Source organism: Fannyhessea vaginae DSM 15829 (assembly GCF_000159235.2).
Lineage (GTDB): Bacteria > Actinomycetota > Coriobacteriia > Coriobacteriales > Atopobiaceae > Fannyhessea > Fannyhessea vaginae.
Genome location: NZ_ACGK02000001.1, coordinates 749,731 through 974,441, shown reverse-complemented (window position 1 = coordinate 974,441; position 224,711 = coordinate 749,731). Strand labels below are relative to the sequence as shown.

The window sequence follows — 224,711 nt, the reverse complement described above, 5'->3', positions numbered from 1 at the left end:
CTATTGAAAGTGTAAAAGCTTCCATTTACACAGATGAGCGTATTGTGCCTTATCTTACTAAGCAGGAACTCGCTGATGCTGATAAAGACTTTGAGAACCTAACATTAGAAGAAAAGAAGCAAGTGCTATCCAAGCTTGTAGATAAAAACAAGCTATACGTTAATGCTTCTGATATGGATGATGAAACATATCAAATAAGTGATGCTGATAAAGCATTTACGAAGTCTTTCTATGAGGAGGCATAATCATGGCTGAATCATTCTTATATGAAAAACTTGATACGCTTAAAGAAATTAATGAGCTTGCGCCTATGCCCGATATTATTGAGCATAGTTTATCTCAAAATATTGTTTTGCGTGAGTACCAAAAAGAAGCTTTCCAATATTTCGTTACTTACTTTGAAAAAGACGCTTTGCATAAGAATAAGCAGATTCATACGCTTTTTCACATGGCAACAGGCTCTGGTAAAACGGTGATGATGGCAGGGCTTATCCTCTATCTTTATACAAAAGGTTATCGTAAGTTTCTTTTCTTTGTGAACCAAACGAATATTTTGAAAAAGACGGAAGAAAACTTTTTGAATGCGCTTTCCTCTAAGTATCTTTTTGCTGATAATCTTTCCCATCTTGGCATGAAGATTAAAGTGAAAAAAGTAGACAGATTTAGTGATACAGCGCTAGATGATGATATTGAGCTGCTATTTACTACCACTCAAAAGTTACATACAGATATGTTGTTTTCTAAAGAAAACGCACCGACATATGCTGATTTTGAGAATGATAAAATCATTTTTATTTCGGACGAAAGCCATCATATTAATTCTTATACGAAGAAAAAGACAAGTACTGAAGAAGATGCTGAAAAAACCTGGGAATACACGGTAAATCGTGCCTTTAGTTCCAATAAAGATAGTGTTCTACTGGAATTTACCGCGACAGCTGATCTCAAAGATAAAAACGTACTTGCAAAATATACTGATAAAATCATTTATAACTATCCACTGGAACGTTTCCGTGCGAGTGGCTACACGAAGGATTTTCAAAACTTTGCAACCGATACGAACCTCTGGGATCGTACGCTTATTGCTCTTATCTTAAGCGAATATCGTCGTTATCTTTTTGCGGACTTAAAACTGAACATTAAACCAGTTATTATGCTTAAGTCACAAAAGATTAAAGAGTCTGAAGCTTTCCATGACGAATTTTTCAAAAAATTAGAGGAACTCACGAGCTATGAGATTAAAGCTTTGCAAAGTGCTAATATTCCGCTTCTTTCTAAAGCTATAGCTTATTTCGAGGAAAAAGATGACACCCTCGAAAACCTGGAGCATAGTCTTAAGAACTCTTTTTCTGAAGATAACACCATCATCATGAATGGATCTTCAGACGACAATGACGCTAACCAAATTAAAGTGAACTCGCTCGAAGATACAGATAATCACATTCGTCTTATCTTTGCTGTTGATATGCTCAATGAAGGCTGGGATGTATTAAATCTTTTTGATATTGTACGCCTTTATGATAGTCGTCAAGGTAGCGGTAAAGCTGGAAAAATCGGTTCGTATACGATTAAAGAAGCTCAACTGATTGGTCGTGGAGCGCGCTATTGTCCGTTTGTATATGAAGGCGACAAAGACCTTAAATATAAGCGTAAGTTTGATGGTGACCTTACGAACGATTATCGTATTCTGGAAACCATGCTCTTCCATAGTCTGAATGATTCGCGCTACATTGCTGAGTTGAAACAAGCTCTTATTGCAACTGGGCTTCAACCTAAAAATCCAATTACTCGTGAATATCGATTAAAAGAGGAATTTAAGTCTTCTGAATTTTACCAAAAATCATATGTCTATTCTAACGAACGCTTACCTCGAGGACGTCAAGAAATTACGACTGTTGAAGATAGCTTAAAAACAAAAATCTATCGCTATACACAAAAGTCAGTGTCTGGTAGCATTGTCAATCTTTTTGATACGGATGAACAGGAAAAGGAAATTGAAAACAAACAAGCAACTAGTAACAAAGCAAAGATAACAGCCCTGCTCTTTAAGGATGTTGACTATAACATTCTTTCGGGTGCTGCTGATTGCTATACAGAACTTCGCTTTGATGTGATTAAAGATAAATATCCAAATGTTTCCTCACTCAAAGAGTTCCTCACGTCCGAAGATTATTTAGGTAATTCAATGTTAGAAATTACTCAAACTGGTGATATGTTAACTGGTAAAGACATCTTTGCAGCATCTAAAAAAGCGATGGGACAAATTGCCTCTTACATTGCAAATATTAAACAAGAGTTCGTTGGCAGTACAGTCTTTAAGCCAAGAATGCTGAAAAGTATTCTGCACGATAAAAAGATCTCCCTCACCACAATCCAAGAAAATGGCGGTCATGGCGATTCACAAAATGACTGTACTAATGATGCTTATCAGTTTAATGTGGCTGGTCAAACGTGGTATGTCTTTACAGATAACTACGGGACGAGTGAAGAAAAGCTGTTCGTTAAGTACTTTAACGAACAGATAGAGCCAAAGCTGAAAGCAAAAAACCTTGAATATTATCTCGTTAGGAATGAAAGGATTCCTGAGCTTGCTATATATTCATTTGATGCAGGCGAACGCTTTGAGCCTGACTATATGTTGTTTATCAAAAAGAAAGACGCTGCAGAAGTAAAAACATTTCAAACATATATCGAGCCTAAAGGATCACAACTACTGTTGCAAGATAAGTGGAAAGAGGATTTCTTAGGTGAGATCCAGAAAAAATTCGAGATATCTGAACTACTTGGTAATGGTTACACACTCCTCGGCTTGCCATTTTTTAATCAGGAAAATCGTTTGGCTGAGTTCAGTAAAGCCATCGATGAGCTAGTAAATCATTTATAAGACTCGAGGTAAAATGCCAAACGAATTATTTATTTCTGTAGCCTCACTAGTGATTTCGGGAATTGCTGTTTTCTTTTCATACCAATTAGCACGAAAAGCTGACGAAGCAAATAAAATCGCACGGAAAGCACTGGAGTTACAAAAACAACTAGCTCCATCACCTTGGAGTAAACTCGTCCGAGTTGAAGGAGCTTGCTACGAAATTACCAACACTTCTGGACGTAACTCACTAGTTACAGTAATTAAAGCGATTCCTGAAGAAGCTGCTGGTTTACTTATAAACAATAATCAGATGCCTAAATATGTAGGCAACGGAGATAGTTTTAAAATTTTAATTGCACAAGTTGATGGTGGTGATCTTGACGCTGTTAAAATAGAATACTACTACGAAGACGATCCTGAAACTACATATAACGTTACTAGAAATGTAAATTAGATGGTTTCCTGTCTTTTTGTGTCTCTGTTCACTTGGATCAAAAAGGCTTAGTGCTATTTCTTAGTTAAACAGAGTTTAGCTTTTTGTTGTTCTAATGCTCAAAGGAGACCATCTTACATTTGATCAGTAAAAATGCGCGTAATGCAGGTTATCAAACGTTCTTTATTATTTTCAAAATCACTATCATTAGCGGGCACAAAAATCTCATAGTAAGAAGGGGATTGAATATACAGTGATGGAAGATTAGCTTCTCTAATTCTTATAACAATGAACCCTGCATCCAATAACTCTGAAGATTTTCGCTTATCCACATCTCTTCTTCCTTTATGCCAGTATTCGCCATCATATTCTATGGCAAATTTTTGACCGTGAATGCAAAACGAGATATCAATGGACCAATTATAGGAAAAATTATTAAAGTTGTATCTAGCTCCAGAACGAGCTGTTCTTATCTTTTTCTGAACAGCATCAAAGTATTTCAGTTCAATTCTTGATTTATGAGAATCTGTGCATTCAGGGCATCCAGCGCCATGGATTCTAGAAACTACGGTTGCTCTATATATATGAGTATGATTGTTTTCACATACCCATAAAGGTGGAACATTTAGTTTTGTACTAGGGCGAACACACCAAGGGCTATCGGAATTCGAGGGGTCCCATTGTTCAGCTAATTTAGGATAAATCCAAGCTATTGATCCCTGAATTTTCCCACAGTTAGGACACATTTGCCCATCTTTTCTTTGTCTATCCCTAGGAGTAGCCTGCCATTCATAGCTACAAACCATACACTTCCACCATACTGATCTCTTGCTGTTATCTCTTATATTGTAAGGTGTATAAACACCGTTTTTCTCTCTTAACCACTCAGAGGCTATTTCTGGATTCGTATCTGTCAAAAACAGACCAGTACCACGAGTTGCTTGGCTTCTACATGCTGGACAACCCAATTCTAAATAAGTATATGGATAAGCATATGGATGATGGCCGTGCTTACACTTAAATCGATATTGTCCATCCCCCGGACACATACCACTCCAATTGGTGGGGCATACTGTCGTTTCGTATGGACTCCTCTCATCGTCCCATGCCTCCAATAGTTCAGGCACATCAGCACATAACGTATTTTTAGCCTCTTTAATTGATAAAAAAGTTTTCTGAATATATGTTATTTCTGGCTCCAGAACTTCTCTCGTTATTTTTGGAGCGTAATGAGCGGCAGTGTTAAGATGTGTTTGGCAGGAACATTTGAACGATATATCTGAACTACGCTTGACGGTTTGTTTTCCACAGTTACTGCATACAACAAGGAGAATAGTGTCAGTATTATCTATAGAGCCATCTTTAAGAACATTCACCAATTTATATCCATATGCCTTCGCAATAGCGCTATATTCATTAAAACTATTTCCCGAAGTTATATGAACAATTGGATGACTCGACCTCATCCACGCATTCCAATAGCATGCTCTACAGACAGATTCACCTAAATCAGTTTTTTCTATAATGTATGCGATACGATAATGTGCTTCAGTGTTACAAATCTTGCACTTAGTAAGTAGATATAAATTTTTAGGATAACTTTTAGAAGAATCATAGCTTTCAGCTAACTCTAACCCACCAGAAGTTAAAATACTTTCTAGTTCTTCTTTAGTTCGTAAAACTTTTCTGCTCACGCTAGACTCTATCTTTTCTATAAATTACCTTTTAAACCATTATAAACAACAGGTCAATGACAACCAAAGCCTTTTTTACAGTAGTCTAACAAAATCCTTGTCTAAATATTTGTTGGGTCAATTTTCATTCATTAATCATTCGACAAGCTTTAATTCGCACTCTTTGTTTATTTTAATTAATTTGAAATGCATATTTGGCTGTCTCCTCATCTTCTTTCGCAGATAGAATAGTACTCTTCCCTAAATTTAAATTTAGGGTAATTTAGACCAGCACTTAAAGAATCTCTTCCCAATCTTGCGGAAATCCCATAAAAGCGAATTCAAATGAACCTTTGTACTTGACAAACGTATTTTTCAGATCTTTCAAAAGGGAAGACCACTGTTCATTTGCCTTTAGCATTCTTTTAATGATTAAGAGGACAGGAAATATTTTATTCTGTTCCTTTCTATATCGGAGATTCTCTTTATAAAGGCGAGGATTTTCTTTTAAGGGCATATTGTAAAGTCTGGTATAGTGCGCGCAAATATTTCTTACTTCTACTAAACATAAAATCCAGTTTTTTAGAAATCTAGGTTCAGTATTGTAATAGCGAGATATATTTTTTTGATCTTCAGCTTTTAGAATGCTAAACAATGAAGATAAACTCCCAAAAGACATTAATTCCACAGAAACCCATATAGGAAATTGACGATCATATTTTTCTATGTGATGTTTAACAAACGGTTTATTTTTTTGTCGTTCAATTTCCTTATTTAAGTTGTTTATGATAATAGAGTATATAGATTGTCCTTGTTTATTAGTCTTGTAAACAAAATTAGTCTCACTCATCAATACATCAGGACCATATTTGATAGATAAGCAATAGGCAATCTGAGTTCTAAGTTCTATTTCAATTTGCTCGATAGTTCGCATTAGATCATTTTTAAATTGGCTATCAAAGCAATAAAGATTAAATAGCTGTTCTATGCTAACAGTATCTTGATAATACTCCTTGTTATTAGTATTTTTAAGCCCGATGCCGTAACCAGAAAGTCTGTAATAGTTGACCCTCATTAAAATTTTTTCTGCAAATTTGGTGTCAGATATTTTTAGATGATGATCGTTTACCAGTTTTGCAATTTGTTGATTATACGTTAAGGCTGGTTTCAATTTCATATGTGTACTCTTTCATACAAAAAAGCCCTCTCCGTGGTCCGCATGCAGAAGAACTGCATTAAGCGTGGAGAGGTTCTGTTGACATAATTGTATCATGATACAATTAAAAATCAACCCATACAGCCCTTGATGTAAGACAATACTCTCAACGCTGTTGGAAAGAGTACAGGTCTTAATTTCGCTTAATTTGTTTAATTTCAGACTCACGCCGAACACTAAATAAAACACAGGTATTCTTCCAAAACTAAGTTGAACGCATATATCAGATAGTGGCGCTATTGAAAGAACGGTTGAACGTAAGGGCAGTAGAAACGGGTTTCGTGAACGACCCTACACACCTTTTAGGACTTGACCTAACTAACTTTTAGGTTCTGCTTGAATATTGCGCTTAAAACGCATGGCGCATAGCAAAACTACGTTAAAGTTCTCGTGAGTTATGTCCAAGAGAGCTGTCAGTGTTTACAAAAATTTTTTCGAATATTAAGCAGAATGTTTTATAAAACCTTGCTCGAAAGCGCCGTCGCAGCCCCTAGACGGCATGGAATCAAGCCACCCGCGACACCAAGCTACACTCAGCAACGGCGCGCCAACTTCACCGCCCACGTTCCCACCAAACCCCTAAAAGCCAGATCCATTGCGCCCAACAACGCTTGCGCCCAACCACGCTTGCGCCCAACCACGCAGAATATATGGTATTTCTTAGGTAAAAGCCTATAACCCCACTATTTAAAAATAGTTCCTTAAGATTATTGAATGAATGCGTTACAATTGCTATATGTAAACATGCTTAAGACGAGAGGAGACTTTCGTATGTCACAAGTCGTTTGTGGAACGCTTAAAGTTTCAAACGATTGCATTGCCGATTTGGTAGGTCATGCAGCTCTTGAATGCTACGGTGTAGTGGGAATGGCTGCTCTCGACCAGCAAGACGGCATAATGCATCTCTTACCCATGTATCGCTTACGTAAAGGTGTAGACGTAGAAACTAAAGACGACCATCCAGTTGTATCGCTGCACGTCATTGTTGAGCAAGGAGTCAACCTGGTTTCGGTTTCTAAAAATTTAATCAGTGCTACTCAATTTATCTTAAAAAAGATTGCCGAGCTTAGCGATGTAGAAGTTCGTGTATTTATTGAAGGCATGCGCGCCTGACCGCGTGTTGCAGGTGTGCGCTTGCAGCAATAACGCGTCTGCTGCACGCCTTACGCACGGGTTCGTCGCGTGCCTGTGCTTACGCGCCACGAGTTGCACCACCGCGTCGCTCGCGGTGACCTTGCACTTCTTGCTTGGAGCGTATTGCTGCAAACAGCGCGAAAATCGTGCAAAGCGCCACAAGCATCGCAAAGCGCACAAGCGCCGTACCAGCGCACCAACCGCGCGCAATACGTGCACGCGTACCGCGCCCGCACCTGCTCAAGTATTGGATAACCGTCTATGAATTAAAGGAATTCCACTGATATGATTTCTCATGTGATTCGTACTTGCTTTCCCGTTGCAGCTCAAGCGGTTGCAAACAAAGCCGATGAAATTAACAAGCTTAACGTATTCCCCGTTCCCGACGGAGATACGGGAACAAACATGTCGCTTACTCTTCAAACCGTGGTAAAAGAGGTGGAAGACCTGCCTCAAGATGCGTCGATGGAAGATATAGCTCATGCAATTACGCACGGATCACTTATGGGCGCGCGCGGTAATTCTGGCGTTATTACCAGCCAAATTTTGCGTGGTATTAGTGAAGGCCTTGTTGGCGCAACGGACGAAGCTCTAAGCGTCGAAGACATTGCAAAAGCCTTGCGAAATGGCGTAAAAGTTGCATTTAAGGCTGTAAGAAAGCCCGTTGAAGGCACCATTCTTACCGTTTTAAAAGACGTGTCGCTTTGTGCCGATAAGCTTGAGCAAAAACACGCAACCAAGCAAGAGCTCCTTGATGCAATTGTGGTTGAAGCATATGAATCCGTTGCGCGCACGCCCGATTTATTGCCTGTTCTAAAAGAGAATGGGGTAGTGGATTCGGGTGCTTTTGGTTTTGCAACTTTTATCGAAGCCTTTGTGAATGCTTATAACGGTAAAGATCAGCAGCTTACCAATTTTAAGACTACGGTAGATACCCAAGATACCCAAGATACCAAAGACGCTAAAGCCCACGTATCAAATGCGGTTGATATTGCCGTTAACGAAGATTGGGAAGGCTCTCAGTATCGTTATTGCACCGAGTTTTTGTTCCATGCCGATTTAGAAGACTTTAACCCCGAAACTCATCTTAAATTCCTTGCGTCCCAAGGTGACTGCGAACTTTTGGTAGGAAGTTATCCCGATTATAAGATTCATGTTCACACTAATCGTCCCGATTATGTTTTGCGCCACATGCTGCATCGCGGCCAAATATATAACGTGTTTGTACACAATATGGATCTAGAGGCTCACGAACGAACAGACGCCATCCGCGATGACAAAGTTCTTGTTCACGGTGATGATTTTGTCGCTGGAGCTACAACGTCAGCGGCAGCTGCTTCTAATGCACCGTTAAAGGACGTAGGCTTTGTTGCGGTTGCAGCTGGTAGTGGCCAAGCAGAAATTCTTACATCATTAGGTGTTGACCAAATTATCTCTGGCGGCCAAACCATGAATCCCTCTACGGCCGATATCCTTAAAGCTATCGAGGCTACCCATGCTCGTCAGGTAGTTGTATTGCCTAACAATTCTAATATTCGTATGGCTGCCGAAGCAGCTGTTCAGGCAGTTACTTCTTGCGTTGCAAAAGTTGTTCCCACTAAAAGCGTTCTGCAGGCATTTTCTTGTATGTTCTGCGTTGATTTGAGTAAAGATTTTGATGAACTTGTGTCACAAATGACCGATCAACTTTCCCTCATTAGAGATGGCGAGATAACCTGTGCTGTTCGCGATTCTTCTGCGTCTGATGGTACGCCTATCCACGTAGGCGATGTTATGGGTATTGCCTGTGGTTCCATCGATGTGGTTGGGCACGACGTATGCAGCGTAACGCTTGAAGTTATTGCTCGTATGATGGACGAAGAAGAAAGCGATACCTTAACTATCTTAGCTGGTAAAGATATGGATCAAGCAAGCTTTGACGATCTGGTAGAAAAAATAGAAGATAAGTTCCCCTCGCTTGACGTAGATCCACAACGCGGAGAGCAACCGCTTTATCCTGTGATTTTCTCGCTCGAATAAGGCGTCTGTGGATACTCAACTGCATATATCTGAGGCATCACCGCGTCTTGCAGCGTCTTGTGCGCTTGACGCGCCGCTTGACATGTTGCCGTATGTAACGCCTGCGCGCGCGAAGCTGTTTTCTAATCTTGGTATCCATACCCTGCGCGATCTAATATTGCGTATCCCTCGTAGATACCTTGATTTTTCGCGGCATGTTTCTATTCTTGAAGCAGCTGTAAATGACACAGTTACTATATCGTGTGTTATTGATCGAATTAATCTTAAGCGTCCACGTCCGCATCTCTCAATTGTTGAGATGTACGTAACCGATACCATAGGTATCATGCGCATTTCGTTTTTTAGGCAGCCTTGGCTTGCAAAAGCCTACCATGTAGGCGACGTTGTTGCGCTTTTGGGTAAAGTAGAATATTCGTATGGTTTTAAGTGCATGAATTCGCCGTTTATTGAGCTTATTCACGCAGCAGATGCTCGTCCTACAGACGGCCACGCTGCGGATACTCATGCAGCGGACGCCCATGCACAAGATAAGAGTGCACTTGAGCTTTTACCCAATGCCCGCCTTGATATGCATATTCTGCCTGTTTATGCACTGTGCGACGGCTTATCCGCTGCGTGGTATCGACGCATTATTAAAATATGTTTGCATAAAATTTTGCCGCTTGTAGACTGTATACCGTCTGTATATCTTGCGCGTAATCGTTTGATGGGATATTCAACTGCTATCCAGCAGATACACATGCCAACATCTATGTCTGCACAAGACGCAGCGCGCCGCCGTTTTGCATATAATGAACTGTTTTTTCTTCAGCTTGCCCTTCGCGCGCGCACATCTGTTGAGGATATTCAAGACCCCATACAGCACTGCATTAACGGAAGCCACCTCAAAAACTTTTATAAAGCATTGCCCTTTGAATTGAGCGCAGAGCAGCAAAGTGCAGCTCATGACCTTTTACATGATATGCAGGCAAAAACGTGCATGAATAGGTTGTTGCTTGGTGATGTTGGAACGGGAAAAACCGTTGTTTGCGCCCTTGGTTTTGCTGTTTGCGCCGACACATTCACGCAAGCTGCCATGCTTGCGCCAACCTCTGTTTTAGCTCAGCAATATGCCGAAAAAATAGGCACGCTCCTTACCAAATTGTCTATATCGTGGGCACTTTTAACGTCCGCAACAACAAAGTCCGAGCGCGCCGATATTCTGAGCCAATTACAAACAGGATCGGTTCAGGTCATTTTTGGTACTACATCGCTTTTGTCTGATGATGTGCAATTTCACAAGCTTTCCTACATCGTCATTGACGAGCAGCACCGCTTTGGCGTACATCAGCGTCTTGCGCTTAGACAAAAATCTCCGTTTGCCGATTTACTTGCCATGAGCGCAACTCCTATTCCACGTACGTTGGCACTCTCGTTTTACGGCGACTTAACCTGCTCTTTCATTAAACATAAGCCGTTTTCTACGGCAAAAGTAACAACAAAAGTATTAGCAAACGAAAATGTATCTGTGGCCTATGACGCTGTTGCTGCATGCATTGAGCAAGGTCAGCAAGCTTATATTATTTGTCCACTTATCGACAACCAAGACGCGCGTACCACGGTTGATGACATTGCTCCCAACGCGCAGTCTTCCGCGCAGACGCTGCACAGTGCACAGCAAACGTTTGAATCTCTCAAACGTAGTAGCTTTAGCGCTTATCGCATTGGCCTTTTAACAGGTCGCATGGACAGCGATGAAAAAGATAGGGTTATGAGTCAATTTAGGGCGCATAAGCTTGACGTGTTGGTGGCAACAACCATTGTTGAGGTAGGCGTGGATGTTCCGCGCGCCTGTGCTATGATTATCCTTGACGCCGATCGCTTTGGGCTTGCAACGCTTCACCAGCTGCGTGGTCGTGTTGGCCGAGGTAGTCTTGCTGCGCAGGTTTATTTGGTGACCGCTTCAAAAAAGCATAGTTTAGCTCGACGAAGGCTCGATATTTTGGAGAACACTTTTGATGGCTTTGAACTTTCTCAAAAAGATTTGGAACTAAGACGCGAGGGCGACATTTTAGGCTATCGTCAAAGCGGTACGCTTACGCTGCGTGTTTGTGATATGGTGCGCGATATGGATCTTATTGAGGCAGCTCACCGCGATGTGGGCGAGCTGTTGGACGGCGATCCTGATCTATCGCAAGTCCAACATCGAGCACTGGTGCATGAAATGCATGCGCGCTTTCCAGCTTATTTTGAAGAACTTAAAGGTATCGGGTTTTAACGCTTTGAACTGTGAACCTTTGTACCTACGCCGTCTGTGTCATCTGTACAGCGTAATAACTCATGAAGCTCTCTTGAAAGGAACCATATGCGTATTGTAAGTGGGGTTTGGGCTGGTAAAGAGCTCATTACTTTGCAGGGACGAAACGTCACGCGTCCAACTACTTCGCGCTTGCGTGAGTCTATAGCGTCTATGGTTAAACATGAGTTTGATTTGGACTTGGCGCGCGCGTACGTTTTGGACGCATTTGCAGGATCGGGAGCTTTGGGTTTTGAGCTTATGTCGCAAGGTGCAGCATATTTGGCTTCTATCGAAAAAGATCGCAATGCCTTTAAGATTTTGCAAACCAACGCTCAAAACCTTGGATGTCAGCCAAACACGTTTACGGCGTTGTACGGTGATTGCATGAATCACACCCTCATTGAGCGTATTGTGCATCCAATTAATTGTGTACTGCTTGATCCACCGTATGCCTATAAGCCAGATGAGGTATGTAAGGTTTTTGATGCATTAAGTTTGGCTCATATGCTTGATTTGCATGCGCTTGTAGTGTACGAGCACGAAAAACATACCTCACTTGAAAAAAGTATCCACACTCACTTTGCCACGCTTGAACTTGTACGTGAGAAAACTCACGGTATTACGCAGGTAAGTCTTTTTCGTGTATCTGCACATAATTTGTAGGAAACGTTTGTTGATATTCAGGTAAATATTGATTCACATGAAAAAAAAGGAGTGCTATGAATACAGAAATTTCTCATGTGGTAGTTCCTGGTACTTTTGACCCCATAACGCTTGGCCATCTTGATGTTATTCGCCGCGCACGAAAAATGTTTCCGCAGGTAAGTGTAGCCGTTGCGCTGTCAGCGCGTAAAAACGAAACGGGTACTACCTTCTCGCTTGAAAACCGTGTTGAGATGGTGCGCGCCTCACTTGACGAAGCGCACCTAAGCGATGTAAACGTGTATCCGTTTGAAGGTCTGCTTGTTCAGTTTGTCAAATCAATTGGTGCACAAGCTGTGGTGAAAGGCTTGCGTGCTATGACCGATTTTGAATACGAGCTGCAACAATCCGACCTCAATACACGTATGAATCCCGACATCGAATCCATTTACGTGATGAGTAACCCCAAATACGGTTTTATTTCGTCCTCGGTTGTGCGCGAAATTGCAAGTATGGGGGCTGATGTAAGCATGATGGTCCCTTCGTGCGTCTTACAGCACTTGTATAATAAGTAGGCGAAAGGGTAGACGAGAGCTCGTACAAGAGGGTAGTGCGAGAGATGGTGCGAGAGCTTGTGCGACAAGTAACGCAAGAGCTCGTGTAAGAGGGTAGCGCGAGGGTTAGCGCGAAAAGATAGCACGCAACCACGCGCGAAAACGCCTCGATTTGTGTTTGGGGTTGTAAAGCTTATGGAACTGTATGCAATATGGTAAAATCTCCCTTCGTTTTATGCTTTTATCTGTTAAGATAAAAACGTATGGTCAAAAATGAAGTTAAAGTGAACCTATTGATCATTCATAGGATTGAAAGGAGCCCAGTATGCAGCCGGGTGAAGAAATCGAGAGTCTTGTTAATGAACTTGAGTCAATGGTAAGCGAAGCCAAAACACCGTTTGCTGCTGGTCAAGGTAAAAAAATCGTTGATGAAAACGATGTTTATGAAATTCTCGATGAGATTCGTCGTGTTTTTCCCCAAGAATTTACTGACGCACGTCGTATTGTTAAAGAAGAAAACGAAACGCTTGAACGTGCTCAGCAACAGGCTGACTCTATTGTTGCCGATGCTCAGCAACAGGCTATTATTTTAGCAAGTGACCAAGAGATTGTTCGTATTGCCCAACAAAAAGCCGAAGAAGTTAAAGCTCAGGCAGACCAATACGAACGTGACACGCGCTACAATGCAGAAGAATATGCTGATACCGTTTTAGCGCATCTAGAAGAAAATCTTAAATCCCTTACCAACTCCGTAACACGCGTGCGCCAAACGCTCAATGAAAACTCTGGTGACCGCAATCAATCTAATAACGTTACGTGGTAATTGTATTCAAGCAGGTGTTTTAGGTACCTTATGAAAAAAACCGTTGCAATTTTAGATGAGCGACTTTCGCAGCGCGGAAGCTCGGTGCATCTTACAGGTCATGTTGATGAAGACTCATATACGTTGGGTGCGCACCATTTTGTGTTGCCTCAAGGTGTTGAGTATTCGCTTGATTTAACGAATGCTGGTCAAGGTATTTTTGTAACGGGTATCCTTTCGTGCACGGTTGAAGGCACCTGTGATCGCTGTCTTGACAAGGCAGCCTTTACGCTTGAAGGCGAAGTTGACCAGTATTATTTATTTGAAGAGCCTGAGCAAACGCCCTTATCTTCTGATGAAGACGAACTCGATTTTGAGCTTGTGTCTGCTGATAACACACTTGATTTGACGCATGCGCTTGAATCGGTATTACTCATGGAAACGCCTTATGTTATTTTATGTTCTGATGAATGCAAAGGTTTGTGTTCTGAGTGCGGTTGCAACCTTAATTACACTCAATGTCGTTGTGCAGAGCGCTTGGCACATAACGCGTCAGAAGAGCCTCAATCTCATAATGCGCAAGAGCTTGCTAAATTAAAGAAGCTACTTTCTTCTTCTGATCTCAAGTAACCAAGCGAGCTAACGATTGCTACGCGCGCGAACGCGTACAAATGCGCTAGCTAAATACGCACCTCACGCACGCGTCAACACAGCGCACTCTTATCAGCACTTGGTGCGTCTAGGTACGTGATAATTTTGTTATGTTTGCGCATAAGACTTGTTTATATGGTGAGTACATGTAAAATTTCTGATGGTATAAGGAAATGTTAGGCGTATACCATATAAAACATGGTATAGTACATTCTTGCGTATTTTTAATAGATGCCGCTCAGGAGTTCATTCGCCTGACGCTATGATGTTTTAAGAGAGGTTAATGATGGCAGTTCCTAAGCAAAAAAAGGGTCGTGGCGCAACTCATACACGTCGTTCAGCAAACAGCAAGCTCGAAGCAGCAGCTCGTTCAGTATGTCCTCAGTGCAATGCTGTTAAGCTTCCACATCACGTTTGCTCTAACTGTGGCTACTACAAAGATCGCGAAGTAGTTGTTACCGAGTAATTTTGCACTAAAGCCTATGAGCAGGTCGGTCCTTACTCGGATCGGCCTTTCTTTTTTATGTGTTCAGTGCTCATTTGCGTGTTTGAAAAGTACCGTAACTCAAAGTTTGGAGTAGACCATGGTTACAGTTTGCGTTGATGCAATGGGTGGGGACGAGTCTAGTGACGTTGTTCTCGAAGGTATTCACCAGGCGCTTGTCAGTGACCCCGAGCTTCAGGTTCTTGTTGCAGGATTACCTGAAGTTGTAGAGCCTTTTTGTGCTACGCATGCGCGTACGCAGCCTTTGGTTTGCACGCAAACTATTAGTATGGAAGAGCACCCTGCTACTGCTGTTCGAACCAAGCGCGATTCCAGTATTGTGTGTAGTTGCCGTGCGGTAAAAGACGGCCGTGCACAGGGATTTTTTTCTGCTGGTTCAACGGGTGCAATTTTTACCGCTGCAACTTTGGAAATCGGTCGTATTCGTACTATTAAACGGCCAGCTATTGCCTATGCAGTTCCTGGATTAAGCGGCAAAAAAACAGTTTTTCTTGATCTTGGTGCCAATGCCGATGCACGTCCAGCTACGCTTGTACAGTTTGCTTATATGGGTCGTGCATATGCTCGTAATATTTTGCATGTCAAGGATCCGTCTGTGGCGCTTTTGTCCAATGGTACCGAGCCAACAAAAGGCTCCGAAGCTGTTATTGCAGCTCACAAAGCGCTTGTTGAGGCAGGCCCTTGGTTTAGTGGCAATTGCGAATCTTCTGATATCTTGGCAGGCAAGGTAGATGTTGTGGTAACCGATGGTTTTACGGGTAATGTTGTTCTTAAAATGATTGAAGGCACCGTTAAGTATTTGTATACGCAGCTTAAAGGCCAAGCTGCTCAAAATATTGGATATGCGGTGGGACTTTCTTTGGCAAAAGGTGCACTTAAACGTATTGCCGTTGATTTATCTGGAGAAGAACAAGGTGGCGCTATGCTTTTAGGACTTAAAGCACCGGTGCTCATAGGTCATGGTTCAACTTCGGTTGCAGCCATTAAACATGGAACACTTGCATGTGCTCATGCAATAAGAAGTAATCTTGCCAGCAAAATTGCTTCTGATCTTGTCCGTGAATCTTAAATGTATATCGTGCTTTTAAGCATGTTTTTCTCGTTATTATCTATAAAATATAACGTATATAGTTTTAGGCTTTGCTAAACTAACTTTTTTAGCGTACGTATTTTACAGGTAATAAGGAGATTTATATGGACTCATCTCAAGTTTTTGAGACGGTTACAAACATTATCAGTACCGAACTTGATGTTGATAAACAATCTTTAACTCCTCAAACAGAATTTAAGGATTTAGGTGCAGATTCATTTGATCTTCTGTCGCTTATTACAGCTTTTGAAGACGAATTTGGCTCTACACTTAATGATGATATTTTACAAAATATAAAAACTATAAACGATGCGGTAGACGCTATTGTTAATGCACAATAGGTACTAAAGAGGCTTTATATGTCTGTTGAAGCGCGAATTAAACATGCAGAACAAATTATTGAGTACACCTTTGAAAACAAAAGGCTCATCCAAGCTGCTATTACACATCCTTCTGCAGTAGAGGGGCTTCCCGTTTCTGCTTCGTATGAGCGCCTTGAGTTTTTAGGTGATTCAATTTTGGGAGCTATTGTTGCTACCGATATGTTCGAAAAATTTCCTGGTATGGATGAAGGTGCACTTACACGCATGAAAATTTCGCTCGTAAGCGGAAAAACACTTTCAATGGTTGCCGAGGAATTGGGCATAGGCGAATGTATCATCTTTGGTGATTCCGAAAAAGGTACGGGCGTGCGTGGATTTACTTCCGCCTTGGAAAATGTGTATGAATCGCTGGTTGGTGCTCTTTATTTAGAAGCTGGTTATGAGCCTACGGTCAAGTTTATTCGCCGTACCCTTACGCCGTACATGGTGCCCGAACTAGCAAAGCATCCTATTTCGCCTAAGAGCCGTCTTCAAGAAGTTTGCCAAAAGCGTTTTCATATTGCACCAGTGTATGAGCTTGAGGACGAAACAGGACCAGCCCATGCTCCACAGTTTACCTCTGCTGTCTTTGTAGATGGTGAATTGATGGGTAGGGGCACTGGCTCGTCCAAGAAAGAATCTCAAAGTATAGCGGCTCTGTCGGCTTTAGATAAGCTCGACGTTGATGATGAGGCATAACGTCTTTTGTGAGCTTGTCAAGTTCACAAACATATGCCTTTTTTAATGCGCTTTACCATTGTACGCGCACGAGCTTTAAGCGTTATGCTACATTTGAGATACTGATCGTTGTGAGAGGTGTAGCTTGTGTATCTTAAGTCTTTAACGCTTAAAGGATTTAAGTCCTTTGCCGATAAAACCGAGATGATTTTTGACCCTGGCTTAACCGTTGTGGTGGGTCCAAATGGATCGGGTAAATCGAACGTATCCGATGCCATGCTGTGGGTTTTAGGTGAACAAGGCCCGCGCAATCTTCGCGCCCAAGCTATGGAAGATGTTATCTTTGCAGGTTCGTCCAAGCGTGATGCCGTAAGTTTTGCCGAGGTAACGCTCGTACTTAATAATTCTGATCACACACTTCCTATTGATTTTGCCGATGTTGCTATCACGCGCCGTATGTATCGTTCGGGCGAAAGCGAATATCTCATCAATGGTGCTGCTGCGCGGCTGCGCGATATTAATGACATTCTGCACGATTCTGGACTTGGTAAAGAAACACATTCTATTATTTCGCAAGGAAAGCTTGATGCTATTTTAGTTTCAAAGCCTCAGGATCGCCGTGATTTAATTGAAGAAGCCGCAGGTATTGCAAAGCATCGGCGGCGTAAAAAACTTGCCGAAAAAAAACTTGAGCTTATGGCAACTCACCTTAATCGGATAAAAGACGTTAAACGTGAGATCCATAAACAGCTGCTTCCCCTCGAAAAACAAATGGGCGTTGCAAACCGTGCGCGTGAGTTAACTTCTGTGTTACAGCGTAGTAAAACGATGTGCGCAGTAGACGATTTGTCGGCGCTTAAAGCTCGTTATGAGCAGCTTTCATCCGAGTTAAAAGAGGCAAATGCATCGGTCGAACTCCTTGAATTTAGAAAACAAGAGGCACAAAAGTCGCTGGAATCGTATAGAGTTTTGCTTGAACAGAAAGGCTTGTTTGTAGGCGATTTAAGTGAACAACGTCGTCGTCTTCATGATATTGCTGGTCGTATGGATTCGGATATGCGCCTGCTTGAAGAGAAGGGCAAAAATATGGTGAAGCATTTAAGCGAGCTTCGCCGTAACATGAGCGCGCAAGAACACACCAAGCAGGATTTGTTAAAAGAAAAACAGGAGTTGATGGATTCTCAAGCCGAGTCTCATGGTGAGATTGAGTTTTATCTTGGCTCACTTGCCGAAAAAGAGCCTCAGCTTGCGTCAGCAAAATCTAAGCGCATGGAGTATTCTCGTACGTGTAACAGCTTAAATGACCAGGTAAAGCACTCTACGCGCCAGCGTGATGCCTTACAAATTTCTGTTGCTACTTTAGAAGAACGCTTAAAACGAACTCAAACCGAGCGCGCACTTTTTTCTGAACGCCTTGGTGAATTAGAAGATACTATCAAGCAAAACGAGCAAGCACAAGCTGCTCTCGATGAAAAAATGACGTCAACAAGCACACAGCTTAAGGAAAAAACCGAAGAACTTTCTCAAAAACAGCATTTATTGGATGAGGCTTCTGCACAAAAAGCAGCAGCATCTACGCAAAAGGCAGAGCTTGATCGCAAACTCTTTAAGATTCGCGGCGAGCTTGTTGCTAAGACCTCACAAGTAGAGGCTGCTCAACATGCTTCGCAGCGCCTAAGCTATGTAAAAAAGACATTTTCGCCAGATATTCTAGCTACGTTTTTAGATGTGTGTCGTGTTCCAACCGAGTACGAAACGCTTGTAGAAGCCTATTTGTCTGACGTATTGTCTATGCTCATCGTCAAAGATACCAATACGGCATTACATATGATGACCTCGTGTTCTTCTCAAAAAGGACGCCTTGTTTTGTATCCAATGCCCACACTCACCGATACAGATGTACAAACAGCGCATGACAAGATTCGCACTATGTATGCTGCGTGTGGTTCGTCGCTTTTTGACGCTTTGGATGTTAATGCTTCGTATAAAAGCATACTTTTTGCGCTTACGGGTACCGTGTTTTTTGCCGATACCTTGCAACATGCCTATGAGCTGCACAAAAAATATCCTGCTCTTACCTTTATTTCAAAAGATGGCTCGTGTTTATACGCCGATGGACGTTGTGTTTCGCTCATTCATACCGTTTCTGTCTCAATGCTGGCTCTTAAGCGAACCATCCGTTCGTTAAACGAGCAAGAAAAAGATATCCAAACTAAGCAAGATGCATGTGCTGCCACAATTTCCTCTCTTGATGAGCGAATATCTGCACTTTCAACAGAAGTGGCAACGCTTAGGCAAACTACCGCCCAGCTCAGCGGCGAATCGTCATCGCTTGCGCGTGAGCGCGAACGTATTCAAAAGAATCAGCAACTTACTCAAGAGCAGCTGAGTCGCCTTAAAACAAAACAGCAATCGTTTGAATCAGACGATAAACTCACGCGCGAAAAGCTTGAAAAGCAAACGAGCGAGCTTAAAGAAGTTACCGCCCAAGTTGAGAGTTTCCATGATAGATATGAGGAAAGTGTCTCTTTGCGTAACGAAACATCTCGCTTAGAAAATCGTCTTGAAAAAGAGGTGAGCGAGCTTAAACTTAAGCTTGCGCGCGCGCAGGAGCGAAAAAACCATCGAGATGCACGCAGCGCGCGTATTGATAAAGACCTTGCGCTTATTAGTCAAACCATAAGCGAGTATGAGCAAAGTGCGTTTACCCTTGATCGTATGAGGTATCGCGTTGAGCCGCTGTATAATCTCTATCAACAGTTACTCGAGCTTGTGCAGGCGTGGTCGCAAAAGCTTAAAAGTTCAGCTACGCTTGCCGAGGCGGATTCTGCTTCTCTTAAGAAAACCGTTGCTGAAGCACGCGCTCGCCTTGATAAGAGTTCTTCAGAGCTTGAACACGCAAAATCGCAGGAGTCCAATCTTCGTGTTGAACAAACGCGCCTTGAGGTTGAAGTTAAACATGCGCTTACACAGATTACCGAATTTGGTTATTCGTTAGACGATGCGCTTGATTTACCTCATATTCAAGATAGAAGTTTGTGTGAGCGTCAGATTGCTCATATTGAAGCCGAGCTTAATACTTTAGGGCCCATTAATTCGGCTGCGCCCGAGAATTACGAAGCCACCAAAAAACGCTATGAGTATATCAGCTCACAAATTGAAGATCTTGAGTCTGCGCGCCAGTCGCTCAAAAAAATTACTCGTGCTATTGAACACAAAATGAAAGAACAATTTTTACAAACGTTTAAGCAGGTCAACCAAAACTTTGTACAAATTTTTTCCATTTTGTTCCCGGGTGGATCAGCGCATTTGGAGCTGTGTGATCAAGATTCTATCCAAGACGCTGGTTTAGAAATAATTGCACAACCACAAGGTAAAAAAATTCGCAATATGATGCTTATGAGCGGTGGCGAAAAATCCTTGTGTGCGCTTGCGCTGTTGTTTGCAGTGTATAAAACCCGTACCGTTCCATTTTATGTATTTGACGAAATTGAAGCAGCGCTTGATGACGCAAATCTTTCTAAGCTGTTACATGCCATTGACGAGCTTAAGAAAACAACGCAGCTTATTGTGATTTCTCATCAACGCAGAACAATGGAGGAAGCGGATGTGCTCTACGGTGTTTCGATGCATGCCGATGGAGTAAGCCACGTGGTAAGCCAGCGTTTACGTGAGGCTTTGCAGACCGAGGGTATTTCGCATACTAACAAGTAAGAGGGGAATCACATGTTTAATTTTACTGAGCGATTAAAAGCAGGACTTGCTCGTTCGCGTGAAGCGTTGAGTGAAATTTTCTATATGGGCGCCTGCGTTGATGATGACTTTTGGGACGATTTGGAAGATCGTTTAGTTATGGCGGATGTGGGCGCAGAGCTTACTGCGCGTATCTGCGATGATCTTCGTGATTTAGCTGCTCAAAAGGGGTATACACAAGCTGCTCAAATTCAACAAGCGCTGATTGATCGTCTTGCACAAGAGTTTTATACCATCGATTACGATATGTTTTCAACCTATCCTGGCTGCATTGTATTTGTAGGCATTAACGGTGCAGGTAAAACTACCACAGTTGGAAAACTTGCCTTTGTATGCAAAGAATCGGGTCATTCGTGTTTGATTGGTGGAGCTGATACCTTTAGAGCAGCTGCAATTGAGCAACTTGATGTGTGGGGTAAGCGCGCAGGCGTGCGCGTGGTAACGCGCGAACGAGGGAGCGATCCTGCTAGTATTTGTTATGATGTGCTTGAAGAAGCAGCTGCGCAATCAACCGATTTGGTTCTTATTGATACAGCAGGGAGGCTCCATACCTCAATTGACTTAATGAAAGAACTCCAAAAAGTTGTTGCAATCTCGCGCAAACGTGCCTCTATGCCCGTAAAAATTGTACTCGTGTTGGATGCAACCTGTGGCCAAAATGGACTTGTTCAGGCACAACAGTTTCATGAATCGTTGAGTTTAGATGGTATTATAGTTACTAAGTTAGATGGCACTGCAAAAGGTGGCATTGCACTGCGCATTTCTCACGATCTTAAGCTGCCTATTGTTCGTTGTGGTGTTGGCGAGCAGATTGAGGATTTGCAGAGGTTTGATCCATACGAATTTTGCGCTGCTTTAGTCGGTACAAGCGAAGGGGAAAAATAGTGTTTAGTAACCTTTCAGATAGATTACAAGAAACGTTTGCGCATTTGCGCGGTAAAGGCAAGTTGAGCGAGCGTGATATCAATGATGCTATGAGAGAAATACGCATGGCATTGCTTGAGGCCGATGTTAACTATCGTGTTGTAAAAGATTTTGTTGCAACATGCAAAGAAAAATGCTTAACGGCCGATATATTGCAATCGTTGAGTGCAGCTCAAAATGTTGTTGCGGTTGTTTTGGAAGAGCTTACCGCGCTTTTAGGTACTACCGAATCAAAACTCACCTTTTCACCTCATCGTACGCCTCATATTATTATGCTTTGTGGTCTTCAGGGTTCAGGTAAAACTACGGCTGCAGCAAAGCTTGCTTATTTGCTTAAAAGCCAAGGTCATGCTCCCTTACTTGCAGCATGTGATACACATCGTCCGGCCGCAGCCGACCAATTGCAAACACTTGGTGAAGAAATTGGCGTTCGTGTGTACAGAGGCGACGGAGCTAATGCAATACGTGTAGCTCAAGAGGCAGTTCAAGATGCCATAGACAATCTTAAAGACGTTGTCATTGTTGACACGGCTGGTCGTTTGCAAATTGACGAAGAAATGATGCAAGAAGCCATAGATATTAAACATGCTGTTAAGCCCGAACAAATTTTGATGGTCGTAGACGCTATGGCAGGTCAAGACATTGTGAACGTTGTTCAAGAGTTTTCTAAGCGTCTTGATTTTGACGGCGTTATCATGTCTAAACTCGATGGTGATGCACGTGGCGGTGGCGCCTTATCGGTTAGAGAAGTAACTGGTAAACCCATTAAATTTGTTTCTATGGGAGAAAAACCATCATCACTTGAGGTGTTTCATCCCGATCGCATGGCAAAACGTATCTTGGGCATGGGCGATGTTGTTGGTATTATCGAACAAGCTCAAAAGGTTGCTCAAAAGTCTGATTACGAGCAAGCTGAACGCATGCTGCGTGAGGGTTTTACCATGAATGACATGCTTGATCAAATGCATCAGATTTCAAAAATGGGCGGCATTAAAAAGATTATTTCGTCGCTTCCTGGTGGCGATAAAGCACTGCGCCAAGCCGGAGATACCATGGGCGAAACTCAGATCAAACAGATCGAAGCAATCATTTATTCGATGACAAAACAAGAGAGACTGCGTCCAAAAATTATCAACGGTCAGCGTAGACGTCGTATTGCAGAAGGTAGCGGAAGAACTGTTCAAGAGGTTAACCAGCTGCTTCGTCAATGGGGCGAAATGAATAAGATGATGAGCAAAATGCGTCAACTTACCCAAGGTGGCGCAGGTGCTAAGCGTGGATTGCGTCAGATGAAAGATATGATGCGTCAGATGGGCGTCTCATCTGGTGGAGCTAATCCTTTTGGTGCACCAGGCATGGGTGGGTCTTTGCCCAATTTAGGAAATTTTGGTGGTATGGGCTCTGCCAAGAATCCTTTTGGTAATGGCAAGTTTCCCTTTTAGAATTACGTTTATGCACCATGAATATTCAACACGTTACCAACCTTAACGCCAAAGAGCTTGCTCCTTATGTAAGCCTTTCAAATCGCGAGCTTAAAAACATTGCTCATCCAGGGGATTCTTTTGTTATTTGTGAATCACTTTTAGTGCTACAAACTGTTTTTGAGTTGCATGTAGACGTCATATCTGTGCTTGTGTGGGATAAGCATCTGAGCAATCTTGAGCGCAGCATCTCGCCTGAGGCTTTTGGCGATGTGCCTATATATGTTGCATCTCATGAGCTTTTGTCTAAGCTTGTAGGTTTTAATGTATGTCGTGGATATTATGCATGCGTACGCAGGCCTTCGCTTTTGTCAAGTGCTTCCGTTGATTGGCACTCTTATACGCGTATTGCTGTGGTGGAAGACTTATGCGATGTGTCAAATCTTGGTGCGCTTATACGTAACGCTTGCGCGCTTGGTATTGATGCTGTGGTGTGTTCGCCCACCTGCGCCGATCCATTTAACAGGCGTTGTGTGCGCACCTCTATGGGAACGGTGTTTAGATTGCCAATCATACAGGCTAATTCTAACTGGCCTTATGACGTGTTTTCTTGCCTTTCATCTGCAGATTATACGGTTTTTGGTGCCGCATTACGCAAGGACGCTTTAAATGTGCACGATGTCGACTTTTCGCATTATAAGCGTTGTGCACTTTGTTTTGGCAACGAATCAAAAGGGCTTTCAACACCTGTTATCGATGCATGTGATCAGCTGGTTATGATACCTATGAAACATGGCGTTGATTCGCTTAACGTTGCTGCGTCATCGGCTGTTTTATTTTGGGATATGTGCTCTTAAACGTACGATTTTAGCTAGGCATTACTGCTAAGTTTTGTTGCAAGTGCACAAATTGCCTGCTTATAGCCGTCTATACCTTCACCAATAATGCTTTTGAAACACGCAGCGCGTATATAAGAAATTTTGCGAAACTCGTCACGCTCGTCTATGTTTGTGATGTGCACCTCAACTGTTGGAATATTTACGGCTTTAAGCGCGTCAAGAAGAGCGATAGACGTGTGCGTATAGGCACCAGGGTTAAATACAATACCTTGATAATTTCCATACGCCTGCTGAATCATATCTACAAGATCGCCTTCGTGATTAGATTGATAGCATTTACACGACGCAAAGCCAAGCTCTTTTGCCGTGTGTTTGCACAACTGAATAAGCTGCTCATACGAGTTACGCCCATAGAGCGCAGGCTCTCGTATGCCAAGCATATTAATGTTGGGGCCGTTTAAAATTAAAATATGATAGGGAAGTAGTGCTTCTGCGGCACAAGCATTATGATCTTTAGGCTCACGCTTACTCGCATTTTCACTAGACGCTGTATGCGTTTTCTTGTGTTGCTTTCCGTTTGCATCGCTAACATTGCGGGTATGCAAAGCTTTTCTATGTGCAATTTTATTAAGCGAAATTTTTTTATCGTTTTCAAGCAACAGTTTAGTAAGCTCTTCGGCTTCACTTGTCATACGGTTTACATGGTGTGGATCAAAGGTGGTTTGATGAAGCATAGGTTTAAGTTGCTGTGCCTGTGTTCTTTGAACAGATGCTTTAGGATTGCTTATCTGAACTTTGAGAGCCTCAGAATTATCAAGGGTTGCACCACCGCGTGCGCGTGTACGGATCTCAAAATTATTAGAAAGCCCTGTCAAGCGAGAGAAAGACTCAAAAATTGCTTGTACAAGCGTTGGCCGACATACAATTTCTATGCCGTGATCGCCAAGTTTGAGGCTTCCTAAAACGCCTGATATATCGTTAAGACCTGCTTCATCAACCAATGAAGGTTTGATGATTTGTATACGAAGACGAGTCATACACAATGCATTACTTTGAATGTTTCCAGTGCCACCTAAACACGCAATAATTGAGGCAGCTATTTCTTCATTGGTCACGATATACCCCGTTTGTTTGAACACGAAAAGCTTGGTGCTTACTTCATGTTTAATCTTCTCATGTTTGCCTGACTTAGCAAGATGTTTATACGTCAGCGCGCAAAATAAAAGGCTTAACGTAGGTTAAGTCTTTTAGAAGCGCAAAAGTTCATGCTACGCGCACACGTCTTCACAGAGGATGCGCGAAGCTTGATGTAGAAAACCCCATATAGCTTTTACGCAATATCCAGTCGACTGATCAGTGCTTGTGCATCTTTTTGTGCAGAGCCTAAACAATTATGCACAACATCGGCCCAACGTTCGTATGCTTCTTTACGTTCTTCATAAAGTTGCTGTAATCCCTTTGCTTGTGATAATGGACGATCTTTTACTGAAAGCGAGGTCAAGGGGCGCGTGAGATACACAATCACAGAATTTTGGTGAAGGTATTGGTAATTACTATCTCTACATACAATTCCGCCACCACACGAAATAATCAAACCGCTTTGTTTGCCATAGGTTTCAAGAAGCTTAGATTCTTTCTCTCTAAACGCTTGCTCGCCAAAGGATTTGAGAAAATCGGCAGGACGCATATGGTAGTGACGCTCAAACTCTTCGTCTAAGTCTACAAACTCACGTCCTGTAGAAGCACCCATACGACGCGCACAAGAAGTTTTCCCAACGCCTGGCATACCAATAAAGGCAATATTTTTTTGTTGATGCATAAGCTTGGTACTTATACGCGTAATGACCTTTGTATCTATGCTCGTATTTTGGAAGTATTCCGAAGACTTTGCAGCTTGTGCTACCAGCATAGGAAGCCCTGTTTGGTAGGGGATATGAAGGCGCTCTGCATTAAGGCAAATTCCCGTAATGCTGGGATTATAGACTACATCGATAACACCTTTGAGCTGAGAGAATTTTGCAAGTCCACCCGTGTCTATCAACGAAGCAGGGCAGTTTGGATACATACCAACAGGTGTTGCGCCCACAATAAGCGCTGCGTTGGGCACGCGTTCATACATGGTTTGATACGTGAGTTCACCCTCGCGATCTACTACATGAATACAAGCATTATAGGCGCGCAAGGCCTCCTGAACGGCTTGAGATGCGCCTCCTGCTCCTAATACCAAGACGTCACGTTGAGCAATGACGTCTTCTACGCTGCTTTTGAGCTGCGTTGTACAAAAATGTTCAAGTAACCACGAAAAACCATACACATCGGTGTTATAGGCATAAACGCATCCATCTCTTTTTACAAGCGTATTAGCAACGCCTAAACGACAGGCAAGCTCGTCGGCTTTATCTGCATACTCATACGCAGCACGTTTATATGGAATGGTAACGTTTATACCATCCCAGTTTCCATGAGTTATAAAGTCTTCAACTTCATGTGGTTCTTTTTCAAAATAGGTATACGGATACGAGCCAAGCTCTTTATGAATTACATCCGACCAGCTATGTTTAAGTGTTCGCCCCAACAGACCATAAATTTTTGTTGTATTTTGAGCCATTATATAACCTCCGTATAGCTACCCAAGTAGCGAACCTCAACACATTCCTGCGTAAGTGTTTCCATAAGACGAGCAAACTCTGGAGCTAAAGGTGAGCACGAAATATCAAAATAGAACATAAATTCAAAGTCGTGGTTGGGAATTGGTCTACTTTCCAGTTTTATAATATTGATACCCAAGGTATAAAACGTTGCAAGAATTTTGTACAAACTTCCCGGTTTATGCGACGCTATCAGCATAAGCGATGTGCGATCTGCTCCTGGAAAGATTTCGAGATTTCGTGCAATACACGCAAAGCGTGTGTAGTTGTTGCTGCTATCTTGAACATCTTCTTTAAGCACGTCTAAACCATAAATCTCCGCACAGTTTTTACTTGCAAGCGCTGCGCAATTTGAATCTGGTGACGATGCCACCATTTGCGCAGCAACAGCGGTATTTTTTACCGTGTGAATTTCAACATGCTTGAGCGTATCAATAAAATGAGAAGACTGAGCAAGTGCTTGTTCGTGGCTATAGATGTGCGTAATATGTTCAAGTGTACTTCCAGGTTTTGCCAAAAGATTGTGCTCAATTTTAAGCCTGCATGTTCTTACAATTGAAAATTGATAGCGGTGCATAAGTTCAAACACCTGGTTAACTGATCCTGCATAGCTGTTTTCTATAGGTATTACTCCATAGGTACATACGCCGTCTTCTATTGATTGAAACACATCTTCAAAATGTGGATAGTAGTTAAGTGTTGCATGCTTAAACAGCTTATCTGCTGCAAGTTGCTGATAAGCTCCTTCAATTCCTTGGCAACTTACATGGGCAAACGACGGAAACAATTGGTTGGAGTTTTTTTGAATTGCCTTGGTTATATGCGCAAGCTCTGATGTTTCAGAGTTCATATGCGAGTACTCACGTATTTTTGCAATGTGCATAATTATTTGAAACAGCGTTTGCATGGGCTCGATAAGCTCTTGCGGACTCATGGTGGCAATGCGCTCCAGTACACGGCGCTCGCGATTGTTATCAAGTACAGCTAAGCCGTGTTCTTTTTTGTATGCGGCAATAGCTTGTACACAGTCTAAACGTTGTGTTATGAGCTGCACAAGCTTAGTATCTATTGCGTCAATTTGATCTCTTTGTGCAGTGAGTGTATCGTCATTTACCTTCATGTGATCCTTCTATGCGTTGTTGTTGGGTGTGCACGTACCTGCAGGATAGCTGATAAGAGCGTCAAGTGTTACCAGTGCGCACACTGCTTCTACTACCACGCACGCACGCGGTACAATACAGGGATCGTGCCGCCCGTGGATTTCTAAATCTATGTCTTTGCCACTTTGCGTATCTACCGAATGTTGCAGACGCGCAATACTAGGTGTTGGCTTAATGCCTACGTGTACCAATATAGGATTTCCCGTGCTTATGCCACCTAACATACCTCCAGCAAAATTAGTATGTGTTACCACGTGCTCATGTGTTTCATCCCAAAAATATGCATCGTTATGCATAGAGCCGCGCATGGTACAAGCTTCAAATCCTTTTCCAAATTCAACGCCTTTAACTGCAGGTATGCCAAATAATGCCCGTGCATACATGTTCTCAAGACCGTCGAACATAGGCGAGCCCACACCTTTGGGTAGCCCACATACAACGCATTCAATACTTCCACCAATGGAGTCTTTCTCGCGATGTGCGGCTTCAATGAGCTCTTGCATTTGTTGGGCAGCGTCTGCATTGAGCGTGCTGAGGTGTTGCTTGTGCGTTTGGTAGCTTTGCGTGTGAAGCTCCTCTAAATGGCGTAGCTGGTTTGCAAGCGTCTGTTGCCCGTTTTCTGTGGTATCAAAGGCACAAAAGCTCGTATCGTATACATCACCTATTGATGATATATGAGCATATACGCGTATGCCTTTTGAGCTTAAGTATTGCTTTGCTAGTGCGCCTGCAATACATAAAGGAGCAGTAAGTCTTCCCGAAAAATGTCCGCCACCGTAGATATCTTGTACGCCCTTCCATTTTTGATCAGCCGAATAATCGGCGTGTCCTGGGCGATAGATATGCTCAAGTGGTTTATAAGCGCTTGCGTGCGTATTGGTATTAGCTATAAAAGCACATATTGGCGCGCCGCATGTTTGATCTGATTTATTAAGTCCGCTTACAAAATGTATCTCATCAGCTTCTTGACGAGGCGTTGACCAAGGTGCGGCTCCTGGTTTTCTGCGTGCGGAAAACTTGGCAAGAAGTTCTCTATCAAGCTTCATACCAGCAGGAAAGCCGTTAATAACGCATCCGATAGCTTCGCTGTGTGATTGTCCAAATACCGAAACAGTAAGTGTTGTTCCAAATTGAGAGGGCATTAGTCATCCTTTGTTTCTAGATATCCGCCTAAATGTACAAAATCCTCAAAAAAGGTTGGATATGATTTTCGCACGCATTCGGCGCCACGTATCGTGGTGGGGTGCTGAGCATACGCAGCTGCTATAGTTGCCATCATTGCAATTCTATGATCGCGAAAACACTCAACTTCGCCTCCTGTAAGCATACCGTGGCCATGAATGTAGATGGTATCAGCGTCAGAGCTTATATCTGCACCCATGTTTTGCAGGGTTGTTGTTATGCTTAAAATTCTATCGGACTCTTTAAGGCGCAAGCGTGATGCATGCGTAAGTTTGGTAGTGCCGTTTGCAAAACATGCAAGCGCTGCTAAAGGTGGTGCTAAATCAACTATATCGTCCAGCGGAAGTGTTGCGGGTCTAAGCGCCTTTGATCCAACTTCGATATACGATGCAGTTTTTTGTGTACGCGCACCAAAAGCCGCCAAACACGCCAGAATTGCTTTATCACCTTGTGAAGATGTAAGCGAAAGTCCACTCATGCGCAAAGGATTACCCAAAGCTGCTGCACATAACCAAAAGCCCGCGCCCGACCAATCGCCTTCAACGGTTAAAGACTGGCGTGGCAAGGACAGTGTTTGTTCATCTACGCTAAAACGTATAAACTCCTGACCTTGGTCATCATATTCTTGCGTTTGTGCTACGTTGATTCCAAACTGTTGAAGCGCATCGATTGTCATCTTTACATATGATTTTGACTCAAACGGCTTTGAAACGATAATTTCTAGATGAAGGTGTGCAATTCCTGCTGCCAGTAAGAGTCCGCTTATATATTGTGACGAAACGTTACCTGGTATATGAAACACACCGCCTGAGAGCTTTCCTTTTATTTCTAAGGGAAACGCTCCTTGCTCGGATAAGAAGCACCCATGAGCACAAAGTTCAGAATACAAAGGCTCAAGGGGGCGCGTAGCTAGTCTTCCTTGACCAACAAGATATGCATGTTTTCCAAGTGCAGCAACTACGGGAAGCATAAACCTAAGTGTTGAACCTGATTCGCCACAATTGAGGATGACTGGGGTATCACCTGTTGCGCTTGAGTTATCTGTGAATGCAGCTTTGGTATCTGCGAGAGAGCTTTGACTTGCAAAAAACATGCCGCGCACACGATATCCTAAGGTGGTGCGAGTAATACATGCACCAAGCGCTTCTAAGCACTCAATGGTTGCTTGTATATCATCCGAGGTACTTGAGCAATTAATATCTACAATCGCAGACGTTGAGGCAGCTAAAATAAGAAGTCTGTGTGCCATCGACTTAGACGCTATTGCACTTACGGTACCTTGTAAACCATGCGGTTGAATAACTACATTCATGTAAACCTCAAACTTTTATCAATTTTCATTCATTACATCATACTCGATTTGTAGCCATTTTTGACCGCGTAATTGTTGTTGATAAGAGTATCTAAGACGCGGACATTTTGCGCCGCTTTATAAGCTTAGACGCATAAGTTAGGCGAGCGCTTATGCTATGCGCGCGCATACGAAAGAAATGCCTTAAATTCGTCGAGTGACATACGCTGAATATATACCTGTCCAATTTCTTGGGGGATAACAACATTTATCGAATTACCATGACGTTTTTTATCGTGTGTTGCATAGTGGTAGAGAACATTTGCTTCTATATTGGTAGTAGTTGGGAGTTGATAGCTACTTACCAGGTTAATAATTTCGTTCATTGTTTGCGCGCTACACAGATTTTCGTGAGAGGCGGCGCGTGCGATACAGCACATACCTGCTGCAACGCATGATCCGTGCCCTTGTTCAAAGTTCATAGCTGCCTCAATGGCATGACCTATGGTGTGTCCAAAATTAAGAATCTGTCTTAAACCGCCTTCAGTTTCGTCTTTGCTTACAACAGAACTTTTTATTTCGATACAGCGTTTAATAATTTCACCAAGTTGGTGTAGGTCTTGAGACGTTCCTTGAGTATGCTCTTTGCCGTAGCGTTCCACCTGATTATGAGTGGTTAAGAGATGCCATAGGTTTTTGTCGGCAATAACTGCATATTTAAGAATTTCACCCCATGAATCACAAAAAAGCTTTTGATCTAGGGTAGCAAGAACAGACGTATCTACAAAAACGCCAACAGGTTGTGTAAAGGTGCCTGCAAGATTTTTGCCAGCTTTAAGATCAATAGCGGTTTTTCCTCCTATCGAAGAATCAACCATTGATAGCAGCGAGGTTGGCACATGGATGAGCTTAATTCCTCGTAGGTAAACAGCAGATGCCAATCCTGCAATATCACCTACAACACCTCCACCCAACGCAAGAATTGCATCGTCGCGCGTAAGTTCGGCTGCTGCAAGCTCTTCTAAGATAAACGAGAGTGTCTGGATATTTTTATGTGCTTCACCATGAGGAATTACTATATGAGATACGCGATAACCTGCGTTTGTAAGCGACTGTGTAATACAAGATCCATACAGAGGATATACATGATCGTCACTCACGATGCAAATTTTGGTAGCTTTCATAAGAGGTACGAGATAGTTTCCTATGGAATCGTAAAAAGCTGAGCCAACATACACCTTATACGAGTGCGAAGGTGTTGATACCGGTACAGTGGTAAGGTTATTCATGATTGTTCTGCCTTCTTCTTTAAAGCATCGCCTTCCGCGAGCAAACGATGAAGCATGTGTTCATCTGCAGTGTCTAATGCGTCTTTGTATTGTTGTAGATGAGAAATCATAAGGCTTATTTCGTGTGAAAGATTATCTTTATTAGCCAAAAAGAGCTCGGTCCACATATCGGCATTAAGCCTTGCCACACGGGTAAGGTCTTTATATGAACCAGCAGAAAATCCCTTGTGCGCTTGTGCGGCAGGACTTTTAACATATGCATTAGAAACAACGTGAGCAAGTTGAGAAGTGTATGCAATTTGCTGGTCATGAAATTGAGCATTTGTGCAGCGATAACTTCCAAACTTACACGATTCTAGGAGCTTTTGTAGGCGCAAACACAACTGTTCTTGTTGTCTAGAGCTGTACAAATCGGGGAAAACTACCACCATAGGAGCATGGTGGAACATGTTTGCGCGCGCGTGCGCAAAGCCTGAATATTGCGTTCCTGCCATGGGATGACAACCAATAAATTCCCATGGATAATTGCGTGCGAGTGCAAAACAGCGCTTGCAGGTAGTTCTTTTTACGCCGCCTGTGTCAATGACAAGTGCATCTGGTGAAATTTTGTCTGCGTGCTGCTCAAGCCATGTTTCATTTGCATGAGGATAAGCTGCCAAAATGATAAGCTCGCACTTAGATATGCTTTCATTATCAAGCGCAAGCGCGTGACAATCCGCACATGCCTGCTTCATAACCTCTTGATTTCTATTAAAGAGATAGAGTTTTTGCGCGTCTTGGCAGAGTGCTTTTGCAAACGATCCACCAATCAGACCAAGTCCTACAATTCCTACGGCACCAGGAATAAATGATGTTGTATGCTCACAGGTAGACGGCTTGTCTTGTGGGGATTTTTCTGCACGTGTTGAGGTGTGAGTGGCAAAGGTAGAAGAACTTGTTTGTTGTGGATTTAAACGCGCCACCTATATCACCTCAAAAAATGGTGACTCCAGCGGGGTTCGAACCCGCGACCTTTCGCTCCGGAGGCGAACGCTCTAATCCACTGAGCTATGGAGCCGCGTTGTCGTACATAGACGTATTTGCATGACACTATGGTACCTGATTATACGTACTTTGTTAGTAATTTATTTATTTTTCTTAAATGTCACGATATTAGTGCAAACTAATGTGCAAAGTTATGAAACGTTATCAAGTTGTTTTTGTATTCAAATTGTTTTTGTATAGGTGTATAAGGAGCGTGCATGAGTGTTAAATCTTCATCTACGATAGCTGATGAAACACCCAATCCAGGGCTTAGTGCAGCCGAGGTTGCACAAAGAGTATCTCAAGGTTTAAGTAACGTTAACGCTGATGTCAAAACGCTTTCAATTCCTCAGATTTTTGCAAAACACGCATTGACGCTTTTCAATGTGGTCAATTTGTTTCTTGCATTTTTAGTGCTTACAACCTATGAATTTAGAAACATTCTTTTTATGGTTATCGTGGCGCTCAACTTAGGGATAGGCGTGTTTCAAGAGATCCGCGCCAAACTTTTAGTTGATAAACTTTCTATTCTTACTACCAAACTCGTGCGCGTCCGCCGCGAAGGCCGTGTGTTAGAAGTTGGTATTCAAGATATCGTTCGCGATGATTTAGTGCTTTTGTCGCGCGGCGATCAAGTTCCTGCCGATGGAGTGGTTGTCGAGGGCTATGCATCTATGGACGAAAGCCTGCTGACAGGAGAGAGCAACCCCATTGAGAAAAAGCCAGGGAGCACCATCCTTTCTGGTTCGTTTGTCGACTCGGGAAGCATTGTTTTACGTCTTACTAAGGTTGGACTTTCCTCATATGCTGCACGTATAAATTCCGAGGCAAAATATCTTAAACCCGTTCGCTCCGAAATACTTGATACCGTGCGTATGATCATTCGCTTTTCAACCTGTATTCTGATTCCTTTAGGAATTTGTTTGTTTGTGCGCATTTACTTTTTTAGTGGTAGGTCCTACGACGACGCAATTTTACAGTCTGTTGCAGCTACGGTAGGTATGATTCCGCAAGGTTTGGTTTTGCTCACCTCAACCATTTTTGCCATTGCAACTACCAAGTTGGCGCGCAAACAGGTTTTAGTCCAGCAAAGCTATTGTGTAGAAACCCTTGCGCGAACAGATGTTGTTTGTTTGGATAAGACTGGTACGATTACCACGGGTTCTATGGAGTTAGCGCATATGTGTGACGCTAGCGGAAATGATTCTAGCTCTGCTTGCGCCGATCTTACGCAAGCTTTGGCAACTATTGTATATGCTGGTAAAGATTCCTCTAACGAAACAGCTCGCGCGCTCATGCATGCAATTTCTCAGCAAAACGTTAAACCTTCTAAAATTTCGCGCGTTATTGCATTTTCTTCACGTACTAAATTTTCTGGTTGTGTAACTGCAGCAGGTGAAGCTCTTGTTATGGGGGCTGCTCAATTTGTTCTACGCGATGAATATCCCAAATATCAGCATGTGCTTAATACGTTTGCGCCTACACATCGCGTATTGGTCGTTGGTCGTGCTCCAGGTTTTGATAAACAAGGAGCACTCATGGGAACTGGTGCGGATATTGTTGTATTTGGTTTTGTAACAATTCGCGAAGAAATTCGCCCAAGTGCAGCTGAAACCATTGCGTATTTTGCACGCGAAGGTGTGGATGTGCGCGTTATCTCTGGTGATGATCCTAAAACTGTTTCTCATATTGCAGGTGAGGTTGGTGTAGCTGGTGCTCAAGAGTATGTTGATTGCACGAGTCTTTCGCGCGATGAGGATTTTTTGGCTGCTGCTGCTAAGTATCATATCTTTGGCCGCGTAACGCCTGCGGCAAAGCGCAAACTTGTACGCGCCCTGCAAACGCTTGGACATTGCGTAACTATGACTGGTGACGGCGTAAACGATGTACTAGCTCTTAAAGAAGCAGACTGTTCGGTGGCAATGTCTTCGGGCTCGGCTGCGGCACGTAATGTTTCTGAGCTTGTCTTAGCTGATAATGATTTTTCGCATTTGCCTGATGTTGTGTCTGAAGGTAGGCGTTCTATCAACAATTTGCAACGTTCTGCTGCACTCTTTTTAACTAAAACTGTGTATTCTGCTTTGTTAGCACTGGTTTGTTTGCTTATTCCACCGTATCCGTTTATCCCCATTCAAATGTCATTGATTAACGTGGCAGCTATTGGTGTTCCTTCATTTTTACTGGCACTTGAGGTAAACCACGAACGCGTTCGTGGTTCGTTTGTGGTCAATGTTTTTGAGAGAAGTTTGCCCGCCTCAGCTGCAATTGTTGGTGAACTTATGGTGACCATGATTTTATGTCGCGTGTTTGAGATACCTCAAGAAACCATGTCTACGCTGTGTATGATAGAGATGGCATTGGTTGGCATTGCGCTTATTTATAAAATATCGTTGCCACTTAATAAGCTTCGTATTGCTGTTCTTGTATTGTGTATAGCACTTGTCTTTGTAGGTTGCACGTGCTTGCATGACTTTTTGCGAATTGGTGTTTTGGGCATGTCCGAACTTGGTTTATGTGCTCTTTTATCGGCAGGCGGGCTTGTACTTTTTCATGCATTGTATAAAGCAACGGTTGAACATAAAGCACTTGATGGGTTTTTTACCCTTGTAAAGCGCGCAACTTCGACAAGAACATTTGACGCGCTTAAGCGTGGTTCAAAATAAGCGCCCATGTCTACAAAGTTTTGCCTTTGCAAGCGTATCATCTAAGAATGAAATCACCGTAGGATTTGTTTTGTTTTCTTCTTGTTTTACGCGTTAGCTAAGTAGGGTAGTATGAATATACAAAGATTGATCAAGGAAAGAAAGGTATGCTGTGATTTGTCCTAATTGCGGAGCACATATTGCCTCATCTGCGTTGCGGTGTCCTTCATGTCGTGCCGATGTGGATTGCACGCGTACACTTCCAAAACAATCAATGTCGTATTGCGCCCGTTGTGGCAGTAGAGTTCCAACGGGTTTGCGCGCCTGTCCGTATTGCAATTGTCCTGTTGTGAGTGATGTGTTTACTTCAAAGGTAGATGTGCACGCACCTCGTACGCACGTTACAGACCGCGCCCTTGATATCGAGCAAGAATTATCCGAGGCCGATCTTACCACAACTATTCCTCGTATTGGAAGCGCGATACCTTCTTTTCCAGGTGGTAATGGTTTTGATGACGTACGTGATCACCTGCCGCGTTTACGTATTCTTATGGTATCTTTGGGCTTTGCAGTGCTTTTTGTAAGTGGGTTGGTGCTATATATTACTCACCCTTGGAATCCAAATGCATTTGATACAAAAGCAAAAGTAGCAGCAGATACGGCTCATGCAGGATTTCCAGGAACAAAAGAAGAACTTCAAGGCCAAGATAGAAGTAGTGTTGCTCAAGAAGACGTTACCCAATCTGCCGACGATGCCACCTACGATAAGTTAAAGGATGCGTACGAATCGTTAGGTAAACTTTCTACAGCTGTTGAAGATAATGAAAAGCAATTTCGCGATAGCTACGCCTCGGCTTCAAGAGAAGATCTCAAAAAAGGACAAGATACCGCTCGCGATATTTCGCTTAAAATAAGCAATGTGATTAAGCAACTTAATGCTGTTAATGTGGAAAGCGGTACGTATCAAAAAGATAGAAGTCAACTCATCACGCTTTCAAATTGGCTGCGCAACCACATGGATAAGCTTACAAAAGGATGGAGTACGGCACTTAGGTATTGTGGAAAACCGTCTTGTAAACAGCGCGTGAATTCGGTATTTCCCACATCAGATGATGCGTCATCAAGTTCTTTTAAAGCAATGTTTGACCAACATTATCAAGATTATAAGCCCACCTATCGCGAGCCTGCAAAATAATTCATCTGCCGAATATGTGAATAGCTCAACAACTTGATAATATTTAAGGCTATAATAAATAGACAATAAACTTTTATGTATGGCATCTCGTAACGCTTGTCATCTATTGGTGCCTTGTCTTAAGAGTTTGAGGAAAGAATGAGGATTATATGACTACTTACACTCCAACGTATCAACTTCAAGGAGACGAACTCGCAGTTTTTACTACCAGTAAAGGTGAGATTTGTGTAAAGCTCGATTGCGAAGGTGCTCCTATTCACGCAGCAAATTTCTGTGAATTGGCAACAAAAGGATTTTACGACAATCTTAAATTTCATCGCTTTGTTCCAGGTTTTGTTATTCAAGGAGGCTGTCCTTTCACAAGAAATATGACTTCCGAAGAAGTAGCTCAAGGTGCGATGGGGAAAGACGGTATGCCTGGTACAGGCGGTCCTGGTTATTGTATTAAAGAAGAATTTTCAACCAACCCTCATAATTCTCATGTCGATTGCGCTCTTGCTATGGCACGCGCTCAAGATCCAAATTCTGCAGGCTCACAGTTTTATTTTTGTTTGGGCGCGCAACATATGCTTGATTCAGGATATACTGTTTTTGGAACAACTATAGAAGGCAAGGATGTAATTCCTACTCTTCGTCAAGGTGATGTAATAGAACACATCACCATTAAGCATAAACAAGCTTAATGTGAGAGGTGAGGTGAGGAGATATCGTGAATTATCAGGCATTCGAACAAGCAAAACAAGCTTATAAACAAGGTAATTTTTCTGCAGCTGTTAATTTTTTACGTCTCGCTAAAACCGCTGGCGAGCCTTGTGGCGTTGTAGATCATTTACTTGGTAATTCGTATATGAAGCAAGGACTCTTTGACGCAGCCGCTCAAAGCTATGCACTTGCTTTAACCGATGCGTCCTATGGTCATGTTGGATCGCTTGCGTGCAATCGCGGTCGTGCATTACTTGCGCAAAATAAACCTTCAGAAGCCGTTGCTGTACTCAATATGGCTTTAAAAGACGACAGCTATAAAACTCCCTATAAAATTTATCTTGCACTTGGTAATGCATATACGCAGCTTAACAATCCACGTGATGCAGGCGTTGCATATCGAAATGCTGCTATTGACGAGAATAACCCGCAACCTGCAGTTGCTCTTAAGCATCTTGGTCATTGTTTTATGCTTTTAACGCGCTATGTTGACGCAATCGAAGCGTATCGCACGGCATTAGACTTTTCGTCTCCTGCAAACGACCAAAATGCGGTGTATTCAGATTTGGGACTTGCTTACGTTGCAGCCAATCGTATGAATGAAGCGGTAGACGCTTTTGCAAAAGCAACTGCCGATGGCTCGTTTAAGTTGTCTTCGGATGCCCAAGCTGCATTTGAAGGCGCGCAAAAGGCTGTTGCTGCAATAACGGGTTCCAAACCTTCGCAAACCGATGCCATGTTGGCTCAAGCAGGTTATGGAAATGTGAATATCGATCCTTTAGATCCTACGGGTAAATCTGGAACCTTTATGCCATCTCCTGAAGACACAGGCTTTTTCTCGCTTTCCGAGGCCGAGCTTGTAGAGAAAGATAAAAAAGAGCAAAAGGCAAAGAAGAAACACAAACATACGTTCCTTAAGTTTATAGTAACTTTGTTGGTGCTAGTTCTTATTCTTGGCGGCGTTGGAGCATTTGCCTTTTATAAAGGCTATGGTTGGCCTACTCAAGAAATGGTTACCGAGCAGCTTTTTGCATCTAAAAGTCAAGGTTCGCTTAACACCGATCTTATTGCATCATCACTTACCACTAAGCAACGAGATGACTTATCCAACTTGCTTCCCGATAGTACATCGGCTGTAACGGTGTCGGGAATAGATCGCAATATGAATGAGTCTTTAGTATATGCAACTGCTTCCCTTTCAAAAGGCGGCAAACAAGATTATAAAATTTCGTTTGTTCGCGAAGGGCTTCAGTGGAAGGTGTATGGTGTAGAAGCTGTTTTTGCCTCTAAAACTTCGCCTGCACAAGCTCAAAAGACATCTCATTAAGTGATGTATACGTTAATGTTTGTTCGTTAGGAAATACTATGTCTTTGCTCGATTCATTATTTGGACAATACGAAGGCGATTTAGCTATCGATTTGGGTACTGCAAATACGTTGGTTGCAGTGCGTGGACAAGGCATTGTGCTTAACGAGCCATCGGTAGTGGCTATTGATAAAAGTGAAGATCGCGTTTTAGCTGTTGGCGCAGATGCAAAGCGTATGATTGGTAGAACTCCAGGCTCAATTGCTGCAGAGCGTCCTTTAAAAGACGGTGTTATTGCAGATTTTGACGTTACAGAAGTGATGTTGCGTTACTTTATAGAAAAGGCTCGTGGTACTAAAAGATATCCTTGGAGTCCTCGTCCTAGCGTTGTTGTGTGCGTGCCATCTGGTGTTACGTCTGTTGAAAAACGTGCGGTGTTTGAGGCAACTATTTCTGCTGGTGCTCGTCAGGCTTACCTTATCGAAGAGCCTATGGCCGCGGCTATTGGAGCCGATTTACCTATTGAAGACCCTACGGGATCTATGGTGGTAGATATTGGCGGTGGTACTACCGAAGTGGCAGTCATTGCTATGGGTGGTATTGTTGTCTCGCAATCCATTCGTACTGCAGGCGATGAGTTTGACCAAACTATTCTCGAGCATGTTCGTGATGCCTATAATCTCTCTATTGGTGAGCGTACAGCCGAAGATATTAAAATTAAAGTTGGCTCGGCAGCTCCTCTTGCCGAAGAGCTTGATGTAGAAGTCAACGGACGCGACGTCATGAGCGGCCTTCCTAAAACAGTTCGTATCGAAAGCGAAGAGATTCGTCGCGCACTTGATAAACCGTTGGATGAGGTTACCAAAACTGTTAAAGATGCGCTTGACTTAACGCCTCCAGATTTGGCAAGTGACCTTATGTATTATGGTGTCTTACTTACCGGTGGTGGTGGTTTATTGCGCGGTTTAGATCAGCGTCTGCGCGATGAAACAGGTGTTCCGGTAAATGTAAGTCCTACTTCTTTGGAAAATGTTGTTAATGGTTGCGCTAAAGTTTTGGAAGCAAATGCACTCTCGGGTGGTTTTGTTCAAAGCTCAAGTTAATTGGAGTGTTAAGTAATGCCTATGCACAAAAGGCGTTCAAAAATTGGTCTTAATAAACAATCGCAGTCATTGAACTTGCGTGTGCTTGTATTTTGTCTTGCAAGCTCACTTACCTTATTTGGATTCAGCTTTAGAGAACAAGGCGTAGGTCCTTTTTCTATTGCACGTAGTGTTGTAGGTACCATTTGCATTCCTATTCACTATGCAGGCGCTCTTGCAACATTTCCTATTAGAGCTGCAGCAACTGCATTTGGTAATGCTGGTGCAACTCACGAGACTCTTTCTTCGCTTAAGCAAGAAAACGCTCAGCTTTTAGCTCGTGTCAGCGAACTTGAAGAAGCAAAGAAAACAACGGATAGGCTCCAAGATCTTCTTGCGCTTAAAAGCACCTATAATTTGCAATCATGTGCCGCTCGCATTATTTCGGGTTCACACAGTTCATGGGAAGATTGCGTAACCATTGATAAAGGAACTACTTCAGGCTTATCGGTTGGCATGCCGGTTATGGATTCTAATGGTGCAATTGGGCAAATTGTACAATGCAGCGCTACTTCATCGGTTGTTCGCTTACTGAGCGACGAAAAATCAAGTATCCCAGCTATGATTCAGTCGAGCAGAGCTCAAGGTGTAGTTCAAGGTTCTGTTGATGGAACTATTCGTTTAACTCTTATCAACTCCAACTTAAAGGCAGATGTGGGCGATATTGTCCTTACCAGTGGTTTGGGTGGCATTTTCCCTAAGGGCGTTCCACTTGGAAAAATTACCACCGTCGATAAGGTACCTGGATCACTCTATTACAATATTCATATAGCCAAGCTTTCTCCAACCGAAAATCTTGAAGAAGTGCTGGTTGTAACATCTCTTACCGAGGAACAAAAAGCAACTGATAAAGATATTTCTGACGCTGACGCTCAAGATAGTGTTGCTAATCAGGATTTCACCTCTGTTAAATCTAACGACAGTTCGTCTTCTGCGTCGTCTTCTCCTACCAAAGATTCGAGCGCGTCTGGCACTTCAACATCTTCGAGTAAGGGGGAATAATTTGCTTACAAACTCCTCGTCACAAAAGAAAAACCGTATCCTTCCTTTTGCATGCATTTGCTTTATTCTTCAGGTTGCACTTGCGCCTGATATAGTTTTGGCTTCAGGCCAGATAAATTTTGCGCTTATCTTTACGGTTATATGCGCGCTCTCAAAACGAGATAACACAACTATTGTGTACGCTTTTATTGCCGGCCTGCTCTTTGACCTTTTAAGCACAGGTCCTGTTGGTATTATGGCTTGTTTGCTTAGTATAGTAGCCTATCTTGTGGTTGATAAAATACATGTTAATTTATTTGAAGATATAGCAACGTCATCGATAATTTTTAGTGTTCTTGCACTTATGGTCTGTTTGCTTCATTTTCTTATTATGTTTGTATGTGGTTCGGTCACATCTTTTATACCATCTCTCATTTATCGTGTTCTACCAGTGTTTATATTAACCTCGTGTGCTTTTATTCCATTGGCGTTTTTATATCGAAGGCTAACAGGTGCAATATCAATGCACTCACGAAATGCATCGATGCGTCCTACGCGCAGTCACAAACTTCATCTCTAGGGTGCCAAAATGAATTTTGTTGTTATTTTAATTGTTTTGCTCACTGTTTTAATTTGTGCACTTATGGCTGTTTTCCTACTTAAGGTTAAGTCTTCCCGTCGTTTTACGCTTGATATTGGAGGTGGTACGCCTCGTGCCTCTGGTGGAAGCGAAAATTCACCTTCATCCCATTTCAAATCCCGAATTAACGCTACAGGTATTTTTGCCGGTACTGTTATCGGTGCGCTTTTTATGCGTCTATGGAATATGCAGGTTATCTTATCGTCTTCATATACCGAACAAGCAGAAAAAAATCGTACACGTTCTATCTCAACTCATGCTGCACGTGGTCGAATTTTAGACAGAAATGGTGCGGTTTTAGTGGGAAATCGTCCAAGTTTGGTAGTACTTGCCGAACAAAGTGTGCTTGAGGATGAGGCAGAATTGCACATTCTTGCAGCACTTATAGGTATCCCAAAGGCGGTACTGCGCCTAAAAATAGAGGATTCCTCACAAGGTCTTCAACGTGGCCGTGTTATTGCGGTTGATGTTTCTCGTCGTGTGGTTTCTTTTATCAATGCGCATCCATCGCTTTTTGATGGCGTTTCGATCGAAGCTCGTAGTCAGCGCTCTTACCCCTTGGGCAGCCTTGCGGGTCAAGTTTTGGGTTATACCGGCGTTATTACTTCCGAACAGCTTAAAGCTTCGCAAGATAATCAAGATGAAGGAAAGATTACGTATGAACCTGGTGATGTGGTTGGCCAATCGGGAATCGAAGCGTCGTATGAGAACGTTTTACAAGGTATCAAAGGCGAGCAAGTTGTCTTTGTGGACGCAGATGGCAATATTGTTAATCATAGCAGCAGCGTTGAAGCCCAAAGTGGTTCAGACGTGGTACTTACCCTTGATGCTGATATACAAAAAGCGGCTGAAGATTCACTTTCGTCCACTATAAAACGTTTACAAGAGCATGGAAAACCCGATTGCTTTGGTGGATGCGCAATTGCTATGGATGTAACCAACGGTGAAATTATTGCTATGGCATCTGCTCCTTCATTTTCGCCTAATGTGTTTGTTGGCGGCATTTCAAGTGACGACTGGGACATGCTTTCATCTAAATCAAGCCATAACCCGTTGTTAAACCGAGGTATAGGCGGCCAATATCCGTCTGCATCCACTATTAAGCCGCTTTCCGCGCTTGCTGCTCTTAACGAAGGAATAGCTACTCCGCAATCAAGTTATATGTGTACGGGTTATTGGACAGGCTTTGGTGCTGCGTTTGGGCAATATTGTTGGCTGCATACAGGGCATGGTCCCATGACGCTTCAAACAGGTATTACTCATTCGTGTGACGTTGTTTTTTATGAGGTAGGTAAGGGATTTTTTTATTCATCTAATAAAGATGGTCTACAACAGATGTTTAAAAAGTGGGGGTTAGGTTCAAAATCTCAAATTGATTTACCTGGCGAGCTTCAGGGCCGTATTCCTGATGAAGCGTGGAAACGTGAATATTTTGCTTCGTATCCCGATGACGCTAAGGCATGGCAAGGTGGAGATAACACCAATTTGGCCATTGGTCAAGGCGACTTATTGGTTACGCCTCTTCAAATGTTATGCGTATATGCAGGTATTGCAAATCGAGGATCCATACCTCAGCCGCATCTCATGAAGTCAATTAAATCGACCTCAAATTCTGGCTCTATTATTGACTATAAATGTTCTACACGTATTTCCGTGGACGAAAAAGACGAATATATGGATTTGATACAAAGAGGCCTCTATGGTGTAATTTACGAAGAGTCTCAAGCACAGGCGTCGCATTTTACTAATATGAAAGAAAAAGTTGCAGGAAAAACTGGTACCGCTGAAACTTCACACGAAACACCAACTGGTTGGTTTATAGCGTATGCACCTTACGATAAACCTCGTTATGTTGTAGCAAGTGTGCTAGAAAATAGCGGATTTGGTAGCGATGGAGCGATGTATGTTGTTCGTGATATATTAGGTGCACTCTATCATGAACCAGATACTTCAACTATGGTCGATACAACAGGCGCGTATTAAGGATGAGCATGAAAAAAAGTTTGAATACAAAACAATTGTATAAGTTTGCTCATGCACATAAAAGAAATGCATTTTCAGGAGCACATGCAACCAAGCGGTCATCTCTAACTTCAAATGGTTTTAGATCATCTATAGCGGTTGCGTTAGCGCGACTTGCAGGATTTAAGTCTACGTATGGACGATTTAATGGACCTTTATATCTTATGCAACTACTTCCTGCACTTTTGATCGTTGCTTTTGGCGCGCTTATTATTTATACTGCATCGCTTAGCATCCCAAAGGCTTCCTTTGTACGACATGTTGGTGGAATTGTATTTGGACTTGTTCTAGCAGCTGCTTTGTGGAAATACGACTATCGTGCATTTTCTCGTATGAACTCGTCACTTTTAGTATTAGTAGTTATCCTCATTTTGCTACCACTTATACCAGGATTAGGCGTTCAAGCAAAAGGTTTAACGGGTTGGGTAAAGTTGCCGCTTTTGGGTTTGCGTTTTCAACCGTCCGAGCCTGCTAAAATCGTTGTTATTTTGCTTATGGCATCACTAGGTAGTGCGTACAACGGAAAAATAGATTCCCTCAAAGACTACCTTAAACTCTGCGCAATTTTGTGCGTACCGTTTATTTTGATCTTGCTCCAACCCGACCTTGGTACTGGTCTTATTGTTATGGTTGTTGGTGCTGCCATTATTATTTGCTCTGGCGCAAAAAAAACCTGGGTATTGAGCACAATTGCTCTTATCGTTTTATTAGCAGCGGTTGTTATTTTTTGCTCGATGACCGAAGGCTTGCCCCATATTCTCAAACAGTATCAGATGAATAGGTTGATTGTTTTTGTTGATCCAACGGTTGACCCAGGTGGTTTTGGTTACAACCTTCAGCAGGCTAAAATTGCTGTTGGATCAGGAGGCATTTGGGGTAAAGGTATTGGCGGTGCTTCTCAGGCAGGAAGTGGATTTTTGCCCGAGGCACATACCGACTTTGTTTTTGCCCTGCTTGCCGAAGAGTTTGGCTTTGTGGGTTCTTGTATTTTGTTGGCGCTTTTTGGCCTTATGATTTTTTCAACATTGCTGCTTGCGCAAAAAATTGAACTTCCCTTTGGTAAACTTGTGCTTGTTGGGTGCGCTACGATGTGGGCGTTTCAGTTATTACAAAATGTTGGCATGTGTATTGGTATTATGCCCATTACAGGTATTCCGCTCCCATTTGTAAGTTTTGGTTCTTCTTCTATGGTGGCGCAGTTATTAAGCGTGGGTCTTGTCCAATCGGTTTGGCATCATCGACCTAAAGCTGCATAAAAGCGTACAAGGCCTCAAGCGTTGTATATGCAAGATAGAGAAAAGTGTTGCGTGTTCTAAGAGGATGGCTGTGATATGAATAACATAAATTTTTCTTCTGGGGATACACCTTATCTTACGGATACAAAACGGCTTGTTTTTGCTTTATATAATTTGCAGCCAGCACCTTTGTTTAACCTTGTGCAATCTTATCTTGCACCTCAAACTTGCGATGTAGAGATCGTGCAGCTTTTGGATGGTGACCATCTACCAAATGATTGCGATGCTTTATTGCTTATAGGCGACGAGGAAAAATCCTCTTGCACCCATCCCAACGATCGCAGCACCGGTCAAAGCTCTTCTTTGTGCGCCCATCACCTTTTAGATCTTATCCAAGAAGCCGATGCTACTTTAGTTCCTATCGTAAGTATTGCTGAAATCTGTCCGCCTTCTGCAATATCAAATATTTTACAAGGTGGGGCTCCTTGCGAAACGCAAGTTGTTTCATATCTTGTACAAACGTCCAATGCGTGCAGAGCTACGCTTTCAGATTATTTTGCGCGTTATCACGCTTCATACCAGGCTCAACTAGTTCGTGCATATCCATGGTTTAAGCAGGCTTTAGCACACGAAATTGTGTATCGTCATCGGCGTAAAATCACCGATATTGCATCTACTCATTCGTTGTTGTATCCTTTTTTACCAAAGATTTTGCGCTTAGGTGATATGCCGCGTATGATTGCTGAAGAGTTTAAGCTCTTGCATGAGCTTTCACGTTTGTATCCAAAACCTACACAGACTCATGATGCTTCTTACATACATTCACAGGCTGTAGTGGGGGATTGCTCAAATTCTAGTACAGGTGAATCTTTGCGGTCTGTACCTTCAGATTACAATGTTGCGGCCACAGGAGTCCACGCTGATGCTGCTTCCAATCATAAGGTCTACAACGCTGCAGCACTTATCTGCTTAGGCTTTATAAGTCGAAGTCTTGCACGCACTCTTACGAGGCGCCTTTCCTTGCTTTCGCCTGTCATCAAACCTTGCATTGCATATGGCACAGTTACCCTTATGGGGCATGGATATGTCCTTTTACATAGTTCAGATTTTGTTAAACGTGTTGTTGACGTACTACAACATAATCACCGTACGGCATTGCACAGCACGGGAGCACAAGAAACAATTCATACAGGTAAATCCCTATCCTCACACCACAACGACGAGGTCCATGGTAGATATGCTTTAGACAATCGTCTACAAAATTTGCAAGTTGATAGTGCGTCCGCGCCTATAAGTTGCGCATCTTCTGTGTATCCGATAATTTTTAGTTCACATATGCACAAAACAGAAGATAATAATGTGTGGTCTTCTGATAGGCATCATCAAGATAAAGAACACCATATCGAGATCAAAAGCTCTTAGATTGGCTTGCTCGTTTTTTTATACTCTATTTGGGAGAGTATTGTTTTTTTATTTTGTGATTATTATGAAGACAACCATACGTTTGGTAAAAAATGTGCATTCAACTGCACGTTCTTATCTTGCCATGCGGCTGTATAAAAAGTCTTCTTTCCCTTTATTGACTTTACCGCAGGTTTTAGAGTAAGATTGGGAGCTGTTGCACAGATACTGTAATGAAGGGTTAGCACATGTACGCAATCGTTACCACTGGTGGCAAGCAGTATAAGGTTGCCAAGGGCGACATTATTAGTGTTGAGAAGCTCGACGCGCAACCTGGCGACAAGGTTAAGCTTGACGTTCTTATGCTCAATGATGGTAAAAAAACCATTTGTGATGCCGCTACGTTATCAAAGAAAAAAGTTACCTGTGAGGTACTTGAGCAATACAAAGACAAAAAGGTCATTGTGTTTAAACTCAAGAAACGTAAACGTTATCACCGCACAAAGGGACATCGTCAAAACCTTACTAAGCTTGTTGTGTCAAGCTTACCAACTACTCGTTCTGCCGCTGCTAAAAAGGCAGACAGTACCGAAGCTTAAGGCTTATGGGTTGCAAGATTAAGTTGATTGAACGTATAAGGTAGGTTAGTTATGGCACATAAAAAAGGTTTGGGTTCATCCCGTAATGGTCGTGATTCCAACGCACAGCGCCTTGGTACCAAGGTTTTTGGTGGCCAAGACATTAAGGCTGGTCAGATTATTGTTCGTCAACGTGGTACTCACATTACTCCTGGTGAGAATGTTGGTCGCGGTAAAGACGATACATTGTTTGCATTGGCAGACGGTAAAGTTGAGTTTGTAAAAGGTGCAAAGCATTTTGTACACGTTCGTACTGCATAGTTTTGTAATCTACAAACGAGATTTTATATAATGATCTAACATAAACCCGTCTGATTGAGGCGGGTTATTTTGTATCTGTTTGAAGATGCCACGCGCGTGTTCTGTAAGCATAAGCTATGGTCAGGTAAAGTTGTGAGGTGTTAAGATGCCCAACGAAAAAAGTTATGAGAAAGCATTAGAAACAAGTAATGCAATTCAGCAAGATCTTGCTGTTCATCCGCAATCATATACCATGCTTACTGGCGATAGACCAACAGGAAGGCTTCATCTGGGGCATTACTTTGGAACGCTTAAAGAGCGTGTTCGTCTGCAAAATATGGGGATTAGCACCAATATTGTAATTGCTGATTATCAAGTTATTACCGATCGCGACACCACCGAGCACATTGCTGATAATGTGTATAACATGGTTATTGATTATCTTGCCTGTGGTATCGATCCAGATAAAACTATGATTTTTACGCACTCGGCTATTCCTGCTGAAAATCAGTTAATGCTTCCGTTCTTGTCGCTTCTTACCGAAGCCGAAATGGAGCGCAATCCTACCGTTAAAGCCGAACAAGAAGCCTCTGGTCATGCACTTACGGGCTTGCTGCTTACCTATCCCGTTCATCAGGCCTGCGATATCCTATTTTGCAAGGGAAATATTGTTCCGGTTGGTCGCGATCAGCTTCCACATATTGAAGCTACCAATAAAATTGCTCATCGCTTTAACGCGCGCTATGGCAACGTTTTCCCCGAGGTAAATGGCTTACTTACGTCTATGCCGCTGCTTCCGGGCTTAGATGGACGCAAGATGAGTAAATCTTACGGTAATGCCATTTCTTTGTGTATGGATGAGCAGCAAACTGCAAAACTTATTAAGAAATCAAAGACCGACTCCGAGCGTATGATTACCTTTGATCCTGAGGCTCGCCCAGGTGTTTCGGCGCTACTTACCACGGCAGGTATTTGCCTTAATCGTGATCCACAAGAAATTGCTGAAGAGATTGGTAATGCAGGTTCAGGAGCGCTTAAATCTTTAGTTATTGATGCTGTTAATTCCTACTTTGAACCAATTCGCGCAAAGCGTCGTGAGCTTGAGCAGGATATGTCTTACATTAAAGATGTTTTACATCAGGGTAATGCACGCGCTTGTGCCAAAGCAGAACAGACGCTTGCGGAAGTTCGTGAGGCAATGGGTATGGTTTACTAAGGTAGAAGTAAGGTCAAAGGGTTTGTGTCCGCACAAACCTTTAAGGCGTACTCACCCTGGTTTGTATGTTTCTTTTGAAAATAGACACATAAGGCGCGTCTTTACTTGCATGTGGGCGCGTTTTCATTTATAGTAGCTTACGCACTGTTGTTAGGGGTTGTGTTACGTACATATGTTTACCCTAAGATGTGCTTTGTTTGATGTGGGCGTTTAGCTCAGGGGGAGAGCGCTTCCCTGACACGGAAGAGGTCAGAAGTTCAAATCTTCTAACGCCCACCATTTCCTTTTAATCCATGTGTAAGGTAATAATTTAAGGTATATATTTTGTTTACGCCTCCTAGAGGTGTAATGGCTGTTTATAGAGCTTATCGGTGTAATACCTTATAGACTATTGATGCTATAATCTTGATTTCTTTTTTGATTGAGATTTTGTTTTGCTGTGTATAGCAATTCTTACTCCATCGCTGTGAGGCGATGTATATTCTTTAATGCCTCTTTGTGCCAGACGTTTAACTCGTTTTTCTAGGTGAGTCCATCGTGCATGTATGGTTGCTTGGTGTGTGGAGCGCAACCCCAGTAATGGAACAGCTGCAAGAACAGGTAAGAAATACTCAACCATACGCCAAACTACATAACCTGCAGCGGTATTTACTCCAAACATCGGCATGAATAAAAATGCAAAACCACCTTCGGCACCAAGTGTACCACCTGGTAGCGGAACAGCGGAGGTGAGCAATTCAAGCATGCTACCGCAGGCAAGGCACGTAAGAAGATCTGCGGGTAAGCCAAATGCTTTGAGAACAAACCACGGCAGGGCGTATAAACAACCCAGCTGAAAGAGCGTTATAAGAAGTGTGAGGAGCATCTCTGGAATATTCTTTGCAGCAGATTTAAAACCGTGGGAAAATTCTGTGATCTGTGCTTCAAAAGTTGCTGACCATGCTTGGCTTGTTTTTCTAAAATACCCTATATGAGATAGCATCTTAAGTGCAAATTTGCCAACTCTTGCGATGCTTTGCGGCCAAAGACAAATGGCAAGTAGGCCAAATACCTGCAAAATTTTAAAGAGGAAAAGTGCTGCACCTACGTAAAATACGTCACCATAGGTTTCAAAGAAATAATGACCTCTAAACAGCATCATAAGGGCTGCAAATATACCTTCGCCTGCTTCGTAAATAATAAAACGTGTATATTCAAGAGCTCCTGCTTGCGCAATTGAGAGTCCTGCGCGCGTCAGTCTAAAAATTTGAGAGGGAGGACCTCCTGCGCCATTAGGTGTTAAGTTGTAGAAAAATATACCCGACGCTTCTACGCTCATAAGATCACGTATTCCAACGGGACAATGCGGATCTTTTATAACTGCTATAATATACGCACTTACACCTAAAATGTAGTAAACTACGTAGCAGAGCATGGCATATATAACCCAATCGGTGTTAACGCCTTGAAGTGCTTCAATAAATTCGTCTAGCTGACCTGAAAACACTAAATAAAGAAGATATGCTACTCCAACAGCGCATAAAAATAGTAAGCTCTTACGAACAAGAGACATACTTTGCTGTTCTGCTTGTTCTTGGTTCTCGCTTACACTTGATGATGCCGATACACGTATCGAAACGTTTTTTGGTGCACGATTTTTTACATCACGAGTTGTTTTGCTTTGACGAGCTACGTGGGGCTGCTGCAAGATTACCTCCTTTCGTGTGTTTTCATATTGCATAGACCTTGGAGCTGTATGCTCAATAGGCTTATATTTTACCGCATGTTCTTTTAACACCACGAAAGATGCAGGGGTTGCTTTTGAATTATGCCGCCACCTACACAAATTTTTCCTTGATAGATAACAGCACTTTGTCCTGCAGCAATTTTTGGCACAGCACTTTCAAAATGTAGCTCTATTTTATGATCATGTATTAGTTTTACGTGCACATCTTGAAGCTTTCCGGTATGACGAAGACGGACTTGATATAAGGCGTGTTCGTCGATTGATTCATTAAGAAGATATACATCGTCTAATACCATGGTTTGGCACCATAAATCAGGACATTTGGTATTGGCAGTAACATATACACGATTTCTTTCGGTATCGGTACCAACAACATAGCGTGCAGGACCTCCACCTAAATTTAAGCCTTTGCGCTGGCCAATGGTGTACAGAAATGCTCCGTCATGATGACCTAAAACATTACCAGTTTCCCATTCAATAATGTCACCTGCACGTTTGGAGAGTGTATCAAGTAAAAAGGTGCGAATACCTACCTCACCAATAAAACAAATGCCGTCCGAGTCTGGTTTTGATTCTATACCTAAGCCGCGTGTAGCACACATCTGGCGAACAATTTCTTTAGACGCAATTGATCCGATAGGGAAGATAGTTTTTTCAAGCAAAGAAGGATTTACGCGCCAAAGAAAATACGTCTGATCTTTATGTTCGTCTGCTGCTCGTAACAAATGCACGTGGCTGTGTCTATCGGTATAGACGCGCGCATAATGTCCCGTTGCAATAAAATCTGCTCCGTGCTCAAAGGCGCGCGTTGCAAAGGTACCAAACTTTACCGTTTGATTGCACATCACATCAGGGTTTGGTGTAAATCCGTGCTGATATGCATTTATGAGGTAGTCAACAACTGTTTCTTTGTACTCTTTTTCGCAATCCCACACTTCTAGGGTAAGACCTAATTTAACGGCAAGTCGCTCTGCGTCCGCTAGATCATCTGCCCATGTGCACTTAAAACCTGGTAAATCACGCGACCAGTTGCGCATGTAGATCGCTTTAACGTCATATCCCCATTCTTGGAGCAAGGCAGCAGATAATGCCGAATCTACGCCACCGCTCATACCAAGATATACACGCGCTCCAAAAGGAGCGTATGAAGGGCGTGCAGGCATTTCTTGAGCCGAGGTAATTACGGTATTGAGCAGTGTATCTAAATCTGCTTCAGGTTTTAGCGGGGAAGGCGTATTAAGGGGCGTGCCTGTCTCGTGTGGTGTATTTGTTGTCATAAGTTCATCCGTTCTAGGCGTTTGATGTAAATGTTGCTTGTAACATATATGTTTAAACATATGCGTTGAAAACTGCTCGTGCTTTACGCATTGGTATGAAGTGATGTGACAGATTCATTATTCATTCTCTCGCATATGATTTTGTCAGTAAGGTTAAGGCGCTGCATCTCAGAGTTAACTGCCTTTTCTATACTAGAAATTGCATAGGTTATTTCTTCTTGAGTTGTGTGCTTGCCGAGGGTAATTCGCAAGGATCCCTGTGCTATGTATTCTGGTATTCCAAGTGCTTTGAGTACGTGGGAAATTTTCATCTTACTAGCTGCACATGCAGAGCCTGTTGCAACGTAGACACCCATATTTTCCAATATAATGATAAGGCGTCGTGCTTCAAGATAGGGAAATGATATGTGTAACAGTCCGGGTAAGCGATGTCGATCGTTGCGTGGACCCGAAATTACCGCGCATTTGAATAAACGAGTTAATTGTTTTTGCATAAAATTTCTATTGCGCTTAAGTTCTTGAAGTCCTGAACTTGTTCGATATTGTTGAGCGAGCTCTAAAGCTTTGGCAAATGCTATGGTACCTGCAACATTTTCGGTGCCCGAACGCATGCCGCCTTCTTGTCCGCCACCTAAAATCTGTGGTTTGAGCGCAACATTTGGCGATACGTACAACAGCCCAACCTGTTTTGGTCCATAAATTTTAGCCGCCGATAAGGTCATAAGGTCTACGCCTAATGAGGACACATTAACCGAGCAGGTAAGAGCTGCTTGAGATGCATCCGCGTGAAAAAACAAAGGGGTTGTTTCATGATGAACAAGCCTGCGGTAACGTTCTTGTTCGATAACTTTAGCAAGCTCTCGTAGTGGCTGTATTACCCCGATTTCGCCATTTGCATATTCTATAGAAACCAGTTGTGTCTGTGGCGTAAGAGCTTGTTGGAGGTTCTCAGGTGTAATAAAACCCTCTTTTGTGGGGCGCAGCAGCGTATGCTCGCGTTGATTAACACATGCTAAGATACTATCGTGCTCAAGCGAATCAGAGATCACGGGGCCAGTTACACATGCTAAAGCAAGATTATTTGCCTCTGTTGCGCCTGCCGTCATAACTATTGATGCGCTTTTTGTACCAAGTGTTTGTGCAATATGCGTCTTTGCATTATTGAGATCTTGCCGAATTTTTTGCGCTACACAATAAGAAGCAGAAGGGTTGTAAAACTTCTGAGTAAAGTAGGGGAGTTGTGCCTCGTAAACCTCTTTATCCATAGGCGTTGCTGCTGCGTAGTCAAGATAAACTTCCATGGTGTCCTTTTACATGTTGATGTAAGCGTTTTTAAGGTTATGCATATGGCTGATTATGCCTGCTGCACGTTTTTTACATGCTTGTAATTATACATGATGAAAGGGTTTAAGAGCACATATCGGTAGTTGTCACGCATTTTTCAGAGACGTAGCTGTTTTAGGTAGTGTTCGACTTACGTGTGTAATTAACCACCGTTTTTATTACGTTGACCTTATTTTTAGTTATCGTAATCACAGGTCTCGGAAATAGGATTGACAACGAGCTGCAGTGGTCTTACAATTCTAGCTATGCAAACTGAACAATGTTCAGTAGGGAGGTGAACATGAATACAGCGGTAACTTCAAGAGAAGAGATACTTACTGCTTGTCGTCAACTTGTTGCCACGTCTGGTTTGGCTGCTGTCAATATGCGGAAAGTAGCGCAGCTCTGTCATGTGGCATTAGGCTCGCTGTATTATTATTTCCCTTCTAAAGATGAACTTCTATTGGCAACTGTCGAGAGTGTTTGGGATGATATTTTTAACAGTGAAAAATTAACTCATGCGGCTTTACCTTTTGATCGTTATATTACGAATTTCTTTGAGCATCTTAAGCTGGGAATCCTGAAATACCCCAATTTCTTTACGGTCCATTCGCTTAGTTTTTCTACGCGAGGTCAGGCAAAGGGACAAAAGACGATGCAAAAATATTTGGCAAAGATGAAAACAAATATGCTGCAGGTTTTGCAAAACGATCAGGCAGTACAACCTGACGTATTCAGTGATATCTTTACAGAAGATGAATTTGTTGATTTTATTATTATGCATATGATGTCTCTGATGCTGCAGAAAGATTTTAATTGTACGGTTTTGATCGAGATAATTAGACGAATTATTTATTGCAAATAAGAATTTTCCCGCTTTCCCTTTTGGATAACGGAGAAAATTTTTTTTGCACCAAATTGAACAACGTTCATATTATAAGGAGGAACAATGCAAGCTGTTTTTGAAACGATTTTTGATGCCACGTATTTGGCGGTAGTAATCTGTGCAGGTTTTAAGTTAATTACATCAGCTGGTGATATCAAACAATTTCGTCTGTTTGGGATTATGGCATTGGTTTTGGGTATAGGAGATACTTTTCATTTGGTGCCAAGGATAATTGCCTTGAATACTTTAGGTACAGCAGCTTATCCAGTTGCCTTGGGTATTGGAAAATTGATCACATCACTGACTATGACGTTATTCTATCTTTTGCTTTACTACGTTTGGCGTGAACGGTATCAGATTAAGCAGCAGAAGGGTTTAACGTTTTTGGTTTGGTTCTTGGTAGCGTTGCGAGGATTCTTGGTGCTTTTACCACAAAACGAGTGGCTAAGCTCACAACCTCCTTTAATTTGGGGGATTTATCGAAATATTCCTTTTACTTTGATAGGGCTACTGTTACTTGTCTTGTTTTACCGTTTCGCTTGTCAGCAAAAAGATACAGATTTCCGTTATCTTTGGGTGACGATCGCACTCAGTTTTGCTTTTTATCTGCCGGTAGTTGTTGGTTCTGGGACGTTTCCTGCAATCGGAATTTTGATGGTTCCAAAAACTTGTGCGTATTTGTGGATGGTCCAAATTGCTTATAAAGCTTGGAAAAAGGAGAGAAAGGACGTTTTATTATGAATAGAAAATATTTTAATTTGACTTTGTGTTATGCAGGAGCAGCTGCAGCCAGCGGTGTTTTTTATCGAGAGTTTACCAAATACTGTGATTTTAGTGGTGTGACAAGCTTAGGTAAAGTGCATACGCATCTTTTTATTTTAGGAATGTTTGTATTTTTACTATTAGCTCTATTTACCCGCACGCAGGCGTTGGAGAAAAACAAAACGTTTCGTATTTTTTTGTATGTGTATAATCTTGGCTTGCCCTTATTAGCTTTATCTATGGCTGTGCGAGGCATAATTCAGGTTACGAGATGTACCATTTCACAGCAACTTTCGATGATCTTGACGGGCTTTGCTGGTATATCTCATGTGCTCGTGGGTGCAGGTCTTGTTTTGTTGCTACTGACATTACGAAATGCGTCAGCAGAATCTTTTTCAGAAAAGTAGCATGTACACGGAATTGCTCCATGTCTCGTCAAAAGTCTGGGAGTATTGTAAGTTTAGGTATTCTTTGCAAGAAGAAAACGATGGAGAAAATAATGAGCAGTTTTGTTTGTCTAAAAAACAGCCTCATATGTCTTATTCAAGTTGTTTCTGGCAATATGTCAGAGGCACTCTTTACATAGTATAGTTTGTATGTAGGCTTGGATACATTTCTTCTATCATAAATGGCACACACGCCCCGAACAAGGTCACTGGGAGTAAACATTAACGATCTCATCTATGAGTAGTAACACAAAGACGGTAGTCACAAATCTCGTGACCACCGTCTTATGGTATGCGTACCTATCTAACACGTGTATGGAGTACTCATACGCGCTTTTTATGTTTGCGGTATATACCGTACGAGATAAGTCCTACACCTGCACCAAGTGCTAGAAGCCCAAGTCCAAGTTGCAGCATATCAGAAGTCTTTGCAAGGGGAGCATGCGGCTCGTCAGGTGGTGTAGTAGGTAGCTCATCAGGTGGAGTGACAGGCGGTGTTGGCGGCTCGTCTGGTGTAGTAGGCGGCATTGGGGAATCAGTAAAGCTTACGCTTTGATCAGGCTCGTCTAAGTCTTTTTCACTAAAGATGATGTTTCCATCTTTATCTTTCAGGGTAGCAAACGCTACAACGCTTTTACCATTAAGACCCTTTGCATTGAGGGTATACACAAGCTTTACCCTATCAGCTGCCATACGTGCAGTAAAGGTTTTCTCTACACGTATATCCTTACCCTGTGCGTCTTGTACTACATTTCCTGTATCTTTATCTACTAAGTATCCGCTTACCGTATAGCTTGAACCTACGTTTAGATTCTCAAAGGAAAGCGTATCGGTGAGGGTAGTTTTTTCTTCTGTATAAGCACTATGATTTAAGTTAGTACTTAAAAGTTCACTGATAAAGGATTCAGCTGGCTTATTATTAAGCGTTCCTAGAATCAGGTTATAGTGAGGACGAGTGAGCTGTATATCAAAGCTTATAAGCTTTTTACCTTTGTTTTGAGGTGAACTAAGTTCTTGAATGGTATAGGTATCATAAGGCAGTGCTCCCAGTGTATCGCATACCTTTGCTCCATCTTCAGTGTCTTGTGTGCCGCCAAACCATACACCTGTATCCATCACAAGCTTAGTTGCGTCACATCTACCATCAGCGTTTAATGCACTATCATTTTGATTGGTCATGTATGAGTGCTTTACAAACTCAGATGAGGTGTTAATTTCACCATTTTCATCAGTCATAAGCAGATGTGTTTCACCAGTTGTTTTACTTGTGAGCTTAAAGATAACACCGCTTAGAGGTTTTTGGGTTTGATCATCTCGCTTAATTAAGCGAATATCACCACGGTTTACTTGATCATCTACTGATTCTTTCTCACTTGATAAGTCATACAAAGTTCCATCTTTTCTGATTTTTACAAGACGTTGCCATGTACTATTAAGTTCATATCCTCTAGGAGCTTTGGTTTCTTGTATAAGATACGTTCCATAGGGAAGAAAACGCTTATCAGTTTCAGCACAAGCTGTTTCATCGGTGGTAAGTGTGGTAACAAGCTCGTTAGGAGCTACGAGTTTATCACCTATTTGTACAGGTGCTGCGCTTTTGTTATAAATGCTAAATTCTGCTCCTTCTAGTGTTGCTGAGCCTTGAGGTGAGTGTACGTTTAGCTCCTTATCTATCTTTCCAAGCTTAATACCACCTCTTACAACGCTATCTTTTGCGCATGAGTTAGCGTCTGTTAGACTTACTAGTTCTTTATCGTGGGTAATATCAAACTCAGCTTCAAAACCATCATTTAAGTATGAATCATTAGAGCTTTCCTCATAGATTCTATAGTGTCCATAAGGTAGATCTTGATCAGAGGTTTGTGCTATAAAGTGACCATCTTTATTGGTGGTCGTAATACGAGCACATACTTGTTGAGGTTCACATACACCTAAAGATGTTTTAACAGCTTGAGGGTTTAAGTTTACAACCGCAAAGGTAATACCTTCAAGTGTTGCGTCACCTTGTGTCTTATTACTCATAAGCTCTTGATCTAGCTTTTCTATGCGAATGCCACCGCGTTGTACTTGTTCATTATGCTTAGGAACAACATAGCTGTGTACTTCTTCTTCGCTTGTATTATCAGATGTGATATGCACGGTGTGAACATCGTGAGAATTGAGCAGATAGCCGCTTGGTGCTTTTGTTTCCTCAATGGTAAGTGTGCCGAGGGGAATAATAGGTTTATTATCACTATTAAGATAAAACATATCTTGTGGAACATCTGCTAGATAAATCTCAGGATTAACCAACGCTTTACGAGGTGATGTTACACCGTCCTTATCAGTTTTAAGCACCCAGGTGCGCGCAGGCTCACCTGTTGCACTTTCACGAGGATAGAACTTTAAGGTAAATTCTGCTCCTTCAAGTGTTCCTGCTCCTTCGCCTGTAGGAGTTTGCGTATCTGCGTCTATTTTTTGTACCACCATACGAACAGGGTCATTTTGAGGGGTATCTACTACATTCAGTGTTTGAGTATCACCTGCCAAGACATCTACAGCATGTCCTTGAGTGTCAAGTGCGTAACCTTTTGGTGCGGTTCTTTCCCATACCTTATAGTAGCCAGGCAGAAGCTCATGAGAACACCCATATCCATTTTCATCAGTGGTAATGGTATCTACAACCTGTCCTTGGGTATCATACACATCATATTGCGCACCTTCAAGGGAATACATGGAATTATGGTCGCTACAATCGGGATTTGAACTAGCTTTTTGAATGGCAATCCAGCCTGTCATGTGTGGTGACCATTTTGGATGGCAGCCAGCTGTAGAGGTGTTTTGCCCAATATTACCATGCCCATAACCTGTGTCTACATCTTTTCCATACCCTGCATATTTTGCAGATACCGCCGAATGAACAGTTATCTCATAGGATTTTCCACTTGCATCAGGAACTCCTGTGAATGAGTAAAATCCATCGGCAGAAACAAATCTGTCTGGGTTGATACATTGCGTTTTGATGATTACACCATCGGGCATAGTAACATTAAATTCAGCGAGCGACCAGGGATTATTCTTATAATTTTGCAAGTCAAACTTTTGATAGCATGTACCTGTAATTGTACCGTCTGAATGAAGTTCTACCGTACCGCCACCAGCTAAGTTAATTGGCTTTGCCTGCGAAAATGTTGCAAACAGCAGGCATGCAAAGAAACTTGTTAGAAGTATTGTTTGATATTTTGCTTGTTTAGGGCGCTGTAGATTCATAAAAAACCGAGGTACATATAAAGCTTGGACATGCGTGGCATATCTATTGAGCATAAAATGCAAGGTATGACAAAGTTGTTTGGCATAAACACACCAAATTCTATGGTTACCTATTATTCCTTTTACGGGACGTTGGCGCATAAAAAACGCACTCCTTTCGCATAACAGTGACAGAGGATTTGTTGAGTGCGCAATGTTATTGTGCTGCAATATGTCCATAAATTCTTTGAAAATTAGGCAGATTTATGCTTGTATACGCATGTGTTAGAGCCAGCTTATAAGGTATGTTTGAATGGAGTTTTATGCGCTTTTCGCATGGCATACGTTTTCTCTGCACAGTTGAATTAAATCTGCTGCAAAACAAACTTGGCACTCATTTGTTACAAACCATTGCGGAGAAAACGGAGTCTGATTTGATACAAGAAATGTATAACAGTTTATATCTAAAGTCAATGGATATTTTTTCGACCATTACGTAAAAGTTACTTTCATTGCATATTTTATACCATTTATCGAATATTTACCAAGGCGGCAATTATCTTGGCGTTATAGTGCATGTAATGTCACAAAACGTTTGTGATGAGAATGTCCTTGTCAATAGAATTGAGGATGATATGAATACTCTCTCGAGAAGGTCGTTTTTAGCTTCTTCAGCTGCTCTTTCTTTGTCTGCCTTGTTAGGTGGTTGTAGTTCAGGCGCAGGCTCAAACGGCGGTGCTTCGTCCAGTGATTTGGAGCGCATTGCAACTCAAGATGTTATTGATGCTGCAAAGAAAGACAAAGAGCTTATTGTTTATGGTTCATGTGACGAGCCGTATCTTGCGGTTGTCTGCGAAAAATTTAAGGAGCTCTTTGGTATAGATGCTCAATTCCAACGTATGTCAACGGGCGAGGTTCAGGCAAAAATCGAAGAGGAAAATGGGCATCCATCAGGCGATATATGGTTTGGTGGTACGACCGATCCTTATAATATTGCAGCTGCAAAAGGCTTGCTCGAGCCGTATAAAGCTCGTAATGACTCTCATCTTATGGCTTCGCGTTACAAAGATGCACAAGATATGTGGCATGGAATTTATAAGGGTTCCTTGGGCTTTTTCTATAATTCCGACGAGGTAAAACGTCTTAATTTGGACGTTCCTAAAGACTGGCCTGACTTACTTGACCCCAAGTATAAAGGGCTTATATGGTCGTCTAACTACTATACAGCAGGTACCGCGAAACTTATTTGCAATACGGCAATTCAAAAATATGGTCATGACAAGGGAATTCAATATCTTGTTGATCTGGATAAAAACATCGCCGTATACACAAAGAGTGGTGCGGGTCCTGCTAAAAATGTTGGTACGGGTGAATGCATTCTTGGTATTGGATTCTTAAGTCAGGCAATTGAACAAATTGTTTCAAACGGATACACTAACATTAGCCTCATCACGCCGTCTTCGGGTTCGGGATATGAGATTGGCGCTACGGCCATCATGAAGGGTTGCAAGCATCCAGACGCAGCTAAGCTTTGGGTTGAGTTTGCGCTTTCACCGCAGTGCGTAAACCTTGCGCAAACGGTCGGATCTAATCAATTCTTGGTTATTGATGATGGTCAGCAGCCGCAGGCTCCGCTTGATTTGGGTCTTGATCCTAGTTTCGATGACCTTATGGAGTACGATTTTGAGGACGCTAAACAAAATACTGAGAAGTACGTTCAGGAAGTTATGGCCGCGCTTCACGGTGGTGATGACCGCTTTAAGAAGTAATGTTTACATGTTATGTGGTGTCGTAGGGGATTATGCAGGAATTTAAGACGATAAAAGCTGGTTGTGAACCGCTTGGCATCTATGCTGAAAAGTCAAGTAAATTTATAGCTTATCTCAGCCGCGCCACATGTAAGTCTGAAGCACAAACATATATAGAACAAAAACGAGCAGAACATCCTCATGCACGTCATGTGTGTTCGGCTTGGCTTTTACCTGAGGGCATATCTCATGTTAGTGATGATGGAGAGCCTTCTAAAACTGCAGGAATCCCCATATTATCTGTATTACAACATTATGAGTTACAAGCTTGTGTAGGAGTAGTTGTGCGCTACTTTGGTGGAATTTTGTTAGGCACAGGTGGTCTAAAGCGAGCTTACAGCACGGCTATTGAGAAAGCGTGTGAAGATGCATGCATGCAAAAACAACTGGTAAGCATGGGTATAGTAGAAAATCTTGTGCTCTCATGCTCGTATGCCTTATACGGCAGTGTTCAAAGTTGTATTGCACGCTATCAAGGAACTATTGCGGATACGCTTTTTGAAACATCCATACAGGTTACGGTGCGTTTTATTGCCCAAGATGAGAGAGCTAAGCGCTGTTTAGAAGAACTTAAAGATCTCTCGCGTGGTCAGATTGATGGCTTTATAACCGATAGATATGTTCACGAGATATAAATACGCGCACGGAAAACCGTGCGCGTATACATTCGTAATTTTATACTGTTACAGTAGTTAGAGCAGCTAGAACAGTTAGAACAATTACAGAAGTTAGAACACCATTCTTGTTATACCGCTATTTTTTACGAAGATTCAGAGCTCGTCCCATGTTAGACCATGGCATAACTTCTATATCAACTCCATTATCCCAAATATCCAATAATTGAGAAGAAAGATACTTTCTTGCGATATCAATTTCTCCACCATAGAGTCTAAACCAGTCGGAGCTCATAATAAGATATCCATCTTTACCGGCGTCTTTACCCCAGCTATTTTCGATTCTCCAAGCTTGTGGTTTGCCTTTCTTATCTAGTTGAACTCCCTGGAACGTCATAGCGTGCGTTAAACCAGTTTCATGGGTATCTACCATTGATGGTCTGCTCATATCAAAATCGATCCCAAACAAACCATTCATGTCAACAGTATCCGTTGCTAATATGTACTTAAAGTCATCAATATAACGCGGGAATTGTTGGCAAACATCACATGCCATCGATACGGGACGTCCGTCTTTAAGAGCACTAATAGCTGCCTGCTCAAGCACTTCAGGTTCGACATTTAAGAAACGTGCAGCAAATCCGCCTAAAACAGAATCGTCAAATTGAACGTGATACACCTTGTTATATTCAAATTTGGATGATGGAATCGAAGTAAGCTGAATGTACTCCTCGGGGTTAAAAGGCACGTATTTCTTGGTAAATTCTTGAGGAGTTAGGTTGGTGTCGTACAAAACGGTTACGCGATCTTTATGGTCTTTTTCCTCATCCTCATCCTTAGCTTTATCCTTAACTTTAGCTTTAGACTTTTGAGAGTCATCCTTTTCATCATCTTGAGGTTCTGGTAAAACAGCGTGAATCTTAGAAGCATCAGCTTTACATTTGGAACCAACTTCAATATGAAGGCCAAAGCTTTCGGGTGGGTTGCCAAGACAAATACACAAGAACGTGTAAACTTCTTTAAGCATTTCATCCTTGAGTTCGTGAAGGGTTTCTACAGATGCTCCTTGTTCTGCCTGTGTGCGCAACTCAAAAATATCCTTATGTAAAAGTCGAGCAAGTTGATTGTCCATCTGTTCAGAATTTTCAGAACATGCAGTTTCTGGCATAGCTTCTTTAGGAACAACGCCCCATTTGCGAATAAGGTTCATAGCATAAAAGAAATACCCACCGTCAGCCGCTACACCATCTAATAAATATTCAACTTCTCTACTTTCAAGATCTTTATCTCGGGTAGAGATAATGTATTCAAGTGTGGCGTTTGCTTTTTCGAGCTTATCGTAGAACATTCCATAGGCTTGACTAAATTCAAAGGTATCAACATCTAGGAACTTCATGGTTTCTTGGCGTGCAACATTGTACGATGCAAACATCCAACAACGACCGCTGTGGCGTTGGTTGGTAATTTCTCCTACTTTAGGAATTGCTATTCCATAGGTGTCAGTATATGTTCTCATGGTAGAAATGTCGCGCGCTGCGCTCATAATGTCCATGGAGGTAACAGCATTACGTGCAATTTTATTTGCTCGTTGTTTGGTAAAATGTTTATTTTGTTGTTTTGCCCATGCAGGTGAAAGCGTATTGTGTGAACTTACTTGTGCCATATGGCCTCCTTATTCAAATGCAATACAATTTGAATTTCATAAATTGATCATGTTATACATCCAACGATGTAAAATTATACAAAACCTTTATACAATACGGTAAAACTACGTATTTATTTTTTGAAAAGGAAACATCTTTGTGGACACTTCTTTAAAACATACCAATGATAACAACACTTCTTGGGAACAGATGTCTTTCGATTGGGATGTGCCTTATCAGGCAATACGTATTCTTACCATTCTTGAATCGCATGGTTGGAGTGCGTGGATAGTAGGCGGATGGGTGCGCGATATGGTTATGAGGCAACCATCTCATGATATTGACATAGCAACCTCTGCATCATGGCAACAAAGTGAGCGACTCTTCTGTGATAGTGGATGTAGTGTTTTTAGAACTGGCTGTAAGCATGGAACTATTACCGTTGTACTGGATCATTATGCTTTTGAAGTGACAACGTATCGAAGCGAAACAACATATAGCGATCATCGCCATCCCGATTCTGTTACGTTTGTTGATTCTATCCAAAAAGATCTTGCGCGTCGTGATTTTACGTGTAATGCGCTTGCTTATCATCACGAGCGCAAGCTTTTGGACGTATACGGTGGAATAGACGATATACATGCACATATATTGCGCTGTGTTGGCAAAGCCGATGTTCGTTTTGCAGAAGACGCTCTACGCATGCTGCGAGCCTTGCGTTTTCAAGCTACCTTACATTTTGTGCTCGATAGAGATATTCAAACTGCACTTGACAGGCATTATCTCGAATTGTTGCGTATTGCCCCTGAGCGCATTGGTTCAGAAATTATTAAACTCTCAACTTCAGGTTTATTCTTTAGGAGTCTGCGGACGCATGAGAAAATTTTTACGGTGTGCATCCCAGAATTTAAGGAGCTGTATAAATGTCTTGGTGACCGTGATTTTTCACAGTATGGTAACGCTGAAACAGCTATTACTCGCTGTATACCTGAAGATGAACGTTTTATTTCGATGGTGCTTCTCATATCAGAAGCATTACCTGTGCAGGTATTACAAGATTTTTATAAGCGCCTAGAAAGATTCAATGTCCCACGCGCGCAAACCATGCGAATCATTAGAGAGCATGAAGTATTGCATAAACTTATAAAGGAATACATTTGTTGTGACAGTAAGGCGCAAAATAGTGGCAGACAAAATTGCATGGATGATGTTCGCAGGTGCTCAATGCGAAAAGAGCTTATCTCTGGTTTACACTATCTTTTATTGAAAAAAAGTCCAGATCCTTATATTGAGATGTTTCATCTGTTGACGTTTGCGCGCCTGTATTGCCGTACATTTATGAAAGTGCCTACTCATGCATGCATACGAATTGAAGATCTACGTTATATGCTTTGGTGTATAAAGCAGCAGAAAGTGCCTTTGTCTTGTAAAGAGCTTGCAATAAATGGCTACGATGTGATGGAAGTTTGCAACATGAGCGCTGGCAAAGGGGTAGCGTGCACTCTTGAACATGTGCTTGCACTTGTACAGGAAGGTCGTTTAGTTAATAGCCGCTGTGTCTTACGCGCATATTTGAAAAATTTAAAGACCTACGAACATATAAGCCGCTGATAAAAGGGTAAGAAAAAGGCGCGCAAAAGGCGCGCCTATCGATTATGACCTAAACTCTAACGCTTAAGTTAAAGGTGAAAGTTATACATGTTGGTATGTTACAAACAAAAAGTGCACACCTTCAGAAGTTATGCCGCCTTCTGTGGTGCTTGTTATGCGCCAGTCGTCCATCTTGTCTAAATTAGGAAAATATGCATCTGCCTGGCGTATGCAGTCGTTTTTAGTGACTACGACTTCTGTGCAATAAGGAAGAAATTGTTGATAGGTATAGGCTCCTCCAATAATCCAAACGTCCTCATCAGGCTTTATGTGAGAGAGTGCGTCTTGGGTGGATGTGTATACCTCGTAATTTTGCACGGATGTTCCTTGCTCTGTACAGGTAGTTTTTGGAAAACCTTCGCGTTCATAGGAATGTGTTTGCGCTAAGACGATATTGCGTCTATTTTTAAGTGGGCCTTTTGGAAATGTTTCAAATGTTGTTGAACCCATAATAACGCATGCTCCAGTGGTCATACGTACAAAGTGCTGCATATCGGCTTTGTTGGGGACAAGGAGCTCGCCTTTATATCCAATACCCCAGTCTTGTGTAACAGAAACGATTGCTTTAATCATTACATTTCCTTTGATAGGTTTAGATTTCACTTTGAGTGCTTGTAACGTTACGAGGTAGCACAACCACTACACTGCAATAGGAATACCCTTAACTTGAGGTCCATGTTGATAGTTTTCAACGATGAGATCATCAGTTGTAAATTCATAAAAGTTATGAATATCAGGATTCAGATGCACTAGGGGAGCGGGATATGTTGGACGCGTAATAAGTTCTTTTACAATGTCAACATGACGGTCATAAATATGTGCATCAGAAATCATATGAACGAGCTCTCCTGCCTGCATATGATTAACTTGTGCAACCATCATAAGAAGGATCGCATATTGACATACGTTCCAGTTGTTTGCCGCCAATATATCTTGTGAACGTTGAATGAGTAGCATGTTGAGGGTTGGTTGAGGGTTTCCTTCTTCGTGCGTAACATTATAAATTGCACTGTAAGCACAAGGATAGAGATTCATCTGAGATAAATCAGCAAAGGTGTAGGTTGACGTCATAATACGTCGTGAATATGGATTATGTTTAAGGTCGTATAAGACTTTATCCATTTGATCCATATCACCTTCGGGATAATGGTTTTTAACACCAATTTGATACCCGTATGCTTTTCCAATTGATCCAGTTTCATCGGCCCATGAATCCCAAATATGCGAATGTAGGTCATGAATATTGTTTGACTTTTTTTGATAAATCCAAAGAATCTCGTCCATAGCACTTTTAAGTGCGGTTCTGCGCAGTGTAAGAGCAGGGAACTCTTCACGCAAATCATAGCGATTACATACACCAAATTTTTTAATGGTATAAGCACTTGTTCCGTCTTCCCAATGTGGGCGGACTTTTTCTCCTTGAGTAGTTGTTCCATGCTCTATGATGTCTTTGCACATTGATATAAACAGATTATCAGCTTTACTCATTTGTGCTCCTTTGTGATGGTTTGCGTCTCACGTGAACTTGACTTTTGTTGTCGAGTTTTACCATGTCGCGCAAACAGTTTTAACTCTAGTTCAACTCTACGTATGTGCTCATTAGCAACCATGAGAGGTGTAAAATAGTTCGCCCCAGGCAAGTCCAACAGACGTGGCAAGTTGTTTATCGGGCACAAGCCAATCAAGCGTGAGTAAGTCGCCATATTCAAGCCATGTGTATTCTGAATGTGCCACGAGCGTTATGGTTGCTCCACAGGGAAAATGGCAGCCAAATGCATGAAGAACAATATGGATATCGTCCACATCGTATTCAATACAATCAAGTGGCCATATAGATCCAAGTTCTATGTCAAGCTCTTCTTTAATTTCTCTTCTCAGTGCTGCTTCTGGAGTTTCGCCTTCTTCTATTTTTCCACCGGGAAATTCCCAATAGTGATCCTCAACAGGTTGTAGGCGTTTTGCAGCTAAAACTTTTTCGTCGTGTTCGATAACAGCTGCTGCAACATGAATTGTTTTCATAGCACCTCTTTGTGTAAATTGTGAGCCAATGTTGGTAGGTATTACATTTATTTTCTTATCTATTGTAATAAATTAGTGTTGCTTATTGATTGTCTCATAGAAATTCTAGGATTTTAAGCGTATGAGTGGCGCTTGAATTTGTAACCTATATTACAATAGTTTTGTTAATTCATTCTTCAGGAGACGGGAACTTTTGTATATAGAAACCTATGAACAGCTTGCCAGTTTTTGTGAGCGTGCAACAAAAAGTGATGTATTAGCAATTGATACAGAATTCATGCGTGAAAAAACCTTTTACCCAAAGCTCTGTTTGATACAACTCGCTACGCGTTCAGAAATAGTTCTGGTTGATCCGTTGTCTATACCTGATCTTACTGATTTGTGTAAGCTGTTTTTGGATAAAAAGATCACTAAAATATTTCATGCGTGCTCCCAAGACCTTGAGCTTATTTATGATATTTTTTCGTGCCTTCCAAAACCGGTGTTTGACACGCAGGTTGCTGCAGCATTTTTAGGTCATCGTTTTCAGATTGGTTATGGGCCTTTGGTTGATGCTCTTTGTCATGTGCATTTGCCAAAAGCCGAATCGCTTACCGATTGGACGCGTCGCCCTTTGGCAGAAGAGCAGCTTGAATATGCAGCAGATGATGTGCGTTATTTGCCGCGTATGTATGACACGCTTTTACACGAACTGAAAGAAAAAGAGCGTTATGCATGGTTTTTGGAAGAAATGCATGAGGTTTGTAACGAGCATCATGTGATTAAAAAACCTCAAGAGGCATATCTTCATATGCGTCGCATTTCTTCTTTAACGAGAAAGCAGCTAGCCATTGCGCGAGAAATTGGTATCTGGCGCGATGTTATTGCGTCACATAAGGATATTCCACGCAAATGGGTTATTCCCGATGAAATTGTTATCGATCTGTGTAAAAGCGTACCTAAAACAATGGAGCGCCTTGAGCGCATTCGTTCGGTCGATACGCTTTCTATTGACGATAAACAAACGCTTTTGCAAGCAATCGAAAAGGGCGTGGCGTGTCCTCGTGAATTATATCCCACTACAAAACGTCACGAACGTGCATCTCAGGAGATGGAAAGTGTTGTTGATCTTATGTATGCGCTCGTAAGATTACAGTCTGAAAAAACTGGTGTTGCAACGCAACTTTTGGCAACGCGAGATGATTTATGCGCCTTTGTACGTGGTGTTTCGGATACACAATTGTCTGATTCCTGGCGTTTTGAGATGATTGGGCAAAAACTGCAGGCGCTTATGGAAGGTCGGGTTGGACTTACCGTAAAAGATGGCAAGGTTGAGCTTTTATAAGGTAATCATGGTTTGCCTCATAATGTGTACGTGCCCTTTGTTGGTGCTTTGCATTAATGTCCGCGCGATGTGGTATAAAATAATCTAGATATTTTAATCTGTTGGTTTTTAATGTTGTGAGGTACTTATGTTATACGGATATATGTTCGGCTTCGATCCAATCTATATGGGTATAGTCGTTGTTTCTCTGGTCATCGGTGCTTTATCTCAATCCTATATTAAAAAAACGTATGCACGTTGGTCTCAGATCGAAACATCTTTTAGCCTAACAGGCGCGCAAATTGCGCAAAATATGTTATCTGATTTAGGTAGTGCTTCTACGAGCATTGGCCATGTTGATGGTGACTTAACCGATTATTTTGACCCACGCGATAATAGTTTGCACTTAAGCCTTGCTAACTTTTCGCAAGCAAGTGTAGCCTCTGTTGCGGTTGCTTGTCACGAGGCAGGACACGCGGTACAACATGCACGTGGTTTTGTATTTGCACAGTTGCGCTCGTTATGCGTGCCTTTGGTTAATTTTGCACAAAACAGCTGGAGTGTCATTTTGTTTATGGGTGTTTTTCTTAATGTTATTCAGCTTGTTCAGTTTGGCGTTCTCCTCTTTTTTGCGGTTGTGATTTTTCAGATTATTACGCTTCCTGTAGAAATAGATGCTTCGCGAAGAGCCCTGGCATATCTTAGACAAGCTGGTACCCCCATCGACGAAGCAGGTGCGCGTTCGGTGCTTATTGCCGCAGCACTTACCTATGTGTCAGCTGCACTTATTTCTATTCTTCAGTTGGTTTATATGTTAAGCCGTGTACGGGGTAGTCGCGATTAGTTGGGGGAGAACTTAAGGATTTTCGACACTCATGTCTTGTGTGTAATGACTTGCCCTGCAGTATAAAAGACGATGTAGAGCATTGTATAAGGAGTGGATAAGATATATGGAAAACGCTAAACCTATTTCTGTATGTGATGCTGTTGCACAAGCCCAGTCCTGTGTTAAAACCATGCCTTCTCTGTGTGTCAATGGCGAGGTAAGTGGTTATAGAGGTCCTAACGCCCGCTCAGGGCATTGTTACTTTCAGCTTAAAGACGCACAATCAAGCATGGACGTCATTATGTGGCGATCCACCTTCAATGCTTGCAACTTTCAGATGAAAGATGGTCTTCAGCTTGAGGTTCGTGGTTCTTTTAATATTTATGGTGCAAGCGGAAAACTTTCGTTTGTTATAACGTCTGCTCATGTTGCAGGTGAAGGTCTTTTGCGCCTGCAGGTAGCGCAGCTTGCCAAAAAGCTTGAGGCCGAAGGTTTGATGTCCGATGCGCGCAAACGCTCTATTCCGCGTTTTTGCTCAAGAATCGTTGTTTGCACATCGCTTTCTGGAAGCGTTATCGAAGACGTTAAAAGAACGCTTGCGCGCAGAAATCCTTTAGTTGAAATACAAGCAGTAGGGTGCTCTGTTCAGGGTGCTCAAGCTCCTGCTACCATTTGTCGTGCACTGGCAATAGCTGCGCAGGCAAAGCCCGATGCCATTCTTTTGGTGAGAGGTGGTGGCTCCTTTGAAGACCTTATGTGCTTTAACGATGAAAGTGTTGCGCGCGCCGTAGCGGCGTCTCCAATACCTGTCATTACAGGAATCGGTCATGAGCCCGATACGTCCATTTGCGATTTGGTTTCTGATAGAAGAACGTCTACGCCTACTGCCGCTGCCGAATCGGTTGCGCCTGCTTTTGACGAGGTACAGGGTCAAATTTGGGAACGTCAGAGAAGACTTGCTCAAGCTATGTCAGCAATTTTAAAAGCACAGCGTGCAAATATCGAAAGTCTTTCTCAGAGCGCAAATCGTGTTATACACTCTAAACTTGCCGAAACAAAAGTATATCTTGACCATATTTCATCGCGTAAGTGTCTCACCAGTCCTGATGCGTTTATCAGCGAAAAACAAACATCTTTAGAGCTTACAGCCGAGCGACTTTTTGCTGCGATGCCACGCGATATTTCACGTTTTCGCGAGCGGACCACGCCGCTTTTCATGCGTTTTAATAAGGCAGGAGAAAGTTTCCTACAACCGTACAAACATGCTTTAAGTTTGTATGCTCAAGCACTTGATACGCTTTCGCCGCTTAAATCGCTTGCACGCGGATATAGCATCGTTCAAGCAGATGACGGCCATGTAGTTTCGTCTGCTTTAGATGTTAACGTTGGAGACCGTATTGCTATTATGCTTGGTACTGGTTCGGTTCATGCATCTGTCAGCGATATTTGCACCACCAATAAACTTTCAAAGAGCTAAGCATTACGTAAGGTGTGTATTTTGTCTGTTAGATAGCAGATAGTTACCTATGAGTACAAGCGAAAACTTTGTTTTCGCACAAGAGAAAGGTTCTGTTATGTCAAACCAAGAAGAAAAAAGTGCAGTATCTCAAGCACAAGACGTTGAAGCAATGAGCTTTAAAGAAGCATCTATTGAGCTTGAGCGCATTGTTCGTAGCCTTGAAAGCGGTGATTTGGAGCTTGAAGCATCGCTTGAGAATTACAGCCGTGGCGTAGAGTTACTTAAAAGTCTTCGTCAAAGACTTGAGCATGCTGAACAAAAGGTACAGGTTCTTGTAGATGCATCTTCAGAATCGCTTGAAACATCCGATACCTGTGCTGCTCCGTCTGTTGCGTATATAGATGAATAGGACTTGTTATGAAAACAGTAGATGATTGTATTTTTTGCAAGATTATAGAAGGAAAAATTCCTTCAGAATTTGTATATGAAGATGATCTTGTTTGCGCTTTTAAAGACTTAAATCCGCTAGCACCAGTTCATATTTTAATTGTTCCCAAACATCACTATGCCGACATACTCGATGATGTAGATGCTGATACGCTATCTGCGTTGGTGCATGCTGCGCACGAAATAGCTGCGCATTACAAGCTAGAGCATGGGCTTCGCCTAGTAACTAATAAAGGTGATGATGCAGGACAAAGCGTACACCACCTACACATTCATCTTTTGGGTGCAGCTCCGCTTTCAAATTCGTTTGGAAAAGCTTAATTTATGTAGCTCTTTTATGTTGGGTTTGTTTTGTCTAATATATGCAACAATGTTTGAGTCTGTAACGTTTTGATTTAATGCTTGAGAGGTTCGCTATGAATGTACTTGTGATTAATGCGGGAAGTTCTTCGCTTAAATATCAGCTGCTAAATCCTGATACCAAAGAGGTATTTGCAAAAGGAAATTGTGAGCGTATTGGTATTGATGGCTCCTTTATTGGTCACGAAGAGCTTGGTGGCGAAAAGCAAATTATGAACGTTGCTCTTCCTACGCACAAGGACGCTATCAAGTACGTTTTTGAGATTATTAAGCCTTTGGGCAAAGAAGTTGCAGGAATTGGACACCGTGTTGTACAGGGTGGTTGGTACATTCCCGAATCGCAGATTGTAACCGATGAAAATATGCGTTGGGTTCGTGAAGTTGCACCACTTGCACCGCTTCACAATCCTGTTGAAGCCGATGTAATTGACATCTGCCGCACTATGTTTCCTTCTATTCCCAATGTAATTGTGTGTGATACTTCGTTTCATTTTCATATGCCTGAGGAAGCGTCTCGCTACGCATTGCCTCGTGATGTTGCCCAAAAATTACATATTAGAAAATATGGTGCGCACGGTACTTCGCATCGTTTTATTTGGAAAGCTGCTCACGAATTCACGGATGGTGCTATTCATAAACTTGTAAGCTGTCACTTAGGATCGGGCGCGTCGCTTTGTGCAATTAAGGACGGAAAATCCATTGATACAACCATGGGCTTAACACCACTTGACGGACTTATTATGGGTACTCGTTGTGGAACGCTTGATCCAGCTGTTGTCTTTTATCTTGTGCGTGAGGGCCATTATACTATCGATGAAATTGATACCATGATGAATAAGCAGTCTGGCTTAAAGGCTCTCTCAGCTATTTCATCTGATTCTCGTGATATTGAACAAGGTGCGCAAGAAGGAAATAAAGATTGCCAACTTACACTCAACATGTATTACTATCGTTGCGCTGCTCTTATTGCAGAGATGGCGCAAGCTATGCAGGGCTTTGATGCTATGGCATTTTCTGCAGGTATTGGTGAAAATTCTGCAACTGTTCGTGCGGGCGTTGCCAAACGCCTTGAATGGCTTGGAGTTAAAATTGACGCCGAGAAAAATGCTGTGAGAAGTGGGGAAGTCCGCGATATTTCTGCACCAGATTCAAAGATTCGTGTGCTTGTTGTTCCTACTAACGAAGAGCTTATGATTGCTTTGGACGTACAAAAATTGGTTGGTTAGTTGAACTTGCGTTTCTAGATGCTGGGCCTTAGCTAAAGCATTTTGCGCGTAATGGACGTGATGAAACGCATTTCGAATACCATATCGAAAGATATATAGAAACTCCCGAGCAGCCTCGCAACTCATAGTGAGTTAAACGAATGTGCACTCGGGAGTTTTGCATACATCGAAGCTGTACAGCCAAACCGCACGCGTCTCATACATACTGCGCTTGTTCTGCGCGTGGTCGCAAACTGCATGGTGATGTAACTGCTGGTTACAGCTGATTGGTTTTTACTTGTTTGATCCTTCTTCATGGAAGTAGTTTGAGCGTTTCATATCGTTAAAAATCACATGAATATGCTCTTTGGGTGCGTTAGCATAGGTGTGTATGGTCTCAATAATTTCTTGAGCCATCTTTTTCTTTGCTTCGTCAGATCTTCCTTCGATAAGTTCTACATGTACTAAAGGCATACTTTGCTCCTTAATCTAAAATTTTTATGCATGTGTTACCACACGGAATAAGTATACGCTTATCTTGCGGAAACGATGTAAAAATAGCATCCAAAATGTTGTACAATACAGATGTATTAACAGTTGTAAAGTTTTGTGCACAGGCTTTGCATACCTCTTTAAGGTTGTGCGGTCTTGCAATATATGAGGTAGGAATATGGCACGCATGCAAAATCTCAATCGTTCTACACGTAATACAGAATCATTAAGTCAACAAATTGGTGATTTTTTGCAAGGACGCAACGGATTGGATGAGCTTTCCCTGTTCTTGCTTGAGATCGCCGTTATTTTGTTCGTACTTAATACGTTTTTGTTTCACCAGTTCTTTCTTGCATGGTTAATGGTACTTCTTGTGGTTTACATCGTGTTTAGGTGCATGTCTTATAACATTTCTGCACGTCGTAAGGAATCTTATGCTGCGGTAAGTAAACTAGGAGCTTTTCGTCTGTGTATTTCTCAGCCGCTTCTTTTTGCGAAAGAAGTAAAAGATTACAAGCACCTCAGTTGCGCCCAATGTCATCAGCACATGCGTGTGCCTCGTGGAAAGGGAATTATTCGCGTAACCTGCCCTAAGTGTAATCACACGTTTGAGAGCAAATCGTAAAGGTGAAAAGCGCTTTGTCAACACCTTATATCGTATTTCTTACCGGAGGAATCGCGTCGGGTAAGTCGCTTGTGGGGCGCTATCTTGAAACACTTGGTGCTGTGCGTATTGATTTGGATGAGTTGTATCACGAAATTTTGGCCTCAGATACACTATGTCGCCAACAGCTTGTAACATCTTTTGGAGTAGAAATCCTGTCTCAGGGCGCTATAGACCGCCAAGCGCTTGCACATAAGGTATTTGGTGATCCTTATACACTGGCAGAACTTGAACGTATTACACATCCTTTTGTTTTTTGTGCACTTAAGTCGCGCATACAAGAGCTTTGTGTGTGTTCAAAGTCCTCATCGTCTCAGCGGATGATCGTAGTTGAGGTTCCGCTTATTAATAAAGTTTCGGAAGTGAGCTATTTAGCAGATGAAATACTAGCTCTTATTGCACCTTTGAAGGCACGTTTTCGCTATGCACAAGTTCGCGGGCTCTCGAGAGAACAGATGTGTGCGCGTATGCGTGCACAAGTGGGAAATTCACTGCTTTGTCATAAGAGCGATACGCTTATATTAAATGCAGGCTCGGTAACAATGCTTAAACAGCACGTTAAAGCGTGGTATCTGAGCCGTATGAAACGGATTGGTAAAGGATTGTAAATATGGGTAAGCCTCGGTTTTTTCGCTGGTTTAGAGTAATACCACTTATTTTTGTGATAGGTATATCGGCTGTTGTTCTTTTTGTTCATCTAAGCCAAGATAAACAGATTGCAAAAACGTTCTATCCAGTTCCGTATGCAAAAATTATTAAACAGGCTTCTCAAAAATATGGTGTTGATCCCTATCTTGTGTGTGCGGTTATCAAATGTGAGTCTAATTGGAATAAAGATGCTAAGTCTCAGGCAGGTGCAGTTGGGCTTATGCAGCTTTTGCCCGACACTGCTCAGCATATGGCAAACAAAGGTTTAATTTCTTCAAAAACATATCCCTACCAGGATCTTTTTAATCCTCGGAATAATATTGAGTACGGTGTGGCGTATCTTGCATATTTGCAGTCTCAGCTTTCAAGTCGAGATGAAGTTGTTGCGGCTTATAATGCAGGTCCAGGCAAAGTCCAAGAATGGAAGCACGGCAGTGATGATCCCATTCATAAAAATATAACCTATGCCGAAACCAGCATTTATCTGGCTAATGTTAATCAGACCTATGAAATTTATAAGCATCTTTACCCCGACGGTATTGATTCTTAAAGGACGCATGATGAGTGCTTACAATCATTTTGGCGCAGAACTTGTTCGATTTGGACATTCAAAACAGCAGCAACCCTTTCAAGTTGTTGCTGATTTTGCACCAAAAGGAGACCAACCTCGCGCAATTAACGCGCTTACCAAAGGCGTCATGCAGGACAAGCTGCGTTATCAAACGCTTCTTGGTGTAACGGGTTCGGGCAAAACATTTACCATGGCAAACCTTATTGAGCAAACGCAAAAAACAACGCTTATTATTGAGCCAAATAAAACGCTTGCCGCGCAAGTTGCAAGTGAAATGAAAACGCTTTTCCCTCATAATGCGGTTGTCTATTTTGTTTCGTACTACGATTACTATCAACCCGAAGCGTATATTCCGCAGACTGATACCTATATAGAAAAAGATTCGTCCATCAACGAGGAAGTCGAAAAATTACGACATCAAACAACTTCAAGTTTGCTTTCGCGCCGTGATGTAATTGTAGTCGCGTCAGTATCGTGCATTTACGGTATTGGAAGTCCACAAGATTATGCAGGTCTTGCGCCTACTATCGACAAAAATACGCCGCTTGAACGTGATGATTTTATACGAAGTCTTATTGATATTCAATATGATCGAAACGATGTTGATTTGATCCGTGGAACGTTTCGTGTACGTGGCGATTGCGTTGATGTGTTTACTCCTTATGGTGAACATCCCATTCGTGTGTCATTTTTTGGCGATGAGATAGAGATGATTGCCGAATTTGACGAGGTAACCGGAGATACGCTTTCGCAGTATGATGCGCTTCCCATTTGGCCAGCTACGCATTATGTGAGCGCGCGGCCTAAGATAAATCATGCAATTCTTACGATTAGAGATGAGCTTGAAGCGCGCGTGCAAGAGCTCAAAGCACATAATATGCTTCTTGAAGCTCAGCGTTTGCAGCAAAGGTGCAGCTACGATTTGGAAATGCTCGAAACGATGGGGTTTTGTTCGGGTATCGAAAATTATTCGCGCCATTTGGATGGCCGCAAGCCCGGTGAGGCTCCCTATACGCTTATAGATTATTTTCCTGAGGATATGCTGTGCATTATTGATGAGTCGCATGTCAGCGTTCCTCAAATTAGAGGCATGTATGAAGGTGACCGATCGCGCAAAATTACCCTTGTTGACCACGGTTTTAGGCTCCCTTGTGCTCTTGATAATCGTCCTTTGCGTTATGACGAATTTGAGCAACGTATACCGCAATTTGTTTTTGTATCGGCTACACCGGGCGATTACGAGCTGAGTGTAAGTCAAAACGTTGTAGAGCAAGTTATTCGCCCTACAGGTTTACTAGATCCTCGTGTTGAAATTCGTCCTACCCGTGGTCAAATTGACGATTTGGCCGATGAAATTCGCACGCGTGTGACAAAGCATGAACGTGTACTTGTTACTACGCTTACCAAACATATGGCAGAAGATCTTACTGAACATTTGCTTGACGAGGGCTTTAAGGTAAACTACATGCACTCTGACACCGCCACGCTCGATCGTATTGATATTATTCGTGCTTTGCGCACAGGCACGTTGGATGTTTTAGTGGGCATTAATCTTTTGCGTGAAGGTCTTGATATTCCCGAAGTTTCACTTGTAGCTATTCTTGATGCAGATAAAGAAGGGTTTCTTCGTAATAAACGTTCGCTCATTCAAACTATGGGGCGTGCAGCACGAAATGCAGCTGGTTCAGTTATTATGTATGCAGATCGTATGACTGATTCTATGCAAATTGCCGTAGACGAAACAAAACGCAGGCGCACGTTGCAAATGCGTTACAACGCTCAGCATCATATTGTTCCGCAAACTATCAAAAAATCAATGGTGGACGTTACAAGTTTTATACAAGCGGCACATGAAACGCTCGATTCCAAACAGCGTAAAGACGGCGTTTTCTATACTGCCTCAGGTACGCTTTCTGACAACAACGAAACACATCAACCTTCAAAGAGTTCAGGCGAAAATTCTGCAACTCAGCTTTGTTCGTCGCTTGAGGGTATGCCAAAAGAAGATGTCGCCAAGATTTTGGGCGCACTGCAAGACGAAATGCTTGCGGCGTCGGCTTCTATGGACTTTGAACGTGCAGCCAAGTTACGTGACCAAATTGTAGAGGTTCAAAGCGTTCTAGAAGGTTTGTCAGCTGATGATATACTTGCCCGTCTCAAAGTACAGGCTCGCTCAAAGAGTAGTTTTGGTCGCGCGCGTAGTAGGTTTAAGAAATAAGTTTTTGTGCGTTGTATACGTTCTTTGTATAACAAGTTTTGAGTAATATGTATGATTGCAGCAAAATTGCTTCGGACACCTTGTATATCTTCTAAGAACAACTCACGTATTATCATTTTTTTGTCTGCTTAAACGCGTGCGCGTGTGGTCGTCGTCTTTATAATTTTTAGGTTATTAATATGATAAAATTATGATTCACCCTATTTGATATATACTAAGTTCCCTTTGGTGTGTAAGATTCTTATGCACTATATACAAGTCGGTCTCATTACCGTGTAAATATGATTTTATTTGGGTAGTAAGTATTAAACTCCATAAGCTTAAAGCTACACGAACGCATTTCACTGAACACGATGAGAGTTAATTAGAAAGTACGGAGGAAACATGGATCAATACAGACCGCTTAATGATCATGTATACGAGTATATTATCGCGTTAATCAATGATGGAAAGATTACCGCTGGTGATCGCGTAAGTGAGCAAATGATCTGTGATGCTATGGGCGTCTCACGTACGCCTGTACGTGAAGCACTTATCAAGCTGTCTGACGATGGCTACCTAGACAACGAACTTCGCAAAGGTTTTCGTGTTCATGGATTTGATGAACAGGCTGCTGTTGAGATTTTCCAAATTATAGGACCGCTTGAAGGCCAAGCTGCCTGTCTTGCAGCACAGCATTTAACTGACAGTGATTACCAGCAGTTGCAATTTTTAATCGATTCGATGGATCTTGCAATTCGTGGGGGTCTTCTTTCGCAGTACGATCAGCTTCAGCGCAAATTTCATGAATATTTTGTATCACGTTGCGGCAATGAGCGTTTAATAAGCCTTCTTCAACAGCAAAAACGTTATTTTATTCGTCGTGAGCACGTGAGTAATCATAGCGAAAGAATGCTTGAAATTGTTCGTTCTGCTAATGAAGACCATCAGAAAATTGTTGATTTGCTTAAAGATCACAAATTGGATGAGCTCTTTACGTTTATTTGCAACGTTCATTGGAACTCATCAAAAACTAATCTTGTAACATGGTAAGGTGGTTCATCTAGTTTTTTTCAGCCACAAACACTTTGCAGAGCAGATAGAATTTATGGTATTCTATCTGCTTATCTGTCTAGAAGGTATAAGGGGGCTGTTTATGAAACCAAAAATTGTTGTTGCGTGTGGAACTGGTGTTGCTTCTTCGCAGATTGTTGCAGCCAAACTTATGCAATTTTGTAGTAAACATTCATTTGATGTTGAGATCCAGTGTGTTCCAATTAAGGATTTACCTTGTGCGCTTAAAGATGCTGTGGCTTATGTTTCTCTTGTTAAATCATCTCAATACCATGATGTGCCTGTGATTAACGGAATACCATTTTTGACCGGTAAAGGTGCGCGTGCAGAACTTGCACATCTTATGCAGATCCTTAAGGACTACATGTCTAAACTTTTAAAGGCATAATTTTCCAAACGCCCGAAGCCTTAAAGGACTAAAGACTTAAGCATTTAAGCGCCTTAAGCCAAAACAGGAATCAATCACTAAGCGTTGATGACGTGAGCAGTTGAATAAGCGCTTGTGCCGCGCGTAAGCCATCAGTTGCTGCACTCATGATCCCTCCTGCATATCCAGCTCCTTCTCCGCAAGGCATGAGTCCTTTCGTTGAAAGAGATTCAAGCGTTTCGCTCCGTGTAAGTCTAAGCGGTGAACTCGAACGCGTTTCAACTCCTGTTAAAACAGCGTCTTCACAGTTAAATCCATGTAATTTTTTGTCAAGCTCTGGCAGTGCCTCGCGCAGGGTTTGCGTAATATAGTTTGGCAGGCACAGTGTTATATCGGTCCATGTTACGCCAAGCGGATATGTAGGAGTAACGCTTCTAGCGCCGGTAGATGCTCGATGCTGTAAAAAGTCGCCTACCAATTGCGCAGGTGCTTGATACGTTTCGCCTGCAATGGTATATGCTTTTTGTTCGCATTCCTCTTGTAATTTTAATCCTGCAAGAACATCCGCGCTGTCTAAATCTTCGGGGAATACATTGGCAAGAAAGCCTGCGTTTGCGTTGGCTCCTTCGCGTGTTGAAAGGCTCATACCGTTTGTCACCACCGCGTGTTTTTCGCTTGTTGCCGCAACTACATAACCACCTGGGCACATGCAAAAGCTAAACGCGCTTCTTCTGGATCCAAGATGACAAGCTATTTTGTAATCTGCTGCTCCTAAAATTTTTGTAGCAGGATTTGATCCATACTGTGCGGCATTTATTGCCGTTTGCAAATGCTCAATCCTAACTCCCATAGCAAACGTCTTTTTTTCCATATATATGCCTGCGCGTTGCAACATGATATAGGTATCACGCGCAGAATGTCCCGTGGCAAGAATCACATGATTCGTTGCAATGTGTTCTTCGCTATGAAGAGTATCGTTTGCCGTTGAACTGAGCCATATACCTGTAACTTGTTTGTTCTTAAGTTCTAGCCGTGTCATCAAGGTAGAAAAGCGAACTTCGCCACCGAACTCTTCTATTTCTTTTACCATGTTGGTAACGATACGTGGCAAGATATCAGAGCCAATATGAGGTTTTGCATCCCATAGTATGTGCTCAGGCGCACCCATACGAACAAACGTTTCTAGGATAAGCTTATGCAACGGGCTTTTTGTACCAGTTCCTAGTTTGCCATCAGAAAACGTTCCTGCACCGCCTATGCCAAACTGAATATTGCTGTTGGCATTAAGTTTCTTGTGAGCTATAAAGTCTTGTATTGAATGCATGCGTGCGGAGGCCGATTCTCCGCGCTCGATAAGCAGCGGCTTTAATCCTGCGTGTGCAAGATACAGTGCAGCAAAGAGTCCAGCGCATCCGGCTCCCACCACAACAATTGGAGAGGTGAGGGAAAGATTGCACGAAGCTGGAAATTGTGGTGCGGGTTTTGCTTCGCAATATGTTACTCGTGCATAAGATACTTTCTCATGGTGGAGACCTTTACGAGCGCCTTTCTTATTGCCGCGGGTACTGTGCGCCGTGCCCTTTGCATCCGTTTGATTTTTGTTGTAGGTATCAATGAGTTGTTGTTCATAGGCTGCTCCTTGTTTTAGAGCGATCCGAACATGATACAGCATGGTAAGAGCACCCTTATGACGCGCATCAAGTGATTTTCGGATAATGAGGCAGTTGTCTATTTCATGATCAGAAATGCCAAACATAGCGCAAAGTTGTTGAATGACCCAGCGTTTTTCATCGGCATGCCAACGCTTATATGTTTGTAAACTGCAGGTAAGTGAAGATACATCAATCATGTTTATTTATCCTTAAGAGTTTTGTATGACGCGCATATGCTTTGAGCAGCCGTTATGCCAGACTTCCATGCCCACGAGAGATTATACCCACCACACATGCCGTCTATGTCAAGCGCTTCTCCTATAACGTATAAGCCGGGGATATGATGAGCCTCCAACGTGTGAGGATTTATATCAGTACTAGAAATACCACCTCGATGTACCTGTGCTGACATAGTTTGAGTAGTTGAAATAAACCTAAGTTTATAGCTTTGTATAGTTAAGCGTAAAGCCTCTGCATATGTGTTTAGATCGGTAGAATTTTGAGTCTTTTGGTTGAGGTTTATAAAGCTTGTTTTTGCAAAAAACTGAGCAAGTTCGGGCGCAAATATGCCACTAAGCGCACAAGCTAGATCGCGCTCAGTATACGTCTTTTGCACTACAGCTACAGACATATGCACGTTATGCACGCGCTCTTTGTAGGATAAAAGCGCGTTATAGATAAGCTCGTAAGCCTGTGATGTTGTATATTCAGGCAAAAAGTTAACAATTATACGATCTTGTGGACGTGCGAATCGCGATGCATTAAAACTTACGATACCCGATATGCCATAGTCACGTATGAGAAGCTCGCCTGCTTCTTGCCAAATTACCTTATCTGCGCGTTCAAGAGATAATTTTGCTTGCGCGCGTAATCCAGTTAACACGAAAAGTGGATCATCCGCGCAAAGCAAAGGACATAACAGGGGAGTAAAGTCTGTTGTTGATAGTAGAGATGGAAGGTTTGGCAGATTGTTTTTTCCGCCGCATGCAATCACAACACTTTGTGCAAGAATCGTTTTGCGTATACGATCGTGAGTTGCACGTTGCATTGTTTGCAAATCCCATAAGTTCTCATAGCTAATTTTAAAACCCGTATCTCGTTGATCAATACGAGTAACTGTACATCCGCATATATGAGTGTGCTTATAGGATTCTAGGGTACTTCGCAACACCGAGGTCACCGACGAAGCTTGCAACGAATGAGGATAAAGTCGGTCTTCTTTTGAACACCATAAGAGGCCGCATCGCTTAAAGAACGCATAAATATCTTGAAGTGCGTCAGATCCAAAGGATTGCTCAACAAAATGTGGATTGTTATAGCCTAAGGGATTAAGACTCGTTGTTGAGAAATTACATGCACCATTACCAGTAGGAAGAATGGAAGTTCCCAGTTCTAGATTTTGTTCGATAATGCAAGGGGAGATACCATGTTCAGCCAAGATAATGGCGCACGCTAAACCAGCGGCACCTCCTCCTACGATTACAACATCTGCGCTACGAGGAGCCGTGACTTTATAAGCCTGTTGGATGAGTTGCGCCGTCCGCGCGCGTCGTGAAGGTTTTTTCCAAGTGGTATGTTTCATACGTAGTATCCTAAAATCACAGCAGCCCACATGTTTGCAGACCGAAAGTTGTGCTTTTATATAGCTCCGCATCGGTTAATAGGAGCAATAGTAGCTATGCACTTAGTTTTGTTGTGCTTCAAGATCAGTTAACACCTTAAGTGTCTTTGGTATAAGGCCTGTTTGTAGGGTAGTTTCTAGTAATCCTGTATCACAACTTTGAGCTATGTAGGGCATGATTTCTACCTGATCAAGTGCGCAAACATTAAAGTGTTGTGACGTATCTAACAAATGCGACTCGCCATAGGGATAGATTGTTTTGTCGCAGTCGGGGCACTTTATAAATGACATGTTTTCAACAATGCCCAAGATATCAACTTGCATCATCTTTGCCATTTTTAGAGCTTTTCCAACAACCATTTGTACCAAATCTTGCGGCGAGGACACAATAATTACGCCGTCTATAGGCATCGACTGAAAAACCGTTATGGCAACATCGCCCGTTCCAGGAGGCATATCAATAAGCAAATAATCAAGGTTGCCCCAAAGAGTATCCTCAAAAAACTGCTTGAGCGCGCCCATAAGCATGGGTCCACGCCATAGGACAGGATCAGTTTCGTGTTCAACAACTAAATTGGTGCTCATGATTTTTATGTCTTGTGACGAGCGAGCAGGGATAATTTTGTCGTCTTTTCCATAGGCATGCTGTCCAGAAAGCCCAAACATCTTTGGGATAGATGGACCTGTAATGTCTGCATCCAATATGCCTACGTTAAATCCTTGACGTTTAAGCTCAATTGCAGATGCTCCACAGATGAGTGACTTACCAACGCCGCCTTTGCCCGATATAACGCCAATAATATGCTTTACATGGGCATGTTCGGTAAGTTCAAAGAGTTGAGGTGATCTTAGCTGTTGTTCGTGAGCACGCCCGTGACCTAAGGTTTGCGCTACCTCGCGCCTGAGCGCCTCTTTATCAATATCGACTGCCACAAATACTCCTTTTATTGCATGTATGAGCATGCTGTGTTGTGTGGTAAGTTATCTTGCATTAAAAATATACCCTACTTGAACATAATTTTTTAGGCAAAGCGATCGATTCAATAGTATTACCATGCACATCTCTTTGCGTGTGCGTACAAAATTGTTACTGAAGTCAATGGTATCTATGTTGCAACTGTTGTGATTTTTACGTTCATGCATGTTCATGTTAGACTTAATACATTGAGATAACTTAAGAGAACACTTCTGTAAGGGGTTCATGTGAAAGGTATCATTTTAGCAGGTGGTTCAGGTACAAGACTTTATCCGCTTACCACCGTTACTAGCAAACAGCTTTTGCCTGTATATGATAAACCAATGGTGTATTACCCGTTGTCAACCCTTATGCTTGCAGGTATTCGAGATATCATGATTATCTCAACGCCTCATGATCTACCTAATTTCAAACGCCTGTTAGGTACAGGAGATGATTTTGGTATATCTCTTTCGTATGCTGTACAACCAAGTCCAGACGGGCTTGCCCAAGCTTTTATTATAGGCAAAGATTTTGTTGGGACAGATGCATGTGCATTAGTGTTGGGCGATAATATTTTTTATGGTAACGGCCTTGCGCTTCGTATGCGCAAAGCTTCTGCGCGTGCGCAACAAGGTCGTGCAACGGTATTTGGCTATCGAGTTGATGACCCCGAGCGTTTTGGGGTGGTTGAATTTGACAAGCATTTTAACGCGGTGTCTATTGAAGAAAAGCCTTTGGTGCCTAAAAGCAATTATGCAGTTACGGGGCTTTATTTTTATGATAATCGCGTAGTTGATTTTGCGTCAAAAGTTACACCATCCGCCCGTGGCGAGTATGAAATCACCGATCTTAATCGTATGTACCTAGATGATGGCAGTTTAGATGTTGTTACTTTGGGTCGTGGTTTTGCCTGGCTCGATACGGGAACCATGGAATCGTTGTTTGAAGCATCGCAATTTGTACGTACGGTTGAACAAGCTCAGGATTTACCTGTGAGTGTTCCCGAAGAAATTGCATACGAGAATGGATGGATCACCCAAGAACAGCTGTTATGCTGTGCTGATCGTTACGGAAAAAGCGATTATGGTCGGCATCTTAAAGCTGTTGCCGAAGGTAAAATCATACCAAGTGAAAAGGATTTTGAGTAATGAAACCACTTCATATTCTTATTACGGGTTCACATGGCCAGCTTGGCTGTGAATTGCAACGCCTTTTGAGCACCTTACAAGCCGAAATAGGGCCAGTGCCTTCTGAATATGCTAACGCACATGTTGATTACGCCGATCTTGAAGATCTAGACATTTCTGATTATGAAGCTGTGCGTGCCTATATTGCTGACAGAGATCCTTATGATTTGGTTATTAACGGTGCCGCTATGACCAACGTTGACGGATGTGAGCAACACGAGGCAGCGGCCTTTAGTGCCAATGCACAAGGACCTCTCAATCTTGCACGAATATGTGCAGAACAAGGCGCAAAACTCGTTCAAGTTTCTACCGATTATGTTTTTAGCGGAACCGAGGCACGTCCTCGCACCGAAGATGATTATCCATGTCCAATAAGTGCATACGGTCGTACTAAGCTTGCTGGCGAAGCTTTAGTTTTGGCGCAAAATCCAAAATCATTTGTTGTTCGAACTGCTTGGCTTTATGGATATGTCGGCAAGAATTTTGTGCAAACCATGATTGGGCTTGGTAAAACCCATGACCAGATTTCTGTTGTTTGTGATCAGATGGGAAATCCAACTTCTGCAAATGATTTGGCATACGAGATTTTGCGTATTGCTCAAACTCAGTCCTATGGAATTTATCATGTGACTAATGAAGGAACTTGTTCATGGTTCGATTTTGCTTCGGCAATTATGAAGCACGCGCAGCTTGCGTGTAAGGTTGTTGCATGTACCTCTCAAGAGTATAAGCGCATGAATCCTCAAGCGGCGCAGCGTCCTTGCTATTCAAGCTTAGAAAATGCACATCTTGCACAAACCATAGGCAACGAAATGCGCCCTTGGTCAGATGCGCTGGCAAGCTATTTTGAACATATCGAATATGTACAGAGCTCTTTGAACGCGCACTAACTATTGTCAGCATGTGTTTACATGCAACCTCGCAAACGTGAAAGGAACAATCATGAAAACATATCTGGTTACCGGCGGTGCAGGCTTTATTGGCTCTAATTTTATCCTTTATATGCTGCGTAACTATACCGATATTCGCATCGTTAACATGGACTGCCTTACCTATGCAGGAAATCTTGAAAACCTGCGTTCCATAGAAGATGATTCGCGGTATTCCTTTGAGCGTGTGGACATTCGTAATGCTGATGAGGTTTCACGCGTGCTGCGTACCTATAAACCTAACTATGTGGTAAATTTTGCAGCTGAGTCCCACGTAGATCGCTCCATTGAGACTCCTCAGATTTTTGTCGAAACAAATGTTTTAGGCTGCGTTACCCTTCTTAACTGTTGTAAGAAGCTTTGGCTTGATGATAAAGGAAGTTTTGGTGATCATCGCTTTTTACAAGTTTCAACTGACGAAGTTTACGGTGCGCTTGCAATTCCAGATCAGGTAAATCCAAACGGGAGTCCTAAAGATCCTGCACATACTACCTATTTTCATGAAGATACACCATTGTGTGGTCATAGCCCGTATTCTGCTTCAAAAGCATCTGCAGACATGCTCACGCGCGCTTATTGGGATACGTATAAGTTTCCCGCACTTGTGACGCGCTGTTCAAATAATTACGGACCATATCAGTTTCCAGAAAAATTGATTCCGCTTATGATTCATAATGCGCTTCACCATAAAGAATTGCCGGTCTATGGAGATGGTCTTAATGTGCGCGATTGGCTGTATGTAGATGATCATTGCAAGGCAATTGATATGGTGCTACAACGCGGACGGTTGGGCAATGCCTATAACGTTGGCGGTCATAATGAGCGCTCAAATATCTACATTGTAAAAACCATTGTTGAGCACGTCCGTAACGTCACAGGAGACCGTGCAATCACAGAAGATTTAATCCGCTACGTTGGGGATAGAAAAGGTCATGATAGGCGTTATGGTATTGAGCCTACCAAGATTAAAGATGAACTTGGTTGGTACCCAGAAACAACGTATGAAGACGGTATTATTAAAACCATTGATTGGTATTTATCGCATCAGGCATGGACCGAGCATGTCTGCTCAGGTGCGTATCAAAGCTACTACAAAAAGATGTATGAAAATCGCTAAGTCGACAGGCTATTAAATACGTATGTATACTGCTCTCGTTCTTTGAATAAAGGACGAGAGCAGTATTTTTTTTGGTTCATTATGCTTTTAGTCTTTATGAGGAGGTATTCATTTTTTTTACTTTGCCAGATATAAAAGGAGACGATAGTGTCTTTTTGAGTTATTGTGCAATTGTCGCTGAATCGTCTATCTCATATAAACGCATGGTACCTTCGGCCAGTACACACTTAAAGCCAGGAGTTGTATCGTTTATAGAATTTATGCCTGCAAACTGTTGAGGTATATACTGGCATCCAAACGAAATTTGTCCAGGCTTGTTAAGCTTCATAACGTAGCGAACTCCTGTTTCTTGAAGTGCCTGTCTTAACTCTGCGCTCCTTGTCCAGTTTATAATATTTGTGCGCAAACATTGCGTATGATGGAGCTCATCTCCATACCATATATATGGATGACGATATACAATTTTAAGATCAAAAAGCCCGTATCCTAGCAATGAGCCGTCATAGGGATTATTGAGTATCGTAGTATTTGTTCCAACAAGATCGCGAACTTTCAGCATGAACGCTCTCTCTTCTTGGCTTAAATCATCGTTGTGTGTGTAAAAGGCTCTGATTTGATTACGATATTCAAAAGGCTCAGTTTGATTATAGTTTTTACTTGGGTTTTTAAGAAAAAAGAAGCATAGGACCGAGAGTGCAAGGACAGCTGCTGCACAAAGCGTATGAAGACTTTTAGCGCGGCTGATCTTTTGTGTGAGTTTAGAAGTTTGCATGAACTTGTATGCTTTATCAATAATGGTATCTAGACCTTGAGCAGCAAGCATGATAGCAATCAAACTTGCACATGAGCCCGTACGTGCAAAATCGGTATACCAAAATCCCGATAGAAATCTTTTTACGATCGAATCAAATTGTTGTATATAAAATGTGGTAAGTACAAAATAGAAAAATGGGAAAAGCAAAAACGAGGTTTTTGTCCGTTTTACAGTCGCATAGATGCCTACTGCTACAAGTACAGGTAGGAGTGGCTGTGGGATAATATATACATAAATACGACCATTCGCAAAGTTGAGAAATAAAGTATCTCTGATTGCTGTCAGCATGTCTTTTTCTGCATACCAGTTATACCCTCGTAAGTATCCATCTTTAACAATAAGGAAAAAGAAAACTACCCATATAGCAACACATAAACACACGAACACAAAGCTGACGACCTTTGGTGATATTCTTTTGCCAAACCAGTTTATGCAATGAGAGTCGAGATGATATAGGTACCATGCAGTCCAAGGCCATAGGATAATTGCGGCCGTAAAAATTCCTGATGTATGTGTGAAAGCCATCGTATAAGATGACAATATAAACAATAAAATCAAAAGTACTTTTTGAGATGATTTCCAACCTTTTACCAAATAAAACCAACTGCAACATAAGGCAGGTATCATACACTGAGCAAAGTCAAAGGGTAAAATTGGTCCGTAGATTAAAGCAAACCAAACAAATGAGAAAAAGAATGGAGATATGGTGGCAGTTGCAATGAGAACAAAGCGACGATTTGGGATGATACATTTCATAAATCCTAAAATGCCCAGAGGAAAAATGAAGGTAATACACAGTAAATTAAGCGCATGAACAGCTATTGAAATTGGTGTATTTGTGCCTTGAGATATACACGCTGCCAAGATATGCCAAATGGATGGATACATGGTTCTAGTAACAACGTCAAAAGGCGCAAGGTTTGCTTCTGTGGGTAAATACATACTGGTATTAAATGAGGAAAAAATCCCCGTTTTAATCATGGTGCGCGGTGAGGAGACATGCCACATAATATCCCACAGCGTACCAATTTGATTGGGGTCTCCTAGAGGTTGTGCATAGCAAGCCCAGCCAACAAGCACTGCAAAAACTACCGCAAATAATGCGATGCGCCAGTCAATAGGAGCAAGTGTTGAGTACGTCTTTGGAGTGCTGCCTGCGTCCTTTGGATTGCGGACGCATATTTGCCGTATAACTTCTTTACCTATCGTTTTAAGCGACTCGCCACTGGTGTGTACGAGATAGGCTGTATATATGACAAGAATCATACAAGAACTAAGAAGCGCAAGTGTTACTAAACGTGATGTGGTAAGCGTTATTCCTAAGCGATAGGCTACTTCACCAATTATAGATATAAGCGCTGCGCTTAAAAGAGGAGCAAAGATCAGTCTCCATACCTTTGAAATAGGCAGAGTTGTACCGAGTGTGTACCCAGGTATAACGAGAAGTAAAAGTCCGTAGAGATATGCAATAAGAAGTGATGTCATCGGCTCATTCCTTGTAATAGATCTCGCCAAAAGTTTGACGCTTGCAATAATTTGATACGTTTAAATTGGTACTACGTATTAAATGCGTGTGTTCTTAAATGGCTCAACAATTTCTTCAAAGGGGAGTTTCTTTTCGTTGTCTTCGCGTGTTTTCTTTTGCGCAAGTGCCATTTCTTGCGCGAGCTGATTAAGTCTAAATTTAAGGCGAGAAATTTCGACAGATGAGGTAAAGACCTTGATAAGCAAGATACCCACTACACATAAAAAGACAAAATTACTGGTAGAAACAAAACCTAATATGCGTGCAAAAAAGATCATTACAGCAGGTACCAAAGCTATAATAACTACAATTCCCACGAACGATACCCAAAAAAGTGAGTCTTCTATCTGTATGCGTGACTTTTTAATGCTTCGTAAAACAACAGCCATAAGTCCTACAGCACCTATGATCAACAATATACGTAAGATAATTGACATATAGTTCTCCCTTATACAATAAGTGTATGTACCACTTCATGCATATTTTTGCTTAAGTTTTAGGTTATCTAAACCACTGAAATAAAACGATAGACATGCAGGTACGACTCATGTATGAAATGATATGACCAATATCAAAGTAGCTTTGGCCGCCTTGTCGTTCGCGCATTTTTACGGGCACTTCCTTAATGGTATAACCGTGTCGCGCAAAATATGCCAATGCGTCGGGCTCTGGTGCTAAGTCAAAAGCTTGAGCGTAGGTGCGTATAAGCTTTTTGTTGTACATACGCATCCCCGATGTTGGATCCTGAATTGATATGTGAGCTATAAGATGAATAAGCGCCGAAATAAGGCGCGATCCAAGTCCGCGCGCGCCCGTGGGTTTATCAACTCCGGTACGCGAACCAATGACAATGTCGGCATCTTGAGCGCACATGCATTCGTACATACTCATAATATAGTCGGGCATATGTTGTCCATCTGCATCAAATTGAACAACAGCATCATAGTTATGCCGATAGGCATATTTCATACCTGTTTGAAAACCTGCAGTAAGCCCGCAGTTAATGGGGAGAGACAAGTAATTAAACTTGTTCTGCTCGCAGATAAGTGCGGTTGCATCTTTTGAGCCATCGTTTACAACGAGATAATCTATTTGAGGACAACTGGCCGTTAATTCCCGAATAGTTCGCTCTATACAGGCGGCTTCATTGTAAGCAGGAACAACTGCTAATATTTTTGACATAAAACTCCTCATAAGTGTTTTTACATGCATGAGTATACACTATTTACGCACGTGTAATTTGCCGTGTATGCTCATCTATTATGAATTTATGAAGAAACGCCAAGTAGGTTTATCGCATTTTCTATGGGTTACAATAAAGGAGTTTCGTGAGCGCACCAGAGGTAAATGCCTCTGCGCTCATACATCGGGTTATATCAAGGAGTTACTATGGAATCACCATGCATTGAACAGGGAAATTTTGTCTTTCATCGCAGTAAAGTTGATGGACTTTTCATTATCAATACAAAGATATTTGGCGATGAGCGTGGCTTCTTTATGGAAACGTATAAAGAACCCGACTTTATACAAGCAGGTATTACTACCAAGTTTGTTCAGGACAATCACTCAAAATCTTGCCGTGGTGTTTTGCGCGGCCTCCATTTTCAAATTCATCATCCGCAATCAAAGCTTGTTCGCGTGGTAAAAGGCCGCGTCTTTGATGTAGCGGTCGATTTAAGAAAAGACTCTGCTACCTATGGCCAATGGGAAGGCGTTATTCTTTCTGAAGACAATCATACGCAATTTTTTATACCTCAAGGATTTGCCCATGGTTTTTTGGTTTTGAGCGATGAGGCCGAATTTTGTTATAAGTGTGACGACATCTATCACCCAGGTGATGAGGGTGGTATTATGTGGAATGACCCTGATATTGCCATTGAGTGGCCTGCTTTATCAGGCGATACAGCGTTTGATCCATCAGAGCTTATTTTGTCCGAAAAAGATAAAACGCATCCTTTCTTAAGAGATAGTAAAGTTTCGTTTTAGAAACGTGTGCGCACTACCTTGTGTTTTGCTGCATTTTTAAGACCTATTCGGACTATAATCCAAATAGTTTCTTTATATGAAGAACTCGTACTGCATTGCTTATACCAGGGCGATCGATAACGCGTGCCACTGCTTTTCCAATACGCATAGGACGGCATGTTTCATAGGCATGTTTTATATCCAAGCGTTGTTGCGAGTTTTGCGTTTGTGTGCGCATAACTTCGGCACGCTCCAGCGAAAAGTAGAGGAATAAAAGCTCCTCGGTGGATGAATGCAAAATGGCATAACATCTATCCCAGCGGTCGGGATTTATTGCGGTGCTTCTACTGCTTTGCAAAAATCCTAAACGCGCGAGTCCATTTTCGTCTCGCATGGTATGAACAATTTGCATAAAACCTTCGTACGAACGCGCACGCTGAAGATTCATTGCAACGCCTTCTTGTACCCAGTTTACAAACGAATCTCTATAGAGTGTCCATGTGCCTTGCTTTTCTAATGAATCTTTAAGCTCGCAAAATGCTTCATAAAAATCTAAGGGATACGAATCGCTAGTAAACAGCGCACTCGCGGTGTTATTAACGCGATATTGGTGAAGTTCTTCGTCAAGAAGCGCAATGCGATCCGCCTCGGCAAGCGCTCTGCAAACAAAGAGAAGGTCCGCAGTTCTATGTACAGGCTGAAACACAAGATGTCGTGCGTCAACAAAACTTTTTCTGAATAATTTGTTATGGACCCAATTTTGAAAGGAATTAAAGATACGCTCTGGATGCTCGCGTGGCGAAAATACGCCGCTCATCCCATCTAATACAATACGATCAATGCCGGTTTTTCCAACTAACTCGCTCACTCCTTTAGGTGCTTGGAGCCAATCGGTAACAAACGACCAGTAAAACGAGCGCAGCTCTCCTGTTTGATTATCAAGTTCACGCGTTTTAAAAATAACCATATCGGCGCGTGTAGCCTCACCTTGAGCGACCGCTTTTTCAATGAGAGTAGGTTCCATAAGATCATCGCTGTCAAGAAAATAAAGCCAGCGACCGTGAGCCTGCGTTCGACCATATTCGCGAGCAGGTCCTTCACCTGCATTTTGTTGTGTGAAGACCTTAATACGGGTGTCTAGTTCCGCTTTTTTGTGTAAAATAGACAGCGTGTCATCGGTAGAACCGTCATCAACGCAGATAATTTCGAGGTCTTGTTCTGTTTGTTTGCACGCCGAGTCAATGGTTTGAGAAATATAGAGACTTGCGTTATAGCATGGGATTATGATAGATGCAACGGGCATGTGCAAACCTCCAATTGAAATAAGAGTTTTTGATTCTCATCTTATATTCTTCCGAACCCAGATTTAGGTTGTAGACTCCAAAAATTAATACGTATGACATATAATTCGATTGGCAAAGACAACAATATAGCACTACGAGTTTTTGTTACTTTGTTGTCCTCGTGCATACAGTTTGTTGATGGCGCGTGCAATGCAGGTTGGCCAAAAACGTTTGAGCATGCTTAAGTCCTCTTGTTCGCGTTTATTATTTTCAATTAAACGAGATGTTTCTGAGCCCTCATGGATTCGATGACACATAAGTGGCTTTGGATTATAAACAAACGTGCCTTGTTTTCTACTTAAAAACTCCCATGTTTGCCAGTCAAGATTGGATCCATAGCTCGTTTCAAAAAGAGGACGTGTAAATTTATGCATAACATAGGTGACAGCAGGACAACAAATAGGGTTGCCAAAAGCTAAAATTAAGCGTTTTATGAGTTTGAGGTGAGCTAAAGGACGTAATTGAAGCGGCATAAGCATGAGGCGTTTAATTCCCAACAGACGATTGTCACAAACTTCTGTAGTTCCGCGCAGCTCTGCGTATCCCGAAAAATACAGCAGTGGATCTGTGACCGCATTTATATGTGCAAGCATTTCTTCTACATAACGGGGTTTATATACGTCGTCTTGGTGTGCAATTGTTACAAGCTGTGTGGTTGCACGTGATAACGCAAAATTCCAGTCGCCACCTATGCCATGAGAATCGGTGGTATTAATATAAAAGGGTATGTCATATTGTGAACAAAGATGTTCTATAGTGTGCGATGGCGTGGAGGTAACTAAAAGCACACGACTTGTTACACTTTGGTTTTTAAGTGAGCGCATGCAATCTTCTAGATAGGGGCTATCTTTATAAGCGCAAATTACAAAACAATGGTCGTTAGATGTATACACAGTATTCCTTTGGTTGCTTTTATGCTTTGTAGAAACTTACCTAGTATAATAACAATTGAAAGTATAAAATGAACAAAAAAACTTATGTACATACATAACTATTACAGGTTATTACAGAAGTGGAAGTATGATGTCGTATAAACAATATGAACCTCATGAATTAAGACAACTTCAGCTCATTTCAACGATGATTTTGGGTGAATTTGATAGGATTTGTCAAAAGCTGAACATTGATTATTATGTGTATGGTGGTACCGCAATTGGTACGGTTCGCCATAAAGGTTTTGTTCCTTGGGATGACGATGTTGATATTGCCCTTTTTAGAGATGACTACGAACGCTTTATGCGCGAGGCTCCACAAGAAATGGGGGAAGCCTATGAGCTTGTCAGCGGAAGAACAGATCCGTTTTTCCCTGCTTGTAATGCTAATTTTTCACTCAAGAATACGTTTTGCGTTCCAGAGGAATTTGCACATTGTCCTTTTCAATATCCTATCGGTATTGGACTGTTTGCAATGGATAAACCCTCGAATGATCCGCGTACGTTAGAGCGTCAAAGACGTATGACATGGTTTTTTGCACGTCTCGCTTTTTTGCGCGCTACGCCCGCACCTCATGTTCAGCTTTCTCAGCCGCTTAAAGGTTTAGTGTTGGTCGTGTGCTATCTGGCTCATTGGGCAATGAAAATTTTTCATGTTTCGCCTCGCTGGATTCATGCACGTTGGGAGCATTATGCTCGTCTGGCAGAACATGAACAAGGCGAAACCTACGTTGATTTTATGGACAGAGATCCTCATGCATGGGCGGTAACGCGTGCGGAGGCTTATCCGGCTATCCGTGCTCCCTTTGAAACTATTACGGTTAATCTGCCTAAAGCTTACGATGTTATGCTCAGACGTGGATTTGGCGATTATATGCAATTACCGCCCGAAAATGATCGAAAAAATCATTATCCGTCTCGTTTAGACTTTGGACCGTATAAAGACATTAAGGAATAACGCGTGGAAATAGCTCAAAGTAAGGCACAACTGAGAAAAAATTATATATGGAATACGCTGGGAAGTGCAGCAAATGCACTTTCCAGCGCAATTTTGTTGCTTATGACTACACGCATTTTAGGTCTTGAAGCTGCGGGTATTTTTGCGATTGCGTTTGCCTTGTCCCAACAGTTTCAAGTGATTGGCCATTTTGAAATTCGCTCCTACCAAGCAACTGATTCTCAAGAACGATTTTCGTTTGCAACATACCTTGGCGCGCGTTACGTAAGCTGTCTTGTTATGTGTGTGGTAATCGTTGGATATACACTTTATACGAATGGAATTACACCAGTTGCACTAAGCATTATGTTGATAGCATTGCTTAAGCTCTTTGATGCGTTTGAAGATGTATTTCATGGTATGTTTCAGCAGAGAGGCAGACTTGACATTGCCGGGCGCGCGTTTTTCGCACGTATTATTGCGTGTATGCTTGGTTTTTGTATCGCGGCGTTTATCACTAAAGATCTATGCTCCTCATGTATCGTCGCTTTTATTTTGTCTGCGTTTGCATTTTTCTTTTGCAATGTTCCTTTTGCTCAACAGTTTGTGTCGCTTCGTCCGTCATTTAAGCCTGCGTCCATACTTAAACTGTTTTGGACGTGTTTGCCACTTTGTATAGGCTCATTCTTTCTTGTATATATCACCAATGCTCCCAAATATGCAATAGATATGTATTTAACCCGTGATTATCAGGCACTCTATTCCATTTTATTTATGCCGTCTTTAGTTATCAATCTTTTAAGTGGCTTTGTCTTTAAGCCGCTTCTTACCGATATGGCACTGTGCTGGTCTCAAGCGCGTATTAAAGACTTTGCGCAGATCATTTTTAAAGGATTCATGGCAATTTGCGCGGCTACATTTGTAACTTGTTTGGCGGCATGGTTTTTAGGAATCGAAGTTCTTGGTGCACTTTATGGGGTTCCACTTGCAGCATATAAGCTTGAACTTATGCTTCTCATTGTTGGTGGGCTTTTTAATGCAAGTGGCATAATTCTTTACTATGCTGTAGTAACGATGCGTATGCAAAAGTACATTTTTGCTGCGTATGGTCTTGCGTCTTTGTTTGCATTTTGTGCATATGGATTGGTAGGTACCTATAAAATTCGTGGTGCGGTCATGATATACGACGCGGCGATGTTAATCGTAGCGCTTGTTTTTCTATGCGTTACGCTTGCGGGATTTATACAAACGAAACAGATCAATCGATCAAAGACACGGTAAAATCATGCAACTATGACCTGCTTCCGTATCCAGGCCTCTTTGTGTTCAGATTATGTTTGCTCTATAAAATAATTGAACGTTCAATTAATTATAACTATACTTAAAAAATGAACGCAAGAGAGCGTTACGCATGGATACCATGTTGGTATCGTAGTTGTAAAGGACAGATGATGAGTCTTAGTAGAGCTATGTTTTATATTTTGCGCGCGCAAGGAAGCTCCCAGCAGCTCTATACCCAGCGTGAGCTTTGCGAAATAACACACATGTCATTAGGTTCAGTAAATACGGCATATACGCAGGCAAAACGTGATGGATATCTTGTAGATGGACGTCTAAGTGAAAAGGGTCGCGCTGCATTAAAGCCCTACCAAGTCCACAATGCAATTATTATGGCGGCTGGTTTATCGTCTCGTTTTGCACCCATTTCCTACGAACGTCCTAAAGGTGTTCTTAAAGTTAAGGGCGAAGTCCTTATTGAGCGCCAAATTAAGCAACTGCTCGAAAAGGGTATCTCAGATATTACGGTTGTTGTTGGCTATAAAAAGGAATGTTTTTTCTATCTTGCACAAAAATATGGCGTGGATATTATAGTGAATCCTGATTATGCAACACGCAATAATAACTCAACCTTATGGCATGTCAAAGATCGCCTGAGTAACACCTTTATTTGTTCCTCTGATAATTACTTTGTTATAAACCCCTTTGAGCGCTATGTCTACAGAGCATATTACGCAACGCAACATGTAGATGGTGATACAAATGAATGGTGCGTAACAACAGGGGCACAAGGGCGTATTACCAAGGTCACTATTGGTGGTCATAACAGTGATATTATGCTTGGTCATGTGTATTTTGATACGGCTTTTTCACAAAAATTTGTTGATATTTTGCAGGCAGAATACCCGAAACCCGAGACTGCAGATAAACTTTGGGAGGATATTTATGTTGATCATCTTAAAGAATTGTCCATGGTTTCAAAATTGTATTCGAGTGACGACATTAAAGAATTTGACTCACTTGAGGATTTAAGATCGTTTGATCCTCATTTTTTGGAAAATGTTGACTCTGAGGTATTTGATAATATTTGTAAAACTCTTTCGTGCACAAAACAAGATATTGGTGGATTTTATCCACTTAAGCAGGGTCTTACCAATTTGTCTTGTCATTTTACGGTGTGCGGTAAAGAATATGTGTATCGTCATCCAGGCGCTGGTACCGATAAAATGATCGATAGAACAAGCGAGCGCGCGGCGCTTCTTAAAGCTCGCGAATTAGGGCTTGACGCTACATTTATCTATGAAGATGAACAAAAGGGTTGGAAAATTTCGCGTTTTATACCCAACGCGCGTGCACTTGATCCAACCGATGATGCGCAGCTTAAACGTGCTATGCAGATGTGTAGAACGCTTCATGATAGCTCGGCACAACTTGCTCGTCACTTTGATTTCTTTGATGAAGGTTTGCACTACGAGCAGCTTCTTAAAGAGCATGGACCTATTGATATTTATGGTTACGATGAATTAAAAGAAAAAGTAACCTTACTTAAATCGTATACAGAGGCTGATGGGTATCCTTTATGCATTTCACATAATGACTTCTATATGCTTAACCTTTTGTTAGACGAACATGACACCATGACGCTTATCGACTGGGAATATGCAGGAATGTCAGATATTGCCAATGACTTTGGGACATTTTGTGTATGCTGCTCGCTTGACGAAGAACGTGCCAATAGATGTATTGATTATTATTTTGGGAGAAAAGCTTCGGATAAAGAGCGTCGACATTTTTGGGCGTACGTTATTTTTGCAGGCTGGTGCTGGTATATTTGGTCGCTTGAAAAAGAGGCCGAAGGCGAAAATGTTGATGTGTGGCTCTATATTTACTACCGCTATGCCAGCGAATATATCGATAAAATTTTAACTTGGTATGAAAGCGGCATTGCTCCAACTTGGCAAAACTAGTCATTGCAATATTCGTATTCTTGAATACCTAGATGCTATGAATGCATGAGTGCTTAGGCATAAGCAGGGGAGACATATATGAAATTTGGTCTTTTAAGCGGTATCTTATGGGGTTTAGATACCTGTATTTTAGGTATTGCATTTTTGTATCATCCGTTTAATAGTGCCCTTGACGCGGCTTTGGTGTGTGCGGCTGTTCACGACATTATAAGTGTGTTAGTTTTGATTACACTTGTTGTTGCGCGCGGAAAATTTTCTCAGTTTTTGCAGGCATTGCGTACAAAAGGAGCTCTCATCATATGTTGTGGTGCTCTTATGAGCGGCCCTGTTGGCATGAATGCGTATATGTCGAGTATCAACAATATAGGACCGGCACCAACTGCAATTATCTCGGCATTTTATCCCGCGGTTGGTACATTTCTTGCGGTATTCTTCCTTAAGGAATCAATGAATACTCAACGTCTTGTTGCCCTTTTTGTGGCGCTTGCAGGTGTTATTATGGTAGGCTTACAAACCGCACAAGGTTCAGCTGAAGGAAACACGATTATTGGTGTTGCAGCAGCATTTATCTGTGTTCTTGCATGGGGCTCTGGTGCTGTTTTTGCCTCATGGGGGCTACAGTCTACCCAAGATCTAGATTGCGATGTAGCGCTTTTAATTCATGAGCTTACTTCCAGTCTTACCTACGCTTTAATTGTGCTGCCTTTAGTTGGTGCATGGGGTTTTGTCGCACAGATGTCAGTTGCACCTGCCAGCATATTTGTTATAGGCGCAGGTGTCGCAGGTGCTTTGTCGTATTTGTTTTACTATAAAGCAATCGATGTTACAGGTGCTGCACGCGCGATGGCTTGCAATATTTCTTATTGCGCATGGGCTCTCATTTTTTCATCGTTGTATGCAGCTACTATGCCTAATCTTATGAGTATTATCTGTTGCATTGCTATATTTGTAGGTACCATTTTATCAGCAACTCCTGATTGGTCGGTCTTTTTACCTCAAACAGATAAACACATGTAAGCCGCGCCAAAACATGGGTATCCTTGATATCATTAAGATTAATTTTGAGATAGAATTTTGGTAGTCAGCTTAACATGGGAGCATATTGATGAGTGACAGGGTAATTTCGATTAAGGGCGCGCGTGAACACAATCTAAAAAATATTTCACTCACCATCCCTCGCAATAAATTGGTTGTTATCACGGGACTGTCAGGTTCAGGAAAATCAAGTCTTGCATTTGACACCATTTATGCGGAAGGCCAACGGCGTTATGTTGAGTCTTTGTCGAGCTATGCGCGCATGTTTTTAGGTCGTATGAATAAACCCGATCTAGATTCTATCGAAGGCCTTTCTCCGGCAATTTGTATAGATCAAAAGACAACCGGTCATAATCCTCGTTCTACCGTTGGAACTGTTACCGAAATTTATGATTATATACGTCTGTTATATGCGCGACTTGGTTGTGCACATTGTCCTGAGTGTGGGTGCGTGATAAAAAAACAAACCGTTGACGAAGTTATCGACCGCATTCTTGAACAAGCACCTAACCGACGTGCATATGTCCTTTCACCTGTTGTTATAGGTAAAAAAGGACAGTTTACTAAGTTGTTAGATGATTTAAGGCGCGAGGGTTTTTCTCGTGTTCGTATTGACGGCACTTTTATGCTGCTTGACGACGATATTTCCTTAAAGAAGCAGGTAAAACACACTATAGACGTTGTGGTTGATCGTTTGGTTTTACGCACAACGAGTCGGGTTCGTATTGCTGAAGCATGTGAGAATGCTACCAAGTTATCCGCTGGTCGCGTTATTTTTTATGTCTTAGAAGCGCGTGAGCAGACGGGTCAACATGCAGATACGACAAAGAATGAGAGTGCATTTGAGGCGCAATTTTCATTAGCTCTGGCTTGTCCTGTTCATGGACACTCTATAGATGAGCTCCAACCACGAGATTTTTCATTTAATGCTCCTTATGGTGCATGTCCAGATTGTGATGGGCTTGGAAGTAAGCGATCCATTGATGTTGATGCAATTATCGAAGATCCACGGTTATCGGTTGCAGAAGGCGTTTTTGGTGGTGTTCTTGCGCGCTCAAATTATTATTCTCAGATCCTCGATGCTGTTTGTAATTTTATGGGTGCCTCATCCGCAACTCCGTATAAAGACTTGTCAGATTCGTGTCAGCATGCGTTGCTCTATGGGTTAGGATCACAGGAAATTCCTGTTAGATATCACACAAAAGATGGTCGCATTAACGAGTGGAAAACAACTTTTCCAGGTATTTGTGATGTGCTTTTTGATAAGTATCAAGAAACTACCTCTGAAACTATGAAGCAGCATTTTGCAAAATTTATTAAAGAAGTTCCCTGCACAACGTGTAAAGGTGCTCGTCTTAAGCCCGAATACTTGGCGGTTACTGTTGGTGATAAAAATATCCAGCAACTTTGTGACCTTTCATGTGCTGAGGCTCTGTCCTTTGTGCAGTCGCTTCATTTTGACGAGCGACTTTCTGCGATTGCCCGTCCGCTTCTTAAAGAAATTCGTACACGACTTGAATTTATGGTACATGTTGGCTTGGATTACCTTACGCTTGCACGAAGTGCGTCTACTCTTTCTGGTGGGGAAGCGCAACGTATTCGCCTTGCAACGCAAATTGGATCGGGATTAACAGGCGTGCTTTATATTTTGGATGAGCCTTCAATTGGTCTTCATCAAAAAGACAACGATCGTCTTATCACTACGCTTAAACAGCTTCGCGATCAGGGTAATACCGTAATTGTGGTTGAGCATGATGAAGATACTATTCGTGCTGCCGATTATGTAATTGATATGGGACCAGGTGCAGGCGAGTTGGGCGGAGACGTAATTGCTCAGGGTACGCCCTCACAAATTATGCGTGCAAAGCATTCGCTGACGGCAGACTATCTTGTGGGTCGACGAAAAATTGCTGTACCACGCCTGCGCCGAACAGGTACAGGCCATGCGTTTACGCTTTCAGGTGCTGCCGAAAATAACTTACAAAACATAGAGGTGTCAATACCGTATGGAACATTTACCGTTGTAACGGGTGTTTCGGGTTCAGGCAAATCTTCTTTGGTTACAGATACCTTAGCACCGCTTTTAGCGCATGAAATCAACCATTCAAAACAGCGTATAGGGGCGTATAAAAGTTTTTCGGGCCTCTATGATAGCCTGCATAAATCCTATATAGATAAAGTTATCAATATAGATCAGTCGCCTATTGGTCGAACCCCTCGTTCTAATCCTGCTACCTATATTGGACTATGGGACGATTTGCGCGCCCTGTTTGCTTCTCTTCCCGATAGTCGTGCGCGTGGTTATAGTGCTGGACGGTTTTCGTTTAACGTTTCAGGCGGAAGGTGCGAGGCATGCAAAGGTGACGGACAACTCAAAATTGAGATGAACTTTTTACCCGATGTTTATGTTCCTTGTGAAGTTTGCCATGGCAGGCGCTATAATCGCGAAACGCTTGAGATTTGCTATAAAGGAAAATCTATAAGCGATGTGTTAGACATGACTGTTCACGAAGCTCTTGCCTTTTTTGCGTCAATTCCCAAGATTTCGCGGAAACTGCAAACACTCTATGATGTTGGTTTGGGCTATATTCACTTAGGTCAAAGTGCAACAACGCTTTCTGGTGGGGAAGCGCAGCGTGTTAAGCTGTCTCGCGAATTACACCGTCAGCAAACGGGAAAAACGTTTTATATTTTGGACGAACCTACAACGGGTTTGCATTTTGAGGATGTGCGCATGCTTATTGAGGTACTGCAAAAATTGGTAGATGCTGGCAATACCGTGGTTATTATCGAGCACAATTTAGATGTTATCAAAGTTGCTGATTATCTTATCGACTTAGGTCCTTTAGGAGGAGCGCGTGGTGGTAACGTTATCGCAACAGGTACGCCCGAAGAGCTTGCGGCCTGTGATAAAAGTTATACAGGACTCTATCTAAAAAGAGTTTTACCTGCCCAAGCATAATTTCTTACGCGATACTTTCGCAAATGAGATGAAGAACGTATTCGCGTATTATAATGAAATCTGAATTGTAGGAATTGCATATGGATTTTTCTGTTTCTTGTTAGATAGAAAGACGTTGGATGAAGCATACAAAACAGCCGCGTGTGCAAAAAACAAATGCCATGCGTGAACTTGATACAAAAGGCGTGAGTTACACCGTTCAAACCTATGATGCACACAACGAAGATACCTCAACAGGTGTTGGCGTGCGTATTGCTCAATCATTAGGCAACGAAGTTGACGCGTCCTTCAAAACGTTGGTTACTACTCATGGCGGCTCTTCCTATGTTGTATGCTGTATTCCCGTCAATGCAGAGCTTGATCTTAAGAAGGCTGCAAAAGTTTCGCAAGAAAAATCTCTGTCAATGGTGCATGTCAAAGATCTAGAAGCTCTTACAGGTTATATTCGCGGTGGATGTAGCCCTATTGGCATGAAAAAAGAATTTTATACCATTATCGATGAAACAGCATTATTGTTTGATCTTATTACGATTTCTGGCGGCAAACGTGGTATTACGCTTAAACTTAATCCACGTGATTTACAAACGCATTTTCAGTTCCATTTTGAAGATATTTGTCACGATGCGTTAAAAGCATAAGCATGACAGATGCATTTTGATTATTTGTGCATATAGATCTTTATGTTTTAGATACTGATGTTATAAGGTTTATATGTTTGAAAGGTTTATATGGAAACATACAAGCAGTCTTCTTCTGATGTAAGCTCCCAAAACCGAGAGCAGCAACTTGGGAAAAGCGCGGCGCTCATCAGCGTGCTCGTTATTATAAGTAGAATAACAGGTTTTATTAGAACTTGGGCTCAGGCATATGCACTAGGTGCTACTGTTATTGCAAGTTGCTATTCTGTAGCTAACAATTTGCCCAATCAGCTTTATGAATTGGTAATTGGCGGAATGCTCGTAACTGCTTTTCTTCCCGTATATTTAAGCGTTAAAAAGAAATCGGGGATACACCATGCCAGTGAATATGCTTCTAATTTAACATCTATAGTTGCTATTCTTATGGCGGCGGTTACCGTCATTGGTTTTATTTTTGCAGGGCAGGTAGTTTATACTCAGTCATTTTCAGCACGAAGCGATTTTGATACAGCTTTAGCTGTATATTTCTTTAAGTTCTTTGTTATCGAAGTATTGCTTTATGCATTGAGCTCTATTTTTTCAGGTATTCTTAACGCCGAACGTGACTATTTTTGGAGTAGTGCGGCGCCTATTTTCAATAACTTTGTAACGATTGCATCGTTTTTAGCCTATGCATTTTTGGTAAATTCATACCCTGTAGCAGCGCTTATTATATTAGCCCTTGGTAATCCACTTGGTGTTTTAATTCAAGTTGTGCTTCAAATTCCTTCTCTTATTAAGCAAGGTATTCGTTTGCGTTTTCACGTTGATCTTAAAGATCCTGCACTTAAAGATACGCTTTCCATAGGCATTCCGTCTTTAGTTGTTATGGTTGGATCATTTGTAACGGTATCCGTGCAAACAAGCTCAGCTCTTTCAGTGTGCGCCGAGGGTGCATCCATAGCATTTTATGCACGTCTTTGGTATACCCTGCCCTATGCAATTCTTGCAGTACCTATAACTACAGCTATGTTTACCGAGCTCTCATATGATATTGCAAAACATGATATGAGGTCATATTGCGCAGGTATACAAACGGGCACGCAAAAAATCTTGTTTTTAATGATACCGTTTTCTTTGTTTCTTATTATGTATGCATTACCCCTTGTCCACCTTATGGCTGCAGGAAAATTTAATCCGCAACAACTACAAGATACCGCTTTATATTTGGCAGGATTAGCGGTTAGTTTACCTGCGTACGGTGTATGTATGTATTTGCAAAAAATTTGCTCATCTCTTCGCACCATGAAATATTACGCATTTTCTACTCTTGTAGCATCACTTATTCAGGTAGCATTTTGCATATACCTTACGCCGCTTTTTGGACTGTGCATGGTTGCTCTATCAAGCTCAGTGATGTTTGTAGTTGTGGATATCCTTACCTTCATTATGCTTTTTGCAAGACTGCATGAACTTTCACTTTTGTCATTTATTCTATCCTGTGTGCGTTCGCTCATGTGTGGTCTTGCGGGCGCTGTGGTTGGAGGAATTATTTTTTGGTTGAGTGGTTATGGTGCTTTGTTATATGACTCACGCTCGACTGTTAGTTTAGCGTTAGTGCTTGGTGTACTCATACTGTCTGGTATACCTGCACTTGTAGTTACATTTGGGTTTGCTTGGGTGTTTCATATGCCCGAGATTGATTTTATTCGCTCACTTGTTCATAAAAAACAGCTGTAAAATTTAGAGGTTATTAGACCTACGTAAAAGCACATATGCATGTTGTGCAAGGATTTTTAAGGGAAAAATTGCGAAATCACTTCTTAGTATAGCGTAATTTATACATTTTGTATTCATAGATTTATTTACAGAAAAAAATACTCCACTTGTCGAACAGACAAAGGTCTTTGTTGTGTAATAAGTACAATGAACTTTGTTACATAAACAGTTTATATGCTCGTGCAGATTATATATCAGCACATAAACGTATAAAGGTTAGGAAGAAACACGTCAAATAACGATGTGTAAGAACAGGCGAAATGAGGGGTGTTTTATGGCTGAAAAACACGTATACCGTTTTGGTAATGACGAAAACGGTAATAACGTTACCGAAGTTGCCGGTGCTTCTGTTAATGAAGCAAAATGGATAACCGGTGGTAAAGGTGCCAATCTTGCCGAGATGGCAAATATTGGTCTTCCTGTTCCTCCTGGATTTTCTATTACCTGCCAAACATGTGTTGCGTATGCTACACATAACAATACCTGGCCAGCAGGTGTTTTGGATGAGATCGATGTTGCTCGTAAAGATCTTGAACGTCGCATGGGTAAAAAACTTGGCGATCCACAAGATCCACTGCTTGTCTCAGTACGTTCAGGTGCTCCTTTTTCGATGCCTGGTATGATGGATACTGTTTTGAACCTTGGTCTTAACGATGTTTCTGTTCAAGGTTTAATTAAGCAAACTAATAACGAACGTTTTGCATGGGATTCTTACCGTCGTTTTGTTCAGATGTTTTCTAACGTTGTTATGGGTATTGATGGTGACTTGTTTGAAGAGGCTATCAATGAGAAAAAGGAAGAAAAAGGCGTTCGCTTAGATACCGAACTTAATGCAGAAGATCTTAAAGATCTTACACAGACTTTTAAGTCGATCTTCGCTAAAAACGTTGACTCTCAAGCTCATCCTGAGGTTGCGCCTGATGGCAAAGCTTCCTTCCCACAAGATCCATATCTCCAACTTCGTCTTGCTGAGCAAGCTGTATTTGGAAGCTGGATGAATGAGCGTGCATGCATTTATCGTAAGCAAAATAAGATCGATGATAATCTTGGTACTGCTGTTAACGTGCAGGTTATGGTCTTTGGTAATAAAGGTGAAACATCTGCAACTGGTGTTGCTTTTACGCGTAATCCTGCCGATGGTACCAACGAGCGCTACGGTGACTTCCTTATTAATGCACAAGGTGAAGACGTTGTTGCAGGTATTCGTAATACCGAGCCTATTGCCGATTTGGTAAAAGTTCCTGCACTTAAAGAAGCTGGTAAAGAGCTGTTCCATGTTTTTGAGATCTTGGAAGATCACTATGCCGACATGATGGATATCGAGTTTACCATTGAACAAGGCAAACTTTGGATGCTGCAAACTCGTGTTGGTAAACGTACCGCCCTTTCTGCGCTTCGTGTTGCCATTCAAATGGTCGATGAGGGACGTATTACTCGTGAGCAAGCAATTATGCGTGTTGCGCCCGAGCAACTTGACCAACTGCTTCACCCACAATTTGATCCAAAAGCAAAAGTTGATGTCATTGCTAAAGGTATGAATGCCTCACCTGGTGCTGCGGTAGGTGCTGTTGTATTCTCGTCTGATGCTGCGGTTCACTATCACAATATCGAGAAGCCTTGCATTCTTGTACGTTGGGAAACTACTCCAGATGACCTGCGTGGTATGGTTGCGGCAGAAGGTATTTTAACTTCTCATGGTGGAAAAACTTCGCATGCAGCTGTAATTGCACGTGGTATGGGCGCACCTTGTGTCTGTGGTGCAGAGGCACTTCGTATTGATGCAAAAGCCAAGCAGGTAGAAATTAGTGGTACTGGTGTAGTTCTTCATGAGGGCGATATCATTTCTATTAACGGAACAACAGGTGATATTATTCTCGGAGAGGTTCCTCTAACTCGTCCCGAGCTTACGGGAGACCTTGAAACCATTCTTGAGTGGGCAGATGATGTCCGCCGTGATGCATCTCGTGGCCGCATCTTCGGTGTTCGTACCAATGCCGACAATCCAGCGGACGCACAACTCTCTGTTGATTTTGGAGCCGATGGTATTGGTTTGGATCGTACTGAGCACATGTTCTTGGGCGAGCGTAAACAAATTATTCAGTCGTTTATTTTGGCTGAGTCCGATGGCGCAAAGCAGCAAGCTTTAGGTCAGCTCCTTCGTGTTCAAACCGAAGACTTTGTTGGTATGTTTAAAGCTATGGACGGCAGAAATGTTATCGTTCGTTTGCTTGATCCACCTCTGCACGAGTTCTTGGATGATCCACGTGCGGTGGCTGTACAGCTTGCACATGCTGAAGCACGCGGTGAGCACGACACTACTCTTAAAGCTATGCGTGCACATCTTGCTCGTCTTGATTCGTTCCAAGAAGCTAACCCTATGCTGGGGCTTCGTGGTTGCCGTTTGGGTATTGTGTACCCCGAGCTTAACGACATGCAAGTTCGTGCTATTGCAGGAGCTGCTGCACGTCTTAAAAAAGAAGGATTCAATCCATGTCCTGAAATCATGGTTCCACTTATTTCTACCGTTGAAGAGCTTAAGCTTGTACGCAGCCAAATTGAAGATGTTGTTGAGGCTGTTGCCGAGTCAGAAGGTGTTGAACTCCACATTCCTGTTGGATGTATGATTGAGCTTCCTCGTGCAGCTGTAACAGCAGATGAGATTGGTAAATATGCAGACTTCTTTAGCTTTGGTACCAACGACCTTACTCAAACGGTATTTGGTTTCTCACGTGATGACGTTGAGTCTGCATTCATTCCTCAATATCTTAATAAAAAGATCTTGAAGAGTAACCCATTTGAAACGCTTGATTCAGGTGTTGCAAAATTGGTTGATGTAGCTGTTAAGGGTGGTCACCAAGCTAATCCAACTATCGTGTGTGGTGTATGTGGTGAGACCGGAGGAGATCCTCAATCTATCCAGATGTATTATGACCTTGGATTAGATTATGTATCCTGTTCGCCTTATCGTGTTCCTATTGCTCGTTTGGCAGGAGCGCAGGCTAAGATCAATTCTAATGGCGGACCTGCACAGGTTAAATAGTTGCTGTTGTTCACATAGAGCGTATTATACCGTGCAAAGTGTTCAGTTCTTTTGATTCTGTGCACATTCGTTAGCAGATGTGTAAATTCGGTACAATCTTTGTATGAAGGTTGTACCGTTTTTTTTGTTCCACCTTCTAGTTTAACTGGGACGATATAAAGATATGGATTACTGATATATGCAAGATCTGCCTTTTAATACGCGTGTGCTTACACGGCATAATAATCTTAATTTTTTACGTTTTATAGCTGCATTTTCTGTTATTTTTTCGCATTCCTTTACGGTAAGTGAAGGATCAGGCGCTCTTGGCACTCCTTTAGACGTTATTACGCAAAATCGTTTAAGTATCGGTGGTATTGCTGTTGCGTTTTTCTTTCTTATCAGTGGGATTCTTATTGCAAAAAGTTGTGAAACTCATTCTTCTGTCAGGAAGTTTTTCAAAAACCGCCTATTGCGTATATTCCCCGAGTTAATTTTTTGCGTGCTTTGTTCAGTTTTTATACTGGGATTATGTGTCACTACGTATTCTTTTGAAGCGTACGTTACATCTGCTGATACCTACCGCTATCTGCTGAATATTTGTCTTATTCCCATACATGCTTTACCGGGAGTCTTTGAGAACAATCCGTATCCCCATGTGGTAAATGCATCTCTTTGGGCAATTACCGCAGAGTTTATATGTTACCTCTTTTGTTTTGGCCTTTATAAGCTCACGCATTTTAAGCACACATACATGCGTGCTCTCAACGTTGCTGTTGTGGTAATTGCACTTCTTTACTATTTGTTTGGATCCTATACGATGCTTAGTTTTGTCAGAGCATTACTTGAGTTTTATATTGGTATTCAAATTTGGGTTTACAGAGATAAAGTACCTTTAGATCACCGTTTATGTTTAGCGACTTGTCTTTTGTGTGTTCTTCTCATCTTGTTTGGTCATGACTTAGCTGCTATGTTACTTTTCTTTCCTTACCTTACCATATGGGGAGGATGGGGAACAAAACCCATTTTTGAGCACTTCAGCCAGAAGCATGATTATTCATATAGTATCTTTTTGTGGGGATTTCCTACCGAGCAACTGGTAGCACATTTCTTTGTTGGAATTTCTTGGTACGGTGTTGCTCTTTTAAGCTGTGCGCTTTCATTGTTTTTTGCATTCATTTCTGTACAAGGTATATCGTTCGTTGAACAACGTATTAAGCCTTATATCTTAAAACAACAAGTACGTAGATAACTGTGTTTCATCGAACTGTGTTGTGTAAGAATGCACACATTTTACGTACGCGTCTATCATGGTAACATGTGCATATTGCGAAGGTTTCTGTAGCTTTTAAGTTTTATCGTGTTTGAACCCAAATTGTGCGGTAGTATTTCAGTTTGTATGTATAGCTATGTGTCGTTCACATGTGTCGGCACCTCTAGAGAATGGATGTGTAATGGATTACATTCAAGCACTTGAGCGTCAGCAAATACGTGAAGATTTGCCACACGTAATTCCTGGCGACAATGTTAAAGTTCACTATCGTATTAAAGAGGGTGAACGTGAGCGTGAACAGGTGTTTCAAGGCGACGTTATCCGTATGAGCGGTGCAGGCGCGCGTGAAACATTTACTGTTCGTAAAATGAGCTTTGGTGTAGGGGTTGAGCGTACGTTCCCGCTTCACTCACCCAAGATTGCAAAGCTTGAGGTTGTACGTCATGGTGACGTTAATCGTTCTAAGCTTTACTATCTACGTGATCGTGTTGGAAAAGCAGCACGCATTCGCGAGAAACGCTAAGCTAAGCCTCATGAAAAGTCACCTTCGGGTGGCTTTTTTTGTTATCGCCTATATTTTATATTGGTATGAGCGCGAAAATTTGTCTATCCCTTTATGTATTGCGTACCAGGTACCAGGTACCAGGTTCGTCATGAAAGCTTATCATGGATAATGTAACATCTCACACACAAATTGAACAGGGTGCGCGTAAAACAAAGACACTCACATGTTCAGATATTATTACCGTTCTGCGCGAGACTCCTTTTGAGGAGCTCAATGCGGTAATTGAGCGCTATGCACATGACGAGCGCAAGAGCGTACAAGCAGCAGTTACAAGAGCAACCAAGCGCTATGACCTTGCGTGCAAGGAGCGCGCTCGTGTTAATAGTATGTATGTGCTTCAAGAGGAATTGGGTGGCGTTGGCACCATCATGGGTGTTGACGAAGTCGGACGCGGCCCTCTTGCTGGACCTTTGGCAGTAGCTGCGGTGATTCTTCCCCAAGAGCCTCACATTTGGGGTCTTAACGATTCAAAGAAACTTACCTCTTTGGAACGTGAGCGCCTAGATACACAAATTCGCGCGCATGCTCGTGCGGTTGGAATTGCATTTACAAGTCCTGAGGATATTGACAGATTTGGTATTGTTTCATGCCTACGCGAAACCATGAAGTGTGCTATTTTGCAAACTGGTGTTGAACCAGATTGTGTGTTGATTGATGGCAATCCTATTCACGCACATCCCAAAGAGAAAACGCTGATAAAAGGTGATAGCCGTATTGCCTCTATTGCTGCCGCATCAATAGTTGCAAAGGTTGCTCGTGATCGTCTTATGCAAGATTTGGATGTGTGTTATCCTCAATATCATTTTGCTGAAAATAAAGGTTATGGTTCCAAAGCACATATTGATGCGATTAAAACCTATGGTTTAAGCCCTGTGCATCGTAAATCATTCTGTAAACATTTTACAGTTGCTTAAGAATCTATGTAATGCGATTTTTCCTTTTGTTACGAGTATTTTTTTAAGTTATCTACAAATATGCTTTTTGCAAGTTAGCGCCAAGTTTTGTGCATGTTTGTAGGTTCAAAATTTCCTTTAGGCAAAGCTTCAGGAAAGAAGGCAGCATGAAGGAACATTTTGAATCAAGGATAGCTTCAGCGGATCCTATCGAGTCTTGTGCACCACACAAGAAAAAAACTACAAAACGCAATAAGAGACAGACAAAAGAAAAAACCAACGAATCGGTTGATACTCCGCGCAAGTCCGCAGTTAACACTTTAAATAGCAAGGAACTTGGCGCGTTGGGTGAAAATCTTGCCTGTTGTTTTTTAGAACGGCAGGACTTTGAAATTTTGGATCGTAATTGGAAATGCGCAGATGGTGAAGTTGATATCATTGCCTCAAAAGGTGATGAGACCGTTTTTGTTGAAGTAAAAACACGCTTGCAAAACAAATCAGGGGAGCTCTTTCCCGAGATTGCTGTTGATAAACAAAAACAATCGCGCTATATTGCCTTGGCTCGTAGTTATAACACTGCTTATCCTATGTGCGAAAACATACGTTTTGATGTTATTGCGTTGGCAATATTGGATGATTCACATGCTCAGCTAAGACATATACAGTCTGCATTTGAATGGGACGGGCTTTATGAGTGAGGCTGTTACCATTCACACGGCTATGCTGCGAGGAATAGAGGCAATTCCAGTTAAAGTTGAAGTTTCTACTTCAAGTGGTATTCCTGGGATAACGCTTGTGGGAAATCCTGATATATCGGTTTTAGAATCTCGCTCTCGCGTGCGCTGTGCGCTTAAAAGCATAGGCGTTAATTTACCCAGAAAACATATTACTATCAATCTTTCACCCGGTGAGATAAGAAAAACGGGAGCTGGATTTGATTTACCAATTGCGGTGGCACTGCTCTATCTAACGCACTCGATGCCTTTAGCCGATATTGAAAAGTGTCTATTTATAGGTGAGCTTGCCTTGGATGGAAGCGTGTGTCCTATACGAGGGTATATGGCATATTATAAGTTAGCGCGCGCTTTACATAAAATGGTGGTTTGTTCAGCTTTAAGTGTAAACGATATTCATACCAAGCATACGCTTTACTGTCAGCGTCTAAGCGAATTTATAAATGGTATTCCTTGGCTTATGGGAAAATGTAGCGATACAAGTGCGGTGGTTCTTAAAAAACGCCTAAGCCAACCTGTTCATACCTATGATTTTATAGATGTCATAGACCAAGAAGCTGCAAAACGTGCATGTGTGATAGCCGCAGCAGGCAATCATGGATTGTTGATGATAGGACCGCCAGGTGCAGGTAAAACGATGCTTGCGCAACGTATCCCTTCGATTCTTCCGCATTTAAGTGTTGCACAGAAAGACGAAGCTTTGCTTATTCACTCGGTAGCAGGACTTCCTTTAGACTTGCTTTCTCAAGGAATTCCACCTTTTAGAGCGCCGCATCATTCTATATCAACTGCAGGGCTTATAGGTGGGGGAAGGCCAGTTTTACCTGGAGAAATATCGCTTGCTCATACGGGTGTACTTTTTCTTGATGAATTACCAGAATTTGCCTCGAATGTGTTACAAACCTTACGCCAACCGTTTGAGGAAGGTGAGGTACGTCTTATTCGCGCAGAAGGAGTGTATGTTTTTCCTGGTAAGTTTATGTTTATTGCTGCTGCAAATCCTTGCCCCTGCGGATATTTAGGTGATAGTGATCATGAATGCGTATGCACCGAGGCAAAAATTTTAAAGTATCAATCTAAGCTGAGTGGACCTTTAGTTGATCGTATCGATATGTGTATTGATATACAACGTCCCTCACCGCAAAAAATACTTAATGGAGTACAAGGTCTATCATCTGCCCAAATGCAAGCAATGGTGGAAAAAGCTCGTGCGTTTAGAGCTCAACGTGAAGAGAAACTACAAGACGCTTTAGGTGGCGCATGTTCGCGCGCTTCGTCTGTTATGGATCAAAAATCAGGTGGCAACCAATCAAAAAATAAAGGTATTGCGCGTGAAGCTCTGTCGCCTGAAGCTAAATCTAAACTTAACCAAATAGCATTGAGAACAGGACTTGGGGGTAGGGGTTTGTCGCGTATTGTACATGTTGCTCGAACGATAGCAGACTTGGCAGAACATGAACGCGTTGAAGTTGAGGACATGCTGGAAGCTTGTATGCTAAGGAATAGAAAAGGGAGTTTATGAGAAGATGTGTGAACATAGATAATAACTTATCTGCCGCCATAGAGCCACAAGTAACGCAACAAGTGTGTATGCCTGAGTGCAACATGGCTTTGTCATGTACGCATGTGCAGAATACATATACTGCACGTTGGGAGCTTACGGACGCAGATTCGTACTATCCTTGTGCCCTACACGACCTTGAGCATCCTCCGCAGCGTTTGTATGGAATAGGTAATCCAGATGTTCTACAAAAACCGTGCATATCTATTATTGGAGCTCGCGATGCCACACCTTATGGAAAATCATTAGCACAGCTCGCAGGACGTATTTCTGCGGAGTGCGGTTTAACAGTAGTTTCAGGTGGTGCGAAAGGCTGTGATTACGCTGCCTTGCGTGCTGCGCTTGATGCAAAGGGGAGTATTTGTATCGTTTCGGGATGTGGAGCCGATAAAGTATATCCATCCTCGTCAAAAGACATTTTTGAAGAAGCAAAAGATGGTAGAGGTTGTGTTGTTGCGCTTGAAACTTGGGGATCTTCGCCAAAGCGTTATGCATTTCCAAAAAGAAATAAGATCATTGCTGCTTTGTCGCGTGTGCTTATTATCTGTGAAGCAAATCATAAGTCGGGTACAATGAGCACTGCCGAAACTGCCGTTCAATTAAATCGTATGTTGTATGCTTGTCCAGGTTCAATTTTTTCTCCACTTTCAAATGGTACGAATGCACTTATTGCCAACGGAGCGGCGATTATCACCTCAGAAAAAGATCTTGAGGAGCGCATTAGTTTGGATTTCAATTCGCTACGTTTAACTTTTGAATCTCTCAAGCCGCATTTAGGTAAAATTATGTCTGCATTATTTGCAAATCCTATGCGTGCAGACGATTTAGCGCAACAGCTCGACGAAAAGATTATAACGATTCTTTCTACCTTGGGCGATTTTGAAGCACAAGGTTTAGTTAAACGCTTAATTGATGGTCGATTTTCCCCAACGACTCAAGCGTATCTATACTATGGGAAAAAGAGCGAAGATAGCTTGTAGGTTCTCTTCTTGGGAATAATTTACGCTAAACTTATATACATAAGATATGAGTTTATAAGTTCATTTTGAGAAAGGTACACATGGAACCGCGCGTAACTATCATAGGAGCAGGTCTAGCTGGTAGCGAATGTGCTTTGCAGCTTGCGGCTCGACACATCTATGTTGATCTCTATGATATGAAACCTTCAAAAATGAGCCCTGCTCATCATAGTCCTAACTTTGCAGAACTTGTTTGTTCTAATTCTTTAAAGAGTCTTAAATTAGAAAGCGCAGCGGGCTTATTAAAGCATGAGCTTTCAATGTTGGGCTCATATCTGGTGAAGTTTGCTTTTCAAGCTCAAGTTCCAGCTGGCGGGGCACTGGCAGTTGATCGCGACGTTTTTTCGCGTTTGGTCACGTGTGCGCTTGAACAAAATCCCTTTATAACAATACATCATCAAGAAGTAGTTGACATTCCTCAAGGAAACGTAGTTATTGCTGCTGGCCCTCTTTGTTCTGACGCTCTTTTTAATCAGCTTATTTCTTATCTTGGCTCTTCATCATTATCGTTTTTTGACGCTGCTGCTCCTATTGTTGACGTCGAAAGTATAAATTTTGACCTTGTTTTTAAGCAATCTCGGTATGCGCACAGTTGCGCTTGTGACACTCAATCAGCTGCACAAGGTGACTATCTTAACTGCCCGTTTACCAAGGATGGATATCTTGCCTTTTATCATGAGCTTATCAATGCAAAGCGAGCTATTTCAAAAGACTTTGAGCAAAAAGACCTTTTTTCGGCATGTCAACCTGTTGAAGAAGTTGCAAGAACAGGCGTTGATTCCCTGCGCTTTGGAGCCTTAAAACCCGTTGGAATTTCGTATCCAAAAAACCATCCCCATTTGCACATTAATACTTCTGGTGCAGCATTTACAAGACCGTATGCCGTGTGCCAATTGCGAAGTGAAAACTCTCAAAGAACGGCTTATAATCTTGTGGGTTTCCAAACAAACTTGCTTTGGGGAGAACAAAAGCGTGTGTTTCGTATGATTCCAGGCCTTGAAGAAGCAGAATTCTTCCGTTATGGAGTTATGCACCGAAATTCTTTTGTCGATGCTCCAAAATGCCTGGATACTACGTTTAAGATTCCGCATACCAAGATACGTCTTACTGGGCAAATTACAGGAACAGAAGGATATACAGAGGCTATAGCTTCTGGTTTGTTTGCAGCTCTTAATACCTATTGCGAACTTATGGATCATCCTTCTATACAGCTACCTGTTACGGGTGCGTTTGGCTCTCTTGTAGCTTATGCAACCAATCCTCAAACAAGCACCTATCAGCCGATGCATGTTAATTTTGGTCTTATGCCTGTGCTTGAGCATAGAATTAAATCAAAAGTAGATAGATACAAAGCCTACGCCCTTCGTGCAGAAACCGATCTTAGTGCCTACATTCAAAATCATCCTGAGCTTCTCGTTGGAAACGTTGTGCAAGATGTTGCAACTTTAAACAATATATGTGGGTGAGTGTTGTATGAGTGATGGTGTATCTTCTAAAACGAGCGAACATACAGAGATAAATTGTTCACAAGTTAAACCTGCTTGTGGCATAAAACCTGATGATGATTCATATTCCGCATATGTGCAGCAGCTTATGGAATCGTTTATACAGCACCTTATGACCACTCAAAATTTATCGCCAAACACAACTCGTGCATATGAAACAGATCTTAAAGCGTATGTGCGTTGGCTTATAAAAAACTCCTATGATCTCTTAGATATTTCGCATAAACAGCTACGGTCATATTTAGCACAATTATATGCAGCTCGCTACGCTTCGCGTACGATTAATAGACATTTATCTGCTATTCGAGCGTGGTATAAATGGCTTGTTCGTAAGGGACTCACCAAAAAAGATTCTGCGGCAGCGCTGGCAAGTCCAAAGATTCCCAAAACACTACCTCATGTTTTAAGCGAATCTTCTATTGAAAAGTTACTTGCCACATGTCAAGAAGATACGGTATGCGGTTTACGAGACCGCGCACTCTTGGAGCTACTTTATGCAACAGGTTGTCGTATATCTGAAGCTGCTCATTTGTGCGTTTCTGATATATCGTTTGATTCAAAGCAGGTGAGGCTTTTTGGTAAGGGCTCAAAAGAGCGTATTGTGCCAATATATCCCGAATGTGCCCGTATTTTGCATATGTATCTGACAACCGCGCGGCCAGTTTTGTTATCTAAACAAAAAAATCAAGCGCAAGCTCAAACTAATCAACACGTTTTTATTTCAACACGTGGTAAGGCCATGAGTGATCAAGCTCTAAGATACGTCTTTGAACATTACATGCGTTTAAGTCATCTTCAAGAAATAGCAACTCCTCATACGATGCGTCATTCGTTTGCAACCGAGTTGTTGTCACATGGTGCAGATTTACGCAGTGTGCAGGAGCTTTTAGGACATGCAAGCCTAGCAACTACACAGATATATACCCATGTTTCTGTTAATGCCTTAAAAGACGCTGCGCGGCGTGCAAATCCACGCGCGTAATCTTGGATTGGCATACACGTGCTTGAAATGAATGCTTCCCGCTTTGACCCATGGACGCTCTCAGCGGTTATGCGAAACATATGGAGCTGCGTAGTGGCTAAAAATAAGTATAGAAAAAACGTGTGGAGCTTGGTATACTTTATTGTTGCTGTGCAAGTGTACAGTGTAAAAATACACACGTAAGCAGGACTTGTGTGCTCTGGTGCTTTAAATTCAGCCAAATTTAAAGTAGTGCTCAGGGATGATTGCTTACGGAGGATCAACCAATGGAGGTTTTATTATGGCTGTAAAGATCAATATTCGTACGCTTCTCGAAGCTGGCTGCCACTACGGACACCAAACCCGTCGCTGGAATCCAAAAATGAAACCATATATCTTTGGTGAGCGTAATGGTATTTATATTCTTGATCTTAAACAAACTGTTGTAAATGCAGATAAAGCATATACTTTCCTTAAAAATTGTGCTTCAAAAAAAGGCCGTATTCTTTTTGTTGGTACCAAAAAGCAGGCTCAAGAGGCAGTTGCTGAACAAGCAAAACGTTGTGATATGCCCTACATCAATCAGCGTTGGTTGGGCGGTATGCTTACTAACTTTGTAACCATGCGTTCACGTATCGATCGTATGGAAGAGCTTGAGGCTATGGTAGAAGACGGTCGTATGGCTGCGCTTCCTAAAAAAGAGCAAGCCGTTTTGGGCAAAGAACTCGAAAAGCTGCAGCGCAATCTTGGTGGTGTTCGTGATATGCACGCACTTCCTCAGGCACTCTTTATTGTAGATTCAAAGCGTGAAGAAATTGCAATTCGTGAGGCAAATCGTCTTCACATTCCTGTTGTTGCATTGCTTGACACTAACTCTGATCCTGATGTAGTTGATTATGGTATTCCTGCTAACGATGACGCAATTCGTTCGGTAAATCTTATGTGCGAACTTGTTGCTGATGCTGTTCTTGCTGGTAAGGGTAAAGAACAAATTTCTGAGGAAGAAATGAAGCAGGGTAGTCAAGAAGAAAAGGCACAAGAAGATTCTTCAGATAAAGCATCTGTTTCTGAGTAGTAGTATTGTAGACTCTAATCCTATAAAGGAGAAATCATGGCACAAATTAGCGCAGCATTGGTAAAACAACTCCGTGAAATGACCGACTCGCCTATGATGGAGTGTAAAAAAGCTTTAGTAGAAGCCGATGGTGACATTGAAAAAGCTGTAGACGTGCTTCGCAAGATGGGCGTTGCAAAGGCTGTTAAACGCGCTGGTCGTGATACGAATGAAGGCACCATCGCTGCTTATGTCTCTGAAGACGGTAAAACTGGTGCACTTTTGGAGCTTACCTGCGAAACAGACTTTGTGGGTACTAACCCTAAGTTTACTTCTTTTGCAAATAAACTGGCTCAATGTGTTGCACAGCATGATCCTAGTGACGTTGAGGCTCTTAAAGCATGTCCTTTGGATAATTCTACCGTTGCCGATGAATTAACTGAAATGATTCACGTTATTGGTGAGAACATGAAAGTTGCTCGTTTTCAGCGTGTTGTTGCTGAGGATGGTTGCTTGAGCAGCTACATCCATCTTGGTGGCAAGCTTGCAGATATTTGCCAATTTAGCTTTGACAAGCCTCAAACTGCCGAAAGCGAAGAGTTCAAGACATTTGCTCACGATGTTGCTATGCAAGTAGCGGCATCTGCACCTGTGAGCGCACGTCGTGAAGATGTTCCAGCTGATGTTATTGCTCATGAGAAGAGTATTTACATGGCACAAGCTGCAGCAAGTGGCAAGCCTGAATTTATTCAAGAAAAAATGGCTGAAGGCAAACTTGAGAAATACTTTAAAGAAAGCGTTTTAAGCGAGCAAGAATTCATTAAGGATTCAAGCGTAACCGTTATTGAACTTGCTAAAAAAGTAGGTAAGTCTGTTGGTGATGACTCTATCAAGATCGTTTCCTTTGTTCGTTATGCTTTTGGTGAAGAATAAGTTCTCTCATCTTTTGTATACGTAGTATTAACCCGATTTATCTTTGATAAGTCGGGTTTTTCTTGCTCATTTCTTTGTAACTTCTTTGCTTTGCGTACATTCCTTACTGAGCTTGCGTGCTCTTCTGTTAAAATAAGAAAAACATGCATTACATGTGATGCACAGATATATGCGGCTTTTTTTGCATATACGTTTATATGGAAAGGTTTACTATGTCGGCTTACAAATATAAGCGCGTTCTTCTTAAACTCTCAGGTGAAGCCCTTATGGGTAATAAAGACTTTGGTATTGATCCTGTTGTTCCTCAGCATATAGCGCACGAGCTTAAGCCAGCCTATGATGCAGGGCTCGAAATTGCTGTTGTAGTTGGCGGAGGCAATATTTTTCGTGGTCTTTCTGGCGCAGCTGCAGGTATGGATCGTGCTCAAGGCGATAACATGGGTATGCTTGCAACTGTTATCAATGCGCTTGCGCTTCAGGATACCTTTGAGCATAACGATATGCAATGTCGCGTTATGAGCGCAATTGAAATGCATCAGGTTTCAGAAACTTATATTCGACGTCGTGCAATACGTCATTTGGAAAAAGGCCGTATCACCATTTTTGCGGCTGGAACGGGAAATCCTTACTTTACTACCGATACAGCAGCTGCTTTGCGCGCTTGCGAAATTGGGGCGCAAGTTCTTATGAAGGCAACTAAAGTCGACGGTATTTACGATTGTGATCCCGTTAAGAATCCCAACGCAAAGAAATTCGACAAAATTACCTATATGGATGTCCTTAAAAAGGAATTGCAAGTTATGGATTCTACAGCAACTGCATTGTGTAACGATAATCATATGCCTATTATGGTCTTCAATCTTGATGCAAAAGGTATTTTTGATCGTGCACTACAGGGCGAAAATGTTGGTACCGTTGTTTGTGAAGACGTGTCTAAGTAGGTTTAGTACGTATTATATTGTGGGAAAGTTTATCGTAGGAGCTTATACAACTACATGAGGAGGATATATGAGCGCATATACCGATCAAGCACAAAAACACATGAATAAATGTATTGATGCACTTAAGAATAATTTTTCTAAGGTTCGTACCGGACGTGCAAATCCTCAGGTACTTGATGGTATTCGGGTAGATTACTATGGTCAGCCTACTCCAATTGTGCAGCTTGCTGGCATTAAGGTTCCCGAACCCTCAATGTTAGTTGTTGAGCCTTGGGATAAGTCTTCACTTAAAGCTATTGAAAAAGCTATTGAGTCTTCTGATTTGGGCATAACGCCTAGTAATGATGGAACTTCTATTCGTTTGCCGTTTCCTAAGCCAACCGAAGAGCGTCGCCGTGAACTGGTAAAAGAATGTAAACAATATGCAGAAGATGCAAAAGTTGCCGTGCGCAATGCTCGTCGTGATGCTAATAACAAAGCAGAGCGTGACGAAGAGCTTAATGAAGACGATGTCAATCGTGAAAAGAAGGCTATCCAAAAGCTGACAGACGAGTTTGTAGCAAAGATCGACGAAATGCTTAAAACTAAATCACAAGAGGTCATGGAGATTTAGTTGTCTATTTCACAAGAGTTAGAATCATATTTTTCTTGTCCGCCAGACGATACGAGTTTATCTGATATTTCGTTGAATCGTTTGCCTTCGCACGTTTCCATTATCATGGACGGAAACGGTCGTTGGGCGCAGGCGCGTGGCTTGGATAGAGCTTTAGGCCATAAAGCTGGAGTTTCCTCGCTTAAAGAAATCGTAACCGCTTCGGTTCGTTTGGGAATTAAAGTACTGAGCGTTTACGCGTTTTCTACCGAAAATTGGAAACGTCCTCAGCACGAAGTTACCCTGCTTATGCACTTGTTTGCTACGACTTTGGTTAAGGAGTTACCTCTTTTTGCGCAAGAAAATGTTCGTTTGCGTTTCTTTGGCAATATTGACGCTCTTCCTGCAACTACGCGTAAGGTATTTAAACAAGGTCTTCAACAAACTCAGCATAATACGGGCATGGTATTTGCATTGGCAGTAAATTATGGTGGACGTTATGATCTTGTTCAGGCAGCTCAAAGTATAGCTACACAGGTGCAAGATGGAAAACTTAAGCCGTCAGATATTGATGAGGAAGTGCTTTCGTCGTATCTTTATACGAGCGGTCTTCCTGATCCTGATTTGGTTATACGCACATCGGGTGAGATGCGCCTTTCAAACTATTTGTTGTACCAAATTGCATATTCTGAGCTTTATATAACCAAAACGTTATGGCCTGATTTTACTAAATGGGATTTCTTGCGAGCAATTAAATCATATCAAGAGCGAACGCGCCGATTTGGGGGTGTTCGTTCGTGAGTAAATTGCACGTTTTTACTAAAAGAGGCTCTGCTCATAAATCAGAGCAAGAGATGCGCTCGCGCCTTACATCTGGTCTTGGCTTAGAGCGTGGTATAAAAAAGCTCGAAGAAAGACGCAGTCAAAAAGAATCCGTTAGACAAAAAGGCGAGCTCAAAACGCAACGCGCTCGTGCATGGACCGAAAAGCTTTTACTTCGTGTATTTTCAGGTGTTTTATACTCGGTAGCTGTGGTGAGTTGTATTTATGCAGATCCTACGAGTACTGCATTTGCGATTGCAGCTATGGCCTGGCTTTGTTGTTCAGAGTTTTTTCATATGATTAAGCTTGCGCACTATAATCCTTATGATTTTGTGGGGTTATTCGTTGCGTTGCTCTTTCCAATATTAGCTCTTTTTAATTCGTATACGCTTCTTTTGGGTACGGCAATACTTTATGCGTTGGTATTAAGTGTGCTTTATATTGCGTCTCCGCATGTTACGATAGCTGACACCGCCCTGAGTTTTTTTGCTCCCATGTATACGTCATTGCTTTTTTCGCATATCGTGCTTCTAAGATGTAGCCAGCCAAATTTTAGTGCTGCTGTTTTAACGCTTGTAGTTATGTGCTCGGTTTGGGCAAATGACATTTCGGCGTATTTTGTAGGCTGTAATTTTGGTAAGCACCCACTTGCACCTACCATTTCTCCGCATAAAAGTATCGAAGGATTTTATGGCGGTCTTGTCGCATCTGTTGCTGTGTGGTTTGGTATTTATTATTTTGGACTGGTGCATATTTCACTTGGATATGCTCTTATCTGCGGTCTCGTTGTGGGTATTGTTTCTGTTATAGGCGATTTGTTTGAATCTCGTATTAAACGCTCGGTGCACCTTAAAGATTCTGGCACTATAATGCCTGGTCATGGTGGTTTGCTTGACCGCAGCGATTCCATGCTTTTTGGGTGCACCGCAGCATATTTTTTGCTTGTTTTAGGTGGTCTTATATGAGTTTATTTAATACAAATTCTTCTCAGCAGTTTGGTTCATCTTCATCTGATGAATATGAACATAAGCGCTTGCGTGTGGCAATTTTGGGCTCATCGGGTTCAATTGGCACTCAAACGCTTGATGTATGCCTCCAACACCGCGACAAAATTGATGTCGTTGCGCTCTCTGTTTACAATTCGTGCGACGCGCTCGTTAAAGCTGCGCGTACATGTGACGCACAGCACGTTGTCGTAGTTGATGAAACTCATAAAAATGATGCCATCCTGGATAATCTTCCTGCCACGTGTTCGTGCGAATTTGGCTCTCAAGCGCTCCTTGATATTGTTCAAAGAGACGACATTGATCTTGTTGTGTGTGCCATTGTTGGAGCTGCAGGCATGGAAGTGGGTTATCACGCGCTCAAATGCGGCAAGACACTTGCTTATGCTAATAAGGAATCGCTTGTTGTAGCTGGCGATCTCATTATGCCGCTTGTTAAACCTGGGAAGCTTATCCCAGTTGATTCTGAACACAGTGCAATTTTTCAATGTCTTCAAGGCGAGTCTTTACGTGAGCTCAGTGATATTTGGCTTACCTGTTCAGGGGGACCGTTTTACGCTAAAACGCGTGATGAACTTGGCAGCGTTACTGCTGCTGATGCACTTCGTCACCCTACGTGGAAAATGGGTTCAAAAATTACGATTGACTCGGCAACACTTATGAATAAAGGATTAGAAGTCTTAGAGGCGACACGTCTGTTTGAACTGCCAATTGATGACATTCATGTTGTCATCCACCGACAAAGCATGATCCATTCTATGGTTCAATTTAAAGATGGTACAACAAAGGCTCAGCTTGGACCTTCTGATATGCGTATTCCCATTCAGTATGCGCTCAGCTATCCTAATCGTTGGGATACGCCATCAACAAAATTACCCGATTGGCGAACTATTTCTCACCTTAGTTTTGCAGCTCCTGATACCACAACGTTTGGTTGTCTAAAACTTGCCTTACAAGCAGGTAAAACGGGTGGAACCATGCCATGTATTATGAATGCTGCAAATGAGGTTGCTAATAAAGCATTTAGAGAAGGTCGCTGTTCATTTTTAGATATTGAACGTATTGTTGCTCAAACCATGCAAAATTGTGAGCTTGCACCTGTTGAATCACTTGAGCAACTTCGCGAAGTAGACACGCAGGCACGCACATGTGCACAAACCTATCTATCTTAGTTTCGGAGAATGTATGACGTTAGTCCTTCAAATTATACTGCCTATATTCTGGGGAGCAGTTGTCTTGTCATTTCTTGTGGCTATTCACGAAGCAGGGCATTTTATTGCTGCTCGCCTGTTTGGGATGCGTGTGACCGAATTTTTTATCGGCATGCCCTGTAAATATAAATGGTCATATAAGCTCAAACGATGGGGAACCGAGATTGGCATTACTCCTTTGTTGCTTGGAGGCTATACACGTATCTGCGGCATGGCGCATGTTGATGATGAACTGTTGGAGCAGTGCCTTACCTTTGTTTATACACAAGGACGCACAACAGCTGGCGCGTGTGCCGAGGCACTTGGATGTAGCACTGTATATGCGCATGAGCTTTTAGCTGTGTTGGCTGATTGGGCTTCGATACAAAAAGTGACGAGCGATTCTGGTGATAGTGAACAAAACATTATATATACCACTGTTGCACGTGACGATCAGATGTTAACGCTTTTTGATACAGGACATCATTTTTTGCCCGAGAAGGTAAAACCTGCTGGTAGTGCTTATATGCTTTCTGATCCTCACCAATTTTTTCTAGACGAAAAAGCGCGCACGTATACGGGTAAAAGTTTTATAAAACGCTTTATAGCACTTGCAGCAGGGCCATGCGTAAATATTGTATTTGCGTTTGTGGTTCTTGTTGCCACACTCAGCTTAGCAGGCGTGACTACTACGGTTGATTCCAATGTCTTAGGTAGTGTTGAGGCAAATTCTCTTGCACAAAATGCTGGTTTATCTACTGGTGACAAAATTGTGGCACTTGATGGCGAGTTCGTACACTCATGGTCCGATATTGTTCGCGTTTTGTCGGATAAAATGAAAGACCGCGCCACGTTTGAAATGAAGTATGTGCACGATGAGCAACAGTTCAGCTCAACAGTTGATTTTTCTCATCTTGAGCCTCATGAGCTTTTTGGTATTCATGCCCAAACAAAAGTAGTGTATCCAAGTATTGGTCAATCTTTGCAGTTTGCTACTTCGTATACTGTTCAGGTTACCCAATTTGTGTGTAGGCTTATTATGCCTCAATATGCGGTGCAAACTGTACAACAAAGTTCAAGCGTTGTGGGAATCTCAACGATGGCTGCCCGTGCAGCAGAAGAGGGCGCTCAACAGTTTTTCATGCTTGCTGCTATGATTTCGATGTCACTTGGTTGTATGAATCTTTTGCCCATACCTCCTTTAGATGGTGGTAAGGCGCTCTTTGAAATCATTGGCGTAGTTATTAGAAAACCAGTACCACTTAAGATTCAAACGTTTGTTACCTACATTGGAATTGCGCTCTTTTTGTTGCTTTTTGTTTTTGCGCTGCGAAATGATATAGCAGCTCTTATTCAGGGGTAATAAAACGATATGGCTTCTGTAAAAACAAGAAGTCATCTAAGAGGCGCGTGAGCTACGTGCACTAAAAAGTGTGCTACGTGCATTAAAAATTTGGTTACAACAGAAAGATAGTATAGTGAAAGCTCGTTCTAAAACACATCAGGTTTTTGTGGGAGATGTTGCAGTGGGTGGGGGAGCACCCGTATCTGTGCAGTCGATGTGTACAACTAAGACCTCAGATGCTGCTGCAACACTTGAACAAATTAACAAACTTATGAATGCTGGTTGCGAACTTATTCGTGTTGCAATTCCGCTTAAAAGTGATCTAGATGGCTTTGAAGAAATTTGTCGCAAAAGTCCGCTTCCTGTTATTGCTGATATTCATTTTGATTACCGTTTAGCTATTGAAGCTGCCGAGCGTGGGGCTTCTGCGCTGCGTATTAATCCAGGAAATATTGGTTCCATGGAAAAAGTTGACAAGGTTATAGATGCTGCAAAACAGGCTCATATTCCCATTCGTATTGGTGTTAATGCAGGTTCTTTAGATCGCAAATTTGACACACGTGATGATTTAACGCTTTCTCAAAAAATGATTGCCTCTGCTACAGGCTATGTTGAGCATTTTAGAGACCGTGGATTTAATGACATTGTTTTGTCTGCTAAGGCGCACTCTGTTCCCACTACGCTTGAAACCTATCGAAACTTGTCACAAGCGTTGCCAGATATACCTTTACATGTTGGAGTTACCGAAGCTGGAGGCTTAAGGCAGGGTACCGTAAAAAATTGTGTGGGTGTAGGTATTCTTCTTGAACAAGGTATTGGCGATACAATTCGCCTTTCCTTAACTGCAGATCCTGTAGAGGAAGTATACGTGGCGTGGGATTTATTGTCCTCACTTGGCATGAGGCGACTAACTCCAGAAATGGTAAGTTGTCCTACGTGTGGGCGCTGTCAAGTTAATTTAATTGAGATGGCTAACGTTGTATCCGAACGACTTGCAAAATTAAAGGCTCCTATTTCGGTTGCAGTTATGGGATGTGCGGTTAACGGTCCTGGAGAAGCGCGTGATGCTGATATTGGTGTTGCCTGCGGAAAAGACAAAGGTGTGCTCTTTCAAAACGGTAAACCAATTCGCAGTGTTGCTGCCGAAAACATTGTTTCTGAACTCTTTAAAGAGATTCAGGATCGTTATGGTTATGACGTGTCAAAAGATGTCTGATTTTAGATGTAGGATTTTGTTTCGTAACTTATAAAACTATATAATAAGCGTCCGATTAAGTTTTAAAAGAATATTTGCGTCATACTTAGTGTTCGTCTTAAGTCTGAAATTAAGCCCTTAAAATAATTGTGTGATTTCTATTTGTTTTTTATTTTGACAACATCTAAGCGATTAGCTATATTCGTAAACAACAAACTTCTTGTTGCTAATGACACCACTACCGTTAATTAATATTAAGTGTTGTGCATCGTAAGATGGGTGGAAATTCATTTTGTATTTTAAGGAGTGCTATGGAACCATTAGTCTTCTTTTCATTCTCTATTTCTTTTCTTATTATATCCATTCAGTTGTTTAGAAATAAGTGGTTAATGCTGATTTCAGGTTATAATACCATGCTTAAGGAAGAGAGAGATAAAATAGATGTAAGGCCGTATGCTATTGCTGATGCAAAGGCTATGGCAGCTGGCAGTTTGCTTATGTGTGTGTATGGCATCAATTCTTTAGGTTTAACTATTTCGAGTGAGTATATTCTCGTCGCTTTTATTATCTCGTGGATATTATTTATTTGGTCACTTATAAGTATGTTTGCGTTGGTGTTTAAAAGTCAACAACCATAGTGATTTATTAATAATGCAAGACACTATCTAGGCAAGTTTTTAAGCAGGCGACTGTTTGTAATTATATTCTCTTTTCAGGTTAGTTTATTTCTTAGGTTGGTACGTGGTTTAAGATCTTCGTGCTAACTCCTAAAGGCGACATTTTTGTAAGTTATGCACTTGTACACATTGTCACCGTGTTCGCCTGTGCTTTTCTTTGTATAATTAAACACTGTTATATACCTGTAGCGAAAGGATTTATTTTGAAACGCTATGCAAGAATGTCTAAACTTTATGCACCAACTCTTAAAGAAGACCCAACTGACGCCGATATTGCCTCTCATAAATTACTTGTACGAGCGGGTATGATACGCAAAGCTGCTGCAGGTTTATATTCGTATTTGCCTTTGGCATGGCGCTCTATACAAAAAATTGAATCCATTATTCGCGAAGAGATGGAAGCTATCGACGCACAGGAAATGCTTGCTCCTATTTTAACCGATGCTGAATTGTGGCATCAAAGTGGTCGTTGGGGTGCATACGGTCCAGAGCTTATGCGTCTTACCGATAGGCACGACCATGAGTATGCGCTTGGTCCTACTCATGAGGAAACGTTTACCGATCTTATTCGTAATGAACTTAAAAGTTATAAGGATTTGCCTGTTACGCTTTATCACATTCAGGACAAATTTAGAGATGAACGTCGTCCGCGTTTTGGTTTGATGCGTGGTCGGGAGTTTATCATGAAAGATGGTTATTCGTTCTGTGCCAATCAGGAATCTTTGCATGAATGTTATGAGCAAGAAAAAGATGCCTATGCCACAATTGCTCGTCGTTGCGGTTTGCGCGCCGTGCCAGTGGTTGCCGATTCTGGCCAGATAGGTGGCGATACCTCTGTTGAATTTATGGCTCTGGCAGATGCAGGAGAAGCCGAGCTTATCTATTGTGACGCGTGTGATTATGCCGCAGATACCGAGGCAGCAGTTGGGCAAATAAATGTCTTAGACGATGAGGTTGCCGCATGCGAAAAAATCAAAACACCTGCATGTCAAACTATTGAAGATCTGGCACAATTTTTGCAGGTTGATGTTCGTCTCACGCGTAAAGCTCTTGCGCTTGTTGATGAAGCGGGTAACCCGATTGTAGTTTTTGTTCCGGGCAATCGAAGCCTTAACGAAGTAAAAGCAAGTCATCTTTTTGGTGATTATCACATGATGAGCGATGAAGAGCTTGTACAGTTTGGGCTGCATAAAGGTTTCATTGGACCTGTTGGTTTGCCTCAAGGAATTCGTGTAGTGGCTGATTCGTCTTTGAAGGATCTCAGTCAATGGATTTGTGGTGCTAACGAAGTAGATTATCACCTTCGTCATGCTTGTCTTGGAAAAGATTTTTCTATTGATGAGTGGCAAGACCTCATTGTTACCGAAGCTGGAGATAGCTGTCCTTGTTGTTCTGCTGCTCTTAAATCAGCGCGTGGAATTGAAATTTCTCAAGTCTTTCAGCTTGGAACAAAATATTCAAAGGCAATGGGTGCAACCTTTATGGATGAAGACGGTACCGAAAAGCCTTTTATTATGGGTTGCTATGGTATTGGTGTTTCCAGAACACTTGCAGCGGTTGTAGAGCAGTCACACGATGAACATGGTATTATTTGGCCTGTATCCGTTGCTCCCTATGAAGTAGCTGTTATTCCGTTGGATGTTCACGATGAAACGGTGTGGCCTGTGGCGCAGCGTCTGGCTGAAGGTCTTATTAAAGCAGGTATTGAAGTTATCGTAGACGATAGAGGAGAGCGACCTGGTATCAAGTTTAATGACGCCGATCTTATGGGATTTCCGTATCAGGTCGTTTGTGGTAAAAAGGCTCTTGCACATGCGTGTGTTGAGGTTAAAAACCGCGCTACGGGTGAGCGCACAGAAGTGCCTGTAGATGAGGTTGTTGACCATCTTGTGCATGAGATTGTGCCTCAGCGTCAAGGATTGCAGGCATAGAGTACCTAACGGCTGTATAAGCGTTATTGGAGCGTTTAAGCGCGCTGCGTTGTCTGCATTGCGTTTATCTTGACTCGTTTAATGGCTTGTTTAACCCGTGTGAATTACGTAGAGTCGTAGCTATTTTTAATTTGATGCTTGCCAAAATGAGCTTTCTTGCGTATTCTACTAACGTACTTGCAATGATTTTGCTGCAGTATTTACGGGCCTATAGCGCAATCGGTTAGCGCAGAGGACTCATAATCCTTTGGTTGTAGGTTCAAGTCCTACTGGGCCCACCATAAGACATATAACCCAACAGAGAGCCTGTTGGGTTTTTTTCTTAGCACAAACTTATGGTGAGTGCTTGGTTAGAGGCTTCTATAGGTTTTTAAGTTCGTTGCCTAGTCGATCATACAATCTGTTTGCGAGTCTCGTGCTCATGAAGAAATAGCATAATTTTTGAAGCATAAAAATTCTGCGTTGACGAAATTATAAGTTTTGATATTATAAATAGGTCTTGATGACCGTAATGGGGGATTAGCTCAGTTGGGAGAGCGCATGGCTGGCAGCCATGAGGTCACGGGTTCGAACCCCGTATTCTCCACCATTATTTTGGAATTTACAGCATACTTTTCTAGTTCTAAAACAAATTTTTTGTATACCTAATGAAGTGGTTCAATTTTGTATACGTTTCGCTAGAAATCAAACTTTTTCACGTATAATTTTATCGTTTGTCAAACATGTGGGACATATTGTTTCCCCTTAGGAAAGAAGGCGATTATTCGTGATTACGCTACCTATGATAGGTGAGTTTTTAGGAACATTTATTATGATGCTTTTGGGAGAGGGTGTTATTTGTTCCGTTGAATTAAAGCAAACAAAATCATATGGCACTGGCTGGATGCAAACAGCTACTGGTTGGGCGATGGCAATTACGCTTGCGGTATATGTTGCGGGAATTTTTGGACCGGCACATTTGAATCCTGCAGTTAGTATCGCGCTTGCATATGTAGGGGAGATTTCATGGGAGCAGGTTCCTCCTTTTATTCTTGCGCAATTTTTGGGTGCTATGTGCGCTAACGTATGCGTTTGGCTTCATTTTTATCCTCACTGGAAGCAAACCACTAATCAAGATGCTATTCTTTCATGCTTTTGTACAGCGCCTGCTATTCGTCATACGCCTTCTAATTTATTTGGCGAGGTATTATCTACGTCGGTGCTAATCATTGGTGTTTTGTGTCTTGGACCTAATCGTCTTGAGCACGGACTTGGACCAATTGTCATAGGCATTCTTATTTTAGTTATTGGATTATGCCTGGGTTCAACAACAGGGTATGCTATGAATCCTGCCCGCGATTTAGGACCTCGTATTATGCATTCGCTTTTGCCCATTGCCAATAAAGGTACATCACATTGGGAATATGCATGGATCCCTGTAGTTGGTCCACTTATGGGCGCAACGCTGGGTGCATTTTTATATCACAGTCTTTTAATGTTGCTCTAAAATGCCGATTTCATATTGATGAAAAGACTGTTCAAAGCTGCTCTCATGCCGAGATATTTGTACAAGTGTGTTTGATCTTACATCGAGGACAAAATGGGTTTTGCTGGTATAAGCGAAGCCCATTATTTATATCAGGTATTAAATCACGTAAATTTAAGCAATTATTTTCTAATAACAGTAAGTTTTTAATATCTTTACGTAGCCATTCCTCAATATCATGGGACAAAAATGGGTCGGGTCGTATTTAGCTATCATGCAAATAAGTATGTTTACCTGGGTAAAAAGGAAGAAAATAAATGGTGGGCGATGCGGGATTTGAACCCACGACCCCTTCCGTGTGAAGGAAGTGCTCTACCCCTGAGCCAATCGCCCGCGTAGTTTTAATTATGGTAACAAATTGTGATAAGCTTCGCAAAGAATAATAGAAATCTGTACTGTAAATTCATAGACCTATTTATCTAGGCTATAATAGATACGAGTATTAAATCGTAAAGGATATCGTTTATGAAGGCTGGTTTAGATAATCAACAGATTTCCTCCTATTTGAAGGATAAAGCTGCACACTCAGCGCATGCCATAAAAGCACAAGCTCATACTACAAAAGAGCACGCAAAGTCTACCGTTAAAAACTATATGGTTGCCGAAGATTCTACCGCACCGGTTGGTACTTCATCTAACCCCTCATATCAAATTTATACGGTAGCTAATGCTATAACCTTTTGTAGACTCATTCTTACCTTTATTTTTTTAGTCCTCTTTATTTCTCGTACTAATAGAATTCTTGCATTCATCTGTTATATGATTGCTGCTGTCACCGATTTTTTAGACGGACAAGTTGCGCGTAGAACGCAAACGGTGAGTTGGTTGGGGAAAATCATGGATCCCATTATGGATAGGGTATTGCTTGCAACTGGTGTTTTAGGCCTTGTGATAACAGAAGAAATACCTGTTTGGATAGCAGTTTTTGTGATTTTAAGAGATACAGTTATGGCTTGTGGTGCACTTATTCTACAGCGTTATCAGCGTCGACCACTTGATGTTATTTACATCGGTAAAATTGCTACTGCGTGTTTAATGTTTGGGTTTTGCGACGCACTGTTTGGTTCGCCATACGTTCACGGACTTGGACTTTATAACCTAGAATTTTTACCAGGAATTAACGCTCAAAGTGTACCTTTGGGCATGTTCTTTATCTATGTTGGTATTGTTTTTTCTTCTGTAGCCGCAATAACTTACATAATGCAAGGTCTAAAAATTATGAGAAGTAAACATTAAGGATACAATATGACCCATCATGGAATTCTTTATGACGAACACGTGGTATTAGGCGCAACTTTTAGCCTCGATGAGGCGGGTGGTGAGTATGTTACGTCCTATCCGCAGCAATCTCCTGATACAGTAGAGAGCAAAGATCTTGCAGATCACGAGTGTTTTATAACTGATATGTCTGGCGTTTTTTATCGTGTTCTTTCAGGTATGGATGCTCAGGCATACATAAGCATGCTGAGTGCGACAGATCATGCTGGAATAGGGGACACGCGTCTGTCTTGTGTTTTATCGGGAGATGGTAGTGTTATTTCATATCCTTTTATAGCCCGTACTGGTGATAGTGAATACGTTATTCTTGACGCCAGTGCACGCTCACAAACGCTTAGCATGTGGATGGATTTTGTACAGCATATAAAACAAGATACTTATGAGCCGTTTGCCCATGTACATATAGAAACCTTTAACGATAAGCTTGTGCCAATTGCACTTTATGGAAGTGCGGCAAATCAGCTTTTACTTGATTATATACCTCAAGATAGTGCAATTTTTGAGAATCACCGAGTTGATGTTATCTCCCTAGACTCTCATATAACGTGTTTATGTCTTCATCCGTGCCAATCCTGGTATATGTTGTTTGTACCAGCAAAGTATGCTCGTCTTATGTGGAGAAGTTTCTTGTCCTTTACGTATGTTAAGCCTAAACCATATCAACATGCATGTGATTATCTTTGCGCAGGCTTACCAGATGAGCTTAACGTTAACAGTAACGATAAACTAACCCTTACGTTTAGGGTTCTAAACAACTATAATTTAGTACGTTCTGATACGTCCTATATTGGAGCACGCGAGTTACAAACCACAAAGGCTCGGGGGTAAACAATGAAGTATGCTATTAGCTCGGCGGATGTCAGCCAAAGCAAAGGTTTTTATTCTCAAGCCACAACTGCAGGTCGCCTTATCTTTATATCGGGGCAAACGGGAATTTATGGTGATGAAGACCACGCGTTCTCTTATATAAACCAACACTCAACTTACACTCAAGTATCTTTGAGCATAGCTGAACAAACAGAGAATATTATTGCAATTTTTATGAAGCTTTTAGATGAGGTAAATTGTACGCTTTCTGATATAGCTCAATTAACTATTTTTGTTACCTCACTTGACTATCTACCTGAAATTGACGCTGTTTTGCAGAAGTATTTTGACATACCTGCGCCTGCGCGCAACGTTGCGCATGTTTGTTCTTTACCTGATAATGCTTGTGTTGAAATAGGCTGTATTGCTTGTAGATAACTCTAGTCAAAAGGCCTCATTTAGCTGTATGATAGTAAAGAAGATCTTTTGAAAGGGATATTATGCAACAAAAACCAAATACAACATCAAGCGCAGGCACAACACAAATTTTTCGTATGCCAACAACTGATGTTACCTCACCACATATGTTTGATAACAAAGTACCTGCATATCCTACGCTTGCAATTGTTAAGGGACCTCAAACAGGTATGGTTTTTGAGTTAAATTCGCAATTCATTACAATAGGTCGAGATCCTTCAAATAGTGTCTTTCTTAACGATATGACTGTTTCAAGGAAGCACGCGTGCATAGACTTCACGTCTTTAAATCAGGGCTACGCTACTATTGAAGATCTTAATTCGCTTAATGGAACATGGATCGACGGAGCCATTGTTAATAAAGCTTTTCTTAAAGATGGTTCTACCATTCAAATTGGTACGTTTCGTATGATTTTCCATACCAATAAACCTGCTAGCTTGTCTAACCCTGCTGGTGTCAGGTAGGCTTGTTATGTCAGATACAGCTTGTCTTACCATTGGAAAAGTAGTCGCTCACCTTAAAGATCGCTATCCCGATATTAGTATCTCTAAAATACGTTATCTTGAAAACGAAGGGCTCCTTGATCCTGCACGCACCAAAACGGGTTATCGAGTTTATTCAAGTTATGATATAAAGCGATTAGAAGACATACTCTATTTGCAGAAGCACAAATTTATGCCACTTTCGGTTATAAAAGAGAAATTGCAACGTACGCAGGAATTGCAAACTCGTGGTACTGATGTGACTGCTTTGGAAGATGAACAAATATTAACACCTTCTCACAGGTTGTATCCTTTAGATAGAATTCCCCAAGTAATAGGCGTTTCTATTAGCTTTACACGTCAGTTGGTTGATGCGGGACTCATACATTTTAAACGCTCACCTCATGGTAGAGACTTGGTTGATAGTAGAGACTTTGACCTTATTAAAACATGTGATGAACTTACTCATTACAGTATAGGCCCTAAGAACTTACGCCAATATGTAATTGCTGCTAACCGTGAGTCTGCTTTATTTGAACACGCACTCGTTATCTTTGCAACTAAGGCTGGTGGGGTAGATGTCCAGCAGACAAAACAAAATCGTGAGCGCTTTGATAAAGTGTTTAATAAGATTTTGTCACTTACAGGGTCTATCCGAAATCAACTGATACGAAAAGCAATACAGCAAACGTTTAATACTAAGAGCGATAACCAAGGATAGAGCATGCTTTGCTCTGTTGATTGCTTCATTATGAAAGGAGAAATATGTCTTCATTTGATTTTGAGTCACTTATCTATAACATCAAAGATTATCCCGAGCCGGGTGTTGTTTTCAAAGATATTACACCTTTAATTGGAAATCCCGAAGGATTTGCGGCTGCCGTTGATGCCATTGCTGATCACTTTGCTGATAAACACATTACTAAGGTGATCGGTGCGGAGGCGCGTGGATTTTTATTGGGAGCACCTGTTGCGTATAAACTCCATGCAGGCTTTGTTCCTGCTCGTAAACCTGGAAAATTACCGCGAGAAGTGCTTCGTGAGGCGTATGACCTAGAATATGGTTCCAACGAGCTTGAAATCCATAAAGATGCACTTACAAAAGACGATCGTGTTCTGATTGTGGATGACTTGGTTGCAACGGGAGGAACAGCAGTAGCAACAGCTCATCTCATAGAGAAAACTGGTGCTCAACTTGTTGGGTTTGCCTTCTTGCTTGAGCTTGCATTCTTAAATCCACGCTCAATTATTAAGCAAGAGTTCACTCAAGAAATGTTTACGTTAGTACAGGTGAAATAAGATATTTTATGGGCTTTTCTGACCTGGTAGAATATGGATTTACCTCGATATGCTTGACTTATGATACGTCAGACAGTATCCTTTTACTATCTATACGCTCAATAAACGAACTCTAACTGTGAAGTCCGTATATGTGGAAGGTTTTAACATGCTACTAACTACCAAGAATGCCAAGCTTGGTTATAAAGCTGTAACTGCCGGCCTTGTTTGTGCTCTAACTGTAACCTCATCGTTTCCTATCACTGTTGCGTATGCAGCACAACCTGCAGAAATACAAGCTGCATCTGATAAAATTGACTCGCTTGCTGCAGATCTTAAAGATTGTCAGAAAAGTTTGGATGAAAACGAAGGTCAGCTCCAACAAACTGCAACAGATATCGTTAATAAAGAACAAGAGATAACCGAAACCACACAGAAGCTCGACGCTGCTAAAGAGACGCTTGGTAAACGCGTCCGTAGTAGCTATAAATCTGGCGTTTCATCGGTGCTTGAGCTGCTTATGGGATCTACTAATATGCAAGATCTTATAAGCCGTATCCACTATATGGATTCGGTTTCCCAAGAAGACGCACGTACTATAGATAATGTGCGTGATTTATCACGCGAGCTCAGTAATCAGAAGACTGCGCTTGAAACAAAGCAAGCAGAAGAGCAAGCTCAGGGCAAAAAACTTCAAGCTCAAATTGATGATATTCAATCAAAGCTCAAAGAAGCGCAAACCTATTACAATAGTTTAAGCGCCGAAGCACAGGCAGCTATTCAAAAACAGGCAGAGAATACTGATTCACAAGCGGCATTTGTGATGGGTGCTATCCAAGAGAATTCAGATAACGCGCCATCTGCTTCTGGTAATTCTGCTCCTCAAAGTGATAACCAAAGGAGCGGTGGTAGTACGAGTAGTTCTTCATCTACTCCTTCTGCTCCGCGCTCGCATTCATACAGTAATGCGGGCGGTCCTGTTGCTAATGCATACCAATTTTTGGGAAAGGGCTACCGTTATATTTGGGGTAGTAGTGATCCATCTAATGGCGGTTTTGACTGTTCTGGATTTACACAATACATATTCCGTCTTGCTGGGTATCCTATAACCCGAACCACATGGACGCAAAGTGACGAAATCAAAGCAAAGGGCAACTGGAAGACAAGTACTTCTCAACTGGTTGCCGGAGATCTTGTATTTTTCGACAATTGTAATCATGTAGGTATCTATGTTGGTGGAGATCAATTTATTCATTCAAGCTGCTCAAGAGGTCCTGTGTGTGTTTCTCTATCTGAATACCTTAAATTTAGTAGTTTTTATGGTGGCGGATCTATCCTATAAATCAATCGTTCATTATGTCAAAGTCTTCTATACTGTATGAACTTAATAAACAATTTTCAAGGCGTTTACAAATTGACCTTGTTGTTGAAGGAGTTATAGTTGGTCTTTTAGCAGGACTAACTATAACTCTTTACCGTATTACCCTTGATAAAGCCGAAGAATTTGTAATGTGGCTGCATAATTATATGCACGAGATGCCATTAGTTATAATCCTTTGGCTTGTCATTGCGGTATGTTTAGGCTGTGTAGTATGTTTCTTAACCCGTTGCGAACCGCATTCTAAAGGGTCTGGCATTCCACATGTTGATGCAGAAATAAAAGGCGAGCTATCTATGAAGTGGTGGCGAGTTTTACCTTTTAAATTTTTAGAGGGGAGTATGTGCTCGCTTGCAGGTATGTCGCTTGGACGCGAAGGACCAAGCGTACAGCTTGGAGCGGTTGTTGGCAAAGCTGTTTCAAAGCTTTTTAGGCGTCGTCGCATAGAAAAACGCCTTCTTATTACCTGTGGTGCGGCTGCAGGTATGGCCGCAGCTTTTCATGCACCGCTTACTGGCACATTATTTGCGCTCGAAGAAATTCATAAAGAGTTTAAGCCAGCTTTATTGATAGCTGCCATGATTTCAAGTATTGCATCAGATTTTGTGGTGTCTCAAATTCTTGGCGTTCAGCCTGTCTTAGCTTTTCACTTTATTAAAAATATTAATCATGCATATTATGCGTATATCCTGCTTCTTGGCGTATTTTGTGGTCTTTTGGGTGCTGTGCATAATGCTGGTATGTTTTTTGTTCAGGAAACGTTTTATGCAAAGCTTGAGAAATTTCATGCGTATTTACCACTTATTTTTGCAAGTTGTATTTCGTCTATAGCTATTTACTTTGCTCCAGCGTTATGCTGTGGTGGGGATAAAATCTTTGAATATCTATCTCGTGCACAAAATCTAGCGCTTCCTGCAATTATTGCATTACTGATTGGTAAATATTTCTTCACCACATTTTGTTTTGCTTCTGGTGCACCAGGAGGTACCTTATTTCCTCTTTGTGCAATGGGCGCTCTTACAGGTTGTCTTTTTGGTGCTTTTGCATATACGTATCTAGGACTTCCTCAAATCTATATTGTTAATTTTGTTGTGTTGGGTGTTGCAGGATTATTTGCGTCAGTTGTGCGCGCTCCTGTTACAGCAGTTATTCTTGCCTTTGAGCTTACTGGTAGTTTTAATGCACTTTTAGCAGTATCAATTGTATCTATTGTGTCGTATATCTGTGCAAATATGTGTAAGGTTGATCCATTTTATGAGCATTTAACCATGCGTCTGATACAAAATATTTCTACCGAGCAAACACATGCTATTCAGAAAATGATGCGCGTAGATTCACATAAAGAACTAATTGCTAAAAAGCTCCCACATAAAAAAGAGTTGGTGTTTCAAACGCTTCATGTGGGCGTTAATTCAAGTGTTGAGCATAAATGTCTTGCAGAGATTAAATTTCCTCAGGACATGCGCATTATAACAATCAATCGAGAAGGAATGACCATTTTGCCGACAGGTGATACAAAACTGGTCGCTGGTGATGAGTTGTTATGTTCGTTTATAACCCAAACAGAATTAACAACAAAACCTAAGGTTCAAAAATTACTAGACAGTCACTTTATCGATGGTGCATAGGTTTTATCTGCGCTCTATGGCTCAAGAAATAAAAGAGGAAGAGAAGCTATCCCTCTCAACCTCTATTGTTTCATTACTTTACATAAGATATATTATCATGTTTTAGTATAAAATTAGTTAAGACGTTAGTACTAAGCCTTACATGTACAGTTTATACCTTGATTTAACTAACAAACGCTTAAACAAATGATAAAACTTATGCTTTGGCTTTTTATGAATTTGTCTTAGCCGCGCGTTTAAGTTTTCTAATATAACTTGCAGCACTTGTTGCAGCAACAGCACCGTCTGAAGCCGCTGTAATCAGTTGTCGCAAAACTTTATCGCGAACATCGCCCGCGGCATATAAACCTTCGGTGCGGGTTTGCATATGATCATCAGTTTTAATGAACCCATTTTTATCGGTATCTACAAACTGACCTACGAGCTGATTCATAGGTTTCCTACCTGCAAATACAAATACACCAATATCATGAGGCTCACAGGTAATGGTTTCAGTTGAGCGAGTTTTAGTGTTTTCTAATGTGATAGATGTAAAACCTTCGTCAGACTCCCCTGCAAGTTCCTTAATTCGTGTATTGTATACAATCACCATTTTTGGATTTTCTTGAACTTGACGGATTACGCCGTCTTGTGCACGCAATACATCTCGTCTTACCAAAAGTGTTACCTTCTTTGCAAAACGCGCAAGAAAAAGGCCTTCCTCACATGCTGCGTTACCTCCACCAACTACATACACAGGTTTATCACGGTAAAACATAGCGTCACAGGTAGCACAATACGAAACACCGTGACCAGTATAGCGGCTTTCACCTTTAAACTCGGCTTCTTTTGCAGTAGCGCCACAGGCTATGAGCACAGCTTTAGTCTTAAAAGAGTGACGGGACGTATGTACCAAGAAGTACGACAGCCCCTGTTCGTCTTCAAAGCGTTTTAGAGAATCAACACGTTCCATACAGAGCGGAACATCCATATCTTTTACTTGTTTGTGCATAATTTCTGACAATTCATAACCGTTGATATGAGGAACGCCTAAATAATTATCAATTTTATCAGTAACGATCATTTGTCCGCCCAGCGCTTCTTGTTCGAGAATTACAATATCCAAAAGCGCGCGTTGGGCATATAAAGCAGCAGACAAACCTGCAGGACCGCCTCCGATAATAACCAAATCTTTTAACGTGGGTTGCTCAGTTTGTTCTGTTGTAGTTGTATTCATGCCTTCTCCTCATGTGTGCAATTAAATGACTGCAGTATACATACCCATATATCACATGATGTATCAGACAAGCGTAAGCCTTATACAAACACATGAAAATAAGAACGCATGATTTTAAGGACCTTACATCTATAAATAATGCTTCTCAAATAACGAAAAACTCCAGCGTAGGTATCCAATGTTGATACATACGCTGGAGTTTATGAAACTGTACAAAGACGAAAGTTAAATACCACTCGCAATAGTCATAATGAGTTGTTACAACTCAATGAAAGTGTTTTGTTGCATTTATGCTTTGTCTTTTGTATGACGCGGTAGAAGAGCATTTAACACAATACCAATTAAGGTAGATGTGGCCATTCCTGGTAAGGTATAGCCTCCCAGTGGAATGTTAATTTGTGCTGTTTCCATGCCAACGCCTAAAATAATGACAACTGAAGCAATCATAAGGTTGCGGTTATCGTCAAAATCAACCTTATTGGTAACAAACATACGTAAACCATTGGAAGCAATCAAGCCAAAGAGTAACAAGCTGACGCCACCCATAACAGGTACAGGAATTGTTCCAATAAATGCAGCTACTTTTGGACAAAAACCACCAACGATAAGTGCAAAACCTGCAGCATACCAAAAGACCTGAGTTGCAAAAACATGTGTAACACTCATTACACCAATGTTTTCTGCATATGTTGTTGTTGGAGGTCCTCCTAAGAAACCTGAGATACAGGTTGAAATACCGTCACCAGCCAAGGATTGAGGAAGCATTGCTCTATAGTCTTTGCCTACAATTTCACCAACAGCAAGTAAGTGACCAATGTGCTCGATAACTACCACAATTGCAACAGGAGCTATCAACACAATAGCGTGTGGGTCAAAATGAGGTGTCTGAATAGGTGGAAGGCCGATCCATGGCGCATCAACTACAGGTTGGAAATTTATAAGTCCCACAAATGCTGACGCAACATATCCAACAAGAATTGCTAAAAGAACAGGAAGCGTACCAATGATTCCTTTTTGTCCAGAAAAAATTACAGCTGCTAAAAGCGTAATTCCTGCAATACAAGCACTTACTGCTGCAAATTTAGAATCAGGCCCCAGAAGCGCCATACGCGCAGCTGCTGCAGAAAGTCCAACACCAATAACAACCATAACTGATGCAACCAAAACTGGTGGAAGTAAGGTGTTAAGCCAATTGGTGCCAGCAATTTTAATAATTCCTGCAACCGCTAAGAATACACAACCCGCTACAACTACACCTGATAAAGCTGTATGCAAACTTCCCGTAGCTGCGGTAGCAACAATAATTGGGCTGATGAATGCAAACGAACTACCCAAATAACTTGGGATTTTGTTACGAGTGACTAAAAGGTACACAATAGTACCAATACCCGAACACATAATAGCTAAGTTAGGATCAAGACCGGTAAGTACTGGAACCAAAACGGTAGCACCAAACATACTCATCATATGTTGAATTCCTAAAGGGATCGCGCGTGCTACAGATACATGATCATCTACGCCGATGATTTTTGCATCGTCTGCTGTACTCATAACACTCCTTTCTTCAGATATATGCGCATGCTCTACTTTTGAAGAACACGCGCATATTACCGTACAAATTTAAGCTTTACCAACATTTAGCCGATAAAGTTAAAAAACAACTTTTAAAGCAGGAAGAAATAGACGACAAACATAATTCCTGCAACCCACATAAGAGGTTTAATCTTTTTAACATTGCCCGTAATGAGAGCAACAATGATGTAGGAGATAAAACCAAATCCGATACCATCAGAAATTGAGAAGGTTAAAGGAATACCGATAATGGTTGCAAATGCAGGGAAGCTTTCTGACAGATCGCTCCAGTTAATTTCAACGGTATCGCTGATCATAAGATAACCAACCAAAACCAAGGCACCACAGGTAGAAGCAGCACTTACAACCGAAATAATAGGTGCAAAGAGTGCCGCTAAAATAAAGAGAACACCTGTTACAATAGCAGAGAGACCAGTGCGACCACCATCTGCAGCACCTGATGCAGACTCAACAAATGTCGTAATGGAGGATGCACCAAAAAGACCACCAAGAGCCGCGGCTGCAGAGTCAACGGTTAAGATCTCGCTAATATTTTCTACGGTACCGTCTTCGTTAAGGAAGTCTCCGGCTTTAGCAACAGCAGTTGCAGTACCCATGGTATCAAAGAAGTCAGACATAAGAAGAGAAAATGCACATACAAGACAAACAGGATTGATAAGTGCTTTTACAATTCCCATAGTCCCCTCTTCGTCAACCATAAAAGGAGCACCAAAGGTAGAGAAATCAAGCGGAGCAATAAAGCCCGTAGGAAGCGAAGTAACGCCTAAAGGAATACCTGCAATTACCGCCAAAGCAATACCAATTAACAAAGCACCTTTAACTTTGAGTGCATAGCATGCAAGCGTTACTGCAACAGAAATAACACCAACGATGAAAACAGGATCGGTAATTTTGTTGAGCGTAACGAAGGTAGCAGGGCTCGGAACAATAACACCACCGTTTTTAAGACCGATGAATGCAATGAAAATTCCAAGACCCACAGAGATTGCATGGCGCAATGAAACAGGGATCGCGTCCATGATAGCTTCGCGCAGACCACAGAACACTAACAGAAGTATGACAATACCTTCGATGAATACGATTGCCATAGATGTATGCCAATCGTTGTTAGTAATAAGAGGCAAGGTAAATGCAACAATAGCGTCAAGGCCTAAGCCAGTTGCAAGTGCTACAGGACGATTTGAAATAAGTCCCATAAGAATGGTTACAAGGCCTGAACCAATGCAGGTTGCTGTAATAGCAGCGTTTAAAGGAATACCAGCATGTACCAAAATTGCAGGGTTAACAGCAATAATATATGCCATCGCTAAAAACGTAGTAAGACCAGCTCTACATTCCTGTGAAACAGAAGAACCTCTCTCACTTGCCTTAAAAAATGTTTCCATCTCCATCCTTTCTGAATTCCTATAGAAACATAAAAAAACCGATAGTGAAAACACTACCGGTTAATTACCACTGGAACCAAAACCGTTATCGCCACGGTCGGTAGAAGAAAGCTCAGCTGTCTCAACAAGCTCTACAACGGGGACTTTTTGAATAACAAGCTGGGCAATTCGATCCCCTTTTGAGATATGAATATCGTTATGAGGATCTAAATTGACGACACTCACAAACAATTCTCCGCGATAGTGAGCATCGATAAGGCCTGGTGTATTAGGCATAGAAAGACCACATTTATATGCTAAACCACTTCGTGGCTGTACAAAACCAGCATAACCATCTGGAATCGCAATAGCTAAACCAGTTGGAACCAAGAAGCGTTGAAAAGGTTTAAGAACAAGGTCAATATAGGAACACAAATCTAGACCTGCATCACCTGAATATGCATATCGAGGAAGAATTACATCTTCATGCAGGCGTTTTATAGGAAGTTGGATGGTATCAGATGAAGGGTTATTCATTCGATAAACTCCTTAACTCTTCGCTGAATTCTTCGACATCTTTAAAGTCTCTATATACCGACGCAAAACGCACGTAAGCAACTTTATCTATATCAATAAGTTTTTGAAGGACACGCATGCCAATCTCTTGTGACGTGATTTCTGTTTTCCCGTTATCGCGTAGTTCAGTTTCTATAGAATCAATAAGCTGATTGATGCGATTAAGATCAATGGAACGTTTAATAGTTGCTGCTACAAGACCACGACGCAACTTTTCATGACTGAAAGGTTCTTTGGTGCCATCTTTCTTAATAACAAGAATGGGCATTTCCTCACGTCGTTCATAGGTTGTAAAACGTGTTTGGCAACCTATACATTCGCGACGACGACGAATGGCGTCGTTTCCTTCAGAGGAACGGGAGTCTACAACTTTAGATACATCACATCCACATTTTGGGCAGTGCATACAACTCCTAACGATTAAAACTCCGATATCAATGTAACATAATAACGGTTTATCACCTACAGAGGTAATCATTTTGACTCTAAGCGTAAACATTCTCGAAACAATTCATGAAAGTGTATGTTCTTGTGTATGGATTTAGACATTATTGCATGTACAGAGAATAGTATGGGCAAGCTAATGCATAAATTAGTTGGATAATTGCATGGGTATATATATCCGCTGACCTTCGTGTAAACGAAAACCTTCTATATTATTGTATGAAATGATCCAAGATTCAATTGCCGAGCGCTCAAAGCATTTAAGGTTAGATTCATTAACTAGTGAGTCGATTCCTTCTCCTTTTTGAACAATTGTAGCCGAAGGAATACTTGCTTTGAGAAGCGTGGAATCATGTGCTAATCGATAGTTGTTACATAAGGTGCTGATAAGAAAACCTGTGATAAATACAAAAGAAAATAGAATTGTTAAGCTCAAAGATAATGACTGCGCCTTAATACGTTCAAGGTCGTGAAAGTTTTTCTCTGTTAAATCTGTTGTGTACATGCTCATCTTTTGTCCTTTCTTTTTTCTTAACTTATATATACACGAGGAGACGGACATTAATTAGAATCGCAGGTAGAAAAGCTATTGCGTAAAATGAGTCATAGGATATACGTGAGGAAAAGCTTGTAATCAGTATGGTAAAATTTTTTTATAAAAATTAAGAACATATGTTTGTAATTTAAGAATGTTCATGCTATACTAAATTAACTACAAAAAGAGGAGCGTGTCCTATGAGAAAGCTTGGAAAACGACAAGAACAAATTTATTCCTATCTGTGTTCCTATGTTTCAGAGCATGGCTATCCGCCTTCAGTGCGAGAAATCGGAGAAGCGGTTGGATTAGCGTCTCCCTCTACCGTGCACATGCATTTGCACGCCCTGCAGGATCTTGGTTACATCCATAGAGATCCTAAAAAACCACGCGCACTTGTACTTCCCAAGCTTGTACAAGACGAAGGTGAACAGCATAGTGTTGAAAACGATAATGTTGAGCTTAATGTAACTATTCTTCCTGTCGTTGGCCGAGTGGCTGCCGGTGTACCTATTCTCGCGGAACAAAATATTGAAGACCGTCTTGCGGTTCCTACTTCTATAAGCTCAGACTCAAGTTCGTTTATCCTTAAAGTTCAAGGCGAGTCTATGATTAACGCTGGCATTTTTGACGGCGATTATGTTGTTGTAAAAGAACAGCATGATGCACGTAACGGCGAAATCGTCATTGCGATGATTGATAATGAATGCACGGTAAAGCGTTTCTTCAAAGAAAGCAGCTATATTCGTTTACAACCAGAAAACGATACAATGAAGCCTATTATTGCTAAACATCCAACAATTATTGGTAAGGTAACAGGTTTGTTCAGATCGGTTATTTCATAAAGGCGTGCGCGTGCATGGTTCTCAACGCATAGAAGCTTTTGATGTAATACGAGGTTTTTCACTCGTATCTATGATTGCTTTTCATGCGTCTTATGACCTGGTATCGCTGTATGGTGTATCGCTTACCTGGTTTGTTTTTCCCTATATTGATCTATGGCGTAACAGTATCGCATGGGTGTTTATTTTTCTTGCAGGTATGATGTGCTCATACTCAGTGCATAAGATCAAACGCTGTATTGTTTATCTTGTATGCGCTTTCATGATTTATGTAGTGACAACTTTAGTGGCTGTGGATATTCCTATTAATTTCGGCATAATTTTTTGTTTAGGTATGTCAACAGCTGTTGTTACGCTTGTATCATACATGCTTTTACGTGTTGTTAAAACAGCTGCATTCGTAAAACTGAGCGCAGTTGTGCCTTCGTTTACGGGCAACGTAGGTACTTTTATTTTGCTTTGTGTTATGCTTGGCCTCTTTGGAATCACGTATCATATACCGCACGGATATATAAGCTTCTTTCAGTATACGTGGCGTTTACCTGCATACTTATATTCCTCATACATTACTGCAGCATTTGGGTTTGCTCCGAGCTATTTTCAATCAGGTGATTACTACCCCATTTTTCCGTATCTGTTCTTATATAGTGGCGGCGCTTTAGCAGGATGGTTAAGCAAATCGTATATGATGACATTACAAACGGCGCGGAGGTGCAAAGAGTCAGTTACGCTTGCTCATTGCTCCCCCGGTGCGTTGCTTTTTTACGGTTTAACATTTGTTAAAAATCTTCTTGCACTCATGGGAAGACACTCGTTACAAATATATGTGCTTCATCAACCGCTTTTATGTGTCCTTATATTTTTATGTATGAGTCGGAGCGCATAAAAACTTACAATTCAAAAGGTTTAAGCCGCTCTACAAGCTTACGAGGAACATATACGCAAAGCTGAGTACCTTGTTCGTCATACGTTTCATGTACTACTCTACCATACGTATGAATTAAAGAAATAAACGAAGAATCCTTGTACGCAACATGTAAAACCATATATGTCTCTTGGCTCATAAGTTTATGAGAAATCATTTGTAATAGTGTTTCTATCCCCTGTCCTGTTTCGGCAGAGATATAAGCGACATTAGTGGGGTCTATTGAATTGAATAATGCAAGCTCGTTGGGCTGCGTGTGAGCACTAGATGAATTTGAAGGAGTGAGATACTCTACACATGGAGATACTTCATGCTCGCTTGCGTGAGCATAAGAGTTTGATGCAATACGATCGATTTTATTAGCCACTATAAGATATGGGATTGAGCCTGCACCAATGTCGTTGAGAATAGAGAGAACCACATTCATTTCCTTTTCTGCATGAGCAGATGAAACATCTACAACGCACAGTAGGAGATCGGCTGAAACAACATCAAGCAAGGTAGATTTGAATGCATCTATGAGTTCAGTGGGTAATTTTTGTATAAAACCTACCGTATCGCTCAGTACTGCACGACGAGTGTCAGGAAGGGTAATCGAACGCGTTGTTGAGTCTAAAGTTGCAAATAATTCATCTTTTACGTAGGTTGAAGAATGGCTTATTCGGTTGAGCAAGGTAGACTTACCTGCATTCGTGTATCCAACGAGTGCAATTTTATACAAAGGTGAAGATGAGCGAATACTGCGTTGCACCTTGCGCTGTATCTCTAATGCTGCAAGCTGCTGTTTAACATGGGCTATTTTTTCGCGTGAAAGGCGTCTATCGATTTCGAGCTGGCTTTCGCCTTGACCAAACCGTGATCCTATACCACCACGGGTTTGTTCGCCTAATAGATGGCTCCACATTCCTTTAAGGCGAGGAAGCATATATTGCATATGCGCAAGCTTAACTTGAAGTTTGCCTTCCTTAGTAGTGGCATGAGCTGCAAAAATATCTAAGATAAGCGAACAGCGATCAATAACTTGAAACGATTTTCCAACAGCATGGCAAATATTACTTTGTTGAGACGGGCTCAGTTCATCATCAAAAATTATAAAATCGCACATTAATGATTGTGCCATATGTTTAAGCTCGAGCAATTTACCTGAACCAATATAGGTTGAGTGTACAGGCGCAACGAGCTTTTGGACAAGCTTACCAACAGTTGTAATGTTAAGTGTTTCTGCCAAATGTGAAAGTTCTGATAAACTTTCTTGCGTCGTAAAATCACAGGCAGCCGATGGTGTTTCAACTGCAACAACAAGAGCGCGCGAACTGTTTTCATGTGGGTTATAAAATGAAAATCGAGCCATATAATCTTCTTAGCTTATATCGTTAATAATTTTGTGACACATATCATCTAAAGATTGCGTTGTACAATCGAGCCACTCAACTCGCGGATCACGGGAAAACCACGAGATTTGGCGCTTTGCATAATGACGCGTACGGCGTTTTATCAGGTCAACAGCCATTTCAAGTGAATAAGTTCCGTCTAAATAGGACAAAATCTCTTGATAGCCTATTGCCTGCGATGCCGTTTTGCTCTGCTGGAGCCCGCGTGCTTTGAGACGAACCACTTCATCAACAAGGCCTTGTTCAATCATAGCGTCAACACGCTTTTCAATACGGCTGTACAGCTCTTCACGAGGCCAGGAAAGTCCATATATACGTGCCGTATAGAATGGTTTCAAACGCTGTAATCCCTTTACATGTTCAGCGTAGGAAATACCATCATCGAGCATTTCAAGCGCGCGAATAACACGACGAACATTATGAGGATGAATGAGCGCAGCAGATGCTGGGTCGCGTTTGCATAAAAGCTTAAAAACAAAATCAGAACCCTCAACCTCAACGAGAGATTCATAGTAGTGTCTTTGAGGATTTTCAAAAGAGCCTTGAGGAAAGTGCATATCATCTATAACTGCATTGAGATAAAGCCCTGTTCCCCCACATAAAATTACCTGTTTATGATGTATACGAAGCGATTCCACACACGTGCGTGCTTCTTGTTGAAAACGTTGGACTGAATATGTTTCTTCAAGTTCGGCACAGTCAACCATGTCAAGCTTAGCTTTGCGCTCTTCTGGCGGCAGTTTGGCAACGCCGATATTCATACCCTTATAAATTTGTAGTGCATCAACAGAGATAACATGGGTATTAAAATGGAGCGCAAGCGTGTCGGCCAGTGATGATTTACCTGAGGCAGTTGGACCAACAATGGCAATAATGGGAGACGCCATAGATCATCACCTAGGCTGACCTGTGAGTTTACCGCGCAAATACCAAGTTTTTGCTTCTTCGACATAGACTTCACACATTTTGCCAATATAGTCTTGAGCTGACGCGTCTTTGGGAAGCGAGAAAAGAACAGTTTGGTTTTTTGGACTATGTCCAACCAAAACGTGGGAATCCTTTTTTGATGTACCTTCGACAAGCGAGGTAACTAAGGTATGCAGTTCCTTTTGATTTGCTTTATAAGCAAGTTCTTCAATAAGATCAGTTAAGCGATTAAAACGTTGCTGAATAACTTCATGTGGTGTGGTATCTTCTATATTTGCAGCAGGGGTACCAGGACGTTTTGAATAGATAAAAGTAAACGCAGAACTGTATTCAACTTCACGCACAAGTGATAAGGTTTCTTCGAAGTCTTCTTCGGTCTCTCCTGGAAAGCCAACGATAATATCAGTTGAAAGTGCAATATCGGGCATTGCGCTCTTAAGATGGTCAATAACCTCTAAATACTTCTCACGGGTATAGCTTCGGTGCATAGCTTTAAGTATTCGAGTTGATCCACTCTGAACTGCTAGGTGAAGCTGTGGCATAACAGCAGGTGTTTCGGCCATGGCTGCGATCGTTTCGTCAGAAAGATCCTTAGGATTAGAAGACGTAAAGCGAATACGCTCGATGCCTACCTCCCCCACTTTTCTTAAAAGCTCTGCAAAACAAGGTTTTTTATAAAGATCTCTACCATAGGAATTAACATTTTGTCCAAGAAGCGTTACTTCACGAACTCCATCATCTTTAAGACGACGAACTTCATCAACAACGCGTTCAAGAACACGACTACGTTCACGGCCACGTACATATGGCACAATACAAAATGTACAGAAATTATTGCAGCCGGTCATAATAGGTACCCACGCATGAAAGCTTTGGTCACGTTTTGAAGGTAGATCAGTTGAAAATCCGCGATTTTTCTCAATGGTGTCTACAAATACTTCGTCATCGTTGCTTTCAAAGGCTTCACATAAAAGCTCGGGCACGCTTGCAAGTGCAGAGGTTCCAAAGACAACATCAACATTTGGAACATGTTCACGTAACTTAGCGCCGTCACGCTGAGCAATACAACCTCCAACAGCAATTACGCGCTTACCGCACGGCGAAGGTGGAAGCGTTACCAAATTAGAAACTGCGCCATACAAATGTGTATCGGCTTTTTCTCTAACCGAGCAGGTCATAAAAATAACGATATCAGCTTCTTCAAACGTGGCGACTTCATTTGCTCCACAATCGTCTAAAAGACCGGCAACGCGCTCAGAGTCATGAAGGTTCATCTGACAACCAAAGGTTTTGATAAGATACGTTTTCCCTACTAATTTGCTTGCTCTAGCCACAAAATTCCTTTCCATTGAAGCTTTGAAGACTCGTTACATGTGTTTGTAACATAAGGTGATAGTGAACATCACCGAGGAACTAAAATTTTCTTAATAATATATTGTTCGACTATAAGGCGTGTAAATACTTGATTGTTAAAGTGTAGTATTTTGTGATATATGGTGCACCAAAACGGCAATTTTTATAGCGGTGCGGTCGTGACCTTCTATGTTAATATCTGCAAAGGTAGGAGAACATGAAATATCTAGACCAACAGGAATTAAAAAACCTCGCGCAATTGCAACTGCTTTAATTGCTTGATTAACTGCTCCCGCACCAACTGCCTGCAGATTTACAGGAACACCATCTTTTACCATGCCTGCTATGGCGCCTGCAATAGAAGCAGGAGACGATTTGGTTGAGATCTTAAGAAATTCCATAGATGAGACTCCATTTATACATCAGATAAACTATAAACACACGTATAGTAGTTTAGCGAATTTAAGCAGGTAATGCACGATATATTTCAAAATTATACGAAATCTGATTCGTCGTAGTCAAACGTCACAATAATCTTATTATTTCGCATAACGATTGACGGCTCACGCACCAAGCCAATGTAGTATTTTTGCGCTAGTTTATCAAATGTTGAAGACAAATTGCGCGCAAACAGAGCTTTATCCTCAGGCGTTAAGTGTACAGCCCGTTTGGTATCATAGATGTTAATGGGAGCAGGCGTACTTTGATGAGTTTTACGAAAATACGAACTAAGTGATTTTACTGGCTTAATATGGCCAGATAAAATGCGATGTATATTTCGTTCTGATACTTCAAGTGCACAATGATGAGCTACATCCATAAGCTCATGTGAATCGCTTGCTGCAAAAAAACGATCAATAATGGGAAGGGAATCTAAACTATCAGCAAACAAAAAGTCTTGTACATCCGTACGTTTAGATACCAATGTATAGAGCGTGGCAATGATTTCGGTAGGCGTCCCTAAATAAACTTCACAATTTTTTGACTCACGAAGAGCAAAATCACAGCAGGTGCGAATAATATTATGCGGCCCCACCAGTTCAAAATCAGATGTAGGCGCTTGTTTTATTTGAGTTCTAGATTGGGTATCGCCCGAATCTTGTTTAAGTGCATGATAGAGCGGCCGACTTGATTGATCGCGCTTTTCGGTAACCTTATCGGTGTTAACCCGTACGACAAGCGCTGTGCCAAGACCTGGCAGAGAAGATGCAACATAAGCCTGCTGTGCTTGCTCTTTGATGGCGTAAAGCGCCATTCCTCTACCATGAATCCCCCAGTGGTCACTGTGAACGCTATCGAGCTTGGAAGTAACGCGGGCTTCAAAAATCTTGTCATGCATGGATTGCGGAATGCCCACCCCATCATCTAAAACAGTTATGGTACGTATAGTATCCTGCTTGGTAGTGGCAACAAAAATATGATGAGCACCAGCATCACGACTGTTACGAAGAAGCTCAATAACAATATCTTCTACGCAACGAATATCCTGTTGTGCCTGCCTGCGCTCTGCTTCTCTAATACGTAGGCGAACAAAACCACATCCGAGCTTTTCTTCAACACGAAGATTGCTTTGTGGGGCTACGCTATCGAGAAAATCTTTCATATCTTTATGTGGTTCACTCATAATAACACTCAGTTTCCACAACGTATTTTGACGTATGAGCAGGTACAGATATAAAAATAAAGATAAAAATTTGGCGCGGCAGATGCGTCGCGCCAAATTTTATTTTGCAATATCATATGCACGTGATTCACGAATAACAACTACGCGAACCTGTCCGGGATACTCCATCTCTTCTTCAATCTGTTTTGCAATATCATGAGCAAGAACAGTAGCCGCAGCGTCAGAGATTTTTTCGGGCTCAACCATAACATGGAGCTCTCTACCTGCTTGCATAGCATAGGTACGAGCAACACCTTCATGAGCGTTAGAAATCTCTTCAAGTTTTTCAAGACGTTTAATGTAATTTTCAGCCGACTCACGACGAGCACCCGGACGTGCAGCAGAAATAGCGTCTGCAGCTTGAACTAAAACATCGAGTACGGTTTTAGGTTCAATGTCCGCATGGTGAGCTTCAACCGCATGTACAACTTCGGGCTTTTCGCCATAGCGCCTGCAAAGCTCAGCACCAATAACAGCGTGCGGTCCCTCAACCTCGTGATCTATAGCTTTACCAATATCATGTAATAAACCAGCACGCTTTGCGGGGCCTGTTTCAAAACCAAGTTCTGAAGCCATAATACCGCACAAAATTCCAACCTGAACACAATGCTGCAAAACATTTTGACCAAACGATGTACGATATTTAAGCGCACCTAACACGCGCATAAGCTCGGGATGCATGTCATGAATACCCACATCAAACGCAGCTTGTTCACCAGCTTCTTGAACTTGCTCGCGAACCTGACTTTGAGCTTTTTTAAACATCTCTTCAATACGTGCAGGATGAATGCGGCCATCGGCAATTAAATTCTCTAAGGTAACGCGTGCAATTTCACGGCGGACGGGACTAAAGCTAGAAAGAACAACAGTTTCAGGAGTGTCATCAATAACAAGAGAAACACCAGAAATCTGTTCAAATGTTCTAATATTGCGTCCTTCGCGCCCAATAATACGACCTTTTAGATCGTCTGATGGTATGTGAACGGTAGTTACCGTAATTTCACCAGCTTGATCAGCAGCGCAACGTTGAATTGCTACAGAGATGATCTCGCGCGCCATTTTATCTGTTTGAAACTTAATGCGTGCTTCGGAATCACGAATAATCTGAGCTTCTTCTTTAAGCGTACTTTCACGAACTTTTTGTAACAGCTCATTGTGAGCTTCATCACGCGTAAGCGTTGAAATTCTTTCAAGTTCAGTAGTTTGTTTTACAAACAATTCGTCTACATCGTGCTTTTTACGATCAAGCTGACCTTGTAAACTAGAGAGTTGATGCTCTTTCTTATCGAGGGTTTCGCTTCTTCTATCAAGCGTTTCTTCGCGTTGCATGATGCGATTTTCCATAGATTGCAAATCGCGCTTGCGTTGCTTCTCTTCAGATTCTGCTTTTTGCTTGAGCTGATAAATTTCTTCTTTTGCTTCTACAAGTGCAGTTTTCTTGGTAGTTTTTGCTTCGCGTTCGGCGTCGCGAATAATACGATTAGCATTTTGCTCTGCTGCTGAAATGTCGCGTTTTACCTGCTCAAGTTTGGAAGTACCCACATGAGTGAGATACGCATAAACACACAAGGCTGCAAGAACAAAACAAACTAGACCAACTACCACTAATAAAACCATATGATCCATATAAACTCCTCAAATGAAAATAATATGAGTTCAGGAATCCGTAACGGAACCCGCCATTTGAGGCATATCTCGCCTAGAGCAAGTATTCGAAACATAATAAAACTGCAGTTAAAAGGCAGCATTTAATAATCAAAACAAATCGAACAAAGTTAGCGCAGTCATAGTGACCTGCGAGAAATATCTCAAAAGACTATCTAATAGTACGGTTATATGGAGGTGATGTCAATATAAGAGTAGTGTTGTAGGAAAAACGCGAAAAAAATCCATTCACATATAGATTGTTGCTCGGTAGAGGTTTAGCTTAGTTCTGCTGACGCTGTAAACAGTACTACAAAACCATTACTTAACGTATATATGTGAGTATACAAAAGCGCAATTGTTACCATTTGGAAAACTAGTTGACGAAAGCACTAACAGGGTCTTTAATATGAATCAATCGAATAGCACCTAAACCGTTGATGCGGAGATAACGGCAATTTAAGCCCATACAGAGAGTCTGCGATGCTGAGAATCAGGCTGGAAACAAATTGTCAAATGGACCGCTGAGGGCGCAGTCAAATAGAGTTGGGGTTTTGCACGTAAGCTCTAGAGTATTCTGTGACGTCAGACACGCGTAAGTTGTCGGGAATATGATGGTATTCTTTAAGTGCGCGCAGAGCTTAAGCGCATGCGCGAATTCAAGGTGGCACCGCGGATTCTTAGCTTTTTGCATACGTGCATAAAAGCGAAGAAGTTCGTCCTTGATAGAACGTAGTTTCTGTTGGGGGCGTATTTTTTAACAAATTTGCTTGCCACTTCAATCTGTGGATGAGCGTTTGTTGTCAGCGCAACGTAAATGCGCATGCTTCGGGTTGTACTCAACCTGTTTTACTCCCCCATAGAGTATAGACTGTGGAGGAGGAATTTTATGGAAGCACAGCCGCTTGCTGCAAACTTAAGTTTTGCGCAGCTCATGCGCCTCAAAGATGAGGCTCGCTACAAACAAGTACCCCTTGTTTATGCGCTCCCTATGCACAATTACACGCCTACTCAGGTGTTACGTGTGCTTAAAGGGATATCAACACATTGTTATTTACTTGAATCGGCTCAGCATGGTGACCGTGGGCGTTACTCTTTCTTGGGTTTTGACCCTACGCTCGAGATTTATTGTCAACAAGGTCACATGCACATAGGCGATGTAGATTTTTTGACCGATGATCCCAATTTCTACATTCGTCAAATTTTGCATGAGCATAGCTCATATAAGGTACCTGAATTTCCTCCTTTTTGCGGGGGTTTAGTTGGGTATTTTTCATTTGAGTATCTTGGCTATCAAGAAAAATCTATTTGTGCAGATAAGTATATAGATGAGCAATTTAGAGACGTTGATCTCATGCTTTTTGATCAACTTATTACCTTTGACCATCTACAAAACAAAATTCTTCTTACGGCGCAGGTGGAACTTAAAAACCTGAAAACAAGTTATAACAAAGCGCTTCTTAAAATTGAACAATTAGAGCAACTCATTACAAGAGGTAAACCTGCTTATATTGAGGCAGGAAGCCTAACAGGTGAACTTCACATACAGCACAGTAAAAAGTCATTTTGCGAAATGATTGTACGCGCGAAGAAGCATATCATGGACGGAGATATATTTCAAATTGTGCTCTCTAACAAAATTTCAGCAGCATATCAAGGCAGTTTGCTTGATACCTATGAAGAGCTTAAGACTATCAATCCTTCTCCTTACATGTTCTACTTTTCGGGCGACGATCTAGAAATTGCAGGGTCTTCACCAGAAACGCTTGTGCAGCTCCAAGATGGAGTGCTTCACACCTATCCCCTTGCAGGTACAAGACGGCGCGGGCAGAATGCATTTGAAGACAAACAGCAAGAAAAGCAACTTTTACACGACGAAAAAGAACTTGCCGAACATAATATGCTGGTTGATCTTGGTCGCAATGATCTTGGAAAAGTGAGCACGTTTGGAAGTGTATGCGTAGAACGCTTGCATAGCATTGAGCGATTTTCTCATGTAATGCATCTAGGATCAGCTGTGCGTGGTTGCATTTCTCCAGATAAAGATGCACTTGATGCAATTGTTGCCACGATGCCTGCAGGAACGTTAAGCGGAGCTCCTAAAATTTCGGCGTGTAGGCTTATTGCTCAACTTGAAAAGACACGGCGCGGAATATATGGTGGCGCCCTTGGCTACCTTGATTTTTCGGGGAACATGGACACCTGTATAGGAATTCGCTTGTTATATACAAAAAACGGTGAAGTACATGTGCAAACAGGTGCAGGAATTGTTGCTGATTCGCAGGCAGAGAAGGAGTATGAAGAGTGCATGAACAAAGCCAGAAGCTCGCTTGCAGCGCTTCACATAGATGACGAGAACATGCGCGATCTCACCTGAGCACACCTTTACAATTGCAAAATTAACTCTTTGGACATCACGAAAGGAGCGAATATGAATTTACTTATCGATAACTATGACAGTTTTTCGTTTAATCTTTACCAGCTCATTGGTTCCATTGACCCACAGATACGCGTGATAAGAAATGATGAAGTCAAGGTTGAGGATATTCTACGCGAGCATTTTTCCTCAATTATTATCTCGCCAGGACCGGGAGCTCCAAAAGATGCAGGTATGTGCGAAGAACTTATTCAAAAGCTCAACGATAAGACACCTATACTGGGCGTGTGCTTAGGTCATCAAGCAATCTGCGAAGCATTTGGCGCAAAGATTGTTCATGCAAAAAAGCTTATGCATGGTAAACAATCTCATATTGAACTTGATCTAAGTTGTCCACTCTTTAAAGATCTTCCCAAAAAGATCGATGTAGCACGTTATCATTCCCTTGCCGTGGAAGATAAATGTTTCCCTTCCACTCTTAAAATCTGCGCGCGTGCAGAAGATGGCGAGATTATGGCTGTCATGCACAAAAATTTACCAATGTATGGCGTGCAATTTCATCCAGAGTCAATCATGACACCAGATGGATACACGATATTGAACAATTTTATTAACATCGCACACAAAGGAGTAAATCATGATTAGTGAAGCAATTAAGAAAATCGTAGACAAACATGACTTAAGCTATGATGAAGCTTACAAGGTTATGAAAGAAATTATGCAGGGGAAAACTACACAGACACAAAATGCTGCTTTTCTTGCTGCGTTATCTACCAAAAGTACCCATGCTGAAACGATTGACGAAATTTGTGGATGTGCCGAAGCCATGCGTGAATGTGCTACGGCAGTTCCCTATGATCAGGCAGTTCTTGAAATCGTTGGAACGGGCGGAGACAAGTCAAAAAGTTTTAATATCTCAACAACGGCCGCACTTATTGCAGCGTCAGCAGGCGTCAAAGTTGCTAAACATGGCAATCGAGCTGCGAGTTCGCTTTGTGGAGCAGCCGATGTGCTTGAAGCTTTGGGAGTTAATATAAAGCAAACGCCTGCTACTTGCAAAAAGCTACTCGATGAGGTGGGCATGTGCTTTCTATTTGCTCAAAGTTATCATCCTTCGATGAAGTACGTAGCTCCTATTCGGAAAGAACTTGGTGTACGAACAGTTTTTAATATCTTAGGGCCCCTGACAAATCCTGCGCATCCTCGTATGCAGCTTTTAGGTGTGTATGATGAGCGTTTATTAGAGCCACTAGCTGTGGTGCTTAAAAATTTGGGGCTTACACATGCCCTTGTTGTTTACGGAACCGATTGCCTAGACGAAATTTCACTTTCAGCTCCTACACGTGTTTGTGAGCTTAAGCATGGTGAGTGTACAAGCTATGAGATCTCGCCTTTAGAGTTTGGTTATTCATTGTGCAAAAAAGAAGACCTTGTAGGAGGCAATCCAGAGGAAAACGCACAAATTACACGTGACATCTTGGCAGGTAAACACGGATATTATCGAAACGCTGCGGTTCTTAATGCAGGAGCAGCGCTCTATGTTGCAGGTAAAACTGCAAGTATAGAAGAGGGTGTACGACAAGCTGAAATGCTTATCGACAGCGGAGCTGCGCTTGCACTTTTGGATAAATTTGTACGTCTGAGCCAGAGCTATGCTTTAGAGGAAAGCCTCAAATCTGATGAAAGTTCGAGGTAGCTATGTCTATATTGGAAGAATTAGCGAAGTCATCGCAAGAGCAGGTAAAACTTAGAAAATCATGCCCAGGAAAAAGTTATAAAGAGGTAGTTCAAAGAGCGGTTGAGAAAGCTGATGTTGAACTGCTCAATCAAAAAGAACAAAAATTTTCATTTCCTTTTTACGCAGCGTGTGCGCACCCTGGGCTTTCGTTTATTTGTGAAGTTAAACGCGCAAGTCCTTCTCGCGGACTTATTGCGCCTGATTTTAACCATACAGGCATTGCACAAGATTATGAAGTCGCAGGAGCAGATGCTATATCGGTGCTTACTGAGCATACGCGTTTTTTAGGGTCTGAAGATTATCTGGCAGATGTGGTACGCGCACAGACGTTACCAGTTCTGAGAAAGGATTTTATCATCGATGATTATATGATCTACGAGGCAAAGGTTTTAGGCGCCAGTGCAGTGCTTTTGATTTGTGCCCTTTTGGATGAAAAAACGCTTGCCAATTATCTAGCGCTTTGTCACTCTCTAGGATTAAGTGCGCTTGTAGAAGCGCATACACGTGACGAAATAAAACAGGCATGTTTAGCTGGCGCAAAAATTATAGGCATCAATAACCGAAATCTGCATGATTTTAGCGTTGATACTCAATGTACGTCTCAACTTGCCCAAGCTGTACCAGATGGTGTTCTTCTTGTAAGTGAAAGTGGAATCACGCAAGCTCAAGATGTGCGGCAAGCATTTGACACGCAGGCTGATGCAGTGCTTATTGGCGAGGCTTTGATGCGCGCAAAAGATAAGAAGCAAAAGCTTTGTGAGCTCAAATCCTTACTACCCCAAAATATGCAAGGTCACAATAATGCTTAAACGATTGAGGGATAGGAACTATAAGTTATGACTAGAATTAAAATTTGTGGCCTCAGAACAGCTCAAGACATCCAAGTGGTAGCCACTCTTCCCTGCTCGTATGTTGGATTTGTTTTTGCACGTGCGTCCAGACGCGCAATAACTTTTGAACAAGCAAAAACTTTGCGCAAACAACTTCTGTGTGTATGCGCCAATAAACATAAAATAGCACCTGCTACGGTAGGAGTTTTTGTTAATGAAGCTGTGGATGTGGTAGCTCATTGTTTAAACAGTGGTGTTTGCGACATATGCCAACTACACGGTGTTGAAGATGAAAATTATATTGCACGTTTGCGCAAGCTCAGCGACAAGCCCTGTATCCAAGCTCTTCGTATAACAAGTGCTGCCGATGTAGCAAAAGCTCAACATAGTAAAGCAGATTATGTACTCCTTGATGCTGGAGCAGGAGATGGAAAGAGTTTTAACTGGACATTTGCGCAGGCGATGACGCGTCCTTACTTCCTAGCTGGCGGGCTTAATTCCCAAAATGTAACAGAAGCCATTACGGTACTTCACCCTTTTGCAGTGGATGTAAGTTCGGGCGTGGAAGAACAAGGCCATAAAAGTGAATTAAAAATGAATGCGTTTTGTACCGCGGTGGTTAATGCAGACAAAGCGTCTAAGAAAGAGGTGCAACATGGATAATCAAGCAGGTCGATTTGGTGTACATGGAGGGCAATATATCCCCGAGACACTTATGAACGCGGTGATTGAGCTTGAAAGTGCCTACAATCACTACAAGGATGATCCCGTCTTTACCCGTGAACTCAAAAAGCTTCTCAATGAGTATGCTAATCGTCCCTCACTTCTTTACTACGCAAAGAAGATGACTGAAGATTTGGGTGGAGCTAAGATCTATCTCAAGCGAGAAGATCTCAATCATACAGGCGCACACAAAATTAATAACGTGCTTGGTCAAGCCCTTCTTGCTCAGAAAATGGGTAAAACGAGACTCATTGCCGAAACAGGAGCAGGACAACATGGTGTGGCAACTGCCACTGCCGCTGCACTTTTTGGCATGGAGTGCGAAATTTTTATGGGTCGCGCTGACACCGAGAGACAAGCTCTCAATGTGTATAAAATGCGTCTTTTAGGTGCAAAGGTTCATCCCGTTGATACGGGTACTGCAACGCTTAAGGATGCCGTGAATGAAGCTTTACGCGAATGGACAAGGCGTATTAGCGATACACATTACTGTTTGGGATCAGTTATGGGGCCACATCCCTTCCCTACTATGGTTCGTGATTTTCAAGCAGTGATTTCCTCGGAAATCAAAACACAAATGCTTGAACGTGAGGGGCGCCTACCCGATGCGGTGATTGCGTGCGTAGGGGGAGGTTCTAATGCAATGGGTTCGTTCTATCACTTTATTGAAGATAAGAATGTTCGTCTAATTGGTTGCGAGGCCGCAGGAAGAGGAGTTAAAACTAAGGATACGGCTGCCACGATTGCAACGGGGCGTTTAGGAATTTTCCACGGCATGAAATCCTATTTTTGTCAGAATGACTACGGTCAAATTGCGCCTGTATATTCAATTTCAGCAGGTCTGGACTATCCCGGAATTGGGCCCGAGCATGCCTATCTGCACGATATTGGTAGAAGTGAATATGTGTCTATTACCGATGACGAAGCAGTTGACAGCTTTGAATATTTGTCAAAGATGGAAGGAATTATTCCTGCTATTGAGTCGGCGCATGCAGTAGCATATGCGAAAAAAATAGCAGGCCAAATGAGCAAAGATAAAATTTTAGTGGTAACTATATCTGGCCGAGGAGATAAAGACTGTGCGGCAGTCGCGCGTTTTAGAGGAGAGCAGATCGATGAATAATATGTCTAAAATTGCCGAAGCGTTTGGTTTTACGAAAACACAGAGTGCAAAAAATCAATCTCATACTGAAGGTGAAATTGAACCGACAGGTACCGATGCGAGCGGACAATTAAACGATTGTGTAACCTATTCAAATGCGTCAGGTACAAAGAGGCATCATAAAGCATTTATCCCCTTTATTACCTGTGGAGATCCCGATCTTGATACAACACGGGCTCTTATCCTTGAAATGCAGGCGCAAGGAGCCGATCTTATTGAATTAGGTATTCCTTTTTCTGATCCCTGTGCAGAAGGTCCCACTATTCAAGAAGCAAATATACGGGCACTGAAAACAGGTATTACCACTGACGATATATTTGACTTTGTACAATCTCTTACTACATGTCCAGATAAAACCGCGCCTATGCAAGCACCACTCGTCCATGTACCACTTGTATTTATGACCTATGCTAATGTTGTTTTTTCCTACGGGTCTGCGCGATTTATGCAGCGCTGCAAAGAAACAGGAATTGCGGGAATCATTCTGCCCGATGTGCCTTTTGAGGAACGCAATGAATTTTTGCCTGATTGCAAAAAATACGGTATTGCGCTCATCTCTCTAGTTGCTCCGACTTCAAAAGATAGAATTGAACGCATTGCTCAAGGTGCACAAGGCTTTATCTACGTGGTTTCAAGCTTGGGCGTAACAGGGGAACGGAGTGAATTTTCAAACAACTTAGCCGACATGATTGCGCTTATCAGGAAAAATACAAACCTTCCCTGTGCTATTGGATTTGGCATTTCTACCCCAGAGGCGGCTCAAGATATGGCCCGACTAGCCGATGGCGTAATTGTAGGATCTGCCATCGTAAAAATGGTTGGTCACTACCAGCAAGATGCACCACAGCATGTTGGGAGATTTGTACATGCCATGAAGGATGCATGTCGCTTGGCTTCTTCAAGCTTAACCTTTGAGACAAAATGCAATGTGTAGCTGGTAACACACGTATTGAACTAAGATACAAAGCGTAAAAAAGAAAATCGACAGGGGTCAAATTGAATATGTAGCTCAACGAGACCCCTTGAAACATTGCAGATTAGCTCTAATTACACACATGTAGTACAAACCAACGTTACTATACCAATGCTTCGATACTACATGGTAAAACACATGCACACGTATTCTTATTCATCTTTGTCACTAGATAATAAACGCTTGGCAACTTTATAAGCAACCGAAGGAGAAAAACCTTTTGAACAAACAAAACGGACTATCTGAGCATATGGATCACGAGCATGAAAAACTTTATGCTGACAAATGCGCCATGCAGTTTGAAATTCGTCTTCTTCTAGTCCATAACCTGCACATGCTTGATCAATGATCGAAGAATCTATTCCACGACGCCTGAGCTCCAACGAAATTTTCTTTGGTCCCCAGCCACTAGCATGCTTTTGTTGAACAAAAATACGTGCAAAGCGAAGATCATCTATTAAACCAACCTCTTGAGCATGACTGAGAATCTCTTGCACCAAGCTGCTTGAATACCCTAAACGAATAAATTTTTCCTTAAGTTCATAATATGAATAATCACGTTTGTTGAGAGCTGTTTCTAAGAGCTGATGAAGCATGTTGCGAGAAAGCACATCAATCTTTGTTCTAAGCTCTTCCTCTGAAGAAATTAAACATGGCTCGTTACGAGCAAGCGTGCAGAGTTTACGTCCCACTGCTACCGGTACTGAAAACTTAACCTCAGCACCATTTGATTGAGAAACAATAACGTTTGCACGCTTTTTCGCTGATCGAGCATTCAAGGTATCATAGGTTAGTTGAGGAAATTCGACGTTCCATTTCCATGTAGTGTTATCTGTACACACGTCAAACTCTTTTCACTTCAATGACACCTTGCACGTTCCGAAAACTTCAAGCAATAATTTACTTCTTTGCAGGCGCATCTTCCACAGGAGCAGGTGCAACGTCATCATCAGCAAACTCTAAGCCGCATGCAACTTTAACTTTATTGGTAAGTTCTTCGAGCAGATCGGGATTTTGTACGAGAAATTCCTTAACAGCTTCGCGACCTTGACCCAAACGCTGTTCTCCATAGTTAAACCATGCACCACTTTTTTGAACAATACCAAGTTCTGCAGCCATGTCCAAAACAGTTCCCTCTTTAGAAATACCTGTTCCGTACATAATGTCAAATTCTGCTTGTTTAAATGGAGGAGCAACTTTATTCTTTACAACCTTTACGCGCACACGATTGCCGATCATATCGTTATTCTTTTTAAGCGTTTCAACACGACGAATATCCAAACGTACAGAGGAGAAAAACTTAAGCGCACGTCCACCAGGAGTTGTTTCAGGATTACCAAACATAACACCAATCTTTTCACGTAACTGATTGATGAAAATACAGGTAGTTTTTGATTTAGATAAAGAACCAGCCAATTTGCGCAATGCCTGACTCATTAAGCGAGCTTGAAGACCTACGGTTGTCTCCCCTATCTCACCTTCAATTTCAGCGCGCGGAACTAGAGCAGCAACTGAGTCGACAACAACAACATCAATAGCACCTGAGCGTACCAACATGTCACAAATCTCTAATGCTTGCTCGCCTGTATCGGGTTGCGAAATTAATACTTCATCAATATCAACACCTATACGTGCAGCATAATTAGGGTCCAGCGCATGTTCTGCATCGATAAATGCAACAACGCCACCTAAAGCTTGAGCCTCAGCAAGAATTTCAAGAGATAGTGTCGTTTTGCCCGATGACTCAGGACCGTAAATTTCTATAATACGACCACGAGGAACTCCGCCGATACCCAAAGCAACATCCAAAGAAAGCGCGCCTGTTGGTATAGCTTCAACTTCGAGATCTGGACCAGAATCACCATACTTCATAATAGAGCCTTTACCAAAACGCTTTTCAATTTCAGCTGTAGTGGTTTCCAGCTGTTTATCGCGTTCTTCGCCATAGGTTTTTTCATGTATCTCACGTGAAACTTGCTTGGTTTTGCTCATGGCTTCTCCTTATATCGATTTATCCGACAGTATATAACGAACATGCGTTCTATGTCAATTACATTTTTATAATACTCAATAAAACATGCACATAACTTGGCGCTAACTTGCACGATTAGAGAATAGCCACCCTTCGGCCGACAAATCCATACAGTACCCTGAACACAAACACAAAATATCACTCAATACAGAACACAAGCACAATAGATGTGCAGCTTAAACCATAATCATTCACTTATTGTAATTTCGAACAAGTATGAGTATCTTGTGCACCAAGATATTCATCAAGCACATCAGACATCATAGAGAGAGCAACCTTTGTGGTATATGCACGTACTGCAAATCTGGTTCCTTTGGCATGGATGCAGCGCAAGGTAGTATGCCAAGCAGAGCTTGCACAAATCCAAACGGTACCAACGGGCTTATGAGGCTCTTCTCCACCAGGTCCTGCAATACCAGTAACTGACACGCTTACATCGCTTAAATACTTTTTACGAACGCCTAAAGCCATTTGAAGTGCGCAAAACGAAGAAACAGCACCTAAAGACTGAGTATCAAGCAGCGTTGACGACACCCTCAAAATCCGTTTTTTTATTGGGATGGCATAACTAACGCATGAGCCTAAGAAGCACGAAGATGAACCAGGAACGGCTGTAAGAACCGTTGAAATCATGCCACCCGTGCACGATTCTGCGGTACTCATGGTTAATCCTGCTCGGTTAAGTTTTTCGAGGACTTGAGAAGCTGCATCAGTTAGATCTTGTGAAATTCCCACAAAAGGCTCAATCATAGCTTGATACGATGATTCATGAACCTGTCTATAGTTATCAGGTAATGTGGGCGTCTCTAAAGCCACATACGGTATAAGAGCACCCAGTTGTGAATTTTGATCATAGCTGCACTGTTTAAGAGCTTTTCCCATCTGTTATCACACTCCAGGACTTTATTATATAATCAATTCCCGACCAAACCGTAAGAGCAACAGCAAGAAGCAATTCAAAGAGACCAACAGATTGAATGACTACCTGAATGTTAGCCCAAGGCAAGCAAGGGCGCAGTAAAAGTGCGCATATTGCCACTAAAGTGAGGGCTGTTTTTACTTTTCCAAGACCAGATGCTGCTACCACAACGCCATGGGAAGCAACAAGCATGCGAAGCGCAGAAATTAAAAATTCGCGGCCTACAATAATCATGAGCATCCAGGCAGGATAAACAGATTTTTCCAGTAAAAAGATGAGTGCAGTCACAACTAAAATTTTGTCTGCAATAGGGTCTAAAAATTTACCGAATACCGTAATTTCGTTACGACTTCGTGCAAGATAGCCATCGAGTTTATCGCTTAATGACAAAATGACAAACACAAGAAACACCATAAGTGAGCCAAGGTCAAAACACGAACATGCACCAGGCTGCTGGGTTGTTTGCGCCATAGCATCACAAGGTATCAAGCACAAAACATTATTGTTCCACACATAAGACGCTAAAAGAGCCCAGAGAGGAACAAGTATAACGCGTGCAATGGTAACAATATTGGCTAATGTCCATATTCTATACTCTGGCGCAGTAGTGTTTTGAGTGTTTTTCATCGGCTTTACACCAACTCTCCCACTAATTCATAACAATATGCTTCTTTAAGTTTAACACGTACAACATCCCCAGGATTGGCGTCTGTATCTAAAATATGAACGCAGCCGTCGCAGTCTGGAGCCTGGAACCAAGCGTGACCAATGCGTTCTTTATCGGGCGAATCCATGTCGATGCTGTCAATAATAACATCAACAACTTCGCCGACGTGTTTAGCAGTTGCCGCAAATCCAAGCTCTTCTGCAGTATCGCGGAGTGTTTGTGTGCGCTCGATCTTTGTTTCGGCGCTGATCTGACCACGCATTTTAGCAGCGGTGGTACCAAGCTCTTGAGAATAAGAAAACACCGACATATAATCAAATTCTTCTTGTTTAAAGAAATCAACCAGCTCTGCTGCTTCTTCATCGGTTTCTGTAGGAAATCCTACCATACCAGTGGTACGCAGTACCATTTGTGGGATTTCATGCCGCAAATGTGCAAAGAGCTTATGAAGCTGCGAAGCCGAACCACTTCGACCCATCTTTTTTAAGAGACGCTCATTACAGTGCTGAATAGGAATATCAATGTAAGGCAAAACTTCAGGCGTATCGCGAATTGTGGCAATGAGGTCTTCGGTCATACCTTCGGGCTGCAAATAGAGCACACGAATCCATGCTTTATATGGACGAACAATGCGCGCTACTTCGCGGAGTAACCATGCAAGATTCATGCTCTCATGTTGAGTGGAGTTTTTGTCAAAACTGCTTGCAGACGAAGGGTCATGAAGATCAGAATCCTTATGTAACACAGAAGCTGCACCACGTGACGAGAAATCTTCTCCCCAAATACCAGTGTCTTGTCCGATAAGGATAATCTCTTTAACGCCACCTTCCATAAGCATGGTAATTTCAGAGAAGATTTCTTCTGGACAACGTGAAGCATAATGGCCTCGAATAAAAGGTATCGCGCAAAATGCGCAGTATCTATCACAACCTTCAGAAATCTTAACAAACGCGCTGGTACCCTCTATGGTCCTGAGTGCACGTGCAGAGAGTTCTTGCGAAAATGAGAATGTTGGATGCTCGATACCCAACACATCAGACACAATGCCTACGATGGAATCCTCATCAGTGGCTTTCACGAATGCGGAGACTTCGGGTAGCTCTTTATCAAGAGCAGCTCCGTAACGAGAAGGAACGCATCCGCACATAATAATCGGCAGTTTTGTGATGCCAGATGTTCTCTTTTGTGCTAAATCGAGGGTAACTTCAATGGACTCAGATGTAGCGGACTCCAAAAACGAACAGGTGTTAATGATAACCACATCGGCAGATGAAGCGTCACGGCTTTCTTCAAAACCGCTTTTAAGTAAAAGAGCACGCATGCGGTCGGTGTCAACCTGATTTTTAGCACAACCAAGTGTTACAAATAAACAGCTTGCTTTAGGTTGTTTTGAGGCGTTTGAGGGTTCAGCTACTGTGTCTTTGGGAGACGCAGTAGTTGAAGAAACCTTTGAAGGTGATGCATCTATAGGTGTATTCATAGTTTAAAAAGAAATCCTTTGTACGAACGTATAACTAAGCAGCTAAACGTGAATAACTCATAAGCAACATGAAGACTTACATTCCTCTTGCCATGATAAGCACATAAAAAAGCTGCAGGAGATAAAGTAAGCTTATCGATAATTAGTAAATTGGAGAGGCTGCCCGTAATCTTGCTCTTTTAAAGCCGCAATAACTGACTGCAAAACATCACGAGAAGCAGAACTCACACGTAATTTCTCACCCTCAACCACAGCTTTACATTTAAGCTTTAAATTACGAATATCTTGAGCAATCTTTTTTGAGACATCCTTAGAAATGCCCTGTATAAGACTTGCCGTTTGACGAACCGAAGCTCCAGAAGCACTTTGTGGCTTATTTACCTTAAGTGCTGATAAATCGATGGAGCGTTTAGCAAGTTTAGTACGCAAAACATCAATGACCTGCGAAGCAACAAATTCTGATGGAGCCTCAATAGTAAAGAGAGCATCTTGTTTAGAAAATTCAATGCTGGCTCCTGTTTGCTTGAGGTCATAGCGTTGCGTAAGTTCACGCGCACATTGCTGAAAAGCATTGTCTACTTCTTGCATGTTTACTTCAGAAACAATATCAAAACTCGCTTCTTTGGCCATGTTCTTTCCTTTCCTGCTGAACTCGTTACAGATGAAACATAGTAAAATACATCCGTTAACGGTTAGTTATGAGCTCTTTTTATGAGTAGTCTTATTTGATTTCTTTTCTGCCTTTTGAGAAGAAACCTGTTCCTTCTTTGAAGTACTTTTGTTGTCTGCAGAAGTGTTACCTGTGTTGGTATCCACGGACTCATCAGAATCTTTCGATTCACTTTCGGGTTTAGTTCCTTTGATCGTAACAGAACCAATACCTGCAGTTTTTGTGTCAAACTTAACAGGAGTGCCATTTTTTGTCACACGAACTGCTCCGGGGTTGCTTACTTGAACGGTAATGGAATCGGTCACCACATATGTTTGACTCCAAGGTCCAGTTACTTGTTGAGCGATCTGACTTTTACCGTCATTAACGATCTCTACCCAACTGACTTCCCCATCGTTAACACTTACTTCAACTTCGGTTGTATTATGAGACTCTTCTTCTTCACGAGCAGCTTTATCCTTTGCAGCTTGCGAGGCAACATCATCGGTTTTAGAATCGTCTGATTGTTTTTTAGTTTCAGAAGTATCAGCTGCGGTAACCGTAACAGTTTTTCCTGATGAGAGAGAATTTTTTACACAGGAATTTATAGAGAAAATAATAACACACGATAGCAGAAAAACGCACAGAATCGCGCCGAATATAGCTAAACGACGTGGGTCATCAAATAGCCATAACAATAGGCGTCTCCACAAAGGTTGATTGGTCATCTGACGGGAATTACGCGCAGCTGAAGATGAGCGGCGTTGTTGTCTGTTCACTTGAGGGCGCGTAGCAGAAGCAATATTGCGAGAACGCCGACGCCCAATTTGAGATGATGCAGCTTCATAGGGACGAGCCCCATCATAGTGAAGATCATCTACGTAGTTGTAGTCACGTGGTGAGCGCGTTTGAACCGAATCGCTACCATAACCATAAGGTTGAGCTTGAGGGTTATGGTTACGCCGAGAGTCATTCTCCGTGTCAAACATATAACCTGATTGACGATTGGTAAAAGGGCGATCAGGATAGCTACCACGAGAGCGCACCTTCGACTGCATAAGCGCAGAGGTATTATAGCGTCCATAATGACGTTCAGGCAAACTTAAAACAGTTGAGCCGGTTTCGCGCGAGTGTACTTCGCTTGTAGTCGCGAAGTCGTGCATATCACCTGCATAACCGCCTGATGTTGGTAAAAGACCACTTCTACCTTGAAAATCTTGTGGTGTACGAGTGGCAATCGTACCACTTAAGCGGCGAGAAGCCATACGAGACGTTGTGTCAATCTGACTTCCAGCAGCACGAGTACCTTGTGAAGATTCAAAACTAGCTAAGTCGTTACTAAACTGGCTCACAATCACACGCGTGTTAAGCCCTAAATAACGAGCATATGAGGACAACATTCCTTGCGCATATCCGCTTTTTGGTATAGAAGGGAAATCACCGTCTTCAAAAGCTTGCAAAACTTGAGGTTTAAGACGCAAAACACGAGATGCTTGTGCGATCGATAAACCAAGTTGACGTCTTCTATCAAAAAGCATTTCACTAAAACGTGGGCGTGACATTCTTAAACCTCCTTATAAGCTGCTTCTTGTGTCTTAAATTCTTCAAGTTGATCTTTGTTCATAAGTACGTCGCGAGGCTTAGAGCCGTTGGGAGGACCAACTATCCCTTTTGCCTCTAGCATATCCATAATTCTACCAGCACGAGCATATCCAACACTTAATCTTCGTTGAAGATTTGATGTTGCTCCTTGTTGAGAATCAACTACGATCTGTGCAGCTTCCCAAATGAGCGGATCATCATCGCTGCGATCTTGCCCCGAACCAGAAGCATTAAGCTGACTTGGAATAACCTGTGAAAGAATCTCTTCGTGATAATCAGGCTCTGCCTGCGCGCGGATAAAATCAACAACCGAATTGATCTCGGCATCAGAAGTATAACAGCCTAGCACACGTTTGGGCTCAAGTCCTCGATCCTTAAACAGCATATCTCCATTGCCTAAAAGACGCTCTGCACCTGTTTCATCCAAAATAACGCGCGAATCGATACCTGAAGAAACTTTAAGAGCAACGCGTGAGTCAATATTTGACTTAATTAAACCAGTTACAACATTTGCGCTTGGGCGCTGTGTTGCAACAACAAGATGAATACCTGCAGCACGGGCAAGTTGTGCAATACGGACAATCGAAGCCTCAACATCTTTTCCTGCAACCATCATAAGGTCTGACAACTCATCAATAATTACAACGAGATATGGAAGTGGATCAACGGTTTTTTCTTCATCATCAAATTTGCCCTGCTTAACCATTTTGTTGTAACTCAAAATATTACGCGCTCCTGCACGTTCAAAAAGCTTAAGGCGACGCTCCATTTCTGAAACCGCCCATTGCAAGGCAGAGGCTGCTTGTCGTGGCTCCGTAACAACAGGAACATAAAGATGTGGCAAACCGTTATATGCACTAAATTCAACGCGTTTAGGGTCAACCATAATAAGGCGCACCTGTTTAGGTGTTGTTCGCATTAAAAGCGACATGATCATCGAATTGATCATAACCGACTTACCAGAGCCCGTTGTTCCTGCTACCAGCATATGTGGCATTTTAGAGATGTCGGTAATAACAGGCTTTCCACTTGAATCACGGCCAACTGCAACTTGCAAAGGACCACCTGTTGCAAAGGGAAGCACATCTCCTAAGCAAACATTTTGACGTACTGCATTAGGAATTTCGATACCAACATAGGAAGTACCCGGAATAGGCGCGAATATGCGAACCTTTTCGGCGGCAAGCGTAAGCGCAATATCGTCTTCAAGGTTGCGAATTTTATTAACGCGTTCGCCCTCTCCCATTTCAACACGAAACGTTGTAACAAGGGGGCCTGATACATAATCAACAACAGTACTATGTAAGCCAAATTCAAGCAGCGTTCCCTGCAAGCGCTCCATAGTATTTTCCAAATCTTGCGTGCTCGAAGCGCTTTGCGCGCTTTTAGGATTAGAGTTAAGCATTGAAAGACTAGGCAACTTATAATCTGAGTCACTATCACCAGGACGTGTAACTGCAGGTTGTTTAGTGTGCACAACAGATGCAGGTGTTGCATCGTGGGTTTGTGAAGTAGCTGCTGACTTAGTTGTGCGTGAAGCTGGCGCACTCATACCACGTGAGCTTTTTGAAACAGGTGAAGTTTCGCAAGTATCATCATGGACATTTTTGACAACTTTTTTGCTCGTGTGTGCATGGCTATCCTGCGCCGAAGACGCCATATGAGGTGTGCGCAAGAATTCTGGAATATCATCTGTGGGCGTATCAGCTGTTTCCTTATCATGTTGCACGCGTTCTGCCGACTTTTGTTCAAGCGTCTTATCACCTTGAGCATGAAAAGGTATAAGTTTTGAAAAAAATGACGGTTTGGGCGTATCTGCAACAGTATGTTCATCATGTGATGCATGGGATGCTGCTGGCGTAATAACATTGCGTGTGAGCAATTCTGTTTTTCGAGCTTGCGGCTCTTCTGCTGGACTTTTTGTATCAGAAGTTGTAACAGCGGACGCTACACGAGGCGCGCGCTCAAGAACGGTTGTCTTACGCGCACCCAGAAATGTTGTTTTCATTTCATCAACATCTTGAGAACGTTGCGCCCTTGAAGAAGCAACGTGCGGCGAATCTGCAGACATACCAAAATGATTATCCTCAAACACAGAGGGGTGACGTTGCATGATTTGAAACACGTGTTCACAGAAATCATGTAATGAAGCCACCAGCGTATTCAGTAGTGCTGAAAGAGGTAATCCGCAGATAACAGCCCCAATAAGAGTTGTGCTGCACATAAGAGCAAGGCCAACAACTTTGCCTAGGTATTCATACAGTATCCAGCCAATACCTGCGCCGCAGATACCACCTTGATGTACAAAAACTTCTGAGCTTAGGATAAAGTCGCGCGTTGCGTAAGGCTCAATACAGATAAGCGTAACTGAAGCAAGTAAACTCAAAAATATAAGCAGCAGTCCACAACTCACTCTTGAAAAGCGAATGCGCTGATTATTGGTAAAAAATGTAAAGCTAAGCACATACAAAGCGTACGCCAAAAGCTGCGCACAAACACCAAAACAAAATTCAAGTGCGTCTTTAAACCCTTTTGTAATCAGAGCCTGCGTTCCTATAAACAAAGAAAAGAGGATCACCGTGGCAACGGTAGCAATAAGGATGCCTACAATATCGCGAACTGGCGCAGAAAGTTGAGTTATTTGTTGTGTATGTTTAGTTCGTTTAAGTTTTCTTCCTTGTGCCTGGGCCATTTAAACCTCCATAACCACAGGAATGATCATGGGACGGGTACGAGTTTGAGACCACAGGAGCTGAGAAAGTGCTCGACGGATCCCTTGTTGATATGACTCTATAGTTACATTTTCATGTTGGGCTTTTACTTCAACATAGTTTTTAATGGAGTTAAGCGCCTCTTGTGAAATATCGTCCAAATTAAATGAAACACCACGGCATGACAGTTCAACATCGGCCAATTTATGCTGATTGGTAACAGTTGCAACACAGAAGAATATGCCATCGCGCGAGAGTTTTTGACGGTCACGGAAAACAACAGGATTAGCATCGGTTACCGATAAACCATCAACATAAATAACGCCCGAATTGACAGGATCTCCCCAACTTAACTTATGGTTTTTAAGAATGAGTTCGTCGCCATTATCAGCGATAAATATATGGTCAGGTTTAATGCCCATCTTTTGTGCAAGTTTAGCATGCTCGCGCTGGTGAACCGCTTCACCATGAACGGGAACAAAATAGCGCGGATGAGTCATAGCAAGTAAAAGTTTAAGCTCTTCTTGACTTGCATGACCTGATACATGCACCAGTGTTTTACTACGATCATAGACATCACAACCAGTTTTTGAAAGAAGATTTATGACGCCTTGAACACTTTTTTCATTGCCAGGAACAGGTGTGGCCGAAATGATCACAGTATCAGAGGCGGTAATTGTTAAAGACTTATGATCTCCGGTTGCCATACGCGCTAGTGCGCTCATGGGCTCACCTTGACTACCAGTACACATAACAACTATTTTGTCGTCTGGAAGTGTATCAAGGTCAAATGCGTCGATAATATTATTGGGAGAAATTTTTAAGTAACCTAAGTCGCGCGCAATACGCGTGTTAGTAATCATAGAACGACCCGTGACTACTACTTTTCTTCCCACCGAAACCGCGGCGTCACATACCTGCTGAATGCGATGGATGTGGCTTGAAAATGACGCAACAAAAACACGCCCTTTAGCATTTTTGATAATATGACGCAACGATGGTCCAACACTTGACTCAGACGGCGTAAAACCAGGACGCGTTGCGTTAGTTGAATCAGCAAGTAATACGTCTATGCCCTCTTCTGCAAAGCGACAAATCGCATTGAAATTAGTTGTAACGCCATCAATAGGTGTTTGATCAAATTTGAAATCTCCCGTGTGTAAAAAGCTGCCTGCAGAAGTCTTTACATACATTCCCAAAGCACCAGGAATAGAGTGTGTAATTGAGAAGAAATTAACTTCAAACGAACCAAGCTGAATGCGGTCGCCGTTTTTTACTTCACAAAGCTTTGGACTTACAACCTTATGCTCGGCAAGTTTGGCGTTAATGAAGCCTAAGCTTAGTTTGCTTGAATAAATAGGAACTTTACGATGAAGATCAGCGAGCAAATATGGGATAGCTCCTATGTGGTCTTCATGTCCGTGGGTAATAAGAATTCCACGAAGTTTATCGGCATGCTCAAGAATATAGGTGTAATCTGGGAGAACAAGATCAATGCCCGGTTGATTGTCATCGGGGAACATAAGACCACAGTCGATAACGATTAGATCGTCGCCGCATTCAAATGCAGTCATGTTTTTACCAATTCCATCTAAACCGCCCAATGGAATAATCTTTAAAGCTTTAGTTTTTTTTGGCATATATAGAAAAACCCTTCTCTAGAAATTGATCCAAAATGTAATCATATGCCGTTGCATATGTTAAGTTGTAAATTAAGATGACTAACAAATAAGTAAAAAGTCATATATTTATTGTACCTGAAATTAGCTTTATCAATGAAAATATCGTAAAAAAAGAGTCGCAAAAAGCGACTCTTTACAAGTTAAACCAATTAAAACCACTACAAAGGTTCAAACGAAAAAAGCAAACCTTGTTAGTTAGTCTTCGTCATGAACTTCGTGATGACGACGCAGCTGTCTGTGAGAAGAAGGAGCCGAAGCATCTTCTTTCAGTGAAAAATGTTTGTGCTGCGCACGTGGGGTATATGGACGAGCTGTGCGTGCTTCGGGTGCATGAGCATGTTGTCCATCATTTTGAGCAACTTCGGGTTTATCAAGGCGGTCAAGAGAAATTTTACCCTTATCATCAACGTCTAAGACGCGAACGCGTACTTCATCGCCAACGGATAGAACGTCCTCAATTTTGTTAACTCGTCCTTGTGCAACACGAGAGATGTGTAATAAACCATCTTTTCCAGGAAGAAGCTCTACAAATGCACCAAAGGGCTGAATACCTACAACTCGACCAGTATATTCTTCGCCGACTTCTGGAACTTTAATAATCGCCAAAATGCGATCTTGTGCCAGTTTGCCAGCGTCACCTACACCCGAAATAAATACACTACCGTCTTCTTGAATCTCTACTGTTGCACCCGTTTCGTCTTGGATTGCGCGAATGACTTTTCCGCCCGAACCAATAACGTCGCGAATATTATCAACAGGAATTTTCATGCTGATAATTTGAGGCGCTGTTTCTTTTGTAGCAGTACGCGTTTGAGGAACAGCAGCTAACATGGCATCAAGAATATGCATACGACCTTCATGAGCCTGTTTGAGGGCTTGACGCAAAATTTCTGGCGTTAATCCAGTAGCTTTATTGTCCATTTGCATGGCAGTAATACCTTTTGTGGTACCTGTCACTTTAAAGTCCATATCGCCAAGGAAGTCTTCCAAACCTTGAATATCGGTAAGAACAACTGTCTTGCCCTCTTCTTGAATAAGACCCATAGCAACTCCAGATACAGGACGCTTAATAGGAACGCCCGCATCCATAAGAGCAAGAGTAGAGCCGCAGGTAGACGCCATAGAGGATGAACCGTTAGACTCCATAACCTCCGAGACAACACGTATTGCATAAGGGAATTCTTCCTCAGAAGGAATAACGGGCAGAAGCGCACGTTCAGCAAGATTTCCGTGACCAATCTCACGGCGTTTTGGTGAACCTAAGCGACCAGTCTCGCCTGTGCAATATGGTGGGAAATTATAATGGTGAATATAACGTTTGCCTTCGGTAGGCTCTATCGTGTCAAGGCGTTGCCATTCGCTAAGCATACCAAGTGTAGCAATTGAAAGCACTTGTGTCTGTCCACGTTGGAACAAGCCCGAACCATGAACTAGCGGTAAGTAGTCGCCTTTTACCATAAGCGGACGAACTTCAGTAGCGCTACGACCGTCGACACGCTCACCAGTTTCTACAACCATTTTACGCATAGCGTGTTTTTCAAGACTTTTAAGCTCGGCAGGAATCGCAAGTTCCCATTCTGCTTGCTCATCTTCTGTAAACTCTTCAACGATTGCAGCCTTAAGCGCTTCAACTTTATCCATACGACTTAGTTTATCTGCGTCTTTTAGGGCAGCGCTCATCTCGTCAAAGTGAGCAAACACGCGATTATGAACCTCTTCAATGGGTTCATCAAGCTCGTAGCTCTTCTTTTCGCATACGCCATTAACAGCTTCATATTTAGCAAAGAAGTTTTTCTGCTCGGCGCAAAATGCTGCAATAGCTTTTTGGCCAAACGCCATGGCGTCAAGCATATCATCTTCAGAAATTTCCTCGGCACCAGCCTCAAGCATGGAAATAAAGGTTTCAGAACCTGCAAGTTCAAGATCAAGATCAGAGTTTTTACGCTCTTCATAAGTTGGGTTAACAAGATACTCACCCGTAGTTTTATCACGTCCAATGCGAACGCATGCAAGCGGCCCTTCAAAAGGAACACCACCTGTATACATAGCCGCTGATGCTCCCATAACGCAAATGGTATCAACTGGATGAATTTGATCTGCAACTAAAGGCATAGCAACAATTTGGACTTCGTTTCTAAAACCATCAGGAAAAGAAGGACGAATTGGACGGTCGATCATACGTGCAGTAAGCGTTGCTTTTTCGGTTGGACGAGCTTCACGCTTAAGATAGCCGCCAGGTATACGACCAACGGCATACATTTTTTCGATAAAATCAACCGTAAGTGGGAAGAAGTCATAATTTTTGCGTTCTTTTGAAACAACAACGGTAAGATTAACGGTAGAATCGCCACATGATACTAAGCATTGACCAGTTGCTTGCTTTGCAAGCTCACCTGATTCTAGTTTGTAGTGTTTGTTGAACAGATCGAACTCATAGCTAACTTTTGACATAAAATCCTCGATTATCTCCTTCTACCCCATTGTAGAAGGGCTTGCCCTATGTAAAAAAGCACCCAAAATGGGTGCTTTTTATACAACTATTGAATGTTGTCACGAATACCCAAGCTCTTAATAAGGCTACGGTATGTTTCAACATTTTGTCGTTTGATATAACCCAAAAGGTTACGACGTTTACCAACAAGCATCAGCAAACCACGACGAGTGTGGTAGTCGTGCTTGTGAAGCTTAACATGCTCGGTAAGACCTTTAATACGCTCGGTAAGCAATGCAACCTGTACACTTGCAGAACCAGAGTCTTTCTCGTCCTTACCAAATTGCTTGATAAGCTCTGCTTTACGCTCTTTTGAAACTGCCATAGGAGTTTCCACCTTTCTGTAAAAAATTTGCCTTAAACTGGGAAAGCGTCAAGGTGTGGACCACAATCCAAGTTGAAGGTACGAACCTATAAAAGAATACCATCTTTTTCTTGTAAAGCAAAGAAAGTTAACCAAATACATACAGTTTCATGCTTTACGGCTTTGTAGATAGCATTTATAGACGTATAAATTCGATGGAACGCTTCGTCATATAAACAACACCACATATTGCAACTTACTCCACTATGATGGGATGTTTTAAATCTGGAGAAAGAACTCAAACGCACGAAGGCGCACATCCAAATGAGTAGCTGCCCATTGGTGCGCCAGAAGTCCTAAGTTATACATAATTTTTGGGTCATAATCGGTATGTATGATCTTGTCAAACACACTACCCAACATAAATTCTAAAAACTGCACTTCTGACGGCGTAATTTCTGAAAGACCATCAATATCATGAGCACAACTTGTACAAATGCTGCCGCCCGAAGTAGCAGAAAAATAAGCAATATCAGCTTCTCCGCAGTAAATGCACGAAGAAAGGATCGGGCGATATCCTTCGTGTGCTAAAACTTTAAATGTGTAAGCAACAACTAATGCCAACAACACGGTATATGAATTAATGGTCTCACATAAGCTGAGCGCGCACGAGCAAATGTTAAACATAAAGGGATTGGGCAAATCAGGAAACGTGGTATAACGTGCAAGCTCACACACAACACAGGCTGCGGCAAAAGCATCGGGAAGTTCACGCAATGTTTTATGCGGACAAATACTTACGGCTTCTTGAACAATATCTAATGAAGTACCCTCAGCTAAGAGAAAATCGGCCTCATGAGCAAATTCACAAACACCTGCAAATCTGCCACCTGGTTTAAGCGCACCTTTTGCAATCGCTTGGCGTTGAGTTCCATCATCGCATACAAGCGTGAGTATTCTATCTTTTTCTTTGAGCTTGGTACGATGATCAATAATAAGTGCGTGTTTTCTAATGAGTTTTCTTCGATTCATAAGCACCCCATTTGTGCTTTGCATGTAACGCAGACATATCCACACCTCTTAGACTTTATGTAAGGCATGTCAGGTTTACTTAACGTGTACAGCAAAGGACAAAAGTATACAAAATCTAAGCTAATCTTGGTGTACATAGCCTAATTTTTTTATCTCTGAAGCGTCTTTTCGCCACAAAGGCACAACACATACCACTAAATCTAAAAAGACACGTGCTCCCAATAATTTTTCTATGTCTTTGCGAGCCTCAACGCCGATCTTTTTGATAAGCGCTCCACGTTTTCCGATAATAATAGCCTTTTGTCCTTCACGTTCAACGATGATTTGCGCGCGAATTGCACAGACATCATGATGATGCCATTCAAATTCAGAGACATCAACAGCAACACTATGGGGGATTTCATCGCGGGTAAGATTAAGAACTTTTTCGCGGATAAACTCTGCAATCAAATCTTTATCGGACATATCAACATCCATATCGGATGGAAACCAATAGGGACCAGCTGGAAGATGCTTGCGCACAATCTGCAAAAAAGTATCAACGTTAAAGTTTTTACGCGCGCTTACTACAAGCTTTTGATCATAATTTGCAAGCTTTGAAGCCGCTTCAAGTTGTTTTGTAACAGTTGCAGCATCAACTTTATCCGCTTTGGTAATTACCAGTAATTTAAAAGGAGCCAAGCTCTGTTGAATATGATGAGCAACCCATGCATCACCGCGCCCTACTTCTTGAGATGCGTCGATTAAATGAGCAACTACGTCTACATCTTTAAGTTCGGCAAGCGCAGTTTGATTGAGCTCTTTACCTAAGGCATCTTTAGGCTTATGCAAACCTGGAGTATCAACAATAACAATCTGCGAGCTGTCATCGGTAAGAACTGCACGCATGCGCCGTCTTGTGGTTTGGGCCACACGAGAGGTAATTGCTATTTTTCCTCCGTAGCATGCATTTAAAAGCGTTGATTTGCCAACACTTGGTCTTCCTACCAAACTTACAAAACCGCTGGTAAACACAAACGTTGCTCCTTTGTATTGATCTACACCAATTAAATAAAACTCTAAAGTAACCCTAAAGCTCGCAGGTATAAGCCTAAACCAACAACACCAACCATCAGGCATAATACCCAAACAGCAGCTGCTGCAATATCTTTTGCTTTCCCTGCAAGAGGATGAAACTCCGGAGATACCAAGTCGACAACTGCCTCGATGGAGGTATTAAAAAGTTCGGCCGAAATTACGCAGCCGCAACACAAAATATAGATACACCAGGCAAGTACATCAAAGCAAACGAGAAAACCCAACACACATCCTATAACACCAACTACAAGCATAACCCGAATATTGCGCTCTTGATGAATAGCTGTGCAAAAACCCTGAATGGCAAATAAAAATGATCGTCTAAAATTGGGATGCTTGGGATGTTTGCCAGGGATCATAGCTACTCTTCCCCACGGTGTCTGGTAAGCGTGACATGGCCTACATGACGGGTTGTACCAACTTCTAAAAGCAGGCGATCTTCAAGCGCTTCCATAACTTCCGCTTCATCATCTGTAAGATGATCATATCCCAGTAGATGAAGCATACCGTGTATCAACAGAAGTCTACACTCGTCTTCATGCGCCATATGAAAAGAATCTGCTTGATGTGCAATATAGTTAGGAGCAAGAACAATGTCACCCAATTCGCAAACTTCTCCGTTAGCTAAATCAGGATCATCGGGGCGTTCACATTCTAAGGAAATAACATCAGTGGGTCTGTCTTGATTGCGCCAAGTTTTATTAAGCGTGTGAATATGTTCGTCTGTCACAATAGAAATCGAAACATTACAGGGACGTTTTACCTGTTGATCCTGCAAAACGTAGCTGCAAATATGCATCATTTCGTCTTCTTCTAATATGCTGTTTACTTCTTCGTCGCAATAAAAGTTATACGAATGTTCTACCATGATCCACCTTTAGTTTGTTAACTTACACGCTATTATACCAATATATACCTTACAACTCCCCCTCAACGAGAGTTTTAGCAGAGACTTAAGACCCAAGTTTCTCAAAAGCATCGTAGGCATCAACAATAGAAGCAACTAAGCTATGTCGTACAATATCATTTCTGTCAAGCGTTACAAAAGCAATATCGCCAAGGTTACCTAAAATCCTTTGAGCCGAGATAAGTCCGCTTGTTCCAGCAAGATCCTTTTGAGTAATATCTCCAGTTATAACAAAACGAGAACCAAAACCAAGCCGCGTTAAAAAGAGCTTCATCTGCGCATGTGTGGTATTTTGCGCTTCATCCAAAATAACGAATGCACGGTTAAGGCTTCTTCCTCTCATATACGCCAGAGGCGCAATTTCGAGCGTACGATTTTGGATCCAGGTACCAACGGTTTGTGTCCCTTCCAAATCTATAAGTGCATCATAGAGTGGTCGAATGTAGGGATCTAGCTTATCTTGCAAGGTGCCCGGCAAAAACCCAAGTGATTCCCCTGCCTCAATAACAGGACGCGTGAGAATAATGCGTGATATTTCGTGATTTTTTAAAGCGCGCAGTGCAAAAGCAAGTGCTAAATACGTTTTCCCCGAACCTGCAGGTCCTGTTACAAAAGTTATGCTGTTATGTTGAATTGCCTGACAATACTTTTTTTGACCTACGGTCTTAGGTACAACAGCGATACCTTTGCCGCTTGTATATACAACAGACGCATCCAAAGACTCAACTTGTTTATCTGCGTGAAAATAATCGTCAATAAGTAGGCTAATTTCATCAGATGAGGGATGCAGATCTTGTTGCAATAAGTTTATCAGCTCATGAAGTACATGTAATGCTGCTTCAGTTGACGAAGCGCAACCCTCAACAGTTAAGCGATTATGATATACGCGCAAAGAAACACCTAAATGAGATTCAAGCAAACGAAGCACACAATCTCGTGTGCCAAATAGTTCTGCAAGATTTATGTCGCATGGAATGATAAGCTCTTTTTTTATAACTTCCATAGCCATCCTTTGCATACGTAAAACAGTCGTTAGCTAACCTGCCAAAATTTGGCGCTCTTTTTGCAGCTTCGTTGCATATTTAGAGGCGCTCAACAAGTAAGCTTGCGTCTTTCATAACAGATAAAATACGCACGTCAACAAGGGTATCAAGGCACGTTTGTTTATCTAGATGAACGTCGAATAAACCCGAGGTAACACCATAGCCTACCCCTTGGACAAGCACACGATCGGTTTGTCCAATAAGCTTCTTTGCTTGTTCATAGCGCATACGAGAAGCAAGCTCACGCATGAGTTTACTCCTTGATGCCATGACATGGGGGTCAACTTGATTGGGAGCGCTTGCCGCAGGAGTACCTTCACGTTTTGAGTATCTAAAAACGTGCATCTTAGCAAAGCCTATACGCTCACAAAAATCATAGGACGTTTGAAATTCATCATCAGTTTCACCTGGAAAACCTACAATTAAATCGGTGCCAAGCGCAATTGAAGGCATATAGGCTCGTGCATTTTCTACGGCTGCAGCATATGAGCTTGCAGTGTAGTTTCTTCTCATGCGTTTAAGGGTAGCCTCGCAACCCGATTGCAAACAAATATGCAAAAACGGAGCAATTCTTCCTTGTGATTGAGCCATTACCCTCAAAAGCTCATCAGTTACATCGGGCGGCTCTATCGAAGAAAGACGCACTCGTTCAACTGGTGTTTCATCAAGGATAAGCTGTAGTAAATCGGGAAGCCGCACGCGAGATCCATGATAAATTTCTCTAAAATCGCCCAAGTTAATACCAGTAAGCACTACTTCACGCGCGCCATGAGCAATGGATGATCGAACTGATGCCAAAACAGACTCACAGCTCACCGAACGCGCAGGCCCTCGCGCTTTCCACACGATACAAAAAGAGCAGCGATTGTTACACCCATCTTGAACTTTAATGCCGGGACGCATTCTTCCTGTTGGCGTAGGCGTCTGAACAAGATCTCCGTCATCGTCTACCGAACCTGCAATACAGCCAAATTCTCCCAACACACGCTGGCATACTCGAGCTTTATTTCGTTCAACTAACACATTATCGGCAATAGAAGACAACTCATCAGCATGTAAATTTGCAACACAACCTGTAGCAACTACAAAGGGCACATTAGCAAGATTTGCGGCACGACGCACAATTTTGCGTGTTTTAGCTTCGGCTTCTCCTGTGACGGCACAGGTATTGATAACAATGGCGTCGGCCTCATTTTGATTAACAACCTTACACCCTGCTCGTTCGAGCTCAGAGGCAATAACGTCGGTTTCAACGCGATTGACACGACAACCTAAATTGATAAAAGCAACTTTAGGTACCTGCATTAGTTTCGTCCGTCTACCAGTTTTTTAATACATGCCTTATCGGCCTTTGAAAGTCCTTTAGGGCTTACCACACGAACAACTGCAACAAGAGAGCCACGCGCAGAGCTTTGACGTCGCGGCATACCTTTTCCAGACACGCTAATACGCTGGCCATATTCACAAGAAGAAGGAATATGTACTTCAACAGTTTCGTCTGGCAAAATGCCTTGAACCTCCTTTGTACAGCCAACAATAGCCTGCAGGGAGTCAATGGTAAGCTCACAGAAAAGGTCATCACCTTGACGTTCAAATGTTTTATGTTCGGCTATAACAATACGAAGCAGTAAATCACCCGAAGCAGCACCACGCAAGCCTGCTTCACCTCGGTGAGCTACTCTCATAGTTTGACCACTGTGAATACCGCGCGGGATCTCAACAGAAACGCGTTCACGTGACGGAGTTCTTCCTTGGCCTTGGCATGTTTCGCACGGGTGATCAAATACTTTACCCATACCACCACAAGCACTACAAACAGTTTGAGATTGTACTTGACCAAAAATAGATTGCTGAACTTGTGTTACCACGCCTGTTCCCTTACAGTGCGAGCACGTTACTTCATGAGCATCGGCAGCTGCGCCTTTGCCGTTACAATCGTCACAAGGAGCTAGACGCTCGTATGCGATTTTTTTACTACAACCACTTGCTGCTTCTTCAAGGGTAATAGTAAAATTCATGCTCATATCACGACCGCGGTTTGGAGCAGCCGCTCCAGAAGATCTACGTGCACCACCTGAGAAAAACGAGCTGAATATGTCGTCAACGTCAAAACCTGAACCTCGAAAGAAATCGGACATATCAACATAATCACTGTGAAAACCAGCAGGGCCATCAGCACTGCCATATCGGTCATAATTAGCACGTTTTTGTTCATCGGAAAGGACCGAGTATGCTTCGTTTACTTTTTTAAATTTCTCTTCTGCATCTGCTTCTTTGTTAATATCAGGATGCAACTGACGAGCTTTTTTTAAGAAAGCGCGCTTAATTGTTTTTGCATCCGCGTCGTGTGCAACACCTAATATATCGTAGTAATTTTCTTGTGCAGCCATAGTGTGTATAAATCCCCACCTTTAATAACAATTTACAAACCCAAAAGTTTACGTATCACAACAGGAACAACAGTTAAACAAAACGAGATCAACAAAGGCGTGTATCCCGCTTTACCTGCGTTTCTCCACCAGCCTAAAGGATGGACAATGCCACGCTTACAAAGAGTAGTTGTTCCAATAATTACAAGAATTGCAGGAAATACAAAATTGTAATAGAGCGTATTAGTATACAAGCCAATCGCAAGAATTGGGATAACAAAACCTAAACAACGCGCACCTAGCCGCTCTGCAGCAATAAGGCGCTCGGACGCAACAACACATTCAATAATCAAATCATGAGCAGGTTTGTTGTAAGTACCTGCGTGTCCTTTATGCTTAAGAACAATGCGATGTCCATCGTGCGTATGAGTTGGAACTAAGACTTCTACCGTATCTTTTTTGAGGCTTCGTCCACTGCCTGCGCAATTTGCGCACGGATTAACAATCAGTTTACCCGATCCTTTACAATGCGAACACACCATGGTATGAGACGACATTCCTAAAAGCATAACAAAATCGAGTTCAAGCGTTCCTTTACCGTCACAAATAGGACAGTTAAGCGTCTGCAACTCTTCTTGAGCGCCAAGTCCATGACAAGCATCACATGCAACAAAATGTGTATAAGATATTTTTTTGGTACACCCCTGCTTTGCCTGTTTATCATCTAAATGCAGCAAAACGGTAATGTCTTTTCCTTCAATATCTTGATATGCAAACTCGTGCAACGATTCGCTCGAGCTGGTAGACGAAGGGTTTTGAGTAAAGAAATCAAAGCCAATATTTGGTCCAAAACCAGCCGCGCGCAAAAAATCATCCAAATCAAAACCATCAGGCGTGCTAAACCCACCTTGAGCAAAAGGATCTTGCGAGCCATAAGGAGATTGCGACATAAAAGGATTTCCGTTTAAGGAAGCATCATAGCGTCTGCGTTTTTGTTCATCGGAAAGAACTGCATATGCCTCTGAAACTTCTTTAAAACGTTCTTCGGCATCAGGAGCCTTATTGATATCGGGATGAAGCTTACGGGCTTTCTGTTGAAACGCTTTGCGAATCTCTGAGGACGTAGCGCTTTGGCTTACGCCTAGTATGTCATAATAATTTGTTTTTTGAGCCGATGCCATACACATTCCCATCGCATATCTTATCAATTCTTATAAATTGTACCCTTATATGACGCTTAATTGATGATGGTTTCATGGTTTAATGCTTAAGGCTCCAAAACAGACTTAAGTTCCATAGGAGCTAAATCGAGCAGCGCTTCAAAAATATAATTTCCCAAAAGCCACCCCTTATGTGTTGCCTGAAGGTATCCATGATTGTAGGCCATAAGTCCTAAATCTATCAGCCGATCAAATGTTGCGTGAAGTGCTTGAGCTCCTAACACTTCTTCTGCATAGCTAATAACATCGGGTTCAATACCTCGAGCCAAGCGCGCTTCAAGCATCAAATCCTCGGCAAGAACTTGCGGTAAGGTTAAAAATTCAAGCGAAGCTTTGCGCTGCGAAAGCCTAGGGTTGCGAATAAAAGATGCACGAGAATCGGTGCAAGTAATACGAACTCGCGCTATATCAGAAGGAAGATCTGGCAAGGTTTTCCATACCTGTTTTAAGCGCCTGTAAGCGTGGGTTGTGAGCATAGACGCAGCAGAAGGTCCAAGTCCAATATAGGTTCGCGCACTCCAATACCCACAATTATGGTCACATTGCTCGTTTGGTTGCGCATAGCTTGAGGTTTCGTAACGCTTATAGCCATACGATTCGAGCACATCATGTGCAATATCCATACGAGCCGCCTGAACTGCCTCACTATTAAATTTTGGGTGCGAATGAGCATAGCGAGCCCAAAATGCTGTTGATTGTTCGATCGTTAACGGATAAATGCTTACGTGATCTACTTTACAATTGATAACATCATGCAAACTTTTGAGCCATGAATCATCAGTTTGCAAGGGAATGGCACACATAAGATCACACGACACGCTAAAACCCATAGCTTTGAGCGTGCAAAGCCGCTCAAGTGCGCGCGCGGGCGTGTGCGTTCTGCCTAGTGCTTTAAGCTCATCGGCATTGGTAGATTGAACGCCACATGAAACACGGTTGATACCTTGGCGGAGCATATGAGATAAAAGATCATCACAAGCAGATTCAGGATTCACTTCACATGATTTCTCACGGAGCGTTGGACACGTTTCACAAGCACATTCAATAATGTCAGGTAACTCATGAGGTAACGCCGAAGGGGTGCCTCCTCCAATGTAGAGTGTTTCAGTATCTTCACATACATTGGCAGCTTTAAGTTCATTGAGCTGGCCTTTAAGAGCAGCTGCGTACTCGGAAGGAACTGAGGTAGTACTTTTAAAAGGCCAGCTTGCAAAATCGCAGTATCCGCATTTTTGCGTACAAAATGGAATGTGAAGATACAGCTCGTGAATATCCTTATCAGCCAAACGTTGCTTGTATGCCACCATAAAATCAGCGCCCACTTGACATTTCTTGTGACACCTGCTTATCTGTTTGTACCTGCTCTTTAAATGCTTGTAACAAATGTAAAAACTCATCAAGTGTGGTAGCTGTCATAAATTTTTGACGCCACAAAGCAGCATGTGAAAGACCATATAAATACCAGCTACACAGGCTACGTGCTCGTGCCATATGCGCGTGAGTGGCTGCCAAAAGCCGAAGATGCAACTCAAGTGCGTTAAGTCGAGCTGAAATACTATGCGTATCCGTTATATGAGCATGACGATTATGTTCACGCGCGCTCGAGTTGTATAAACCAGCATCTAAGAGAGCAGACAAATCGGATGGATTGCCTTTAAGCAGTAATTTCTTTTTGTTAAAAATTTTAAGTGCGTCATCAAAGATCCACGGATTTCCATAGGTACCTCGTGCAATAAGCACTGCGTGTGCTTGAGTTTTATACAAAATTCTACATGCATCTTCAGCGCTCATAACATCACCAGAGGCAATAACTGGAATATCAACAGCTTCTACAACGCGCTTGATACTTTCCCAGTTGGCCTCGCCTTTATAGAGTTGCTTAGCAAATCGGCCATGCACTGCAAGAGCTGATGCGCCCGCATCTTGCAAAGCGCGGCCAAACTCAGCAGCGCTTTCGTGGTCCATGTAATAGCCACGCCGAATTTTACAGGTAACTGGCACTCTAACTTCGCGCAGGCACGCCCGAACAAGAGCGCAGGCACGATGAGGATCACACATAAGCGCGCTTCCCTCTCCTCGTTTAGTAACCTTGGGAACTGGGCACGCCATATTTATGTCAATACAGCTTAATTTATCCCCCAAAAGTTCACCCACCAAGGCGCACGCGCGCTGAAATTGCACAGGATCAGAGCCAAAAAGCTGAACGATAAGATTAGGCTCTGCGGTGTGTGGCAAGCATAGCTCACGCGTAGCTTGGTTCTTCATGCATAATCCAGCTACGGATACCATTTCGCTGTAGGCATATTGAGCTCCACCAAGCCTATTCATAATACGATAAGCACTGTTGGTAACGCCTGCCATAGGTGCTGCCAGAAAAGGCATGTCCTTACATGAATCTAAAAAAGGCACTTGAGGATTAACAATATCATGCAAATCGGCAGCGGGCGCATATTGAGAAATAAGAGAATCAACATCACTTGACATGGGATATCCTTATCAATTTGGATCATAGATAATAAAACAGGAAAGCACAAACTCTATGCAAGTTTGAAAAATGCGTTATTGGTCATCGCCCACGTTGAGCACGGCAAGGAAGGCTTCTTGAGGCACTTCCACCGATCCTATGGACTTCATGCGTTTTTTACCCTCTTTTTGCTTCTCAAGCAGCTTTCTTTTACGCGAAATATCTCCACCATAACACTTTGCAAGCACGTCTTTACGCCGCGCACGTACGGTTGAGCGAGCAATAATCTTATTACCAAGCGCGCCTTGGATTGGAACTTCAAAAAGCTGCTGAGGAATAATCTCTTTTAATTTATCGCATAAATTTCGCGCCATTGCATAGGCTTTATCTTTATGGATAATAAACGACAAAGCATCAACAGCATCACCTGCTAAAAGCATGTCAAGTTTTACCAAATCGGAAGTTTTATACGAGTCCATCTCGTAATCAAGGGATGCATATCCTTTGGTACGGCTCTTAAGCTGATCAAAGAAATCCAAAATGAGCTCGGCAAGTGGAATATCAAAGTGGAGCTCAACCGATTTTTCACTCAGATAAACCATGTCTTGTGTAATGCCGCGATGTTCTATTGCAAGCTGCATAACAGCTCCCGTGTACGCAGGCGGAACAATCACTTTAGCTTTAAGGTAAGGCTCTTCTATATGGTCGATTTTGGTAACATCGGGCAAATCCTGAGGAGAGGTAATGCTTAGCATGCGCTTGTCGGTAGTGAATACGTGATAATTGACCGATGGCGCCGTTGCAATAAGATCTAAGTTAAATTCGCGCTCAAGACGTTCTTTAACAACCTCCATATGCAAAAGACCTAAAAATCCAACTCTAAAGCCAAAACCAAGCGCAACGGAAGTCTCCGCACTCCAGGTAAGAGAAGGATCATTTACTTTGAGCTTCTCGAGCGCATCACGAAGATTTTCGTAATATTTAGTGTCGGTAGGAAAAAGACCCGTAAAAACCATGGGTTTTACATCGTGATAGCCTTCACAAGCGCGAGCACACGGACGGTCGACACACGTAATGGTATCGCCTGTTTTAACCAGCTCGGGATCTTTAAGACCCGTAACAACAAAGCCAACTTCTCCAACAGAGAGCTGCGATACACGCATTTCAGACGGACATTTTATACCAACATCATCACAGAGAAACGTATCTCCGAGCGCCATCATTTTAAGATTCATACCTTTTGAAATTTGACCATCAAAGACACGAACAGTAGCAATGACGCCACGATATTCGTCAAAATACGAGTCAAGAATAAGCGCTTTAAGCGGTGCGTTAACATCGCCTTGCGGTGGTGATATAAGATAGACCACCTGTTCAAGTAAATCGTGAATTCCCTCACCAGTTTTACCCGAAACAAGCACCGCGTCATCGGCAGGAAGAGCAAGCTCATCTTCGATTTCTTGTTTAACCTCTAAAGGATGTGCAGATGGAAGGTCTATTTTATTGATTGCAGGCACAATGTCTAGGTTTGCATTCATAGCTAAGTTGGCATTAGAAACAGTTTGCGCTTCTACACCTTGCGTTGCGTCAACTACCAAAATAGCGCCTTCACATGCAGCCAACGAACGAGAAACTTCATAGGTAAAGTCAACGTGACCTGGTGTATCAATTAAATTAAACTGATAGGTTTGACCGTCGTCGGCTTTATACGCTACGCGCACTGCATTAGATTTAATAGTAATACCGCGTTCACGCTCGATATCCATAGAATCTAAAATCTGACTTTCCATATCGCGCGCAGCCACGGTATGCGTAAGCTCGAGAATACGATCAGAGATCGTAGACTTACCATGGTCGATGTGCGCAACAATAGAAAAGTTGCGAATATGTGATGTGTCATTGTTTTTCATAGTATTCATATCTAAGATGATAGCGTATTTTTTACAAAGTGATATACTTACTTTTTGACCTCGCCGTGTCAAATGAAGGAAAACCCCACTTTCTTCATGCAAAACTAGAGGCCTCAAGAATTGTTACCGAAAGGATCTACCGTGGCTAATATTAAGTCGCAGAAGAAGCGTATTCTTACCGCCGAGAAAGCTCGTATTCGCAACAAGGCTGTACGTTCAGAGCTCAAAACCGCTGTTAAAGAGGTTCGTTTAGCTGTTGAAGCTGCAGATCTCGAGAAGGCTCAAGCTGCTGTAAAACGTGCTGGTCGTCTGTTGGATAAAGCAGCATCTAAAGGCATTATCCACAAGAACCAAGCTGCTCAACGTAAGAGTGGAGCACAAAAGCTTGTTAATAGCTTACAGGCATAGATAATACGTATGCATTTGTAACATTTTTTGAAGATTTGTATGTAAAAGCTCGGGCGTTTGTCTCGGGCTTTTATAGTATATGTGTTTCACCTATGAATATCTTATGAAGACACATGCAATGTTTAACTAACTTACATCTCACCTTGACGAGGCGAACAAATCTTCTGCGCAAATAACACCAGATCAGTAAATGTTGCACGAGATAGCTTAAAGCGCATATTTAAATCAGCAGACTCGCACAAAAGTTCGTCAAGCTCTGCAGCTTCAAAGTTATCCGCAGCCGCACGTAATTTGTTTACCTGCCAACTTTTTACATTCACCTTTTCAGACATGAGCGCAAGTTGACCTCGCGCGGCAAGGTTCTTTGCACAAATAAGCTCACGTAAGCGCTTAGAGATAAGCGCCAACAAATATAAAGGCGACGTTTGCGCTTGTGCTTCTAACAAGGTAAGTGCGCGAGCACATTCACGAGCAGCAAGCGCATCGATAAGTTCCCAGGGTTGCTGGGCATTTGTTCTTATTACATGCGAGCACACCAGGTCTTTAGTAATTCTTAGAGGTTGAACTGCATGGGCGTGATCAGTTGAAGATACACTAACACTGTGTTTGAGTATTTCAAGTTGTTTTTCGAGAACAGAAAGCGAAGTGCCTACCCTATTTATAAGTTCATCTGCAGCATCAAAGTCAACGCTTACGTTTAACTTTTTTTCAAGTACAGACAAAGTACGATGCGCCTGAGAAGCCGTTTGTGGCTCGCAATTTATAATTGCCTTTGGATCCACTGCAGAAATAGCTTTATATAGCTTAGAATTTTTTGCAAGACGTTGCATGCATAAGCAAACAATACAGCTCGGATTAGGATGTTTAAGATAATCTATAATGTCTGCAATAACGTCTTTAGGTAACGCTTCTGCCTCGTAAATAATTGCCAAGCGCCTTGTATCGCAAACAGGCATTTGAAGAAAGACGCTCAACAAAGTTTGACTGTCTTTAATATCAGCCGCATGCCATTCGTTACAATTAAAAAAACTCATTTGAGGCTGAACGTAGAGCTTAAGACGACGAACGATCTCTGCCATTTTTGCCGTATCGGTACCTAGAGCAACATATACAGGCAACTTTGGGGCGTTTTCCTGTGCCATAAAACTCCTTTACGTTACTGGTGCGGCAAAAACCCACATGCACACAAACGTTTTCAAACAAAGCAGTGAGCTTGAATTGGTGAGACTAGTATACGTCATGTGTTCCAGGACGAGGCCACTTGTAAGCAATAACCACAAGGAATACAGCTGCGCTGAGTGCTGCGCCTGCAGAATGTCCATCGGTGGAAACGTACGCACTTGGAAATTTTGAAAATAGCTTAAGCACCAGCAAAATTGCCGATGTAGCATAAGATCCTACGCATAAAAGCAGATTGGCCACGAGAACACAAGGCGCGCATACGATGGTTAGTACTGCTAAAAGAGCTGTATACACCATACAGGGCACAAGTATCACATTACTTAAAACCGCTATAAAAGAAACGCCCTGAAAAAAGCCTATCGAAAACGGCAGCGTACTCACCTGCGCACAAAGCGACATTGACGCAACTTGAAGAGCTGAAGTAAGAGCTTTTGTTTGTATTCCATGTATCAAAAGTTCTAGCACGCGCTTAAGATGTCCTTCTGATTGAGAACGCAAATACGACAAGGTTCGTAGCAGTTTTACATACATCCATTCAACGAGAAAGTTTCCATAGTTGCCAAAGAGTGCAAGCCCAATAACGCAGCTTACCGATAAAATAAAACTTACATCGCAGGCACACCAAGGGTTTACAACAATCATGATCAAAGCTGTACACGAAACACTTGATATGACATGCCTTTGTGCTCGAAAAAAGTCTGCAAACACGCTACAGGCAACCAAACCCCAAGCTCTGAGCGCTGAAAGCGGCATACCGCAACTCATAACAAAGACCATGCTTAAACACAGGGTAAGTATACGTTGCGTAAAAAGGGAAAGCGGCATGTGACTTAAAATCTTAGCAATTAAAAGCGAAAAAAGAGCCAAATGTGTACCAGATACACAGACAACGTGAGAAATTCCGCACACCCTAAATAAATCAGTCATACCGAGCTGATGCATGGGTTCTTTGTATCCGCAAATACTTGCAAGCATGAGTGCACTATGTTCTGGTGTTGAGCGTTTAAGAATATTCATACACTGCAAACGAATAAAACTTGCTAACCCATAAAGCCCCACCGGCTTTTGAACATGGTGTACGCGTTCAATAGTCACAGACCCTAAAAGTCCTTGAGCACATGAGGAAAGTTTAGTGGAATCAGATGTATAAGCCTTAAACTGTCCTTGAACCGTATACGTGCTATAGAGTTCAAGGACTTCTTTGCTTATAAGCTCTGCAGTACCAACATAGTTATCATTTACAAAAATTTTAGCAGGTGTCACATAGCTATGAAACACTGACCTACTGTCTGCTATGCACATACACTTAAGCTCATTACGGGCGCTTATATGCTGCAATACATGTTGACGAACACAGGTCTGGTATACCAAAAAGATACCAAGAACGCAACTTATACCAGCTGTTATAATGACCATCCACCCTATTTTTTTCGAACGTTTCAAAAAGATATACCAAGGCGCTGCAACGTATGCACATCGATAGAGCAAAACAGTACATCCAACGCACGCAATACCTATACATGCAGGTATTATTGCGTAACTACACAGCAAATCTAATGCAGATGATAGATATACAATAAGCTTTTGAGCGCGAGCCATTTCATATAAACGCGCAGAACGAAGTACCAAAAACAAAACAAGATGGGCCGTCATATACACAGCTAATATAGGAGGAAGATATGGTTTTGTAAAACGAGGAAGACTAAATTCATCATATTTGTCTTGGCTTTTGCTATACATGGAGATACTTTCGGACCTTTTCAAATTTCTTTGAGCCAATACCTTTAACGCGTTTCAAATCTTCAACATGCTTAAATGGGCCATGTTCACGACGATCGGCAATAATCCTATCTGCCATAGCAGGACCTACTCCTGGAAGTTCTAAAAGCTCATTTTTTGACGCTTTATTAAGTGAAATAGGACGCGTAGGCGCGTGTCCTTTGCGCGTTGTAGAAGCGCCTCTGTCTTGCCGATAAGAATCACCAGAAGCAGCCCCAGTTGAATCTTGTGTAAGCGTTGCATCTTCCCCAACACGTGGTATATGGACTTTTTCACCGTCATGAAGCTCTGATGCTAAATTTAATGCAGCTACATCTGCGTCACTGGTTAAGCCACCTGCACGATCAATACTATCTTTCACGCGCGCGGAAGTAGAAAGTTCATAGACATCGGGATGTGCAACGCAGCCGTCAATATAGATGACTATGCGTTGTGATGTGTCTTCTTGCGATGGTTGTGCATCTTCTTTTGCTTGATTAGTATCATCGTTTTCTTCAGAAGCGTTTGGGCTTAAAGATATTTCGTCCGTTGATGCAAGGGGCACAGGCGTTATCAAAATCGTTGAACATATCCACCAGCCAATGCATGCGATAACAATAATAACACCTACCACACATCCAATAACCTCTGGCTTTGCTCCAATAAGCTTATCTTTGAGATTCTGCACAGCATGAGCTAAACCAAGGCAACGTTTGTGCCGATTGTCTAAAGATACGTCCCAAGAGAGCGGTACTTGCGCACTCAAAGGGTCTTCTAAAGGGTGGCGCTTACGAGAAATTTGAGCCATAAAAATCGCTTTCTTTGGATACCGACAAGACAGTAGTCATATCGTACAAAGAAAGCGCAAAGAGTAAACGTACAAATAAAATAAGGCGTGCAGCTAACATGCTGAAAGCATGCATGATTATCAGCACATAGTGGTAAAAATCTATGTCATGAGTGCACGTTTCAAGTAAGTTTACCAAAAAAGCGAAGCTACAAGGGTTATCTACCTAGCTCACGATGATACGCGCGTTTAGCAGAACAGCTATGATATGCATAACACGAGTCATAATCTATGTATTCAATGTGATCAAAGAGCTCATCGATCATAGCTGCATGATCAAATGAGTCCCAAGCTGCATGTACCGCATCAAGTTTAGCGTGTGTTTCGGGTCGACGAGGCATAAATAACGTGCAGCAATCAGGCGATGGCTTAGAACTTATATCGTAGGTACCAATTTGCAGGGACCGCTTAATAATCTCTTGTTTATCAGAACCAATTAACGGACGAAGTACAGGCAGACTAACCATTTCGTTAACAGCTGCAATATTATCCAACGTTTGAGAGGCAACTTGTCCGAGTGACTCACCTGTTACCAATGACTTTGCACCCTCTGCGAGGGCAAGTTTTTCTGCAACCGCAAACATAATGCGACGATAACAAATAATGCGCAGGCTTTGAGGTACACATAAGGATATCTCGCGTTGTTGATCTCCAAAGGGGCAAACGTAGAGTCTTCCAATACAACCAGTAGGATCAAGAGCAGAAACAATTTGACGAGTAAGATATTCGCTCGTATCAGCTGTTTGAGGACGACCTGAAAAATGCAAAGGTATACACACCGCGCCACGTCTTCCAACCATCCATGTAGCGACAGGTGAATCAAAACCACTGGAAAGCAACGTCACAACTTTACCAGCAGATCCTACGGGCAAACCCCCTACTCCAACTAAAGATAAAACTGCATTGTCATCAAACGCTTCAAAATCAAGTGCGCCATATCCTGCAGCAAGCAAGCTCTGTTCAACAACGGCATACACATAGGCTACATTGTTAACAACTTGAACATCCAATTGAACGTCGGGTTTATGCATCTGCACTTTTTTATCGGGAAATGCTTTACACAAAGCTTCACCTACCAAACAGTTAATCTCAAGCGTATGAAGCTCAAAATTGGTAGACGATTTGTGTGCATGCACCTTAAACGTTAAAAAATGCGGAATATGTGAAAGTGCTAACACGGCAGCTTCACAAATTTGGTCTTTGTCTTGCTCGACACAATACGCAAGAGAAACACGCGCAACACCAGGTATTTTGGCTGCAGCTCGAGCGAGTTCTGGCGTACAATCGCCATTTTTTACACGAATGCGAACATGACCCGAAATCCTATCAACACCAGCAAGATCAAAAGCACGCAGGCCATGTTTAAGATTTTGAATAAGCTGGTGCTCAAACGTAGACCTGTTTTTACCTTTTAATCCAATTTCGTGATAATGAATAAGACATACGCGGGAAAACATACAACCAACCTTACCTTAGATTTCTTAATAAAAAAATACACGACATAATGCCGTGTATTTAACAGATAAAACCTTATACACGCATGTTATAAGTTATGTTCAACACGCGCGTTGGAACCGCGAAGCTCCTCATCAAAAAGATCTTTTTGATAGCTTAAGTCACCCGAATCGATTTCATTCATAGCAGCAGAAACGGGATCTTTTCCCGAAACTTCTGTAGTAATGGTATCAATATCGTTAATTGCAGCTACACGTAGATGCTGACCGCGAATCATGCTTTTAATGTCGCATGCACGCTTAGCAGCTATTGCACAAAGCAAGAAAGGATTCTCTTCTGTTTTTTCGAGAAGACTGTTAATCTCAGGCTTTGTAATATCTACAGAAGGTGTATCACTTTTATGCATTGCCATATTTTAGGCTCCTTTAGTTTCATAAACATACATCAAATCTTTGAGGCTTTTCGCACATTCATCCAATGAATCATTGATAAGAACAGCGTCATATCTATCCTTAAGCTGCATTTCTTGACGTGCATCAGCAAGCCGCAACTCAAGTGATTCTTTAGTTTCGCTTTTTCTTCCAATAAGACGTTCACGCAAGACATCCATAGAAGGCGGCGCAATAAAAATAAGAACCGCAGCTGGATAAGCTTTCTGTACATTAAAAGCACCTTGAGGATCAATTTCCAAAATAACGGATTGTCCGCTATGTATGTACTTTTCTACCTCGCTTTTTAATGTCCCATACCTATTGGAATGGACGTGTGCCCATTCAAGAAATGCATCTTGTTCAATTGCACGATTAAATTGCTCATTTGTAAGAAAATGATAATCAACACCGTCCTTCTCGTGTGCACGAGGAGAACGCGTGGTAGCTGAAACCGTCAAGGCAAAGCAAGGGGAAATCTGATGTAATCTACGGATTACTGTCCCCTTACCGGCACCTGACGGTCCAGAAATTACAAATAAGCGAGGTGTACGTACGATAGCTATTTTGAAAGCACCTCAAGAAGTTGCTCGCGCTGACGAGCGCCAAGACCCTTAACACGACGAGTTGCACTAATGCCAAGCTCATCCATAATCTTGGTAGCTTTAGCTTTACCATAGCCAGGTAATGACTCAATTAAAGCGGAAACTTTCATACGACTTGCAATAGCATCGTCAGATGCAAGAACAGAAGCGAGAGAAACCTCGCCTTTTTTAATTTTCTCACGAAGCTCAGCACGAGCGTGACGTGCGGCTGCTGCCTTCTCGAGAGCTGCTTTACGCTGCTCATCAGTAAGCTGAGGTAATGCCATCGTTCCTCCAAACATATGTGAATAATGCAGACATAGCAATGAATTGTTATGCAAGCATACAGTTTGTCAATAAACGCAGGAAATTACAAGCTTTTTTTTAAAAATTCCCACGTCAGAAAAGATATTAACACAAAATCACGGCAAATTAGCAGTAAATCTGTGAGTTTTTAAGAAAAATTAGAGCTAAGAAGCACTACAAATGTCTTCAACAATTGTTTCAAAAGCATCTCCTGGGTGCTCGGCCTGTGTTATTGGTCTTCCTATAACAAGCTTAGAAGCACCTTGGCTAAGTGCAAATTGAGGCGTTGCAACGCGCGCCTGATCTTGACAGGCCTCGCCTTTTGGACGTACGCCAGGAACAACAATAAGGCCTTTATCGCCAAAGATTTCACGCATACGATGTGCCTCAAAAGCTGAGCAAACCATACCATGAGCCCCGTGAGCAGCTGCAAGCGCGCCTAGACGATCTACTTCGTTAGCAACACTGTGCTCAATTCCAATTTCGGAAAGCGCTTGAGCATCCATGCTTGTTAAAACAGAAATAGCAACAAGCTTTGCATCGCAGCCCATTTCTTCGTGGGCGCGCTCTACGCCCTTGCGTGCGCTTTCAATCATCTTAGATGATCCCAGCGCGTGAAGCGAAATTATATCGGCTCCAGATAGCGCAGCAGAATACGCTGCTCCTTCTACCTGAAACGGAATATCATGTAACTTAAGGTCAAGAAAAACAGAAAAGCCGCGATCACGAAATTCCTGAATAAGAGCAGGACCTTCGCGATAAAAAAGCGTCATGCCAACTTTAACCCAACGGGCTTTTCCGCTCAAGAGCCCAAGCAGCTCTAATGCATATTCTTTATCACAGTCAAGTGCAACAATAAGAGAAGAACGTACCTCATCTTCTGTTAACATTTACAAGCTCCAATCAAATCGGAAATGCGAGTCACACCTTGCTTTTGAGCCCAATCACAAAGCTCATGCAAAATTCTGGGTGCGCTCATAGGATCATAGAGATTTGCAAGTCCAACGCTTACAGCAGTTGCACCTGCAAGTATAAACTCGGCTGCTTCGAGTCCTGTGGTAATACCACCTATACCGCACAGGGGGATCTTAACTGCCTTATGTGCTTCCCATACCATACGAACCGCAATAGGATGAATGGCTGGCCCTGAAAAACCGCCGGTAGGACGCGATAACTTACTTTTATACGTGGTAGTATCAATGGCCATTCCAGGAATAGAATTGATAAGGCTGAGCGCATCGGCACCCTCAGATTCAAGTGCGCGTGCAATTTCGGGAATATTAACGGGACCCATTTTTACCAGCAACGGGCGTTTTGTAAGAGGACGAAGTCTGCGCATAATCTCGGCTGCGCCCTGAGGCGTAGATCCCATAGCAGCTCCACCACAGGCAATATTTGGACAGCTAATGTTGATCTCAAAACCTGCTGCAAATGAAGCTTTTTCTTCAAACACTTCAAGCGCCGCTACATATTCATCTATCGAGTGTCCTGCTACCTGACAAATTACTTGACAGTTTTTCTGCTGTAAACCTGTCAGATAGGCTCCAGCTGTGTTTATAAGTCCATTAACGCCAGGGTTTTGCAGACCAACCGAATTAATAATTCCCGAGGTAACTTCGCACATACGCGGAGCAGGATTGCCTGCCCACGGTTTAATAGAAGCTCCTTTGGTTGTAATAGCGCCAAGTTGGGAAACGTCATAAAACTTTTCGAATTGTTGCCCAAACGCAAAAGTTCCGGCTGCCGTATTAACGGGATTTTTCATATGAATACCGCCGAGATTAACTTCCATTGAAACAGGTGTCTCTACCATGCTACCTCCTCGGCATTAAATACAGGTCCTACCATACAACAACCTTTATTGCTCCCGTCAACCATTTGAACGGTACATGTTGCGCAAGCTCCAAAACCACAGGTCATCATACGCTCAAGTGACGCCTGACATGGAATATGTGCAGCTTTTGCAAGTGCTGCAACACGCTTCATCATAGGTGCAGGACCGCAGGTGCATACACATCCATAAGATGTTTCAGCAAGCAACTTTTGCATCACATCGGTTGTAAAGCCTTTTTCGCCTAAAGTTCCATCATCAGTTGTTAAAAACAGACGATCAACGCCTATTGCATGAGCTCGCTTGACACCCCAAAGCTTATCGGCTGTTTGTGCGCCTATGATGACGTCAACTGCAATTCCTTGTGACTTAAACAAAGCAGCTGCAGCAAGTACGGGAGGCGCGCCAATTCCACCACTTACCAGTAAAGCCTTCTCTTTTGAAAGGGGCATATCCCAACCATGACCACATGGACCCAAAACACGTAAAGCTGTTTTTGCGCATAGCGCACTTAAACGCTTGGTGCCACTTCCAACTACAGCATAAGCCAGGTAAATCAAACCGGCTTCTACGTCAATATGAGAAAACGAAAGTGGAATGCTCAAAAGCTCGGTTTGGCTTCCCGGAACATGAATATTTATAAACTCTCCTGGCAACATAGTGCGTGCAAGCTCGTCACATACCAAAACCAACTCGTAGATGCCATCACCTACACGAGTATTTGAAACAATATATGCAGTATGTAATTTTGTATCTTTAACTGCCACGCTCTCCCCTCCCTTTTGCGCGTGTAAACTGGTGACACATAAAATGCGTCACCAGTAAGTGTACGACTTTGCAAGGTCTTTTTCGTAGCGAAACATCAAAAGTCTTTTGCAATTACAAAACCACAAGCGACTTACACCCTAAGAAAACCATACAAAAAGAAATCGCCAGTAAAGACTTTACACAAATGTGCTTAATTATGCGCATAAGTTTTACGCGCAAATTTATACAGGCTACATACGTACGTCTTGGGCTATGCAACAACCTTGGTATTGCACAAGGTACGCTTTCCAGCTACAAAGACATCTGTTGCACAGCCGCAAAAATCGTTGCCAAGCCAAGGCGAGTTAAGCGACTTGCTTTCAAAATAGTCTTTGTCAACATGAATTTTTTCAGACATACTGATAAGCGTAATATCTGCTTGCGAACCACGTTTAATAGACACCTCATTAAGACGCAGTAGTGCACGTGGATTGATTGCCATAAGCTCTACCATACGTGACATGCTAATTTTATCGGTTGCGACCATCTTTGAAAGCATAAGCGGCACAGAAGTTTCCAATCCTGTAATACCAAATGACGCGATCTCAAATTCGCAATCCTTTTCGTGCTGTGCATGAGGCGCATGATCGGTTGCAATACAATCGATGGTGCCGTCAGCCACGCCTTCTTGAAGCGCAAGCATATCGCTCTTAAGACGAAGTGGCGGATTCATTTTAAAGCAGGTATTATAGCTATTATCAATATCATCTTCGTTGAGGAACAAATGATGTGGCGTAACCTCACAACTTACTGGCAGGCCTTCTTCTTTTGCTGCACGAACAAGATCTAAGCTTTTTGCAGTTGAGATGTGTGCAATGTGAAGTGGACAACCCGTAAGACGACAAAGCTCAATGTCACGATACACTTCAAGTTCTTCGGCAAGGGCGGGCCAACCAAACATACCTAAACGAGTAGAAGCTCTTCCTTCGTTTACCACACCGTGTGCAGAGAGTGATTTGTCTTCGCAATGAGCAATGACCAAACGATCGAACTGTGACACATAACCCATGCCTGTACGCATCATACCAGCGCTTTGAACACCATGACCGTCATCGGAAAAGGCACAAGCACCTTCTAAGACCATATCACCAATTTCGGCAAGCGCTTCGCCTTCTTCGCCACGCGTAAGCGCACCAATAGGACGAATGTGTGCAAGATCAGTTGCGCGCGCGCGGTCAATTTGATACCTAATTCCAGTACCAGTATCGGTTACGGGATTTGTGTTAGGCATTGTTGCAACATCGGTAAAACCACCATGTGTAGCTGCACGCATACCACTTTCAATGGTTTCTTTATATTCGTAACCAGGGTCACGAAAATGTACATGCATATCAACTAATCCAGGAACAAGATATTTACCCTCTGCATCTATAACTTCGTCGTTGGCACTTGCCTCGAGCTGAGGAGCTACATCAACAATGGTTGAACCCTCAACCTTAACGTCATATTTACTATCAAGTGATACTTGAGGGTCTACAACATGAGCACCCTTAATCAGATAAGCCATTGTTTTCTCCTCCCAAAAGTAAGTACATTTCTGCCATACGAGTAAGAACGCCTGAATTGACCTGCGTTAAGATACGTGAACGTGCGCAATCGGCTACGTCAGCATTAATTTCCATACCGCGGTTCATAGGACCTGGATGACAAATTATGGCATGTGGTTTCATGCGTTTAACGCGCTGCATATCAAGACCCCATAAGCGGTTATACTCACGGCGCGAAGGAATTGTTGCACCTTCCATACGCTCAAGTTGAACACGAAGCATATAAACAACGTCAACATCTTCGATAACGTCATCAAGTGATGAAGTTTGCTCACATGCAAACCAGCGTGGATCGTCAACCTGAAACGTGGGAGGCCCAACCAAAATAACATGTGCACCCATAGTTTCTAAGGCAGGAACCAAGGATCCAACAACGCGAGAATGACTTAAATCACCAACGATTGCAACTTTAAGTCCATCAAGATGCTTAAAGTGTTTACGAATGGTATAAAGGTCAAGCATAGCTTGCGTTGGATGTTGGTGTTTACCATCGCCTGCATTAATAACAATGGCATCGGTATTTTCGATAATTTTTTGAGGCGTACCTGCAAGACGAGCGCGGCATACAAACATATCTACGTTCATAGCGCTGATTGTTTGAATGGTGTCGGCAAGCGACTCGCCTTTGACAACCGAAGAGGTAGAGCCACCCATGCTTAAACTATCGGCAGAAAGCCTTTTTTCGGCAAGCTCAAAAGAACTCTTGGTACGCGTAGAAGGCTCCAAGAATAAATTAACAATGGTGCGTCCTCGCAACGCAGGAACTTTTTTAATTGAACGCTTGTTAACTTCTTCAAACGAAGCAGCAGTATCTAAAATTTGCGAAATATCATCTGCAGTTAAGCTGTTGGTATCTATTAAATGTTTAACCGATAACATTAGCACTCACCTTCCTCGTGCTGTGAATCTGATGTCCAAATTTCTACAGCGTCTTCTTTGTCATATTCGCTCACTAAAACGCGCACATCTTCATCATGAGATGACGGAACGTTTTTACCAACAAAATCAGCACGAATAGGAAGCTCGCGGTGTCCTCGATCAACCATAACTGCCAGCTGGACAGAATCGGGGCGACCATAATCCATCAGAGCATTCAAAGCAGAACGAATGGTTCTTCCGGTAAACAAAACGTCGTCTACCAAAATAATGCGTTGTTTGTCAATTTTAAAAGGAATATTGGTAGCATGAAGAACAGGAACAATTGAGCGATTCACGTCATCACGGTAAAAACTAATATCAAGTTCACCTGTACGTGGACGCGTTCCTTGAATTGCTTCGATTTGCGAAGCCAGACGTTTAGCCAGCGTAGCACCTCGGCGAATAATACCGATTAAAACAACGTCTGACCCCTCATTGCGCTCGATGATCTCATGTGCAATACGCACTAACGCTCGCTGCATTGCCGTGGCATCCATAATTGATGCTTTAAGCTTGGGTTGCATAGCTCTCCTTCCTGTACGCCTTGAGCGTACATATAATAAAAAAGCCTCACCTGCAAAGAGCGGATGAGACACGTAAGAAGGCTATGTTGAGTTGCTGTTCTGCAACACGTACCTTACCGGTATCTCGTACCGCGCTTAAAGGTCGTATTTAGTTTACGTGATAATGATAGAAGTAATCTTGTAAATCTTATCGTCATAAAATCATCACGATGGAAAACATGCAACCTCAATCAGAAAGTATGTATACCAGTCATGACCAACTTGTACACTATGAACGCTTAGGAATAAGAGCTATGACCTTGTAAGTGCGCAAGCACACGACGCACACAGGCCATAACTCCGCGACGTTTAACATAGAGCACCACCAAATCCTTAGATGAAAGCATACGTATTCCTTGGGCACACGCGCGCAACTTTTGTAAAAGTTGCCGTTCGGGTGCAAATCCCAAAAAACCAAATGTAGAAGCACTCATTTGTATACGATCAAGTAAGCAAGCAAGCTCAGCAGCAAACCTTGACCTGTTGAGTGGAGGCTCTTGCACAAGGTCAAACAGCATAAAATCAAGAATCCAACTTATAAGTTCTTTTTGGGCGCGCGGCATCCACGGTTTATGAATCCAATCATTGATGATTGACTTTACCACAAGCATATGTGCTTCAATTTTTTGGGTGTGAGCCTGCGCTTTATGTAAATCATGCGCAAACGAGGACGAACGCATGGTGTAAACATATAAATGATCTTCAATGAGGATCGTTTTTTGTGAACGCGGATAGATATACATAAAAAATACCTGATCTTCGCCCAAACCAACTGCCTCGTCAAAATGCACATGTTCGCGTTGAATAAATGAAGCAGCAAGCGCTACACGCACACCAAAAGGCCGCGAATTGCTATGAAAAATGCAGGTGGTTGAGTAACCGCTAAACTCGCCCGCGCGAGGTGTCTGCAATTCGCGCATACTTATAGGAGCACACGTATTGGGTTCTACATCAAAACCAAAGGTAATAACCTCAGGATGCTTTTCTACAAAAATATCTACGGCACGCTCAATTGTATAAGGCTTATAGGTATCATCGGCATCAATGAACATCACAATGTCGCCAGTTGCGGCATAAATTCCGCGATTTCGAGCGGCAGATGGTCCTAAATTGCGTTGATTGATAACCTTAAAGCGCACGTCACGCGTAGCAAAATCTTGTACAATCTCTAATGAGTTATCACGTGATCCATCGTTGACACATATACACTCAAAGTGGGTATATGTTTGCGCACGCAGCGAAGAAAGCGTTTGGATGAGTGTTTCTGCTGCGTTATAAACAGGCATAATAACAGATACCAAAGGCATACTGGAATCAGTTTGAAGCGTGCGAGGCTGTTCATATAACGTATTCATGAGCGTGCACGTCTTTCTTCCAAAGCAATAAATATGCCATATAAACCAGCTAAGCGCAGCGCAAATGCAAGTTTAGAAAGCGTTGAATCATGACGCTTTCTACGAAGATCCAAATACTTTTGTGGATCGCTTATAAGTTTTTTGACGTTAAGCGAGCGCCAGCGATCTAAATGCTCATCAAAGGCAGGATCTTTTTTTGCACGTGCGCAAAAATATGTTTTAAGTGCGTCAACAAATTCCAAAGCATGGTTATCATCAAGCCTGTCTAAATACCATAAACAGCCATTTACGCAGGCTGTAAGAGAAGCTGTTTGCAAAAACGGATTTTGTGGAGCAAGCTTTTGTGCCAAAGTATCAATGCGATCAAACTCGGCTAATAACAAATCCTTTTTAGTAAGGGAGTGTATAGATGATGCTTCTCGATCCTGTCGATACATAATAATAGGAAAATCATCTACAACACAGCTTTGAGCACGTGCAAACACCTCAAAGCTAAACGACGTATCTTGAAAAGAAGCTCCTGGCGTAGAAGAAAATCGTATGTGATGTGCTTCAATAAGCTCTACTCGCGCGTAGAGTCCCGACCAAAGGCTTGGCATAGTGATAAAGAACCGCAGGTCACGCGATGGATTTATCACACGATTATGCATTTGCACGGGAAACTGATTAACGTGTTGTGTGATGCCTGAATTGCTCCACCACATCTTAAAACCACAGTGAAGCGTATCAGGATGATAGGTACGAGCAAGCTCGCTCATATGCGTGAGTGCACCCTCGCACATACAGTCATCGGATTCTAATATGGCAAGATAATCACCGCGCGCACGCTCAATGCCATAATTAAGCGTTGCACCGTAGCCCGAATTTTCTTTATGAAATGCCTTAAACCGCGCATCCTTGCGAGCATATTCATCAACAATATCTTGTGAGCCATCGGTAGAGCCATCGTCTAACAAAAGCGCTTCAAAATCTTTAAAATCTTGTGACAAAAGTGAATCTAAGCAAGCACGAAGGTATTCACTAACATTATAAACGGGTATAAGAACGGATATAAACGGCATACATGTCCTTCTTTAATGGCGAGATCGTACACGATGTTTAATAAAGGTTGCCACACGCGATAACGCATAATTGAAACCATAGTGCCTACATAACCTGTAGGTATCGCCCATAAGCGCACAGATGTGTTGCTTTTGGTTAAATGCAACACGAGAGTTATTCATAAAAGAAGCATAGCGATTACGCGCCGCACGAGATAGATACGGCATATCCTTAACAAGTTTAGGATCAAGCTGTTGATAAAGTTTACCAATGTAATGTAGTGCTTTATCGTGATATACCTGGAGCGCGCCATGTGCAATAGCATCCTCAACATAGGCAAAGCCAACCGTATAAAGCCCCTTAAGGATGCCTGCATCGCAGATATTAAGCTCTTGGGCAATATCATGCATGTCTTGCCAGCGTCTAAAAGGTAAATCCAGCGACTTAAGTGCGGAAGAAGATCCAGGAGCAAGATAGCGATAATGATAGTATGCATTATCGGTATATACAATTGAAGACGCAAGGTTAAGCACCTTAAAGTTAAAAGGCGTATCGACCCAGCCAGCACCTGGAACTTCTTGGAATCGTATGTGTCTCTCATCCAAAAATGATTTTTTATAAAGTGCAGACCAAATTGAAGGATGATGTTCAAGCAAACGAGGACAATCTTTAAGCACAAAGGGCTCAGAGCCTATACAAAGCTTTTTATAATAACTGCAATGTTCAGTATGCTCAGAAGCAGTATCTGGATTAAACACACACCAAAAAGACGATTTCACAATATCAGGAAACTGATAACGCGTAGCCAGCGCAAAGAGATCATCATACATATGCGCTTCTACCCAATCATCGGGCTCAAAAATTGCAACATAGACACCTCTTGCCTCAGATATACCCCTATTAACAGTTGCACCATATCCTTGGTTTTGCTTATCGATAATGCGAATACGCGCATCTTTTGCAGCAAACTCTTTCATAATCGCAGGCGAAGCGTCAGTTGAGCCATCATTGATGAGTAAAATTTCAAGATCACAAACATTGTTATTAAGCAGTGATGATAAAGCCTGCTTGAGATAGCGCTGGGTATTATAGCACGGAACAATAACAGAGACGTCGCATGAAGTGCGTTTATCGCAGGCGAGTTTTTCGTTAAGAGTAGCAGTTTGGATATCCATAGTTATCGCTCCAACTTTTTATATGCCGCACAAACTTCTACTGCGGGACCTAACGCACGTTGCACACCGTGCTCGATCCAACACGCACGATTACATACACGCTCAATAAGTTCAATGGAGTGACTTACTAACAAAACAGTAACGTTATCTGATTCAACCAATTCGGCAATTCGTTGCTCACATTTTTGCTGGAACAAAAAGTCCCCCACCGATAATGTTTCATCAACAATTAAAATATCTGGCTCGGTAATAGTTGCAATGGCAAACGCAATACGTGCAACCATACCAGACGAATAATTTTTAAGTGGTAACTCAAGAAAGTCTTTAAGCTCAGCAAACTCAACGATCTCATCAAAGTGCTCATCAATGAACGACTTTTTATAACCAAGCAAAGCGCCATTCAGATAAATGTTTTCCTTAGCAGTAAGCTCTTGATCAAAGCCTGCTCCAAGTTCGATAAGCGGCGCAATCGTACCCGTTACGCTACATGTTCCTTGACTTGCACCCAAAACACCTGCAATAATTTTAAGCATGGTAGATTTTCCCGAACCGTTAGTACCCACCAAGCCAAAGGCTTCGCCCTTCTTTATCTGAAAATTGATGTGATCAAGCGCTCTAAATTCCTTAAAACGCAGTTCACGGCGGGCAAGCGCAATAAAATACTCTTTTAAGGAATTAAACTGTTCGGACGCTATGTTAAAAATCATCGAAATGTCATGCACGTCAATAACAGTTGGCGTATCGGGCGTCAAATTGGCAAGCGAAGGTTTAACGAGAACAGGTCTTTGACGCTTGTTATGAGAACCATATACAAACCAGGTGCTAATTGTTTGTTGATTGTTATGTTGGTCAAAAACATCAACGGTTATAAGATAGTGGCCATCACAAGGAAGCTCAAAATCCCAAAAGGGAGCCTGCGTGAACTCGCCATTTGAGCCACACAAACCTTCATCCTCTAAAAACCAGTGGTACTGGTACGTAAACGATGACGGATGAACGAGGTTATCTGGATCAAAATTAAAACGTCCATACAAGTCTGGCGAAGTAGTTTGACCTTCCATGGGAATAGACGTTGTAACACGCAGCTTATCTTTTCCATCAGGCGAAACTATATGGCACAAAAGTTGCGCCTGCCACAAGGGTTGCTTGCTTACAGCTGATTTAGAAGAGTCATCATTGGAAGACTCACGGAAAGTGGATTGGTGAATATCAGTTTGTGTAGTAGTGTGCATAAAAACTCCAAGTGTACGAGACACTGACTTTACTATTGTACGATATTTTTCTAGATCCTAAAAGAAAACATCGCGATCAAAACGGTTCGATAAACAAAACTAAATGAACAGGATAAAACGCTTTTCATGCCTTGAAAAAACAAACCATCCAAGTGCTAGAGAAATCAGCGAGCAAACAATACAGGCAAAATTAAGCTCCAAAGAAGGCATGCGACCGTAGAGCAAAATTTCGCGGATGAAATTAACGTAGTGATACATGGGATTAAAGGTTTCAAGATTTCTAAACCACAAGGGCAAAATTTCTTCTGAATAAAAAAGCGGCGTAGCGTAGGTCCACACCGTAAGGACAATGGTCCACAGATGCATAATATCTCTAAAAAATACAACTGCTGCTGAAAGCAAAAACGAAAGACCAACACAGAACGTACCAACATAAACAATAAAAAGCGGAAGTAACAGTGCAAAACCCGTAGGCGCAATGCCAACAAAAATCATAACAAACGCAACGGCAATAAGCGAAAACGAAAAATTAACGAGTGCAAATAAGACTTTTTCTATAGGGAAGACAAAACGATTAATACGAACTTTTTTAATCAGTGAGGCATTATCAATAATAGAATGCATGCCGTAAGTGGTAGAATCTGCCATTAGAGTAAAGGTAATGTTACCTAAAATAATATACAATGGAAAACTTGGGATTGACGACGAAGAAAACCGCAGCATAGCAGTAAAAACAATTGCCATAACTACCATCATGAGCAAAGGATTCAAAACGCTCCACAACACACCTAAAAAGCTTCGACGAAACTTAAGCTTAAAATCGCGCGACACGAGCTGTTCAATAATAAACCAATCCCTACTCCAGGGATCAGACCATGTTTCTTTGCGAATTTGTTCATGCGCTGTATCTTGCAAAACTACCCTCTTTAACCAAATGCGAACATAAACTTAGATATATTTTACCAAGAGCCACTTATAAAGGTAAATTCAATCTTTGCCTAATGGTAACATACCTACACGCATATTCATCTAAAAAAGAAAAGCCGCCAAAGGCGGCAATTCTTATACTTACAAATTTAAGTATCAATACAAAAGCAGCATTACTGCGACACTGATGCAGCTGCGTTTGTGTTCGCAGAAGCACTCACCTCATGGTCAGTAGATACAGCTTTGTCTGATGATGCTGGTGTAGAAGCAGACAGGCTTGAATCTGAAACTTTGCCCAGATCAGCAGGTGCTTTTATTGATGGTTCCTTTTGGTTCGGTACAGAACTGTTAGATTCCACAGAAGTGTTTACAGACGCAGCTGAAGAAGCATTAGATTCTGCAGGACTTTGTGCTTGAGCAGCATTATTCTTGTGCGCGTCTACCTTATCTTTTAAAAACGAATAGGTAGTTCCATAAATCTCAACCGTACCGTCATCATTAAAGACTGCAGCATGAACCGAAGAGTTAACCGGCAATGCCAGCCATGCTTTTTCAAATTCATCGGTTGTCACACCAAGTTTTTTGCATACATAATCCTCTACACTTTCAAGTGTTGCGTTTAAGTCCCCCTTCTTAGTGTAGTCTTCAACCGTCACATGAAACTGTTCGTAAGCCGAAACATCTGAAACTCTTTGAGCAGCAGTGCCGTCATTATAGAAAATCCAATAAAAAACGCTACCATACTCTTTATCTTTAACAATGCGAGATGGCTTTTTAACGCTATTATCCACAAGCCAATCTTGTGCAGGATGCCCCGCATACTCCTTTTGATAATCCTTATTGATCTCATCTTGAGGTTGACTTTCCGGGTGGTCAATAAGCCACTTTACCGTTGCAACTACATCGCGAGCACTAATGTGCTTTGAAGTAAAGTATGCAGCATCTGCTTTTACACTTTTAATGATATCTTCAAGTGCATGTGAGTGAATATGCGGATTGCCTGCCATGTGCCACGCATAAAAACGATTGGTTTTTGCATCGTAGGCTTTCATATATTTAAGATCAGCAAAAACCTTGTCCAAATCAGAAAGAGAAACCTTATTTTCGCTCGCCACATCGTTATAGTCAAATAGATCACCATCTTCAACTACAACATTATCAACATTTTTATCATACTCCCCCACAAATGCATGCGGGAACAAGGAACTAGGATCGGTGTGTACCACATATTCATGACCATCACGATCATATACATGCCAGTGATCCTCGTGCTTTAAAATCTTGACGATATCTTTATTTTTGATTTCGTCTAGACCGCTATGTACTTCCACAAGGCCTGGGATATTAGGAACAGACGAAGAACTTGATGAATCTGATGATGCACCATAAGAAGGTGTACTGCTGTAATCTTGTCCGCTACCTCCGTCAAATGCAGGATGCGTATATGATTCATGGTTATGCGAACCTGTATAGGTGCCTATCGTAATATTTGGATAGTAGGAGCTGGGATCGGAATACGTTATGAACTCACGACCGTCACTGGTATACACATGCCAATGGTTTCCGTGCTGTAAAATTCTCACAACTTGAACTCCCATATCAGTAAGCTCACTGTTAGACACAACTGAGTGAACGTCACGCAAATCTTGGGTCGTATGAGCAAGTGTAGGATCTTTGTAGGTGATAATTTCGCGCCCATCCTTAGTAAATACGTGCCAATGGTCCCCGTGTTTAATAATTTTTACAATATCGTTTGCGTCAACATCGGGAGCATCAAGTAACACGTCAGTTGTGGTATCAGCTGCATATGTTGTAGTCTTTTGCTTAAACTCAGTTGGAGTGGCTATTTCATTTTCGAGCTCTTGTGCTAATTGTTGAGTTGTGCGAGCCTCATTACGAGGAGAAAGCATGCCGTTATATGCGGCAAATGCTAAGCCAACTGTTGCTACACCAGTGAGGATGGCTCCAAGTGCCAAAGGACCGGTTATATGAGCAAACCATGTGCCGTGTGCCCAGCTATTTGTTGTAGTAGGCGCATGATTGGTAGTGGTATTAATCACTTTTTTATCTAGAGAATCCATAAATCTACCTTTCTTTTATATACAAAGTTTTAAAGGAAATATTGAAACACGTACACTAACCGAAGGTTAATGTCGACGTAGGTATTTAGGCATTACAAGAGATACAAGCAACACAAAGGTTGCCAAAAGAACAATAACTGAACCTGGCATCAAATTAAATTCAAATGAAATATAAAGACCTATATAGATAACAACAAGCGATATGCACATAGCAACCAATAAGGTGCATTTATATGTTTTACAAAATTGCATAGCACAGATAGCAGGAATTACCAACAATGAGGACACAATTAACGAGCCAATAGTCTTTGCCGCAATAGAAATACAAAGTGCAACCAATAGAGCAAACGAAAAGTTGAGCGAAGCCTGATGTATTCCCATAAGAGATGCACTTGTTGGATCAAAAACGCTTAGATACAAACGTTTATATATAGCTATATACACCACAGCTACCATCAATGCAGCAATAACAACCAAGTAAAGCTCAAAATCGTCAATAGTAATAATTGATCCAAATAGATATGAACTAATTGATTTAGAATTACCAATAAAACTTGTAAAAATGCCAGCTAAACCGATTGAAGCTGCCAAGACAACAACAGTTGAGATTTCTTGATATGCCTTCAGTCGAGAAGAAATGGCCTCAACGCTTAACGCCGCTACAACGCACGCAGCAACCGATCCTAAAAGTGGATTAAACCCAAAACAAAGACCCACGGCAACTCCGGCAAGCGATGCGTGAGCAAGCGTATCCCCCATCATAGAAAGACGCTTAAGCGTAACAGGGAGGCCAATAAGCGGTAAAATGCAAGCAAGCGCAGTTCCAACTATGCAAGCACGCTGCATAAACTCATATGAAAACATATCAAGCACAAACATCTACCTCCTCTTTCCAAAGGTGAGCAGAAACTTCGGTAAGCTGGCCCTTTTCAAGCCTCACAACACGATCAACATAAGCAGACAATTCATGAAGATGGTGCGTAATCAAAACAACCGTTTTTCCTTGAAGAGTTAAGTTCCGCAACAACTCATAAAGCTCTTTTGAAAATTTTTTATCAATACCACTGGTAGGTTCGTCCAACAAAATCAACTTAGCGTTTTTAAGCAGTGCAAGTAAAATTCCAACGCGTTGAAGTTGGCCACCTGAAAGTTCAGAAAGTCCTTTATTCACGTGATCTTCAAGTTGAACCATTTTAAGCAGATCAACCACATCTGTTGTAACATGCAAAAAAGAACGATGAATGTTGACGAGTTCTTTAATAGTGGTAGGAAAATTACGATATCCAAGTACAGAATTTTGGGAAACATAGGCAATATCTTGGTGATGATTGCACTGAATGATAGGATCACCAAAAAGTGATATATCACCTTTTGAAGGATGTAAATTCCCCAAAATAAGGTTCATGAGGGTAGACTTTCCTGCACCATTATCTCCAATAAGTGCAACAAACTCCTGCGAAAAGATATCAAGTGATGCATGCGAGATAACTGGGGTATCTGCATATGCAAAACTAATATTGTCTAAGCTACAAACACTATTCACTGAAGGACTCCATCAACGCATCAAGATTCTTTTCCATAAGTGCTAAATAGCCCATATTGACTTCATCATCGGTAAGACTTTCCATGGTGTATAAAGAGGAGGTTTTTGCTCCCGTAGTACGTGCAAGCGTTTCTGCAACTTTAGGCGTTGCGCTACCTTCAAAAAAGATGGTAGTAATGTTGTGTTTCTTTACAAAATCCGAGATTGTTGCAAGTTGCGCAGCTGTAGGCTCGTCCTCAGGAGAAATACCTGTTACTGCAACTTGTTTTAAGCCGTAATCACGAGCTAAGTAATTAAATGCAGCATGAGAAGCAACAAAATAACGTTTATCAGGAGCAACGCTAGAAAGTGTGTCACTAAATTTCTTATCTAATTGTTTAAACTCAGCAAGTGACTTTGCATAGTTGTCTTTGTAATATTGCGCATTGTCAGGGTCCATGGTGGCTAATTTTTGATAAATGGTATCAAGCTCTTCCATAGCATTCTTAATGCTTAACCACGTATGAGGATTAACATTACCATGCTTGGATTCTTGAGTATCCTTTGTAGTATCTTTAACTACCTCATATTCATTAGAAGACTCCGCGTCTTGTAGGCTATCACCCACAGGCTTTGACGTATGTTCAAGAAGTTCTAAGCCTTGACTTAGATCAAGAAATTTAGAATCGTCGCCAACAGTTTTCTTTAAATCAGGAATAAAAGCTTCCATACCTGCTCCGTTATAAACAAACAGATCTGCTTTGCTCATAGCGGCCATATCTTTTGCTTTAAGTTCAAAATCATGAGGTTCCTGATTACCTTTAATGATCATCTTAACATTCATTTTGTCACCAACAATGCGTTTAGTGAGATCATAAACTGGAAAAAAAGTTGTATAGATTGTTTTCTTAGAAGCATCATCTGTAGAACTTTCTACAGATGATGTATCTGCTTGTTTATCTTGTTTTCCCTTACACGCAACTAACGGCAGGCTTAAGCAACACGCCATAAGAACCGCACTCACGCCCCATAGAATTCTTTTATTCAACGTTCCTCCCCAACTGACACCAATTGCCATATCCACATAAAATAATACAAAATTACGTCTAAGCGAATATGAAATCTATTTTCATTTCATAGGTACTATATCAGTATTCACAAGGAGTTATTACATAAATTTAGAGAAAGCTCTAATGTTTACGATTTATTCATAATTGGAAATGGATTTCATTTTCTAGGGTGCTTGACCCTGTGAGTAGCTCTATACAGGCATTTATATATTCAGACAAAAAATCAGAATTATAGAAAAACAAGATTTTAAAAAGAGCCATACCACTAGCGGTACGGCTCTTTAAATTAGCTTTCGTACATTTAGGAGAAACAAAATCTCAAAAATTGTAAGATATTTTCCGTGAAAAGCAGCTATGCTTGAGTGCTTTTAACCCATTGCGTGAGTTCACGCTCATATTCATCAACCGTCATGGACTTTGAATCGTTCGTTTCCCATAAAAACGTTTGATCAAAACATGGCTGCCTATATTCATTATTTGCATAGGTTGCTATTGCAAAACCGGTGCACTCATACTTTTCCCTGATGATATTAAGATAGTGACCCGCAGCTGCTTTATTCTTAACTGGATCGGCATCATACAAAGCCTTTTCTTTATCGTACCAACCAGTAAATGGTTTCTCAGGATACCATGCTAAATTCTCGCCAACGTTAAACTGCTGAGCATGAGCTATATGCGAACTTGACCAGTTAGCGTCCGACATTGCCATCGCCACTAACTCATACGTAACACGTAAGGGTTTAAGACCGTGACGAGCACGAAGCGCATTACAAACTTTCATCTCGGGTATGGATGCAAGCATATTCTTTACTGCCGTAGCATCGTTTGGATTTCCTTTGTGCGTGAAGCTTGCATAATTTGCCGTGTTTAAAATCTCTAATGCACGAGTTGCACCTTTTGCCTTAAAAAACGCAAAGGCACCGTCTTCATAAGCTTGAGTATGGCGAATTGGAACATCTTTAACTGATACTAAACCTTCTTGCGGATCAAGAGTGTAGATCTTACCTTTAAACGTAAGTTCTCCAGTTACCATCTTATAGTCATCATTAAAGTAGAATAATTTACCATTTGTAGTGTAGAACCACCCTTTAACAAGACAACCATGAGCCTCAGTGTGTAGCCAGTTACCAGATTCGTCTTTTACCCACTCGTTATAGAGCAATCCATCGTTTTTATCTAACCAAAAGGTATAACCTTTATCGGTTAGGATACCTGTTTTCATAGTATGGTCTTGATTAAAGTAGAACCAGTATCCGCTTTTGGTCTTAAACCAACCTGTTGCTAAGACACCGTTATCATCGGTGTGAAGCCAATTACCTTTAGCGTCTTGTACCCAGCGGTCATACAGAAGTCCTGCATTTTCATCTAACCAGTAGTCTTTATTATCATCGGTTAGTTTACCTGTTACCATCTTATAGTTGTCTTTATTAAAGTAGAACCATTTACCATTAGGTGCATGATACCAACCAGTAAGCAGGCAGCCATTACCATCGGTACGTAACCAATTACCTTTAGAATCTTTTACCCACTCGTTATAGAGTAATCCATCGTTTTTATCTAACCAAAAGGTATAGCCTTTGTCGGTTAAGATACCTGTTTTCATAGTATGGTCTTGATTAAAGTAGAACCAGTATCCGCTTTTGGTCTTAAACCAACCTGTTGCTAAGACTCCGTTATCGTCAGTGTGTAACCAGTTTCCTTGGCTATCTTGTACCCAGCGGTCATACAGAAGTCCTTTTGAGTAATCAATATAAAATGGGTGATTAAGATTAGTAAGTGCTCCAAATTGTGCATACCCATTGTTATCAAAATACCACCAAGCACCATCACCTGCGCGATACCAACCAGTAACTAGACAGCCGTCTTCATTCGTGTGAAGCCAGTGCCCTTTAGTGTCCTTAACCCATCCATCGTATACAAGACCTTGTGATTCATCAATCCAGTATGATTTGCCATCGCCATTATCAAGATAACCCGTAGCCATTTTATGTGATTCAGGATCAAAGTAGAACCATTTACCATTTGGAGTTTTAAACCAACCACTGGCATACGTGCCATCGCTTAAAACATAGCTCCACGAATTGCCATCATGAATCCAACCACTGTTTTGCGCTAAAGCGGTTTGTGGATTTAAGAATAGAAGTGAACACCCTAGACCAAGCGTAACTGCTGCGGCCAAAATCGAAGCATGAGGACGTGATCTGGCATGCTCAAAAGGTTTACAGGAAATCATATAGCCCCTCCTTTGACTAAATTTCTCGGATTATTTTACAAAAAATAATCCCATGGTTATAAATTATGAATTAATTTAATCATATTGTAACTATGCGCTTTTACACAAAGATAAAATTAAAAAGGGCATGCGTCTTTTCATAAAAGAAATGCAAAAAAGTAAAGAAGCCTTAAAGTTATAAGCTCATACAAATTATTCGTTCACAAATGGAACAATAATTATAATTTCAACGTTAGGTAGGAGCTGAAAGTGCAGATGATGCAGACTTTAATAGAGCGATACGTTACTGATCACATGTCCGTCAGTACTGCCAAGTATCGTAAAATCAAAACTTTACGCGTGCTATTCATGTAAGATTACGAAGATTTTTCCATATTTCAATCTTTTTCGCAAAAAAGGCTTGCACTTTTTACAATTATTCGTCATCATTATCAACGCACTACTTGATGGTGGGTGTAGCTCAGTTGGCAGAGCGCCGGACCGTGGCTCCGGAGGTCGAGGGTTCGAGCCCCTCTACCCACCCCATTTTGTATGTGGGTCGTTAGCTCAGTTGGTAGAGCAGGGGACTCTTAATCCCAAGGTCGAGGGTTCGACCCCCTCACGACCCACCATTCTTTTCTCACCTTTTCACCTGCTAAAACTTAACTAATTAACCGTAATAAAGCGTCTAAATAGCTCCAAGTGTTACAAACCGTTTATCAGGCGTTATATACTGTGAATAATTCTTGTGAGACAGTTTGGGGACAGAAAATATATCTTATAGTTTATCGAACTCATCAACCAAGTCTGCGGCTTGGAAGCGTATGTAACAATACCTCAAAAAAAGCCCTTCTTCTGAGAAGGGCTTTACATCATAGACAGTTATAAGCAACACAGAGATAATATTACTTTTTGGAAGAACCTCCTAGATAAGCTCTGCGAACATCGTCGTCATGCAACAACTCTTGTCCCGTACCAGTTTTGGTGAGCGTACCTGTTTCTAAAACATAGCCACGATCAGCAATTGAAAGAGCCATCGAAGCGTTTTGTTCTACCAATAAAATAGTAGTCCCCTGCTCGTTAAGCTCTTTAATAATAGAGAAAATCTCCTTAACCAAAATAGGAGCCAAACCCATAGACGGCTCGTCGAGCATGAGCAAACGTGGTTTACTCATTAAAGCTCTACCCATAGCAAGCATTTGTTGCTCGCCACCACTCATGGTACCTGCTGATTGCTTAAGACGCTCTTTTAAACGAGGAAAATGCTCGTAAATACGTTCAAGCGTTTGTTTATTCTGTGCGTCATTTTGCGTGTATCCACCCATCATAAGGTTTTCTTCAACACGCATATTGGTAAAAACATGACGGCCTTCTGGGCATAGTGCAAGACCATGGCGAACAATTTTATGAGCAGGCATTCCAACAAGGGATGTATCCTCAAATAAAATTTCTCCAGACTGAGGCTTCAGCAAACCTGCAAGGGTGTTCAGCGTTGTAGACTTTCCTGCACCGTTGGCACCAATTAAAGAAACGATCTCGCCTTCGTTTATTTCAAAACTGATGCCACGAACGGCCTTGATCATTCCGTAAGACACATGTAAATCGGAAACTTTTAAAAGCGCCATTTACGCCACCTCCTGTTTACCAAGGTAGGCTTCTATAACACGTGGGTCATGTTGAATTTCCTCAGGCGTTCCCTTAGCAATAATTCTTCCGTAATCAAGAACACCAACAGATTCGCACACACCGCATACGAGGTTCATATCGTGCTCAATAAGCAATATTGCAATCTTAAATGTGTCACGAATAATTTCGATATGCTCGGTAAGAGCCGCTGTTTCGGAAGGATTCATACCAGCAGCAGGCTCATCAAGCAACAATAACTTTGGTTGCGTTGCAAGTGCTCGAAGAATTTCCAAACAGCGCTGCTGTCCATATGCCAAATTTCCTGCAGAGGTATAAGCTGTTTTTTGCATGTCAAACAAGCCCAAAAGCTCATATGCCTTCTCTTTAAATTCTCGCTCTTGCTTCCAGTGCTTAGGAAGACGAAAAACATCGCTCACAAGCCCTGTTGACATAGAAGAGTTAAAACCAACCAAAATATTATCAAGAACGCTCATCTGATTAAAAAGTCTAATATTTTGAAACGTTCGTGCTACACCCATTTTATTTACTTGCGTGATTGTTTTACCAGCGGTGTCATAACCATCTACTAAAACAGTACCGCGCGTAGGCTTATACACATTGGTAAGCAGGTTAAATATGGTAGTTTTGCCCGCACCATTAGGGCCTATTAAACCTGCAATTTCGGTTTTACCAATAGCAATATTAAAGTTATCAACGGCTGTAAGACCACCAAAATCGATTCCTAAGTGCTCAGCTTGCAAAACGGGAATCTTTCCAAGATCACGCTCGGGCAATAAATTAGGTGACTCAACAGGAACAAGAATGGAACGCAGCCTTTTCCCTAAAGAGAGTGAAGATGACGGCTTATCTTGTAACGTAGTCTTTGATACAACGGAATTGGTGGGGTCTATACCCTCAGCTTCAACTTTTGTCTTATCATTACTCATGAGCACTCACCTCTTTTTTATTCGACGTGCCACGCACTTTCAACATCAACTTACCAAGAATACGAGAGAGCGAAAAATCATAGGACCCAAAAAGACCTTTAGGTCTAAATATCATGACTAAAATGAGAACAACAGAATATGCAATCATACGATAGTCAGAAAATCCTCGCAGTAATTCAGGCAGAACGGTAAGTGTAGTTGCAGAAAGAATAGATCCAAGCATAGAACCCATGCCGCCCAAAACAACCATAACCAAAATCTCAACCGATTTCATAAAACCAAATTTTGCCGGAGCAAGAACACCAATACAGCCAGCATACAAAACACCTGCAACGCCTGCAAAAAAGGCTGAAAGTACAAAGGCAGTTGTTTTATACATAGTAATTGAAATTCCACTTGCCTCTGCTGCAATTTCATTATCACGAATCGCGTAAATTGCCCTACCCCACCTGGACTTCATGAGCGTATGGATAACAAAAATGGTGATAACGACAAGAACCGATGTATTAATGAAGTTGGTAAACGAAGGTATTCCGGTTAAACCTTTTGCGCCTCCCGTAAGGGTAACGTTAAAGGTATCATCAAAATTTTGCATAACCACACGAATGATTTCGGCAAAACCAAGAGTAATGATAGCTAAGTAGTCGCCTTTAAGACGAAGCGCGGGAATACCAATAATTAAGCCACACAGAGCCGCAGCAAGGCCACCAATAACTACGCCACCTATAAAAATAGCAACTGCAACGGGAGATAAAAGGACAAAGGCACGCGGTGCCAGGTGAAGAGCCTCGGCGCACTTCATAATAAAGATAGCGCCAGCATAACCTCCTACCGACATAAAACCTGCGTGACCAAGTGGCAACTGTCCAAGATAGCCTGTTACCAAGTTGAGGGAAACAGCCATGATGATATAAATACCAATTTGTTCGAGAACAGAAATTTGATATCGAGAAATAAATGCAGAAGAAATTAAAAACTGACCAAGTGCTATAACAATCACAATAAGAAGCGTATTAACAAGATAGCTCACAGGTGTTGAAAGATGAGGAGCACTCTCAAATGCTTGAGCATCTTGGGCAGGTTTAGCACTATTGCTTGATGTTTTTTGAGACGAATGAAATAAACGCATGTTCTTCTCCTAAACTTTCTCATTAATCGGTTTGCCTAAAATACCTGTAGGCTTAACGACCAAAACAATAATAAGAAGCAAAAAGACAATAGCGTCTTTCCAAACAGAGAGACCACATGCAGAAACCAGGACCTCAGCAAATCCTACTACCAAACCACCGATCACCGCACCAGGGATAGATCCAATTCCGCCTAAAACTGCAGCAACAAAAGCTTTTGTTCCAAGCATAACACCCATCGTTGGGCTTGCTTGCGCATAAGCCATGCTATAAAGAACGGAGCCAATACCAGCAAGTACACAACCAAGTGCAAAGGTAAACGAAATAACGGTGTTAACGTTAATACCCATTAAACGAGCGGCTCCCATATCTTCGGATACGGCACGCATAGCAGCGCCAAGCTTGGTTTTTTTGACTAAAAGCGTAAGAACCGCACATGATATTCCAGTAACAACAATGGTAATAACAGCTACGGTAGAAATAGGAAGCCCCATAAACTCAGATGATGACACTTCAAAGAAGTTAGGAAGAACTTTTGCATCGGCACCAAAAATTAATTGTGCACAATTCTCAAGAAAATACGAAACGCCAATTGCGGTAATAAGCAAAGATAAGCGAGGAGCATTTCTTAAAGGTGCATACGCAAGCTTTTCGATGACAATACCTAAAAGCGTGCAGACGATAATCGTTGCTATAATAGCGGGTATAGGACCAATTCCTAACTGAACTAAACAAAGCCAGGAGATATAGGCACCTACCATAATAATATCTCCATGTGCAAAGTTGAGAAGCAGGATAATTCCATACACCATAGTGTAACCCAAAGCAACGAGCGCATAAATACTACCAACTTGCAACCCGTTAAGAATTTGCATTCCTATCATCTCAAACCTCCTTATCACGAAACAACTGACGATGCGTTGAAAAATATATAAACAATTAAGTACAAAGCAAATACGGTCTTTTTATATGGAAAACCCTTATGCCTTTACATCTTGCATAAGGGTTTACCAAAATTAAAGATTAGTTATTTTGCTTCAATAACCTGAAATACTTTTTGTTTACCCTTATCAAAGGTAACAACAAGGGTAGATTTAACTGGGTCACCAGTTCCTTCAAATGCAATAGAACCCGTCACACCATCCACTTTATCTTGAGCAATGGCGTCAATGAGAGCTTGCTTGTACTCTTCGGTTCCAGGCTTTACGTCGCCTTTATCATCAACGGTTTTCAAAGCTGCGCACATCATCATTGCGGCATCATAACCAAGTGCGCAGAAGTTAGAAGGATTCTTGCCATACTCGTCGTGATAGGCTTTAACAAAGTCTTTGACTTTGTCATTATCATTTTCAACAATGAACGGGCAGTTATAATAGCAACCTTCCAAATCCTCTGGTGAAGCATACTTATCATCACCGTCAACCATGTTAGCCCAACCGTCTGCGCCAAGGAACACGCCTTTGTAACCAAGTTGACGAGCTTGAGTAACAATTTTGCCGCTGTCTTGATAATAGTTAGGACAAAATACGGCATCAGGCGAAGTCGCAAAAATCGCAGTAAGCTGAGCATTAAAGTCTACGTCTCCAGCTGCATATGCCTGTTGCGATGTAACGTTAATACCAAGTTGCTGACATTCTTCAACAAAAATCTTGTTAATACCGCTTTCGTAATCACCACCAGAGTTATAGATAGTTCCCACAGTTTTATATCCCTGCTTTTGTGCAAACTTAGCCATAACTTTACCTTGGAAGTCATCTGTCATGGTAGCTCTAAATGCATTATGACCAAATGAAGTAAAGGCTGGAGCAGTAGCAGACGCGCTAATAAGCGGCATGTTATCATTTGCAGAAACCTGAGCAACTGCAATAGAAGGCGTTGAAGTAACGTCACCAATGATAGCCAATACCTTTGCATCAAGCATTTTTTCGTAAACGTTCTTTGCCTCGGTAGAATCGCCTTTTTCGTCTTCGATCATAAGATCGACGGTTTTACCGTTAACACCACCATTAGCATTGAACTGTTTAACATAAAGTTGAACACCGTTTCTAATAGCAAGGCCGTATTGAGCAACATCGCCCGTATACGGCCCCATAACACCAACTTTTAATGAATCGCTTGATTGTGAGGACATGTTATTATTGCAACCAGCAATAATAGACAAACCCCCCATCAGTGTAGCGGCTTGCGCACTCAGCTTGACAAATTGACGTCGTGTGAGATTAGTCATCATCATATCCCCCTTCAAATCGTTTATGTATGTGATAACAACTCTTGATGAATACTGTAAAGCCTTGTTAGAAATTTTTTGTCCAAAAACAAATCTTGTCATCATTTGTTAACGAAAGTATTCAAAATTGAAATAAAAATACGAGAATTTACTCATTTTAGGTAACAAATCGGTAATCATAATTTTTTAAATGTATGAGAAAATCGGAAAGTTCCTACCTGATTTCTTTATTATTATTGGATAATCATAGACATATATACATAGTTTTTTGAATACTAATATGCTTTTTGCAGCATGTTAAAGTTAAGAATTATTGGAAATATCAAGCTCAAAGCTTTATTAATTTTTATGGGAACAGAAATGTTGAGTTTTCCTAGAATTCCTATAATGTTTATAGATGGCCACAACTATGCATACGCCGCAAGCTACACCAACCAAATCAATAAAGCAATCAGTAAGTTGGCCACTTCTACCAGGAACAAACAACTGTATTGTTTCATCGCAAGCTGGAACAACACAAGCTCCTAAAACAAAAACAAGTCCAAGTTGTAAAGTTTTAGTGCGTAAAACAGCTCTATTTTCTAAACAACAAGAAGTGCATGCAAGTTCAGAACAAACCTTGATAAACAAAGATGTGAGAAGAACACCAAAAACCGTATACTCAAGGATATGGGCACTTTTTCGCACAATTAAAACCATCGTATGAATATTTTGAACACCCACAAAAGTAAAAACATTCCAAAGATTATAAACCAATGCATCACTTTGAGCAGATGACACAACTCCAGGCGTAGCAGAGTGATACCACATACTACCTATCCAAACAAGTGTAGAAATCCAAAGAATACTTGCAGCATATTTATATATAACCCTTTGAAATATTCGATACCACCTAAGAAGCATTATGCCTCTTTAACAGCGGTTTCAGCAAAATGTTTGGGTGGAAACACACACGATTTTGCAGGCGAGGAAGCCATGTGTTTGGGCACATGACTTAATCGAGTTACCGAATGTGAGTTTGAAGTAAAACGAAGCGGTAACGTTTGACTACCACCTTCAAGAACCTTTAAATATCTGTGAGAACTCTTGCGCGCGATCCCCGACTCATTTCGCGAAAACTCATCTGCTAATAAGTAATCTACATAAGAATCTCTGTCAACAACTTCAGGATGGTTAGCAGGCGCCTTAAAAGGAATAAACGCTGTAATATTACTCATGTTATCCACTTCATCAAGCGAATCAAGATCAACAGACGCCTTAAGAGGCTCTGGATCGTCTGCATGAATAATCTTATCATTCATATTGTGTAAAGCAACTTCCCATAAATCTTCATGATCAAGTTCTTCAACACTGCGCTTAGCAGGATATGTGCCTTCGTTAACTTCTGCAATCGAACTTCTAATATAATCAGCGCGTGATTTATAAGGATTGCTAGTACCGCTAACAGAATCTGACTTCTTGTTTTGGTTTTCTTCTTCTAACCAAGTTGGATTATGATTAAAATCAACAGGTGTCATTTCTCGATAAGAATCTTCATCACCAACATGAGCAGTACTCTTACCAACACGGGCTTCCCACCAACTTGTCCCCACATCTCCAACCGAACCGTCAGCTCGTTCAATAACAGGCAAATCATCAAATCGATCAGAAGATAAGCGATCTTTGAGAATTTTTGCAACACCTTGGGCGCGTGTAGCCATGCGTTCTTTAAAGGACTGATGGCGTACATAATTCGTTGCAACATCCGCATAGTCATCGCTTGCATGAAGCGCGGATACAGGCACGTCTGTTGATAGTGAGCAACCGTCCTTTGATGCCTTTAGATTTGATATTTCGACGTTATTAGAAAACTCATCAAAGGCAGCACTGTCATGACGATGGTGATATTGAACTAAAAAGTATGAAATTGTAGCGATAAGGCCAGAAATACCAACTCCAGTTAAAAGACCAAAACCAAAATCAACATTCGGCTGAAATGGAGTTAAGGATTGACGCGTGGCATAGGCATAATGCGGAGCAAACACACAATTACAAGAAAGAAGCCCTGCGAGGATAGCTTGTTTACTTCTTATGCCTTTCATATCTAAACCTCTCTTGCAAGTTTTAGATACGCAGGTAAACATAGACGCTGCTGCGAAATTACTAAACGGCGGTGTGTGTTTAATCTGCGTATACCGTTTATCAGTATGAATTATTAATTAACTATCTTTAATAGTACGCAAAAATCAGAAAAGTTCAAGGTTAAATATAAAAGGCGAATAAATTTTAACGGTTGTGTGCACATTCAACCTATAGTATTGTTCGCATGGTAGAAAAAACGCAGAGCTAAGAAAAAATGAGCCACACAGTTGTTCATCTGGTGCGACTCATTTATACATGCATTATATGTTTGTCTAAAGTTTTGACGGAGAGTCTACATAATCTATTGCTTGCGCTTTTCGAGCAGAGCGAATTAAAAAGTCCTCATTGTCCTTTGTTTCTTTGAGACCCTTAACAAGTGCCGAAGCTGCGCGTTCGGTATTGTTCATATTTGCCAACACACGACGAAGACCCCAAACAAATGGCTGAAGCTCCTTGGCAATAAGCAGATCTTCATTACGCGTACCTGAAGAAACAGGGTCAATAGCTGGGAAAATACGACGATCTGCTAAATCTCGATCAAGCTTAAGTTCCATATTGCCCGTACCTTTGAACTCTTCAAAGATAACTTCATCCATTTTTGAACCAGTATCGATAAGAGCAGACGCAAGTATAGTAAGTGATCCACCGTGTTCGATATTACGTGCAGCTCCCAAGAATTTCTTAGGGGGATACAAAGCAGCGGAATCTACACCACCTGATAAAACACGTCCACTTGCAGGTTGTGCAAGGTTGTATGCACGCGCAAGACGCGTAATCGAATCAAGAACAACTACTACATCTTGTCCTAGTTCAACAAGGCGTTTGGCGTGCTCAATAACAAGCTCAGAAACTGAGGTATGATTCTCTGCTGGCATATCAAAGGTGGAGGCAACAACCGTTCCTTTTATGGAACGTTGCATATCGGTAACTTCTTCTGGACGTTCGTCAACCAATAAGCAGAAAAGATGTACCTCGGGGTTATTTGCTGTAATAGATTGACATATTTTTTTAAGAATAGTTGTTTTACCTGCTTTTGGAGGAGAAACAATGAGTCCACGCTGACCTTTTCCAATAGGTGCAACCAAATCAATCGCACGTCCTGTTATTGATTGTTGACCGTTTTCCATAATAAGACGTTCATCAGGATAAACAGGAGTTAAATCACGAAAACGCGGGCGCTTACGAATCTCTTCAGGCGTTTTACCATTGATTTGAACAATTTTATGAAGCGGAGGAAACTTATTGTTACGGCTTGGAGAAACACGACCGTCAATCCAATCACCAGGACGCAGACCATATTGTCGAATAAGTTGCTGATGGACAAATGCGTCATTATCGCCACTCATATAATTACCTGTGCGAATAAATCCATAACCATCTGGCTGTATATCTAAAACTCCTTGAATAGAGGCAAAGCCCTCTGAAGCTGCAGCAGCTCTATAGATTTGCTCTATAAGAACCTTCTTACGTACACCTGAAGTTTCGAGCCCAAGCTCTTGTGCTTTCGCGCGCAGCTCGGCTACTTTCATAGTTGATAGCTGTTCTTGAGTAAGAGAAGGTTCGCTTGGTGCTGCGTTGTCTGTTTTTCTACCCCGTCTGCGCTGCTGCTTTGTAAAACGTACATTCACTTGTGGAACTTTGACAGCAGTTTGATTCACACGCGTAGCTTGTGGAGTTGATTGACTCAACGCTGCAGTTAAAGGTTCTGATGTATTGCTCGATGCAATAGACTCGTTATTTGTATTTTCAGTTGAAATATTCTTACCTTGAGACGCTAATTTTATTTGATCGACATTGTTATGACGACGATGACGACGCAGTTCTACTGTTGGCGTAGTAGTAAATGGGGTTTTTGCTTCGGAGTTAGTTTGATGTTCTGATTCATTCTCGATCTGAGATGTAGTTGCTCTTACTTCATGATATACAGCACTGTGTTGAGCCACTTCAGGAGTTTGTGATTGGTTTTGCTCTTGAGTTTGCTCTTTCTTAGGTACTATATCTGATGCAACACGATGCAACTTTTGGCTTTGAGGCATTTCAGGCTTTTGTAACTTTTCATGCGATACAACAACATTTGCTTGATTTGATATATTCAGATCAACAGAAGACGGAACCTCTTGAGCTTTTAACATGATGTCATGGGATTCTATCGATTGTTGTTGCGCTAAAAGCGCAGCTTCTATAGCCTTTTGACGTGCAATTATATCTGCTTTACGAGGACGACCACGACGGCGCTTAGGGAGATTAATTAAAGGAAGAGACCCATCCTCAATATTTTTAATAAGTTCGTGTTCTGATGCTTGTTCGTTACTGGATTCCTCATGTACAAATTGAGAAGAAGTATCTAACGAGGAATCAAGCGGATTTTGATTTTTACGCGGACGACCGCGACGGCGTTTTTGAGGAGTAACTGAATCTACACCTGATTGGTTCATAATTGGAATATGCCTTTCTTGTAACTGTTTCCAGGTGAAAATAAATTAACTATTAGATATAAGACGTTTAAATCATTGAAGAAAACGTTTTAATCACTCTGATCGATATAACAAACGTATAAAGGGATTTAATAGTTAAAATACAAAACAACTGTATACTAACACATTTAATAATTCAAAAATGTGTCTTGAAATAAAAGTATTTTGAAATACGACAAACTAACAGAATATACACAAACGAAGATATAGAAAAGGAGCAGTTAGGCTTTTGTCAACGAACGCTCAGTAACACTTCCTTGAAAAACTAACAGTCATGCTGTTAGATTAGCTAAACAGCATGACTGATACGAGTAAAAGAACCTACATACTACATTACATCAGGAGCAGATACGCCAATAAGCTTGAGCGCAACTTCGAGATTAATACGAACTGCATCACAGGCTGCAAGACGAGCACGAGAGAGCTCTGGATCAATTTGTCTACCTTCACTTGAAAGTACTTGACAATTTGCATAAAAGCCGTGGAAAGCACCTGCAAGCTCTTCGCAGAAATGCGTGATTCTGAAGGGTGCACGATCGCGTGCACAACCTGAAATAAGCTCGGGGAACTCAGAAAGTTTACGCGTAAGTGCAGCTTCCATGGGATGAACCAGAAGCGACAAATCACAGGCATTACCAATTGCTTTTTGTGCAACAGCATCCATGCCTAAAGATTTAGCTTCTTCTTCGCTTACACCAGCTGCGTGACGCAAGATCGAGCAAATACGCGCATGAGCATATTGAACGTAAAATACTGGGTTTGCGTTTGATTTTTCTTTTACAGCTTCGATATCAAAATCGATCGTTTGATTAGATGACTTGCTTACCAGGGTATAGCGTGTAGCATCTACCCCAACCTCTGCAATCAGCTCGTCAAAAGGAACCATAGTACCACGACGTTTTGACATACGAACAGGCTCACCGTTACGCAGCAAGTTTACAAACTGACCTAAGTCAACCTTAAATTGGCCCTTAAATCCAAGTGCATCACATACGTTCGTAACACGAGCAATATATCCGTGGTGGTCAGAACCCCATAAATCAATAGAGAGCTGCGCACCTCGGTCAAACTTATTCCAGTGGTATGCAACATCGGAAGCAAAATAGGTGTAATCACCGTTAGACTTAATCAATACACGGTCTTTATCGTCGCCAAACGCGGTAGACTTAAACCAAAGTGCGCCGTCATCCGTTTTATAAAGGTATCCCATTTCATCAAGACGAGCAAAAGCTTTATCAACCAAAGAAACACCCTGCTCATTTTTGTCATAGAGTGAACGCTCTGAAAACCAAAGGTCAAAATCGCAGCGGACGTTGTGACAGGTCTTTTTGATACGAGAAAGCATGGCCTGATATGCACGCTCACGGAAAGCATCACAACGCTTTTCTTCGTCAACCTTATACCAAGCGTCACCATCAGCATCATAAAACTCTTTTGCAATCTCGATAATATAATCGCCACCATACGAATTACCACCAAGATGCTCGTTAAAAGCGTCCATAAAGGGGTGTTTTTCGGGGTGAGAGTCATCCTCGTCTAAAACGTATTCTTCACGGTCTTGCAAAAGAAGCTCATATGCTTTATTGCTATCGCAGGATTTTTCTTGCATAATTTGACAAAGTTGCACATAACGCATAGCAACTGAACCGCCAAAAACATCCATTTGCGAGCCATGGTCATTAATGTAATACTCACGGAAAACGTCATATCCACAAAAATCTAAAACATTGCAGATAGAGTCACCTAAAGCAGCCCAACGGCCGTGACCAACATGTAATGGTCCAGTTGGATTAGCAGAAATGAACTCGTAATTTATCTTAAAACCATGACCATCGTCACATGAGCCCCATCTACTACCCTGCGCACGAACGTCATTAATAACATCGTTACTTGCAGCGGCCTTGAGATAAAAATTAATAAAGCCAGGACCTGCTATTTCAACTTTCTCAACTTCCTTGTTCTCGGGAAGATGATCAACAATAATCTGCGCGATTTTTGCAGGAGCCATATGCGCAAGACGAGCAGTTCGCAGCGCTACGGTTGAAGACCAATCACCGTGATCGGCATCAGCTGGACGCTCAATACAGGCGTCTTCGATTTTGAAATCAGGAAGATCTGAAGATGCTTGGGCATCCTTAAGAGCACAAAGAACAAGGTCATTAATTGCTTCGGGCATATATAACTCCTTTAATCATATACATGCTGGACGTATACTATCTCATACAAATACAACACACAAAAATCTGTATACCTTTTAATCATACGTATAAAATAAACAAAATACATTGGAAAAAATAAAAATTAACCAAAAAGTATGTTTTGTATGTTTACGAGCATAAAAGCATTCAAAATTTCACGAGCACAAAGGGCACGCGGCGCCTAAGCACTCAAGCGGGAGCACGTGCTCACACAAGGATATGCCGTTATCGTCGTCGCGTTTGGTCACAAGAAGATTGAATTGCTGCATGGGTTTGAACAAGCTTGCGTGTAAGCTCGGATAGACGAGGTTCAAGACCAACAGGATACACTTGCGGATTTAAAAATCTTCTTATAGCTGGATCAAGATGAGCCTGAGCATCAAGCGAACGCGCGCGCGCAACTTCCAAACTATCAGGTTCTTTACAACGCTGACCTTGCTTAACAATTTGTTCAAGAAGCTCATAACAAGTTGCATCGTGCAATTTATAACTTACTAAGTCGTCCAACACATCAACCATATGAGAAGGAGCATTTGATGCGTCACACTCTGTTGCGATCATATCTCCTACCAAGTTATTGTGACTATCAACAAAACGTAAGATGCGTTGAATCCCTGGAATGGTACGCTTATACGCCATCTCAGATAACTTAATAGTGGGTGTCCATGCAACATCTGAATTATTTCTAATAGCTGAAAGTTTATAGACGCCTCCCAAAGCCGGCTGAGGGTCGCAGGTAGCAAGCTTAGTACCAACACCAAATGAATCAATGGGCGCATGCTGCGCTAACAGGGATTGAATGGTAAACTCGTCCAAATCGTTGGAAACGGAAATTTTAACGTATGAAAGATTCTCTTGGTCAAAAGCCTGTCGTACGCGTTTTGAAAGCTTTGCCAAATCACCACTATCAAGACGGACGCCCAAGAGATGTTCTCCTCGTGCTTCCATCTCGTGCGCAACGGTGATTGCATCTTGAATGCCAAGGTTAACATCATAGGTATCAAGCAGCAGCACACAATTATAAGGGCTTGATTGAGCATAAGCCCTAAATGCATCAAGTTGCGAAGGAAACGACATTACCCATGAATGAGCATGCGTACCAAAAACAGGAATGTTATAAATTTTACCAGCAAGCAAGTTTGAAGTTGCACCAGCACCACCAATATAGGAAGCGCGCGCTACACTCAAACCGCCATCGTACCCCTGCGCACGTCTAAGTCCAAACTCAAAAACGGGACGTCCTTGAGCAGCACTAACAACACGCGCAGTTTTAGTTGCAAGTAAGGTTTGAAAATTAACCGTATTTAAGAGAGCTGTTTCTAAAAGCTGGCAATCGATAAGAGGACCTTGAACACGTACGAGAGGTTCACGAGGAAAAACAACATCACCTTCGGGCACTGCCCATATATCAACATGCATGCGAAACGTACGCAGATAGTCTAAAAACCCAGGCTTAAACATAGCACCACCAGCAGGTGCTTTAAGCGAGGCAAGGTAATCGATGGTCGTATCATCAAAAGAAAAATTCTCAACTAACTCAGCAATCTGAGACATACCACACGCAATAGCATAACCACCATCAAATGGATTAGAACGAAAAAAGACTGTAAAGCACGATTGCATATCCACAAGTCCTGCATCCCAATACCCTTGAGCCATGGTAAATTCGTATAAATCGGTATTAAGAGACACGTCATGAGCAGACGTTGCATCGGTAAGAGCCATAGTATCTTCCTTTACAATGAAAAGTTAATGCCTTAATTGTACCACTAAAAATGCATAAGTCTTGCATCTAAGTTATGCCGAAAGACGCATAATAATAAGGATGGCAGCCGCAAGTACCGCTAAGCATATAAGCACAATTTTTTGTCCAAGCGGCATGCGCAAATCGTCATCAGGTTCCATGATTTTTCTGTTCTTCTCTTGAATATATTTAATGTGTTCATCCCGAGCACGCACGAACGCAGCTTGCTGCTTTTGAGCAGCTTGTGCCTGTTGCTGCTCGCGCATTCGTTCAGCTTTTTCTTTTCTAAGCTCCAATAACTCCGCACGCTCAGCCCGAGATAGAGAATCCTCGTTATGCGTTTGTTCTTCTCTTTGTTGATTTACTTCATCTGTCATGTTTTCCCTTTCCGTCATATTCGCAGATAAATTGCGGTACAAGCACTTATGCAACTGACACACGTCGCACAGACGCGGTAAATGAAGAAAGTTCTGGTCCTTGAACACCAGTTGCGTCAAACTCTGGAATAAAGCTTTCTGAGACTGTACCGCCTTGTTGCCACCACATACGTTCAAAGCCGAGATCATCGGCATGATCAAGTACGGCTTCATATTCTTCGTTAGTTAAGGCATGTGACAAATTACCCCCGGCTTTGCGGCAACGCTTATTAGGCGTATATTGATTCATAACCGAAATATCGATCTCGTTATGGCCTATCTTCCACAATTTATCTAAAACCTTACACGAATCATCGCTATGACCAGGCATAACTAAATGACGAACAATAATGCCACGAAGCATTTTACCAGTTGACTCATCAATAAGACGACCACCATGCTGGCGTAAGCTTATAAGCATTTGCTCAAGAGACGCCGCTGCCATCTGCGGATAATCAGCAGCAGAGGTAAGCATTTTTGCCAATTTTGACGATGCAAATTTAAAATCAGGAAGCCAAATATCAATAACATCAGACATTGCTTCTATAGTTTCGGGACGCTCGTATCCCGAAGTATTGCACACAATAGGTAACTGTAATCCAGCGTCTTTTGCCATAAAGAGCGCTTCACGCACATGAGGCGCATAATGAAGCGGCGTAACCAAGTTAATGTTGAGCGCACCTTGCGCTTGTAGCTCAAGCATAATCTCGGCAAGGCGTGCAGTAGTAATTTTTAACCCAAAACCTTCTTGAGATATCTTAAAGTTTTGGCAAAATGCACAACGAAGCGGACATCCAGTAAAAAAGATTGCTCCTGAGCCTTTTGTTCCCGAAATGGGCGGCTCTTCCCAAAAATGAAGTGCCGCACGCGCAATATAGAGCGAATTAGAAGCACCACAAAAGCCTGCATGGCCAAGATTACGCTTTGCATGACACATACGTGGACAAAGTTGGCATACATCATATGATGCATTGGTTATACGCATAAACGCTGACTTCACTTTCACTGACTAGAGATAACGCACCTTATTGTAACGTAGCTATCAATAATAAAGCAAAAGACTTGCTGAAGTTACAAAGAAACGTAGAACCTATATGAATGAAGCCACGTAATGACAGGTTACGCATATAAACAAAGAGATACCAGCTCTACTGTTTATCGTCGCCGATAACGGTAACTACACATCCATCTTTTACCACAATCATGAATTTACCATTGTTACATGGATACCGAATTACCAAGCTCTTCTACCAAATGACATGTTGTTTGGTTGAGTATCTTGTTCTCGATATCTTCTATATTTATGCCAAGCACACGCTCAACGTAGCGAATAATAGCATGTTCGGACACGGTTAATTTTTTATTTTGCAACATAAGCTTATCTATTTTGGTGCTAAGTATTTGAATACTTGTTTTCTTAGTAGCTATGGTATGTTTAATTTCTTGCTGATGAGCATAAAGAGCTTCGACTTCTCCAACCAAATTATTTTTAAGCGTTTGAAGCTTTTTTATTTCAGCACGTGCAGCCACACCCATGACACTCCCCTTTCATACATGAATACAGATGTATCCATGAATTAATCCGTTAGCTGTACTATAACTGAGGGGTCGGACATTAATTAAAATATGGATGTATATACGAGGTTAAAAGAAACGAAGGGGATCAAAAGATAAGAAAAAACCGAGCATCAAAGATACTCGGTTATAACATATTCTGGCTCCCCGAGTAGGATTCGAACCTACGACACGCTGATTAACAGTCAGCTGCGCTACCGCTGCGCCATCGGGGAATAATCGTGCGCAAGCACGGATAACTACTATACCAAACTCACTCATAAAGACAAGTGCTAAATTAAAATTTCTACGTAAAAATTCAAAAAAGTAGAAAAATGCCTGGTAGAGTCATTGCACACGCGCAAAAAATGTACTCGTGTTTAATGACGAGGATTTGCTTCCACTAATGCTACAAATTTATCTACATAACTTTGTAAAAACTTATACGTAGACTCAACAGCAATGCGACCATTTTCGTCAAGCAACGAAGGAGACTTGCCTAAAAATACCTCAGGCTGACCCATAAGTGGCATATCAAAATAAGAAAGTGCAAGGCGAAGATTTTTTTGAGCACTGTAGCCACCCATAGCACCAACGGAATGGCTCATCATGCCACAAGGCGTGCCTTTCCATGCTACGTCACCTGCAGGTTTAGAGGCAACATCCACAGCATTCTTAAGACATGCAGGAATGCAACGATTGTTTTCAGGAGTTACAAAC

At 42.0% G+C, this 224,711-nt stretch carries 195 protein-coding genes, 8 tRNA genes and 1 pseudogene (1 of these 204 running past the window's edge); 104 read left to right on the top strand and 100 right to left on the bottom strand.

The window, feature by feature from the left end; translation table 11 throughout:
- From HMPREF0091_RS04270 to HMPREF0091_RS04260, 3 genes and pseudogenes are all read left to right on the top strand, one after another.
- Positions 1 to 245: pseudogene (locus HMPREF0091_RS04270) on the top strand (site-specific DNA-methyltransferase); the annotation flags it as partial.
- 2 nt (positions 246 to 247) lie between these two features.
- Complete coding sequence (locus HMPREF0091_RS04265) at positions 248 to 2,884, top strand: DEAD/DEAH box helicase family protein (protein WP_006303048.1); 2,637 nt, start codon at positions 248 to 250, stop codon at positions 2,882 to 2,884.
- A gap of 13 nt (positions 2,885 to 2,897) precedes the next feature.
- Entirely contained in the window at positions 2,898 to 3,320 is a 423-nt protein-coding gene (locus HMPREF0091_RS04260) for a hypothetical protein (protein ID WP_006303047.1), read from the top strand.
- A 113-nt stretch (positions 3,321 to 3,433) separates the two neighbouring features.
- Here the strand turns inward: HMPREF0091_RS04260 and HMPREF0091_RS04255 are convergent, their stop codons facing one another.
- Positions 3,434 to 4,993 carry a zinc-ribbon domain-containing protein gene (locus tag HMPREF0091_RS04255; RefSeq protein ID WP_006303046.1) on the bottom strand — a complete coding sequence of 520 codons (1,560 nt, stop codon included), beginning with the start codon at positions 4,991 to 4,993 and terminating at the stop codon, positions 3,434 to 3,436.
- A 274-nt stretch (positions 4,994 to 5,267) separates the two neighbouring features.
- Positions 5,268 to 6,149: an Abi family protein gene (locus tag HMPREF0091_RS04250; protein ID WP_006303045.1), complete on the bottom strand. Its 882-nt coding sequence runs from the start codon at positions 6,147 to 6,149 to the stop codon at positions 5,268 to 5,270.
- Positions 6,150 to 6,959: 810 nt separating this feature from the next.
- On the opposite strand from HMPREF0091_RS04250, the gene HMPREF0091_RS04245 reads away from it, so the two are divergent.
- The 15 genes from HMPREF0091_RS04245 (at position 6,960) to HMPREF0091_RS04170 (ending at position 23,858) form a co-directional block, all read left to right on the top strand.
- Positions 6,960 to 7,301, top strand: coding sequence for an Asp23/Gls24 family envelope stress response protein (locus tag HMPREF0091_RS04245; RefSeq protein ID WP_010242265.1), 342 nt, complete (start codon positions 6,960 to 6,962; stop codon positions 7,299 to 7,301).
- Positions 7,302 to 7,607: 306 nt separating this feature from the next.
- The gene (locus HMPREF0091_RS04235; RefSeq protein ID WP_006303042.1) at positions 7,608 to 9,341 is read left to right on the top strand and encodes a DAK2 domain-containing protein; all 1,734 of its coding nucleotides are present in this window, start codon (positions 7,608 to 7,610) and stop codon (positions 9,339 to 9,341) included.
- Between the two features lie 7 nt (positions 9,342 to 9,348).
- Positions 9,349 to 11,598, top strand: a complete 2,250-nt coding sequence (locus HMPREF0091_RS04230; RefSeq protein WP_006303041.1) for an ATP-dependent DNA helicase RecG — start codon at positions 9,349 to 9,351, stop codon at positions 11,596 to 11,598.
- A gap of 87 nt (positions 11,599 to 11,685) precedes the next feature.
- Positions 11,686 to 12,282 carry an RsmD family RNA methyltransferase gene (locus HMPREF0091_RS04225; protein WP_006303040.1) on the top strand — a complete coding sequence of 199 codons (597 nt, stop codon included), beginning with the start codon at positions 11,686 to 11,688 and terminating at the stop codon, positions 12,280 to 12,282.
- A 56-nt stretch (positions 12,283 to 12,338) separates the two neighbouring features.
- A complete protein-coding gene (gene coaD / locus HMPREF0091_RS04220; RefSeq protein WP_006303039.1) occupies positions 12,339 to 12,836 on the top strand; it encodes a pantetheine-phosphate adenylyltransferase in 498 nt (165 codons plus the stop codon).
- Between the two features lie 304 nt (positions 12,837 to 13,140).
- Entirely contained in the window at positions 13,141 to 13,638 is a 498-nt protein-coding gene (locus HMPREF0091_RS04215) for a hypothetical protein (protein WP_006303038.1), read from the top strand.
- Between the two features lie 30 nt (positions 13,639 to 13,668).
- The gene (locus HMPREF0091_RS04210; RefSeq protein WP_006303037.1) at positions 13,669 to 14,247 is read left to right on the top strand and encodes a YceD family protein; all 579 of its coding nucleotides are present in this window, start codon (positions 13,669 to 13,671) and stop codon (positions 14,245 to 14,247) included.
- A 307-nt stretch (positions 14,248 to 14,554) separates the two neighbouring features.
- Positions 14,555 to 14,734, top strand: coding sequence for a 50S ribosomal protein L32 (rpmF, locus tag HMPREF0091_RS04205; protein WP_006303036.1), 180 nt, complete (start codon positions 14,555 to 14,557; stop codon positions 14,732 to 14,734).
- A 118-nt stretch (positions 14,735 to 14,852) separates the two neighbouring features.
- Entirely contained in the window at positions 14,853 to 15,842 is a 990-nt protein-coding gene (plsX, locus tag HMPREF0091_RS04200) for a phosphate acyltransferase PlsX (protein ID WP_006303035.1), read from the top strand.
- Positions 15,843 to 15,967: 125 nt separating this feature from the next.
- Positions 15,968 to 16,204 (top strand): acyl carrier protein, encoded by a 237-nt coding sequence (locus tag HMPREF0091_RS04195; protein WP_006303034.1) that lies wholly within the window; start codon positions 15,968 to 15,970, stop codon positions 16,202 to 16,204.
- An 18-nt stretch (positions 16,205 to 16,222) separates the two neighbouring features.
- Positions 16,223 to 16,924: a ribonuclease III gene (gene rnc, locus HMPREF0091_RS04190; protein WP_006303033.1), complete on the top strand. Its 702-nt coding sequence runs from the start codon at positions 16,223 to 16,225 to the stop codon at positions 16,922 to 16,924.
- 126 nt (positions 16,925 to 17,050) lie between these two features.
- Positions 17,051 to 20,617 carry a chromosome segregation protein SMC gene (gene smc, locus HMPREF0091_RS04185; protein ID WP_006303031.1) on the top strand — a complete coding sequence of 1,189 codons (3,567 nt, stop codon included), beginning with the start codon at positions 17,051 to 17,053 and terminating at the stop codon, positions 20,615 to 20,617.
- 12 nt (positions 20,618 to 20,629) lie between these two features.
- A complete protein-coding gene (gene ftsY / locus HMPREF0091_RS04180; RefSeq protein WP_006303029.1) occupies positions 20,630 to 21,541 on the top strand; it encodes a signal recognition particle-docking protein FtsY in 912 nt (303 codons plus the stop codon).
- Positions 21,541 to 23,022 (top strand): signal recognition particle protein, encoded by a 1,482-nt coding sequence (ffh, locus tag HMPREF0091_RS04175; RefSeq protein WP_006303028.1) that lies wholly within the window; start codon positions 21,541 to 21,543, stop codon positions 23,020 to 23,022. Before ftsY ends, ffh begins: the two co-directional genes overlap by 1 nt.
- A gap of 17 nt (positions 23,023 to 23,039) precedes the next feature.
- Entirely contained in the window at positions 23,040 to 23,858 is an 819-nt protein-coding gene (locus HMPREF0091_RS04170) for a TrmH family RNA methyltransferase (protein ID WP_006303027.1), read from the top strand.
- A 14-nt stretch (positions 23,859 to 23,872) separates the two neighbouring features.
- Here HMPREF0091_RS04170 and aroQ read toward each other — a convergent pair whose 3' ends face one another.
- From aroQ to HMPREF0091_RS04130, 8 genes are all read right to left on the bottom strand, one after another.
- Positions 23,873 to 24,955 carry a type II 3-dehydroquinate dehydratase gene (aroQ, locus tag HMPREF0091_RS06170; RefSeq protein WP_010242253.1) on the bottom strand — a complete coding sequence of 361 codons (1,083 nt, stop codon included), beginning with the start codon at positions 24,953 to 24,955 and terminating at the stop codon, positions 23,873 to 23,875.
- 215 nt (positions 24,956 to 25,170) lie between these two features.
- Positions 25,171 to 26,448 carry a shikimate kinase gene (locus HMPREF0091_RS04160; protein WP_006303025.1) on the bottom strand — a complete coding sequence of 426 codons (1,278 nt, stop codon included), beginning with the start codon at positions 26,446 to 26,448 and terminating at the stop codon, positions 25,171 to 25,173.
- Positions 26,448 to 27,608: a bifunctional chorismate mutase/prephenate dehydratase gene (locus HMPREF0091_RS04155; protein ID WP_006303024.1), complete on the bottom strand. Its 1,161-nt coding sequence runs from the start codon at positions 27,606 to 27,608 to the stop codon at positions 26,448 to 26,450. Before HMPREF0091_RS04155 ends, HMPREF0091_RS04160 begins: the two co-directional genes overlap by 1 nt.
- Positions 27,609 to 27,617: 9 nt before the next feature.
- Positions 27,618 to 28,790 carry a chorismate synthase gene (gene aroC, locus HMPREF0091_RS04150; RefSeq protein WP_006303023.1) on the bottom strand — a complete coding sequence of 391 codons (1,173 nt, stop codon included), beginning with the start codon at positions 28,788 to 28,790 and terminating at the stop codon, positions 27,618 to 27,620.
- Positions 28,790 to 30,142 carry a 3-phosphoshikimate 1-carboxyvinyltransferase gene (gene aroA, locus HMPREF0091_RS04145; protein ID WP_006303022.1) on the bottom strand — a complete coding sequence of 451 codons (1,353 nt, stop codon included), beginning with the start codon at positions 30,140 to 30,142 and terminating at the stop codon, positions 28,790 to 28,792. Before aroA ends, aroC begins: the two co-directional genes overlap by 1 nt.
- 155 nt (positions 30,143 to 30,297) lie before the next feature.
- Positions 30,298 to 31,410, bottom strand: a complete 1,113-nt coding sequence (aroB, locus tag HMPREF0091_RS04140; RefSeq protein ID WP_006303021.1) for a 3-dehydroquinate synthase — start codon at positions 31,408 to 31,410, stop codon at positions 30,298 to 30,300.
- Positions 31,407 to 32,372 carry a prephenate dehydrogenase gene (locus HMPREF0091_RS04135; RefSeq protein ID WP_006303020.1) on the bottom strand — a complete coding sequence of 322 codons (966 nt, stop codon included), beginning with the start codon at positions 32,370 to 32,372 and terminating at the stop codon, positions 31,407 to 31,409. The genes aroB and HMPREF0091_RS04135 overlap by 4 nt, the downstream gene beginning before the upstream one ends.
- Positions 32,373 to 32,390: 18 nt before the next feature.
- Positions 32,391 to 32,467, bottom strand: a tRNA-Arg gene (locus tag HMPREF0091_RS04130).
- Positions 32,468 to 32,651: 184 nt separating this feature from the next.
- Between HMPREF0091_RS04130 and HMPREF0091_RS04125 the strand changes: the two genes are divergently transcribed.
- The 14 genes from HMPREF0091_RS04125 to HMPREF0091_RS04060 all read left to right on the top strand — a co-directional run bounded on the left by HMPREF0091_RS04125 (position 32,652) and on the right by HMPREF0091_RS04060 (position 48,072).
- Positions 32,652 to 35,096: an HAD-IC family P-type ATPase gene (locus tag HMPREF0091_RS04125; protein WP_006303019.1), complete on the top strand. Its 2,445-nt coding sequence runs from the start codon at positions 32,652 to 32,654 to the stop codon at positions 35,094 to 35,096.
- A 151-nt stretch (positions 35,097 to 35,247) separates the two neighbouring features.
- A complete protein-coding gene (locus HMPREF0091_RS04120; RefSeq protein WP_010242247.1) occupies positions 35,248 to 36,270 on the top strand; it encodes a zinc ribbon domain-containing protein in 1,023 nt (340 codons plus the stop codon).
- Positions 36,271 to 36,419: 149 nt separating this feature from the next.
- Positions 36,420 to 36,953, top strand: a complete 534-nt coding sequence (locus tag HMPREF0091_RS04115; protein ID WP_006303017.1) for a peptidylprolyl isomerase — start codon at positions 36,420 to 36,422, stop codon at positions 36,951 to 36,953.
- Between the two features lie 26 nt (positions 36,954 to 36,979).
- Complete coding sequence (locus HMPREF0091_RS04110; protein WP_006303016.1) at positions 36,980 to 38,299, top strand: tetratricopeptide repeat protein; 1,320 nt, start codon at positions 36,980 to 36,982, stop codon at positions 38,297 to 38,299.
- 38 nt (positions 38,300 to 38,337) lie between these two features.
- On the top strand, positions 38,338 to 39,381 hold the full coding sequence (gene mreB, locus HMPREF0091_RS04105) for a rod shape-determining protein (protein ID WP_006303014.1): 1,044 nt from the start codon (positions 38,338 to 38,340) through the stop codon (positions 39,379 to 39,381).
- A gap of 21 nt (positions 39,382 to 39,402) precedes the next feature.
- On the top strand, positions 39,403 to 40,422 hold the full coding sequence (gene mreC, locus HMPREF0091_RS04100; RefSeq protein WP_232236059.1) for a rod shape-determining protein MreC: 1,020 nt from the start codon (positions 39,403 to 39,405) through the stop codon (positions 40,420 to 40,422).
- 1 nt (position 40,423) lies between these two features.
- Entirely contained in the window at positions 40,424 to 40,981 is a 558-nt protein-coding gene (gene mreD, locus HMPREF0091_RS04095) for a rod shape-determining protein MreD (protein WP_006303008.1), read from the top strand.
- A gap of 9 nt (positions 40,982 to 40,990) precedes the next feature.
- The gene (gene mrdA, locus HMPREF0091_RS04090) at positions 40,991 to 43,024 is read left to right on the top strand and encodes a penicillin-binding protein 2 (RefSeq protein WP_006303007.1); all 2,034 of its coding nucleotides are present in this window, start codon (positions 40,991 to 40,993) and stop codon (positions 43,022 to 43,024) included.
- 8 nt (positions 43,025 to 43,032) lie between these two features.
- A complete protein-coding gene (locus HMPREF0091_RS04085) occupies positions 43,033 to 44,319 on the top strand; it encodes an FtsW/RodA/SpoVE family cell cycle protein (RefSeq protein ID WP_010242241.1) in 1,287 nt (428 codons plus the stop codon).
- Positions 44,320 to 44,394: 75 nt separating this feature from the next.
- The gene (locus HMPREF0091_RS04080; protein ID WP_006303005.1) at positions 44,395 to 45,720 is read left to right on the top strand and encodes a hypothetical protein; all 1,326 of its coding nucleotides are present in this window, start codon (positions 44,395 to 44,397) and stop codon (positions 45,718 to 45,720) included.
- Positions 45,721 to 45,947: 227 nt separating this feature from the next.
- The gene (rplU, locus tag HMPREF0091_RS04075) at positions 45,948 to 46,298 is read left to right on the top strand and encodes a 50S ribosomal protein L21 (RefSeq protein WP_006303003.1); all 351 of its coding nucleotides are present in this window, start codon (positions 45,948 to 45,950) and stop codon (positions 46,296 to 46,298) included.
- A 51-nt stretch (positions 46,299 to 46,349) separates the two neighbouring features.
- Positions 46,350 to 46,598 (top strand): 50S ribosomal protein L27, encoded by a 249-nt coding sequence (gene rpmA, locus HMPREF0091_RS04070; RefSeq protein WP_006303002.1) that lies wholly within the window; start codon positions 46,350 to 46,352, stop codon positions 46,596 to 46,598.
- Positions 46,599 to 46,743: 145 nt separating this feature from the next.
- Positions 46,744 to 47,793 (top strand): tryptophan--tRNA ligase, encoded by a 1,050-nt coding sequence (gene trpS, locus HMPREF0091_RS04065; RefSeq protein WP_006303001.1) that lies wholly within the window; start codon positions 46,744 to 46,746, stop codon positions 47,791 to 47,793.
- A gap of 204 nt (positions 47,794 to 47,997) precedes the next feature.
- Positions 47,998 to 48,072: transfer RNA gene (locus tag HMPREF0091_RS04060), tRNA-Val, on the top strand.
- A gap of 118 nt (positions 48,073 to 48,190) precedes the next feature.
- Here the strand turns inward: HMPREF0091_RS04060 and HMPREF0091_RS04055 are convergent.
- The 3 genes from HMPREF0091_RS04055 to HMPREF0091_RS04045 form a co-directional block, all read right to left on the bottom strand.
- Entirely contained in the window at positions 48,191 to 49,480 is a 1,290-nt protein-coding gene (locus HMPREF0091_RS04055) for a lysylphosphatidylglycerol synthase transmembrane domain-containing protein (protein ID WP_010242235.1), read from the bottom strand.
- A gap of 83 nt (positions 49,481 to 49,563) precedes the next feature.
- Positions 49,564 to 50,796 (bottom strand): tRNA 2-thiouridine(34) synthase MnmA, encoded by a 1,233-nt coding sequence (mnmA, locus tag HMPREF0091_RS04050; protein ID WP_010242232.1) that lies wholly within the window; start codon positions 50,794 to 50,796, stop codon positions 49,564 to 49,566.
- 83 nt (positions 50,797 to 50,879) lie between these two features.
- Positions 50,880 to 52,097, bottom strand: a complete 1,218-nt coding sequence (locus HMPREF0091_RS04045; RefSeq protein WP_006302998.1) for a cysteine desulfurase family protein — start codon at positions 52,095 to 52,097, stop codon at positions 50,880 to 50,882.
- A gap of 323 nt (positions 52,098 to 52,420) precedes the next feature.
- On the opposite strand from HMPREF0091_RS04045, the gene HMPREF0091_RS04040 reads away from it, so the two are divergent.
- The 3 genes from HMPREF0091_RS04040 (at position 52,421) to HMPREF0091_RS04030 (ending at position 54,174) form a co-directional block, all read left to right on the top strand.
- A complete protein-coding gene (locus HMPREF0091_RS04040) occupies positions 52,421 to 52,984 on the top strand; it encodes a TetR/AcrR family transcriptional regulator (protein WP_010242229.1) in 564 nt (187 codons plus the stop codon).
- Between the two features lie 84 nt (positions 52,985 to 53,068).
- Positions 53,069 to 53,746 (top strand): hypothetical protein, encoded by a 678-nt coding sequence (locus HMPREF0091_RS04035; protein WP_006302996.1) that lies wholly within the window; start codon positions 53,069 to 53,071, stop codon positions 53,744 to 53,746.
- Positions 53,743 to 54,174: a DUF2871 domain-containing protein gene (locus HMPREF0091_RS04030; protein WP_006302995.1), complete on the top strand. Its 432-nt coding sequence runs from the start codon at positions 53,743 to 53,745 to the stop codon at positions 54,172 to 54,174. Before HMPREF0091_RS04035 ends, HMPREF0091_RS04030 begins: the two co-directional genes overlap by 4 nt.
- 363 nt (positions 54,175 to 54,537) lie before the next feature.
- Here the strand turns inward: HMPREF0091_RS04030 and HMPREF0091_RS04025 are convergent, their stop codons facing one another.
- Entirely contained in the window at positions 54,538 to 57,462 is a 2,925-nt protein-coding gene (locus tag HMPREF0091_RS04025; RefSeq protein WP_162028402.1) for a SpaA isopeptide-forming pilin-related protein, read from the bottom strand.
- Positions 57,463 to 58,076: 614 nt separating this feature from the next.
- On the opposite strand from HMPREF0091_RS04025, the gene HMPREF0091_RS04020 reads away from it, so the two are divergent.
- Positions 58,077 to 59,210, top strand: a complete 1,134-nt coding sequence (locus HMPREF0091_RS04020; protein ID WP_010242224.1) for an ABC transporter substrate-binding protein — start codon at positions 58,077 to 58,079, stop codon at positions 59,208 to 59,210.
- A gap of 32 nt (positions 59,211 to 59,242) precedes the next feature.
- The gene (locus HMPREF0091_RS04015; RefSeq protein WP_006302989.1) at positions 59,243 to 59,884 is read left to right on the top strand and encodes an IMPACT family protein; all 642 of its coding nucleotides are present in this window, start codon (positions 59,243 to 59,245) and stop codon (positions 59,882 to 59,884) included.
- Between the two features lie 118 nt (positions 59,885 to 60,002).
- Here HMPREF0091_RS04015 and HMPREF0091_RS04010 read toward each other — a convergent pair whose 3' ends face one another.
- Complete coding sequence (locus tag HMPREF0091_RS04010; protein WP_006302988.1) at positions 60,003 to 61,526, bottom strand: C1 family peptidase; 1,524 nt, start codon at positions 61,524 to 61,526, stop codon at positions 60,003 to 60,005.
- A 139-nt stretch (positions 61,527 to 61,665) separates the two neighbouring features.
- On the opposite strand from HMPREF0091_RS04010, the gene HMPREF0091_RS04005 reads away from it, so the two are divergent.
- The gene (locus HMPREF0091_RS04005; protein WP_006302987.1) at positions 61,666 to 63,117 is read left to right on the top strand and encodes a CCA tRNA nucleotidyltransferase; all 1,452 of its coding nucleotides are present in this window, start codon (positions 61,666 to 61,668) and stop codon (positions 63,115 to 63,117) included.
- Between the two features lie 81 nt (positions 63,118 to 63,198).
- Here HMPREF0091_RS04005 and HMPREF0091_RS04000 read toward each other — a convergent pair whose 3' ends face one another.
- The 3 genes from HMPREF0091_RS04000 to HMPREF0091_RS03990 form a co-directional block, all read right to left on the bottom strand.
- Complete coding sequence (locus HMPREF0091_RS04000; RefSeq protein WP_010242219.1) at positions 63,199 to 63,729, bottom strand: dihydrofolate reductase; 531 nt, start codon at positions 63,727 to 63,729, stop codon at positions 63,199 to 63,201.
- Positions 63,730 to 63,795: 66 nt separating this feature from the next.
- Positions 63,796 to 64,644 (bottom strand): thymidylate synthase, encoded by an 849-nt coding sequence (gene thyA / locus HMPREF0091_RS03995; RefSeq protein ID WP_006302985.1) that lies wholly within the window; start codon positions 64,642 to 64,644, stop codon positions 63,796 to 63,798.
- Positions 64,645 to 64,755: 111 nt separating this feature from the next.
- Complete coding sequence (locus HMPREF0091_RS03990) at positions 64,756 to 65,175, bottom strand: (deoxy)nucleoside triphosphate pyrophosphohydrolase (protein WP_006302983.1); 420 nt, start codon at positions 65,173 to 65,175, stop codon at positions 64,756 to 64,758.
- Positions 65,176 to 65,368: 193 nt separating this feature from the next.
- Between HMPREF0091_RS03990 and rnd the strand changes: the two genes are divergently transcribed.
- From rnd to HMPREF0091_RS03960, 6 genes are all read left to right on the top strand, one after another.
- Positions 65,369 to 66,499: a ribonuclease D gene (gene rnd, locus HMPREF0091_RS03985; RefSeq protein ID WP_006302982.1), complete on the top strand. Its 1,131-nt coding sequence runs from the start codon at positions 65,369 to 65,371 to the stop codon at positions 66,497 to 66,499.
- Between the two features lie 127 nt (positions 66,500 to 66,626).
- A complete protein-coding gene (locus HMPREF0091_RS03980; RefSeq protein ID WP_006302981.1) occupies positions 66,627 to 67,322 on the top strand; it encodes a zinc metallopeptidase in 696 nt (231 codons plus the stop codon).
- A 106-nt stretch (positions 67,323 to 67,428) separates the two neighbouring features.
- Positions 67,429 to 68,781, top strand: coding sequence for an exodeoxyribonuclease VII large subunit (xseA, locus tag HMPREF0091_RS03975; protein ID WP_006302980.1), 1,353 nt, complete (start codon positions 67,429 to 67,431; stop codon positions 68,779 to 68,781).
- 97 nt (positions 68,782 to 68,878) lie between these two features.
- On the top strand, positions 68,879 to 69,172 hold the full coding sequence (gene xseB, locus HMPREF0091_RS03970) for an exodeoxyribonuclease VII small subunit (protein ID WP_174220914.1): 294 nt from the start codon (positions 68,879 to 68,881) through the stop codon (positions 69,170 to 69,172).
- Positions 69,173 to 69,180: 8 nt separating this feature from the next.
- Positions 69,181 to 69,531 (top strand): HIT domain-containing protein, encoded by a 351-nt coding sequence (locus HMPREF0091_RS03965; RefSeq protein ID WP_006302978.1) that lies wholly within the window; start codon positions 69,181 to 69,183, stop codon positions 69,529 to 69,531.
- A gap of 95 nt (positions 69,532 to 69,626) precedes the next feature.
- The gene (locus HMPREF0091_RS03960; protein ID WP_010242213.1) at positions 69,627 to 70,796 is read left to right on the top strand and encodes an acetate/propionate family kinase; all 1,170 of its coding nucleotides are present in this window, start codon (positions 69,627 to 69,629) and stop codon (positions 70,794 to 70,796) included.
- Positions 70,797 to 71,069: 273 nt separating this feature from the next.
- Here the strand turns inward: HMPREF0091_RS03960 and HMPREF0091_RS03955 are convergent, their stop codons facing one another.
- On the bottom strand, positions 71,070 to 71,249 hold the full coding sequence (locus HMPREF0091_RS03955; protein ID WP_006302975.1) for a 2-hydroxymuconate tautomerase: 180 nt from the start codon (positions 71,247 to 71,249) through the stop codon (positions 71,070 to 71,072).
- Between the two features lie 196 nt (positions 71,250 to 71,445).
- On the opposite strand from HMPREF0091_RS03955, the gene HMPREF0091_RS03945 reads away from it, so the two are divergent.
- The 6 genes from HMPREF0091_RS03945 to HMPREF0091_RS03920 all read left to right on the top strand — a co-directional run bounded on the left by HMPREF0091_RS03945 (position 71,446) and on the right by HMPREF0091_RS03920 (position 76,809).
- Positions 71,446 to 71,892, top strand: a complete 447-nt coding sequence (locus HMPREF0091_RS03945) for a hypothetical protein (protein WP_006302973.1) — start codon at positions 71,446 to 71,448, stop codon at positions 71,890 to 71,892.
- A gap of 14 nt (positions 71,893 to 71,906) precedes the next feature.
- Entirely contained in the window at positions 71,907 to 72,539 is a 633-nt protein-coding gene (coaE, locus tag HMPREF0091_RS03940; RefSeq protein ID WP_006302972.1) for a dephospho-CoA kinase, read from the top strand.
- Between the two features lie 2 nt (positions 72,540 to 72,541).
- A complete protein-coding gene (locus HMPREF0091_RS03935) occupies positions 72,542 to 73,129 on the top strand; it encodes a lytic transglycosylase domain-containing protein (protein ID WP_006302971.1) in 588 nt (195 codons plus the stop codon).
- Between the two features lie 10 nt (positions 73,130 to 73,139).
- A complete protein-coding gene (gene uvrB / locus HMPREF0091_RS03930; RefSeq protein WP_010242206.1) occupies positions 73,140 to 75,368 on the top strand; it encodes an excinuclease ABC subunit UvrB in 2,229 nt (742 codons plus the stop codon).
- A 384-nt stretch (positions 75,369 to 75,752) separates the two neighbouring features.
- Positions 75,753 to 76,400, top strand: a complete 648-nt coding sequence (locus HMPREF0091_RS03925; protein WP_006302969.1) for a GntR family transcriptional regulator — start codon at positions 75,753 to 75,755, stop codon at positions 76,398 to 76,400.
- A 103-nt stretch (positions 76,401 to 76,503) separates the two neighbouring features.
- Positions 76,504 to 76,809, top strand: coding sequence for a PTS sugar transporter subunit IIB (locus tag HMPREF0091_RS03920; protein WP_010242203.1), 306 nt, complete (start codon positions 76,504 to 76,506; stop codon positions 76,807 to 76,809).
- Between the two features lie 70 nt (positions 76,810 to 76,879).
- On the opposite strand, the gene HMPREF0091_RS03915 is transcribed toward HMPREF0091_RS03920, so the two are convergent.
- The 3 genes from HMPREF0091_RS03915 to HMPREF0091_RS03905 form a co-directional block, all read right to left on the bottom strand.
- Entirely contained in the window at positions 76,880 to 78,637 is a 1,758-nt protein-coding gene (locus tag HMPREF0091_RS03915; protein WP_006302967.1) for an NAD(P)/FAD-dependent oxidoreductase, read from the bottom strand.
- 2 nt (positions 78,638 to 78,639) lie between these two features.
- Entirely contained in the window at positions 78,640 to 80,022 is a 1,383-nt protein-coding gene (locus tag HMPREF0091_RS03910; protein WP_006302966.1) for an aminoacetone oxidase family FAD-binding enzyme, read from the bottom strand.
- A gap of 102 nt (positions 80,023 to 80,124) precedes the next feature.
- On the bottom strand, positions 80,125 to 80,994 hold the full coding sequence (locus HMPREF0091_RS03905; protein ID WP_010242199.1) for an Mrp/NBP35 family ATP-binding protein: 870 nt from the start codon (positions 80,992 to 80,994) through the stop codon (positions 80,125 to 80,127).
- Positions 80,995 to 81,264: 270 nt separating this feature from the next.
- Here HMPREF0091_RS03905 and rfbA point away from each other — a divergent pair, with 270 nt between their 5' ends.
- The 3 genes from rfbA to rfbB are packed head-to-tail and all read left to right on the top strand — an operon-like array spanning position 81,265 to position 84,252.
- On the top strand, positions 81,265 to 82,167 hold the full coding sequence (gene rfbA, locus HMPREF0091_RS03900; protein ID WP_006302964.1) for a glucose-1-phosphate thymidylyltransferase RfbA: 903 nt from the start codon (positions 81,265 to 81,267) through the stop codon (positions 82,165 to 82,167).
- Positions 82,167 to 83,096, top strand: coding sequence for a dTDP-4-dehydrorhamnose reductase (gene rfbD / locus HMPREF0091_RS03895; RefSeq protein ID WP_006302963.1), 930 nt, complete (start codon positions 82,167 to 82,169; stop codon positions 83,094 to 83,096). Before rfbA ends, rfbD begins: the two co-directional genes overlap by 1 nt.
- A gap of 52 nt (positions 83,097 to 83,148) precedes the next feature.
- Positions 83,149 to 84,252: a dTDP-glucose 4,6-dehydratase gene (rfbB, locus tag HMPREF0091_RS03890; protein WP_006302962.1), complete on the top strand. Its 1,104-nt coding sequence runs from the start codon at positions 83,149 to 83,151 to the stop codon at positions 84,250 to 84,252.
- Between the two features lie 160 nt (positions 84,253 to 84,412).
- Here rfbB and HMPREF0091_RS03885 read toward each other — a convergent pair whose 3' ends face one another.
- The 3 genes from HMPREF0091_RS03885 to HMPREF0091_RS03875 all read right to left on the bottom strand — a co-directional run bounded on the left by HMPREF0091_RS03885 (position 84,413) and on the right by HMPREF0091_RS03875 (position 87,773).
- The gene (locus HMPREF0091_RS03885; RefSeq protein ID WP_006302961.1) at positions 84,413 to 86,551 is read right to left on the bottom strand and encodes a DUF6541 family protein; all 2,139 of its coding nucleotides are present in this window, start codon (positions 86,549 to 86,551) and stop codon (positions 84,413 to 84,415) included.
- Positions 86,552 to 86,629: 78 nt separating this feature from the next.
- Entirely contained in the window at positions 86,630 to 87,028 is a 399-nt protein-coding gene (locus HMPREF0091_RS03880) for a DUF2304 domain-containing protein (protein ID WP_006302960.1), read from the bottom strand.
- A gap of 64 nt (positions 87,029 to 87,092) precedes the next feature.
- Complete coding sequence (locus tag HMPREF0091_RS03875) at positions 87,093 to 87,773, bottom strand: glycosyltransferase family 2 protein (protein ID WP_010242192.1); 681 nt, start codon at positions 87,771 to 87,773, stop codon at positions 87,093 to 87,095.
- 207 nt (positions 87,774 to 87,980) lie between these two features.
- Here HMPREF0091_RS03875 and rfbC point away from each other — a divergent pair, with 207 nt between their 5' ends.
- On the top strand, positions 87,981 to 88,577 hold the full coding sequence (rfbC, locus tag HMPREF0091_RS03870; RefSeq protein ID WP_010242189.1) for a dTDP-4-dehydrorhamnose 3,5-epimerase: 597 nt from the start codon (positions 87,981 to 87,983) through the stop codon (positions 88,575 to 88,577).
- Between the two features lie 52 nt (positions 88,578 to 88,629).
- Here rfbC and HMPREF0091_RS03865 read toward each other — a convergent pair whose 3' ends face one another.
- Together HMPREF0091_RS03865 and HMPREF0091_RS03860 are read right to left on the bottom strand one after the other, a co-directional pair.
- Complete coding sequence (locus HMPREF0091_RS03865) at positions 88,630 to 89,859, bottom strand: glycosyltransferase family 2 protein (RefSeq protein WP_006302957.1); 1,230 nt, start codon at positions 89,857 to 89,859, stop codon at positions 88,630 to 88,632.
- A 132-nt stretch (positions 89,860 to 89,991) separates the two neighbouring features.
- Positions 89,992 to 90,792 (bottom strand): glycosyltransferase, encoded by an 801-nt coding sequence (locus HMPREF0091_RS03860; protein ID WP_006302956.1) that lies wholly within the window; start codon positions 90,790 to 90,792, stop codon positions 89,992 to 89,994.
- A gap of 130 nt (positions 90,793 to 90,922) precedes the next feature.
- Between HMPREF0091_RS03860 and HMPREF0091_RS03855 the strand changes: the two genes are divergently transcribed.
- The 30 genes from HMPREF0091_RS03855 to HMPREF0091_RS03710 all read left to right on the top strand — a co-directional run bounded on the left by HMPREF0091_RS03855 (position 90,923) and on the right by HMPREF0091_RS03710 (position 126,106).
- Entirely contained in the window at positions 90,923 to 91,789 is an 867-nt protein-coding gene (locus HMPREF0091_RS03855) for a LicD family protein (protein ID WP_010242183.1), read from the top strand.
- A 3-nt stretch (positions 91,790 to 91,792) separates the two neighbouring features.
- Positions 91,793 to 93,049, top strand: coding sequence for a lipopolysaccharide biosynthesis protein (locus HMPREF0091_RS03850; protein WP_006302954.1), 1,257 nt, complete (start codon positions 91,793 to 91,795; stop codon positions 93,047 to 93,049).
- Between the two features lie 170 nt (positions 93,050 to 93,219).
- The gene (locus HMPREF0091_RS03845) at positions 93,220 to 95,013 is read left to right on the top strand and encodes a phosphotransferase (RefSeq protein ID WP_010242179.1); all 1,794 of its coding nucleotides are present in this window, start codon (positions 93,220 to 93,222) and stop codon (positions 95,011 to 95,013) included.
- A gap of 78 nt (positions 95,014 to 95,091) precedes the next feature.
- Positions 95,092 to 96,030: a DMT family transporter gene (locus tag HMPREF0091_RS03840; RefSeq protein ID WP_006302952.1), complete on the top strand. Its 939-nt coding sequence runs from the start codon at positions 95,092 to 95,094 to the stop codon at positions 96,028 to 96,030.
- 88 nt (positions 96,031 to 96,118) lie between these two features.
- Positions 96,119 to 99,010, top strand: a complete 2,892-nt coding sequence (uvrA, locus tag HMPREF0091_RS03835) for an excinuclease ABC subunit UvrA (RefSeq protein WP_006302951.1) — start codon at positions 96,119 to 96,121, stop codon at positions 99,008 to 99,010.
- Between the two features lie 119 nt (positions 99,011 to 99,129).
- A complete protein-coding gene (gene ybaK / locus HMPREF0091_RS03830) occupies positions 99,130 to 99,648 on the top strand; it encodes a Cys-tRNA(Pro) deacylase (protein WP_006302950.1) in 519 nt (172 codons plus the stop codon).
- Between the two features lie 90 nt (positions 99,649 to 99,738).
- Positions 99,739 to 101,367: a murein biosynthesis integral membrane protein MurJ gene (gene murJ / locus HMPREF0091_RS03825; protein ID WP_006302949.1), complete on the top strand. Its 1,629-nt coding sequence runs from the start codon at positions 99,739 to 99,741 to the stop codon at positions 101,365 to 101,367.
- A 313-nt stretch (positions 101,368 to 101,680) separates the two neighbouring features.
- The gene (ppdK, locus tag HMPREF0091_RS03820; RefSeq protein WP_006302948.1) at positions 101,681 to 104,446 is read left to right on the top strand and encodes a pyruvate, phosphate dikinase; all 2,766 of its coding nucleotides are present in this window, start codon (positions 101,681 to 101,683) and stop codon (positions 104,444 to 104,446) included.
- A 178-nt stretch (positions 104,447 to 104,624) separates the two neighbouring features.
- Positions 104,625 to 105,677, top strand: a complete 1,053-nt coding sequence (locus HMPREF0091_RS03815; protein ID WP_006302947.1) for an acyltransferase family protein — start codon at positions 104,625 to 104,627, stop codon at positions 105,675 to 105,677.
- Positions 105,678 to 105,879: 202 nt separating this feature from the next.
- The gene (rplS, locus tag HMPREF0091_RS03810) at positions 105,880 to 106,221 is read left to right on the top strand and encodes a 50S ribosomal protein L19 (protein ID WP_006302946.1); all 342 of its coding nucleotides are present in this window, start codon (positions 105,880 to 105,882) and stop codon (positions 106,219 to 106,221) included.
- Between the two features lie 143 nt (positions 106,222 to 106,364).
- Complete coding sequence (locus HMPREF0091_RS03805) at positions 106,365 to 107,177, top strand: ribonuclease HII (protein WP_006302945.1); 813 nt, start codon at positions 106,365 to 106,367, stop codon at positions 107,175 to 107,177.
- A 146-nt stretch (positions 107,178 to 107,323) separates the two neighbouring features.
- Positions 107,324 to 107,854 carry a YraN family protein gene (locus HMPREF0091_RS03800; protein WP_006302944.1) on the top strand — a complete coding sequence of 177 codons (531 nt, stop codon included), beginning with the start codon at positions 107,324 to 107,326 and terminating at the stop codon, positions 107,852 to 107,854.
- Positions 107,847 to 109,412: a YifB family Mg chelatase-like AAA ATPase gene (locus tag HMPREF0091_RS03795; RefSeq protein ID WP_006302943.1), complete on the top strand. Its 1,566-nt coding sequence runs from the start codon at positions 107,847 to 107,849 to the stop codon at positions 109,410 to 109,412. Before HMPREF0091_RS03800 ends, HMPREF0091_RS03795 begins: the two co-directional genes overlap by 8 nt.
- Positions 109,409 to 110,431 carry a DNA-processing protein DprA gene (locus HMPREF0091_RS03790; RefSeq protein ID WP_006302942.1) on the top strand — a complete coding sequence of 341 codons (1,023 nt, stop codon included), beginning with the start codon at positions 109,409 to 109,411 and terminating at the stop codon, positions 110,429 to 110,431. The genes HMPREF0091_RS03795 and HMPREF0091_RS03790 overlap by 4 nt, the downstream gene beginning before the upstream one ends.
- A gap of 80 nt (positions 110,432 to 110,511) precedes the next feature.
- Entirely contained in the window at positions 110,512 to 111,936 is a 1,425-nt protein-coding gene (gene trmFO, locus HMPREF0091_RS03785; protein ID WP_006302941.1) for a methylenetetrahydrofolate--tRNA-(uracil(54)-C(5))-methyltransferase (FADH(2)-oxidizing) TrmFO, read from the top strand.
- Positions 111,937 to 111,943: 7 nt separating this feature from the next.
- Positions 111,944 to 112,957 carry a tyrosine recombinase gene (locus HMPREF0091_RS03780; RefSeq protein WP_006302940.1) on the top strand — a complete coding sequence of 338 codons (1,014 nt, stop codon included), beginning with the start codon at positions 111,944 to 111,946 and terminating at the stop codon, positions 112,955 to 112,957.
- Between the two features lie 280 nt (positions 112,958 to 113,237).
- Complete coding sequence (gene rpsB / locus HMPREF0091_RS03775) at positions 113,238 to 114,011, top strand: 30S ribosomal protein S2 (protein ID WP_035434579.1); 774 nt, start codon at positions 113,238 to 113,240, stop codon at positions 114,009 to 114,011.
- A 36-nt stretch (positions 114,012 to 114,047) separates the two neighbouring features.
- A complete protein-coding gene (gene tsf, locus HMPREF0091_RS03770; RefSeq protein ID WP_006302938.1) occupies positions 114,048 to 114,923 on the top strand; it encodes a translation elongation factor Ts in 876 nt (291 codons plus the stop codon).
- Between the two features lie 212 nt (positions 114,924 to 115,135).
- A complete protein-coding gene (pyrH, locus tag HMPREF0091_RS03765; protein ID WP_010241363.1) occupies positions 115,136 to 115,864 on the top strand; it encodes a UMP kinase in 729 nt (242 codons plus the stop codon).
- Between the two features lie 67 nt (positions 115,865 to 115,931).
- Positions 115,932 to 116,477, top strand: coding sequence for a ribosome recycling factor (gene frr, locus HMPREF0091_RS03760; RefSeq protein WP_006302936.1), 546 nt, complete (start codon positions 115,932 to 115,934; stop codon positions 116,475 to 116,477).
- The gene (locus tag HMPREF0091_RS03755; protein ID WP_006302935.1) at positions 116,478 to 117,257 is read left to right on the top strand and encodes an isoprenyl transferase; all 780 of its coding nucleotides are present in this window, start codon (positions 116,478 to 116,480) and stop codon (positions 117,255 to 117,257) included.
- A complete protein-coding gene (locus tag HMPREF0091_RS03750; protein WP_006302934.1) occupies positions 117,254 to 118,243 on the top strand; it encodes a phosphatidate cytidylyltransferase in 990 nt (329 codons plus the stop codon). Before HMPREF0091_RS03755 ends, HMPREF0091_RS03750 begins: the two co-directional genes overlap by 4 nt.
- A complete protein-coding gene (gene dxr / locus HMPREF0091_RS03745) occupies positions 118,240 to 119,454 on the top strand; it encodes a 1-deoxy-D-xylulose-5-phosphate reductoisomerase (protein WP_006302933.1) in 1,215 nt (404 codons plus the stop codon). Before HMPREF0091_RS03750 ends, dxr begins: the two co-directional genes overlap by 4 nt.
- A gap of 13 nt (positions 119,455 to 119,467) precedes the next feature.
- On the top strand, positions 119,468 to 120,835 hold the full coding sequence (locus HMPREF0091_RS03740; RefSeq protein WP_006302932.1) for a M50 family metallopeptidase: 1,368 nt from the start codon (positions 119,468 to 119,470) through the stop codon (positions 120,833 to 120,835).
- Between the two features lie 115 nt (positions 120,836 to 120,950).
- The gene (ispG, locus tag HMPREF0091_RS03735) at positions 120,951 to 122,033 is read left to right on the top strand and encodes a flavodoxin-dependent (E)-4-hydroxy-3-methylbut-2-enyl-diphosphate synthase (RefSeq protein WP_010241369.1); all 1,083 of its coding nucleotides are present in this window, start codon (positions 120,951 to 120,953) and stop codon (positions 122,031 to 122,033) included.
- Between the two features lie 290 nt (positions 122,034 to 122,323).
- The gene (locus HMPREF0091_RS03730) at positions 122,324 to 122,650 is read left to right on the top strand and encodes a DUF3784 domain-containing protein (protein ID WP_010241371.1); all 327 of its coding nucleotides are present in this window, start codon (positions 122,324 to 122,326) and stop codon (positions 122,648 to 122,650) included.
- A 242-nt stretch (positions 122,651 to 122,892) separates the two neighbouring features.
- The gene (locus HMPREF0091_RS03725; RefSeq protein WP_010241372.1) at positions 122,893 to 124,620 is read left to right on the top strand and encodes a proline--tRNA ligase; all 1,728 of its coding nucleotides are present in this window, start codon (positions 122,893 to 122,895) and stop codon (positions 124,618 to 124,620) included.
- 204 nt (positions 124,621 to 124,824) lie between these two features.
- Positions 124,825 to 124,901 (top strand) — tRNA-Ile (locus HMPREF0091_RS03720).
- Positions 124,902 to 125,133: 232 nt separating this feature from the next.
- A tRNA-Ala gene (locus tag HMPREF0091_RS03715) sits at positions 125,134 to 125,209 on the top strand.
- A 177-nt stretch (positions 125,210 to 125,386) separates the two neighbouring features.
- Complete coding sequence (locus tag HMPREF0091_RS03710) at positions 125,387 to 126,106, top strand: MIP/aquaporin family protein (protein WP_006302928.1); 720 nt, start codon at positions 125,387 to 125,389, stop codon at positions 126,104 to 126,106.
- Between the two features lie 297 nt (positions 126,107 to 126,403).
- On the opposite strand, the gene HMPREF0091_RS03705 is transcribed toward HMPREF0091_RS03710, so the two are convergent.
- Positions 126,404 to 126,478 (bottom strand) — tRNA-Val (locus tag HMPREF0091_RS03705).
- 132 nt (positions 126,479 to 126,610) lie between these two features.
- Here HMPREF0091_RS03705 and HMPREF0091_RS03700 point away from each other — a divergent pair.
- From HMPREF0091_RS03700 to HMPREF0091_RS03665, 8 genes are all read left to right on the top strand, one after another.
- Positions 126,611 to 127,381 (top strand): CDP-alcohol phosphatidyltransferase family protein, encoded by a 771-nt coding sequence (locus HMPREF0091_RS03700; protein WP_006302927.1) that lies wholly within the window; start codon positions 126,611 to 126,613, stop codon positions 127,379 to 127,381.
- Positions 127,382 to 127,390: 9 nt separating this feature from the next.
- The gene (locus HMPREF0091_RS03695; protein WP_006302926.1) at positions 127,391 to 128,251 is read left to right on the top strand and encodes a hypothetical protein; all 861 of its coding nucleotides are present in this window, start codon (positions 127,391 to 127,393) and stop codon (positions 128,249 to 128,251) included.
- 3 nt (positions 128,252 to 128,254) lie between these two features.
- Positions 128,255 to 128,668 (top strand): RidA family protein, encoded by a 414-nt coding sequence (locus HMPREF0091_RS03690; RefSeq protein ID WP_006302925.1) that lies wholly within the window; start codon positions 128,255 to 128,257, stop codon positions 128,666 to 128,668.
- Positions 128,669 to 128,730: 62 nt separating this feature from the next.
- Entirely contained in the window at positions 128,731 to 129,171 is a 441-nt protein-coding gene (locus tag HMPREF0091_RS03685; protein WP_006302924.1) for an FHA domain-containing protein, read from the top strand.
- A gap of 7 nt (positions 129,172 to 129,178) precedes the next feature.
- Positions 129,179 to 129,910 carry a transcriptional regulator FtsR gene (gene ftsR / locus HMPREF0091_RS03680; RefSeq protein ID WP_006302923.1) on the top strand — a complete coding sequence of 244 codons (732 nt, stop codon included), beginning with the start codon at positions 129,179 to 129,181 and terminating at the stop codon, positions 129,908 to 129,910.
- Positions 129,911 to 129,954: 44 nt separating this feature from the next.
- Complete coding sequence (locus tag HMPREF0091_RS03675; protein ID WP_006302922.1) at positions 129,955 to 130,488, top strand: adenine phosphoribosyltransferase; 534 nt, start codon at positions 129,955 to 129,957, stop codon at positions 130,486 to 130,488.
- Positions 130,489 to 130,636: 148 nt separating this feature from the next.
- Positions 130,637 to 131,809, top strand: a complete 1,173-nt coding sequence (locus HMPREF0091_RS03670) for a C40 family peptidase (RefSeq protein WP_006302921.1) — start codon at positions 130,637 to 130,639, stop codon at positions 131,807 to 131,809.
- Between the two features lie 14 nt (positions 131,810 to 131,823).
- A complete protein-coding gene (locus tag HMPREF0091_RS03665) occupies positions 131,824 to 133,473 on the top strand; it encodes a ClC family H(+)/Cl(-) exchange transporter (protein ID WP_006302920.1) in 1,650 nt (549 codons plus the stop codon).
- Positions 133,474 to 133,684: 211 nt separating this feature from the next.
- Here the strand turns inward: HMPREF0091_RS03665 and HMPREF0091_RS03660 are convergent, their stop codons facing one another.
- From HMPREF0091_RS03660 to HMPREF0091_RS03635, 6 genes are all read right to left on the bottom strand, one after another.
- A complete protein-coding gene (locus tag HMPREF0091_RS03660) occupies positions 133,685 to 134,689 on the bottom strand; it encodes an NAD(P)/FAD-dependent oxidoreductase (protein ID WP_006302919.1) in 1,005 nt (334 codons plus the stop codon).
- 288 nt (positions 134,690 to 134,977) lie between these two features.
- Entirely contained in the window at positions 134,978 to 136,240 is a 1,263-nt protein-coding gene (locus tag HMPREF0091_RS03655) for a uracil-xanthine permease family protein (RefSeq protein WP_006302918.1), read from the bottom strand.
- Between the two features lie 113 nt (positions 136,241 to 136,353).
- Positions 136,354 to 137,667, bottom strand: a complete 1,314-nt coding sequence (locus tag HMPREF0091_RS03650) for an NCS2 family permease (protein WP_010241376.1) — start codon at positions 137,665 to 137,667, stop codon at positions 136,354 to 136,356.
- Positions 137,668 to 137,727: 60 nt separating this feature from the next.
- Positions 137,728 to 138,183, bottom strand: a complete 456-nt coding sequence (gene dut / locus HMPREF0091_RS03645) for a dUTP diphosphatase (protein ID WP_006302916.1) — start codon at positions 138,181 to 138,183, stop codon at positions 137,728 to 137,730.
- Positions 138,176 to 138,628, bottom strand: coding sequence for a transcriptional regulator NrdR (gene nrdR / locus HMPREF0091_RS03640; protein WP_006302915.1), 453 nt, complete (start codon positions 138,626 to 138,628; stop codon positions 138,176 to 138,178). The genes dut and nrdR overlap by 8 nt, the downstream gene beginning before the upstream one ends.
- Positions 138,629 to 138,814: 186 nt before the next feature.
- Entirely contained in the window at positions 138,815 to 139,177 is a 363-nt protein-coding gene (locus HMPREF0091_RS03635) for a hypothetical protein (protein WP_035434548.1), read from the bottom strand.
- 224 nt (positions 139,178 to 139,401) lie between these two features.
- Here HMPREF0091_RS03635 and lexA point away from each other — a divergent pair, with 224 nt between their 5' ends.
- Positions 139,402 to 140,046, top strand: a complete 645-nt coding sequence (lexA, locus tag HMPREF0091_RS03630; protein ID WP_006302913.1) for a transcriptional repressor LexA — start codon at positions 139,402 to 139,404, stop codon at positions 140,044 to 140,046.
- Positions 140,047 to 140,056: 10 nt separating this feature from the next.
- Positions 140,057 to 140,929, top strand: a complete 873-nt coding sequence (locus tag HMPREF0091_RS03625; protein ID WP_010240863.1) for a heparan-alpha-glucosaminide N-acetyltransferase domain-containing protein — start codon at positions 140,057 to 140,059, stop codon at positions 140,927 to 140,929.
- Between the two features lie 4 nt (positions 140,930 to 140,933).
- Here HMPREF0091_RS03625 and hflX read toward each other — a convergent pair whose 3' ends face one another.
- The 6 genes from hflX to rny form a co-directional block, all read right to left on the bottom strand.
- Positions 140,934 to 142,319 (bottom strand): GTPase HflX, encoded by a 1,386-nt coding sequence (gene hflX / locus HMPREF0091_RS03620; RefSeq protein ID WP_006302911.1) that lies wholly within the window; start codon positions 142,317 to 142,319, stop codon positions 140,934 to 140,936.
- Between the two features lie 9 nt (positions 142,320 to 142,328).
- On the bottom strand, positions 142,329 to 143,246 hold the full coding sequence (miaA, locus tag HMPREF0091_RS03615) for a tRNA (adenosine(37)-N6)-dimethylallyltransferase MiaA (protein ID WP_006302910.1): 918 nt from the start codon (positions 143,244 to 143,246) through the stop codon (positions 142,329 to 142,331).
- A 6-nt stretch (positions 143,247 to 143,252) separates the two neighbouring features.
- On the bottom strand, positions 143,253 to 144,635 hold the full coding sequence (gene miaB, locus HMPREF0091_RS03610; protein ID WP_006302909.1) for a tRNA (N6-isopentenyl adenosine(37)-C2)-methylthiotransferase MiaB: 1,383 nt from the start codon (positions 144,633 to 144,635) through the stop codon (positions 143,253 to 143,255).
- Positions 144,636 to 144,755: 120 nt separating this feature from the next.
- Positions 144,756 to 145,040: a stage V sporulation protein S gene (locus HMPREF0091_RS03605; RefSeq protein WP_006302908.1), complete on the bottom strand. Its 285-nt coding sequence runs from the start codon at positions 145,038 to 145,040 to the stop codon at positions 144,756 to 144,758.
- Between the two features lie 92 nt (positions 145,041 to 145,132).
- Positions 145,133 to 146,263, bottom strand: coding sequence for an ATP-binding protein (locus tag HMPREF0091_RS03600; RefSeq protein ID WP_006302907.1), 1,131 nt, complete (start codon positions 146,261 to 146,263; stop codon positions 145,133 to 145,135).
- 99 nt (positions 146,264 to 146,362) lie between these two features.
- On the bottom strand, positions 146,363 to 147,928 hold the full coding sequence (gene rny / locus HMPREF0091_RS03595) for a ribonuclease Y (RefSeq protein WP_006302906.1): 1,566 nt from the start codon (positions 147,926 to 147,928) through the stop codon (positions 146,363 to 146,365).
- Between the two features lie 907 nt (positions 147,929 to 148,835).
- On the opposite strand from rny, the gene HMPREF0091_RS03590 reads away from it, so the two are divergent.
- Genes HMPREF0091_RS03590 through trpA form a run of 7 tightly spaced genes read left to right on the top strand, consistent with a single transcriptional unit; the run spans position 148,836 to position 155,710 of the window.
- Positions 148,836 to 150,323, top strand: coding sequence for an anthranilate synthase component I (locus tag HMPREF0091_RS03590; RefSeq protein ID WP_006302905.1), 1,488 nt, complete (start codon positions 148,836 to 148,838; stop codon positions 150,321 to 150,323).
- Between the two features lie 54 nt (positions 150,324 to 150,377).
- Positions 150,378 to 150,968, top strand: a complete 591-nt coding sequence (locus HMPREF0091_RS03585; protein ID WP_006302904.1) for an anthranilate synthase component II — start codon at positions 150,378 to 150,380, stop codon at positions 150,966 to 150,968.
- Positions 150,961 to 152,019 carry an anthranilate phosphoribosyltransferase gene (trpD, locus tag HMPREF0091_RS03580; RefSeq protein ID WP_006302903.1) on the top strand — a complete coding sequence of 353 codons (1,059 nt, stop codon included), beginning with the start codon at positions 150,961 to 150,963 and terminating at the stop codon, positions 152,017 to 152,019. Before HMPREF0091_RS03585 ends, trpD begins: the two co-directional genes overlap by 8 nt.
- 2 nt (positions 152,020 to 152,021) lie before the next feature.
- Complete coding sequence (trpC, locus tag HMPREF0091_RS03575) at positions 152,022 to 152,870, top strand: indole-3-glycerol phosphate synthase TrpC (protein WP_006302902.1); 849 nt, start codon at positions 152,022 to 152,024, stop codon at positions 152,868 to 152,870.
- A 27-nt stretch (positions 152,871 to 152,897) separates the two neighbouring features.
- Entirely contained in the window at positions 152,898 to 153,554 is a 657-nt protein-coding gene (locus HMPREF0091_RS03570) for a phosphoribosylanthranilate isomerase (protein ID WP_006302901.1), read from the top strand.
- Positions 153,547 to 154,737: a tryptophan synthase subunit beta gene (gene trpB, locus HMPREF0091_RS03565; protein WP_006302900.1), complete on the top strand. Its 1,191-nt coding sequence runs from the start codon at positions 153,547 to 153,549 to the stop codon at positions 154,735 to 154,737. The genes HMPREF0091_RS03570 and trpB overlap by 8 nt, the downstream gene beginning before the upstream one ends.
- The gene (trpA, locus tag HMPREF0091_RS03560) at positions 154,730 to 155,710 is read left to right on the top strand and encodes a tryptophan synthase subunit alpha (protein ID WP_006302899.1); all 981 of its coding nucleotides are present in this window, start codon (positions 154,730 to 154,732) and stop codon (positions 155,708 to 155,710) included. The genes trpB and trpA overlap by 8 nt, the downstream gene beginning before the upstream one ends.
- Before the next feature lie 191 nt (positions 155,711 to 155,901).
- Here trpA and HMPREF0091_RS03555 read toward each other — a convergent pair whose 3' ends face one another.
- The 22 genes from HMPREF0091_RS03555 to lepA form a co-directional block, all read right to left on the bottom strand.
- Positions 155,902 to 156,591: a regulatory protein RecX gene (locus HMPREF0091_RS03555; protein WP_006302898.1), complete on the bottom strand. Its 690-nt coding sequence runs from the start codon at positions 156,589 to 156,591 to the stop codon at positions 155,902 to 155,904.
- 58 nt (positions 156,592 to 156,649) lie between these two features.
- Positions 156,650 to 157,741, bottom strand: coding sequence for a recombinase RecA (gene recA, locus HMPREF0091_RS03550; RefSeq protein ID WP_006302897.1), 1,092 nt, complete (start codon positions 157,739 to 157,741; stop codon positions 156,650 to 156,652).
- A 235-nt stretch (positions 157,742 to 157,976) separates the two neighbouring features.
- On the bottom strand, positions 157,977 to 158,663 hold the full coding sequence (locus HMPREF0091_RS03545) for a CinA family protein (RefSeq protein ID WP_006302896.1): 687 nt from the start codon (positions 158,661 to 158,663) through the stop codon (positions 157,977 to 157,979).
- Complete coding sequence (gene pgsA / locus HMPREF0091_RS03540) at positions 158,647 to 159,327, bottom strand: CDP-diacylglycerol--glycerol-3-phosphate 3-phosphatidyltransferase (protein ID WP_006302895.1); 681 nt, start codon at positions 159,325 to 159,327, stop codon at positions 158,647 to 158,649. Before pgsA ends, HMPREF0091_RS03545 begins: the two co-directional genes overlap by 17 nt.
- 5 nt (positions 159,328 to 159,332) lie before the next feature.
- Complete coding sequence (rimO, locus tag HMPREF0091_RS03535; protein ID WP_006302894.1) at positions 159,333 to 160,847, bottom strand: 30S ribosomal protein S12 methylthiotransferase RimO; 1,515 nt, start codon at positions 160,845 to 160,847, stop codon at positions 159,333 to 159,335.
- 132 nt (positions 160,848 to 160,979) lie between these two features.
- Positions 160,980 to 161,477, bottom strand: coding sequence for a YajQ family cyclic di-GMP-binding protein (locus HMPREF0091_RS03530; protein WP_006302893.1), 498 nt, complete (start codon positions 161,475 to 161,477; stop codon positions 160,980 to 160,982).
- A 66-nt stretch (positions 161,478 to 161,543) separates the two neighbouring features.
- Positions 161,544 to 163,058, bottom strand: coding sequence for a helix-turn-helix domain-containing protein (locus tag HMPREF0091_RS03525; protein WP_010241667.1), 1,515 nt, complete (start codon positions 163,056 to 163,058; stop codon positions 161,544 to 161,546).
- 2 nt (positions 163,059 to 163,060) lie between these two features.
- A complete protein-coding gene (locus tag HMPREF0091_RS03520; protein WP_006302891.1) occupies positions 163,061 to 165,790 on the bottom strand; it encodes a DNA translocase FtsK in 2,730 nt (909 codons plus the stop codon).
- Complete coding sequence (locus HMPREF0091_RS03515; protein WP_006302890.1) at positions 165,791 to 167,449, bottom strand: ribonuclease J; 1,659 nt, start codon at positions 167,447 to 167,449, stop codon at positions 165,791 to 165,793. It abuts the gene before it with no gap.
- 237 nt (positions 167,450 to 167,686) lie between these two features.
- Positions 167,687 to 169,942, bottom strand: coding sequence for a polyribonucleotide nucleotidyltransferase (locus HMPREF0091_RS03510; protein ID WP_006302889.1), 2,256 nt, complete (start codon positions 169,940 to 169,942; stop codon positions 167,687 to 167,689).
- An 86-nt stretch (positions 169,943 to 170,028) separates the two neighbouring features.
- A complete protein-coding gene (gene rpsO / locus HMPREF0091_RS03505; RefSeq protein ID WP_006302888.1) occupies positions 170,029 to 170,307 on the bottom strand; it encodes a 30S ribosomal protein S15 in 279 nt (92 codons plus the stop codon).
- A 258-nt stretch (positions 170,308 to 170,565) separates the two neighbouring features.
- The gene (gene recO / locus HMPREF0091_RS03495; RefSeq protein WP_029575163.1) at positions 170,566 to 171,318 is read right to left on the bottom strand and encodes a DNA repair protein RecO; all 753 of its coding nucleotides are present in this window, start codon (positions 171,316 to 171,318) and stop codon (positions 170,566 to 170,568) included.
- Positions 171,319 to 171,438: 120 nt separating this feature from the next.
- The gene (gene era, locus HMPREF0091_RS03490; RefSeq protein ID WP_010241669.1) at positions 171,439 to 172,332 is read right to left on the bottom strand and encodes a GTPase Era; all 894 of its coding nucleotides are present in this window, start codon (positions 172,330 to 172,332) and stop codon (positions 171,439 to 171,441) included.
- A gap of 44 nt (positions 172,333 to 172,376) precedes the next feature.
- Entirely contained in the window at positions 172,377 to 172,754 is a 378-nt protein-coding gene (locus tag HMPREF0091_RS03485) for a diacylglycerol kinase family protein (protein WP_006302884.1), read from the bottom strand.
- 2 nt (positions 172,755 to 172,756) lie between these two features.
- Positions 172,757 to 173,263 (bottom strand): rRNA maturation RNase YbeY, encoded by a 507-nt coding sequence (ybeY, locus tag HMPREF0091_RS03480; RefSeq protein ID WP_006302883.1) that lies wholly within the window; start codon positions 173,261 to 173,263, stop codon positions 172,757 to 172,759.
- Positions 173,264 to 173,348: 85 nt separating this feature from the next.
- Positions 173,349 to 174,305, bottom strand: a complete 957-nt coding sequence (locus HMPREF0091_RS03475) for a PhoH family protein (RefSeq protein WP_010241672.1) — start codon at positions 174,303 to 174,305, stop codon at positions 173,349 to 173,351.
- 79 nt (positions 174,306 to 174,384) lie between these two features.
- Positions 174,385 to 175,650, bottom strand: coding sequence for a tRNA (N(6)-L-threonylcarbamoyladenosine(37)-C(2))-methylthiotransferase MtaB (gene mtaB / locus HMPREF0091_RS03470; protein ID WP_006302881.1), 1,266 nt, complete (start codon positions 175,648 to 175,650; stop codon positions 174,385 to 174,387).
- Positions 175,650 to 176,735: a molecular chaperone DnaJ gene (dnaJ, locus tag HMPREF0091_RS03465; protein ID WP_006302880.1), complete on the bottom strand. Its 1,086-nt coding sequence runs from the start codon at positions 176,733 to 176,735 to the stop codon at positions 175,650 to 175,652. The genes mtaB and dnaJ overlap by 1 nt, the downstream gene beginning before the upstream one ends.
- Positions 176,736 to 176,767: 32 nt before the next feature.
- Positions 176,768 to 177,895, bottom strand: a complete 1,128-nt coding sequence (locus tag HMPREF0091_RS03460; RefSeq protein ID WP_010241674.1) for a DnaJ domain-containing protein — start codon at positions 177,893 to 177,895, stop codon at positions 176,768 to 176,770.
- A gap of 86 nt (positions 177,896 to 177,981) precedes the next feature.
- A complete protein-coding gene (locus HMPREF0091_RS03455; RefSeq protein WP_006302878.1) occupies positions 177,982 to 179,241 on the bottom strand; it encodes a coproporphyrinogen-III oxidase family protein in 1,260 nt (419 codons plus the stop codon).
- Between the two features lie 4 nt (positions 179,242 to 179,245).
- On the bottom strand, positions 179,246 to 180,418 hold the full coding sequence (locus HMPREF0091_RS03450) for a tRNA dihydrouridine synthase (protein ID WP_006302877.1): 1,173 nt from the start codon (positions 180,416 to 180,418) through the stop codon (positions 179,246 to 179,248).
- Positions 180,419 to 180,493: 75 nt separating this feature from the next.
- Entirely contained in the window at positions 180,494 to 182,308 is a 1,815-nt protein-coding gene (gene lepA / locus HMPREF0091_RS03445; RefSeq protein ID WP_010241677.1) for a translation elongation factor 4, read from the bottom strand.
- Positions 182,309 to 182,449: 141 nt separating this feature from the next.
- On the opposite strand from lepA, the gene rpsT reads away from it, so the two are divergent.
- Positions 182,450 to 182,716 carry a 30S ribosomal protein S20 gene (rpsT, locus tag HMPREF0091_RS03440; RefSeq protein WP_006302875.1) on the top strand — a complete coding sequence of 89 codons (267 nt, stop codon included), beginning with the start codon at positions 182,450 to 182,452 and terminating at the stop codon, positions 182,714 to 182,716.
- A 131-nt stretch (positions 182,717 to 182,847) separates the two neighbouring features.
- Here rpsT and holA read toward each other — a convergent pair whose 3' ends face one another.
- From holA to HMPREF0091_RS03325, 23 genes are all read right to left on the bottom strand, one after another.
- Positions 182,848 to 183,858, bottom strand: coding sequence for a DNA polymerase III subunit delta (holA, locus tag HMPREF0091_RS03435; RefSeq protein WP_006302874.1), 1,011 nt, complete (start codon positions 183,856 to 183,858; stop codon positions 182,848 to 182,850).
- 85 nt (positions 183,859 to 183,943) lie between these two features.
- Positions 183,944 to 185,638 carry a ComEC/Rec2 family competence protein gene (locus tag HMPREF0091_RS03430; RefSeq protein WP_006302873.1) on the bottom strand — a complete coding sequence of 565 codons (1,695 nt, stop codon included), beginning with the start codon at positions 185,636 to 185,638 and terminating at the stop codon, positions 183,944 to 183,946.
- Positions 185,631 to 186,464, bottom strand: a complete 834-nt coding sequence (locus HMPREF0091_RS03425) for a helix-hairpin-helix domain-containing protein (RefSeq protein WP_006302872.1) — start codon at positions 186,462 to 186,464, stop codon at positions 185,631 to 185,633. The genes HMPREF0091_RS03430 and HMPREF0091_RS03425 overlap by 8 nt, the downstream gene beginning before the upstream one ends.
- 197 nt (positions 186,465 to 186,661) lie before the next feature.
- Entirely contained in the window at positions 186,662 to 187,960 is a 1,299-nt protein-coding gene (locus HMPREF0091_RS03420) for a tRNA sulfurtransferase (protein WP_006302870.1), read from the bottom strand.
- Between the two features lie 86 nt (positions 187,961 to 188,046).
- Positions 188,047 to 188,370 (bottom strand): DNA-directed RNA polymerase subunit omega, encoded by a 324-nt coding sequence (locus HMPREF0091_RS03415; RefSeq protein WP_006302869.1) that lies wholly within the window; start codon positions 188,368 to 188,370, stop codon positions 188,047 to 188,049.
- Between the two features lie 3 nt (positions 188,371 to 188,373).
- Positions 188,374 to 188,946 (bottom strand): guanylate kinase, encoded by a 573-nt coding sequence (gene gmk, locus HMPREF0091_RS03410; RefSeq protein WP_035434544.1) that lies wholly within the window; start codon positions 188,944 to 188,946, stop codon positions 188,374 to 188,376.
- A 2-nt stretch (positions 188,947 to 188,948) separates the two neighbouring features.
- Positions 188,949 to 189,257, bottom strand: a complete 309-nt coding sequence (mihF, locus tag HMPREF0091_RS03405; protein WP_035434543.1) for an integration host factor, actinobacterial type — start codon at positions 189,255 to 189,257, stop codon at positions 188,949 to 188,951.
- A 183-nt stretch (positions 189,258 to 189,440) separates the two neighbouring features.
- Positions 189,441 to 190,166 carry an orotidine-5'-phosphate decarboxylase gene (gene pyrF, locus HMPREF0091_RS03400; protein WP_006302866.1) on the bottom strand — a complete coding sequence of 242 codons (726 nt, stop codon included), beginning with the start codon at positions 190,164 to 190,166 and terminating at the stop codon, positions 189,441 to 189,443.
- Positions 190,160 to 191,089: a dihydroorotate dehydrogenase gene (locus tag HMPREF0091_RS03395; protein WP_006302865.1), complete on the bottom strand. Its 930-nt coding sequence runs from the start codon at positions 191,087 to 191,089 to the stop codon at positions 190,160 to 190,162. The genes pyrF and HMPREF0091_RS03395 overlap by 7 nt, the downstream gene beginning before the upstream one ends.
- Positions 191,083 to 191,874 (bottom strand): dihydroorotate dehydrogenase electron transfer subunit, encoded by a 792-nt coding sequence (locus HMPREF0091_RS03390; protein WP_006302864.1) that lies wholly within the window; start codon positions 191,872 to 191,874, stop codon positions 191,083 to 191,085. Before HMPREF0091_RS03390 ends, HMPREF0091_RS03395 begins: the two co-directional genes overlap by 7 nt.
- A gap of 251 nt (positions 191,875 to 192,125) precedes the next feature.
- Complete coding sequence (locus HMPREF0091_RS03385) at positions 192,126 to 193,421, bottom strand: dihydroorotase (RefSeq protein ID WP_006302863.1); 1,296 nt, start codon at positions 193,419 to 193,421, stop codon at positions 192,126 to 192,128.
- A complete protein-coding gene (locus HMPREF0091_RS03380; RefSeq protein WP_006302862.1) occupies positions 193,405 to 194,340 on the bottom strand; it encodes an aspartate carbamoyltransferase catalytic subunit in 936 nt (311 codons plus the stop codon). Before HMPREF0091_RS03380 ends, HMPREF0091_RS03385 begins: the two co-directional genes overlap by 17 nt.
- Positions 194,340 to 194,903: a bifunctional pyr operon transcriptional regulator/uracil phosphoribosyltransferase PyrR gene (gene pyrR / locus HMPREF0091_RS03375; RefSeq protein ID WP_006302861.1), complete on the bottom strand. Its 564-nt coding sequence runs from the start codon at positions 194,901 to 194,903 to the stop codon at positions 194,340 to 194,342. The genes HMPREF0091_RS03380 and pyrR overlap by 1 nt, the downstream gene beginning before the upstream one ends.
- 278 nt (positions 194,904 to 195,181) lie before the next feature.
- Complete coding sequence (locus HMPREF0091_RS03370; RefSeq protein ID WP_006302860.1) at positions 195,182 to 196,297, bottom strand: glycosyltransferase family 2 protein; 1,116 nt, start codon at positions 196,295 to 196,297, stop codon at positions 195,182 to 195,184.
- The gene (locus HMPREF0091_RS03365; RefSeq protein WP_006302859.1) at positions 196,294 to 197,358 is read right to left on the bottom strand and encodes a glycosyltransferase family 2 protein; all 1,065 of its coding nucleotides are present in this window, start codon (positions 197,356 to 197,358) and stop codon (positions 196,294 to 196,296) included. The genes HMPREF0091_RS03370 and HMPREF0091_RS03365 overlap by 4 nt, the downstream gene beginning before the upstream one ends.
- A gap of 12 nt (positions 197,359 to 197,370) precedes the next feature.
- Entirely contained in the window at positions 197,371 to 198,513 is a 1,143-nt protein-coding gene (locus HMPREF0091_RS03360; protein WP_006302858.1) for a glycosyltransferase family 2 protein, read from the bottom strand.
- Positions 198,514 to 198,515: 2 nt separating this feature from the next.
- Positions 198,516 to 199,745, bottom strand: coding sequence for an ABC transporter ATP-binding protein (locus tag HMPREF0091_RS06235; protein WP_006302857.1), 1,230 nt, complete (start codon positions 199,743 to 199,745; stop codon positions 198,516 to 198,518).
- 99 nt (positions 199,746 to 199,844) lie between these two features.
- Positions 199,845 to 200,660 (bottom strand): ABC transporter permease, encoded by an 816-nt coding sequence (locus HMPREF0091_RS03350; protein ID WP_006302856.1) that lies wholly within the window; start codon positions 200,658 to 200,660, stop codon positions 199,845 to 199,847.
- Positions 200,661 to 200,845: 185 nt separating this feature from the next.
- Positions 200,846 to 202,753: a hypothetical protein gene (locus HMPREF0091_RS03345; protein ID WP_006302855.1), complete on the bottom strand. Its 1,908-nt coding sequence runs from the start codon at positions 202,751 to 202,753 to the stop codon at positions 200,846 to 200,848.
- Between the two features lie 66 nt (positions 202,754 to 202,819).
- Positions 202,820 to 203,632: a metal ABC transporter permease gene (locus HMPREF0091_RS03340; RefSeq protein ID WP_006302854.1), complete on the bottom strand. Its 813-nt coding sequence runs from the start codon at positions 203,630 to 203,632 to the stop codon at positions 202,820 to 202,822.
- Positions 203,619 to 204,296: a metal ABC transporter ATP-binding protein gene (locus HMPREF0091_RS03335; RefSeq protein WP_006302853.1), complete on the bottom strand. Its 678-nt coding sequence runs from the start codon at positions 204,294 to 204,296 to the stop codon at positions 203,619 to 203,621. Before HMPREF0091_RS03335 ends, HMPREF0091_RS03340 begins: the two co-directional genes overlap by 14 nt.
- Positions 204,289 to 205,353 carry a metal ABC transporter solute-binding protein, Zn/Mn family gene (locus HMPREF0091_RS03330; protein ID WP_006302852.1) on the bottom strand — a complete coding sequence of 355 codons (1,065 nt, stop codon included), beginning with the start codon at positions 205,351 to 205,353 and terminating at the stop codon, positions 204,289 to 204,291. Before HMPREF0091_RS03330 ends, HMPREF0091_RS03335 begins: the two co-directional genes overlap by 8 nt.
- A 344-nt stretch (positions 205,354 to 205,697) precedes the next feature.
- Positions 205,698 to 207,578, bottom strand: a complete 1,881-nt coding sequence (locus tag HMPREF0091_RS03325; protein ID WP_006302850.1) for a CAP domain-containing protein — start codon at positions 207,576 to 207,578, stop codon at positions 205,698 to 205,700.
- Positions 207,579 to 208,027: 449 nt separating this feature from the next.
- Between HMPREF0091_RS03325 and HMPREF0091_RS03320 the strand changes: the two genes are divergently transcribed.
- Both HMPREF0091_RS03320 and HMPREF0091_RS03315 read left to right on the top strand, forming a co-directional pair.
- Positions 208,028 to 208,103, top strand: a tRNA-His gene (locus tag HMPREF0091_RS03320).
- A gap of 10 nt (positions 208,104 to 208,113) precedes the next feature.
- Positions 208,114 to 208,189 (top strand) — tRNA-Lys (locus HMPREF0091_RS03315).
- A 273-nt stretch (positions 208,190 to 208,462) separates the two neighbouring features.
- Here the strand turns inward: HMPREF0091_RS03315 and HMPREF0091_RS03310 are convergent.
- The 15 genes from HMPREF0091_RS03310 to HMPREF0091_RS03240 form a co-directional block, all read right to left on the bottom strand.
- Positions 208,463 to 209,182, bottom strand: a complete 720-nt coding sequence (locus tag HMPREF0091_RS03310) for an ABC transporter ATP-binding protein (RefSeq protein WP_006302849.1) — start codon at positions 209,180 to 209,182, stop codon at positions 208,463 to 208,465.
- On the bottom strand, positions 209,183 to 210,130 hold the full coding sequence (locus HMPREF0091_RS03305; protein WP_006302848.1) for an ABC transporter ATP-binding protein: 948 nt from the start codon (positions 210,128 to 210,130) through the stop codon (positions 209,183 to 209,185).
- The gene (locus HMPREF0091_RS03300) at positions 210,123 to 211,259 is read right to left on the bottom strand and encodes a branched-chain amino acid ABC transporter permease (protein WP_006302847.1); all 1,137 of its coding nucleotides are present in this window, start codon (positions 211,257 to 211,259) and stop codon (positions 210,123 to 210,125) included. The genes HMPREF0091_RS03305 and HMPREF0091_RS03300 overlap by 8 nt, the downstream gene beginning before the upstream one ends.
- Before the next feature lie 9 nt (positions 211,260 to 211,268).
- Positions 211,269 to 212,141 (bottom strand): branched-chain amino acid ABC transporter permease, encoded by an 873-nt coding sequence (locus tag HMPREF0091_RS03295; RefSeq protein WP_006302846.1) that lies wholly within the window; start codon positions 212,139 to 212,141, stop codon positions 211,269 to 211,271.
- A gap of 143 nt (positions 212,142 to 212,284) precedes the next feature.
- Positions 212,285 to 213,487: an ABC transporter substrate-binding protein gene (locus HMPREF0091_RS03290; RefSeq protein ID WP_010241125.1), complete on the bottom strand. Its 1,203-nt coding sequence runs from the start codon at positions 213,485 to 213,487 to the stop codon at positions 212,285 to 212,287.
- Positions 213,488 to 213,823: 336 nt separating this feature from the next.
- Complete coding sequence (locus HMPREF0091_RS03285) at positions 213,824 to 214,387, bottom strand: VanZ family protein (protein WP_006302844.1); 564 nt, start codon at positions 214,385 to 214,387, stop codon at positions 213,824 to 213,826.
- On the bottom strand, positions 214,387 to 215,565 hold the full coding sequence (locus tag HMPREF0091_RS03280) for a hypothetical protein (protein ID WP_006302843.1): 1,179 nt from the start codon (positions 215,563 to 215,565) through the stop codon (positions 214,387 to 214,389). Before HMPREF0091_RS03280 ends, HMPREF0091_RS03285 begins: the two co-directional genes overlap by 1 nt.
- A 312-nt stretch (positions 215,566 to 215,877) precedes the next feature.
- Positions 215,878 to 218,040 carry a transcription termination factor Rho gene (gene rho / locus HMPREF0091_RS03275; RefSeq protein WP_006302842.1) on the bottom strand — a complete coding sequence of 721 codons (2,163 nt, stop codon included), beginning with the start codon at positions 218,038 to 218,040 and terminating at the stop codon, positions 215,878 to 215,880.
- A 367-nt stretch (positions 218,041 to 218,407) separates the two neighbouring features.
- Positions 218,408 to 220,255 carry an arginine--tRNA ligase gene (gene argS / locus HMPREF0091_RS03270; RefSeq protein WP_006302841.1) on the bottom strand — a complete coding sequence of 616 codons (1,848 nt, stop codon included), beginning with the start codon at positions 220,253 to 220,255 and terminating at the stop codon, positions 218,408 to 218,410.
- A gap of 247 nt (positions 220,256 to 220,502) precedes the next feature.
- Positions 220,503 to 222,002 (bottom strand): nicotinate phosphoribosyltransferase, encoded by a 1,500-nt coding sequence (locus tag HMPREF0091_RS03265; protein WP_006302840.1) that lies wholly within the window; start codon positions 222,000 to 222,002, stop codon positions 220,503 to 220,505.
- Positions 222,003 to 222,074: 72 nt separating this feature from the next.
- Positions 222,075 to 222,398: a hypothetical protein gene (locus HMPREF0091_RS03260; protein WP_010241129.1), complete on the bottom strand. Its 324-nt coding sequence runs from the start codon at positions 222,396 to 222,398 to the stop codon at positions 222,075 to 222,077.
- Between the two features lie 46 nt (positions 222,399 to 222,444).
- Complete coding sequence (locus tag HMPREF0091_RS03255) at positions 222,445 to 223,422, bottom strand: radical SAM protein (RefSeq protein ID WP_006302838.1); 978 nt, start codon at positions 223,420 to 223,422, stop codon at positions 222,445 to 222,447.
- A 233-nt stretch (positions 223,423 to 223,655) separates the two neighbouring features.
- Positions 223,656 to 223,973 (bottom strand): hypothetical protein, encoded by a 318-nt coding sequence (locus HMPREF0091_RS03250; RefSeq protein ID WP_006302837.1) that lies wholly within the window; start codon positions 223,971 to 223,973, stop codon positions 223,656 to 223,658.
- Between the two features lie 179 nt (positions 223,974 to 224,152).
- A tRNA-Asn gene (locus HMPREF0091_RS03245) sits at positions 224,153 to 224,227 on the bottom strand.
- Positions 224,228 to 224,371: 144 nt separating this feature from the next.
- Positions 224,372 to 224,711: the 3' portion of an NADPH-dependent FMN reductase gene (locus HMPREF0091_RS03240; protein ID WP_010241649.1), read on the bottom strand. Its footprint extends 230 nt past the window's final position; only the last 340 of its 570 coding nucleotides appear in the window; its start codon lies beyond the right edge, outside the window; it ends in the stop codon at positions 224,372 to 224,374.

Excerpts from the sequence above, each read along its gene's own strand:
- HMPREF0091_RS04265 (WP_006303048.1), top strand. The coding sequence starts at position 248 with ATGGCTGAATCATTCTTATATGAAAAACTTGATACGCTTAAAGAAATT.
- HMPREF0091_RS04260 (WP_006303047.1), top strand. The coding sequence starts at position 2,898 with ATGCCAAACGAATTATTTATTTCTGTAGCCTCACTAGTGATTTCGGGA.
- HMPREF0091_RS04250 (WP_006303045.1), bottom strand. The coding sequence starts at position 6,149 with ATGAAATTGAAACCAGCCTTAACGTATAATCAACAAATTGCAAAACTG.
- HMPREF0091_RS04245 (WP_010242265.1), top strand. The coding sequence starts at position 6,960 with ATGTCACAAGTCGTTTGTGGAACGCTTAAAGTTTCAAACGATTGCATT.
- HMPREF0091_RS04235 (WP_006303042.1), top strand. The coding sequence starts at position 7,608 with ATGATTTCTCATGTGATTCGTACTTGCTTTCCCGTTGCAGCTCAAGCG.
- HMPREF0091_RS04225 (WP_006303040.1), top strand. The coding sequence starts at position 11,686 with ATGCGTATTGTAAGTGGGGTTTGGGCTGGTAAAGAGCTCATTACTTTG.
- coaD (WP_006303039.1), top strand. The coding sequence starts at position 12,339 with ATGAATACAGAAATTTCTCATGTGGTAGTTCCTGGTACTTTTGACCCC.
- HMPREF0091_RS04215 (WP_006303038.1), top strand. The coding sequence starts at position 13,141 with ATGCAGCCGGGTGAAGAAATCGAGAGTCTTGTTAATGAACTTGAGTCA.
- HMPREF0091_RS04210 (WP_006303037.1), top strand. The coding sequence starts at position 13,669 with ATGAAAAAAACCGTTGCAATTTTAGATGAGCGACTTTCGCAGCGCGGA.
- rpmF (WP_006303036.1), top strand. The coding sequence starts at position 14,555 with ATGGCAGTTCCTAAGCAAAAAAAGGGTCGTGGCGCAACTCATACACGT.
- plsX (WP_006303035.1), top strand. The coding sequence starts at position 14,853 with ATGGTTACAGTTTGCGTTGATGCAATGGGTGGGGACGAGTCTAGTGAC.
- HMPREF0091_RS04195 (WP_006303034.1), top strand. The coding sequence starts at position 15,968 with ATGGACTCATCTCAAGTTTTTGAGACGGTTACAAACATTATCAGTACC.
- rnc (WP_006303033.1), top strand. The coding sequence starts at position 16,223 with ATGTCTGTTGAAGCGCGAATTAAACATGCAGAACAAATTATTGAGTAC.
- ftsY (WP_006303029.1), top strand. The coding sequence starts at position 20,630 with ATGTTTAATTTTACTGAGCGATTAAAAGCAGGACTTGCTCGTTCGCGT.
- HMPREF0091_RS04170 (WP_006303027.1), top strand. The coding sequence starts at position 23,040 with ATGAATATTCAACACGTTACCAACCTTAACGCCAAAGAGCTTGCTCCT.
- HMPREF0091_RS04160 (WP_006303025.1), bottom strand. The coding sequence starts at position 26,448 with ATGGCTCAAAATACAACAAAAATTTATGGTCTGTTGGGGCGAACACTT.
- HMPREF0091_RS04155 (WP_006303024.1), bottom strand. The coding sequence starts at position 27,608 with ATGAAGGTAAATGACGATACACTCACTGCACAAAGAGATCAAATTGAC.
- aroC (WP_006303023.1), bottom strand. The coding sequence starts at position 28,790 with ATGCCCTCTCAATTTGGAACAACACTTACTGTTTCGGTATTTGGACAA.
- aroA (WP_006303022.1), bottom strand. The coding sequence starts at position 30,142 with ATGAATGTAGTTATTCAACCGCATGGTTTACAAGGTACCGTAAGTGCA.
- aroB (WP_006303021.1), bottom strand. The coding sequence starts at position 31,410 with ATGAATAACCTTACCACTGTACCGGTATCAACACCTTCGCACTCGTAT.
- HMPREF0091_RS04125 (WP_006303019.1), top strand. The coding sequence starts at position 32,652 with ATGAGTGTTAAATCTTCATCTACGATAGCTGATGAAACACCCAATCCA.
- HMPREF0091_RS04115 (WP_006303017.1), top strand. The coding sequence starts at position 36,420 with ATGACTACTTACACTCCAACGTATCAACTTCAAGGAGACGAACTCGCA.
- mreB (WP_006303014.1), top strand. The coding sequence starts at position 38,338 with ATGTCTTTGCTCGATTCATTATTTGGACAATACGAAGGCGATTTAGCT.
- mreC (WP_232236059.1), top strand. The coding sequence starts at position 39,403 with ATGCACAAAAGGCGTTCAAAAATTGGTCTTAATAAACAATCGCAGTCA.
- mrdA (WP_006303007.1), top strand. The coding sequence starts at position 40,991 with ATGAATTTTGTTGTTATTTTAATTGTTTTGCTCACTGTTTTAATTTGT.
- HMPREF0091_RS04085 (WP_010242241.1), top strand. The coding sequence starts at position 43,033 with ATGAAAAAAAGTTTGAATACAAAACAATTGTATAAGTTTGCTCATGCA.
- HMPREF0091_RS04080 (WP_006303005.1), top strand. The coding sequence starts at position 44,395 with ATGAATAACATAAATTTTTCTTCTGGGGATACACCTTATCTTACGGAT.
- rplU (WP_006303003.1), top strand. The coding sequence starts at position 45,948 with ATGTACGCAATCGTTACCACTGGTGGCAAGCAGTATAAGGTTGCCAAG.
- rpmA (WP_006303002.1), top strand. The coding sequence starts at position 46,350 with ATGGCACATAAAAAAGGTTTGGGTTCATCCCGTAATGGTCGTGATTCC.
- trpS (WP_006303001.1), top strand. The coding sequence starts at position 46,744 with ATGCCCAACGAAAAAAGTTATGAGAAAGCATTAGAAACAAGTAATGCA.
- mnmA (WP_010242232.1), bottom strand. The coding sequence starts at position 50,796 with ATGACAACAAATACACCACACGAGACAGGCACGCCCCTTAATACGCCT.
- HMPREF0091_RS04045 (WP_006302998.1), bottom strand. The coding sequence starts at position 52,097 with ATGGAAGTTTATCTTGACTACGCAGCAGCAACGCCTATGGATAAAGAG.
- HMPREF0091_RS04040 (WP_010242229.1), top strand. The coding sequence starts at position 52,421 with ATGAATACAGCGGTAACTTCAAGAGAAGAGATACTTACTGCTTGTCGT.
- HMPREF0091_RS04035 (WP_006302996.1), top strand. The coding sequence starts at position 53,069 with ATGCAAGCTGTTTTTGAAACGATTTTTGATGCCACGTATTTGGCGGTA.
- HMPREF0091_RS04030 (WP_006302995.1), top strand. The coding sequence starts at position 53,743 with ATGAATAGAAAATATTTTAATTTGACTTTGTGTTATGCAGGAGCAGCT.
- HMPREF0091_RS04025 (WP_162028402.1), bottom strand. The coding sequence starts at position 57,462 with ATGAATCTACAGCGCCCTAAACAAGCAAAATATCAAACAATACTTCTA.
- HMPREF0091_RS04020 (WP_010242224.1), top strand. The coding sequence starts at position 58,077 with ATGAATACTCTCTCGAGAAGGTCGTTTTTAGCTTCTTCAGCTGCTCTT.
- HMPREF0091_RS04015 (WP_006302989.1), top strand. The coding sequence starts at position 59,243 with ATGCAGGAATTTAAGACGATAAAAGCTGGTTGTGAACCGCTTGGCATC.
- HMPREF0091_RS04010 (WP_006302988.1), bottom strand. The coding sequence starts at position 61,526 with ATGGCACAAGTAAGTTCACACAATACGCTTTCACCTGCATGGGCAAAA.
- HMPREF0091_RS04000 (WP_010242219.1), bottom strand. The coding sequence starts at position 63,729 with ATGATTAAAGCAATCGTTTCTGTTACACAAGACTGGGGTATTGGATAT.
- thyA (WP_006302985.1), bottom strand. The coding sequence starts at position 64,644 with ATGAGTAAAGCTGATAATCTGTTTATATCAATGTGCAAAGACATCATA.
- HMPREF0091_RS03990 (WP_006302983.1), bottom strand. The coding sequence starts at position 65,175 with ATGAAAACAATTCATGTTGCAGCAGCTGTTATCGAACACGACGAAAAA.
- HMPREF0091_RS03980 (WP_006302981.1), top strand. The coding sequence starts at position 66,627 with ATGTTATACGGATATATGTTCGGCTTCGATCCAATCTATATGGGTATA.
- xseA (WP_006302980.1), top strand. The coding sequence starts at position 67,429 with ATGGAAAACGCTAAACCTATTTCTGTATGTGATGCTGTTGCACAAGCC.
- xseB (WP_174220914.1), top strand. The coding sequence starts at position 68,879 with ATGTCAAACCAAGAAGAAAAAAGTGCAGTATCTCAAGCACAAGACGTT.
- HMPREF0091_RS03965 (WP_006302978.1), top strand. The coding sequence starts at position 69,181 with ATGAAAACAGTAGATGATTGTATTTTTTGCAAGATTATAGAAGGAAAA.
- HMPREF0091_RS03960 (WP_010242213.1), top strand. The coding sequence starts at position 69,627 with ATGAATGTACTTGTGATTAATGCGGGAAGTTCTTCGCTTAAATATCAG.
- HMPREF0091_RS03955 (WP_006302975.1), bottom strand. The coding sequence starts at position 71,249 with ATGCCTTTAGTACATGTAGAACTTATCGAAGGAAGATCTGACGAAGCA.
- HMPREF0091_RS03945 (WP_006302973.1), top strand. The coding sequence starts at position 71,446 with ATGGCACGCATGCAAAATCTCAATCGTTCTACACGTAATACAGAATCA.
- HMPREF0091_RS03935 (WP_006302971.1), top strand. The coding sequence starts at position 72,542 with ATGGGTAAGCCTCGGTTTTTTCGCTGGTTTAGAGTAATACCACTTATT.
- uvrB (WP_010242206.1), top strand. The coding sequence starts at position 73,140 with ATGAGTGCTTACAATCATTTTGGCGCAGAACTTGTTCGATTTGGACAT.
- HMPREF0091_RS03925 (WP_006302969.1), top strand. The coding sequence starts at position 75,753 with ATGGATCAATACAGACCGCTTAATGATCATGTATACGAGTATATTATC.
- HMPREF0091_RS03920 (WP_010242203.1), top strand. The coding sequence starts at position 76,504 with ATGAAACCAAAAATTGTTGTTGCGTGTGGAACTGGTGTTGCTTCTTCG.
- HMPREF0091_RS03915 (WP_006302967.1), bottom strand. The coding sequence starts at position 78,637 with ATGATTGATGTATCTTCACTTACCTGCAGTTTACAAACATATAAGCGT.
- HMPREF0091_RS03910 (WP_006302966.1), bottom strand. The coding sequence starts at position 80,022 with ATGAAACATACCACTTGGAAAAAACCTTCACGACGCGCGCGGACGGCG.
- rfbD (WP_006302963.1), top strand. The coding sequence starts at position 82,167 with ATGAAACCACTTCATATTCTTATTACGGGTTCACATGGCCAGCTTGGC.
- rfbB (WP_006302962.1), top strand. The coding sequence starts at position 83,149 with ATGAAAACATATCTGGTTACCGGCGGTGCAGGCTTTATTGGCTCTAAT.
- HMPREF0091_RS03885 (WP_006302961.1), bottom strand. The coding sequence starts at position 86,551 with ATGACATCACTTCTTATTGCATATCTCTACGGACTTTTACTTCTCGTT.
- HMPREF0091_RS03880 (WP_006302960.1), bottom strand. The coding sequence starts at position 87,028 with ATGTCAATTATCTTACGTATATTGTTGATCATAGGTGCTGTAGGACTT.
- HMPREF0091_RS03875 (WP_010242192.1), bottom strand. The coding sequence starts at position 87,773 with ATGTCAAAAATATTAGCAGTTGTTCCTGCTTACAATGAAGCCGCCTGT.
- rfbC (WP_010242189.1), top strand. The coding sequence starts at position 87,981 with ATGGAATCACCATGCATTGAACAGGGAAATTTTGTCTTTCATCGCAGT.
- HMPREF0091_RS03865 (WP_006302957.1), bottom strand. The coding sequence starts at position 89,859 with ATGCCCGTTGCATCTATCATAATCCCATGCTATAACGCAAGTCTCTAT.
- HMPREF0091_RS03855 (WP_010242183.1), top strand. The coding sequence starts at position 90,923 with ATGTCGTATAAACAATATGAACCTCATGAATTAAGACAACTTCAGCTC.
- HMPREF0091_RS03845 (WP_010242179.1), top strand. The coding sequence starts at position 93,220 with ATGAGTCTTAGTAGAGCTATGTTTTATATTTTGCGCGCGCAAGGAAGC.
- HMPREF0091_RS03840 (WP_006302952.1), top strand. The coding sequence starts at position 95,092 with ATGAAATTTGGTCTTTTAAGCGGTATCTTATGGGGTTTAGATACCTGT.
- uvrA (WP_006302951.1), top strand. The coding sequence starts at position 96,119 with ATGAGTGACAGGGTAATTTCGATTAAGGGCGCGCGTGAACACAATCTA.
- ybaK (WP_006302950.1), top strand. The coding sequence starts at position 99,130 with ATGAAGCATACAAAACAGCCGCGTGTGCAAAAAACAAATGCCATGCGT.
- murJ (WP_006302949.1), top strand. The coding sequence starts at position 99,739 with ATGGAAACATACAAGCAGTCTTCTTCTGATGTAAGCTCCCAAAACCGA.
- ppdK (WP_006302948.1), top strand. The coding sequence starts at position 101,681 with ATGGCTGAAAAACACGTATACCGTTTTGGTAATGACGAAAACGGTAAT.
- HMPREF0091_RS03815 (WP_006302947.1), top strand. The coding sequence starts at position 104,625 with ATGCAAGATCTGCCTTTTAATACGCGTGTGCTTACACGGCATAATAAT.
- rplS (WP_006302946.1), top strand. The coding sequence starts at position 105,880 with ATGGATTACATTCAAGCACTTGAGCGTCAGCAAATACGTGAAGATTTG.
- HMPREF0091_RS03805 (WP_006302945.1), top strand. The coding sequence starts at position 106,365 with ATGGATAATGTAACATCTCACACACAAATTGAACAGGGTGCGCGTAAA.
- HMPREF0091_RS03800 (WP_006302944.1), top strand. The coding sequence starts at position 107,324 with ATGAAGGAACATTTTGAATCAAGGATAGCTTCAGCGGATCCTATCGAG.
- HMPREF0091_RS03795 (WP_006302943.1), top strand. The coding sequence starts at position 107,847 with ATGAGTGAGGCTGTTACCATTCACACGGCTATGCTGCGAGGAATAGAG.
- HMPREF0091_RS03790 (WP_006302942.1), top strand. The coding sequence starts at position 109,409 with ATGAGAAGATGTGTGAACATAGATAATAACTTATCTGCCGCCATAGAG.
- trmFO (WP_006302941.1), top strand. The coding sequence starts at position 110,512 with ATGGAACCGCGCGTAACTATCATAGGAGCAGGTCTAGCTGGTAGCGAA.
- HMPREF0091_RS03780 (WP_006302940.1), top strand. The coding sequence starts at position 111,944 with ATGAGTGATGGTGTATCTTCTAAAACGAGCGAACATACAGAGATAAAT.
- rpsB (WP_035434579.1), top strand. The coding sequence starts at position 113,238 with ATGGCTGTAAAGATCAATATTCGTACGCTTCTCGAAGCTGGCTGCCAC.
- tsf (WP_006302938.1), top strand. The coding sequence starts at position 114,048 with ATGGCACAAATTAGCGCAGCATTGGTAAAACAACTCCGTGAAATGACC.
- pyrH (WP_010241363.1), top strand. The coding sequence starts at position 115,136 with ATGTCGGCTTACAAATATAAGCGCGTTCTTCTTAAACTCTCAGGTGAA.
- frr (WP_006302936.1), top strand. The coding sequence starts at position 115,932 with ATGAGCGCATATACCGATCAAGCACAAAAACACATGAATAAATGTATT.
- dxr (WP_006302933.1), top strand. The coding sequence starts at position 118,240 with ATGAGTTTATTTAATACAAATTCTTCTCAGCAGTTTGGTTCATCTTCA.
- HMPREF0091_RS03740 (WP_006302932.1), top strand. The coding sequence starts at position 119,468 with ATGACGTTAGTCCTTCAAATTATACTGCCTATATTCTGGGGAGCAGTT.
- HMPREF0091_RS03730 (WP_010241371.1), top strand. The coding sequence starts at position 122,324 with ATGGAACCATTAGTCTTCTTTTCATTCTCTATTTCTTTTCTTATTATA.
- HMPREF0091_RS03700 (WP_006302927.1), top strand. The coding sequence starts at position 126,611 with ATGAAGGCTGGTTTAGATAATCAACAGATTTCCTCCTATTTGAAGGAT.
- HMPREF0091_RS03695 (WP_006302926.1), top strand. The coding sequence starts at position 127,391 with ATGACCCATCATGGAATTCTTTATGACGAACACGTGGTATTAGGCGCA.
- HMPREF0091_RS03690 (WP_006302925.1), top strand. The coding sequence starts at position 128,255 with ATGAAGTATGCTATTAGCTCGGCGGATGTCAGCCAAAGCAAAGGTTTT.
- HMPREF0091_RS03685 (WP_006302924.1), top strand. The coding sequence starts at position 128,731 with ATGCAACAAAAACCAAATACAACATCAAGCGCAGGCACAACACAAATT.
- ftsR (WP_006302923.1), top strand. The coding sequence starts at position 129,179 with ATGTCAGATACAGCTTGTCTTACCATTGGAAAAGTAGTCGCTCACCTT.
- HMPREF0091_RS03675 (WP_006302922.1), top strand. The coding sequence starts at position 129,955 with ATGTCTTCATTTGATTTTGAGTCACTTATCTATAACATCAAAGATTAT.
- HMPREF0091_RS03670 (WP_006302921.1), top strand. The coding sequence starts at position 130,637 with ATGCTACTAACTACCAAGAATGCCAAGCTTGGTTATAAAGCTGTAACT.
- HMPREF0091_RS03665 (WP_006302920.1), top strand. The coding sequence starts at position 131,824 with ATGTCAAAGTCTTCTATACTGTATGAACTTAATAAACAATTTTCAAGG.
- HMPREF0091_RS03660 (WP_006302919.1), bottom strand. The coding sequence starts at position 134,689 with ATGAATACAACTACAACAGAACAAACTGAGCAACCCACGTTAAAAGAT.
- HMPREF0091_RS03655 (WP_006302918.1), bottom strand. The coding sequence starts at position 136,240 with ATGAGTACAGCAGACGATGCAAAAATCATCGGCGTAGATGATCATGTA.
- HMPREF0091_RS03650 (WP_010241376.1), bottom strand. The coding sequence starts at position 137,667 with ATGGAAACATTTTTTAAGGCAAGTGAGAGAGGTTCTTCTGTTTCACAG.
- dut (WP_006302916.1), bottom strand. The coding sequence starts at position 138,183 with ATGAATAACCCTTCATCTGATACCATCCAACTTCCTATAAAACGCCTG.
- nrdR (WP_006302915.1), bottom strand. The coding sequence starts at position 138,628 with ATGCACTGCCCAAAATGTGGATGTGATGTATCTAAAGTTGTAGACTCC.
- HMPREF0091_RS03635 (WP_035434548.1), bottom strand. The coding sequence starts at position 139,177 with ATGAGCATGTACACAACAGATTTAACAGAGAAAAACTTTCACGACCTT.
- lexA (WP_006302913.1), top strand. The coding sequence starts at position 139,402 with ATGAGAAAGCTTGGAAAACGACAAGAACAAATTTATTCCTATCTGTGT.
- hflX (WP_006302911.1), bottom strand. The coding sequence starts at position 142,319 with ATGGCTCGATTTTCATTTTATAACCCACATGAAAACAGTTCGCGCGCT.
- miaA (WP_006302910.1), bottom strand. The coding sequence starts at position 143,246 with ATGGCGTCTCCCATTATTGCCATTGTTGGTCCAACTGCCTCAGGTAAA.
- miaB (WP_006302909.1), bottom strand. The coding sequence starts at position 144,635 with ATGGAAAGGAATTTTGTGGCTAGAGCAAGCAAATTAGTAGGGAAAACG.
- HMPREF0091_RS03605 (WP_006302908.1), bottom strand. The coding sequence starts at position 145,040 with ATGGAATTTCTTAAGATCTCAACCAAATCGTCTCCTGCTTCTATTGCA.
- HMPREF0091_RS03600 (WP_006302907.1), bottom strand. The coding sequence starts at position 146,263 with ATGAGTGAACCACATAAAGATATGAAAGATTTTCTCGATAGCGTAGCC.
- rny (WP_006302906.1), bottom strand. The coding sequence starts at position 147,928 with ATGGATCATATGGTTTTATTAGTGGTAGTTGGTCTAGTTTGTTTTGTT.
- HMPREF0091_RS03590 (WP_006302905.1), top strand. The coding sequence starts at position 148,836 with ATGGAAGCACAGCCGCTTGCTGCAAACTTAAGTTTTGCGCAGCTCATG.
- HMPREF0091_RS03585 (WP_006302904.1), top strand. The coding sequence starts at position 150,378 with ATGAATTTACTTATCGATAACTATGACAGTTTTTCGTTTAATCTTTAC.
- trpD (WP_006302903.1), top strand. The coding sequence starts at position 150,961 with ATGATTAGTGAAGCAATTAAGAAAATCGTAGACAAACATGACTTAAGC.
- trpC (WP_006302902.1), top strand. The coding sequence starts at position 152,022 with ATGTCTATATTGGAAGAATTAGCGAAGTCATCGCAAGAGCAGGTAAAA.
- HMPREF0091_RS03570 (WP_006302901.1), top strand. The coding sequence starts at position 152,898 with ATGACTAGAATTAAAATTTGTGGCCTCAGAACAGCTCAAGACATCCAA.
- trpB (WP_006302900.1), top strand. The coding sequence starts at position 153,547 with ATGGATAATCAAGCAGGTCGATTTGGTGTACATGGAGGGCAATATATC.
- trpA (WP_006302899.1), top strand. The coding sequence starts at position 154,730 with ATGAATAATATGTCTAAAATTGCCGAAGCGTTTGGTTTTACGAAAACA.
- recA (WP_006302897.1), bottom strand. The coding sequence starts at position 157,741 with ATGAGCAAAACCAAGCAAGTTTCACGTGAGATACATGAAAAAACCTAT.
- HMPREF0091_RS03545 (WP_006302896.1), bottom strand. The coding sequence starts at position 158,663 with ATGGGAAAAGCTCTTAAACAGTGCAGCTATGATCAAAATTCACAACTG.
- pgsA (WP_006302895.1), bottom strand. The coding sequence starts at position 159,327 with ATGAAAAACACTCAAAACACTACTGCGCCAGAGTATAGAATATGGACA.
- rimO (WP_006302894.1), bottom strand. The coding sequence starts at position 160,847 with ATGAATACACCTATAGATGCATCACCTTCAAAGGTTTCTTCAACTACT.
- HMPREF0091_RS03530 (WP_006302893.1), bottom strand. The coding sequence starts at position 161,477 with ATGGCCAAAGAAGCGAGTTTTGATATTGTTTCTGAAGTAAACATGCAA.
- HMPREF0091_RS03525 (WP_010241667.1), bottom strand. The coding sequence starts at position 163,058 with ATGTCACGCCCACGTTTTAGTGAAATGCTTTTTGATAGAAGACGTCAA.
- HMPREF0091_RS03520 (WP_006302891.1), bottom strand. The coding sequence starts at position 165,790 with ATGGCCCAGGCACAAGGAAGAAAACTTAAACGAACTAAACATACACAA.
- HMPREF0091_RS03515 (WP_006302890.1), bottom strand. The coding sequence starts at position 167,449 with ATGCCAAAAAAAACTAAAGCTTTAAAGATTATTCCATTGGGCGGTTTA.
- HMPREF0091_RS03510 (WP_006302889.1), bottom strand. The coding sequence starts at position 169,942 with ATGTCAAAAGTTAGCTATGAGTTCGATCTGTTCAACAAACACTACAAA.
- rpsO (WP_006302888.1), bottom strand. The coding sequence starts at position 170,307 with ATGGCAGTTTCAAAAGAGCGTAAAGCAGAGCTTATCAAGCAATTTGGT.
- recO (WP_029575163.1), bottom strand. The coding sequence starts at position 171,318 with ATGAATCGAAGAAAACTCATTAGAAAACACGCACTTATTATTGATCAT.
- HMPREF0091_RS03485 (WP_006302884.1), bottom strand. The coding sequence starts at position 172,754 with ATGATCCCTGGCAAACATCCCAAGCATCCCAATTTTAGACGATCATTT.
- ybeY (WP_006302883.1), bottom strand. The coding sequence starts at position 173,263 with ATGGTAGAACATTCGTATAACTTTTATTGCGACGAAGAAGTAAACAGC.
- HMPREF0091_RS03475 (WP_010241672.1), bottom strand. The coding sequence starts at position 174,305 with ATGGAAGTTATAAAAAAAGAGCTTATCATTCCATGCGACATAAATCTT.
- mtaB (WP_006302881.1), bottom strand. The coding sequence starts at position 175,650 with ATGCAGGTACCTAAAGTTGCTTTTATCAATTTAGGTTGTCGTGTCAAT.
- dnaJ (WP_006302880.1), bottom strand. The coding sequence starts at position 176,735 with ATGGCTGCACAAGAAAATTACTACGATATATTAGGTGTTGCACACGAC.
- HMPREF0091_RS03460 (WP_010241674.1), bottom strand. The coding sequence starts at position 177,895 with ATGGCATCGGCTCAAAAAACAAATTATTATGACATACTAGGCGTAAGC.
- HMPREF0091_RS03455 (WP_006302878.1), bottom strand. The coding sequence starts at position 179,241 with ATGGTGGCATACAAGCAACGTTTGGCTGATAAGGATATTCACGAGCTG.
- HMPREF0091_RS03450 (WP_006302877.1), bottom strand. The coding sequence starts at position 180,418 with ATGTCAAGTGATGTTGATTCTCTTATTTCTCAATATGCGCCCGCTGCC.
- lepA (WP_010241677.1), bottom strand. The coding sequence starts at position 182,308 with ATGAAAAACAATGACACATCACATATTCGCAACTTTTCTATTGTTGCG.
- holA (WP_006302874.1), bottom strand. The coding sequence starts at position 183,858 with ATGGCACAGGAAAACGCCCCAAAGTTGCCTGTATATGTTGCTCTAGGT.
- HMPREF0091_RS03430 (WP_006302873.1), bottom strand. The coding sequence starts at position 185,638 with ATGTATAGCAAAAGCCAAGACAAATATGATGAATTTAGTCTTCCTCGT.
- HMPREF0091_RS03425 (WP_006302872.1), bottom strand. The coding sequence starts at position 186,464 with ATGGCTCAAATTTCTCGTAAGCGCCACCCTTTAGAAGACCCTTTGAGT.
- HMPREF0091_RS03420 (WP_006302870.1), bottom strand. The coding sequence starts at position 187,960 with ATGTTTTCCCGCGTATGTCTTATTCATTATCACGAAATTGGATTAAAA.
- HMPREF0091_RS03415 (WP_006302869.1), bottom strand. The coding sequence starts at position 188,370 with ATGGCAATGCATAAAAGTGATACACCTTCTGTAGATATTACAAAGCCT.
- mihF (WP_035434543.1), bottom strand. The coding sequence starts at position 189,257 with ATGGCATTACCTCAGCTTACTGATGAGCAGCGTAAAGCAGCTCTCGAG.
- pyrF (WP_006302866.1), bottom strand. The coding sequence starts at position 190,166 with ATGTTAACAGAAGATGAGGTACGTTCTTCTCTTATTGTTGCACTTGAC.
- HMPREF0091_RS03395 (WP_006302865.1), bottom strand. The coding sequence starts at position 191,089 with ATGGTAGAGACACCTGTTTCAATGGAAGTTAATCTCGGCGGTATTCAT.
- HMPREF0091_RS03385 (WP_006302863.1), bottom strand. The coding sequence starts at position 193,421 with ATGGCTTATCTGATTAAGGGTGCTCATGTTGTAGACCCTCAAGTATCA.
- HMPREF0091_RS03380 (WP_006302862.1), bottom strand. The coding sequence starts at position 194,340 with ATGTTATCGGTTAAACATTTAATAGATACCAACAGCTTAACTGCAGAT.
- pyrR (WP_006302861.1), bottom strand. The coding sequence starts at position 194,903 with ATGCAACCCAAGCTTAAAGCATCAATTATGGATGCCACGGCAATGCAG.
- HMPREF0091_RS03370 (WP_006302860.1), bottom strand. The coding sequence starts at position 196,297 with ATGAATACGTTATATGAACAGCCTCGCACGCTTCAAACTGATTCCAGT.
- HMPREF0091_RS03365 (WP_006302859.1), bottom strand. The coding sequence starts at position 197,358 with ATGCCGTTTATATCCGTTCTTATACCCGTTTATAATGTTAGTGAATAC.
- HMPREF0091_RS03360 (WP_006302858.1), bottom strand. The coding sequence starts at position 198,513 with ATGGATATCCAAACTGCTACTCTTAACGAAAAACTCGCCTGCGATAAA.
- HMPREF0091_RS06235 (WP_006302857.1), bottom strand. The coding sequence starts at position 199,745 with ATGCACACTACTACACAAACTGATATTCACCAATCCACTTTCCGTGAG.
- HMPREF0091_RS03345 (WP_006302855.1), bottom strand. The coding sequence starts at position 202,753 with ATGGATTCTCTAGATAAAAAAGTGATTAATACCACTACCAATCATGCG.
- HMPREF0091_RS03340 (WP_006302854.1), bottom strand. The coding sequence starts at position 203,632 with ATGTTTGTGCTTGATATGTTTTCATATGAGTTTATGCAGCGTGCTTGC.
- HMPREF0091_RS03330 (WP_006302852.1), bottom strand. The coding sequence starts at position 205,353 with ATGGCAATTGGTGTCAGTTGGGGAGGAACGTTGAATAAAAGAATTCTA.
- HMPREF0091_RS03325 (WP_006302850.1), bottom strand. The coding sequence starts at position 207,578 with ATGATTTCCTGTAAACCTTTTGAGCATGCCAGATCACGTCCTCATGCT.
- HMPREF0091_RS03310 (WP_006302849.1), bottom strand. The coding sequence starts at position 209,182 with ATGGCGCTTTTAAAAGTTTCCGATTTACATGTGTCTTACGGAATGATC.
- HMPREF0091_RS03305 (WP_006302848.1), bottom strand. The coding sequence starts at position 210,130 with ATGAGTAATGATAAGACAAAAGTTGAAGCTGAGGGTATAGACCCCACC.
- HMPREF0091_RS03300 (WP_006302847.1), bottom strand. The coding sequence starts at position 211,259 with ATGCGTTTATTTCATTCGTCTCAAAAAACATCAAGCAATAGTGCTAAA.
- HMPREF0091_RS03295 (WP_006302846.1), bottom strand. The coding sequence starts at position 212,141 with ATGATAGGAATGCAAATTCTTAACGGGTTGCAAGTTGGTAGTATTTAT.
- HMPREF0091_RS03290 (WP_010241125.1), bottom strand. The coding sequence starts at position 213,487 with ATGATGACTAATCTCACACGACGTCAATTTGTCAAGCTGAGTGCGCAA.
- HMPREF0091_RS03285 (WP_006302844.1), bottom strand. The coding sequence starts at position 214,387 with ATGCTTCTTAGGTGGTATCGAATATTTCAAAGGGTTATATATAAATAT.
- HMPREF0091_RS03280 (WP_006302843.1), bottom strand. The coding sequence starts at position 215,565 with ATGAAAGGCATAAGAAGTAAACAAGCTATCCTCGCAGGGCTTCTTTCT.
- rho (WP_006302842.1), bottom strand. The coding sequence starts at position 218,040 with ATGAACCAATCAGGTGTAGATTCAGTTACTCCTCAAAAACGCCGTCGC.
- argS (WP_006302841.1), bottom strand. The coding sequence starts at position 220,255 with ATGCCCGAAGCAATTAATGACCTTGTTCTTTGTGCTCTTAAGGATGCC.
- HMPREF0091_RS03265 (WP_006302840.1), bottom strand. The coding sequence starts at position 222,002 with ATGGCTCTTACCGATGCAACGTCTGCTCATGACGTGTCTCTTAATACC.
- HMPREF0091_RS03260 (WP_010241129.1), bottom strand. The coding sequence starts at position 222,398 with ATGACAGATGAAGTAAATCAACAAAGAGAAGAACAAACGCATAACGAG.
- HMPREF0091_RS03255 (WP_006302838.1), bottom strand. The coding sequence starts at position 223,422 with ATGCGTATAACCAATGCATCATATGATGTATGCCAACTTTGTCCACGT.
- HMPREF0091_RS03250 (WP_006302837.1), bottom strand. The coding sequence starts at position 223,973 with ATGGGTGTGGCTGCACGTGCTGAAATAAAAAAGCTTCAAACGCTTAAA.